General features: G+C 58.3%; 202 protein-coding genes, 1 tRNA gene, 6 pseudogenes and 2 riboswitches (1 of these 211 cut by a window edge). Of the genes and pseudogenes, 106 read left to right on the top strand and 103 right to left on the bottom strand.

The window, feature by feature from the left end; genetic code table 11:
• Window positions 1-1,073, top strand: partial view of a DUF1624 domain-containing protein gene (locus KDX39_RS14930; RefSeq protein ID WP_231660899.1) — the 3' portion only. It extends 94 nt beyond the left edge of the window; only the last 1,073 of its 1,167 coding nucleotides appear in the window; the start codon falls outside the window, past its left edge; the stop codon is at window positions 1,071-1,073.
• Between the two features lie 133 nt (window positions 1,074-1,206).
• Here KDX39_RS14930 and KDX39_RS14925 read toward each other — a convergent pair whose 3' ends face one another.
• The 5 genes from KDX39_RS14925 to KDX39_RS14905 form a co-directional block, all read right to left on the bottom strand.
• Window positions 1,207-1,935 carry a DUF4198 domain-containing protein gene (locus tag KDX39_RS14925; RefSeq protein ID WP_231660898.1) on the bottom strand — a complete coding sequence of 243 codons (729 nt, stop codon included), beginning with the start codon at window positions 1,933-1,935 and terminating at the stop codon, window positions 1,207-1,209.
• Window positions 1,936-1,959: 24 nt separating this feature from the next.
• The gene (locus KDX39_RS14920) at window positions 1,960-4,080 is read right to left on the bottom strand and encodes a TonB-dependent siderophore receptor (protein ID WP_231660897.1); all 2,121 of its coding nucleotides are present in this window, start codon (window positions 4,078-4,080) and stop codon (window positions 1,960-1,962) included.
• A 204-nt stretch (window positions 4,081-4,284) separates the two neighbouring features.
• Window positions 4,285-4,824 carry a hypothetical protein gene (locus KDX39_RS14915; RefSeq protein WP_231660896.1) on the bottom strand — a complete coding sequence of 180 codons (540 nt, stop codon included), beginning with the start codon at window positions 4,822-4,824 and terminating at the stop codon, window positions 4,285-4,287.
• Between the two features lie 95 nt (window positions 4,825-4,919).
• Window positions 4,920-5,948, bottom strand: coding sequence for an ABC transporter substrate-binding protein (locus tag KDX39_RS14910; RefSeq protein WP_231660895.1), 1,029 nt, complete (start codon window positions 5,946-5,948; stop codon window positions 4,920-4,922).
• A gap of 101 nt (window positions 5,949-6,049) precedes the next feature.
• Window positions 6,050-7,027 (bottom strand): ABC transporter substrate-binding protein, encoded by a 978-nt coding sequence (locus KDX39_RS14905; RefSeq protein WP_231660894.1) that lies wholly within the window; start codon window positions 7,025-7,027, stop codon window positions 6,050-6,052.
• Window positions 7,028-7,229: 202 nt separating this feature from the next.
• Here KDX39_RS14905 and KDX39_RS14900 point away from each other — a divergent pair, with 202 nt between their 5' ends.
• From KDX39_RS14900 to KDX39_RS14885, 4 genes are all read left to right on the top strand, one after another.
• Window positions 7,230-8,045 (top strand): class II aldolase/adducin family protein, encoded by an 816-nt coding sequence (locus KDX39_RS14900; protein WP_231660893.1) that lies wholly within the window; start codon window positions 7,230-7,232, stop codon window positions 8,043-8,045.
• 32 nt (window positions 8,046-8,077) lie between these two features.
• Window positions 8,078-9,085 carry an ABC transporter substrate-binding protein gene (locus KDX39_RS14895; protein ID WP_231660892.1) on the top strand — a complete coding sequence of 336 codons (1,008 nt, stop codon included), beginning with the start codon at window positions 8,078-8,080 and terminating at the stop codon, window positions 9,083-9,085.
• 54 nt (window positions 9,086-9,139) lie between these two features.
• On the top strand, window positions 9,140-10,048 hold the full coding sequence (gene glsB, locus KDX39_RS14890) for a glutaminase B (RefSeq protein WP_004885243.1): 909 nt from the start codon (window positions 9,140-9,142) through the stop codon (window positions 10,046-10,048).
• Between the two features lie 81 nt (window positions 10,049-10,129).
• Window positions 10,130-11,203 carry a DUF1615 domain-containing protein gene (locus KDX39_RS14885; protein ID WP_231660997.1) on the top strand — a complete coding sequence of 358 codons (1,074 nt, stop codon included), beginning with the start codon at window positions 10,130-10,132 and terminating at the stop codon, window positions 11,201-11,203.
• A gap of 76 nt (window positions 11,204-11,279) precedes the next feature.
• Here the strand turns inward: KDX39_RS14885 and KDX39_RS14880 are convergent, their stop codons facing one another.
• Complete coding sequence (locus KDX39_RS14880) at window positions 11,280-11,705, bottom strand: DUF1810 domain-containing protein (protein WP_231660891.1); 426 nt, start codon at window positions 11,703-11,705, stop codon at window positions 11,280-11,282.
• Window positions 11,706-11,796: 91 nt separating this feature from the next.
• Here KDX39_RS14880 and KDX39_RS14875 point away from each other — a divergent pair, with 91 nt between their 5' ends.
• The 4 genes from KDX39_RS14875 (at window position 11,797) to KDX39_RS14860 (ending at window position 17,466) form a co-directional block, all read left to right on the top strand.
• A complete protein-coding gene (locus tag KDX39_RS14875) occupies window positions 11,797-13,608 on the top strand; it encodes an ABC transporter ATP-binding protein (protein ID WP_231660890.1) in 1,812 nt (603 codons plus the stop codon).
• 119 nt (window positions 13,609-13,727) lie between these two features.
• The gene (locus KDX39_RS14870; RefSeq protein ID WP_099227872.1) at window positions 13,728-14,765 is read left to right on the top strand and encodes an NADP(H)-dependent aldo-keto reductase; all 1,038 of its coding nucleotides are present in this window, start codon (window positions 13,728-13,730) and stop codon (window positions 14,763-14,765) included.
• 81 nt (window positions 14,766-14,846) lie between these two features.
• Window positions 14,847-15,647 (top strand): glucose 1-dehydrogenase, encoded by an 801-nt coding sequence (locus KDX39_RS14865; RefSeq protein ID WP_099227871.1) that lies wholly within the window; start codon window positions 14,847-14,849, stop codon window positions 15,645-15,647.
• Complete coding sequence (locus tag KDX39_RS14860) at window positions 15,640-17,466, top strand: glycoside hydrolase family 15 protein (RefSeq protein ID WP_231660889.1); 1,827 nt, start codon at window positions 15,640-15,642, stop codon at window positions 17,464-17,466. Before KDX39_RS14865 ends, KDX39_RS14860 begins: the two co-directional genes overlap by 8 nt.
• 25 nt (window positions 17,467-17,491) lie before the next feature.
• On the opposite strand, the gene KDX39_RS14855 is transcribed toward KDX39_RS14860, so the two are convergent.
• The 5 genes from KDX39_RS14855 to KDX39_RS14835 form a co-directional block, all read right to left on the bottom strand.
• A complete protein-coding gene (locus tag KDX39_RS14855; protein WP_231660888.1) occupies window positions 17,492-18,922 on the bottom strand; it encodes a DUF2723 domain-containing protein in 1,431 nt (476 codons plus the stop codon).
• Window positions 18,923-18,988: 66 nt separating this feature from the next.
• A complete protein-coding gene (locus tag KDX39_RS14850) occupies window positions 18,989-19,903 on the bottom strand; it encodes a lysylphosphatidylglycerol synthase transmembrane domain-containing protein (RefSeq protein WP_269439916.1) in 915 nt (304 codons plus the stop codon).
• Between the two features lie 41 nt (window positions 19,904-19,944).
• Complete coding sequence (locus KDX39_RS14845) at window positions 19,945-20,685, bottom strand: SDR family oxidoreductase (RefSeq protein ID WP_231660886.1); 741 nt, start codon at window positions 20,683-20,685, stop codon at window positions 19,945-19,947.
• Window positions 20,682-21,998: an FAD-binding oxidoreductase gene (locus tag KDX39_RS14840; RefSeq protein ID WP_231660885.1), complete on the bottom strand. Its 1,317-nt coding sequence runs from the start codon at window positions 21,996-21,998 to the stop codon at window positions 20,682-20,684. Before KDX39_RS14840 ends, KDX39_RS14845 begins: the two co-directional genes overlap by 4 nt.
• Window positions 21,995-23,446 (bottom strand): UbiA family prenyltransferase, encoded by a 1,452-nt coding sequence (locus KDX39_RS14835; protein ID WP_231660884.1) that lies wholly within the window; start codon window positions 23,444-23,446, stop codon window positions 21,995-21,997. Before KDX39_RS14835 ends, KDX39_RS14840 begins: the two co-directional genes overlap by 4 nt.
• A 358-nt stretch (window positions 23,447-23,804) precedes the next feature.
• Here KDX39_RS14835 and norR point away from each other — a divergent pair, with 358 nt between their 5' ends.
• Window positions 23,805-25,358 carry a nitric oxide reductase transcriptional regulator NorR gene (gene norR / locus KDX39_RS14830; RefSeq protein WP_231660883.1) on the top strand — a complete coding sequence of 518 codons (1,554 nt, stop codon included), beginning with the start codon at window positions 23,805-23,807 and terminating at the stop codon, window positions 25,356-25,358.
• Between the two features lie 113 nt (window positions 25,359-25,471).
• Window positions 25,472-25,696 carry a DUF6555 family protein gene (locus KDX39_RS14825; protein ID WP_099227863.1) on the top strand — a complete coding sequence of 75 codons (225 nt, stop codon included), beginning with the start codon at window positions 25,472-25,474 and terminating at the stop codon, window positions 25,694-25,696.
• An 18-nt stretch (window positions 25,697-25,714) separates the two neighbouring features.
• Here KDX39_RS14825 and KDX39_RS14820 read toward each other — a convergent pair whose 3' ends face one another.
• Window positions 25,715-27,133, bottom strand: coding sequence for an MFS transporter (locus KDX39_RS14820; protein WP_231660882.1), 1,419 nt, complete (start codon window positions 27,131-27,133; stop codon window positions 25,715-25,717).
• 314 nt (window positions 27,134-27,447) lie between these two features.
• Here KDX39_RS14820 and KDX39_RS14815 point away from each other — a divergent pair, with 314 nt between their 5' ends.
• Window positions 27,448-28,755, top strand: coding sequence for an Nramp family divalent metal transporter (locus tag KDX39_RS14815; protein WP_231660996.1), 1,308 nt, complete (start codon window positions 27,448-27,450; stop codon window positions 28,753-28,755).
• A 63-nt stretch (window positions 28,756-28,818) separates the two neighbouring features.
• On the top strand, window positions 28,819-30,276 hold the full coding sequence (locus KDX39_RS14810) for an MFS transporter (RefSeq protein WP_231660881.1): 1,458 nt from the start codon (window positions 28,819-28,821) through the stop codon (window positions 30,274-30,276).
• Here the strand turns inward: KDX39_RS14810 and KDX39_RS14805 are convergent.
• The 3 genes from KDX39_RS14805 to KDX39_RS14795 form a co-directional block, all read right to left on the bottom strand.
• Window positions 30,273-30,470 (bottom strand): hypothetical protein, encoded by a 198-nt coding sequence (locus KDX39_RS14805; protein WP_099227859.1) that lies wholly within the window; start codon window positions 30,468-30,470, stop codon window positions 30,273-30,275. The genes KDX39_RS14810 and KDX39_RS14805 overlap by 4 nt on opposite strands.
• Before the next feature lie 122 nt (window positions 30,471-30,592).
• On the bottom strand, window positions 30,593-30,796 hold the full coding sequence (locus tag KDX39_RS14800; RefSeq protein WP_231660880.1) for a hypothetical protein: 204 nt from the start codon (window positions 30,794-30,796) through the stop codon (window positions 30,593-30,595).
• Between the two features lie 63 nt (window positions 30,797-30,859).
• Complete coding sequence (locus tag KDX39_RS14795) at window positions 30,860-31,354, bottom strand: DUF3828 domain-containing protein (protein ID WP_099228039.1); 495 nt, start codon at window positions 31,352-31,354, stop codon at window positions 30,860-30,862.
• Window positions 31,355-31,550: 196 nt separating this feature from the next.
• Between KDX39_RS14795 and KDX39_RS14790 the strand changes: the two genes are divergently transcribed.
• Window positions 31,551-32,135: a LysE family translocator gene (locus KDX39_RS14790; RefSeq protein WP_231660879.1), complete on the top strand. Its 585-nt coding sequence runs from the start codon at window positions 31,551-31,553 to the stop codon at window positions 32,133-32,135.
• A 10-nt stretch (window positions 32,136-32,145) separates the two neighbouring features.
• Here the strand turns inward: KDX39_RS14790 and KDX39_RS14785 are convergent, their stop codons facing one another.
• The 3 genes from KDX39_RS14785 to KDX39_RS14775 all read right to left on the bottom strand — a co-directional run bounded on the left by KDX39_RS14785 (window position 32,146) and on the right by KDX39_RS14775 (window position 34,355).
• Window positions 32,146-32,967: a helix-turn-helix transcriptional regulator gene (locus tag KDX39_RS14785; protein WP_231660878.1), complete on the bottom strand. Its 822-nt coding sequence runs from the start codon at window positions 32,965-32,967 to the stop codon at window positions 32,146-32,148.
• Window positions 32,968-33,091: 124 nt separating this feature from the next.
• The gene (locus KDX39_RS14780; protein WP_184323436.1) at window positions 33,092-33,400 is read right to left on the bottom strand and encodes an RcnB family protein; all 309 of its coding nucleotides are present in this window, start codon (window positions 33,398-33,400) and stop codon (window positions 33,092-33,094) included.
• 97 nt (window positions 33,401-33,497) lie between these two features.
• Window positions 33,498-34,355, bottom strand: a complete 858-nt coding sequence (locus KDX39_RS14775) for an SDR family oxidoreductase (protein ID WP_231660877.1) — start codon at window positions 34,353-34,355, stop codon at window positions 33,498-33,500.
• A gap of 87 nt (window positions 34,356-34,442) precedes the next feature.
• On the opposite strand from KDX39_RS14775, the gene KDX39_RS14770 reads away from it, so the two are divergent.
• The 3 genes from KDX39_RS14770 to poxB all read left to right on the top strand — a co-directional run bounded on the left by KDX39_RS14770 (window position 34,443) and on the right by poxB (window position 38,968).
• Complete coding sequence (locus KDX39_RS14770) at window positions 34,443-34,883, top strand: winged helix-turn-helix transcriptional regulator (protein WP_231660876.1); 441 nt, start codon at window positions 34,443-34,445, stop codon at window positions 34,881-34,883.
• A 135-nt stretch (window positions 34,884-35,018) separates the two neighbouring features.
• Complete coding sequence (gene mrdA, locus KDX39_RS14765) at window positions 35,019-36,908, top strand: penicillin-binding protein 2 (protein ID WP_099227853.1); 1,890 nt, start codon at window positions 35,019-35,021, stop codon at window positions 36,906-36,908.
• 341 nt (window positions 36,909-37,249) lie between these two features.
• Complete coding sequence (poxB, locus tag KDX39_RS14760) at window positions 37,250-38,968, top strand: ubiquinone-dependent pyruvate dehydrogenase (RefSeq protein ID WP_210041695.1); 1,719 nt, start codon at window positions 37,250-37,252, stop codon at window positions 38,966-38,968.
• On the opposite strand, the gene KDX39_RS14755 is transcribed toward poxB, so the two are convergent.
• The gene (locus KDX39_RS14755) at window positions 38,965-39,387 is read right to left on the bottom strand and encodes a GFA family protein (protein WP_231660875.1); all 423 of its coding nucleotides are present in this window, start codon (window positions 39,385-39,387) and stop codon (window positions 38,965-38,967) included. The two genes, poxB and KDX39_RS14755, sit on opposite strands and share 4 nt — an antisense overlap.
• A 159-nt stretch (window positions 39,388-39,546) precedes the next feature.
• On the opposite strand from KDX39_RS14755, the gene KDX39_RS14750 reads away from it, so the two are divergent.
• The 8 genes from KDX39_RS14750 (at window position 39,547) to KDX39_RS14715 (ending at window position 47,052) form a co-directional block, all read left to right on the top strand.
• Window positions 39,547-40,065 (top strand): DUF4823 domain-containing protein, encoded by a 519-nt coding sequence (locus tag KDX39_RS14750; protein WP_231660874.1) that lies wholly within the window; start codon window positions 39,547-39,549, stop codon window positions 40,063-40,065.
• A gap of 166 nt (window positions 40,066-40,231) precedes the next feature.
• Complete coding sequence (locus KDX39_RS14745) at window positions 40,232-41,158, top strand: LysR substrate-binding domain-containing protein (RefSeq protein WP_099227847.1); 927 nt, start codon at window positions 40,232-40,234, stop codon at window positions 41,156-41,158.
• Window positions 41,159-41,293: 135 nt separating this feature from the next.
• Entirely contained in the window at window positions 41,294-41,920 is a 627-nt protein-coding gene (locus tag KDX39_RS14740; protein ID WP_099227846.1) for an antibiotic biosynthesis monooxygenase, read from the top strand.
• 145 nt (window positions 41,921-42,065) lie between these two features.
• Entirely contained in the window at window positions 42,066-43,904 is a 1,839-nt protein-coding gene (locus tag KDX39_RS14735) for an amidohydrolase (RefSeq protein WP_231660995.1), read from the top strand.
• Between the two features lie 69 nt (window positions 43,905-43,973).
• A complete protein-coding gene (ycaC, locus tag KDX39_RS14730; RefSeq protein WP_004885305.1) occupies window positions 43,974-44,603 on the top strand; it encodes an isochorismate family cysteine hydrolase YcaC in 630 nt (209 codons plus the stop codon).
• Between the two features lie 521 nt (window positions 44,604-45,124).
• Window positions 45,125-45,442, top strand: a complete 318-nt coding sequence (locus KDX39_RS14725) for a hypothetical protein (protein WP_210070851.1) — start codon at window positions 45,125-45,127, stop codon at window positions 45,440-45,442.
• Window positions 45,443-45,973: 531 nt separating this feature from the next.
• Window positions 45,974-46,495 carry a chalcone isomerase family protein gene (locus tag KDX39_RS14720; RefSeq protein ID WP_231660873.1) on the top strand — a complete coding sequence of 174 codons (522 nt, stop codon included), beginning with the start codon at window positions 45,974-45,976 and terminating at the stop codon, window positions 46,493-46,495.
• Window positions 46,496-46,512: 17 nt separating this feature from the next.
• Window positions 46,513-47,052, top strand: a complete 540-nt coding sequence (locus KDX39_RS14715) for a DUF3833 domain-containing protein (RefSeq protein ID WP_231660872.1) — start codon at window positions 46,513-46,515, stop codon at window positions 47,050-47,052.
• 13 nt (window positions 47,053-47,065) lie between these two features.
• On the opposite strand, the gene moaA is transcribed toward KDX39_RS14715, so the two are convergent.
• The 9 genes from moaA to KDX39_RS14670 all read right to left on the bottom strand — a co-directional run bounded on the left by moaA (window position 47,066) and on the right by KDX39_RS14670 (window position 56,687).
• Complete coding sequence (gene moaA, locus KDX39_RS14710) at window positions 47,066-48,064, bottom strand: GTP 3',8-cyclase MoaA (protein WP_184323444.1); 999 nt, start codon at window positions 48,062-48,064, stop codon at window positions 47,066-47,068.
• A 234-nt stretch (window positions 48,065-48,298) separates the two neighbouring features.
• Window positions 48,299-49,651, bottom strand: coding sequence for a cation:proton antiporter (locus tag KDX39_RS14705; protein ID WP_231660871.1), 1,353 nt, complete (start codon window positions 49,649-49,651; stop codon window positions 48,299-48,301).
• 389 nt (window positions 49,652-50,040) lie between these two features.
• Window positions 50,041-51,093: an ABC transporter substrate-binding protein gene (locus KDX39_RS14700; protein WP_231660870.1), complete on the bottom strand. Its 1,053-nt coding sequence runs from the start codon at window positions 51,091-51,093 to the stop codon at window positions 50,041-50,043.
• On the bottom strand, window positions 51,090-52,307 hold the full coding sequence (locus KDX39_RS14695) for an NAD(P)/FAD-dependent oxidoreductase (protein ID WP_231660869.1): 1,218 nt from the start codon (window positions 52,305-52,307) through the stop codon (window positions 51,090-51,092). The genes KDX39_RS14700 and KDX39_RS14695 overlap by 4 nt, the downstream gene beginning before the upstream one ends.
• A complete protein-coding gene (locus KDX39_RS14690) occupies window positions 52,304-53,665 on the bottom strand; it encodes an FAD/NAD(P)-dependent oxidoreductase (RefSeq protein WP_231660868.1) in 1,362 nt (453 codons plus the stop codon). The genes KDX39_RS14695 and KDX39_RS14690 overlap by 4 nt, the downstream gene beginning before the upstream one ends.
• On the bottom strand, window positions 53,662-53,970 hold the full coding sequence (locus KDX39_RS14685; protein WP_099227837.1) for a (2Fe-2S)-binding protein: 309 nt from the start codon (window positions 53,968-53,970) through the stop codon (window positions 53,662-53,664). Before KDX39_RS14685 ends, KDX39_RS14690 begins: the two co-directional genes overlap by 4 nt.
• A gap of 21 nt (window positions 53,971-53,991) precedes the next feature.
• Entirely contained in the window at window positions 53,992-54,786 is a 795-nt protein-coding gene (locus KDX39_RS14680) for an ABC transporter permease (RefSeq protein ID WP_099227836.1), read from the bottom strand.
• A gap of 3 nt (window positions 54,787-54,789) precedes the next feature.
• Window positions 54,790-55,662, bottom strand: coding sequence for an ABC transporter permease (locus KDX39_RS14675; RefSeq protein ID WP_231660867.1), 873 nt, complete (start codon window positions 55,660-55,662; stop codon window positions 54,790-54,792).
• The gene (locus KDX39_RS14670) at window positions 55,659-56,687 is read right to left on the bottom strand and encodes an ABC transporter ATP-binding protein (protein ID WP_231660866.1); all 1,029 of its coding nucleotides are present in this window, start codon (window positions 56,685-56,687) and stop codon (window positions 55,659-55,661) included. The genes KDX39_RS14675 and KDX39_RS14670 overlap by 4 nt, the downstream gene beginning before the upstream one ends.
• Before the next feature lie 228 nt (window positions 56,688-56,915).
• Between KDX39_RS14670 and KDX39_RS14665 the strand changes: the two genes are divergently transcribed.
• Window positions 56,916-57,767, top strand: a complete 852-nt coding sequence (locus KDX39_RS14665) for an IclR family transcriptional regulator (protein ID WP_231660865.1) — start codon at window positions 56,916-56,918, stop codon at window positions 57,765-57,767.
• Window positions 57,768-57,871: 104 nt separating this feature from the next.
• Here the strand turns inward: KDX39_RS14665 and KDX39_RS14660 are convergent, their stop codons facing one another.
• The 5 genes from KDX39_RS14660 to KDX39_RS14640 form a co-directional block, all read right to left on the bottom strand.
• Window positions 57,872-58,834: a class I SAM-dependent methyltransferase gene (locus KDX39_RS14660; RefSeq protein ID WP_231660864.1), complete on the bottom strand. Its 963-nt coding sequence runs from the start codon at window positions 58,832-58,834 to the stop codon at window positions 57,872-57,874.
• A gap of 47 nt (window positions 58,835-58,881) precedes the next feature.
• Window positions 58,882-59,580 carry a YoaK family protein gene (locus KDX39_RS14655; protein ID WP_099227830.1) on the bottom strand — a complete coding sequence of 233 codons (699 nt, stop codon included), beginning with the start codon at window positions 59,578-59,580 and terminating at the stop codon, window positions 58,882-58,884.
• Window positions 59,581-59,632: 52 nt separating this feature from the next.
• Window positions 59,633-59,860 (bottom strand): hypothetical protein, encoded by a 228-nt coding sequence (locus KDX39_RS14650; RefSeq protein ID WP_099227829.1) that lies wholly within the window; start codon window positions 59,858-59,860, stop codon window positions 59,633-59,635.
• A 131-nt stretch (window positions 59,861-59,991) separates the two neighbouring features.
• A complete protein-coding gene (locus KDX39_RS14645) occupies window positions 59,992-60,333 on the bottom strand; it encodes an FKBP-type peptidyl-prolyl cis-trans isomerase (RefSeq protein ID WP_099227828.1) in 342 nt (113 codons plus the stop codon).
• Between the two features lie 119 nt (window positions 60,334-60,452).
• Complete coding sequence (locus KDX39_RS14640; protein ID WP_099227827.1) at window positions 60,453-60,731, bottom strand: hypothetical protein; 279 nt, start codon at window positions 60,729-60,731, stop codon at window positions 60,453-60,455.
• Between the two features lie 649 nt (window positions 60,732-61,380).
• On the opposite strand from KDX39_RS14640, the gene KDX39_RS14635 reads away from it, so the two are divergent.
• Together KDX39_RS14635 and KDX39_RS14630 are read left to right on the top strand one after the other, a co-directional pair.
• Window positions 61,381-62,949: a TerC family protein gene (locus tag KDX39_RS14635; RefSeq protein ID WP_099227826.1), complete on the top strand. Its 1,569-nt coding sequence runs from the start codon at window positions 61,381-61,383 to the stop codon at window positions 62,947-62,949.
• Between the two features lie 157 nt (window positions 62,950-63,106).
• A complete protein-coding gene (locus KDX39_RS14630; RefSeq protein WP_004886613.1) occupies window positions 63,107-63,379 on the top strand; it encodes a hypothetical protein in 273 nt (90 codons plus the stop codon).
• Between the two features lie 109 nt (window positions 63,380-63,488).
• Here the strand turns inward: KDX39_RS14630 and KDX39_RS14625 are convergent, their stop codons facing one another.
• The 5 genes from KDX39_RS14625 to KDX39_RS14605 form a co-directional block, all read right to left on the bottom strand.
• Window positions 63,489-64,064: a GNAT family N-acetyltransferase gene (locus tag KDX39_RS14625; protein ID WP_231660863.1), complete on the bottom strand. Its 576-nt coding sequence runs from the start codon at window positions 64,062-64,064 to the stop codon at window positions 63,489-63,491.
• Between the two features lie 123 nt (window positions 64,065-64,187).
• Window positions 64,188-65,432, bottom strand: coding sequence for a hypothetical protein (locus KDX39_RS14620; RefSeq protein ID WP_231660862.1), 1,245 nt, complete (start codon window positions 65,430-65,432; stop codon window positions 64,188-64,190).
• A complete protein-coding gene (locus KDX39_RS14615) occupies window positions 65,429-68,701 on the bottom strand; it encodes a hypothetical protein (protein WP_231660861.1) in 3,273 nt (1,090 codons plus the stop codon). The genes KDX39_RS14620 and KDX39_RS14615 overlap by 4 nt, the downstream gene beginning before the upstream one ends.
• Window positions 68,698-70,788, bottom strand: coding sequence for a type VI secretion system Vgr family protein (gene tssI, locus KDX39_RS14610; RefSeq protein WP_231660860.1), 2,091 nt, complete (start codon window positions 70,786-70,788; stop codon window positions 68,698-68,700). Before tssI ends, KDX39_RS14615 begins: the two co-directional genes overlap by 4 nt.
• Before the next feature lie 61 nt (window positions 70,789-70,849).
• On the bottom strand, window positions 70,850-71,377 hold the full coding sequence (locus KDX39_RS14605) for an Hcp family type VI secretion system effector (RefSeq protein WP_184322532.1): 528 nt from the start codon (window positions 71,375-71,377) through the stop codon (window positions 70,850-70,852).
• A 528-nt stretch (window positions 71,378-71,905) separates the two neighbouring features.
• Here KDX39_RS14605 and tssA point away from each other — a divergent pair.
• The 14 genes from tssA to KDX39_RS14535 all read left to right on the top strand — a co-directional run bounded on the left by tssA (window position 71,906) and on the right by KDX39_RS14535 (window position 91,398).
• Window positions 71,906-73,453, top strand: a complete 1,548-nt coding sequence (tssA, locus tag KDX39_RS14600; protein ID WP_231660859.1) for a type VI secretion system protein TssA — start codon at window positions 71,906-71,908, stop codon at window positions 73,451-73,453.
• Window positions 73,454-73,481: 28 nt separating this feature from the next.
• On the top strand, window positions 73,482-73,979 hold the full coding sequence (gene tssB / locus KDX39_RS14595) for a type VI secretion system contractile sheath small subunit (RefSeq protein WP_231660858.1): 498 nt from the start codon (window positions 73,482-73,484) through the stop codon (window positions 73,977-73,979).
• 28 nt (window positions 73,980-74,007) lie between these two features.
• A complete protein-coding gene (gene tssC / locus KDX39_RS14590) occupies window positions 74,008-75,483 on the top strand; it encodes a type VI secretion system contractile sheath large subunit (protein WP_231660857.1) in 1,476 nt (491 codons plus the stop codon).
• Window positions 75,480-75,890: a type VI secretion system baseplate subunit TssE gene (tssE, locus tag KDX39_RS14585; protein WP_231660856.1), complete on the top strand. Its 411-nt coding sequence runs from the start codon at window positions 75,480-75,482 to the stop codon at window positions 75,888-75,890. Before tssC ends, tssE begins: the two co-directional genes overlap by 4 nt.
• 106 nt (window positions 75,891-75,996) lie before the next feature.
• A complete protein-coding gene (gene tssF / locus KDX39_RS14580) occupies window positions 75,997-77,784 on the top strand; it encodes a type VI secretion system baseplate subunit TssF (RefSeq protein WP_231660855.1) in 1,788 nt (595 codons plus the stop codon).
• Window positions 77,748-78,755 (top strand): type VI secretion system baseplate subunit TssG, encoded by a 1,008-nt coding sequence (tssG, locus tag KDX39_RS14575; RefSeq protein ID WP_231660854.1) that lies wholly within the window; start codon window positions 77,748-77,750, stop codon window positions 78,753-78,755. Before tssF ends, tssG begins: the two co-directional genes overlap by 37 nt.
• Before the next feature lie 12 nt (window positions 78,756-78,767).
• A complete protein-coding gene (tssH, locus tag KDX39_RS14570; RefSeq protein ID WP_231660853.1) occupies window positions 78,768-81,386 on the top strand; it encodes a type VI secretion system ATPase TssH in 2,619 nt (872 codons plus the stop codon).
• A 10-nt stretch (window positions 81,387-81,396) separates the two neighbouring features.
• Window positions 81,397-82,917, top strand: a complete 1,521-nt coding sequence (locus tag KDX39_RS14565) for a sigma-54 interaction domain-containing protein (protein ID WP_231660994.1) — start codon at window positions 81,397-81,399, stop codon at window positions 82,915-82,917.
• Between the two features lie 187 nt (window positions 82,918-83,104).
• Window positions 83,105-84,262 carry a type VI secretion system-associated FHA domain protein TagH gene (gene tagH / locus KDX39_RS14560; protein ID WP_231660852.1) on the top strand — a complete coding sequence of 386 codons (1,158 nt, stop codon included), beginning with the start codon at window positions 83,105-83,107 and terminating at the stop codon, window positions 84,260-84,262.
• A gap of 15 nt (window positions 84,263-84,277) precedes the next feature.
• A complete protein-coding gene (tssJ, locus tag KDX39_RS14555) occupies window positions 84,278-84,766 on the top strand; it encodes a type VI secretion system lipoprotein TssJ (RefSeq protein ID WP_442964548.1) in 489 nt (162 codons plus the stop codon).
• 2 nt (window positions 84,767-84,768) lie between these two features.
• Window positions 84,769-86,100: a type VI secretion system baseplate subunit TssK gene (gene tssK, locus KDX39_RS14550; protein ID WP_231660851.1), complete on the top strand. Its 1,332-nt coding sequence runs from the start codon at window positions 84,769-84,771 to the stop codon at window positions 86,098-86,100.
• 17 nt (window positions 86,101-86,117) lie between these two features.
• Window positions 86,118-86,993 (top strand): type IVB secretion system protein IcmH/DotU, encoded by an 876-nt coding sequence (gene icmH, locus KDX39_RS14545; protein ID WP_231660850.1) that lies wholly within the window; start codon window positions 86,118-86,120, stop codon window positions 86,991-86,993.
• Window positions 86,990-90,496 (top strand): type VI secretion system membrane subunit TssM, encoded by a 3,507-nt coding sequence (gene tssM / locus KDX39_RS14540; protein WP_231660849.1) that lies wholly within the window; start codon window positions 86,990-86,992, stop codon window positions 90,494-90,496. The genes icmH and tssM overlap by 4 nt, the downstream gene beginning before the upstream one ends.
• A gap of 32 nt (window positions 90,497-90,528) precedes the next feature.
• Complete coding sequence (locus tag KDX39_RS14535) at window positions 90,529-91,398, top strand: serine/threonine-protein kinase (RefSeq protein ID WP_231660848.1); 870 nt, start codon at window positions 90,529-90,531, stop codon at window positions 91,396-91,398.
• Between the two features lie 259 nt (window positions 91,399-91,657).
• Here the strand turns inward: KDX39_RS14535 and KDX39_RS14530 are convergent, their stop codons facing one another.
• On the bottom strand, window positions 91,658-92,116 hold the full coding sequence (locus KDX39_RS14530) for a metallophosphoesterase family protein (protein WP_231660847.1): 459 nt from the start codon (window positions 92,114-92,116) through the stop codon (window positions 91,658-91,660).
• Between the two features lie 180 nt (window positions 92,117-92,296).
• Between KDX39_RS14530 and KDX39_RS14525 the strand changes: the two genes are divergently transcribed.
• The 3 genes from KDX39_RS14525 (at window position 92,297) to KDX39_RS14515 (ending at window position 94,833) form a co-directional block, all read left to right on the top strand.
• The gene (locus KDX39_RS14525; protein ID WP_231660846.1) at window positions 92,297-93,463 is read left to right on the top strand and encodes a DUF2314 domain-containing protein; all 1,167 of its coding nucleotides are present in this window, start codon (window positions 92,297-92,299) and stop codon (window positions 93,461-93,463) included.
• 97 nt (window positions 93,464-93,560) lie between these two features.
• A complete protein-coding gene (locus KDX39_RS14520; protein ID WP_231660845.1) occupies window positions 93,561-94,400 on the top strand; it encodes a TauD/TfdA dioxygenase family protein in 840 nt (279 codons plus the stop codon).
• A gap of 163 nt (window positions 94,401-94,563) precedes the next feature.
• Window positions 94,564-94,833: a hypothetical protein gene (locus KDX39_RS14515; RefSeq protein ID WP_231660844.1), complete on the top strand. Its 270-nt coding sequence runs from the start codon at window positions 94,564-94,566 to the stop codon at window positions 94,831-94,833.
• Here KDX39_RS14515 and cobM read toward each other — a convergent pair.
• Genes cobM through KDX39_RS14495 form a run of 4 tightly spaced genes read right to left on the bottom strand, consistent with a single transcriptional unit; the run spans window position 94,823 to window position 96,946 of the window.
• A complete protein-coding gene (gene cobM / locus KDX39_RS14510) occupies window positions 94,823-95,569 on the bottom strand; it encodes a precorrin-4 C(11)-methyltransferase (RefSeq protein ID WP_231660843.1) in 747 nt (248 codons plus the stop codon). The genes KDX39_RS14515 and cobM overlap by 11 nt on opposite strands.
• 31 nt (window positions 95,570-95,600) lie before the next feature.
• Window positions 95,601-96,050 (bottom strand): cobalamin biosynthesis protein, encoded by a 450-nt coding sequence (locus KDX39_RS14505; RefSeq protein WP_231660842.1) that lies wholly within the window; start codon window positions 96,048-96,050, stop codon window positions 95,601-95,603.
• On the bottom strand, window positions 96,028-96,750 hold the full coding sequence (locus tag KDX39_RS14500; protein ID WP_231660841.1) for a CbtA family protein: 723 nt from the start codon (window positions 96,748-96,750) through the stop codon (window positions 96,028-96,030). Before KDX39_RS14500 ends, KDX39_RS14505 begins: the two co-directional genes overlap by 23 nt.
• Before the next feature lie 10 nt (window positions 96,751-96,760).
• The gene (locus KDX39_RS14495; RefSeq protein WP_099227811.1) at window positions 96,761-96,946 is read right to left on the bottom strand and encodes a CbtB domain-containing protein; all 186 of its coding nucleotides are present in this window, start codon (window positions 96,944-96,946) and stop codon (window positions 96,761-96,763) included.
• Window positions 96,947-97,046: 100 nt separating this feature from the next.
• A riboswitch (cobalamin riboswitch) is annotated at window positions 97,047-97,257 on the bottom strand.
• Window positions 97,258-97,315: 58 nt separating this feature from the next.
• A riboswitch (cobalamin riboswitch) is annotated at window positions 97,316-97,538 on the top strand.
• 110 nt (window positions 97,539-97,648) lie between these two features.
• Between KDX39_RS14495 and cobW the strand changes: the two genes are divergently transcribed.
• The 4 genes from cobW to KDX39_RS14475 all read left to right on the top strand — a co-directional run bounded on the left by cobW (window position 97,649) and on the right by KDX39_RS14475 (window position 104,231).
• Window positions 97,649-98,758, top strand: coding sequence for a cobalamin biosynthesis protein CobW (cobW, locus tag KDX39_RS14490; RefSeq protein WP_231660840.1), 1,110 nt, complete (start codon window positions 97,649-97,651; stop codon window positions 98,756-98,758).
• A gap of 3 nt (window positions 98,759-98,761) precedes the next feature.
• The gene (cobN, locus tag KDX39_RS14485; protein WP_231660839.1) at window positions 98,762-102,526 is read left to right on the top strand and encodes a cobaltochelatase subunit CobN; all 3,765 of its coding nucleotides are present in this window, start codon (window positions 98,762-98,764) and stop codon (window positions 102,524-102,526) included.
• Window positions 102,526-103,563, top strand: a complete 1,038-nt coding sequence (locus tag KDX39_RS14480; protein WP_231660838.1) for an ATP-binding protein — start codon at window positions 102,526-102,528, stop codon at window positions 103,561-103,563. Before cobN ends, KDX39_RS14480 begins: the two co-directional genes overlap by 1 nt.
• 77 nt (window positions 103,564-103,640) lie before the next feature.
• Window positions 103,641-104,231, top strand: coding sequence for a vWA domain-containing protein (locus tag KDX39_RS14475; protein ID WP_231660837.1), 591 nt, complete (start codon window positions 103,641-103,643; stop codon window positions 104,229-104,231).
• Window positions 104,232-104,350: 119 nt separating this feature from the next.
• Here the strand turns inward: KDX39_RS14475 and KDX39_RS14470 are convergent, their stop codons facing one another.
• A complete protein-coding gene (locus tag KDX39_RS14470; protein ID WP_004879734.1) occupies window positions 104,351-104,617 on the bottom strand; it encodes a hypothetical protein in 267 nt (88 codons plus the stop codon).
• Window positions 104,618-104,925: 308 nt separating this feature from the next.
• Here KDX39_RS14470 and KDX39_RS14465 point away from each other — a divergent pair, with 308 nt between their 5' ends.
• Complete coding sequence (locus tag KDX39_RS14465) at window positions 104,926-106,251, top strand: sigma-54 dependent transcriptional regulator (RefSeq protein WP_231660836.1); 1,326 nt, start codon at window positions 104,926-104,928, stop codon at window positions 106,249-106,251.
• On the opposite strand, the gene KDX39_RS14460 is transcribed toward KDX39_RS14465, so the two are convergent.
• Together KDX39_RS14460 and pnuC are read right to left on the bottom strand one after the other, a co-directional pair.
• On the bottom strand, window positions 106,195-106,773 hold the full coding sequence (locus KDX39_RS14460) for an AAA family ATPase (RefSeq protein ID WP_231660835.1): 579 nt from the start codon (window positions 106,771-106,773) through the stop codon (window positions 106,195-106,197). The two genes, KDX39_RS14465 and KDX39_RS14460, sit on opposite strands and share 57 nt — an antisense overlap.
• Window positions 106,770-107,333, bottom strand: a complete 564-nt coding sequence (pnuC, locus tag KDX39_RS14455) for a nicotinamide riboside transporter PnuC (RefSeq protein WP_231660834.1) — start codon at window positions 107,331-107,333, stop codon at window positions 106,770-106,772. Before pnuC ends, KDX39_RS14460 begins: the two co-directional genes overlap by 4 nt.
• Window positions 107,334-107,573: 240 nt before the next feature.
• On the opposite strand from pnuC, the gene KDX39_RS14450 reads away from it, so the two are divergent.
• Both KDX39_RS14450 and KDX39_RS14445 read left to right on the top strand, forming a co-directional pair.
• A complete protein-coding gene (locus KDX39_RS14450) occupies window positions 107,574-108,404 on the top strand; it encodes an undecaprenyl-diphosphate phosphatase (protein ID WP_231660833.1) in 831 nt (276 codons plus the stop codon).
• A complete protein-coding gene (locus KDX39_RS14445; protein ID WP_231660832.1) occupies window positions 108,401-108,841 on the top strand; it encodes a DUF1294 domain-containing protein in 441 nt (146 codons plus the stop codon). Before KDX39_RS14450 ends, KDX39_RS14445 begins: the two co-directional genes overlap by 4 nt.
• Here KDX39_RS14445 and KDX39_RS14440 read toward each other — a convergent pair.
• Window positions 108,836-109,180: an MmcQ/YjbR family DNA-binding protein gene (locus KDX39_RS14440; RefSeq protein WP_231660831.1), complete on the bottom strand. Its 345-nt coding sequence runs from the start codon at window positions 109,178-109,180 to the stop codon at window positions 108,836-108,838. The two genes, KDX39_RS14445 and KDX39_RS14440, sit on opposite strands and share 6 nt — an antisense overlap.
• Window positions 109,181-109,306: 126 nt before the next feature.
• Between KDX39_RS14440 and pcaD the strand changes: the two genes are divergently transcribed.
• From pcaD to KDX39_RS14420, 4 genes are all read left to right on the top strand, one after another.
• Complete coding sequence (pcaD, locus tag KDX39_RS14435; RefSeq protein WP_231660830.1) at window positions 109,307-110,101, top strand: 3-oxoadipate enol-lactonase; 795 nt, start codon at window positions 109,307-109,309, stop codon at window positions 110,099-110,101.
• A gap of 236 nt (window positions 110,102-110,337) precedes the next feature.
• The gene (locus KDX39_RS14430) at window positions 110,338-111,297 is read left to right on the top strand and encodes a LysR substrate-binding domain-containing protein (protein ID WP_231660829.1); all 960 of its coding nucleotides are present in this window, start codon (window positions 110,338-110,340) and stop codon (window positions 111,295-111,297) included.
• A gap of 72 nt (window positions 111,298-111,369) precedes the next feature.
• Complete coding sequence (locus tag KDX39_RS14425; protein WP_231660828.1) at window positions 111,370-111,978, top strand: FMN-dependent NADH-azoreductase; 609 nt, start codon at window positions 111,370-111,372, stop codon at window positions 111,976-111,978.
• 338 nt (window positions 111,979-112,316) lie between these two features.
• Window positions 112,317-113,387, top strand: coding sequence for an alpha/beta hydrolase family protein (locus tag KDX39_RS14420; RefSeq protein WP_231660827.1), 1,071 nt, complete (start codon window positions 112,317-112,319; stop codon window positions 113,385-113,387).
• A 40-nt stretch (window positions 113,388-113,427) separates the two neighbouring features.
• Here KDX39_RS14420 and KDX39_RS14415 read toward each other — a convergent pair whose 3' ends face one another.
• The 10 genes from KDX39_RS14415 to glgA all read right to left on the bottom strand — a co-directional run bounded on the left by KDX39_RS14415 (window position 113,428) and on the right by glgA (window position 127,497).
• Complete coding sequence (locus tag KDX39_RS14415) at window positions 113,428-114,081, bottom strand: glycosyltransferase (RefSeq protein WP_231660826.1); 654 nt, start codon at window positions 114,079-114,081, stop codon at window positions 113,428-113,430.
• Window positions 114,053-114,676, bottom strand: coding sequence for an SAM-dependent methyltransferase (locus KDX39_RS14410; RefSeq protein WP_231660825.1), 624 nt, complete (start codon window positions 114,674-114,676; stop codon window positions 114,053-114,055). Before KDX39_RS14410 ends, KDX39_RS14415 begins: the two co-directional genes overlap by 29 nt.
• Entirely contained in the window at window positions 114,673-115,446 is a 774-nt protein-coding gene (locus KDX39_RS14405) for a PIG-L deacetylase family protein (RefSeq protein WP_231660824.1), read from the bottom strand. The genes KDX39_RS14410 and KDX39_RS14405 overlap by 4 nt, the downstream gene beginning before the upstream one ends.
• Window positions 115,439-116,473 carry an acyl-CoA dehydrogenase family protein gene (locus KDX39_RS14400; RefSeq protein WP_231660823.1) on the bottom strand — a complete coding sequence of 345 codons (1,035 nt, stop codon included), beginning with the start codon at window positions 116,471-116,473 and terminating at the stop codon, window positions 115,439-115,441. Before KDX39_RS14400 ends, KDX39_RS14405 begins: the two co-directional genes overlap by 8 nt.
• A complete protein-coding gene (gene glgX, locus KDX39_RS14395) occupies window positions 116,470-118,653 on the bottom strand; it encodes a glycogen debranching protein GlgX (protein WP_122445707.1) in 2,184 nt (727 codons plus the stop codon). Before glgX ends, KDX39_RS14400 begins: the two co-directional genes overlap by 4 nt.
• A 157-nt stretch (window positions 118,654-118,810) precedes the next feature.
• A complete protein-coding gene (locus tag KDX39_RS14390) occupies window positions 118,811-119,203 on the bottom strand; it encodes a DUF2934 domain-containing protein (protein WP_231660822.1) in 393 nt (130 codons plus the stop codon).
• Between the two features lie 17 nt (window positions 119,204-119,220).
• Window positions 119,221-122,004, bottom strand: a complete 2,784-nt coding sequence (locus tag KDX39_RS14385) for a malto-oligosyltrehalose synthase (RefSeq protein ID WP_231660821.1) — start codon at window positions 122,002-122,004, stop codon at window positions 119,221-119,223.
• On the bottom strand, window positions 122,001-124,079 hold the full coding sequence (gene malQ, locus KDX39_RS14380; RefSeq protein WP_231660820.1) for a 4-alpha-glucanotransferase: 2,079 nt from the start codon (window positions 124,077-124,079) through the stop codon (window positions 122,001-122,003). The genes KDX39_RS14385 and malQ overlap by 4 nt, the downstream gene beginning before the upstream one ends.
• On the bottom strand, window positions 124,069-125,886 hold the full coding sequence (gene treZ / locus KDX39_RS14375; RefSeq protein ID WP_231660819.1) for a malto-oligosyltrehalose trehalohydrolase: 1,818 nt from the start codon (window positions 125,884-125,886) through the stop codon (window positions 124,069-124,071). Before treZ ends, malQ begins: the two co-directional genes overlap by 11 nt.
• An 18-nt stretch (window positions 125,887-125,904) precedes the next feature.
• On the bottom strand, window positions 125,905-127,497 hold the full coding sequence (gene glgA / locus KDX39_RS14370) for a glycogen synthase GlgA (protein WP_231660818.1): 1,593 nt from the start codon (window positions 127,495-127,497) through the stop codon (window positions 125,905-125,907).
• Between the two features lie 595 nt (window positions 127,498-128,092).
• Between glgA and KDX39_RS14365 the strand changes: the two genes are divergently transcribed.
• The gene (locus tag KDX39_RS14365) at window positions 128,093-128,584 is read left to right on the top strand and encodes a GNAT family N-acetyltransferase (RefSeq protein ID WP_231660817.1); all 492 of its coding nucleotides are present in this window, start codon (window positions 128,093-128,095) and stop codon (window positions 128,582-128,584) included.
• A gap of 265 nt (window positions 128,585-128,849) precedes the next feature.
• Here the strand turns inward: KDX39_RS14365 and KDX39_RS14360 are convergent, their stop codons facing one another.
• Complete coding sequence (locus KDX39_RS14360) at window positions 128,850-129,023, bottom strand: DUF6026 family protein (RefSeq protein ID WP_184322566.1); 174 nt, start codon at window positions 129,021-129,023, stop codon at window positions 128,850-128,852.
• A 311-nt stretch (window positions 129,024-129,334) separates the two neighbouring features.
• Here KDX39_RS14360 and gnd point away from each other — a divergent pair, with 311 nt between their 5' ends.
• The 4 genes from gnd to KDX39_RS14340 all read left to right on the top strand — a co-directional run bounded on the left by gnd (window position 129,335) and on the right by KDX39_RS14340 (window position 134,590).
• A complete protein-coding gene (gnd, locus tag KDX39_RS14355; RefSeq protein ID WP_231660816.1) occupies window positions 129,335-130,309 on the top strand; it encodes a phosphogluconate dehydrogenase (NAD(+)-dependent, decarboxylating) in 975 nt (324 codons plus the stop codon).
• On the top strand, window positions 130,309-131,841 hold the full coding sequence (zwf, locus tag KDX39_RS14350; RefSeq protein ID WP_231660815.1) for a glucose-6-phosphate dehydrogenase: 1,533 nt from the start codon (window positions 130,309-130,311) through the stop codon (window positions 131,839-131,841). Before gnd ends, zwf begins: the two co-directional genes overlap by 1 nt.
• The gene (locus KDX39_RS14345; protein WP_231660814.1) at window positions 131,834-132,664 is read left to right on the top strand and encodes an HAD family hydrolase; all 831 of its coding nucleotides are present in this window, start codon (window positions 131,834-131,836) and stop codon (window positions 132,662-132,664) included. Before zwf ends, KDX39_RS14345 begins: the two co-directional genes overlap by 8 nt.
• A 105-nt stretch (window positions 132,665-132,769) precedes the next feature.
• Complete coding sequence (locus KDX39_RS14340) at window positions 132,770-134,590, top strand: glycoside hydrolase family 15 protein (RefSeq protein ID WP_231660813.1); 1,821 nt, start codon at window positions 132,770-132,772, stop codon at window positions 134,588-134,590.
• 17 nt (window positions 134,591-134,607) lie between these two features.
• Here the strand turns inward: KDX39_RS14340 and alkB are convergent, their stop codons facing one another.
• From alkB to KDX39_RS14325, 3 genes are read right to left on the bottom strand one after another with little or no spacing between them, the layout of a single operon-like run.
• On the bottom strand, window positions 134,608-135,285 hold the full coding sequence (alkB, locus tag KDX39_RS14335; RefSeq protein WP_231660812.1) for a DNA oxidative demethylase AlkB: 678 nt from the start codon (window positions 135,283-135,285) through the stop codon (window positions 134,608-134,610).
• Window positions 135,286-135,309: 24 nt separating this feature from the next.
• On the bottom strand, window positions 135,310-135,489 hold the full coding sequence (locus KDX39_RS14330; protein WP_025993687.1) for a hypothetical protein: 180 nt from the start codon (window positions 135,487-135,489) through the stop codon (window positions 135,310-135,312).
• Between the two features lie 22 nt (window positions 135,490-135,511).
• Complete coding sequence (locus tag KDX39_RS14325; RefSeq protein WP_231660811.1) at window positions 135,512-135,817, bottom strand: DUF1883 domain-containing protein; 306 nt, start codon at window positions 135,815-135,817, stop codon at window positions 135,512-135,514.
• Between the two features lie 170 nt (window positions 135,818-135,987).
• On the opposite strand from KDX39_RS14325, the gene KDX39_RS14320 reads away from it, so the two are divergent.
• Complete coding sequence (locus KDX39_RS14320; RefSeq protein WP_210041638.1) at window positions 135,988-136,338, top strand: hypothetical protein; 351 nt, start codon at window positions 135,988-135,990, stop codon at window positions 136,336-136,338.
• 48 nt (window positions 136,339-136,386) lie between these two features.
• Here KDX39_RS14320 and KDX39_RS14315 read toward each other — a convergent pair whose 3' ends face one another.
• The gene (locus KDX39_RS14315) at window positions 136,387-136,668 is read right to left on the bottom strand and encodes a hypothetical protein (RefSeq protein ID WP_099228034.1); all 282 of its coding nucleotides are present in this window, start codon (window positions 136,666-136,668) and stop codon (window positions 136,387-136,389) included.
• 455 nt (window positions 136,669-137,123) lie between these two features.
• Here KDX39_RS14315 and galU point away from each other — a divergent pair, with 455 nt between their 5' ends.
• From galU to KDX39_RS14300, 3 genes are all read left to right on the top strand, one after another.
• Window positions 137,124-137,963, top strand: a complete 840-nt coding sequence (gene galU / locus KDX39_RS14310; protein ID WP_231660810.1) for a UTP--glucose-1-phosphate uridylyltransferase GalU — start codon at window positions 137,124-137,126, stop codon at window positions 137,961-137,963.
• Between the two features lie 105 nt (window positions 137,964-138,068).
• Window positions 138,069-139,427: a glutathione-disulfide reductase gene (gene gorA, locus KDX39_RS14305; RefSeq protein WP_231660809.1), complete on the top strand. Its 1,359-nt coding sequence runs from the start codon at window positions 138,069-138,071 to the stop codon at window positions 139,425-139,427.
• A 66-nt stretch (window positions 139,428-139,493) separates the two neighbouring features.
• Window positions 139,494-140,795 (top strand): hybrid sensor histidine kinase/response regulator, encoded by a 1,302-nt coding sequence (locus KDX39_RS14300; RefSeq protein ID WP_231660808.1) that lies wholly within the window; start codon window positions 139,494-139,496, stop codon window positions 140,793-140,795.
• 35 nt (window positions 140,796-140,830) lie between these two features.
• Here KDX39_RS14300 and KDX39_RS14295 read toward each other — a convergent pair whose 3' ends face one another.
• Window positions 140,831-141,838, bottom strand: a complete 1,008-nt coding sequence (locus tag KDX39_RS14295) for a DNA-binding protein (RefSeq protein ID WP_231660807.1) — start codon at window positions 141,836-141,838, stop codon at window positions 140,831-140,833.
• A 176-nt stretch (window positions 141,839-142,014) separates the two neighbouring features.
• Here KDX39_RS14295 and KDX39_RS14290 point away from each other — a divergent pair, with 176 nt between their 5' ends.
• The 3 genes from KDX39_RS14290 (at window position 142,015) to ahpF (ending at window position 145,334) form a co-directional block, all read left to right on the top strand.
• Window positions 142,015-142,974 (top strand): site-specific integrase, encoded by a 960-nt coding sequence (locus KDX39_RS14290; protein WP_231660806.1) that lies wholly within the window; start codon window positions 142,015-142,017, stop codon window positions 142,972-142,974.
• A gap of 101 nt (window positions 142,975-143,075) precedes the next feature.
• Window positions 143,076-143,639, top strand: coding sequence for an alkyl hydroperoxide reductase subunit C (gene ahpC / locus KDX39_RS14285; protein WP_004879663.1), 564 nt, complete (start codon window positions 143,076-143,078; stop codon window positions 143,637-143,639).
• A gap of 132 nt (window positions 143,640-143,771) precedes the next feature.
• Complete coding sequence (gene ahpF, locus KDX39_RS14280; RefSeq protein WP_099227774.1) at window positions 143,772-145,334, top strand: alkyl hydroperoxide reductase subunit F; 1,563 nt, start codon at window positions 143,772-143,774, stop codon at window positions 145,332-145,334.
• Window positions 145,335-145,396: 62 nt separating this feature from the next.
• Here ahpF and gloA read toward each other — a convergent pair whose 3' ends face one another.
• Window positions 145,397-145,918, bottom strand: a complete 522-nt coding sequence (gloA, locus tag KDX39_RS14275) for a lactoylglutathione lyase (RefSeq protein ID WP_231660805.1) — start codon at window positions 145,916-145,918, stop codon at window positions 145,397-145,399.
• 150 nt (window positions 145,919-146,068) lie between these two features.
• Here gloA and KDX39_RS14270 point away from each other — a divergent pair, with 150 nt between their 5' ends.
• Window positions 146,069-146,629 carry a DUF4946 domain-containing protein gene (locus KDX39_RS14270; protein ID WP_231660804.1) on the top strand — a complete coding sequence of 187 codons (561 nt, stop codon included), beginning with the start codon at window positions 146,069-146,071 and terminating at the stop codon, window positions 146,627-146,629.
• Between the two features lie 488 nt (window positions 146,630-147,117).
• Here KDX39_RS14270 and KDX39_RS14265 read toward each other — a convergent pair whose 3' ends face one another.
• The 10 genes from KDX39_RS14265 to KDX39_RS14220 form a co-directional block, all read right to left on the bottom strand.
• Window positions 147,118-147,480, bottom strand: a complete 363-nt coding sequence (locus tag KDX39_RS14265; protein ID WP_099228033.1) for a histone-like nucleoid-structuring protein, MvaT/MvaU family — start codon at window positions 147,478-147,480, stop codon at window positions 147,118-147,120.
• Window positions 147,481-147,563: 83 nt separating this feature from the next.
• On the bottom strand, window positions 147,564-147,929 hold the full coding sequence (locus KDX39_RS14260) for a hypothetical protein (protein ID WP_231660803.1): 366 nt from the start codon (window positions 147,927-147,929) through the stop codon (window positions 147,564-147,566).
• A gap of 33 nt (window positions 147,930-147,962) precedes the next feature.
• Window positions 147,963-149,048, bottom strand: a complete 1,086-nt coding sequence (locus tag KDX39_RS14255) for a tetratricopeptide repeat protein (RefSeq protein WP_231660802.1) — start codon at window positions 149,046-149,048, stop codon at window positions 147,963-147,965.
• A gap of 135 nt (window positions 149,049-149,183) precedes the next feature.
• Complete coding sequence (locus tag KDX39_RS14250; protein WP_231660801.1) at window positions 149,184-150,581, bottom strand: efflux transporter outer membrane subunit; 1,398 nt, start codon at window positions 150,579-150,581, stop codon at window positions 149,184-149,186.
• On the bottom strand, window positions 150,581-153,772 hold the full coding sequence (locus KDX39_RS14245) for an efflux RND transporter permease subunit (RefSeq protein ID WP_231660800.1): 3,192 nt from the start codon (window positions 153,770-153,772) through the stop codon (window positions 150,581-150,583). The genes KDX39_RS14250 and KDX39_RS14245 overlap by 1 nt, the downstream gene beginning before the upstream one ends.
• A 12-nt stretch (window positions 153,773-153,784) precedes the next feature.
• Window positions 153,785-155,026, bottom strand: a complete 1,242-nt coding sequence (gene mexE, locus KDX39_RS14240; RefSeq protein WP_099227768.1) for a multidrug efflux RND transporter periplasmic adaptor subunit MexE — start codon at window positions 155,024-155,026, stop codon at window positions 153,785-153,787.
• 145 nt (window positions 155,027-155,171) lie between these two features.
• A complete protein-coding gene (locus KDX39_RS14235; RefSeq protein WP_231660799.1) occupies window positions 155,172-156,152 on the bottom strand; it encodes an energy transducer TonB in 981 nt (326 codons plus the stop codon).
• Window positions 156,149-156,595, bottom strand: coding sequence for a protein TolR (gene tolR / locus KDX39_RS14230; protein WP_231660798.1), 447 nt, complete (start codon window positions 156,593-156,595; stop codon window positions 156,149-156,151). Before tolR ends, KDX39_RS14235 begins: the two co-directional genes overlap by 4 nt.
• Window positions 156,592-157,290, bottom strand: coding sequence for a protein TolQ (gene tolQ / locus KDX39_RS14225; RefSeq protein ID WP_231660797.1), 699 nt, complete (start codon window positions 157,288-157,290; stop codon window positions 156,592-156,594). Before tolQ ends, tolR begins: the two co-directional genes overlap by 4 nt.
• 51 nt (window positions 157,291-157,341) lie before the next feature.
• Complete coding sequence (locus KDX39_RS14220) at window positions 157,342-159,885, bottom strand: TonB-dependent receptor (RefSeq protein WP_231660796.1); 2,544 nt, start codon at window positions 159,883-159,885, stop codon at window positions 157,342-157,344.
• Window positions 159,886-160,154: 269 nt separating this feature from the next.
• On the opposite strand from KDX39_RS14220, the gene KDX39_RS14215 reads away from it, so the two are divergent.
• The 5 genes from KDX39_RS14215 (at window position 160,155) to KDX39_RS14195 (ending at window position 166,025) form a co-directional block, all read left to right on the top strand.
• Window positions 160,155-161,285 carry an ROK family protein gene (locus KDX39_RS14215; protein WP_231660795.1) on the top strand — a complete coding sequence of 377 codons (1,131 nt, stop codon included), beginning with the start codon at window positions 160,155-160,157 and terminating at the stop codon, window positions 161,283-161,285.
• Window positions 161,286-161,432: 147 nt separating this feature from the next.
• Complete coding sequence (locus KDX39_RS14210) at window positions 161,433-162,203, top strand: DUF6528 family protein (RefSeq protein WP_231660794.1); 771 nt, start codon at window positions 161,433-161,435, stop codon at window positions 162,201-162,203.
• Between the two features lie 328 nt (window positions 162,204-162,531).
• Complete coding sequence (locus KDX39_RS14205) at window positions 162,532-163,386, top strand: oxidoreductase (RefSeq protein ID WP_231660992.1); 855 nt, start codon at window positions 162,532-162,534, stop codon at window positions 163,384-163,386.
• A 90-nt stretch (window positions 163,387-163,476) separates the two neighbouring features.
• Window positions 163,477-164,196, top strand: a complete 720-nt coding sequence (locus KDX39_RS14200; protein WP_231660793.1) for a haloacid dehalogenase type II — start codon at window positions 163,477-163,479, stop codon at window positions 164,194-164,196.
• A gap of 80 nt (window positions 164,197-164,276) precedes the next feature.
• Window positions 164,277-166,025 carry an OPT family oligopeptide transporter gene (locus KDX39_RS14195; protein WP_231660792.1) on the top strand — a complete coding sequence of 583 codons (1,749 nt, stop codon included), beginning with the start codon at window positions 164,277-164,279 and terminating at the stop codon, window positions 166,023-166,025.
• A 155-nt stretch (window positions 166,026-166,180) separates the two neighbouring features.
• Here KDX39_RS14195 and KDX39_RS14190 read toward each other — a convergent pair whose 3' ends face one another.
• From KDX39_RS14190 to KDX39_RS14175, 4 genes are all read right to left on the bottom strand, one after another.
• Window positions 166,181-166,624, bottom strand: coding sequence for an NUDIX hydrolase (locus tag KDX39_RS14190; protein WP_231660791.1), 444 nt, complete (start codon window positions 166,622-166,624; stop codon window positions 166,181-166,183).
• A 146-nt stretch (window positions 166,625-166,770) separates the two neighbouring features.
• Complete coding sequence (locus tag KDX39_RS14185; RefSeq protein WP_231660991.1) at window positions 166,771-167,196, bottom strand: GNAT family N-acetyltransferase; 426 nt, start codon at window positions 167,194-167,196, stop codon at window positions 166,771-166,773.
• Between the two features lie 157 nt (window positions 167,197-167,353).
• Window positions 167,354-168,478, bottom strand: coding sequence for an alkene reductase (locus KDX39_RS14180; RefSeq protein WP_231660790.1), 1,125 nt, complete (start codon window positions 168,476-168,478; stop codon window positions 167,354-167,356).
• Between the two features lie 102 nt (window positions 168,479-168,580).
• A complete protein-coding gene (locus tag KDX39_RS14175) occupies window positions 168,581-169,258 on the bottom strand; it encodes a type 1 glutamine amidotransferase domain-containing protein (protein ID WP_231660789.1) in 678 nt (225 codons plus the stop codon).
• Between the two features lie 207 nt (window positions 169,259-169,465).
• On the opposite strand from KDX39_RS14175, the gene KDX39_RS14170 reads away from it, so the two are divergent.
• Window positions 169,466-170,050 (top strand): TetR/AcrR family transcriptional regulator, encoded by a 585-nt coding sequence (locus KDX39_RS14170; RefSeq protein WP_231660788.1) that lies wholly within the window; start codon window positions 169,466-169,468, stop codon window positions 170,048-170,050.
• 16 nt (window positions 170,051-170,066) lie between these two features.
• Here the strand turns inward: KDX39_RS14170 and KDX39_RS14165 are convergent, their stop codons facing one another.
• Window positions 170,067-170,369, bottom strand: coding sequence for an ArsR/SmtB family transcription factor (locus tag KDX39_RS14165; protein ID WP_231660787.1), 303 nt, complete (start codon window positions 170,367-170,369; stop codon window positions 170,067-170,069).
• Window positions 170,370-170,415: 46 nt separating this feature from the next.
• Entirely contained in the window at window positions 170,416-171,309 is an 894-nt protein-coding gene (locus KDX39_RS14160) for an NmrA family NAD(P)-binding protein (protein ID WP_231660786.1), read from the bottom strand.
• Between the two features lie 76 nt (window positions 171,310-171,385).
• Here KDX39_RS14160 and KDX39_RS14155 point away from each other — a divergent pair, with 76 nt between their 5' ends.
• Window positions 171,386-171,973, top strand: coding sequence for a TetR/AcrR family transcriptional regulator (locus tag KDX39_RS14155; protein ID WP_231660785.1), 588 nt, complete (start codon window positions 171,386-171,388; stop codon window positions 171,971-171,973).
• Between the two features lie 51 nt (window positions 171,974-172,024).
• Here the strand turns inward: KDX39_RS14155 and KDX39_RS14150 are convergent, their stop codons facing one another.
• Window positions 172,025-172,399: a winged helix-turn-helix transcriptional regulator gene (locus KDX39_RS14150; RefSeq protein ID WP_099227749.1), complete on the bottom strand. Its 375-nt coding sequence runs from the start codon at window positions 172,397-172,399 to the stop codon at window positions 172,025-172,027.
• Between the two features lie 102 nt (window positions 172,400-172,501).
• Between KDX39_RS14150 and KDX39_RS14145 the strand changes: the two genes are divergently transcribed.
• The 3 genes and pseudogenes from KDX39_RS14145 to KDX39_RS14135 all read left to right on the top strand — a co-directional run.
• On the top strand, window positions 172,502-173,620 hold the full coding sequence (locus KDX39_RS14145) for an NADH:flavin oxidoreductase (protein ID WP_231660784.1): 1,119 nt from the start codon (window positions 172,502-172,504) through the stop codon (window positions 173,618-173,620).
• 345 nt (window positions 173,621-173,965) lie between these two features.
• Window positions 173,966-174,745: a YkgJ family cysteine cluster protein gene (locus tag KDX39_RS14140; RefSeq protein WP_231660783.1), complete on the top strand. Its 780-nt coding sequence runs from the start codon at window positions 173,966-173,968 to the stop codon at window positions 174,743-174,745.
• A gap of 52 nt (window positions 174,746-174,797) precedes the next feature.
• Window positions 174,798-175,091, top strand: a pseudogene (locus KDX39_RS14135) (MFS transporter); the annotation flags it as partial.
• Window positions 175,092-175,198: 107 nt separating this feature from the next.
• On the opposite strand, the gene KDX39_RS14130 reads toward KDX39_RS14135, so the two are convergent.
• A complete protein-coding gene (locus tag KDX39_RS14130) occupies window positions 175,199-175,606 on the bottom strand; it encodes a hypothetical protein (protein WP_231660782.1) in 408 nt (135 codons plus the stop codon).
• Window positions 175,607-175,758: 152 nt separating this feature from the next.
• On the opposite strand from KDX39_RS14130, the gene KDX39_RS14125 reads away from it, so the two are divergent.
• Window positions 175,759-176,613 carry an AraC family transcriptional regulator gene (locus KDX39_RS14125; RefSeq protein ID WP_231660781.1) on the top strand — a complete coding sequence of 285 codons (855 nt, stop codon included), beginning with the start codon at window positions 175,759-175,761 and terminating at the stop codon, window positions 176,611-176,613.
• A gap of 139 nt (window positions 176,614-176,752) precedes the next feature.
• Here KDX39_RS14125 and KDX39_RS26615 read toward each other — a convergent pair.
• Window positions 176,753-176,989 (bottom strand): annotated as a pseudogene (locus KDX39_RS26615) (methyl-accepting chemotaxis protein); the annotation flags it as partial.
• Window positions 176,990-177,025: 36 nt separating this feature from the next.
• Window positions 177,026-177,757, bottom strand: a pseudogene (locus tag KDX39_RS26610) (PAS domain-containing protein); the annotation flags it as partial.
• A gap of 649 nt (window positions 177,758-178,406) precedes the next feature.
• Here KDX39_RS26610 and KDX39_RS14110 point away from each other — a divergent pair.
• The 3 genes and pseudogenes from KDX39_RS14110 to KDX39_RS14100 all read left to right on the top strand — a co-directional run.
• Window positions 178,407-180,653, top strand: a complete 2,247-nt coding sequence (locus KDX39_RS14110; protein WP_231660780.1) for a TonB-dependent siderophore receptor — start codon at window positions 178,407-178,409, stop codon at window positions 180,651-180,653.
• A gap of 459 nt (window positions 180,654-181,112) precedes the next feature.
• Window positions 181,113-183,032, top strand: coding sequence for a Tat pathway signal sequence domain protein (locus KDX39_RS14105; RefSeq protein WP_231660779.1), 1,920 nt, complete (start codon window positions 181,113-181,115; stop codon window positions 183,030-183,032).
• 35 nt (window positions 183,033-183,067) lie between these two features.
• Window positions 183,068-183,190, top strand: a pseudogene (locus KDX39_RS14100) (12-oxophytodienoate reductase); the annotation flags it as partial.
• 158 nt (window positions 183,191-183,348) lie between these two features.
• Here KDX39_RS14100 and KDX39_RS14095 read toward each other — a convergent pair.
• Window positions 183,349-183,642: a hypothetical protein gene (locus KDX39_RS14095; protein WP_231660778.1), complete on the bottom strand. Its 294-nt coding sequence runs from the start codon at window positions 183,640-183,642 to the stop codon at window positions 183,349-183,351.
• Window positions 183,643-183,752: 110 nt separating this feature from the next.
• Between KDX39_RS14095 and KDX39_RS14090 the strand changes: the two genes are divergently transcribed.
• The 7 genes from KDX39_RS14090 to KDX39_RS14060 are packed head-to-tail and all read left to right on the top strand — an operon-like array spanning window position 183,753 to window position 190,205.
• Entirely contained in the window at window positions 183,753-184,697 is a 945-nt protein-coding gene (locus tag KDX39_RS14090; RefSeq protein ID WP_231660777.1) for a fatty acid desaturase, read from the top strand.
• Window positions 184,698-184,727: 30 nt separating this feature from the next.
• On the top strand, window positions 184,728-185,759 hold the full coding sequence (locus KDX39_RS14085; RefSeq protein ID WP_231660776.1) for an ABC transporter ATP-binding protein: 1,032 nt from the start codon (window positions 184,728-184,730) through the stop codon (window positions 185,757-185,759).
• Entirely contained in the window at window positions 185,756-186,385 is a 630-nt protein-coding gene (locus KDX39_RS14080; protein ID WP_231660775.1) for an ABC transporter permease, read from the top strand. Before KDX39_RS14085 ends, KDX39_RS14080 begins: the two co-directional genes overlap by 4 nt.
• Window positions 186,385-187,068, top strand: a complete 684-nt coding sequence (locus KDX39_RS14075; RefSeq protein ID WP_223013236.1) for an ABC transporter permease — start codon at window positions 186,385-186,387, stop codon at window positions 187,066-187,068. The genes KDX39_RS14080 and KDX39_RS14075 overlap by 1 nt, the downstream gene beginning before the upstream one ends.
• A 49-nt stretch (window positions 187,069-187,117) precedes the next feature.
• On the top strand, window positions 187,118-188,023 hold the full coding sequence (locus KDX39_RS14070; protein WP_231660774.1) for an ABC transporter substrate-binding protein: 906 nt from the start codon (window positions 187,118-187,120) through the stop codon (window positions 188,021-188,023).
• A gap of 36 nt (window positions 188,024-188,059) precedes the next feature.
• The gene (locus tag KDX39_RS14065) at window positions 188,060-189,388 is read left to right on the top strand and encodes an LLM class flavin-dependent oxidoreductase (protein ID WP_231660773.1); all 1,329 of its coding nucleotides are present in this window, start codon (window positions 188,060-188,062) and stop codon (window positions 189,386-189,388) included.
• 34 nt (window positions 189,389-189,422) lie between these two features.
• Complete coding sequence (locus KDX39_RS14060; RefSeq protein ID WP_231660772.1) at window positions 189,423-190,205, top strand: phosphate/phosphite/phosphonate ABC transporter substrate-binding protein; 783 nt, start codon at window positions 189,423-189,425, stop codon at window positions 190,203-190,205.
• A 354-nt stretch (window positions 190,206-190,559) separates the two neighbouring features.
• Here KDX39_RS14060 and nhaA (KDX39_RS14055) read toward each other — a convergent pair whose 3' ends face one another.
• Window positions 190,560-191,810, bottom strand: a complete 1,251-nt coding sequence (gene nhaA / locus KDX39_RS14055; RefSeq protein ID WP_231660771.1) for a Na+/H+ antiporter NhaA — start codon at window positions 191,808-191,810, stop codon at window positions 190,560-190,562.
• 290 nt (window positions 191,811-192,100) lie between these two features.
• On the opposite strand from nhaA (KDX39_RS14055), the gene KDX39_RS14050 reads away from it, so the two are divergent.
• Both KDX39_RS14050 and KDX39_RS14045 read left to right on the top strand, forming a co-directional pair.
• Window positions 192,101-193,978: a DUF294 nucleotidyltransferase-like domain-containing protein gene (locus KDX39_RS14050; RefSeq protein ID WP_231660770.1), complete on the top strand. Its 1,878-nt coding sequence runs from the start codon at window positions 192,101-192,103 to the stop codon at window positions 193,976-193,978.
• Window positions 193,978-194,700 carry a 3'-5' exonuclease gene (locus KDX39_RS14045; protein ID WP_442964544.1) on the top strand — a complete coding sequence of 241 codons (723 nt, stop codon included), beginning with the start codon at window positions 193,978-193,980 and terminating at the stop codon, window positions 194,698-194,700. The genes KDX39_RS14050 and KDX39_RS14045 overlap by 1 nt, the downstream gene beginning before the upstream one ends.
• 326 nt (window positions 194,701-195,026) lie before the next feature.
• On the opposite strand, the gene KDX39_RS14040 is transcribed toward KDX39_RS14045, so the two are convergent.
• Together KDX39_RS14040 and KDX39_RS26605 are read right to left on the bottom strand one after the other, a co-directional pair.
• Window positions 195,027-196,697, bottom strand: a complete 1,671-nt coding sequence (locus KDX39_RS14040; protein ID WP_231660769.1) for a BCCT family transporter — start codon at window positions 196,695-196,697, stop codon at window positions 195,027-195,029.
• A gap of 292 nt (window positions 196,698-196,989) precedes the next feature.
• Window positions 196,990-197,060 (bottom strand): annotated as a pseudogene (locus KDX39_RS26605) (hypothetical protein); the annotation flags it as partial.
• A gap of 161 nt (window positions 197,061-197,221) precedes the next feature.
• On the opposite strand from KDX39_RS26605, the gene KDX39_RS14030 reads away from it, so the two are divergent.
• Window positions 197,222-198,544 carry a chloride channel protein gene (locus KDX39_RS14030; protein ID WP_231660768.1) on the top strand — a complete coding sequence of 441 codons (1,323 nt, stop codon included), beginning with the start codon at window positions 197,222-197,224 and terminating at the stop codon, window positions 198,542-198,544.
• A 1-nt stretch (window position 198,545) separates the two neighbouring features.
• On the opposite strand, the gene KDX39_RS14025 is transcribed toward KDX39_RS14030, so the two are convergent.
• A complete protein-coding gene (locus KDX39_RS14025) occupies window positions 198,546-198,782 on the bottom strand; it encodes a hypothetical protein (RefSeq protein ID WP_331462081.1) in 237 nt (78 codons plus the stop codon).
• Window positions 198,783-199,132: 350 nt separating this feature from the next.
• Here KDX39_RS14025 and nhaA (KDX39_RS14020) point away from each other — a divergent pair, with 350 nt between their 5' ends.
• On the top strand, window positions 199,133-200,482 hold the full coding sequence (nhaA, locus tag KDX39_RS14020; RefSeq protein ID WP_231660767.1) for a Na+/H+ antiporter NhaA: 1,350 nt from the start codon (window positions 199,133-199,135) through the stop codon (window positions 200,480-200,482).
• 253 nt (window positions 200,483-200,735) lie between these two features.
• Here the strand turns inward: nhaA (KDX39_RS14020) and KDX39_RS14015 are convergent, their stop codons facing one another.
• Window positions 200,736-201,650 (bottom strand): LysR substrate-binding domain-containing protein, encoded by a 915-nt coding sequence (locus tag KDX39_RS14015; protein ID WP_004879583.1) that lies wholly within the window; start codon window positions 201,648-201,650, stop codon window positions 200,736-200,738.
• A 318-nt stretch (window positions 201,651-201,968) separates the two neighbouring features.
• On the opposite strand from KDX39_RS14015, the gene KDX39_RS14010 reads away from it, so the two are divergent.
• The 5 genes from KDX39_RS14010 (at window position 201,969) to pgm (ending at window position 210,870) form a co-directional block, all read left to right on the top strand.
• Window positions 201,969-202,991: a zinc-dependent alcohol dehydrogenase family protein gene (locus KDX39_RS14010; protein ID WP_099227728.1), complete on the top strand. Its 1,023-nt coding sequence runs from the start codon at window positions 201,969-201,971 to the stop codon at window positions 202,989-202,991.
• Between the two features lie 693 nt (window positions 202,992-203,684).
• Window positions 203,685-205,187, top strand: a complete 1,503-nt coding sequence (locus KDX39_RS14005; protein WP_231660766.1) for a hypothetical protein — start codon at window positions 203,685-203,687, stop codon at window positions 205,185-205,187.
• Between the two features lie 94 nt (window positions 205,188-205,281).
• Complete coding sequence (locus tag KDX39_RS14000; RefSeq protein WP_231660765.1) at window positions 205,282-206,694, top strand: aminotransferase class I/II-fold pyridoxal phosphate-dependent enzyme; 1,413 nt, start codon at window positions 205,282-205,284, stop codon at window positions 206,692-206,694.
• Between the two features lie 165 nt (window positions 206,695-206,859).
• The gene (locus KDX39_RS13995; RefSeq protein ID WP_231660989.1) at window positions 206,860-209,115 is read left to right on the top strand and encodes an ATP-dependent DNA helicase; all 2,256 of its coding nucleotides are present in this window, start codon (window positions 206,860-206,862) and stop codon (window positions 209,113-209,115) included.
• A 108-nt stretch (window positions 209,116-209,223) separates the two neighbouring features.
• Window positions 209,224-210,870 carry a phosphoglucomutase (alpha-D-glucose-1,6-bisphosphate-dependent) gene (gene pgm, locus KDX39_RS13990; protein ID WP_231660764.1) on the top strand — a complete coding sequence of 549 codons (1,647 nt, stop codon included), beginning with the start codon at window positions 209,224-209,226 and terminating at the stop codon, window positions 210,868-210,870.
• A gap of 55 nt (window positions 210,871-210,925) precedes the next feature.
• Here pgm and KDX39_RS13985 read toward each other — a convergent pair whose 3' ends face one another.
• Entirely contained in the window at window positions 210,926-211,201 is a 276-nt protein-coding gene (locus KDX39_RS13985) for a peptidylprolyl isomerase (protein ID WP_004879573.1), read from the bottom strand.
• A 111-nt stretch (window positions 211,202-211,312) separates the two neighbouring features.
• Between KDX39_RS13985 and KDX39_RS13980 the strand changes: the two genes are divergently transcribed.
• Window positions 211,313-212,479: a PilT/PilU family type 4a pilus ATPase gene (locus KDX39_RS13980; protein ID WP_210041596.1), complete on the top strand. Its 1,167-nt coding sequence runs from the start codon at window positions 211,313-211,315 to the stop codon at window positions 212,477-212,479.
• Between the two features lie 12 nt (window positions 212,480-212,491).
• Here KDX39_RS13980 and KDX39_RS13975 read toward each other — a convergent pair whose 3' ends face one another.
• From KDX39_RS13975 to KDX39_RS13925, 11 genes are all read right to left on the bottom strand, one after another.
• Window positions 212,492-213,250: a 3-hydroxybutyrate dehydrogenase gene (locus KDX39_RS13975; RefSeq protein ID WP_231660763.1), complete on the bottom strand. Its 759-nt coding sequence runs from the start codon at window positions 213,248-213,250 to the stop codon at window positions 212,492-212,494.
• A gap of 10 nt (window positions 213,251-213,260) precedes the next feature.
• The gene (locus KDX39_RS13970) at window positions 213,261-214,652 is read right to left on the bottom strand and encodes a GntP family permease (RefSeq protein ID WP_231660762.1); all 1,392 of its coding nucleotides are present in this window, start codon (window positions 214,650-214,652) and stop codon (window positions 213,261-213,263) included.
• A gap of 252 nt (window positions 214,653-214,904) precedes the next feature.
• Window positions 214,905-216,317, bottom strand: a complete 1,413-nt coding sequence (locus KDX39_RS13965) for a sigma-54 interaction domain-containing protein (RefSeq protein ID WP_231660761.1) — start codon at window positions 216,315-216,317, stop codon at window positions 214,905-214,907.
• 58 nt (window positions 216,318-216,375) lie between these two features.
• Window positions 216,376-217,959, bottom strand: coding sequence for an ABC transporter ATP-binding protein (locus KDX39_RS13960; RefSeq protein WP_231660760.1), 1,584 nt, complete (start codon window positions 217,957-217,959; stop codon window positions 216,376-216,378).
• Window position 217,960: 1 nt separating this feature from the next.
• Entirely contained in the window at window positions 217,961-218,983 is a 1,023-nt protein-coding gene (locus KDX39_RS13955) for an ABC transporter permease (protein ID WP_099227719.1), read from the bottom strand.
• Window positions 218,983-220,047, bottom strand: a complete 1,065-nt coding sequence (locus KDX39_RS13950) for a microcin C ABC transporter permease YejB (RefSeq protein WP_231660759.1) — start codon at window positions 220,045-220,047, stop codon at window positions 218,983-218,985. Before KDX39_RS13950 ends, KDX39_RS13955 begins: the two co-directional genes overlap by 1 nt.
• On the bottom strand, window positions 220,048-221,910 hold the full coding sequence (locus tag KDX39_RS13945; RefSeq protein WP_231660758.1) for an extracellular solute-binding protein: 1,863 nt from the start codon (window positions 221,908-221,910) through the stop codon (window positions 220,048-220,050).
• A 154-nt stretch (window positions 221,911-222,064) separates the two neighbouring features.
• Window positions 222,065-222,346, bottom strand: coding sequence for a peptidylprolyl isomerase (locus KDX39_RS13940; protein ID WP_231660757.1), 282 nt, complete (start codon window positions 222,344-222,346; stop codon window positions 222,065-222,067).
• 83 nt (window positions 222,347-222,429) lie between these two features.
• Entirely contained in the window at window positions 222,430-223,512 is a 1,083-nt protein-coding gene (locus tag KDX39_RS13935; protein ID WP_231660756.1) for a 3-deoxy-7-phosphoheptulonate synthase, read from the bottom strand.
• Window positions 223,513-223,841: 329 nt separating this feature from the next.
• On the bottom strand, window positions 223,842-223,988 hold the full coding sequence (locus KDX39_RS13930; protein WP_231660755.1) for a hypothetical protein: 147 nt from the start codon (window positions 223,986-223,988) through the stop codon (window positions 223,842-223,844).
• 212 nt (window positions 223,989-224,200) lie between these two features.
• On the bottom strand, window positions 224,201-224,431 hold the full coding sequence (locus tag KDX39_RS13925; RefSeq protein WP_231660754.1) for a DNA-binding protein: 231 nt from the start codon (window positions 224,429-224,431) through the stop codon (window positions 224,201-224,203).
• A gap of 82 nt (window positions 224,432-224,513) precedes the next feature.
• On the opposite strand from KDX39_RS13925, the gene KDX39_RS13920 reads away from it, so the two are divergent.
• From KDX39_RS13920 to KDX39_RS13895, 6 genes are all read left to right on the top strand, one after another.
• Window positions 224,514-224,873, top strand: a complete 360-nt coding sequence (locus KDX39_RS13920) for a helix-turn-helix domain-containing protein (protein WP_099227714.1) — start codon at window positions 224,514-224,516, stop codon at window positions 224,871-224,873.
• Window positions 224,874-225,115: 242 nt separating this feature from the next.
• The gene (gacA, locus tag KDX39_RS13915; protein ID WP_025992955.1) at window positions 225,116-225,760 is read left to right on the top strand and encodes a response regulator transcription factor GacA; all 645 of its coding nucleotides are present in this window, start codon (window positions 225,116-225,118) and stop codon (window positions 225,758-225,760) included.
• Between the two features lie 2 nt (window positions 225,761-225,762).
• Window positions 225,763-227,586 (top strand): excinuclease ABC subunit UvrC, encoded by a 1,824-nt coding sequence (uvrC, locus tag KDX39_RS13910; RefSeq protein ID WP_231660753.1) that lies wholly within the window; start codon window positions 225,763-225,765, stop codon window positions 227,584-227,586.
• A 32-nt stretch (window positions 227,587-227,618) separates the two neighbouring features.
• Window positions 227,619-228,179, top strand: coding sequence for a CDP-diacylglycerol--glycerol-3-phosphate 3-phosphatidyltransferase (pgsA, locus tag KDX39_RS13905; RefSeq protein WP_004879535.1), 561 nt, complete (start codon window positions 227,619-227,621; stop codon window positions 228,177-228,179).
• 66 nt (window positions 228,180-228,245) lie between these two features.
• Window positions 228,246-228,321, top strand: a tRNA-Gly gene (locus tag KDX39_RS13900).
• Between the two features lie 222 nt (window positions 228,322-228,543).
• Window positions 228,544-230,385, top strand: coding sequence for a tyrosine-type recombinase/integrase (locus KDX39_RS13895; protein ID WP_231660752.1), 1,842 nt, complete (start codon window positions 228,544-228,546; stop codon window positions 230,383-230,385).
• A 165-nt stretch (window positions 230,386-230,550) separates the two neighbouring features.
• Here the strand turns inward: KDX39_RS13895 and KDX39_RS13890 are convergent.
• A pseudogene (locus KDX39_RS13890) lies at window positions 230,551-230,686 on the bottom strand (IS5/IS1182 family transposase); the annotation flags it as partial.

Below are 230,686 nucleotides of genomic sequence, written 5' to 3'. Positions count from 1 at the left end.
ACCATGTGCGGGAAACCTTTTTTCTGCACCGTCAGGTACTCGACCCCATGGAAGTGGCGAACACCGAGCCCGAGCTGTTTTTCAGCCGCTTGCTGGCACACCTGTGTGCGCCGCTGTTCGTCCTGCTGACCGGGCTTTCGGCGTACCTGTATGGCGAAAAATACAGCGGCCGGGCGGACGTCTCGGCGTTCCTGCTCAAGCGCGGCCTGTTCCTGATCGCCCTCGAGTTCACGCTGGTGAGCTTTGCCTGGACCTTCCAGTTCCCGCCGACCGTGATCTACCTGCAAGTGATCTGGGCCATCGGCCTCAGCATGGTGGCGCTGTCTGCAATGGTCTACCTGCCGCGTTGGGCGCTGGTGGTGATTGGCGTGGTGATCATTGCCGGTCACAACCTGCTGGATTCGCTGCACTTCGGCGTCGAGTCGGCGATGCACATTCCGTGGGCCATCCTGCATGACCGTGGCTGGATCGACGTCTCGGACAACCTGCGCTTGCGTACCTCGTATCCGTTGCTTCCCTGGATCGGCATCATCGCGCTGGGTTACGCCGCCGGGCCATGGTTTTCGGCGGGGTACGACGCCGCCTCACGCCGCGCCAGGTTGTGGATGTGCGGTCTGGGTGCGCTGTTGGGCTTTCTGGTATTGCGTCTGATCAACGGCTACGGTGAAAAGCCATGGCGTGTGGGCGAGACCGAACTGCAGACCGTGATGAGCTTTCTGAACATCACCAAGTACCCGCCGTCGTTGCTGTTTATCAGCCTGACGCTGGGCATTGGCATGCTGATCCTGATCGCCTTCGAACGGTGTCAGGAAAAAGGCTGGCTGCGGCCGCTGGTGGTGCTGGGTTCGGCACCTATGTTCTTCTATCTGCTGCACCTGTATGTGCTGAAGATTCTGTACCTGATCGCACTGGCGATCTGGGGCCAGAACCAAGGCAACTACTTTGGCTTCGACCACATGTGGGGTGTCTGGCTGACGTCGGTCGTACTCGCGGTCGTGCTGTTCCCTGCCGTGCGCTGGTTCGCGTCACTCAAGGCCCGGCGTCGGGACATCACCTGGTTGAAGTATTTGTAAGCCAGTGCGGTCATGGCGTACGGATGCGCTTGCCTCTCACAGTCAGTGTTTGCTGCCAGACAGGGCTGTGTCAGCCGCAAAGAGGCCTCTCACAACCCCGTGTTCGCTGCGCATCAGCGCAGCGTGTCAGGCATCAATCGTGGTGCTCTTCACCGACAAAGCTCAGCGAAGTGAACAGGCCGCGCTCGGCAATATCGGCGTTGTCCTTCACCGGCAGCGTCACTTCGGCCGCGATGATGTTCAGGCCTTCGTTGCGTACCACCACCGTGGCCATTCCCTGAGCATCGGTCTCGGCACTGACCACGTCAGGCGCGCTGCGGTAATCACCGATCAGCTTGATGCCCGCAGCCGGTTTGCCATCGACCAGCACCTTGACCGGCAGCGGTTTGCCGACGCCGACCTTCAGCGGATCAGCCTGCGGCACGATGACAAAATTCAGCTTTTCGAACGTCGGCAGCTTCGCACCTTCTTCATAAATCGCCACGCTGTACTTGAACGTGTGGATCGAGTCGGTGCCGTTGGGCACCTTGCTGCGTCCCTCGTTGATCCATTTCTTTTCGGCGTTGCGGGTCCACATGCCGTTGTCCAGTGCGACCGACAGGATGGCCGGCGGCTTGATCGGCACCAGACGCGAGTGATCGTCCAGACGCTGTACGGTGACCGGAATCATCCGTCCCTGACGGTCATACGCCCAGGCGCCGCTGACTTTCTGCGCCTTGAACGCGTTGTCCTCGGCACCGTGGCCGTAGACCACTTCGATGTTGCCTCGACGCTGTTCGGTCCACAAACCATGGGCACTGACCTGAGCGGCGAACAGTGCGCTGAGCAGGCTCAGGGCCACGAGCGGTTTCGATGAAAGCATGATGCATCCTTGTTGTTTTAGTGATCAGAGATTCAGTGTGAGGCTGACGGTGAAGTTACGTGGCTCACCCGGCGCGACCCAGTAATTGCTGAAGGAACGCTCATAATATTTCTCGTCGAAAATATTGTTGAGGTTCAAACCCACGGTGACGTTATCGCTGGCCTTGTAATGCGCAAGCAGGTCCACCGTCTGGTAGGCAGGCAGCTCGAACCGGGTGCCTGACTCGCCGGAACGGTCGCCGACATAGGTGTAGGCCGCGCCCACGTCCGAACCGCGCAATACGCCTTCCTGGAATTCATAGACACCCAACAGACTGCCGCTGTGCTTTGCCACGCCCAGAATCCGGCTACCGGTGGGGATCGTGCGGTCGCCCTTGGTGACTTCGGCGTCGATGTAGGCGAAGGCGCCGATCACGCGGACTGCTTCGGTTACCTGTCCGGTGAATTGCAGGTCGAAACCCTGGCTGCGTGCCTTGCCCACGGCGCGATTGGTGTCGGTGGACGGATCGAGTGCCAGCACGTTTTCCTTCTCGATGTGGAACGCCGACAGCGTGGTGCTCAGCCGATCATCGAACAGCTCGCCCTTGATACCGGCTTCATAACCAACGCCTTCTTCCGGGTCGAAGGTGTTGCCCGACGCGTCGAGCCCGTTGTTGGGTTTGAACGAAGTCGAGACGTTGGTGAACAGGCCCACCTGCGGCGTGAGCTGATACAGAAGCCCCGCACGCTGAGTGAACGCATCCTGTCGCTGACCGGACGTCCGGTTGGTGGTGTAGTCATCGATCTGCTGATCGAAATGCTCGAAGCGCGCACCGACCATCCCGCGCAGTCTGTCGGTGAATACAATCTGGTCCTGCAGGTTCAACGCACGGCTTTCGACATGCTCGAAGAAGTCAGTGCCCGAGCGGGCACCATTGGGTTTTGGCTGACCGTAGACCGGATTGTAGAGATCGATGGCGTAAGTGGTTCCCGCAACCGGCGCGATATTGGTGACGCGTTCGTTTTTGCGGTAGTTCTCGTATTCGGTGCCGATCAGTACTTCGTGCTCAAGGCCCATGCCTTCGAAACGGCCGCGCAGCTCCAACTGGGTAATGCTGTCGTGCCAGTTGTTGTCACGCTCGCGATAGCGGCGGTTGACCGTGCGGCCGTCGGCGCTCAGCGGGCGCGACTCGCTGGCGTAGCCCGACATCTCGCCTTGTTTGTAATGGCTGGCCAGGCGCAGTGACCAGATGTCATTGAGCTGATGATCCAGTGCGAACTGGACCATGTTGTTGTCGTTATCAATGTCGTCGTCGGGTTCGCCGAGAAAGGTCGAGCGCGACACGCCGCTCCATTTGTTGTTGGGCGCAACGACGCCGCGGTCGAAGGTCGATGTGTGACGGACGAACTCGGTTTCCACCAACAGGTGCGTGTCAGGATTCAGCTGCCAACTGAAGGAGGGTGCAACGAACACCCGTTTGCTTTCGACGTGATCGCGAAAGCTGTTGTTGTCTTCGACTGCCAGATTGACTCGCGACAGCAGGTTGCCTTCCTCGTCGAGGGGCGTGTTGACGTCCAGCGCCGTGCGGTAGCGGTCCCAACTGCCTGCGCTGGTCTGCAGGGTGGTGAAGGCTTCGCGCTGGGGCTTCTTGGTGACGATATTAACGGTGCCGCCCGGGTCGCCTCGGCCATACAGGCTGGCGGCGGGACCCTTGAGTACCTCGATACGCTCGATGTTCGCCGCATCAGGTGTGGCGGGGTAGCCTCGGTTGGCACTGAAACCGTCCTTGTAAAACTCGGAGGTGGTGAAGCCGCGAATGCTGTACTCGTAGAGCGTCAGGCCACCAAAATTATTCTGCTTCGACACGCCGCCAGCGAAGTCCAGCGCACGGTCGACGCTGTTGCTGCCCAGATCCTTCAGCACAGAAGCAGGCACCACGCTGATCGACTGCGCAATGTCCTTGATGGCGGTATCGGTCTTGGTCGCCGTAGCGGAGCGGGTCGCGCGATAACCCTGAACAGGACTGGTTGCCGTTTCAAATTGATAGTCAGAGGTAACGTTGACGCTTTCCAGCTCGAGGGTGTGTGGCTGTTCTTCCGCAAAACCGGTATTGCCGAGCATCCCGATGGCCAAGCCTGCCAGAGACGCAATTCTACGAGACGACATGTGAGACTTCCTGATAGTTATGGATACAATATAACATCTCCGATGAGAATTGTTTCCATACAGGAATGCCCTGAACGCACAAATTTTGCAAAGCCTGACGCAGCCGAATCCTTGAGGTTTCAGCGCATTGAGACAGGGGAGGGAGTTCGATACTCAAACGAACGGAGCGCAGCCCCGTTCGTGTTCAGCCGTGATGAGCCGTGGTTACTTGACGCGGTTGCTGAGGGTGCTGACCGTGCCTTTCAGCGAGTTGAGTTCACTGCGCGTGTTGCTGATATCGTTTTTGAGGCTGGAAAGATCGCTGCTGCTGGCGCTTGAACCGGAATTGCGCTTCAAGTCACCGACCTGACTCTGCAGCGCTGTGAGAGCCCGGCTCTGATCGTCGACTTTGCTTTTAAGGCCGGAAACATCGCTGTCGCTGCTGCGCGACGAGTTGCTATTGTTGCGTTTGAGTTCCTCGATAAGGCGTGCCTGAGCCTCGACGGTCTGCTTCAGACTTTCAATCCTCGCCGCATTCTGTCTGGAGTCGTTCAGCAGCGCCTGAAGATCGCCCAGAGTGACATTGGTACTGCGTACCGAATAAACCGAATTGACCGCCTCGTAATGGGTTGTGGCCAGGTTGTCCTGACTGGATGCGCTGCCAGGGTTGAACTCGAGTGCTTGCGCCTGCGAAAAGGCCAGACCGCTTATCAATAACGCCGCGAAACGAGAACCCCAACGCGATGAAAAAGAGTGACTAGCCATTACCTGAATTTCCTTGTCGGGTGCCGAAAATGGCACATTGATATGACTGAGATTCAGGTATCTGGTTCATGACCTGCCAGGGTTTATTTCTTTCCTCAACTGCCCTGTAACGGCTTCTCATCCTGAAAGAAATAGTCCTTCCATGAAGCAGGCTTGTTCTTGATAGCGCCGACGCGGTACAGGAATTCGGCCAGCGGATAAGTGTTCTTGGGGGTGATGGTGAACTGGAATTCCGGCCGGTCGATGATCTTGAGCAACTCGGCCCGGTCGATTTTCGATTTCGTCACACGGAGGTAGGTGTCGGCGGCAGCACCGATGTCCTTGCGGACGAACTGCTCGGCCTCGCTCAATGCTTCGATGAACGCCTTATAGGTCTTGGGATTTTCGTTGCGGAATTTCTCGGTGGCAAACAGAACGGTCGGGGAGTTCGGACCGAACAGGTCGTAAGTGTTCAACACCACGTGCACGTTGGGATTGTGCAGTTCCTGATCCTGATAGGGTGGGTTTGAGAAGTGTCCGTTCAACTCGGTACCACCGGCAATCAGGCTGGCGGCGGCGTCCGGATGCGGCAGGCTGATGGTGTATTTGTCGAGCCGCGCGAACTCCTTGTCGCCCCATTGTCTGGCCGCAGCATATTGCAAATAGCGCGACTGCACGGAAACACTGACGGCAGGCACCGCGATGCGGTCCTTTTCGGTGAAGTCGGCGATGCTCTTGACCTTGGGGTTGTTGCTGACCAGGTAATACGGGAAGTTGCCCAGCGAGGCGACTGCCTTGACGTTCTGCCTGCCGAGTGTGCGGTCCCAGATGGTCAGCAGCGGGCCTACGCCTGCACCCGCGATATCGATGGAGCCGGACAGCAGCGCGTCATTGACCGCCGAGCCACCGGACAATTGTGTCCAGTCGACCTTGATCTCCAGACCGTCTTCCTTGCCGTGTTTCTCGATCAACTGTTGATCACGCACCACGTTGAGCAGCAGATAGACAATCCCGAACTGTTCGGCAATGCGGATTTCCCCTTCGGCCTGCGCCGTTCCTGGGGCCAGCAGTGAACCGGTGATCAGTGTGGCGGCGAGGCCTAGGGCTTTTGCCAGGCGTGAGGTTGGTTTGTCGATCGTTGACATGTGCTGCTCCAGTAACTGCAATATTTTTTCGAGAGTAGCGCTATAAAAAATATTATTTAAATAACTTTAATGAATAACCATAGGCCGCTTGAGCAGGCACTTCATGCCAGTTGAAATTGCCGGTCCCAGAGTGGCGACACGTCAATCCTTTCGCTCAGCACACCCGCTTCGAAAAACACGTCAGCGACTTCCTGCTGTGACGCGATGGCCTGATCATCAATGGCTCTGAGCTTCCATGGCTGACTGCGGTTGGCGATCTGATCAGCGAACACTGCCTTGTCGATGCCCAGCAGTTTTCCGGATTTCTCGGCCCACGCTTCAGGGTGATCGTTGATCCATTCCAGGGTCTGGCGCTGGCGCGTGAGGTAGTCGGTGATGGCTTGGCGGCGCAGTGGGTCGGCCAGTGCAGCGGGGCGGGCGGCCAGCAGGTAGTTGCCGGACAGGTAGCCCAGGGCTGTTTTCAGCACGCGAGCGCCGCTGCGAAATTTGGCGAGCTGGATGAAGGTTCCGTAAGTCACCCAGGCGTCGAGCTGGCCACTTTGAAAGGCGGTGAAACCGTCCTGCGGTGTGAGCGCAATGGCATTCACGTCATCCATGCTCAGGCCTTGTTCCTTGAGCGCCTTGATCAGGAAGTAATGGGCCGTGGTGGCTTTGACATACCCGACGCGCTTGCCCCGCAATTCAGCGACCGACTCAATGCGTGACGCTTCGGGAATCAGAAACACCTGATTGTTGACGTCGCCTTCCATCACCGCGATCAGCTTGGGCTGGCGATGGCTCTGAATCGAAAAGATCGGCGGTATCTCGCTCATCGAACCAAGGTCGATACTGCCTGATGCTATCGCTTCGACGATGAGATTACCGCCCGGAAACTCGGAAAACTGCACCTTGTAAGGCCGTTCGTCGTTGCCGGCGTTTTCATTGAAATTGGCGTCTCCGCCTCGGTAGGTCGCGACCTGCAGGGTCAGGTCGGCCAGTGGATCCTGAGCGAACAGACGGGGCGTCAGACCCAGTGTCGCCGCGCCGAGGGTCACGGCGCTGGCCGTCAGAAAACTTCTTCGGTTGAACGTTTTACTCATGCGGTCTCGTCCATGCGGTCCGGCAAGCCGGAAAGTGGTCCAGTTCCTGAAGCGTTCAGAAACGTCGAGCATCGATGTAAGCATAACGCCGTATTTTAATATTCTACTTTTTTATAATTAGCTTATAAATAAATGTGCTTTTTAAATGATTTCTTATGCGCATAGGCTTGTTTCATCGCCTTCGATAGTCAGGGACATCATCATGAGCAACGTCAGCGCATTGCCGATCCAGCCAGGCACGGCATCCTCGTCCGGCCTCCGTGTGCAGGACAGGGTTTCGCCGCAAGAATGGGAGGTACGGGTCAAGCTTGCCGCGGCCTATCGTCTCGCCGCGCTCAAGCGCTGGACCGATCACATCTACACGCATTTTTCCGCCCGCGTGCCGGGGCCGGACCAGCACTTCCTGATCAACCCCTTCGGCCTGCTGTTCGACGAGATCACCGCCTCCAATCTGGTCAAGGTCGATATCGACGGCACCGTTGTCGATGACCCCACCGGGCTGGGCATCAACTACGCCGGCTATGTGATTCACAGCGCCATTCATGCTGCGCGTCATGACTTGCAGGCGGTGCTGCATACCCACACCCGCGACGGCATCGCCGTGTCCGCGCAGAAGGACGGTCTGCTGCCGATTTCTCAACACGCGATCGCCTTTTCCGGCCGCGTGGCGTACCACGGCTATGAAGGCATCGCGCTGGATCTGGACGAGCGCGAACGACTGGTGACGGACCTTGGCGACAAGAGCGTGATGATCCTGCGCAACCACGGGTTGCTGACCGGCGGCGTCAGTGTCGAGCACGCCTTTCAGCAACTGCACAATCTGGAGTACGCCTGCAATATCCAGATTGCCGCGCAATCGGCAGGCAATGCAGAGCTGGTAATACCGCCGCGCGAAGTCATTGCCAAGGTGGAAGAGCAGGCCAACGTCATCAAGGACGGCCACGGGCCTGGGGTGGCTCGGCACTGGAACGCGCTGATCCGGGAACTGGAGCGCACCGGCACCGACTACAAGACCTGACTGACGCATCACCCGCACAAGGACGCACATTCATGGGTTTCACATATTGGGTCAGAAGCTGCGCCGCCGTGCTGGCGTTCAGTGCGTTGTTCGGCTGCGGCAATGACGACCGGAAAGTGGTTTCCAGCAACGAAACGGTGGACTGGTCGAGGGTAAAACTGGTGCTGGGCGATCAGGCGAAGGGCCTGCGCACCGTGGTCGAGGCATCAAAGGCTTTCGACGGCGTGCCCTATCAGGTCGAGTGGGCCAACTTTCAGGGCGCAGCCCCCCTGTTCGAAGCCCTGCGCGCGGGCGCTGTCGACCTGGCACCGGCTGGTGACACCCCGGTCCTGGCAGCGGCTACCGGCGGCGCGCCGTTACGCATCGTCGCGGTGCGCCGCAGTCAGGCGCGCAGCATTGCGATTCTGGTGCCCAAGGATTCCCCGATCCAGACAGTGGCCGATCTCAAGGGTCGCAACGTGGTGATCTCTTCGGCGCGTGGCAGCATCTCTCAGTACCTGTTGATCCGGGCGCTGGCCAATGCCGGGGTCAATGAATCTGAGGTGAACATCGGTTTCGTCATGCCGACCGATGCGCTGCCCGCATTCAACGCAGGCAAGATAGAAGCCTGGGCGACATTCGGCGTCTATCAGGCGTTTGCCGAAGAGCAGGGCGCCCGCGTGTTGCGTAGCGGTGAGGGCATCAATACCGGCCTGACCTTCATCACTGCCTCGGACGACGTACTGAGCGATCCCGTCCGGCGTCAGGCCCTCAACGACGTGCTCAAGCGTCTGGCCAACGCACTGGACTGGGCGCGTACCCACACCGATCAGTACGCCGAGGTCTTTGCCAGGGTCAACGACATTCCTCTACCGGTATCGCGCCGACTGCAGAGCTGGGGTATCGAAGCACTGGAACCGGTCGAAGATCGCGACGTCGAGGCCCTTCAGCAGGTCGATGATCTGTTCGTCGAGAAGAAAATCTTTCCCCATGCCGTCAAGGTCGCGGAACTGGTGGACCGCCAGGTATTCGAGAAGAGGCGGGATTTCACCTCGCGATGATGCCAGCCGCTTGTTGTTGGTGTAGTGTGCGCACCCAAAACAAGGGGCGCCTACATGCAAGACCTGCTGAACGAAATCCTCGATGAAGTGAGACCCTTGATCGGTCAGGGCAAGGTCGCCGATTACATTCCCGCGCTGGGGGGCGTACGGCCCGATCAACTGGGCATCGCGGTGTACGGCAACGATGGCCAGATGTTCAGCGCAGGCGATGCTGAAACGCGGTTTTCGATCCAGAGCATTTCCAAGGTGTTCAGTCTGGTGCAGGCCATCGGCCATTCGGGCGAGGACATCTGGCAGCGTCTCGGTCACGAGCCTTCCGGTCAGCCGTTCAATTCGCTTGTGCAGCTGGAGTTCGAACGGGGCAGGCCACGCAACCCGTTCATCAATGCCGGTGCGCTGGTGATCTGCGACATCAATCAGGCACGCTTCGCGGCACCTTCGCTGTCGATGCGCGACTTTGTCAGGCGTCTGTGCGGCAACCCGTCGATCACCTCCGACTCCAAAGTCGCCGAATCCGAATACCAGCACCGTTCGCGCAACGCCGCAGCGGCGTACCTGATGAAGTCGTTCGACAACTTTCATGGTGACGTCGAAGACGTGCTGCGCAGCTATTTCCATCATTGCGCCCTGAGTATGAGCTGCATCGATCTGGCCCGCGCCTTCGGTTTTCTGGCCAATCAGGGTTTCTGCATCCACAGTGGCGAGCAGATACTGAGCGCTCGACAGGCCACACAACTGAACTCGATCATGGCCACCAGCGGTCTTTACGACGAGGCGGGCAATTTTGCCTACCGGGTCGGTCTGCCGGGCAAGAGCGGCGTAGGTGGCGGCATTGTCGCCGTTGTGCCAGAGCGGTTCTCGGTCTGTGTGTGGTCCCCGGAATTGAACGCAGCGGGCAATTCGCTTGTCGGTATGGCTGCGCTGGAAAAGCTCAGTGCAAGGATCGATTGGTCAGTGTTCTGACGCAGGACACTGAGCCCGGACTCAGACGTGTACAGGTAGCGGGGTCAAGGATTGAATCAAAGTCTGTTCAAATCGCTCACGATGAGCGTCGCGTTGATGCTGCTGGCCGCGTGCGGCACCCAGCGACCTCAGGAACCCGAACTGAGCCCCGATCAGGCGCGGGCGCGAATCCTGCGCCTGATGCCGGCCACGGTCAGTGACAGGCAGGCGTGGGCCACCGATATCCATGCGGCCTTCGCGGCGCAGAAAATTCCCCTGACCACTGAGAATGTCTGTTCGGTACTGGCCGTGACGGAGCAGGAGTCCACCTATCAGGTCGATCCTGCCGTTCCGGACATGGGGCGCATCGCACGTGCCGAGATCAATCGTCGTGCGGCGCGGCTGCACATTCCCAAAGCCTTGATCGACACGGCGCTGCGCGTCCGCTCGCCAGATGGCAAAACCTACGGCAAGCGCCTGGATACCGCCCGCACCGAAAAAGAGCTGAGCGCGATCTTCGATGACTTCATCGGCATGGTCCCGCTGGGACAGGCGTTGTTCGGCAACTTCAACCCGGTCAAGACTGGCGGTCCGATGCAGGTCAGCATTGCCTTCGCAGAAAAGCGTGCCGAGGATTATCCCTACACGGTTGACGGTTCTATCCGACGCGAGGTGTTTACCCGGCGTGGCGGCATGTACTTTGGCATCGCGCACTTGCTGGGCTATCCGGTGAGTTACGACAAAACTCTGTACCGCTTCGCGGATTTCAACGCAGGCTGGTACGCGAGTCGCAACGCCGCGTTTCAGGCAGCGGTGAGTCAGGCCACAGGCATCAATCTGGCGCTCGATGGCGACCTGATTCGTTTTGACTCCACGTCGCCGGGTTCGACCGAGTTGGCGGTGCGGACACTGGGTGACCGGCTGGGCATGAACAAGTCGCAGATATGGAGTCAGCTCAAGCAGGGTGACACCTTCGAGTTCGAGGAAACCGAGCTGTACCGCAAGGTGTTTGCGATGGCTGACAAAGCTGCCGGCAAGCCGCTACCTCGGGCAATCCTGCCGGGCATTACCCTGAAGAGTCCCAAGATCACCCGCACACTGACCACCGCCTGGTTCGCCGAGCGGGTGGATGACCGGCGTGAACGCTGCGTACAGCGTGCGCCAGCGGGGATGTAGTCCAACCCACTGACGTTCCCACGCTTCCTGAGTGGTAACGCCGCTCAGGACACTCGGAATTCGCTGTGAAACCGATTCAACCGCGTACCAGCTTCACTGTCATCGCATCCGGCTCACCGTCGAAAAATGTGTCCAGCACTTCCTGAAACACCGGCCGGTCAGGCGCTGCAAGTTTGAACAGGGTCATGCTCGAATGCAGCTTCATGTCGTCCGGCGAATTGAATATTTGCCGCGCCGTACGTTCTACCTGTGGGGCAATGAGGTGCGCGCACTGTTCAAGGCGCGGTCCGAGCACCGGATGTAGCAGGTAGGACCTGGCCTCATCGAGGCTGCTGATGGCATAGCGCTGGGCCATTTCGCTGCGACCCAGTCCACGGATCTGTGGAAACACAAACCACATCCAGTGGCTGCGTTTCTTCCCGGCTTCAAGCTCCGCCAGTACCTGAGTGAATACGGGTTGTTGAGCCACCACAAAGCGCTGCAGGTTGTAAACATCGTTCACGATGAGCCTCCTGTTTTTTAGCGAGCCTGCGTTTGCGGCCGTATGATGGCCGACCTTTCAGGTTGGTCCGGTATCAAGAGTTCTATTGCGTATGCCCGTTTTCAAGCGTTTTTCGTCGTTCATGCAGCAGGCCTTTCGGGCAATGCAACTAGTCTGGACCACGTCCAGATGGCTGTCGCTGGGCTTGATCCTTGCCACGCTGGTGGCTGGCCTGTTGCCCGCACTGGCGGCCTGGCTGGGTCAGCGCATTGTGGATGCTGTGGTCAGCGCCATGCAATTGCATGCCAGCACCGGCGAAGCGCCGCTCTGGCCGGTGTTGCGCTACGTGCTGTTCGAGGCGGGCGTCCTTGCGTTGCTGGCTGCCGCTCAGCGCGGCCTGTCGGTGCAGCAGGCACTGTTGCGGGTATTGCTGGGGCAGAAGGTCAACACCCTGATTCTGGAAAAGGCGCAGACCCTGTCTCTGATGCAGTTCGAAGACTCGGAGTTCTACGACAAGCTGGTGCGCGTGCGGCGTGAGGCCTCGACAAGGCCGCTGGCGCTGGTCACCAAGTCGCTGGGCCTGCTGCAGAACCTGATCTCGTTGATCAGCTTTGCCGTGCTGCTGGTGCATTTCTCACCCTGGGCGCTGGTTATTCTGGTGCTTGGCGCATTGCCGGTGTTCTTTGCCGAGGCGCATTTTTCCGGTGATGCATTCCGTTTGTTCACCCGTCGCGCTCCGGAAACACGCCGCCAGAACTACATCGAAACGCTGCTTTCCCACGAGGGGTACATCAAGGAGGTCAAGCTGTTCGGTTTCGCGCCGCTGCTGCTCAAGCGCTACCGCGAGACCTTCGAACGGCTGTACGCGGAGGACCGTCGCCTGACTGTACGCCGTGACGGCTGGGGATTTGTCCTTGGTCTGCTGGGCACTGCCGCGTTCTATCTCGCTTACGCCTGGGTGGTGGTCGATGCGGTGCATGGACGTATCACGCTTGGCCAGATGACCATGTACCTGGTGCTGTTCAAACAAGGTCAGGCTGCCGTCAGCAGCAGCCTCAGCGCGATCAGTGGTCTCTACGAAGATGGTCTGTATCTGGCGGATCTGTATGTCTACCTCGCCCAGCCGGTCATCCTGCCGACCGGCAGCCTGACTCAGGGCGCGGCTCCGGGCGATGGGCTGCGTTTCGAGGACGTTGGCTTCACCTATCCTGGTACCAGCCGCCCTGCGCTTGAGCACATCGACCTGCATCTGGCGCCGGGCCGCAGCGTGGCACTGGTTGGCGAAAACGGCTCCGGGAAGACCACCCTGATCAAGCTGTTGACGCGGCTCTACAAGCCCGATCATGGACGCATCCTGCTCGACGGCAGCGATCTTCAGGAGTGGGACGAAGAGGCGCTGCGCACCCGTATCGGGGTGATCTTTCAGGACTTCATTCGCTACCAGTTTCTGGTCGGCGAGAACCTCGGCGTCGGTGACACGGAAGCGTTTCACGATGAAACCCGCTGGCGCGAAGCCGCGGCTCAGGGCATGGCTGCGCAGTTCATCGAACAGCTCGATAAGGGGTACGAAACGCAATTGGGGCGTTGGTTCGCGGGCGGACAGGAGCTGTCCGGTGGCCAATGGCAGAAGATTGCGCTGTCACGTGCCTACATGCGCCGCGATGCCGACATTCTGATTCTCGACGAGCCGACGGCCGCGCTGGATGCCGGGGCGGAAGCCGCGGTGTTCGATCACTTTCGTGAGTACGCCAAGGGGCGCATGACCCTGCTGATCTCTCATCGATTTTCCAGCGTGCGCAATGCCGAACACATTGTGGTGCTGGAATACGGCAAGGTCCTGGAGCGGGGCAGCCATGACAGCCTGATCGAGGCGCAAGGCCGCTACGCGGCGCTTTTCGACCTGCAGGCCCAAGGCTATCGCTAGATGAAGGCCGTCATGAAAAGCGACAAAAGTCCTTGCAGTGCGTCATCGACAGGCGTTTTATAGGGCTCGTTTTTACGGCACCCCTGTGTGCTTTTTTCTGAAACCGGATGGAGTCATCAATGCAATTTCGTTCATTGGGCAAGACTGACCTGTCGGTCAGCGCCATCACTCTGGGCACCATGACCTGGGGCGAGCAGAACACGCAGGAAGAGGCATTCGAACAGATTCGCATGGCCAAAGACGCCGGCGTCAACTTCCTCGACACCGCCGAGATGTACCCGGTGCCGCCGCGTGGCGAAACCTACACCAAGACCGAAAGCATCATCGGCGAATACTTCAAGAAGTACGGAGACCGCAGCGACTGGGTCCTGGCGAGCAAGGTGGCCGGGCCAGGCCGCATGGAGCACATCCGCGATGGCAACCCGCGTCTGGATCGCCACAACATCACCGTCGCGCTGGATGCCAGCCTCAAGCGTCTGAATACCGATTATCTGGACCTGTACCAACTGCACTGGCCGGACCGCAAGACCAACTTCTTCGGCGTTCTGGGCTACACCCACGACCCGGACGACGTGTCGGTCGAGATCGAAGAAACCCTGTCGGTACTGGGCGATCTGGTCAAGGCGGGCAAGATCCGTCATTTCGGCCTGTCCAACGAAACGCCGTGGGGCACCCAGCGTTTCCTGCATCTGGCTGAAAAACTGGACCTGCCGCGCGCCGTATCGATCCAGAACCCGTACAACCTGCTGAACCGCACCTTCGAAGTCGGCCTGGCGGAAATCGCCATTCGCGAGCAGATTGGTCTGCTGGCGTATTCGCCGCTGGCGTTTGGTGTTCTGGCTGGCAAGTACCTGGACGGCGCACGTCCTGCCGATGGCCGTCTGACCCTGTTCGAGCGCTTCCAGCGTTACAACAATGCGCAGGCCGTCAGTGCGACCGCCAAATACGTGGCACTGGCCCGCGAGCACGGCCTGGACCCCTCGCAGATGGCGCTGGCCTATGTCACCAGCCGGCCTTTCGTGACCAGCAACATCATCGGCGCCACCAAGCTGGATCAACTGGCGGTCAACCTGGCGAGCATTGATGTCACGCTGTCGGACGAAGTGATTGCCGGGATCGAAGCCATACATATTTCGCAACCTAACCCGGCTCCGTAAGCGGAACGCCACTGAACTAACTTTCAGCCTCGCCAGTCAGCATCTAACGCATGCCCTAGCAGACTTCGAGGCTGAAATTCGATGCATATCTCTCTCAAGCAACAAGTCGCACTCGTCACCGGCGCCAGCTCCGGTCTGGGCGCTGCGGCCGCTCGCGCTCTGGCAGATGCCGGCGCTGCGGTCGTGATCAATTACCACTCCAAGGCTGAACCTGCCGAAAAACTTGCGGACGAGATTCGTGCGGCGGGTGGGCAGGCAATCGCCATGGGTGCCGACGTTTCCAAAGAAGACGAGGTCGAGCGATTGTTCGCCCAGACCATCGAGCAGTTCGGGGCGCTGGACATTCTGTTCGCCAACTCCGGTCTTCAGAAAGACGCTGCGTTCGTCGACATGAGTCTTGAGGACTGGAACACGGTCATCAACGTCAACCTCACCGGCCAGTTCCTCTGTGCCCGCGCCGCCGTACGCCAGTTCATCAGCCAAGGCATGCGCAAGGACGTGTCACGGGCGATGGGCAAGATCATTCACATGAGTTCGGTGCACCAACTCATTCCCTGGGCCGGGCACGTGAATTACGCGGCCTCCAAGGGTGGCGTCGATCTGCTGATGCGCAGCATTGCCCAGGAAGTGGGCGAGCAGAAAATTCGTGTCAACAGCATTGCGCCCGGCGCCATCCGCACCCCGATCAACGCCGATGCGCGAAAGGGTGATGCGGAAAAGAAAATGCTCGAACTGATTCCCTATGGCCGCATCGGCGAGCCTGAGGATGTGGCCAATGCCGTGGTCTGGCTGGCGTCCGACGCTTCGGATTACGTGCACGGCACGACGCTGTTCATCGACGGCGGCATGACCCTTTATCCGGAGTTCCGAGGCAATGGCTGATTTTCCAGAAGAGGCACAGAACGCGATCGAGAATCACGGCATCATTGGCGACATGCGCAGTGCTGCACTGATCGCCGATACAGGCAGCATCGATTTCTGCTGCTGGCCGGATTTCGACAGCCCCTCGATCTTTACCGCACTGCTCGACACCCACGACGCGGGCATCTTCCAGCTGGCACCGGACTTGCCTGATGCGCGGCGCCTGCAGATTTATCTGCCGGACACCAATGTGCTGCAGACCCGCTGGATATCCGAAGAGGCGGTGGTCGAGGTTACCGACCTGATGCCCATCGGCGAGGACAAGGACGACCTGCCGCGCATCGTGCGGCGGGTTCAGGTTCGCTTTGGCAAAGCCACCATGCGCATGCGTTGCAGGGTGCGCATGGATTACAGCCGCGCCGAGACCACCGCGCATCAGGAAGGCAACGACGTCTGCTTTCAGGCCAAGGGCCAGCCGGGCATGCGCCTGTCTGCGGCGACGCCTCTGCATGTGGAGCACGACGCAGCGGTTGCTGAGTTCCAGATGGAAAAGGGCCAGACCATCGAGTTCATTCTCGGCGGTGTCGATGACCCGCATGTGGCTGCCGGAAAATGTTCACGTTACTTCGACGACACCCTGGCGTTCTGGCGTCGCTGGGCGGGGCAATCCGAGTACAAAGGCCGCTGGCGCGAGATGGTCATGCGTTCGGCGCTCGCGCTCAAGCTGCTGACCTCGCGCAAGCATGGCGGCATCATCGCGGCGGCGACCTTCGGCCTGCCGGAAACCCCCGGCGGCGAACGTAACTGGGATTACCGCTACACCTGGATCCGTGATGCATCTTTCACCGTTTATGCCTTCATGCGGCTGGGCTATACCGATGAAGCCAATGCCTTCATGGGCTGGGTGCGGGGGCGTCTGGATGACAGCTGCGAGCGCACACAGAAAATGGGCATTCTTTATGCGCTGGACGGCCACGACAAACTGCCAGAAGAACACCTCGATCACCTGACCGGCTATGGCGGCGCGCTGCCGGTTCGCATTGGCAACGAAGCGTACGAACAGACACAGCTGGACATCTATGGCGAGCTGATGGATGCCGTTTACCTGGCCAACAAGTACGGCGATGCCATCTCCCACGATGGCTGGAAGCATGTGGTGCGTCAGGTGGATTACGTCTGCGAGCACTGGAGTGATCGGGATGTGGGCATCTGGGAAATGCGCGGTGGCGATCAGCATTTCCTGCATTCGCGGCTGATGTGCTGGGTCGCGCTGGATCGGGCGTTGCGTCTGGCGTTCAAGCGTTCGCTGTCCGGGCCTTTCGAGCGCTGGACCAAGGTGCGCGAGCAGATTCACGACGACATCTGGGAAAACTTCTGGAACGAAGAACTGGGGCATTTCGTGCAGCACAAGGGCAGCCGCAATCTGGATGCCTCGATGCTACTGATGCCGCTGGTGCGGTTTGTCGGTGCGAGCGATCCCAAGTGGCTGGCGACGCTGGATGCCATCGAGCGCACGCTGGTGCGTGACGGCATGGTGTTCCGTTATCGCAACGACGACGATCATGACGACGGTCTGGCAGGAGACGAGGGCGCGTTTGTCGCCTGCTCGTTCTGGTACGTCGAATGCCTCGCCCGCGCCGGGCGGGTAGGCCAGGCGCACCTGGAGTTCGAACAACTGCTGCGCTACGCCAACCCCCTGGGCCTGTATGCCGAAGAGTTCGACTCGCATGCGCGTCACTTGGGCAACACGCCGCAGGCGCTGAGTCATCTGGCGCTGATCAGTGCGGCCAGCTTCCTCGACCGCAAGCTCGGCGGTGGCCAGGCGCTCTGGCAACCCTGAGTGCCGTTGCAGAAAGGGATTTGCGTTACTTGGTGTGTAACGCAAATCCCACTGGCTTGTCCTCCAGAGCGTAATGCTCCGCAATCATTGCGCAATAGCTCAGACGCGCCAGATAGACACCCGGATTGCCGAGGTAGGCGCGGATGTCGATGTTGTCGCCGCACATTGCCAGCCTGCGACCACGCAACAGTCCCACCGCCTGTGCGGAGCGAATCGCGCCCATGGGTGTCCAGTCGGCGATGATCAGTGCGCCTTCAGGCACCGACTGTTCGTAGGCGTTCACGAACTGTTCGGCAGACCGGTCGGGCAGGTAAGGCACCATGAAATAGTGGATGTCCTCGCGAAACGGCAGTTTCTCTTTGTGGGTCGGGAGATTGACCACGCCGCTGGCATACAGCGACCAGGCCAGCATGATCACCAGCGGCGACGTCAGCACCGAGGCATTGAGCAGTGCAGTGCCAGCTCGATTGCGTGGCAGCAGCGCGGGCAGTTGGATCATGCCAATCACGCCCAACATCGCGATCCCCGGCAGGAAAAACGTGAAACGGTCGGTGACGTTGTAGGAAATCGCGAAAACCAGATTCAGCATCGCCGCGCTCCACAGCAGGCGCAGTCGACTGTCCTTGGGGAACAACAGCAGTCCGGCGATCTGCGGACCGATCAGCGACAACAACAGCAGCACCACCGAGTTTTTCTCGTGCCACAGGTCATCGAAACGAAACAGACTGCTCTCCCATTCCGGTCCGGCGATGGTGGTCGAGGCACCCGTCAGGTAACGGCGGGCGATATCGATCAGGCTCATTCCGGCGTTCAAATCGTTGAACACCGCCGGCGCGGCAGTGGCGAATCCGAGCATGAAACCGGGAACCGTCATCAGGATTCGCGCCTTGTGCTGGTACAGCAACTGGATGTAAAGCGGCAGCATCACGATGAAGGTCAGTTGGTGAATCGAAGCGCTTAAGCCCGTCAGCACACCGATGATGAACAGCTTCCTGAGAGGTGTCAGGCGCGGATTGGCACTGAACTGCACGGCATAGCCCAAGAGGACGAACAGTGTGTGCAACAGATACACCTCGGCTTTGGTCGACACCCAGAACACCGCGTGGGCCAGCACGGTGGCGGTGGCTGCAAGCAGCGCCTGGTGGGCTGTGGCACCGACACTGATGGCCAGTCGGTAAATGATCCATGCCAGAGGTAGCAGGAGCAGCGAATTCATCAGGCTGAGCACTTGAGAACCGAACAGGGCATAAAACAGTGAGCTGAACACGTGATAGAACGGATGATCGAGAGGGCCGAGTGACTGACTGAAATACTCGCCTGTGGTGGCATCGGCCAGAAACACCCCATTGTCCATCCACTGGATCGGGCCGCTGGAAGCGATGAAGCTTGCCGCGATGGCCGCGCATAACAGCAGCAACGGCACAATGACGGAGTGTCTGGCGTTGGATGAATTCATTAAGCGGCGCCTCGTTGAGATGAGCAGTGGACAGTCCTGTGTTTCCGGGGCGAAAAATCGCGTTGTTCAGCGGCTGAAGGTTGTCGAATCCCTGAACCTGCCAAGCATCACCGCACCAATCGCCACCGCGAACCACAGTGTCGCGAGGCGGATCAGCAGGGTCGCGGCAATCGCATCGGCAGCCGGCATGCCCTTGAACATCAGCAGCCCGATCATCACCGCCTCGGCACCGCCGAGCCCGCCAGGCATGAAGCTCAGTGCACCGGCCAGCATCGCCAGCGCGTAGGTAAACACCGCGAAGGTCATTGGAATTTCCGCGCCCATCCAGCCGAGCACCCAGTGAAACGCCAGCGCCTCGGCACTCCAGGCGCTCAGACTGAGCAGGCTGGCGGCCAGCAACACCTCCAGCCGATGGCATTGGCGAGCGGCCAGCAACACGTCCAACAGGTGCCTGAGCAGCGTCGTTAATCGAGAAGTCGTCGGCGCAACTCTGCCGTGCAGCCATTCCAGCAGGCTTCGTTGCGACAGGGTCAGCAATCCCAGCAGCACCAGCGCCAGACCCGCCACGATCATTGGTTGTGCGGGCGGATACCAGGACAGGCCGAAGAGCGTCAGCAGGGCAATCGCCAGCAGGTCGGACAGGCGCTCGCTGACAAAGGCCGCAAAACTCTGCGGGTAAGGCACGCCCTGCGGTTTAAGCAATACGCCGCGTAGCGCTTCTCCCGCCTTGCCCGGCGTGGTGGTCAGGGCAAATCCTGCGAGATAGGCGGCGAGGCTGGCACGCCATGCCAGCGGATGGCCGAGCACACGCAGGTAGAGCTGCCAGCGCACGAAACGCAGTCCGTAGTTGAGGGCCGACATCAACAGTGCAAGCCCGATACCCGCCGCGCCGACCCTTGCTGTAGCCTGCGCCACCTCGTGCCAGCCGCCCCACAGGCAAAAAGCCAGATAGCCCAGCGCCGATCCGATGACCGACACCATCACGGCCCGGTAACGCCAACCGGATAGCCAGGGCGCGGCCGTCACAGGTTCAGCCTCTTGAACATCGGCTGCGGAATCGAGCGGATCACCAGCATGATCAGTGCCCAGAATCCTGGCGCGTACAGGCTGGTGGACTGGCGTGCAATACCGTTGACGATCCGTTCGGCGACCTGTTCCGGCTGCGCGAGCAACGCCGCTGGCAACGACAGCCCCCGAGTCATCGGCGTATCCACAAAGCCGGGCTTGATGGTCAGCACGTGTACACCGACCTTGAACAGGCGCGCCTGCAGACCGTCGCAGAAGGTCGAGACCGCAGCCTTGGCGGATCCGTACAGGTAGTTGGAAGGTCGGCCGCGTTCACCCGCGACCGAAGAAATAACCGCCAGCGTGCCGCAACGCTGGACCTCGAAGTGTTGGGCAAGCAGCGTCAACAGTGCGATCACCGACGCGCTGTTGGTGATGAATTCCTGCAGGGCCAGCCCGACATCCTGTTCGCAGGCACGCTGGTCCGGCAGGGTGCCATGGGCAATCAGCACCACATCGATCTGGCCGAGCACCTTGAGGCAATCGGCGAGCATTCTCGGGTGTTCGGCAAAATGCGTGGCGTCCATTTCATGCAGGGTGACCGTCCTGGCCCCGCGCCCCTCGAGATCGGCGGCCGTGACCTGCAGCTTGTCGGCACAGCGCGCCACCAGGAAGAAATCACAGCCTTGCGCGGCCCAGAGACGCGCGCATGCATGGGCGATGGCCGAGGTGGCCCCAATGATCAGAATTCGTTTCATGGCAGGACTCGTTTCCAGAAGCGGGACATCAGGGAAGGGTCGCGCAGGGCTTCCAGGCGTTCCCAGGCCGGATAGGTCTGGCGGAAATCGCTCCCGTTCATATGGGCGTCCTTGGCCGGGTACAGACGCCCGCCTGCTTCATGGACAATGGCGTCCAGACGCGGGAACAGCGAGCCGGCAAGGTCACGGTGTTGCGGAAAATCCAGCGCCAGTGACGTGCCTGGTATCGGGAACGACAGCAGGCCCGGCGAGGCAATATCGCCGCAGCGCTTGAGCACCGCCAGAAATGAACCCTGACCGGACTCGGCGATGGTATCGAGCAGTGCCTGCATGGCGTCCTGGGCGCAGTGTTCAGGGATCACGCACTGGTACTGCTGAAAGCCCTTGCGCCCATAGATCCGGTTCCAGTGCAGCACGCGGTCCAGCGGATAGAAAAACGGCTCATAGGCGCTGCGCGCAGGCGTCGGTCGGGCAGGGTGGGCGTGCCAATACAACGAATTGAACACGCGCAGCGACAGGTTATTGATCAGCGACAGCGGCGGCGTAACCGGCACGCTCAGTTTGCTGCGCCGTTCGACCTCAAGCGAGCCGAAGCGCGCATGATCGCCCACGATGTACACCCCGCGCCCGCTATTGCTGCCCCGCGCCAGACAGTCCACCCAGGCGACGCTGTATTCGTGCTGATGGTCAAGTTCCCGAGAGAGGGCGAAGAACTCACCAAGATTGGCAAAGCGCACCACGGTGCTGTCGATCTGGGCAGTGCGGATCGGCATCAGTTGCAGGTCCGCCCAGTGTATGACCCCGGTCAGCCCCAGACCGCCGATGCTCGCCGCGTACAGCAGCGGGTTTTCCGCGGGCGAGCAGATCATCGCCTGCTCGCCCTGACGCAACAGGCCGAAGCGCAGCACATGGCAGCCGAACGTCCCGCGCAGATGGTGGTTCTTGCCATGCACGTCGTTGGCGATTGCACCCCCCACAGTGACGAATTGCGTACCGGGTGTGACCGGCAGAAACCAGCCTTGCGCAATGGCCGCTGTGAGCACCTGAGCCAGCGTCATGCCGGCCTCGACGCGCACGATGCCGGTCTTCCAGTTGGCGGCTATGAACCGGTCCAGGCGATGCATGTGCAGCACGTGGCCGCTGCTCGCCAGGCAACTGTCGCCGTAGCTGCGGCCATTGCCGAACGGCAGGCTGGTTTCATACCGGTCCAGCGTGGCGGTCATGTGCTGCGGCAGGTCATCGATCCACGTGCAAGCATGGCCCTGCTGCGCGAACCGGGGATACCGACCCCACGGATAGAGAGGCGCCGTCATGCGGCAACCCAGAACACTAGCAGGAACAGCGCACCGATCCCCTGGCTGATGCGGTCGCGGATGGCGAAGACCACAGGATCATCGTTCATCAGCCCGCGGTGGGTAAGCATCCATATGCGGGTGATCCAGAACAGCAGCAACGGACACGCCAGCCAGATGACGTGTGGGTGCTGATAAAGCGCGATGGTGGCGCCTTCGTGGATATACAGCGCCAGAACCATCACCGCGAGGTTGCCGGAAGAGGCACCCAGCGAGGCGATCATGTCCAGGTCGCCGGGATAGTAACCGCGGCCGCGGGTCTTGCCTTCCACCTCACGCACTCGCGCTTCACGCAGTTCGGCGTAGCGTTTGACCAGCGCCAGACTCAGAAACAGGAACATCGAAAACGCCAGAATCCAGAACGTCAGTGGCAGATGGAATGCTGCCGCGCCGGCCAAAATGCGTGTGGTGTAGAGCATCGCCAGCACGATGACGTCTACCGCCATGTGCCGCTTCAGGTGCAGCGAGTACACCAGCGTCAGCAGGTAATAAGCCCCCATTACGGCCGAAAACTGCCACGGCAGGACCGCCGCAGCACCGCCAAAAGCCAACAGCAACAGGGTGGGTACGGCGATCAGCCCGGATTTTATCGGTACACGGCCGCTGGCAAACGGACGGTTGCGTTTGCTGCGGTGGTGACGATCGTCTGCCAGATCCAGCAAATCATTGAGTACGTACACGCTCGACGCACAGAGGCCGAAGAACAGAAATGCCAGCAGACCATCAATCACCTGTTGCGATTGCTGAATCTGATGCGCTGCCAGCAGCGGTACGAAGATCAGCGCGTTCTTGAGCCACTGGTGCAGGCGCAGCGCGCTGCGCCAGTCCTTGAGGCTTGCTGCGTGCGCGTTGAGCACTTGATCGACATTGCCTTGTGCCTGCGCCCGGCGCTGTACGCCGGCATGCGGATTGGCAACGATGGCTTTGCGTGCCGTCGCCCAGATGCACAGATCGTCAGTGGAATTGCCGATGTAATCGAAGCCGCTCTGGCCGTAGTGATCGATCAGAAGATCACGTTTGCGATGGGCCGAAAGATTGACCTCGCCGTCGGACGCCCACACTTGATCGAACAGGTTGAGGTGCCTGGCTATGCGTGTGGCGAGTGTTTCGTGAGCGGCGGTCGCAAGGACGATCAGCCGTCCGGTCCTGCGCTCTTGCTGAATGTACTCGATGACATCTGCGTCATAGGGCAGCAGAGCGATGTCCAGCTTGACCGACAGGGCGAGCCCTCGCTTGAGCGAAGCCTTACCCTGTAACAGCCAGAGCAGCAATTTGAATATTTGAAGTGGGTATTGCCGTATGAACGCCATGGCGGTTTCAAACAGCACGTCCGAACGCAGCAATGTTCCATCCAGATCGACCACCAGCGGAGGGTGGGTTTGCAGAACTCTTCCCTGAATGCCGGACATGGACAGTGGCTCCTGTGAATATGAGCGCACTATGGAACGAAAACGGACAATCGCCTCTTGAATAAAATTAAACGCAACGGAATTTATTGCCGTCGCCATGACGTCAGAAAATGTCGGCGTAATAGCTGTTTCAATGGCGGCGCCTATTGTTTCATTCGGCTGACACTTTCACCGATGACTTCAATTGTGCAAAAACATATAAGCCCCGTAGTGACTGGACGGCGGGGTTGAATATAGGTCTATACATGGGCCTCATGTCGGCGCCCATGGAAACCCTGATGTAAGACCGTTGAGACAGGTGTCGTGGTGATGGTAAATCGAGTCATAATGACACCTTCGATGTCGCTGTCCCGGAGTCATGATGACCCATCCATTGCTGCGTGCTCTTGTGCCACTGGTTGCCGACCTGTCACGTGAACTGCCCGATGAGGAGCGGTATCGACGCCTGTTGCAGTCTCTGCGCCAGTGGTTGCATTGCGATGCCGCCGCACTGCTCAGGCTGGATGAAGGCGTGCTGACGCCTCTGGCGGTAGATGGCCTGAGCCCCGACACTCTGGGTCGCCGCTTTCGGGTCGAAGAGCATCCGCGCTTCAAGGCGTTGCTGGAGAGCCCGGTACCGGTGCGCTTCTCTTATGACTGCCCCCTGCCGGATCCTTATGACGGTCTGGTGGAGGGGCAGGGTCCGTTGGAAGTGCACGACTGCGTCGGGTGCGTGCTGCATTTTCAGGAGCGCCCGTGGGGACTGATCACGCTGGACTCGCTGGACCCGTCGAGCTTTGGCAAGGTCGACCTGGATAATCTGCAGGCCTTTGCCAGTCTCGCTGCCGCTACAGTCATGGCCAGCGAGCGCATTCAGCATTTGTCGCGTGGCGTCGAGGATCAGCGGCAACTGGTGGAGGTTTACAAGCGTGCCGCAGGTGGGCGGGCGCCTCGCGAACTGATTGGTCAGAGTGAAGTGCTGGAGCGCTTGCAGCAGGAAATCCAGTTGGTCGCCAACAGCCCGCTGACCGTACTGATTACCGGTGAGACCGGCGTCGGCAAGGAACTGGTTGCCGAGGCCATCCATCTGCATTCCCCCAGAGCCCACAAGCCGTTGATCAGCCTCAACTGCGCGGCGTTGCCGGAAATGCTGGTAGAGAGCGAACTGTTCGGCCACGTGAAGGGCGCTTTTTCCGGTGCAGTCAATGGGCGCAGTGGCAAGTTCGAGCTGGCCGATGGCGGCACGCTGTTTCTCGATGAAGTCGGCGAGCTACCGCTTTCCGTGCAATCCAAGCTTTTGCGAGTGCTGCAGAGCGGCCAGTTGCAGAGGGTTGGCTCGGATCTGGAACATCGAGTGGACGTGCGCATCATCGCTGCCACCAACCGTAACCTGGCTGAAGAGGTACGCTCTGGCCGGTTTCGCGCCGACCTGTATCACCGCCTGAGCGTCTATCCTTTACAGGTTCCGGCATTGCGCGAGCGAGGCCGCGACGTGTTGTTGCTGGCCGGCTATTTTCTGGAAGAGAACCGTATGCGCATGGGGTTGCGCAGCCTGCGGCTGAACGCCGAGGCACAGCGAATGCTGCTGGCATATGCCTGGCCCGGCAATGTCAGGGAGTTGGAACATCTGATCAGCCGAGCCGTACTCAAGACGTTGTCCGGCCATGTACAGCGTCCGCGTATCCTGACCATCGAGCCACAGGCTCTGGGTCTGGATGAGGCGGTTGACAGTCTGCCACTGCCCCAGCCGGTATCGGATAGTGCGGCAGTCATCGGGGGACATGGGCTCAAGGGTGCAGTGGATGCCTATCAACGCGCAGTTATCTGCGATGCACTTGATCGGCATCAGGGACGATGGACCGAAGTTGCTCGCGAGTTATCGGTAGATCGGGCCAATCTCAACCGTCTTTCGAAACGACTGGGAATCCGCTGATGTACGGGGAGCGAGGTTCATTGGTCGCTGAAGTCTAAAAAAGACTGAATTTTTTCATAATGACTTGGGTCACCTGTTACTCAAGCCACCACTGAAAAAGGATCAGGCTTTCAATGGCACTGCCCAAACACTATCGAATCGATTATCTATTGAACGGCTCTTTCAAGAGTTTCTATATACGAACCGAACATATGGATAATGTCGAAGCCTGGCATTATGCAAGTGTCGACGCAGGCCTTGCGCGTATCCCGAAATACCGTCTGGAGAAAGTGCCTCGCGTCTCGAAACCCTATGCAGAGCACTTCGGTGTGACTGATGTCGAGTGGGCTCAGGCTTGAGCCCACTGTCTGTGTGATCTAGCGGTGGGCGATGTTTTCCAGCGCCAGATTACGAGTGCGGGGACCGAAACCGCCGATGGTGATGATCACGATCAGCATGCTGCTGACGATGAACGCGAGAACCCCCGGTGTGCCGAAGTGCTCCAGAAATATACCGATCAGCAGGCTGCTGAAAACCGTGGACAGGCGACTGAACGAGTAGCAGAAGCCAACGGCGCGCGCCCGAATGTTGGTAGGAAACAGCTCACCCTGATAAGAGTGATAACTGAAACTCAGCCAGGCGTTACTGAACGTGATCATGATGCCGCAAAAGATCAGTCCCGCGGCACTGGTCTGAAACGCGAACAGCGTGCCGAAGATCATCGAACTCAGGGCCGAGCCCACGATCTGCCATTTGTTCTCGAACCGATTGGCAAACTTCACGAACAGCAGCGGACCCAGCGGATACGCCAGAGTAATGACGAAGGCGTAACTGAGGCTGTGAGTCACGCTCACCCCCTGGCCGGACAGCAGCGCTGGCAGCCAGTTGCCGAAGCCGAAGAAACCGATGGCCTGGAAGATGTGGAAGGCAATCAACATCAAGGCACGACGCCGGAACGGCGGCTGCCACATATCGGCGAAACGGCCCTTGCCCTCGACCGCGACGGTATGCGGCTCAGGCTGATCCAATGGCTGTTTGTGATCCTTCAGGCAGCGCGCTTCCAGATCATCCACGACCCGTTCGGCCTCCGCAAAGCGCCCGTGCTGCGCCAGCCAGCGTGGCGACTCAGGCAGCGAAGAACGCAGCCACCAGATGAACAGCGCGAACACCGCACTGCTGATCACCACCCAGCGCCAGCCGGCATAGCCGAGCGGATCCTGCGGCACCAGCCACCACGACATCAGCGCCACGCTGGGCACGGCCAGAAACTGAATCGAAAAGGCAAACGCGAATGCCGAGCTGCGTATGCGTTTGGGAACCAGTTCCGACAGGTAGGCATCGATGGTGACCAGTTCCACGCCAAGGCCAATGCCGACCAGAAAGCGCATACCGATCACGCCCATTGCCGAGGTCTGCAGGCCCATCATGACGGTTGCCACGGTGTACCAGATCAGCGCGCAGGTGAAGATGGCACGACGGCCGAAACGATCGGCAATCGGACTGACCAGGCTGGCGCCGAAGAACAGACCGAGAAAGGTCGCCGAGGCGAATGCTGCCTGATCGGAGAAGCCGAACAACCCCTGGCTGCCAGTCGCAAAAATACCTTCGCGAAGCAGACCGGGGCTGATGTAGGCCGTCTGGAACAGGTCATAAAGCTCGAAGAACCCGCCGATGGAGAGCAGGGCGATCAGTTTCCAGATGGTGGCGACGGCGGGCAGTCGGTCGATACGTGCCGAGATGAGGGCGGCGCGAAGTGGGTCGGCGTGTGTATTGTTGTTTGAATTGGAAGAGACCATCGTAGGACCGTCCGGCAGGATAGGGACCGTCATCGTACTGGTTTTACATTTGGTAATAGTTGCGTAATAAAGCGATTTTTGGTGTGTTTTTGGCGAATTATTGCGAGCAGTAGACGGATTTCAAATTTCACTGAACGCTCGCTAACGTTTTTTTTACAAATCGCCATCGGCAGTTTTGCCCTCGAATGCATGATCAACGGCATATGAAACGACATGGAACGACCCTTGTTTGCCACTCATGTATCAAGATATGTCGCAAAACCTTAGGATAGGGCTTCGATTTTTTGCCCTCCCGGATTCTCGTGACGTACAAACTGCCCACCACGGCGACAGCGCCGTTTTGCCCTTCGGCGACCACCGAAAGTGTCGCCATTCCGGCCAATGCGTCGCCCCTGCGCAAGATGATGCTGTTCATCGGTCCCGGCTTGCTGGTGTCGATTGGCTACATGGACCCCGGCAACTGGGCCACGGCCATCGAAGCCGGGTCGCGCTTCGGCTACTCGCTCCTGTTCGTGGTGGTGCTGGCGAGCCTTTCCGGCATGGTGCTGCAGAACCTGTGTTCGCGTCTGGGCATTGCCACGGGCCGGGATCTGGCGCAACTGTCTGCGGCCCGTTACAGCCGCAACGTCGCCAAGGGCCAATGGCTGTTGGCAGAGCTGTCGATCATCGCCACGGATCTGGCGGAGGTGCTTGGGGCTGCGCTGGCGTTTCATCTGCTGCTGGGCGTGTCGATCACCGTCGGCGTCGCCCTGACGGCCTTCGACACCCTGATCGTTCTGGCTTTGCAGGGTGCCAATTTCCGGCGGCTCGAAGCCATTGTGCTGGGGCTGATCGCGACCATCGCCGCATGCTTTGCCGTCGAGCTGATCCTGATCAAACCGTTCTGGCCGGACGTGGCGGCGGGTCTCAAACCCAGTTGGGATGTGCTGAGCAGTCAGGAACCACTGTACATCGCCATCGGCATCCTTGGCGCAACGGTGATGCCGCACAACCTGTACCTGCATTCCTCTGTGGTGCAGACACGCGTCAACGGTTCCGATCTGGCGAGCAAGGCCACCGCCATCCGTTACGCCCGCCTGGACACCATCGGTTCGCTCAGCCTCGCACTGCTGATCAACGCCGCAATCCTGATTCTGGCCGCCGCGGCTTTTCACAAGACCGGCCACACCGATGTGGTCGAGATTCAGGACGCCTACCACCTGCTTGATCCGCTGGTGGGCGGCGCGATTGCCAGCGTGTTGTTTGGCGTGGCTTTGCTGGCAGCGGGGCAGAGCTCGACCTTTACAGGCACCATCGCCGGTCAGGTTGTGCTCGAAGGTTTTCTGCAGGCGAAGATTCCCTGCTGGCAGCGGCGCCTGATCACCCGTGCGCTGGCGCTGATCCCTGCGCTGATCGGTGTGGTCTGGCTGGGCGATAGCTCGGTAGGGCAGATGCTGGTGCTCAGCCAGGTGGTGTTGAGCCTGCAACTGCCATTTGCCCTGTGGCCGCTGATCCGGTTCACGAGTGACAAAAGTTTAATGGGGCCATTCGTCAATGGCCGGCTGGTACAACTCGCCGCCTGGGGCCTGTTTGGTCTGATATCTGCCGCCAACCTGACGCTGTTGTGGTTCTGGATCAGCTGAACTTAGCGTCTCGGGAGCGGCTCTCAATCCTGACGTTCAGGTCCGCCGTGAAGGAATCCCGACATGACAACGATCCATGCACCCGACAAGGGCAAGGTATTCGAGACCGACCTGCCTGCTCGACTGGATCGATTGCCCTGGGGCCGTTTTCACACGCTGCTGGTCGTAGCGCTGGGCATCACCTGGCTGCTTGACGGCCTGGAGGTGACCCTCGCCGGTTCTGTCGCTGGCGCCTTGAAGGCCAGTCCGGTACTGAACCTCAGCAACAGCGAGATAGGTCTGGCGGGCGCTGCCTATATTGCCGGAGCGGTACTGGGGGCCTTGTTTTTCGGCTGGCTGACCGACCGTCTTGGGCGACGCAAGCTGTTCTTCATCACCCTGGCGTTGTATATCAGCGCTACCTTTGCCACGGCATTTTCGTTCAGCGTCTGGAGCTTCATGCTGTTCCGGTTTTTGACCGGCATGGGTATCGGCGGCGAATACACCGCCATCAATTCGACCATTCAGGAATTCACGCCGGCTCGTTATCGCGGCTGGGTGGACCTGACCATCAATGGCACCTTCTGGTTGGGCGCGGCACTGGGCGCTGTCGGCTCCATCGTGCTGCTGGATCCGCAGTGGGTCGGCGCTGAGTTGGGGTGGCGGCTTTGCTTCGGCATCGGCGCCGTGCTCGGTCTGTTCATCATGCTGATGCGCCTGTGGCTGCCGGAGAGCCCTCGCTGGCTGATGATTCATGGCCGCTCGGACGAAGCGCGCAAGATCGTCGAACAGATCGAATCCGACATGGAGCGTCGCGGACATGTATTGCCAGCCGTCGAAGGCAAGCCACTGCGATTGCATGCCCGCGACCACACACCACTGGGCGAAATCTTTCACACGCTGTTCGTGTCGTTCCGCCAGCGCTCGCTGGTCGGCCTGACATTGCTGACCGCTCAGGCGTTTTTCTATAACGCGATCTTCTTTACCTATGCGCTGGTACTCACCGACTTCTATGGCGTGCCTTCCGAGCGGGTCGGCTGGTACGTGCTGCCGCTGGCGCTGGGCAATTTCTGCGGGCCATTGCTGCTGGGTCGGCTGTTCGATGTGGTCGGGCGGCGCATCATGATCAGCCTGACCTACGGGGTGTCTGGCGTTTTGCTGGCGATCAGCGGCTACCTGTTTCAGCAGGGCGCGCTGGACGTTACCCAGCAGGCCATCGCCTGGATGGTGATCTTCTTCTTTGCGTCGGCCGCCGCCAGTTCGGCGTACCTGACCGTGGCCGAAACCTTCCCGCTGGAAATTCGCGCGCTGGCCATTGCCGTCTTCTATGCCTTCGGCACGGGATTGGGCGGGATTATCGGTCCGACACTGTTTGGCGAGCTGATCGAAACACACGACCGCAGCAATGTGCTGATCGGTTATCTCATCGGGGCGGGGTTGATGCTATTGGCGGCGTTCGTGCAGTCGATCTGGGGCGCGGCAGCCGAACGCAAATCGCTGGAAGAAGTGGCGCGACCGCTGTCCCAGGCAAGGGATGACTAGCTGAAAACGCCGCGCAGGTCCATGACGGACGCTCTGAGCCCCTGAATCTGCTCGCTCACAGCCTTGGCTTCATTCGCCCGCGAATTGTGCTGCAGATAGGCCAGGTGTCCGGACATGTTGCTTGAGACGCGCTCAAGGTCGTCAGCCGTGCGCTGTACATAAGCCTGAATGTCTTTGAGCTGCTCGATGTGCACGAATGTTTTCCTTTAGGTCGCATCCGAGCGCACTGATTGAAGAGGGTGGGTAAGCCTGCTTAGAGTCTATCGGCGTTGATGGCTATTTGCTTTAGGTCTGGCGATAAATAAATCGAGGCCGCCTAATCTCCGTCTTCATCGTCCTCCCCTGAATAGGAATCGAGCAGCTCTGCCAGCGCCAGGGTGCGTTTCAGTCCGCTCATGCTGGACATGATCTCAGCCACTGCTTGTGTCGCCGCAATCCTCGCGGCTTCGCGTTCGGCATCAGTGTTATTGGGCGTGGCATCCTGCGCCGCTTCAATAATCGACTGCTCAAAGGTATTCATGTAGCTCGCTCTTGATATCCGGCAGACTGTGATACAGACAATGACCTATTGTTTCAAGACCCGTCAGTCCCCTTCGTACGGGAAGTCCTGCAAGGTCTGCGTCAACGCGACCTCCTGCGGGCCTTGCAGGTCGTCCAGCGCCCAGCAGCCATTGGGGTTCTTGACCAGTCGCAGTCGCGACGTCTGACTCGCGGGCGCCTGCTGAGGTGCATCCTTGTAACCCAGCATGTACGTCATCTCGACCACGGCCTGTTTGTCTTCGTTGGAGACCAGCTTCCACTCGATCGGCTTCTGCACGTCGCCGTCCTGCGCGTCGGTCCATGGATTGGCTGCGATGGCGCACTGATCCCCACCGGGACCCTGGCACGTCCAGTCTCGTTTCAACAGGCTCAGCAACGGTTTGGACAGGTAATCCGCCGAGCCCTTGCCGTTGATGTAGAAATCCTGATGTTTCTCATAGATCCATCGGCCCGTATCCACGGGTGTGGCGGCCGGGCAGGCGGCATGCGCGGTGGAAGAGAGCAGGCAGGCAAGGACGAGCGCAAGAGATCGGGACATGTAGCGGACTCGCAGTGAGGTTGATTGCACAGGGGTGACATCGCATTTGTAGTCCACACGGTCAAAAAAGCAATCGTTTTGTTCTATACGCATGCTGCGTCCGAGAACGCCAGGAAGGGTAATTTCCTTCAATACGCCTGTGGTCCCGTCACCTTACCTTGGCCCGGTCTATCTGATCGTGGTCGAGGAGTTCTTCATGAGTCTGTTCATTTCCATGGCCGCCTTTGCGCTGGCATCGTCCATCACACCGGGCCCGGTGAATATCGTCGCCCTGAGCACCGGCGCACAGTATGGATTCTGGCCCGGTATGCGCCACGTACTGGGCGCGACGCTCGGTTTCACGCTGCTGCTGGTGCTGATCGGCTTTGGTCTGCACGAAACCCTGCGCCAATGGCCGTTTCTGACCCGGATCATTCAATGGGCGGGTGTCGCTTTCCTGCTGTACATGGCTGTCCGGCTGGCAATGGATGACGGCCAACTGACGGTTTCCGGTTCCAGGCAAGCACCGTCGATGCTGCAGGGAGCGATCATGCAGTGGCTCAACCCCAAGGCGTGGCTGGCGTCGATAGCAGGCATGGGCGTGTTCGTCGCCAACGGCGAGGCGTTACTGATCGGCCAGTTTGCGACGATCTATTTCGTTGTGTGTTACCTGTCCCTCGGCTGCTGGGCTTACGCGGGCAGTTTTTTGAGCCAGTACCTGCGCAGCGCGCGAGGTGTGCGGGTATTCAATCGGGTCATGGCGTTGATGCTGGCGGGGTGTGCGCTGTACCTGGTCGTCTGAATCCGGTGGCTCAGAACCGATATTGTCCGGGCGTTGCGGCCAGGTGCTTTTTGAACTCGCGCTGGAAATGCGCCTGATCGGCAAAGCCTGTTTCCTGCGCCACGTCGGCAATCAGTCGGCCTTCACGCAACCGGTTGCGGGCATATTGAATGCGGCGATTAAGCAGGTAGGCGTGGGGCGTCATATGGTAACGCTGTTCGAACGCCCGAATCAGGTAGGACGCCGACAGGTTGGCTGCCTCGCAGATATCGGACAGCCTGACGGCCTGGGTGAAGTGCTCGTTGATGTACTCGGCAGCGCGGGCCACTTTGGGTGCAGGCGGGTCGATGGCGGACGCCTCGCCGCTCAGTGTTTCATGCATGAGGGTGAAGAATGACACGGCCGTGCAGTGCTTCTGCAATGTGTCGGCCTGCGTATCGATCAAGGTTCCATACAGTGCCGTGAGTGCAGCGAACAGCGTGGGCTCGCGGCTGTGGGTCGGCGTCAGCGGTTGAAAGGCTGCACCGGTTTCGTGCTGGACAGACCCCAGCCAGTCACTGTCGACGTACAGCATCAGGTATGACCACGGCTGATCCTCGATCGGATTGCAGGCATGCACATCCCCCGGATTCATCAGCACCACAGTGCCTGCGGTAACGCGTTGGGAGGTTTTTTCGTGCAGGTAAGTGCTTTGTCCGCGGGTGATCGCGCCAATCGAGAAGATGTCGTGGGAATGACGTGCGTAACACACCTTGCGGCCATCCTGAACCGAACGTGCTTCGATGAACGGCAAACGCTCGTTGCGCCAGAAGAACGGCGTACTGTCGGATGGACTGAGAGGCTGAGTGGTCATGCTGATGTCCCTTCGGCTTGTTCCTTACCTGCCGAGGGTAACTGATTTGAGCCAGGCGCTGCCATGGCACCTGATGAAGCGGGAACGACCTGCGGCCGCTCCCGTGAACCTTGCCGCGTGCAGCTTATTTTTTGACGGGGACGATATCGACGATCTGTCCGTTGACCTTCTGGAAGCGCACGTACTTGTCGTTGATCTGCACCCACTCGCTTTCCTTGGCAGGCGCTTCCAGACCCTTGGCTTTCCAGTCCTTGATGCTGGAGTCGCTGCGGCGATATTTCTCAGGCACACGCGAACCCATTTCAAGCTCGTGGGTGTTGTCTTTGGATTCGGCCACTTTTGGTTCGGGCGCATCGGCAGCGTGAACGGGCAGGGTGGCGACCGAGAAGCAGCCGAGCAAGGTCATGCAGGCGATCAACGATTTGCTTTTCATGTAAAGACTCCCAGTCTTTGTCGTAATGCGATGGCTTTATGCCTCGTAAAGACTGGGACCTTTGCCGGTGAAAATCATTCGATCAGGTTTTTGCGCGTCAGTTTTTCAGGGCTTCGGCGATGGTTACGGACAGCGGTGTGGTCGGGCGACCGATCAGGCGGCTCAACTGGCGGGTATCGTCGAACAGCGCGCCCTTGGAGGCTGCCGTGTCCGAGTCGGCGAACAGATGGGCATAGACCGCGGGCACACCTGCCGTCACCAGCGCCGCTTCGAAGTCAGCCTGCGACAGATTCACATAAGGGATGTTCTTGCCGCTCTGTTTCGACAGTTCGGCGGCGAACTCGGACAAGGTATAGGTCTCGTCACCTGCCAGCTCGTAGACACGCCCTGACTGATCCTCTTCCGACGTCAGCACAGTCGCAGCGGCCTGAGCGAAGTCAACACGTGCGGCTGAGCTGATACGGCCCTGGTCCGCACTGCCGATGAATGCGTCATGGGCCAGCGCGCCAGGGATGGAGGCGGCATAGTTCTCGGTGTACCAGCCATTGCGCAGCAACGTGAACGGCACGCCGCTGGCGCGCAGGTAGGCTTCGGTCTCGACATGTTCATCGGCCAGTCCAAGTGCCGACGTGTCCGCACGCAGAATGCTGGTGTAGGCCAGCAACTTGACGCCGGCCTTCTTGGCGGCATCGATAACGGCCCGGTGCTGGGGAAAGCGCTGGCCTATTTCGTTGGATGAAATCAGCAGCACCTTGTCAGCGCCTGCGAATGCACTGTCCAGGGTCGCGGGCTGTGAATAGTCACCCTTGCGGACATGCACGCCCAGCGCTACAAGGTCAGCGGCCTTTTCCGGACTGCGCACTGCGGCAACGATCTGGTTCGCAGGGACGGTTTCGAGGAGCTTTTCAATGACGAGACGACCCAGTTGGCCGTTGGCAGCGGTGACGACGATCATGAAGAGTGTCCTTGTATTGGTTTGAAAGAAAGGCGAGCATAACGATAGTGCTTACCTTTCGTAAGTACGTACAAAAAGGTAAGTGTCATGCGCGAGTCAGATACCCCAACCGCAGTCAGTGCTGGCGAGTCCCTGTTGAAGACGATCCGTCAGGGGCAGGTGCTGGCCAGTGACTGTCCTTCCCGGATCATCCTCAACCACGTATGCGGCCGCTGGGGTGTGCTGGTGCTGATCGTGCTGCGCGGCGGCATGCATCGCTTCAGTGAAGTGCGACGCAAGATCGGCGGGGTCAGCGAAAAAATGCTTGCGCAGACACTGCAACAGCTGGAGCACGACGGTTTTGTCGATCGCAAGGCGCTGCCAGTGGTGCCGCCTCATGTCGAGTACAGACTGACAGCGATGGGAGAAGAAGTGGCGTTGCAGGTCGAGACGCTGGCGGTCTGGGTCGAGACGAATCTGCCACGGATCATGCAGGCACGTGCTGCGTCGGAACTGGCTGGTACGCACGCATCTGCGGAGCCTGCATGACGCTTCGCTGACAGATTTTTCATCCAGTGACCGTCAGGTCGGCCCCCTGCAATCACCACTTCTTGGTATGGTGCGCGCCGAAACATTCATTTACATGTTCTGTTGTGCCGTGACTTTTACCGAGAAGCTGTAGAAATGCCCGAACCGATTCCTTTAAAGGACCATGAAAAAGAGACGCGACTGGTCAATCAACGGCTGATCGCCTGCGCCATACTGGTCGCCGTACTGGCGGGCTCCCTGATCGCGCGGATGTATTTCCTGCAGGTCACCGAATTCGAATATCACTCGACCATTTCCGAAAACAACCGGGTGCATGTGTTGCCGATCCCGCCCGAGCGCGGGCTGATCTATGACCGCAATGGCGAGGTTCTGGCCGACAACCGCCCCAGCTTCAATCTGACCCTGACCCGCGAGCGCGCCGGGGACTGGCACAAGGTCATCGACGAACTGATGACGCTGCTGTCGTTGCCTGATGAAGACCGCATTTTGTTCGACAAGGAACTGAAGCAGGTGCGTCATCCGTTCGAGCCGGCGACGCTGTTGTACGAACTGACCGAAGAACAGATCGCCATCCTGGCCGTCAACCAATACCTGCTGCCAGGCGTCGATGTTGCGGCGCAGTTTGTGCGTCATTACCCTCTGGGCGATCACTTTGCCCATTCCATCGGTTACGTCGGGCGTATCAACGAGAAAGAAGCCTCGCAGCTGGACAACGAATACCGCGGCACGCAATCCATCGGCAAGACCGGCATCGAGCGGTTCTACGAGTCCGAGCTGCATGGCCATGTGGGCTATGAAGAAGTCGAAACCAACGCGCAAGGTCGCGTGTTGCGGGTGCTCAAACACACCGATCCGGTGCCCGGCAAGAACATCACCCTGAGCCTGGACGTGCACCTTCAAGAGGCTGCCGAGAAAGCGCTGGGTGATCGTCGTGGTTCAGTGGTGGCGCTGGACCCGGACACGGGCGAGGTGCTGGCGATGGTCAGCAAACCCAGCTTCGACCCCAACCTGTTCGTGACCGGTATCAGCTTCAAGCAGTACGCCGCGCTGCGCGATTCCATCGACCGGCCGCTGTTCAACCGCGTGCTGCGCGGGCTTTACGCGCCGGGCTCGACGGTCAAGCCGGAAGTGGCGATTGCCGGGCTGGACAGCGGGGTGGTCAATGCATCGACCAAGGTCTTCGACCCCGGTTATTTCCAACTGCCGGACTTCGATCACAAATACCGCAACTGGAACCACAGCGGCGATGGCTGGGTGGACATGGACACGGCGATCATGCGTTCCAACGACACCTATTTCTACACGCTGGCGCACAAACTGGGCATCGACCGACTGCACGACTACATGACCATGTTCGGCATCGGCCAGAAGGTCTCGCTGGACATGTTCGAGGAGTCGGCGGGCCTGATGCCGTCCCGCGAATGGAAACGCGCCACGCGCCGTCAGGCCTGGTTTCCCGGCGAGACCGTGATCCTCGGTATTGGCCAAGGCTACATGCAGGTTACGCCGTTGCAACTGGCGCAGGCGACCTCGCTGATCGCCAGCAAAGGCGTCTGGCATCGACCGCACCTTGCGATGGACGTGGGCCATGTGGCGCCGGTCGATGAGCACCCGATGCCCAATATCGTGCTGCACGACCCGCGCGAGTGGGAGCAGGTCAACGAAGGCATGCAAATGGTGATGCACGATCCGCGCGGCATTGCCCGGGATGCGGCCAAGGGTGCGCAATACCGCATCGCGGGCAAGAGTGGTACCGCCCAGGTTGTGGCGATCAAGCAGGGGGAGCGTTACAACCGCCTCAAGACCCTGGAGCGCAACCGGGACAACGCCTTGTTCGTCGGCTTCGCCCCGGCAGAGCATCCAAAAATCGTCGTCTCGGTGACCATCGAAAACGGCGAGGCGGGTGGTCGTGTGGCAGGCCCCGTGGTGCGTGAAATTCTCGACGCCTGGCTGCTGGACAGCGACGGCAAGCTCAAGCCGCAATACGCCGCGCCGACCAAGCCTGCGGGCAACCCGCACGCCTGATATTGCCTCCACGCTGATCGTGCCCATCGCGTGTGAGCATGAATGCATAACCCTTGGGAGGCGGCTTGCCGGCGATGGCGTCAGTTCAGTCACTGACAGATCGCTTCAGACAACGCTCGCCGGCAAGCCGCCTCCCACGGTTCGTTGGCTGCAGCAAGACCACGTATCCAGTGAACCTTGCACTTGGGTGCACAGGTCTCTGGCCTGCCAATCTGAACACCCCTCGGTTTCCCGGAACTGTAGAGCGCGCATCGGGTCGACCACAACAGGCGTAGCACAGCGCTGCACCTGTTTCTTCCCGTAAGGAAGCCGAACCCCTTTGCCTCGACAAGGAACCCCGCATGTCCAAGACCATTGCCGATCATCTTGCGCAAACCCTCGCAGCGGCAGGTGTTTCTCACATCTGGGGCGTTTCCGGTGACAGCCTCAACGGTCTGACCGACAGCCTGGAACGCACCGATTCGATTCGCTGGATGCACACCCGTCACGAAGAAGTCGCCGCGTTCGCCGCAGGCGCTCAAGCCGCGAGCAGCGGCAAGCTGGCGGTCTGCGCCGGCAGTTGCGGACCGGGCAACCTGCACCTGATCAACGGCCTGTACGACTGCCACCGCAACCGTGTGCCGGTGCTTGCCATTGCTGCGCACATACCGTCTTCGGAAATCGGTCTGGATTATTTCCAGGAAACCCATCCGCAGGAACTGTTCAAGGAGTGCAGCCATTTCGTTGAAATGGTCAGTAATCCCGAGCAATTCCCACGAGTGCTGGAGCGTGCGATGCGTGCGGCGATCAGCCAGAAAGGTGTTGCGGTGATCGTATTGCCCGGTGACGTCGCGCTGAGCGCTGCGCCTGACGTTCCAGCCAAATGGGTTGAGCCCACGCCACCGACTGTCGTTCCGGCTGAAAACGACCTGCAGGCCATGGTCGAGCTGCTTAACGACTCAAAAGCCACGACGCTGCTGTGCGGTGCTGGCTGTGCGGGAGCCCACGAACAGGTCGTCGCGCTGGCCGAAAAGCTCGGCGCGCCTATCGTGCATGCCCTGCGCGGCAAGCAGCATGTCGAATACGACAACCCGTTCGACGTCGGCATGACCGGCCTGATCGGCTTCAGCTCCGGCTACCACGCCATGCTGTCCTGCGACACGCTGGTCATCCTCGGCAGCAGCTTTCCGTACCGAAACTTCTATCCTGAGAAAGCCAAGGTCATCCAGATCGACCTGGACCCGACCCAACTCGGCCGTCGCACACCGGTAACGCTGGGGCTGACCGGTGGCGTGCGGGAAACGCTCGACGCGCTGCTGCCCAAACTCAAACCCCACTCGGACCGTCGTTTTCTCGACAAGGCCCTCAAGCATTACGCCAAGGCCCGCGAAGAGCTGGACGAACTGGCGACGCCAACGCCTGCCGACACCCCGATCCACCCGCAGTACCTCACGCGCCTGATCGACGAGCAGGCCGACGCTGACGCCATCTTCACCGTTGACGTCGGCACACCGACACTATGGGCCGCGCGCTACCTGCACATGAACGGCCAGCGCAGCCTGCTGGGCTCGTTCAACCACGGCTCAATGGCCAATGCACTGCCTCAGGCACTGGGTGCCAAGGCCGAACACCCGGATCGCCAAGTGGTTGCGCTGTGCGGCGACGGCGGCCTGTCGATGTTGATGGGCGACCTGTTGAGCATTCGTCAGTTGAATTTGCCGATCAAAATGGTCGTGTTCAACAACAGTTCGCTGGGTTTCGTCGACATGGAAATGAAAGCCGCTGGTTATGTGCCTCACGGCACCGATTTCCACGAAACCAACTTCGCCGGTGTCGCGCTGGGTGCCGGTATTCTAGGTATACGCGTGCAAAGTGCGGAAGAACTGCCTGGGGCCTTGCGTAAGGCCTTCGACCATCCCGGCCCGGTGCTGATCGACGTCGTGACCGCCAAGCAGGAACTGGGCATCCCACCAAAAATCAAACTCGCTCAGGCCAAAGGCTTCAGCCTGTACATGATGCGCGCCGTGTTCAGCGGCCGCGGCAGCGAAGTGCTTGAACTGGCCAAAACCAACCTGCGTTAGTCACACAAGGGCAGTGGCCCGGCAGGCCGGTCGGCGGGGTGGTTGACCCCGTCACTGGTCTGCACCGGCCCTAGAGAGAACGGGTTTACACCGTCCAGGCACGCGACGTTGTAGCCGAACTCATGCGGATTGGAACGTCGCCGATGGTGCGTATAAACCCCGCACCGGCCACAAAAGTAATGCTCTGCCGTACGGCTGTTGAACTGATACAGCTTCAGCATCTTCTGGCCGTGAATCACGCGAACGCCATCTTCCGCCACCGTCGCAACGATGGCACCTCGGCGTCGACACAGCGAACAGTCGCAGCGTCGCGGATCTACAATGCCGTCCGGCAAATCCAGCTCCAGCACGACTGCTCCACAGTGGCAGGATGCGAGATGGACCGGTTTTATCACGGTCGGTCCGACTGTTTTGATCATGGGCGTTCCTCCTTGTCGTTTATGCAGGTTAACGCCTGAGGGGAAGGGTTGCCCAATCCGGTGGTCGATTGGTGCGCAACATTCATTGGCGGGCGTGATACGGCTTTACGGTACTATTGGATGTCAAATTGCTATGTAAGCCGCACAAGGATGTCCATCATGCGTGTCCCCCTCTGTCTCGCTCTGATCGCCGCGCTGTCCGGCTGTGCCGACTCTCATCAATGGTCCCCGTTGCAAAACGGTTCGGCCCGAATTGCCAAAACCGACAGGATTTACATCTCGATCCCTGCTGACGGCGAGTATGGCGACCACGTCTATCGCGGCTCGGGTCGCAACACGTCCAGCATCCTTTCCAGCGCTGTCAGCAAACAATCCCGTTGGGTACGCGTAGGCGGCGTGGCCGATAACTTTCAGGACGCCATCGAACAGGCGCAGAGCCTGGGCCAGGATGTTCTGATCTTTCCCAAAATCCTGCACTGGGAAGACCGCGCGACGGAGTGGTCGATGATTCCCGACAGGGTTGAGATCAAGGTCGACGTGGTGCAGGTGGCGTCCGGCGATGTGATCAGCTCCGTTGTCATCACGGGCAAGAGCGGGCTTTCGACGCTGGGAGGCGATCATCCGCAGGATTTGTTGCCGGAGCCTGTTGCAGAGTTTGTGGATTCGCTTTTTTTCTGACGCAAGCCGCCTTCCACGGTCGGGTGTTAGCTGCGATACAGCGCCGCGTTTAAGCCTCGGCGGGAATTCAGCACACCCATACAATCCTCCCGCCCCACATTCGTGCCTACTGACGTCAAAGCCTCGCCTCGCAGGCACCTTGATCATCAGCCACGGAACCTCTCTCATGAATCGCAACGACCTGCGCCGCGTCGACCTTAACCTTCTGGTGATTTTCGAAGCGTTGATGTTCGAGCGCAATCTCACGCGGGTGGCGGAGAAACTCTTCATCGGCCAGCCGGCGGTCAGTGCCGCGCTTGGGCGTCTTCGCGATCTGTTCGACGATCAATTGCTGCTGCGCAACGGGCGCGCGATGGAGCCGACTGTGCGGGCGCTGGACATTCTCAAGGAGATACGCCCGGCGCTGGACACCATTTCCGGGGCGGTGAGTCGGGCCAAGGAGTTTGACCCTTCGACCAGCAGTGATGTGTTTCGCATCGGTTTGTCCGATGACGCAGAGTTTGGCTTGCTGCCGCCGCTGCTCTCGCGTCTGCGGGAAGAGGCGCCGGGCATCATTGTGGTGATTCGTCGGGCCAACTACCTGTTGCTGCCTGCGCTGCTAGCCTCTGGAGAGATCTCGGTCGGGGTCAGTTACACCGTCGATCTGCCGGCCAATGCCAAGCGCAAGAAGCTGCGCGACATCGGTTGCAAGGTCATCCGGGGCGACTCGCGACCAGAGCCGTTGACGCTGGACGAGTACTGCGAACGGCAGCACGCCATGGTGTCGTTCTCCGGGGATCTGAGCGGCAATATCGATCTGGACCTCGCTCGCGTCGGGCGTGCCCGCAAGGTGGTGCTGGCGGTGCCCCAGTTCAATGGTCTGCGGGCACTGCTGGCAGGTACCGAGTTGATCGCCACGGTGCCGGACTATGCCGCGTGTGCCTTGATTGAAGGCTGTCAACTGCGCGCTGAAGAGCCGCCGTTTCCGATCGTGCCCGCCGAGCTGTCGATGGTCTGGAGCGGGGTGCACGACAACGACCCGGCCGAGCGTTGGTTGCGTGGTCGTATTGCCGAGTACATGTCGGGTCCACTGGATATCAAAGCGCCAGTGTAAAGCGGGCAAAAAACAAGACAGCACATACGTTCAATTTCTGACGCTGGTTTGACGGCAGTATCGTCGACATCCTGAGCCGTACAGACTCGACTGGCCAGGATCCGAATTCAATTTCTGTTTCTGGAGCCTCTGGCCATGTCCGAACCCATCCGTCTTGATACCGAAGCTCGTGTCGTCGGCAGTGCGGTCTTCAATGAAGTCGTCACCCTGGTGATCAAGCACCGGGTCAAGACCGGGCAGGAGAGTGCCTACGAAAGCTGGCTGCGTCGGATCGTGACCATTGCCAGCGGCAAGCCCGGTCACTTGGGCGTCGATGTGATCCGCGCGAAGGAAGGCGGACTGCAGATGTTCACCAGCGTGCTGCGCTTTCATTCGACTCAGGCCATGCAGGACTGGCTGGACTCCGATGAACGGAAAAAGCTGGTGCAGGAAGCCGAGCCGATGCTCGCCGACGGTGATCAGACGCTGGTCAATCCGCACAACGAATTCTGGTTCACCCCGACCACCGAAGAGGGCAGTCCGCCGCCGCGCTGGAAGCAGGCGTGCGTGTCTTTCATGGTCATTCTGCCGCTGACGCTGTTCGTGCCGCTGTTCTGGGGGCCGATTTTTGCCCGCTTGCCGTGGCTGTCCAGCTACTTCGTCAGCACTGCGCTGGTGACCATCACCATCGTGCTGCTGGTGGTGTACCTGATGATGCCTGCCGCGACTCGCCTGATGGCACCTTGGCTCAACGCGTCCGCGAAAAAAACACAAGGAAAGTGATCCGATGACAGATGACAAAACCGATCTGCAGCGGCGTCGCTTCATTGCCAAAGGCTCTTTGTTGAGCGCGGCTGCGGCAATTCTTCCTTCTCTGTCTTTCTCCGGCCTTGCCGGTGCCTCTCAATCTTCCGCCAAAGGTGTAGCGATGAATGTCGAACTGATTCTGTTCAATGGTCAATTTCATACGGTTGATCGCGAAAAGCCCAAAGCCAGTGCTGTAGCGATCAGCGGTGGCCGGTTTGTTGCGGTGGGCAGTGATGCTGAAGTCATGGCCATGCGCGGCAGTGCGACACAGGTGATCGACCTCAAGCAGCGCACGGTGATCCCGGGCCTCAACGACTCTCACCTGCACCTGATTCGTGGCGGTCTGAACTACAACCTTGAACTGCGTTGGGAGGGCGTGCCATCTGTGGTCGACGCGCTGCGCATGCTCAAGGATCAGGCTGACCGCACGCCGACGCCACAATGGGTGCGTGTGGTGGGGGGCTGGAACGAATTTCAGTTCGCCGAAAAACGCATGCCGACGCTTGAAGAACTGAACCAGGCCGCGCCCGATACGCCGGTGTTCGTCCTGCACTTGTATGACCGCGCCTTGCTCAACCGTGCCGCGTTGCGCGTTGCAGGCTACACCCGCGACACGCCGAACCCGCCGGGCGGCGAGATCGTTCGTGACTCGCGGGGCAACCCGACCGGCATGCTGGTTGCCAAGCCCAACGCGATGATTCTGTATTCGACGTTGGCCAAGGGACCAAAGCTGCCGCTTGAATACCAGGTCAACTCGACGCGGCAGTTCATGCGCGAACTCAACCGTCTGGGCCTGACCAGCGCCATCGACGCCGGTGGCGGCTTTCAGAACTATCCCGATGATTACGCGGTGATCGAACAGCTTGCGCGGGAAAAACAGCTGACCGTGCGTATCGCCTACAACTTGTTCACGCAGAAGCCCAAGGAAGAGCTGGCCGACTTCAAGAACTGGACCAGCAGCGTGAAGCTGCATCAGGGCGATGACTTCCTGCGGCATAACGGGGCAGGGGAGATGCTCACCTTCTCGGCCGCTGACTTTGAAGACTTTCTCGAACCTCGCCCGGACCTGCCGCCTGGTATGGAAGGCGATCTGGAGCCTGTCGTACGGCATCTGGTCGAGCATCGCTGGCCGTTCCGCCTGCATGCCACCTACGACGAATCCATCAGCCGCATGCTGGACGTGTTCGAGAAGGTCAACCGCGACATCCCGTTCAATGGCCTGCCATGGTTCTTCGATCACTGCGAGACCATCACCCCGAAAAACATCGAGCGGGTTCGTGCGCTGGGCGACGGGATCGCGATTCAGGACCGTATGGCGTTCCAGGGTGAATATTTCGTAGAGCGCTATGGCGCCAAAGCTGCGCAGATGACGCCGCCGATCAAGCGCATGTTGTCCGAAGGCGTGCCGGTTGGCGCAGGTACCGACGCCACGCGTGTGTCCAGCTACAACCCATGGACCTCGCTGTACTGGATGGTCAGCGGTCGCACGGTCGGCGGTCTGGAGCTCTACCCCGAGGGATTGCCGCGCGAGACTGCGCTGGAACTGTTCACTCACGGCAGCGCCTGGTTCTCTTCGGAACAAGGCAAGAAAGGCCAGATCAAGGTTGGGCAACTGGCCGACGTCGTCGCGCTTTCGGCGGACTACTTCAGCGTCGAGCCTGAAGCGATCAAGTGGATCGAGTCGGTACTGACCGTGGTTGACGGCAAGGTCGTTTACGGCAGCGGTGATTTCGAAACCCTCGCGCCGCCGACCCTGCCGGTGCTGCCGGACTGGTCTCCGGTGGCCAAGGTTCCGGGCCACTGGCGTCCGACTTCGCCGATGGTTGCTCAGGTGCATCAGTGCAGCGGCCCTTGCGCCGTGCACTCCCACAGCCATGAACGCGCGCGCCTCTCCAATGCGCCGGTCAGTGACTTCCAGGGGTTCTGGGGCGCGTTCGGCTGTTCCTGCTTCGCTTTCTGATCGGATTACCCATGACGCACGGAGCCGCCGCGCCCCGTGCGATTAGCCACAACCTTGAAGGAGTCAACCATGAGCACTGCAACCCCTTACAACCGTTTGAACAAAGACGACGCCGCGGTTTTGCTGGTCGACCATCAGACCGGTCTGATCTCGCTGGTGCAGGATTTCTCGCCCAACGAATTCAAGAACAACGTACTGGCACTGGGCGATCTGGCCAAGTTCTTCGGCCTGCCGACCATCCTGACCACCAGCTTTGAATCCGGCCCGAACGGTCCGCTGGTGCCTGAGCTGAAGGAAATGTTCCCGGACGCGCCTTACATTCCACGTCCAGGCCAGATCAACGCCTGGGATAACGATGACTTCGTCGCAGCGGTCAAGGCGACCGGTCGCAAGCAGTTGATCATTGCCGGTGTCGTGACTGACGTCTGCGTTGCGTTTCCTACACTGTGCGCGCTGGCTGAAGGTTTCGAAGTATTCGTGGTGACCGATGCTTCCGGCACTTTCAACGAAACCGTTCAGAAAGCGGCCTGGGCACGCATGAGCGCGGCCGGTGCACAACTGGTCAACTGGTTCTCGGTAGCCTGCGAGCTGCAGATCGACTGGCGCAACGACATGGAAGGCCTGGCCAACCTGCTGTCCCAGCGTATCCCGAACTACCGCAACCTGATGAACAGCTACAGCGCTTTTACCGCCAAATAACCTGCGGTTCCAGGCGGCACAGTGACTATACGGTCACTGTGCCGTTTTTTTTTTGCCTTGTCGGACAATTATGTAGTGCCTGAAAATAATCACTACATATTTGTTGACGCCCCCCGTTTCCTTTTGCATTATGCAGCTGTCTCCCTGATCGGGAGCGCCGCAAAGATGTATTGAACAGGCTCGGCAAGCCGTCGAGATGTTCCCGGATGTAGGCTGCCCACAAGGCAGATTGATGAAGCTGAACTGGCATGATCGTCCTGATGAGCAGGCGAGAGGCTGGCGAAACGTCCTCATGAAGCTTGTGGTTGATCGTGGAATGATCATCAGGCCTTTGGGTTTCGCGACTTCTTCTCTCTTCGATGACGCTGCCATGTAGCGGCTTTGCATCAAGGCTACCTGCAATTCCTTGAGGGCTGGATCTGTATTCGACGAACACTCCATCGTGTTTCGTGCATGAATCGTCTGGCACATGAACTTGATGTATCAACCATTGAACTGCTTACGAGCGAAGGAGCATCAACATGAACATGAACAATCAACCGAACATAGATGAACTGGCTCGTCTGTTTGCCGCCCGCAAAGATACTCTGGATAACCACATTGCCTGGATTTCCGATTCCGGTGAAGTTCATGTCGACCCCATGACGCCGCACACTCAGGAAGATGAGTTTCGCGACGCTCACCCAGAGCTGCGCGCCGCGCTGGGCATGTTCCGTCGGGGTTTGGGCTATGTTGGCAAGAAGGCGGCCGCCGATCGTTCCTACATGGAAAGCACGCTGCAGGCGCTCAGAAATGAGTGGCAGAACAGCCGTCGTCACGCGCACAGTCGAGTGGCATGACAGAGCTGACTTGATTCCCAAAGTTGTATTAACAAGCACGTCCAACTAAACAACTGGTCCGCTTCCTTGTCAGGCAAGGTGGCGGACTTGTCCTTGACTATCTGGTATTAACCACGCGTTGAAGCTGAGCACTCCGTTCAACTCTGAGCCTTCTCTCTTTGCGTCGTACGTTCAGTATCTGTCCAATATTTTTGCGTGACGACTGCTGATGGCCGGGTCAGGTGAGAGGCTGCGTTACCTGTTTCAGCCTCTCGTCGCGTGTACCGGTCCAGACACATCGCAGACGTGAAGTCCTGTCAATTTCCGGCGTTTTCCCTGATGCCTTTGTATCAACACCGATAACTGACTGTTTCAATGGTGAAAAAAAATCTTGTCTAATTGTTGTACAAAGTGATTTTACTGGTATAGATTTTTACTCACGGGTCGGCGTGTTTGGCGCTGTTTTTGCCGGTTTCGGTATAGACCACACCGCCGACCCTGCTGATTTTCATCCGTTGGCATCCCTGCCAGCGGTCCTGACCGAGGCTGAAGATGCTTGCGCCGAGATGGTTGTTGCTCGTGGTGCTGCTGCTCAGCGGCGCTGCTCAGGCCAGTTGGCGTGATGCGCTGCCCAATGCTCAGGTCGTCGGTTCCGGCGAGCTTACCCTGTTCGGTTTCCGGATCTACACTGCCAGACTGCTGAGTCCCGCCGCTCCGTTCACAGTCAATTCGCCCATGGCGCTGGAACTGACCTACCACCGTGACATCGACCGACAGGATCTGGTGGATGCCAGTATTGATGAAATCAAGCGCATCTCCGGCACCTCTGTCACCGCCGAGCAATTGAGTGCCTGGCGGCAGCAGATGAGTCAGGCGTTTGTCGATGTGCAGCCAGGTATGAAAATCGTCGGTGTCTATCTGCCGGGGCGCGAAGCGCGATTCTACGTGGGCGAAAAGCTTCAACATGTCGTTCAGGACAGTGCGTTCGCCAAAGCTTTCTTCGACATCTGGCTCGATCCCAAGACCCGCAATCCTGATCTCAGGGAACGCTTGCTGGGCAAGGCGCAATCTTGAAAATTCATGGAGGGCTCATGCTCAAGAAGTGGTTGTTGTTGCTGTGCCTGGGCTCGGTTATCGCGGGCTGTGGTGGCGTTCCGGTAACCCGTTACAGTCAGGAAACACCGAAGCTCGACCTTCGTGAGTACTTCACTGGTCGCGTCGAAGCCTGGGGCATGTTTCAGAAACGCTCGGGCGAAGTGACCAAGCGTTTCCACGTGATCATCAATGGCCACAGCGAAGGTGAAGTGCTGGTGATGCATGAGGCCTTCAGCTACAGCGACGGCACCAAGCAGGTGCGGGAATGGCGCCTGCGCCCGGACGGTCCGGGGCGCTGGACCGGTACAGCGGGTGATGTGGTCGGGGTGGCCAGTGGCGAGGTGTCGGGCAACAGTTTTCACTGGCGCTATGTGTTGAGGCTGCCGGTGGACGACACCGAGTATGACGTCAGCCTGGACGACTGGATGTACCTGATCGACAAGCAGACCATGGCCAACCGTTCGTCCATGACCAAACTGGGCGTCGAAGTCGGTCAGATCACCCTGTTTTTCCGCAAGCAGGACATGCCGAAATAACCGTGAACCGGCGTTACCCGCCGGTCATGTTCATGAAGCGCACCACCTGCACGCCATCATCATGGGTGAAGTTGTGGCTCCACGGCTTGATCTGCATGGCATCAATGATCGCCTTTTCCAACTTGTGCGGCTGACCCGGGTTGGCTCTTAATACGGATTTCAGGTCAACCGAGTGCTCGTTGCCCAGGCACAGCAACAAACGACCTTCCACCGTCAGGCGAACCCGATTGCAGGTGCCACAGAAGTTGTGGCTGTGCGGCGAGATGAAACCGATACGAATGCCCGGGGCCTCGGCCAGTCGCCAGTAGCGCGAAGGGCCTTGCGTCGAATCCGTGGACGGCACCAGCGTGTAGCGTTCGGCAATACGCTCACGGACCTGATCGCTGGAGCAAAAGGATTCGGCGCGGCTGTGTTCGCTGATGATGCCCAGCGGCATTTCCTCGATAAACGACACATCCAGATTGCGATCGATGGCGAAGGCCAGCAGATCGTTGACCTCATGATCGTTGCGACCCTGCATCACCACGCAGTTGAGCTTGGTGTGGGTGAAGCCTGCGGCATTGGCCGCGTCGATACCGGCGATGACCTTGCTCAGGTCGCCGGTACGGGTCAGTTCACGAAAACGGGCCGGGTCCAGGCTGTCGAGGCTGATGTTCAGGCGCGTGACGCCCGCGTCGAACAGTGGCTTGGCCAGTTTGTCGAGTTGCGAACCATTGGTGGTCATGCACAGTTCGCGCAGGCCGGGCAGGGCGGCGATGCGCTCGCACAGGCCCACCACGCCGGCGCGCACCAGTGGCTCGCCACCGGTCAGACGAATCTTGCGGGTGCCCAGCGCGACGAAACGCTCGGCAACCTGAAGAATTTCTTCCAGCGAAAGAATCTGTTGCCGAGGCAGAAACGTCATCTCTTCGGCCATGCAGTACACGCAGCGGAAATCGCACCGGTCGGTCACCGACATGCGCAGATAATCGACTTTGCGGGCAAAGCGGTCCATCAGGACGGGTTCTGACATTTAACCTTCTTACTTGGTCGATCAATGAAGTGGTTGCCCGGTTTGGACGCTACTGCACTAAAGGAGTTTGATTTTTCGGTCGTGCTGTTCAGACCCATAGTAGCTACAGGTCCCGGTTATTGCACTGCCATTGAACTGGCTTCATGCCAGCAACGCTACCGAGTCGAAATGCCGCAGTCCAATCGCTTGTTCCAATGGCCTGATCGACTTGATCTATTGCATCCCAGGTGCCCTTTATTCCGGGGCAATGCCGGCCTTGGAACTGCGCTCGTAGCGCTCCAGCAGCGGCTGGATGCTGATGCCGTGTATCAGGATGCTCAGCGCCACGACTGACAGCGTCATACCGATAACCAAGTGGCCTGCATCTTCAGTCAGTCCGTGGGACAGGGCAAAGCACAGGTAATACAGGCTGCCGATGCCGCGAATGCCGAACCAGCCGACCAGTGCTTTCTGTCTTTTATTGAGCAGGCGCTTGCTGATCAACAGCCATACGCTCACCGGCCGGATGATGCAAAACAGCGCCATTCCCAGACCAATGGCACGCCAGTCCCAGTAAATGGCCAGCGCTGCGCCCAGCAGGGTGATGAGCAGCACTTCCATCGCCCGCTCGACCAGGCTGCCGAACGCCAGCATGTCGCCCATCATGACGCCTGCGGCCAACTGCGAATCGCTCAGGTCTTCGACTTCGGCGACCGTGCCTTTCTCGATCGCACCGGTCATGTGGCCCAGTACAGGTTGGGCAACGTGTTCGGAGGGCACGTCCGAGCGGGTGATGCGTGCTTCGGCCTGACGCAAGCCAACCCCGGCCGCGAACACCGACAGAAAACCAAAGGCATCCACGCTTTGCGCGACCACGTAGGACAGCGCAATCAGGGCCAGCGCCAGATAGTCATTCGGAGACGAGGTGCTGTCCGAATTTCTGATGCGCAGGAAAATCATCAAATGCCCGACGCCGCGGCCCATGCCATAGCCGATCAGCAATCCTGCAGGCACTGCCCAGATCAGATGCTTGAAGAACCACAGCTGTACCCAGTCTGTCGTGCTCTCGCCAGAACTCAGGTACAGCAGTGCGAAGATCACGAACGGAAACGCTGTGCCGTCGTTCAAACCTGCCTCGCCGGACAGCCCGAAGCGCAGGCGGTCCTGGTCCTGAGCATTGTTGACCTGCACCATCCCGGCCAGCACCGGGTCGGTCGGCGACAGCATCGCGCCAAGTAATAACGCGATCCCCCACGTCAGGCCGAACAGGTAATGCGCGGCGATGGACACCCCGGCAATGGACGCCAGCATCACGGGGCCTGCCAGCCAATAAGCCGAGTGCCAGGCTTTGCCGCGCAACGGCAGCCGCAACTTGATGCCGGTGCTGAACAGCGAAAACAACACGGCCGCTTCGGTGAGGCGCTCCAGCCATTCGTAGGACTCCTTGAAGTCCAGGTCCAGAACGCCAAGCCCCATGGGGCCAATGCCGAAGCCAAACGCCAGACACACCGCCGAAGTGGTGACCGGCATCCAGCGCAGGTAGGAAGACGTCAACGCCAATAGCATCAACAGCGCGCCGAGCACGCTCATGCAGACAATGAAACTCATAATGGGAGGGTCGCCGTGAAAGCGCCTTGAAAAGAGGGCGTAATCCTGTGACTGCCGACAGGGGAAATAAGTTGAAATAATTTGTTCACTCATTGATGAGCGTTCTGTTCGCTGATCGTTCTCGCGTTGCGCGCACATCGTTATGCACAACTCTTGCTGCAACCAACGAACTGCGGGAGGCGGCTTGCCGGCGATGTTTTTTCTGAAGCGAAACATCAGCGATTGAACTGACGCCATCGCCGGCGAGCCGCCTCTCACGAGGTACGTATTCAGTCAGACACTATCGTTTTGGCCCGTTTCACGCGTCTTTCGGGTTTGTATAACGCTGAGCGTCGAGCGATGAGCACGATCAGTGTCGAGGCAGGCTCATCATTCTGCGTCAGTCGAGACTACCGCTCGATACTACGACTCCACCGCGCATTCCACTCTGGTCGAATCTGGTTCACCTGGTCCCAGTCGATGGTCACGGCGGTCTCCAGATACTTGTTCATCGCCTCGACCTGAGTACGGGTCTTGTCGGTGGTCGGGGTTTTCGGGTTGGACGGGATCTGATCCCCGAACTCCAGCGCCGGAGCCTGTGCTTCTGGCGTGAGCAGATAAGCGGCAAGTTTCTGAGCCAGTTCCGGCTGGGTGTTGTTGGCGATGGCGCACTCAGCCACGTTCAATACCACCCCACCTTCCTTCGGCGCTGCATATTCCACCGCAACCCCTTTGAGCTTCAACGCGGTAACCTGGGTCGGCGTCAGCGGGAACAGCGCGGCTTCGTCGGTCTGCACCATCTCGGAAATCTTTGCCGAGCTTGCGATGTATTCCAGTACGTTCGGCCCAACGGTTTTCGGCCATGCCGTGAAGCCCGGCTCGACATCCTTCTCGCTGCCGCCCTGAATGCGGTTGAACATCAGGAAACCGTGCAGGCCGAAGGTCGAGGAGGCCAGCGACTGAAACACCACCTTGTCCTTGAAGCGCTTATCCGCCAGGTCCATCCACGAGGTCGGCGCGGCCCAGCCTTGCTCCTTGAACATGCGCGTGTTGTAAGCCAGGCCCGTCACGCCGAGGCTGACTGCCGCGGCCTGATCCTTGATTTTTGCCTTGGCCGGCAAGTCGCTGAGCGCAGCGCTGGGTTGCAGCGTGTCGCACAGGCCCATGGAAATAGCGCGGTACATGATGCCGTCGTCAAGAAAGATAACATGCATCTGTGGGTTGTCCTTGCTCGCCTGAACCTTGGCCAGAATGTCCGCCGAGGTGCCCGGCACGATCACCACTTTCACATTGTTGGCTTTCTCGAAGGCAGGCAGCACCTGATCGGCGTATAGACGTTCCATCGTGCCGCCATTCATGCCCAGGTAAAGCGTGGTTTCGGCGCTGGCGGGCATGGACGTGAGCAAGGCCGCCAAGGGCAGGCAGGACAGACCGGTGAGAGCGACACGTTTGGCGATGTTCATAAAAGCGACCTTCCTCTGTGCAATGGGATGACGTTCGAAACGGGTTCAGGAGCAGAGCGGGGTGAGACGATGAGCGTCGAGTCGGCAACGGATAGAGACTGTTCGGCCCGGAACCGACCGATTGAAAAGGCATCGAGCGATATCGACGAGCGGCCGGTACAGACCCACTCGGCCAGCGCTTCGCCAGCAGCAGGCCCTATCTGGAAACCCGCGCCGGCAAAGCCGAAACCATGCAGCAGACCCGTTTGAGTCAGGCTGGGGCCAAGTACCGGTTCACGATCCGGCAGATAGCCTTCGGTGCCGCTCCATGTGCGTATGGCCTGAGCACCCTTGAGCGGGGGATACAGTTCGACGGCGTTACGCAGGATGTCCAGCACGGCAGCCTGTCCCGGTCGCGCACGTGCAGGATCCAGCGCAAAACCCTGACCGCCGCCCAGCACGCAATTGCCTCGCGCTACTTGACGCGCATAGATACCGCCGCCTTCGACGCCGGTGCTGACGTCCATGAACATAGGGAGCGGCTCGGTGACCAGCATGGCCGGGTGCCCGGAATACATCGGGACCGGTTCGTCGAATTGCGCAGCAAGCTGACCGGCCCAGGCGCCCGCGCAATTGAGCAGCCAGGGTGCACGCAGTTTCAGGCCGTTTGCGGTGTCGACGACGAACGCCTGCCCATCGTGACTGACGTGCGTCACCTGTGCCTGCTCGAAGACCTGAGCACCGGCCAGACGTGCTGCGCGGGCAAAGGCGGGCGAGACCAGTCGTGGGTTGGCGTGTCCGTCATCGGCGCACAACGAAGCACCGACCGCGACATCGCCTGCCCAGGGGAAACGTGCCCGAAGCTGGGTGCGATCCAGCAACTGCAAGTCCAGCCCGAAACCCTGACTGGCCTGGGCGTAGGCTCGCAGCGCATCCATGTCCTGTTCGGAACGGGCCAGCTTGAGATGCCCGGAGCGCTGATATTCGCCATCGATGCCGATCAGATTGCGCAGATTTCCCCAGATCTGATGGGCGCGTTGCGACAGCGGGAGCTGTGACAGCGGGCGGCCCTGACGACGAACGCCACCGTAGTTCACACCGCTGGAGTGCGAGCCGCAAAAGTCGCGTTCCAACAGCGCGACGCGTTTGCCTTTCAGTGCCAACGCCAGCGCCGCCGAAGCACCGACAATGCCGCCGCCGATGATCAGCGCATCGGTTTCAATCCACGTGCTCATGCCTGCGTCTCCAGACCAAACGGAATCGGTTTGATCGGCGACTGCCCGCGCAGGCGACCGACTTCCTGCACCGTACGCCCGCTTTCACACGCGACCAGTTCTGCTGCTGCCAGACCGCACATGCGGCCCTGACAGCGCCCCATGCCGACCCGGCACATGGCTTTGACTCTGTTCATCTCCCAATGGCCTTCCTGCACGGTGCGGCGAATATCGCCTGCGCTGACTTCCTCGCAGCGGCAGATCAGCGTTTCATCAGGGACGTTTGCCGCCCAGCCATCCGGAAACGGGAAGGCAGTTTCCAGCCCATGACGAAAACGCGTGATGCGCTTGAGCTCTAATTTCAACCGGTCAATGCGTTGCTCATCCACTTCGCGACCACTGTCCTGCAGCAGGCTCAACGCGGCCAGTTCTCCGGTCATTTCGGCGGCATCTGCGCCCATGATTCCGGCTCCGTCGCCCGCCAGATAAACCTGCGCCACGCTGCTGCGCCCGGCATCGTCGCGAACCGGCAGCCAGGCGCGGTTGAGGGGGCTCCAGTCGAACGTGCAGCCCAGCAGGTCGGCGAGCTGTGTTTCGCTGCGCAAGGCGTGGGCGAACGCGACGGCGTCGCACTCCAGGTGTCTGGTCTTACCGTTGCGCTCCCAGCTCACACCGCCAACCCGCTGTTCTCCTTCGACACGCTCAAGGTGCGCGCCTTGATGCACCGCAATGCCATGCGCCGTCAGCCAGGCGCGGTAATACAATCCCTTGGCGAGGGTTGCGGGCTGACCTAGCAGCGCGGGAAGCGCGCGGCACTGTGCGGAAAACGGCGCGCTGTCGAGCACCGCCAGCACCCTGGCACCTGCTTTGGCGTATTGATAGGCAACCAGATACAGCAACGGTCCGCTGCCGCAGAACACCACCCGCTCACCGATGGCGCAGCCCTGATATTTCAGGGCAATCTGCGCCGCACCCAGGCTGTAAACGCCCGGCAGGGTCCAGCCAGGTACAGGCAGAACACGGTCGGTCGCGCCCGTGGCCACGATCAGGTGAGAGTAGTCGACATGACCATAATGCGTGTCCTGAAGAACATCGAGCCGGCCCTGCTCAGCGCTCCAGACCAGCGTTCGGGGCCGATAATCGATGCTGTCCGCCAACGCATCCAGCGTCTGATGCACGGCGACAGCCTTATGCGCTTCAAAGCCGTAAAGCGCTTCTGGCGAACGTGTGAAGTTTTCGGGCTGGCGGCGGTAGATCTGACCGCCACCGCGCAGACCCTCGTCGATCAGGCAGGCCTTCATGCCATGGGCCTGAAGCGTTTGCGCCGCCCGGATGCCCGCAGGACCGGCCCCGATAATCACAACCTTTTCATTGCTCACGAGTGTGGCTCCCCGGAAAGACAACGCCCCGGCTCACGACTGACCGTCTGCCCGGCCTCGAGCAGTGTCGAACAGGCGCGTACCCGCTGACCGTCACCCAGGCGCACCCAACAATCCTGGCAAGCACCCATCATGCAGAAGCCTGCGCGGGGTTCGGCGCTGAAGTCGCTGCTGCGCACGTGATCACTGGCCGTGAGCACCGCTGTCAGGAGCGTGTCGCCCAGCAGGCCGCTGGCCGGTTGTCCGTCGAGCGTGAATGGCAGGGTCGGGCGGTCGTGCTCGGCCAATCGTTTAAGCAGTGCCATCGTTATGCTCCTGGCCCGGAATCAATGTTTGCCAACCAGCACGCGGTCCAGCCCATACACCCGGTCGAGCAGGATCATGGTGGCGGCCGTGAGGGCGATGACCAGTGCAGACACGGCGGCCATCATCGGGTCGATGGATTCGGTGGCGTATACGTACATGCGCACCGGCAGGGTCTGTGTCGCAGGCGAAGTGACGAAGATCGACAACGTCACCTCGTCGAAGCTGTTGATGAACGCCAGCAGCCAGCCGCCCGCAACGCCGGGCAGAATCATCGGCAGGGTGATCTGGCGAAACAGCGTGAAGCGACTGGCACCCAGCGATTCGGCAGCGTGTTCGGCGCTGCGATCAATGCCGATGGCAGCGGCCAGTACCAGGCGCAGCACGTAAGGCGTGATGACCAGCACATGCGCGAAGATCAGCCAGGTGAAGCTGCCGTTGACGCCCATCAAGGCAAACAGGCGCAGCATTGCCACACCCAGCACCAGGTGCGGAATGATGATGGGCGACAGAAACAGGGCGTTGAAAAAATTGCGTCCCGGGAAGCTGTGCCGAGTGATCGCCAGTGCGGCGGGCACTGCAATCAGAGTGGCCAGCGTCGCTGAAACGAACGCCAGAATCAGGCTGTTGTAGAACGAGTCAATGAAGTCGGCCCGTTCGAATACCGCCTTGAACCAGCGCAGCGAGAAATCGGTGGTCGGCAGGCTCAGGGTGTTTTCCGGCGTGAACGCCACCAGGCAGACGACCACCAGTGGCGCCATCATGAACACCACGACCAACGCATGAAACGACAGGGCCAGAGGACCGTTCTTGGACATGGATCATTCCCCCAGGGATTTCTTGTAGCGGCCTTCGATCATGCGGTTCCACGACAGCATCACCAGCAGGTTCACCAGCAACAGCGCAACGGCCAGCGTCGCACCCATCGGCCAGTTCAACTCGGACAGGTATTGGTCGTAGATCACCGTGGCGACCATTTTCAGGCGGCGCCCGCCGAGCAGTCCGGGAATGGCGAAGGAGCTCGCAGCCAGACCGAAGACGATCAGCGAACCTGACAGTACGCCGGGCATCACCTGCGGCAGCACGATCAGGCGCATCACTTTCGCCTGACTCGCACCCAGCGACAGCGCCGCCTGTTCTGCGGTGGGGTCAAGCTTCTGCAGCGAGGTCCAGACCGGAATGATCATGAACGGCAGCATCACATGCACCAGCGCAATGATTACCGCGAACGGCGTATACAGAAGCTTGACCGGACGTCCGCCCATGGCCTGGATGCCCTGATTGATCAGACCGTCCGCGCCCAGCAGCAGGCTCCAGCCAAACGCCCGTACCACGACCGAAATCAGCAGCGGCGTGAGAATCAGGATCAGGAAGAGCGAACGCCAGGGTGTCCCCATGCGGCTCAGGATGTAGGCCTCGGGCACACCGATCACTACGCAAAGCAGGGTGACCAGTGCGCTGATCCAGAAGGTGCGCAAAAAGATTTCGTAGAAATAACTGTCGGTGAGCACTGCGCCATAGTTATCCAGCGTGTAGCTGTCGCTTTTCACGCCCACCTGATAATCGAACACGTTGAACGACAGCAGGAGCGTCAGGCCCAGTGGCAACACCAGCAGGCCGATATACAAGGCCAGCGCCGGGGCGGACAGCCAATAGCCTCGCCGACCCTGATGCATTTGAGTCAGCAGGCTCATGCGCGCACCTCTTCGGCGTCCAGTACGCGTAACAGATCCGACGACCAGTCCAGGCCAACCGCGGCGCCTTGTTCAAGCGGTGGCTGCCCGTCATTGCGGCGCACCACGGTCAATTCGCCGACGCCGGTCTGAATGCTGTACAGCCATTGGCTGCCGAGGAAATAACGGGTGACGATACGCCCCGACAGACGACCACAGCCGGGCGCGACCAGATCGATCTTTTCCGGCCGCAGACTGAGGGTCAACGCACCTTCGCCCGGCAACTGACGTATCTGCGGTACGCCACTGCCGTCCAGATCACCCTGCAGCATATTGGCCTTGCCGACGAAGCCGGAGATGAAGCGGGTGCGTGGATGCTCGTAGAGTTTGTAGGGTTCATCGATCTGAGTGATACGTCCGGCTTGCATGACGACAACCCGGTCGCTGATCGACAGCGCTTCTGCCTGATCATGGGTGACCATCAGTGTGGTAATGCCCACTTCGTTCTGGATGCGGCGAATCTCGAACTGCATCTCTTCGCGCAGATTGGCGTCAAGGTTGGACAACGGCTCGTCGAGCAGCAGCACCGGTGGCTCGATCACCAGCGCACGCGCCAAGGCCACGCGCTGACGCTGACCGCCTGATAATTCTCGTGGATAGCGTTCTGCATGCGGATCCAGGCGCACCAGTTTCAGTACCTTGCTGACCCGGCTCTGTATCTCCGAAGGTGCCACTTTGCGCATACGCAAGCCGAACGCCACGTTGTTGGCAACCGTCATGTGCGGGAAGAGCGCGTAACTCTGAAATACCACGCCCAGGCCGCGGCTGCTCGGTTTGGCATGGGTGATGTCCCGTCCGTCGAGCACGATGCGTCCGTCACTGACGTCGACGAAGCCGGCGATCATCTGCAGGGTGGTGGTTTTGCCGCAACCGGATGGGCCCAGCAGTGAAACGAACTCACCCTTGTCCACGTTCAGGTCAGTGGCAACCACGGCATCAATCGAACCGTAGCGTTTGGAAAGACCTTCGAGCTGCAGAAATGCCATGCCTGCTTCCACCTTATAGACGTACGCGCCGGGGCACGCTTTTGTTATGGGCAGATGCGAAGTGAGCCTGTGCAGCATTGGACGTTGGTGCTCGATCTGAGTCGGCTACCGGTGATTGTTCAAATCGCCCCTGTGGACTGAGAGTAGGACGAAGGCTAGGATGCGCTCAATGATGAATTTCACTGAACAACATCTTTTTTCAAATTTATTCATCAGATGGAAATTAATATGAATAATCAAAATAGTAATTCCACTGATCGGAATAATGAGCCGAGGGATGTTGGCGTTGGCGCAGTCTCACGCCTGTTCGCAGTATTGCGATGCCTGGGTGAGTGCGATGAAGGTGGTGAACGCGTGACACAACTGGCGCAGCGCGTCGGTCTGTCCCAGCCCACTACCCATCGGTTGCTGCGCAGCCTGATGGAAGAGGGCATGGTCGAACAGGATCTGCTCAGCAAGCGCTATCGACTGAGCATCGAGTTCTTCGCGCTGGCGGCCAAGGCAGGCAACACCAGTAACCTGCGGGATCTGGTCAGGCCCAGCCTGCTGCGTTTGTCCGCTTCGCTCGGAGACTCTCTGTTTCTATTGGCGCGTAGCGGCTTCGACGCCATCTGTCTGGATCGCAGCGAAGGACCCTATCCGATTCGCACGTTCACCGGCGATATCGGCGGGCGCGTAGCCTTGGGTGTAGGGCAGGGCAGTCTGGCCATTCTGGCGTTCCTGCCTGAAGACGAGCGCGAAACGGTGATCGCCTACAACCTGCCCAGACTCAAGGATTTTCATCTGTACGACGAAGTCTTCCTGCGCTCCGAAGTCGAGAACGTCAGACGCCTGGGTTATGCCGCGCGCAACACCGGCGCACTGCCGGGAATGGCCGGGCTGGCGGTACCCATTCTTGACCGTAACGGCCGTGCAGTCGCGGCGCTCAGTGTTGCGACTATCTCTGACCGTCTGGGGCCGGATCGGCTGACGACGGTGGTCGAATTGCTCAAGCGTGAAGCCTCGGCGGTCAGCGCGCGGATCAATCCATTCGATCCTTCATTGAGGCGCCCGAGTCAGGTCTTCGGGCAGGCCGAGTAGCAGGCAGTTTTCCGAAAGTGATTCGCGGCATTCCCGGGCAGAGCAGTCTGCTGGCTTTGAACGCAGCCATAGATGCCGCAAGGGCGGAGTGCGTTGAAAATCAGTCAGGCCCAGCCTGTCCGACTCAATCCTTCAGCCTTGAACACCAGCGCCTTCAAGCCACCGTCCACGCGTGAATCGGGAAACTCCGGTGGGTTTTCCAGGCGCTGCAGGTAGCGCAGGCAGGGTGCTTCGATGGCCGTGTGCTCAATCAGAAACTCAGGCCCTACCGCCGGATCGTTCATGCAGGCCAGCACCAGACCGTCCTCTTCGAGCAACTCCGGCAGACGCCGCAGGACGCGCTGGTAATCCTTGTCGAGCATGAAACTGCCTTTCTGGAAGGAGGGCGGGTCGATGATGATCAGATCATAAGGGCCTGAGCGTGTGACCTTGGCCCAGGACTTGAACAGATCGTGGCCCAGAAAGGTGACGCGGCTGAGGTCATGTTCGTTCAGGCGGTGGTTCTCGCGACCTCGATTGAGCGCTGCGCGTGCCATATCCAGATTCACGACATGGTCGGCACCACCGGCAATTGCCGCGACCGAAAAGCCGCAGGTGTAAGCGAACAGATTGAGAATGCGCTTACCCCGAGCCTGGGCCTGCACCCATTTCCGGCCGTAGCGCATGTCCAGAAACAGTCCGCTGTTCTGCTTCTTGCCGAAATCGACCTTGTAGCGCAAACCGTTTTCAGTGATGACCCACTCATCCACTTCGGTACCCGTCAGCCATTGGGTGGTGCTTTGCGGCAGGTAGCGATGTTGCAGCAGCAGGGTATGAGCCTGACTCTGTTGCCATTGCGGCGTTTCGATCAGCGCCAGCAGCAGACGATTCAGTTCGGCCAGCTCGGACTCCTGCGGCTCCTTGAACAGTGACACCAGCACCACGCCCTGCATCCAGTCGACAGTGATGTGCTCCAGTCCGGGCCAGATACGCCCGCGGCCATGGAACAACCGGCGTGTTTCAGTCGGGACGTGGCTCAGTGCGTTGAGCAGGTGTTCTTGCAGGATGGCGAGCGCTTCGGGATTCATGGGGCGGGGTCGGTCTGAAAAAGGCGCGTATGGTAAACCTATTTGCCTCAACGCGGCATGTAGAGGCGCTGCCATCGATGCGGAATGCCGAGCGAGACCAGTCCCAGCAATGCCGAGAGGCCGGCGCTGACCAGCAGGGCATTCAACCCGAGGCGACGTTCTATCAGCGCTCCGACGACTGCGCCGATGAACATGCCGAACCACGGAATCAACTGGGCCTGCCAGCCATTCCTTCGCTCCCCCATCAACCAGCGTCCCAGGCCACGTCCGAAGCGGGACAGGGCGCCGGTCACATAGGTCAGCCCCACCGACTGACCGTTTACCTGTTCAACCGCAGCGTTGAGCATGCCCATTGCCAGAATCGCCCAGACCAGCGCCAGCAGATTCTTCTCCATTGGCCAGGCAGCGGCTGCACACAGGAGTGTCGCGACAACCAGCAGCAGCGGCAACGCACGGCGGTTGCCCAGGCGGGCGATGACAATACCCAACGCGTTGCCCGCGATGAACACGCCGATAGCCAGGCTCAGGCGAGCGGTCATGCCCATGTCGCCTTCGCCCAGCGCCACCGCCAGTCGCGTGGTGTTGCCGCTCATGAAAGAGACAAAGTCGCCCGTTGCCATGAAGCCAATGGCGTCCGTCATACCCGCCAGAACCGAAAGACTGGCGGCCAGAGTCATGCCGACCCGGGTCCGCCGTTTCTGTAACGCCACGTATCGAAAACGTGCATGAGTGAACGCTGATGGCATCGACGGCTCTCTGGAACGTTTAGGACTGCGATATCAAAGGGCGTTCTGTGATTCAAGGTAGCTTGGCGCGTACGATTCTCTTCGATTTGACCTCATCGGCGTAGGCCTTGAGTTGGTCTGCGTCGCTGTAAAGACGATTGACCATCTGCAGAATGGCCGTGACATCGACCTCTTTCATCTGCGACGCAAGCTTGAGAATTTCATCTGCGGTGGTTTCGAGGTTGGTGGCCGTGCCCTTGAGGTGCTTTTTCAGCTCCTGGGTCGACTTGTTGAGCGCCATGGGTTGTCCTGTCAGAAGTCATTGAATTCCATACCCTGAGCATGGCTTTTTCTGCGTGCTCGCGCAATCCGGCAAACAAAGTGTGACCGGACACGCTGAAAAATAAACGCGCAACCCGGCCCGCTGTCCGTTCAGTCGTCGCGGGTCAGGACTTCCAACAGTTCAATCTCGAAAGTCAGGTCGGAGCCCGGCTGAATGTGAGCGCCCATTTTTCGGTCGCCGTAAGCGAGGTGAGCCGGGACGAACAACTTGCGACGCCCCCCGACTTGCATGCCCATCAAGCCCTGGTCCCAGCCTTTTATAACGCGCCCCGTACCGATCACGCACTGAAAAGGCTTGCCGCGCTCGTGGGAAGAGTCGAAGACCGTGCCGTCGGTCAGGGTGCCGGTGTAATGGGTGGTGATCAATGCGCCCTTGACCACGGCCTTGCCTTCGCCAATCTGCAGATCGGTTATGAGTAATTCGTCGTTCATTGCCAGACATCTCCTTGTGTATGCGGGCAGGTTTCTCGCAGAAACTCAAGCGTCTGACAAGCGTTTAAACGCAAACGGGGAAGCCTCAGCTTCCCCGTTCGATGTTGCACACAGGCTGCTTACAGATTCTGCGAGCTGACCACCATCGCTTGCGCGATATTGGCTTTCTGCTCCTGGGTAAAGCCGTCCCACACGTTGACCTTGGCGTAGTAGCCCAAACCGGCCAGGCAATACAGGCTCAAGGTCAAAATGATTGCGATGGAAACGAAGGTCCAGCGGCCTTCATCGTTTTCACGGGTGAAGTCGCGGGACTCGCTGTAATGCGACCCACGGGACAGAAGGCCGGAAGACAGGCGCTTGAGCCATTGGAACAGATGAACAACAACGATACGCAGCATGAAGCAAGATCCTCAGAGGTCAAAAAAACGCGTCGACTGCCATGCGTGCGACATTCTTTGGCCGCATGGCGTGCAAAAGCTGAAAACGAAAAAAGCCCGTCTATGACGGGCTTTCTTTTTATGATTCTTGTCAGGTGGCGTCAGGGATCAGCGAACAGCAGATCGGCCTGCGCAGGTGTGACGTTGTTGCAACATTTTAAAACAATTGCCCATCGCCATCTACCGTGCATCGGGCGTCGTCAGACAACTGGTCATGAATTTGGGTGCGACAAAACGTCGCTCGGAAGGGACTCGGACGATCAAGGCAGCCGTTTTTCCGTCAACTCTTGTAATACTTATTCGGCGCGCTAATCCGATCTGTGTATTGTAGGATCATCGCCCGTATTAAATTTCAGGACTGTATGAACACCCTCCAGGAACCTCCGAGTCGTTTTCCTTTTTCAGCATCGGGCTGTCCATTTGTCTGCACCCCATGCGGAATCAAGCCTGATTCAAGCCTCGCTTCATCCTCTCTTTTGCGTTCAAACCCTGCCCAAGGCTATACAGCCTGCTCGGATGCCTCTCTGCATTCGGTGCCGAATTTCCGTGCTCAGCGCAACGCATCAGGCGCTCCCGCCCAACATTCTGTTCAGAAGGCTGAATAATTACCATGGAATGGATTGCTGACCCGACGGCCTGGCTTGGCCTGCTGACCCTTATCATTCTGGAACTGGTACTGGGTATCGATAACCTGGTATTCATCGCCATCCTGGCCGACAAGCTTCCGCCTGCACAACGCGACAAGGCACGTGTGATCGGTCTGTCGCTGGCATTGATCATGCGCCTTGGCCTGCTGGCCAGTATTTCCTGGATGGTCACGCTGACCGAGCCCTTGTTCGACATTTTCGGCAAGACGTTCTCCGGCCGCGACCTGATCATGCTGTTCGGTGGTGTGTTCCTGCTGTTCAAGGCCACCATGGAATTGCACGAGCGACTGGAAGGCCACGTCAGTCAGAAAGCCGGCAATGCCGGATACGCGCTGTTCTGGCCTATCGTGGCGCAGATCGTGGTGCTTGATGCGGTGTTCTCGCTCGACGCTGTTATTACTGCGGTGGGCATGGTCGAGCACCTGTCGGTGATGATGATTGCGGTCATCTTCTCCATCGGCCTGATGATGATTGCGAGCAAACCGTTGACCAAGTTCGTCAACAGTCGCCCGACCGTCATCATGCTGTGCCTGGGCTTCCTGATGATGATCGGCTTCAGCCTGACCGCTGAGGGCCTGGGTTTCCACATTCCAAAAGGCTATCTGTATGCGGCCATCGGTTTCTCGATCCTGATCGAGGTGTTCAACCAGATCGCCCGCAAGCGCAGCAAGAAGTCCGCGCATGGTCATCTTCCACGCCGTGAGCGTGCTGCCCATGCGGTCATGCGCCTGCTGGGTGGTCGCAGGCTGGAATCGGGTGATGTCGACGAAGAAATCATTGAAATGATGGAGGGCGAGAGCGCCGAGCCAGTGTTCGACCGTCGCGAGCGCGTGATGATCAGCGGTGTTCTGCAGCTGGCAGAGCGTCCGATTCGTACCGTGATGACGCCGCGCGCCGAGATCGATTACATCGACCTGAGCGACGACGCTGACAAGATCCGCCTGAAATTGATGCACTCGTCCTATTCGCGCCTGCCATTGATCGGCGAGGGCGGCATTGATGAACCGCTGGGCTTCGTTCATAAGAAGGAACTGCTCAAGGAGTTGCTGTCCGGTAACGAGCCTGACCTGAAGCTGCTGTCGCGCAAGGCCATCAACCTGCTGGAGAACTTCACGATCCTCAATGCACTGGAACAGATGCGCAAGGAGTCGACCCACATCGCGTTCGTAGTCAATGAGTTCGGTGATTTTATCGGTGTGCTGAGCATGACCGACATTCTGGAGTCCATCGCCGGCCAGTTGCCTGACGCCAGCGAAGTGGAAGGTCCGGACATCGTGGCGCAGGGTGATGACTTCATTGTCTCGGGCGCGTTGAACCTGAGCCTGATCCGCGAGCGGACCGGTTTCCAGGCCAAGGCCACCGACGATTATCAGACACTGGCCGGGCTGGTCATGAGCCTGCTGGATCGTCTGCCCACTATGGGCGACAGCCTTCAGTGGCAGGGCTGGGATCTGAAAGTTGTCGGTGTGGAAGAGCGCCGTGTCACCCGTGTATTGCTGCAGCGTCAGCCGGAAGTCGGCGCTGGCAAATAGCGATACGGGACGTCAGTGATAAACGGGCCGAAAGGCCCGTTTTTCGTGGTGTTGCGGTTGGTCGTCCGGTCGCAACGAAGGCCTTTCAAGCGTGGTCTATCCTGCGACAACCACGTGGCTTCACCGTGCAGTCAGCCACTTCACAACGGAGACTGCCATGACTGCTGCCTTCATCTTCAACCCCAACCTGACCTACGACGTCATCTCCAGCCGCAAGCGCTATCCGGTATGGCGCATTCGTGAACGTAAGGTTTACGCCTACCTCGAACATGACCCGCGAAGGGACTGGAGTGGCGAAATAGGCACACTCAGCCTCGGGACCCCGCAACGTCTGGTCGACCATGACGGGCAGACCATCGCGTACATCGTGGGGACCGAAGTGCGTGACACCAAGGGACACCGTTTCTCGCTGAGTGAGGTCAAGGAATAGACCGTCAGACAATAAAGCTTCAAGGGATCAAACGCTGAGGGATGCAGGGAAGATGGCTCCCTTCAAGGTCGCAACCTGACCTGACGTGAGGGAGCCTGCACCAGACGGGCTATTTGCGGCGGGGGCGCGACACGACAGACTCGATGTTCTTGCGACCAATCAGCATGGGCCGCGCAGGTTCTTGAACCTCAGACGCTTCGCCCAACCATTTGAACATCACCAGACAATCCACCAGCCCCAGGCGGGCATGCCGATAAGCGTTGGGCAAGCGACCCACTGTTTCAAAACCGAGCTTGTGCCACAGCGCGACGGCCACTTCATTGGTGGCAACCACCGAATTGAACTGCATCGCCAGAAAGCCGCTGTCGCGCGCCAACTGCTGCGAGTGCTCACACATCAACCGCGCCACCCCACGACCCCGCGCTGCGTCCGTCACCATATAGCCACAGTTGCAGACATGACTTCCCGGACCCGCCGCGTTCGCCTTCAGGTAATAACTGCCCAGCAGCTGACCATCTTCTTCCGCAATCAGCGTGTGCAGGGGGAGCTTCATCCATACGTCACGAGCCTGTTCGAAGGTCAGCGTCGGGTCGTAGGCGTAGGTTTCCTGCGCCTGGACGACCGAATGGAAGGTCGGCCAGAAGTGGTCGAAGTCGTCTGGGGTCATGGGGCGGATGTGGATCATTTGGGGCCTTTAATGAAGGTATTTCGGGGCTGAGTGCGATGCAGAGCACCTTATTCGCTGGGTGGCGAGGGTGCAAGGGCAGCAGGTCATCTGCGGTGACTGCGGTTCGTCGCAATAAACCACTCACTGCGCCCCCTGATCCATTTGATACAAGAAGGAAAAATTGTCCGCCTTGGGGGAGATATCGATCCCTTCCGCTTCCAGAGATCGGTAGTAATCTTCAATGTTCAAGGTATCGCTTATTCGAGCCCTCACGACGCAAGGTGATTGCTGCCACGGGTAGCACTTCAATTGCTCCGTCAGCCGTTTTTCACCGGCTGCTTTCCAGCTCCTTATCGACTGGTCTCGCCATCGGCGTTCAGGTCGGCCGGTTCGTGCATCATAGGCTGCAGTTACCGGGTCCAGGTGCCGACTTTGCTCCAGTACTGGCAGGTCTGGCAGCGGGTGGGTAACGTCCATGTAACGCTGCAGGCTGTCCCAGAATGCCAATGCATTGACCTTGTCCAGCCCCAGCGCATGGACCTTGACGGCCAGGCAAAGCTTTTTGTTGGTGTAGCGGTGGTATAGCCATATGACATAGTCATGAGAACCATGGCCTGTCGGTATGGTCCTGAGTACCGGATCAAACTCCTCGAATGGTGCGACGAACAGTGTCCTGAAGCGTCGCTTGAAACGCACCATTCCATCGATGCGGTTGAATTCGCTGCCATCGTGTTTGCTGAACAGGCTGTAAAGGTGCAGCACGGCATCGCAACCTATGGCACCCATGAAGTAGAGGAACGTGCCGATCCAGAATGAGATATGCATTTCGGTCGTGCCCCAGAGGGTGCCGGTAACCCATAGAACGATACCTGAAAAAATTAGTAAGCCACTAAACTGCATGTAATGAATTTTATGGTTTCCTGACAGGGTCATTGCCAGTGAAAGTATCATCAGTAAGTTGGCGACTACGGCCATGAAAACAACCCACTCAACTCCTGGTTCTCCATATCCAGCTGCGGGCATGGCAGCTAAAAAGACGCCTAGGCCCCACGGCATCCATAAAAGCGAATAGCTCATTAATCGTGTTACAAAAAGCAAGTGCGGAAAGTTGCTCGAGTTTTGAAATCGCCAGCGTTTGTGGTTGCAGTAGATGTTTGGCTCAGGATCCGATGCGCTTTCTGAATGTAAGCGTTCATGCTCTTTTGCTTCCAGTTGAGTAGTTATTTCCATCGCAGGGTCTAGTCCTGCATAGTGTCCATATTTAATATGCATGGAGCAAAGCTCGTTGTCGCCTCTGGAAAATTCTTGTAATGATCGGGGCATCAGGTTGCTGTTGTCACTACGATAAGCGCTGGCGGCGTAGCCAGTCTCATTGCGGGAGGTCATAGGGTGATCTCATTTGTGTCGACTTGCCAATACCGAACTTCATCATCTGTAAAAGTAACTGTTGTAGGGCGACGATTGGCGGCTGTGAAGTTTGCCCACTTTGCTGGCGTTGGCTGTGGTAATACAAGCGGTGGGTCATGGGGGGCGGAATGAAGCTCAACTTGTAAGAGTGTCTTCACTCCTTCTGTCATCTGATACCGGTGGCGCTGTCTCATACTGAGAATAGGTGTTTCAAAAAAAGAAGGCAGCACATAGATCATACTGCTGGCATCCAACGCTATCGCCGCCAGCTTCGGAGAACCTGTGGCTTGTCTTCTGTATTGCCGGACGGCGAATGCCTGACCAGTATCTAAACTAGAGTAGAACTCTTCCCCAAACAGTTGAAGCTGCTGTTCGTCATGACCAAACATTGCCAGCAAAGGCGAGCTAACGATAACGACCCAGTCGCTGTCATTAAGAGCTTGCGTGTCGGGGCGGGTTGTTTGTGAATGGGGCGTGTAGGGCCTGGCTCGCAAACGCTTTTGATCGGCATGCTCTATGATTTGCATGTGCTCGGTCGTCGCCTGATCACGCCATTCCGCGAGTCTCATGGCTTTTACCTGCGGTTTGCCAATGATTCCCACTAGTTGCTGATAGGCAATGAGCGGATCTTTCAAATGTTTATATAGCTTGGCTTTTCCGGTTAACTCATCTTGTGTTTTCGAAAAATAGATGCCAAAAGGACCATTCCGGGTCACCAGCTCGGCATCGCTATCGGCAAGCAGGTTAGCGACGATGGCACCGCCCAGAGCGAGCACGACACCAATTATCAGGGCGTAAGGATTAATGGTTAGACCAAGCGCGTATGCGCCCCACGCCCCGGTGCCTGCCGTGACAGCTAAATAGGCCGCTGCTTGCAAGCCATTACCATCGCTGAAGGCTCTGTAAGCATCCCAAGCACTGATCGCTGCGCCAAACACGGTAGCAGCACTACCAATGCCTCTTAATAGGGACAGTTTGGAACTGCCGGTTTGCCGTCGAAGTCTAGCCGCCCAGGCAGTTGAAATTCGAGATACATCGATACTGGGTTTAATTAAATATTGTTCGGCCTTTGCACCGAATATCAGTTTGCTATGATTACCTATGGCTGCAATCAAATCAGCTATTGCACTGCCTACCCCAAAGTATCCTCTTAGGTTCTCCCCATTTTCGTCAAAATTTTTAGTGGCTTCCATCTGCACCATCAAATTATAAACCGCAAAACCCACCATCAGTGTAGGCACCACCTTGGTCGCTTCCAGTTTCTGGCCTGCTTCACTTAACGCAAGCCGAAAATCGCTGTAACGCGCCAGCTCCGGGTGATCTTTTGCCACAGCTATAACACTCAGGTTACGGGTCAGAGGCTTGTGAGTCTTGCTACCCTTGGGGCTCGTGCTGGCCAGCTTTTCTCCGCTGAGGCTGTGAAGTGAGGCGTAGCGGTAGTTTTTTCGAGTTAATGCCGAGCGTTCAACCTCGGTCAGGCCATTTCGCAAGCCACCACCCTTTACACCTATGACTACGTAATCTCGTTCCAGCGCCTCGCCGAACGTGATGAGGCGGATGCCGGCCATTTTTTTTGACAGGCTTGAAAGCGTATTGAAGGTTGGGGCAAACACCCGGTCGAGGCTTATGTTCGACGCGCTTTGTGACAGTCGGCTGATATGCGCAACGACACTGGCACCGAAAATATCCAGCAGATCGCCAATGAAGTAGGACAAACCTTTGCCTGCACCTGCCCAGTCCACATTCCCCATAAGCGGCGCGCTGAGCATAAGCGTGCTCAGGCCCATAGCTTCTTGTTCAGGAGTTTGATCACTGTCGCGTAGTGCCATTAGACGCCTGACCACTTCAGGGGGCTGCTCAGCGTTCTTGCACAGCAGCAATTCACCCAGAGGATGCTCTGCTTTCAACAATCCCTGTATCAAGCTATTAACGGCTTTGAGCAGCGGCTCGGACTCCTTATTGATGCACATGGCGTCTGCTCTGGTTGGCAGTTGGTTCAGCACATCCAACACCTCGGCCATCAAGCTGTAAGGCTCCAACAGGGCTTCATCCTGACGATGTGTCCAGTCCAGTAGAACATTAGGCGTTTTTTTGTCGAGCAGACCAATCAGGCGTTCAAGGTGCGCAGCTATGCGGGTACGGCAGTTTTTCCGGTCTTGTTCGAATACGGCTTCATGCAGCTTGGGTAAATCGATCTCATCCTTCAAACTCGACAAGGGGCCACCAAGCACGCTGTAAAGCACCTGTGCGTAACGTCCATAAGGTTGATGCAGCACCAGCGCGTTCAGGGTCTGCAGATAAGCCGCGTGATGTCGGATCTGCGAGGTGGCGTGGCGTACAGCAAACAATGGATCTTCCAGGATGACCCCAACGAGATGGTTATTGCTTCGCAAATTGTAAGCATCAAGCAGATCAACGCTTGACTCAGTCTCCGGTAGAGGCGGTGGGGGTGTTTGCTTGAGGTGTGTTGCTAATTCCTCCTGACGAACCTGCAAGCGCTTCATGAGCGTCGTTTCATCGAATATTGTGAATGCAGGAGTAAAATCCAGCGGATCTTCCAGTGCGCTTTCTATATTGAAGTCCCGGGCACGCAGACCGGATTTAAGGCGTGTCATAGGCAGGCTTGGGTTGGCCTGAGTGGTTTTCCACTGCTCGGATCCCACCACGGCCGTATCCCAGGCCCTTGCAATGTGCTGGCAGCGGGACTTGATATGAGCCGGGTCGCTTTCAAGCCACTTTATATACTCCCAAGTCCATGTCAGTTCGCTGTAGGCCATCATGAACTGGTCGGCAACAAATCGGCTCTGCAACAACATGGGTAGAAGAATGGCGTACTGCTTTACCCCTGCGGCTTCTCTCTGATCCGCTTCACCGTTACTCTCGGCTACGGCTCGCCAATGAGAAAGATCCACCTCGAACAGTTGTCCTTCGCCGTCTGCCTCAAGTTCTCTCCAGAGCACATTCTTCCAAAAAACATACACCCGGCCGCGTCGAGGAAAAGCCCCGCGAGGTGACTGTTGAGGCGCATCATAGCCAGGTAATCTGGCCAGCGGGACGATAGCGATAAGCGTGTTGCGCTGGATGTCCTCCTGTTCTTTCGTCGCTTGGGTGTCATTCAATAAGGGGATCTGCATTACACCGCCATCTTGACGCGGAATATGTAAGGCGAGACGTGCTCTTTGATCGTTAGGGTATTCGGTTCTCTTGCGTGTGCCGCGAAGGATTTCGCTGTCGCTGAACTCATTCATACATCGTCCTCTGGAGCCAGAATTTGCAGTTGGCTCCCCATGGCGGGATCTCCCCAGACATCAACGACGAGAGTGTCCAGAGCAGGCTGCTCTGTTTTCTCAGGTTTGGTATTTGCAGGCTTGGGACCTTTGGTATTGTTTCCAGATGCTGATGTATCAGCGGCCTTGGGTGTTTTAGGCAGCAACGCAGCGACCCCGGAGCCAACGCCCGGAGAGCCCTCGCTGTTCAGTCTTACCAACGGCCCGCTGACCGTCACCCCGCCCGGATCGATCTTGATAAAGCTGCCACCCACCTTGAGGGTGATTTCCAGCCCGGCCTCGATCACCACCTGGTCGCCCGCCTCGAAATGAATCTCATGGCCGACATCGGCCAGCAGGGCTTCGCCGACTTTGATGTGTTGTTTGCCGCTCACGGTCAGGTGATCATCCGTGCGCACTTCGGTCAGGCGGCTGCCGTCGACCGCGCGATGTTCCTCGGCCTTGAATTCGCTGTAGCTGTTGGCCTCGACCCGGTCGTGCCGCTCGTGGCCGACGCGAATCTTCTGGTCATGTTGAATGTTCTGGTCCCAGTCGCGCTGGGCGTGGACGTAGATCTGTTCCTGACCGGCGCGGTCCTCGATGCGCAGTTCGTTGGAGCCTTTGCCGCCGGGACTGCTCAGGGTCTTGAACACGCTGCGGGTCTGGTGGGCAGGCAGCGGGTAGGGCGGGGTGTGTTCGGCGTGGTACAGGCAGCCGCTGATCAAGGGGCGATCGGGGTCGCCCTCGATGAAAGTCACCAGCACTTCCATGCCGACCCTCGGGATGACCATGCCTCCGTAGCGGTCACCCGCCCAACTCGACGATACGCGCAGCCAGCAACTGCTCTGGTCCGTGACCTGACCTTCGCGATCCCAGTGGAACTGGACCTTGACCCGGCCGTGCCTGTCGCAATGAATCTCTTCGCCCGCAGGTCCGGTCACGACGGCTGTCTGGCTGCCGGCAATGCGCGGTTTGGGATGGCGCAGGGATGGACGAAACGGGACTGAACCGGGTATGGCCCTGAACGTGTTGCGATAGCCTTCGCGCAACTCGCCAACACCCGAAGGTTCGGTCGATGCGGCTTCTTCCAGCACCTGCGGCTGACGACCTTCATGCCGGATCTCGGTCAGCAGCCAGAGGGCGTTCCACGCCGCCTGAGGGTGCTCGCTCAGTGGCAGGAAATGTCCGCTGACCAGCCGTGGCTGATCGCTGTGCCCTTCGGCGAGCCGGTAATCGTGGCGATGGCGTTCCAGGGCGCGGGCGGCCAGATGGGTGCCGCGGTCGCGGTGGGTAAACAGGCCGGGGTAATCGTAATCCTCAAGGTCCGGCCGGGCATCGCCGGGTACCGCGCCCTGCATGGTCAGGCGCGGCTTTTCGAAATGGTAATCGCGGCGCGTGGTGCGACTCGGCCGGGTTTCAAGCCGCAGGTTGAAGCGCTGGACGACGGGCGTTTCGGCGACCATCGCGCTGTCTTGTCGATACACCACGGGCGCCAGTTTGGGAAACACTGCCTGATCTTCGCCGAACACCAGCAGGTGGGCAGCGGGGCTGTGTTCGAAGTGATAATGCAGGCCTTCTTCCTCGCACAGGCGCTGAATGAAGTGCAGGTCCGATTCGTGGTACTGCACGCAGTACTCACGCTCGGGATAGACGCTGGCGAGCTGGAAGCGATAGGTGGTGGCGAGCAGGCCATGCTCTTCCAGTATCAGGGCAATGATCTGCGGCACCGTACGGTGCTGAAAGATGCGTTGATTGGTGCGATGGCCGAGGCGGGCCAGGTGCGGGCGCAAGGTGATCGAGTAACGGGTCAGACGTTGCCCCGAATCGCCCTGGGCGATGCGGTCGATCAGACCGTGAATCCCGCCGTTGTCTGGCGCGAACTGTAAAAAGGCAGGACGGTTCAGCAGGCTTTCCAGATCCACGCAGGATGACTCGCTGACCAGTTCTACAGTAAAACCAAACGGCTGGCTGATCGCTTCCCGGCCGTTGAAGGCGAGTACCTGAAAGTCGTGATCGACGCCATCAAGGTTGAGCTTGAAATCATGTTTGCTTGAAGATTCAGACCTCATGGCTTATCCCATGTCGAAGTGAGGTAAAGAACCATCGACCCTTTCGGGTCGATGGTGTTAATTACTCAGCCTTTTCTTTCCCATGGGTGCGCCAGTCGTCAGAACCCGAGGTTCCGCACGTTTCATGAGTCCAAGTGATTTTCCGGTAGGCGAAATGCACGTCCTGAAGGTGAGTGAAGCTGGCCTTGGCAGGATCCTGGCAGTTGTGCATATAGTCCTTTATCTGGACGATGGTGGCGTCGGTCAAAAGAGTGGTGTAGTAAAGCTCCTGATTGCCGTTGACTGATGTGCGGTACCACTGGATCTTGACTTCACTCAAACACTCGCCCGACGTGAGTGCTGCCTGCAGCAACGGTGAGGCTTTATCGAAAATCTTCGTGATGCATAAAGGCTTGTGTATCCGCAGTCCGCTGGGTTGACCCGTCTGGGGGTCGCAAGGAATGACAACCTCATGGCTGAACGCTTGTACCAGAGCCTGATCTTCGTGACCTTCCTGGTAAATGTTTCCCACTGAATGCGCCGTGAATGCACCTTCAGTTATAAGCTTCTGTTTCACCCCTGTGATGGATATGTAAGCAGGTGTTGCCATTATAAATTCTCCTGATATTTGATTGGCCAGCTGGAATTCAACGTGCCGGCTATCAGGTGATTAACAAGAACTATGCCAATTAACTGTGTGCCCAGTATCTCAAGGCTTTGATTAAGCATGGATGAGTCTTCTTATTCGCAATCGGTATTTTTTTGCCGAAAAGTGCGCATGGCTTTGCGCACTTGGAGGATTTTCTGCGCAGTCATGTGGATACCTCGATATTTATTAGGTTAGAGCGGTTGGGTTTGGCGCAATGTTCGACGAAGGTGTGCAATAAACAGCACAGTTGATCAGGCGTCAAACAGTAGAAGTGCCTGACTCATGCGTGCGCGAACGTATTGTGTCAGCTCACAAATATCATCTGCTTTCGCTTCCTACATTAAGGCTGTGTGGCGTTGTAGGAAAATTCTGAAAAGTTGCTCCGCGGTATTGGATCGCTTGTTAAACGCAGTGTGAGCAGTTAGTGTTTGCGCCGTTGGCCAATATCTACCAGTGACGATACTTGACGCATAAAGGAGGTAACAGTAAATGACTCATTCGGATACATTGTCTGCACGTTACCTCCATCTGGCAAAAAGTCCTGTATCCAGTCATGGCTATGCGGGCAACGACGTCCGCTTTTCCGAGGAGTTTGAAGCCTTGGAAACACGACTGAATAGCGAGCAGTCGGTTCTGGGGGCTGGAAAGGTTGACTGGTTAAAGGTTCGTGAAGAAAGCGAAAAGATCCTGTGTGATCAGTCGAAAGATCTACGTGTTGCGAGTTGGTTGACATGGGCGCTTTATAAAGTTGAAGCGTTTCCAGGTTTATTGGCTGGCATCGGCATGCTGCGTTATCTCTGCGAACACCATTGGTCAGAGTTATATCCAGGTAAACACCGAACACGTATTGCCGCTTTTGCGTGGTTGCTGGCCAGGCTTGAGAAGGTTCTCGTCGACGATGTTTCAATAAAACAACAGCTTTTGTTGTTTCAGCGTTTATCAGGTCATCTTGATGGGCTCGATGAGTCGCTGAGGCGGCATCTGGGTGAAGAAGCACCATTGATCTTGCCGGCTCGCAGGCGATTGGCCCGAATGCTCCAGGCCGCCTCGCAACACGAAAGCAAGCCTACGATCACCGAGCAGGTCAAGGAGGTGGCTACCCAGTTTTTCAGCCAGCCTTCCGTGAATAATGACAAGGATGCCCGCAAGGCTCTTGGTACGCAGCAGGATTTAACCCAGTCACTGTGCGCCTGGTGGCTCAGGCAGAAAGCCACTGATGTGCGCGCGCTTCGTCTGAATCGTACGGTGCTCTGGCTTACGGTCGATACTGCCCCGGAGTGTAACTCCGAGCGCATAACAGCATTGCGTGGCTTGCCCATAGACCGATTGAGCAATTACAAAGAACGTTTTGAGCAAGGCAACTATGCGGACCTGATTGTGGACCTTGAGTCGAGCATCGCTCGTTCTCCCTTCTGGTTCGACGGTCAACGAAGGGTATGGGAATGTCTGCAGGGGCTCAACGCGGAACTCTCCATGCGTGAAGTGGAAGTTCATTTCGCTCTTTTTTTGCAGCGAGTACCTGGCATCACCGAATTGCGTTTCCATGACGGTATGCCCTTTGCCGATGATGAAACACAGAGTTGGATATCGACGCATGTGATGCCTCACGTATGTCCCGCTCAACCCGAATTTGTTCAGAGTAATAATGGCGTCCAGCCAGCCTGGAATGCTGTTCTGAATGAAATGATTCAGAGGCTGCACAAGGACGGTCTGAAGTTTGCGGTCAGGGAGTTGACCCGACACCTCATGAGCGCGACCAGTGAACGTGAGCGTTTTTTCTGGCAGTTCAGTATCGCTCGCCTCTGCCACCATGCAAAAAAATATGAGTTGGCCAAGGTGCAACTCGAACTGCTTGATCAAGAACTTGAGAGGAAGGGGCTTGAGACATGGGAGGCCGACGCGTTCCTGGACATTTCCCGACTTCTATACAGTTGTCACGATAAGCTTCCGCCTGACGGGATGTCACGAGTGAGCAAAGACGAAATCTACAGGCGGTTGTGCAAATATGATTTTGAAACCGTGCTGAATAAAATATAAGTGCTGTCATAAGCAAGGAGTGAATACCGTGGCAAAAGAAGGCTCTGTCGCGCCCAAGGAACGTATCAATGTCACTTTTAAACCGGCGACTGGTGACGCACAGGAAGAAATAGAACTTCCTTTCAAATTGTTGGTGTTGGGTGATTTTACTCAGCGTGCGGATGAGCGAAAGCTTGAGGTGCGCAAGTCGATCAGCGTTGATAAAAACAATTTTGATGACGTGCTTGCGAAACAGAATCTGAGGCTTTCACTGAGTGTTCCCAATCGTCTAGGGGATGAAGGCGAGACTGGAGAATTGGCGATCGATGTCAGCGTCAATGCGATGACTGACTTTAACCCGGCCAGCCTTGTGGAACAGATCCCGGAGCTCAGGAAACTCATGGAATTGCGTGACGCCTTGATGGCGCTCAAAGGTCCGTTGGGCAACGCACCTGCATTTCGCAAGGCGATTGAAAATGTGCTTGCAGACAAGGCTTCACGTGATCGGGTACTCGGTGAGTTGGGGCTCGATGCGGTAACGGAATGAAGTATCTGGAACGTCAGGAAGAAAATTTATGAGCACCATCGCTGCACAACAGGATAACCACGACAATGTCGAGTACGGCATTCTCGATCAGATCATCGCCGAGACCAGAATGTCTCCGGGCGATGAAGCCTATGCGATAGCAAAGCGTGGTGTTGCCGCTTTCATCGAGGAGTTACTGAAACCGCATAACAGCGCGGAGCCGGTAAAAAAAGCGCTTGTCGATCGAATGATTACCGAGATCGACGTGAAGTTGAGCCGGCAGATGGACGAGATCCTGCACCATTCCGAGTTTCAGTCGCTGGAGTCTTCGTGGCGTGGCTTGAAGTTGCTGATCGACCGAACGGATTTCCGGGAAAACATCAAGGTCGAGATGCTGAGTGTTTCAAAGCAGGATCTGTTCGATGACTTCGAAGATTCTCCAGAAGTGATGCAGTCCGGTCTTTACAAACACGTGTATACGGCGGAGTACGGTCAGTTCGGAGGAAATCCGGTAGGTGCGATCATCGCAAACTACTACTTTTCCCCCAGCGCTCCGGACGTCAAGACGATGCAGTACGTTTCCAGCGTAGCCTGCATGGCCCATGCGCCCTTCATTGCGGCCGCCGGGCCTCAGTTCTTTGGTCTTGAGCAATTCACCAGCCTGCCTGATCTCAAGGATCTGAAGGACCATTTCGAAGGTCCGCAGTTTGCCAAATGGCAGAGTTTTCGGCAGCAAGAGGACGCCCGATACTTCGCTTTGACGGTCCCTCGGTTTCTGCTGCGCAGCCCCTATGATCCCCAGGAAAACCCGGTCAAGACATTCTCCTACCGGGAAAACGTCGCGAATGCTCACGAGCATTATCTCTGGGGGAACACCGCCTATGCGTTTGCTACCCGGTTTACCGACAGTTTCGCCAAGTTTCGCTGGTGCCCCAATATCATCGGGCCGCAGAGCGGTGGAGCTGTTGAGGACCTCCCTCTGCATCATTTTGACAGTCTGGGTGAGATTGAAACCAAGGTGCCGACCGAAGTGCTGGTGTCCGACCGTCGAGAATATGAACTCGCAGAGGAGGGCTTCATTGCGTTGACGATGCGCAAGGGAAGTGACAATGCCGCTTTCTTCTCTGCCAGCTCCGTACAAAAGGCCAAGTTCTTCGGAAACAATCCGGAGGGTAAAGTGGCCGAGCTCAATTACAGGTTGGGTACTCAACTGCCTTACATGATGATCGTTAATCGCCTGGCCCACTACATCAAGGTGCTTCAGCGCGAACAGATCGGGTCATGGAAAGAGCGTACGGACCTTGAACTGCAACTCAACAAGTGGATACGGCAATACGTTTCTGATCAGGAAAATCCCGGGGCTGAGGTCCGCGGTCGACGACCGTTGCGTGCGGCGCAGATTACAGTGAGTGATGTTGAAGGCGACCCGGGTTGGTACAAGGTTGCTCTTAACGTGCGTCCGCATTTCAAGTACATGGGGGCCTCTTTTACATTGTCGCTGGTCGGAAAAATGGATAAGGAATGATCCGTTGCACGAGTCTGTTTGAACGGCTGGCCGGGGTACCTGAAAAGCGGCCCTGTTCAAACCGGGAAACTCAGCTTGTGACGTCGGTTGCCATTCATCTTTCAAGAATGTTGAGCACTCGGGCGGGTAGCGTTCAGACGCTGCCCGATTACGGTCTTCCGGATTTGAATGATCTGCGATTCAGCCTGAACGATGTGATGCGTAATTCCCGGAAGGCCATTGAAGATTTTATTTGCGCTTATGAGCCGCGGCTCATGAATGTTCGCGTTGTTTCCGAGTCGCGCGACGACGATGCGCTTGAACTTGGCTTCCACATCCAGGCGGTTGTGAATATCGACGGCGTGAATAAGGAGGTGCTTTTTCAAGCGGTGCTGAATGGCCGTGGGCGCGTCGATGTAAAGGTGTGATCAATCTGGGCGGGGCGGCATGCCAACGTGAACGTATACGTAAGGTATGTCGTTCCTTAATGCCTCTATTCACCGTTCTCGGTGAACTTGGAACAGGTAATGAACGTTGTCTTTCAATGACTACTATCAGGATGAACTTTCAGCCTTGCGTCAGCTGGGCCGTCGTTTTTCCGAGCGTAATCCTGCACTGGCGCCTTTTTTGGGCCAGGCGGGGCGTGATCCTGATGTCGAGCGACTGCTCGAGGGATTCGCGTTCCTGACAGGACGGCTGCGTCAGAAGCTGGACGATGAGTTGCCAGAGTTGACTCACTCATTAATGAATTTGCTCTGGCCCAATTATCTGCGACCGCTGCCGTCGGTGAGCATGCTTCAGTTCGAACCACTGCTTCGGTCCGGGCCCGCAGTGCTGGTTGATCGATCCACTCCTGTTGAAAGTGATCCGGTCGATGGGCGTGTCTGCCGTTTTCGCACGTGCTTCGCAACCGAGGTCTTGCCGCTTGAACTCAAGGAACTGCGTCACTCGTCGATCAGTGATGGAGCAACCCTGAAATTGTTTTTCGTCATGAGTTGCGAAGGTCACATTGGCGAACTGGAGTTGAAACGAGTAAGACTGCATCTTGCGGGTGATCGTTATGTCAGTCAGGCCTTGTATCTCGCGCTGATGCGCAAACTCGAGGGTGTCACTCTCAGCGTGCTCGATGCTGAGGGGCGTCTGATTGATGACGCTCATGGAAATACCATTGAACTTAATATTCCGGTCACTGAAGTGCAGCCAGTTGGCTTTGCTGAAGAAGAAGCATTGATACCTTATCCTTTTAATACATTCAGAGGTTACCGCTACCTGCAGGAATATTTTTTCTTTCAGGAAAAATTCATGTTTGTCGACGTCATGGGCTTGAGTGTTCTGAGTGCTTTGCCCGAATCTATTATCAAACATGCCCGTGGCATACAGTTGACCTTGAACATCAAGGGGGCTGAAATCCAGCGTCTTCGGCCCACCCTCGATCATGTAAAGCTGTACTGCACACCGATCGTGAATTTATTCAAACAGGATGCCTTGCCCATCCTGGTTGACGCCAAGCGAGATGATTATCTTCTCGTGCCGTCCAGAGATGATCTCAGCAGTTGTGCAGTGTATTCAGTGGACCGGGTAACCGGTTGGCAATCTGGCGGTCTTGGCTATCAGGACTATGCCTTGTTTGAATCTTTCGAACATGATTCAGGGCAAGGCTCGACGAAAAACAAGCCTTTCTACAGCGCTCGGCAGCGCCCCTCCATGCAATACGATGGCCTGGATACTTATTTAAGCTTTGATCATCGAAGTGTTGAATACCCCGAAACGGTATCCGTCGAGCTGAGCTGTACCAATCATGACCTTCCATTGCAGATCAAAGCCGGTGGTATCTGCAGGTCCTGTGACGGAACGCCGGATTTCCTTCGGTTCAAAAATATTACCCCGGCCACACCCAGCTATGCGCCTCCTGTCAGTCGCGATTTTCTATGGCGTGTGATCAGTAACATGTCGTTGAACTATCTGTCACTCGCCAATATCGACGCGTTGAAAGTTGTACTCGAAACTTATGATTTACCTCGCTATCACGATCAGCAAGCCGAACGGGCCAGTCGGCATCTTCTCAAGGGGCTTGAATCGATAAGCCATCGCCCCGCTGATCGACTTTACAAGGGGCGGCCTGTGCGGGGCGTCACGACAGAGTTGGTCATCAATCCCGACGGTTATGGGGGCGAAGGCACTCTTTTCTTGTTTGCATCAGTACTGAACGAGTTTTTCGCACTGTATGCCAGCCTCAACTCTTTCCATGAACTGAGTGTGAAAAGTACACACGGAGAATTTTACAAATGGACACCGCGCATGGGACTCCAGCCGCTTCTTTAGTTGCACTCAGTCACAGGATCCGTGAGTACTCCATTTATCAGGCGATCCCTCTGATCCTGGAGGTGCTTCGCGAGATTCACCCCAAGGCTGATGATGAGTCGCTGCATGACTTTCTTTTACTTCATGCGAACCCGGGCCTTGGCTTTCCCGGAAGCGATATCGAACGTCTTGAGCTGTTTGAATGGCGCGGGAAATTTCACGTGAGGTTATGCCTGAATGTTATCAGCCTGGTCGGCTCCGGTTCCCCGCTGCCAGCCTTCTACGGCGAGCAGGTGTTGGACGAGGAGGGTGACTTCAGCGTAACGCGCGATTTTCTTGATGTTTTTCATCATCGACTTCAGAAGCTCATGTTGCCTGTCTGGCGAAAGTACCGTTATCACGCGGTATTCGCTCACGGTGCGACCGATCGTTTTTCCGAGCATCTGTTTGCATTGATCGGGCTGGGTGGCGAAAGGATCAGGGAAGCTGCCGACCTGGACTGGAAGCGGCTCCTGCCTTACCTGGGGCTGCTCAGCTTGCGCGCGCACTCTGCGGCACTGATCGAATCGGTTCTGCGTTATTACTTCAACCATGCCGATTTCTTCATTGAGCAGTGTGCAGAGCGTGTCGTTCACATCACCCGTGAACAGCGCAACTTTCTGGGTAGAAACCATAGTCAGCTCGGTCAGGACGCCGTTCTTGGTGAGCGGATTCGAGACCGAAGCGGCAAGTTTCGCATCCACATCAGGCGACTGTGCTGGGACAGCTTTCACAAATTTCTTCCTCAGGGCGCCTCGAATCAGCCTCTCAGTGCTTTGGTGCGGTTCACGCAACGAGACTTTCTTGAGTACGACGTCTGTCTTGCCTTGCTGCGGGAGGAAATTCGGGCCCTGTGCATTGGTGAACAGAATACCTGCCGCCTCGGCTGGACCAGTTGGCTGGGGCATGAGCGTGCCGACGGTATGGTGACGCTTGGCCAGTCCATTCATTAAGGATAGATAGTCATGATCAATGTAGACCTGCAGCAACTGGTCAATGCTCTGGACGCGCCCACCCGGATGAATCTGGAGAGCTGCGCAGCGCGTTGTGTCACGAGAGGAGGCAACAGAATTCTTGTGGAGGATTTGCTGCTTGCCCTTCTGGAACGTCCGGACAGTCTTCTTTCCCGGGCGCTTTTGGATGCTGATGTCGACTCTGCGCATTTTGCGTCTTTGCTGCAGCCGGGTATGGAGCAAAGCGCCTCTCGTAATCCGGTATTTGCGCCGGAACTTGTGCAGTGGCTACAGGACGCGCTGCTCGTGGCCAATCTTGAGCTGAGCCAAAGCCACATTGAACAGGCCGCACTCGTTCTTGCACTGTTGCGCAATCCGATTCGATACGCAGGCAGCCGCTATCAACCACTGCTGAGCAGGATCAATGCGTATCGCTTGAAAGATTTCTTTCTTGCCGAGCAGCATGATCCCGAAGGGCGTTTGCTTGAACGGGCAGACGAATCGCTACTGAAACGCTTCACTCACAACCTGACACAGCGGGCGCGTGAAGGTCGGCTTGATCCCGTCCTTTGCCGGGATGAAGCGATTCGGCAGATGATTGACGTGCTCTCCCGAAGACGCAAGAACAATCCGATCGTGGTAGGCGAAGCCGGGGTCGGTAAAACCGCGATTGTCGAAGGCCTGGCGCTGAGAGTCGTTCAGGGTGAAGTGCCTGAGTCTCTCAAGGATGTTGAACTGCTGACACTGGATATGGGCCTGCTGCAGGCCGGGGCGAGCGTCAAGGGTGAGTTCGAGCGTCGTCTGAACGGGGTGATCGAGGAGGTGAGGGCATCAGCGCGCAGCATCATCCTGTTTATCGACGAGGCCCACACTTTGATTGGCGCAGGAGGACAGCCAGGCGGTTCCGACGCTGCCAACCTGCTCAAGCCGGCGCTGGCCCGAGGGGAGCTTCGGACAATCGCAGCGACAACCTGGTCGGAGTACAAAAAGTATTTCGAGAAGGATCCGGCGCTGGCACGCCGTTTCCAGCCGGTTCGCCTTTTGGAGCCTACAGTGGAAGAGGCAATAGTCATTCTGCGTGGTCTGGCTGCGACCTATGAAAAAAGCCACGGTGTGTATCTGCGCGATGATGCTGTGGTCGCAGCGGCTCGGCTATCGGCGCGCTATCTCACCGGTCGGCAGCTACCGGACAAGGCGGTTGATCTGCTTGATACCGCCTGCGCTCGTGTTCGCATCAGCCTGGCAGCCGCGCCGCAACAATTGGAGCGCCTGCGTACCCGGTTCGCCGAGGACCAGCGTCAGCTCGACGCCCTGCGACGAGACTCACAGGCCGGGTTGGGTGTTGATGAACGGGCTCTGTTGACGCTTGAGGAAAGTCTTCAGGAACTCCGGAAGCGAAAAAGCGACGTTGAAACCTTGTGGAACCAGCAACGCGCCAATGTCGAACAGCTACTCAATCTGCGTCAGCAGTTGTCCGAACTGCGCGAGAAGCGCTACCTGAAGGCAAAGACTGATATCGAGCATCCTCATCAATTGTGTGCGCTCATAGAGTCGTTGGAAACGGAGCTGACAGGTGTTCATAAAGCCCTGACCGAAGGTGAGGCAGCGGAGCGACTGGTCAGTTTTGAAGTGTGCCCTCGATTGATCGCCGAGGTGGTCTGCGGCTGGACCGGCATCCCGCTTTCACAGCTTGCACAGGAACACAGTTCGAAAGTTGCCGGTTTCGCACAGGACCTGAAAAAACGTATTCGTGGCCAGGACCAGGCTGTTCATGTGCTTGACCGAGCGATGCGTGCCTCGGCGGCAGGCCTTAACAAGCCGGATGCTCCGGCCGGTGTTTATCTTCTGACAGGCCCCAGTGGCGTGGGCAAGACCGAAACAGCCATTGCGCTGGCTGACTTGTTGTATGGCGGTGAGCGTTTTCTCACGGTCATCAACATGTCCGAATTTCAAGAGAAACATACGGTTTCCCGTCTGATAGGCGCGCCGCCCGGTTATGTCGGGTACGGAGAGGGTGGTCTGCTCACCGAGGCTGTTCGACAAAAGCCATATTCGGTCATTCTGCTGGATGAGGTGGAGAAGGCCGATCCCGATGTGATGAATCTGTTTTATCAAATATTTGATAAAGGCATTGCCAATGATGGTGAGGGCCGGGAAATCGACTTTCGCAATACGCTTATTCTTATGACGTCCAATCTTGGAAGCGAACTCATTGCGACGTGTTGCCAGGCAGATCAACGACCTGATGTCGAGCAACTCGAAGCATGCATTCGCCCGATGCTGATCGCGCATTTCAAGCCTGCACTTCTGGCAAGGATGCAAGTCGTGCCGTACTACCCGATTTCTGGAGAGATACTGCGCGAACTGATCGAACTCAAGCTAATACGCCTGGGAGAACGGTTGAAAAGTCGAGGACTCACCTTCGCGTATTCAAAGTGTCTCGTTTCGTTCTTGCTTGAACGATGCTCGCAAGGCGATACGGGAGCGCGGTTTGTGGATCGCCTGCTGGACACTTGCCTCATTCCATTGATTGCCAATCGTCTGCTCGGCGCGATGTCCGACGGTCAGGGCATTCAACGCGTTTACGCGACGCTGGATGCTGCCGGCCTCATTGTCTGTGAGTTCGACTGAGATGACGTCGATGTTTAACGCTGTCCAGAATCCGCTGGACTACGCGCATACGCTATGTTCGATCTACACCCAACTGTCGTGCGCTGGCGACAGTGAGTCGCTGCTCAACGGGTTTGCCCGGGCAGCCTGCCAGCTTGTCGGTTGTGAGCTTGCCCAGTTATTCATCTTTGAAGCAGTCAATGAGCGGCTTGATCTGAAGGTGCAGGTGTTGAATGACATCATTCAGCCCGAAGCCGTCGCAGGTCATTATTCCGATTACAGTACGGAAAACCTGCTTCAGTTCGCTCTGTCTCAGGGCACGCCTGTCAGTGTGAATGAAGTCGACTCCGGCCTTTACGATACTGGCTTCCTGCCCTCAAGGCCGTCAGGCTGGAAGTCATTGTTGTGCGTGCGTCTAAGCACCAGAGATAACGTCACGACAGGGCTTCTGGTGTGCGCCAGCGAAGCAGCCAGATCACTCGAGTGCTTCGCGGCGTCATTGGAATCGCTGGGTTCTTTCGTACTTGCGCTGAAGGTTCTGTTCGAGCGCCGCCATGCCCTTACGGGAATGCCGATACTGGAGTCCGGGTCCTCGAATTACGGGCTGATCAGCAAAAGCGAACCCATGCGTCAGACCTGTCAGTTGGTCGGCAAGGTTTTGCAAAGCGCCTACACCGTTCTGCTGACTGGCGAGACCGGGACGGGCAAGGAGGTCGTTGCCCGCGCCATCCATTCCTACGGACCCCGGCGCAAAAAAGCTTTTGTAGTGCAGAACTGCGCCGCGTTTCCCGAAAACCTTCTGGAAAGCGAGTTGTTCGGCTATCGAAAGGGGGCGTTCACCGGCGCTGATCGCGATCGCCGCGGTCTTTTCGACATCGCGGATGGCGGCACTCTCCTGCTTGATGAAATAGGCGATATGCCCCTCGGACTCCAGGCAAAGCTTCTGCGAGTCTTGCAGGAAGGAGAAATACGTCCTCTGGGTTCAGACACGGTACGTAAAGTCGATGTGCGCATCATTGCTGCCACGCACAGGGATTTGCCAGCGCTGATAGCGCAAGGGCGTTTTCGCGAGGACCTTTATTACCGCCTCGCCCAGTTTCCCGTTTCGTTACCGCCGTTGCGGCATCGCGTGGAAGATATCGAACCGCTGGCCAGACAGTTTGCGTCCAGTGCCTGCATTTCGTTGCGACGTGAACCGGTACGGTGGTCGGAATCCGCACTGTCTTTTCTCTGTGACTATTCCTTCCCCGGCAATGTGCGGCAGTTGAAGGGTTTCGTCGAACGCGCTGTTCTGCTTAGCGAGGATGGACACCTGCTGCCGGAACACTTCCCTGTTGTAAACGGTGCCGAAGGTTCTCTTCACGGCGTGACGTTGCGTGAGCGCATGGAACATTTCGAACGTGACGTATTGCTTGAATGCCTGCGTAAAAACAGTGGCAATCGAACGCTGACCGCGCGGAAGTTAGGTCTGTCACGACGCACATTGCTTTACCGGATGACGCGCCTGGATATAAACAGCGCCAGAAAGTGCTCCGCCAGGTGCCCCCAATAACCGGATCGTTAGTTTCATGGAGATACCTGATGAACTTCAGTCAGTGGAGGGCTGTTCTCTTTTTTTGTGCGCTATCGATTCTTCTGGCCGGGTGCAGTGGCCCATTGAAGTTCGATGATAGTGAATATCGTGCCCTTGGAAATACGACGTCAAACAATCGCAATCGATGAATCAGAGAGATGTGTTGATGGAATTGGTGTTGGAAGTAATCAACCCGCCGGACCTCAAGGAGGGGTGCTCACCGTCGTGGCGCTTCAATCAGAGCGGCGGTGTTCTGGGACGCAGTCCAGAGTGTGAGTGGCGTATTGAAGATCAGGCGCTTTATGTGTCCAGGCAACATGCGCGTATCAGTCATGAAGACAACGTGTTCTACCTGACAGACATCAGTCGTAACGGCACTCTGCTTAATGGTGTTGAAACCCTCTATGCCGGAGAAAGGCGATGCGTCAGGCATGGCGATACTTATCGAATGGGGGACCTGGAATTGCGAGCTTGTCTGCTCGGCATCCGGAGCGAGCGAACCGGTCAAAAAGCGCAGCCATCTATTAACGGTCTCCCGGTTTTCGCTGAACTCGATCCACTCGCTGTATGGCAGGCAAGTGATAAAAGCCACTGTCATCCCGATGAGCTTTCATCCTTGCTGGAGGAGCGGGTCGAGTTTCCAGGCATTGGTCGATATTCATCTACAGATCGCGAACAGTTACTGTTGCCGGAGTTGATACCTGCATCCCTGCCGGCTGCCCAGCGTTATGCGAAGTGTGCCGACGAAATGACTGGTTTGTTCTGTCAGCGGCTTGCCGAAGCGCTCGATGTGGACCTGAGTGGCATCGATTCGACAGCGTGCGAAGGGTTGGCAATTGATGCAGCACGGCTGTTCAGACAGTGCATTGATGGTCTGGAGCACGGTTCATCGACTCGCAATGAGCTTGACTCTGAACTGGGGGGTTGCCGTCCAGAGTCAGGATCCGGCAAGGACCGACCTGTCGATTCGCTGGATGCCAGCTCGATTATCCAGCTGCTTTTGCACCATCAGTCCGGGCAAGCGTCCCGAATGATTACTCAATCATTTCGCGCTTCCCAGTCCCATCAGGTTGCCCTTCTCGCAGGTTGCCGGGCCATGGCGCGCTCGGCTCTGGAGCATTTCTCCCCGCAACGGCTGCATTGGCAGTTTGAGCATGAAGACAAGTCCTGGCTACGGACCGCGGGCAGTCGATGGCGCGCTTATGTTCACCACCACCGGACCCTTGCTCAGAACGATCAATGGACTATGGGGCTGTGGAACCGGGATTTTCTAAAGGCTTACGACGAACAGATCCGCCTGATCAACACCCTTTACCCGAACTGACTGAGAAAAACCTGAATGCCTATGTATTACGCCAGGCCAGTGATGCTGGCCATGTTCATGTTGCTGGGCGGCTGCTCGGCGCTGTCGCTTTATTCCACGCAGACGCGGCTGGAGATCAGCCTTACCGGGAGTGATCGACTCAATCCGGACCTCAACGGCCGACCCTCACCAACGGTCCTGCGCCTTATGGAGTTGAAGCATCCCGCTACGTTCCAGAGTGTGGATTTCTTTTCCCTCTACGACCGCGCCAAGGACGTGCTCGCTCAGGATCTGGTCGCGACGGAGGAACTGGAGTTGCGCCCCGGCGATCGCGTCGACCTGAAGCTCAAGCTTGAGCCTGGCAGTGCTTACGTCGGGGTGCTGGCTGCGTATCGCGATCTTCCCGAGGCTCGATGGCGCTATGTGATCCAACTGACGCCCGAGGCGCTGACGCGGGCCGAATTCACACTTGATGAAGCCGGTTTGCATCGCAGTGACGAAGCCGTTTCAAGGGCAGGGAGCTAAGCATGAACGCTCACAATGTTATCTGGCAGGAAGGCATGCTGCTGCGCCCTCAGCACTTTCAACACAATGATCGATACTACGACCAACAGATGAGGTTGTGCACGCAACTGACTGGCATACACATGTGGGGCTTTAAAACGGTTGAAATCAATCAACAGTTTTTAGGCTCGGGTCAGATTGTTATCAATCGGGCATCAGGTGTACTGCCGGACGGCACCTTTTTCGATTTGGGCGACAGGGATAAACCATTGGCATTGGAGATACCTCCAAACACGGCCAACACCGCGGTTTATCTGGCATTGCCACTGGTGACGGGTAATTGCATCGAGGCACGCAGTGCCGACCAGCCGGATGTGGTTGCCCGATTTACCACCTACGCCACTGCAGTCGCCGATTCGAATGCCGGAGAAGATACCCGAATCGAAATACTCTGCGCCCGGCCCGAGTTTCAATTGCTGCTGGGGGACCAGAAGACCGAGCACGCTTACGTAAAGCTCAAGGTGTGCCAGGTACTGGTCAGCACGCCTGACAATGCCGTCAGGCTCGACGATGGGTTCGTTCCTTCTTTCATCAATGCAGGCGGGTCGCCTTATCTGATGTCGTGTTTGAAGGAGGTCGTGAGCCTGCTTGGGAACAGAGGCAACGCCATCGCCGGACGAATCCGCTCCAACGGTCAGGCAGGCAGCGCCGAGGTCGGTGATTTCATGATGTTGCAGTTGATCAATCGAACGGAGCCGGTGCTTCAGCACTACCTGACCCTGCAGGACGTTCACCCCGAGCGGCTTTATCGTTCGCTTTTGGCATTGCTTGGCGAACTGTCGACCTTTGGTGCTGAAAGCAAGCGTCCGCTGCTGGACGGCCAGTATCAGCACAGCGATCAGGGCACGACGTTCGGAAAAGTGATGTTCGCGATTCGACAGGTCCTGTCGATGGTCCTTGAACAGCACGCCATTGAACTGGAGCTGCAAGTGCGTCAGTACGGCGTGCTGGTTTCTCCGCGCGTGGATCGACAATTGTTGGGCTCAGCCTCGTTTGTGCTAGCAGCCCGGGCGCAATGCGATGCTGAAGAGCTGCGTCACCGGTTGCCTTCTCACCTGAAGGTCGGCTCGGTCGAAAGCATCCGCGAGCTGGTCAGTCTGCATCTGCCGGGCATGCGTCTCAGACCCTTGCCCGTAGCACCGCGTCAGATCCCGTTCCATTCGAACAGAACCTATTTCAGTCTGGAACTCAACGAGCAGGAGCAGGCGCAAGTGGATACGTCTGGTGGATTTGCCTTCCATGTTTCGGGGGATTTTGCAGGTCTTGAACTGCAATTCTGGGCGGTCAGAAACTGATGGCAAAGGTAGTGGATATGCAAGACCACAATGAAAATCCTACTCGACTGCACGGGCAGCGCTCAGGTGATCACACTCACGAAAGGCTCACGTGTTCGGCCGGATTCCATCCGTTCGAAAGTCTTCAGGAACGGTTGACCTACAGTGCCCGACTGGCGCCTGAAAAGCGTATGGACGTTCACATCAACCCCTTGATCGCTGCTGCAAGTGACCTGCTGCGGCACCTTTCAAGGCTAGCCGCTGCACCGGATGAAGAAGACATTCGCCCGTTGAACAGAAAGCTGATCGGGCAAGTGAAACTGTTCGAGGCCCATGCCCATCATCACGCGATAGAACACGACCAGATGCTGGCGGCACGCTATGTGTTGTGCACGGTGCTCGACGAGGCTGTCCTGATCACCGCATGGGGCAGCGCCAGTAATTGGTCGACCATGAGTCTGTTGAGTCATTTCCATCAGGAGACGTTTGGCGGCGAGAAGTTTTTCCAATTGCTGGACAGACTGGGCAGTAATCCGGCCAGGCACCTGCACATGCTGGAGCTGATGTACCTCTGTCTGGCTCTGGGGTTCAAGGGCAGGTACCGCGTCTCGCAACGGGGTGATGACGGACTGGACGATATTCGCGACGGCCTCTATCGGCAGATACGCCAGTTGCGAGGAGAGGTACCTATGACGCTTTCGCCGCATTGGCGTGGCTCGCAAGAGGACGCTTCGGAGACGCCGCGGCTCGTGCCGTCCTGGCTGGTGATCATGTTCACACTGATGACACTGGCGGTGATGTATTCGGGGTTCGCCTGGGTGTTGGGCAAGCAGCGCGAGACGGTCCTCAGGCCTTATCAGTTCATTGATTCAGGTGCGCTTCAGCGCCAGTCGCACAACCGAGAGACCCGATGAAGACATTATTGAAAAAGTTGTTCTCCGTGCTGGGAAAAACCTGGGTCTGGTCGTTATTGCTGGTGCTCGTCATGAGCGCTCTGGTCTGGCTATTCGGGCCTTTGTTCGCGGTCGCCGAACACAGGTTTCTGGACAGCGCGACTTCGCGCCTGCTGGTTGCCATTGTGCTGTTGCTTGCCTGGGGGCTGGCAATGGTCTTCGTCGGTTGGCGAACAGGTAGAGGCGACGAAAAAAAACAGGGCAACGACACCGAAAAGGAGCAGATGCACCAAAGCATCGCAATTGACAAGGAGCGTCAGGAGCTGACCCGCCGGTTCAAGGACGCCGTAAGGCTGATCAGGCGTTCGAGTCTTTACGACGGGCACGGCGATTCCGGGCGCCTGGAATTACCCTGGTACCTGATGATCGGCCCGCAAGGCAGTGGCAAGACCAGCCTGCTGGACTTTTCCGGGCTCGACTTCCCCCTCAACAAGGTTCAGCGCAAGCTTACGCGCGATACCAGCAGCACGCGCTGTTGTGATTGGTATCTCACTGATCAGGCGGTGATCATGGACACCGCTGGCCGTTACCTGAGCCAGACGCAGTCAGAAGTAGACAGCAGCGCATGGGGCACGCTGTTGTCATTGCTACGTGACAGACGCCGCGTGCGTCCTCTCAGTGGCGTGATGGTCACTTTACCCGTGGAGCTGTTGATCGACGACCCGTCGAATCGACTCGAGTCATTGGCCGAAACCGTTCGAACTCGTCTGGACGAGGTTCGTCGTCGACTGAGCATTGAGGTTCCCGTTTATCTCGTGCTGACCAAGGCTGACGCTATAGAGGGCTTCGATGAGTTCTTCGACCAGTTGTCTCGTGAGGAAAGCCGGCAGGTACTGGGCTCCACGTTCGGCAAGGACGAGCGGGGCAGCGACGTCGATGTTGTCGGCAAGGCATTCGAGTCGTTGTTGAAAAGGCTGGGCAGTCAAGTCATCACGCGGCTTCATCAGGAGCGCGACATTCAGCGACGTGGCCGAATGCTGGAGTTTCCTGATCAATTGGGACGCATCGGCAATAGCCTGAATATCTTCGTCGAGCTGGCCTTTTCGGGCAATCGTTACCAGCGTGCCAGCCATCTGCGCGGTTTTTACCTCACCCGTGCGCCTCACATGATTGATCAGGCTAGCCCGCTGCAAGAGCAGGCGGTTGGCGATCAGGACAGCAGTGGTCTGCCGTTACGGCATGCCGGGCGCCCGCGATTCATCCATGACCTATTGGCACGGGTCATATTTCCGGAGTCCAGGCTTGCGATGCTCGACAAAAACGTGCGTCGACAGCTGGGTTGGAGACAGCGTGCGATCCTTGGCAGCGCGTTCCTTGTGGTCGCTATGGCCGGTGTGGTGTGGGCGACCGGATTCAACGCCAACCACGACCGACTTGAAGCACTTCGTCTGGCCGCGCAACCGTTGGCCAGGCAGCACTTGCAGATAGGCCCACAGGATGACGTTTTGGCGGTGCTTGATGCTCTGAACACTCATTACCAGTCCACGCAGGTATTTCCCGATACAGCGGGGCTGTCCGTCTACGAGCGCAATGGCTTGTATCAAGGACAGGTTGTCAACGAGGCGCTGCTGGCCAGTTACCATGCGCAATTGCAGCAATTGTTGTTACCTCGTCTGGCAGGCTTGCTCGAAGCACAGATGCAGGCTGCTGCACACGACCGTGAGCAGTTGTTGGGCAGTTTGCGCGCTTATCTGATGCTGACCCATCAGGAGCACCGGGATCGTGTCTGGCTGCGGGAATGGGTCGCCGCTGACTGGTCGATACGCTATGCCGCTCATGCCCAGGCGCGGCGTCAATTGAATGAGCATGTGCAACGTTTGCTGGATCTGCCGTTTGTCTACCAGGGCAACGCCGAGCTGGTGGCGCAGACTCGCCAGGTGTTGCGCAACGAGTCTCTGGCCAGTGTGGTTTATCGAGTACTGCGTGATAAGGCGCGCAGCCTTCCCGAGTACAGCCTGGCGCAACGAATCGGTCCGCAGCGGATGCTGCTGGCAGGCACCGACTATCGTATTCCGGGCTTTTACACACGTCATGGCTATCAACAATATTTTGTGGTTCAGGGCTCGACAGTGGTCAGCGAAATTCTCAAGGACAACTGGGTGCTGGGCGAGAGCGCAGCGCTTGGCACTGCCGACTTGCGCCGGTTGATGATCGAACTGGAGCAGCTTTATTTCCGCGACTACGCCAATCACTGGTCCGAAGCTGTTGATCGGGCATCGTTGCAGCCGTTTGAAGGACCAAGGCAGGGGGCGTTGCAAATGGCCGGTCTGAGCGCCGCCAACTCGCCGCTGGTGCAGTTGCTGATTGAAATCCGGGACAACACCCGCTTCCCGACGGTGGCCGAAAGTCTCGACACACTGCCTGTCCCGGACAAGGCCGGTGCTGTGGGCAAAGTCGCTTCAGCCGTTGGCGGGCACGTACAGCAAGCGATAGCCGAGGGCCTGCCCGACGCTGCGAGGAAGACGCTGCAACGTCGCTTCGATCCGTTGCATCGACTCCTGGATGAAGAAAATGCGCCCGGTGCTGACCTGATCTCCCTGTTCAGTGCGCTGGATGACGTTCAACTGCAAATGGCGGCGCTGGGCCGCTCTGGCCAGCCTGAACTGGCTGCATTCGAGATGGCACGGAGCCGCATGGGCGGGCAGCGCGATGCGTTGAGCAGTCTGCGTAATACGGCTGCATCGCTGCCGCAGCCTGTGGCCGGATGGTTCAATGGGTTGGCGGAAGATGTCTGGAGCCACGTCCTGCATCAGTCGTATCAGTACGTCAATCAGCGTTACAAGGATGAGCTATACAGTTTCTACGGTCAGGCGCTCGACAAGCGCTATCCGTTTCACGCCCACAGCAGCAGCGATGTTGCGCTCAGCGATTTTCGCGAGTTTTTCAAATCTCAGGGGCTCGCTGACCGCTTCTTCAACAGCTACCTGAAACCTTTTGTCAGCGGCGAGCCTGGCCACTATCGCTTGCGCAGCATCGACGGCTACAGCCTGCCGATGAGCCGGGCGTATCTTGATCAGATGTCTGCGGTGTACGCCATTCGCAACAGCTTTTTCGCGGAAAGCGCTCAGGAACCAAGGGTCCGGTTCAAGCTTGAGCCTTACACACTTGATCCGAATGTCAGCCGCGCCGAGTTTCGCCTGGGCAACCAGTCTATCGAGTATCGCCATGGGCCCATCGTACCCGTTGCTTTCACATGGCCCACCGAGATCGAGGGTGGCCGGGCCAGTTTGATCATGGACCGTATGGCCGGTCGCCCGATGGGCATCGAGAAGAATACTGGCCCCTGGTCACTGTTCCGCCTGCTGGAGCTGATGCAGACCGAACCACTCAAGGGACGTGATGTTATGGTGTTGAAAGCCGATGTGGGCGGGATGCGGGCCAACTATCTGCTGCTGGGACAGCGTTCTCCGAACCCCTTCGATATGTCGGTGTTACGAGGCTTGCGTATGCCAGCACAGCTTTGAACGCCCGGAAAGCGCAAGACAGGTTTCCCGATGTGCTCTCAGGCCGCTATAAAGTCGAGCGTTTGCTTGGCGCCGGCGGCATGGGAGTCGTCTATCAGGGCCGCGACCTGCTGCACGAGTTGATGGGCGAGCCTGATCCCTGCATCGCGATCAAGGTGCTCAACGATGATCTGGCGACGGCGAAGGACGCCGATGCACTGCTTTACAGCGAGTTTGCCCTGACACGGCACCTTCATCATCCGCATGTGGTCCGTCCTTTTGCGTTTGGCGTGGACGCCGATCGGCATCGAGCTTTTATGACGCTTGAATTCATGCGCGGTGTGCGCCTTGATCGACTGCTCAAGACGCACACCGCAGGATTGCCTTGGGAGCAGGCAAGAGGAATGGCGATAGCGCTCCTGGATGCCGTGGCACATGCTCACGAGAAAGGCGTACTGCATGGGGACGTGAAACCGGAAAATGTCATGCTCACTGAGCAAGGCCTGCGACTTTTCGACTTTGGTCTCGGGCAGCCCGTCGATAGGGTTCTCAGCGGACTGCCGCAGATGAATCGACACTCCTTGCAGCCCTGGACGCCGCGTTATGTTGCACCCGAGGTGCGTGATGGCGGCCCACTCACAATGCAAGCCGATGTTTACGCCGTTGCACGAGTGCTTTACGAAATGATCGCAGGAAGGAAAGCACTGGTTGATGCCGGTGACCTTCAATCCTGCCCGGTACGCGGCGCTTCATCGCTACGGAAACCCGAAGGTCTTCCGCCCGCATGTTGGTCGGAATTACGTGTGGCGCTGATGACTGATATTCGAGACAGAAAAGTAAGCGCTCGCCAGATGCTTAACGCTTATACGCGCGCGTCGAAGCGGCGGTTTTGGCGATGGGGTCAGGCTATGGTCAGCGATTAACGACCCGCAACGACCCGTGTCAATTCGTAGATCGTACTTCATCAACCCTAGGCTCTGTACGAAAAGTGGCTGCGCTCGGTGATGCTGCGTTAAAAACAGGCTCGGAATGCTCATTTACAACACGTAGACTCCGCTTCCTCGCCTGTTTTTGCCTTGCCTGACCTTCGCTCGCCGACTTTTCGTACAAAACCTAGGGGATCTTTCACGCAATGGTTGATGGCGCTTGATGTGTAGCGCCGACTCATGTAGTCGCACCACGTTACTCAAGCAGTTGCACCAGGCGTGGTTCCAGCGAAGACGCCTGCACATCAAGCAAAACCAGCGTCACCGGCAATTTGAAACGACGCCGTCCCGCACTGCCGGGGTTGATGTAGAGCTGCTCCCCGCGCCATTCAATAAGCGGCTTGTGCGAGTGCCCGGTGACCACCAGCCGTGTGTGCTCATCAAGCAGGACGGGCACATCGGCGATGTCGTGTACCAGTAATACCTGCCAGACACCCAGTTCGAAAAGCAGATGGTCAGCGATGTCGTTCGCCCAAGGCGAATCAACGTCGTTGTTGCCACGCACGATGTGCAGCGGGGCGATGGCCTTGAGCTGCTCGACGATCTCTGCGCTGCCAATGTCTCCGGCGTGGATGATCTGCTCGCAGCCTTGCAGGGCTTCCACGGCTTCTGGACGCAGCAAACCGTGGGTGTCGGAAATAATGCCGATTTTCATGAGGGCCTCGCAGCGATGTTGAGTGGGTTATGACCGCGAGAATTGATGGGTGTGCCTGCTGGAAAGTGGGTCTTGAAGAAAATAGTCTCGGGGTCACGGAACGCGGATGCTGCGAGTTGCGTCTGAGACGAGTTTGAGTTTTTCCACACCTATTAGCCGCTTAAAGGAATGACCCTTCGTATGACGGAACAGATTATTTATGGCGTCGAAGGCGAGAGCGCCGACTTCAAGGCTGCTGTAGCCAGTGCGCATCGCACGTTCAAGTTCTTCTGGAGAGAGCTGTCGTGGGAGCAGCGGCGCATCGTCAAGGCGCTGGACATGGCGGCGGTCAAGGTCTCGTTTGCGACCGATTCGACTGATCCGGACGGCCCTTCGGTCGAGAACATGTGGGTGACCGATATTGGGTTCGACGGCCACACACTTACCGGTGTGTTGATGAATGAGCCTCGCTGGGTCAGCCAACTGAGTGCGGGCGATCCGGTGTCGGTGCCGCTGGCGCACGTGAACGACTGGATGTACGTGTGTGGCGGTCGGGTCTATGGAGGCTTCACGATCGACGCGCTGAGAGCCGGCATGTCAACCGAAGAAAGGGCCGCGCATGATCAGGCGTGGGGGCTGGATTTTGGCGAGGCAGGGCGGGTGGCTCTGGTTCCTCCGGCCAATGGCAAGGCACCGGTGCTGTTCACCCGCCTGCTGAATGGCCGTGCAGACGGTAAGGCTCTGGACAAGCTGGAGCGCACCGAGCATCCGATGGCGTTGAACGTTCAGAGCACAGTAGAGCAGGGCCTTCGCGACGATCCTTCTTTGATTTCTGACTACGACGATGGCGGATGGCAGTTGTTGCATCGCGAGGCGCTCGCCGGAAACTGCAACTTTGTCATCACGCTGCTTTACATGGGCGCAGATGCTGCCGCGCTCAACAGCCAGGGTGAAAGTGCCTTGATGCTCGCCAGACGTGCCGGATGGCCAAGGCTCGTCGAGTTATTGGAAAGTGAAAGCCCGAACCTGCAACGGGCGATGCAGTATTCCGGTTTCTCGCTGTGGCCGATTGGACTGGGGATGGTCGCGGTCGCTCTGGGCGGTCTGTATTTTGTGGCCTTCAAGCCGTTGATGGATGTCTGGGCTGGCGTCCGTGCAGAGGCTGCGAACAAGTGGCTATTCACAGCGCTGTTCATGCTGCTCGGGTACGGCCTGGTGTCCTGCACCGGTCCCTGGTATTTCCGACTCCGGGAGCGTACGCCGATGTGGGGCAAGTCCCGTGCAATGGACATGATTGCTCTGATGGGCTGGCTTGCGCTCGGCTTTGTTCTTCAAGAGACATTGGCCGATTACCTGAGCAGACGCTGAACCCCGCTGTATCGCGTGGAAAACTTATAAATCCTGCCTGTTGCGCACTGCTCATCAAAAGCGTACCGTAAGGTTCACTTATGAAGAGGGTCGCATCATGTTAGCCACTTCGAAAACGTGTCTGCTTCACGAGCCGATCAAACCTGTCATTGGCACCCGGATTCTCAACACCAAACACGAACTGTTGAGCGGCGAGCTTGCGGACGGGATCCGCGCTTTGCTGGAGCAGCGGGGCGTGCTGGTTTTTCCGCGAATCGGTTTCAGCGATGCTGAGCAGATTGCGTTCACCCGAACGCTGGGCACGTTTTCGGCAGAAGCCAGCGACGGTCAGAATGTCACCAAAATCACGCTGGACGCCAGGGTGAACCCGGCGGGTGCCGAGTTTCTGAAGGGGTCGCTGTATTGGCACATCGACGGCACCAGCAGCGATGTGCCCATCCTGGCTTCGCTTCTGGCCTGCAAGGTGAAGGCAAGCTGGGGCGGCAACACCGGGTTTTGCAATACGTATGCGGCCTATGAGGCACTGTCTGCGGCGGACAAGCTGCGCTACGCCGGCATGCGTGTCGTGCACGCGCCCTGGTCATCGCTGTTTTACTACAATCCAGAGCCGAGTCTGACGACGCTCAAGCTCATGCAGGCCATCGGTGAGAAAGAACTGCCGCTGGTGTGGAAGCATCGCTCGGGCCGTAAATCGCTGATTCTGGGCTGCACGGCGCAGCAGGTAGCAGGTGTCAGCCGGGCCGAGAGCGCACGGATTCTGGTCGAGTTGCGTGAGTGGGCGACGGGCGAATCGTTCAGCTACAGCCACGAATGGCAGGTGGGTGATCTGGTGGTCTGGGACAACACGGGCACCATGCATCGTGCCGAGGCGTATGACCCGGAATGGGGGCGCCTGATGCATCGCACCAAGCTGGAAGGCGAGGAACCTTTTGAATAGGCCCTGATGCGATGTTGTTCGAAAATAAACTCATGTGTACATTTACGCATTGACTCACACCATGCGTTCACATGTTCGCGACATTCGAGCACTTATGCTCGGTCAGTCATTGGTGTAACGGGCCGTTATCAGTCGGCTGGAGGAAAGACCTATGTGCGGATCCATGCGCGGGACCAAGGAACCCATCGCGGGTGTGTTCGTGTTGCTGTTGCTGGCTGCCGGAGGTTGGGCGGCACAAGAGCCGTTTCCCCACTTTGGAAGCGACATCACGCCTGATTCGCAGATGAGTGAAAAGGTCCGTACACAGCCGGTTCAATCACGTCAGCTTGCGCCGGATAATCTGCGTCGTTTCAGTAACGCCGGTGCCACGCCGGACTATGTCCACGCCGTTGCTGGCACCCGCTGTCTGCCAAGCCCTGTCGCTAAGGTCTGAACAGGTGCGCATGGCCTGCCCGATACAGCGATGACTCGCTGAACGTATCGTTTGCCAGTACACGTCCTACCAGTATCAACGCAGTGCGCCGGAAACCTTTGGCCTGCACCTTTTCTTCTATGTCTGCCAGGGTGCCTTGCACCCAGTCCTGATCCGGCCAACTGGCGCGATGCACCACGGCAATCGGGCAGTCCTCGCCGTAATGCGGTACGAGGTCTTCGATGATCCGGTGCAGATTGTTGACGCCCAGATGAATCGCCATGGTGGCCCGATGCTGCGCAAGGCTGGCCAGTTCTTCGCCGGGCGGCATTGAAGTCTTGTCGGCGTAACGGGTCAGGATCACGCTCTGCGAGATGTCGGGCAGGGTGAGTTCTGTGCCGAGCAACGCCGCACAGGCGGCCGTTGCAGTAACGCCGGGGATGATTTCAAAGGGAATGCCCAGTTCGCGCAAATGCCGGATCTGTTCGCCGATGGCGCCATACAGGCTCGGATCACCCGAGTGCACGCGTGCAACGTCCTGACCCTGGGCATGAGCGGTCTTGATCAGGTCGATGATCTGTTCCAAGTGCAGCTCGGCGCTGTTGACCACCTGAACGGCCCGATTGCCCTCCAGCACTGCGACGGGCACCAGTGAGCCTGCGTATAGGATGACCGGGCAACTGCGGATCAGGCGCTGGCCCTTGACGGTGATCAGCTCCGGGTCGCCGGGGCCTGCGCCGATGAAAAAAACGGTCAAGGAAATCTCCTGAATTGAGTCAATGCCGCGATTATCCGCCTGTAGCAGGGCTGGTTGCCAAGGCAAATGTAGCGTGGGTGTTTTTCTGGCGTTCGATCACCAGCCCGGCGGTGCCATCACCCAGTTGCGCCGCAAGCGCCAGCGCCGAACCTTCGGCGACGCCGTGGCATCCGGTGTGTTGCAGGACATTCGCCGAGCGATGCGTGAGGTGCAGATCCCAGTACACCAACTGCGCCGCATTGAAGAGCACCAAAGGAACGGCCAGTTGCTGCGCCAATTCCAGCAGGCCGGGCTCTTCGCTTTTCAGGTCGATGGAGGCCAGCGCCGTGACATCGGCCATGCCCAGTCCATGCGCCTTCAGGTGCTGCTCCAGCAGTGCATGCAACTGCAGGACAGAGCAACCGCGCCGACACCCCAGGCCCGCGACGATGACAGACGCGGGCAGGGTGATCGTCTGCTCAGGCCGGGTGTGGTTCGGCATGTTGCAGATCGACGTTGTTGCGACGGAACAGCCAGGCGCTGATCATGCCCAATGCCACCCAGAACACGGCATTGGTCAGCAGCGAGGCCACGATGAATTGCGATTCCAGCGTCTCGGGTGCAAGGCGCTCGTGAACCAGCGGCTGTGGCGCGCCGATCACATGCGGTGCAACCAGAATGGCGATGCCCAGCACTTTGAGCAGCAGATTCTGACCGAAGATCAGCAGCGCGAGACCAGCAGCGGTGGAGGCTGCGGTGCCGACCCACCAGAGCTGACGCTGACCGAGCTCGGCGGCTGCAGTGCCCGGCAGCTCCGGCGGCAGGCCCAGCGTCGGGGCCAGCACGAACACGGCGAAACCGGCCAGTCCCCAGCCGGCACCCTGAAGCGGGCTGCCCGGTGCGCGCAAGGTATAAAGCCCAGCGAGCATCAACGCGAATCCTGCTGCAACCACCAGATTGCCTCCGGTGGTGGACAGCACGCGCTGCCACCCGTCTTCCGGCTCCCAGGCGGCTTCGTCATGTTCATGAGGGTGCTCGGCCGCGACGCCGCTGGCATGTTCATGCACGTGTTCGGCAGGGGCGTTTTCGTAGGTTTCGGCCTGCTGGATCAACGGGACGACCCAGAAGCTTTGCAACAGCGTCAGCAACAGCGCGGCGAGCAGGCCGGTGAAACCTGCGGTGTAAGCGATTCGCTTGAACATTGTGGTGTCCTCAATGACAAGGGAAGGCGGCGCTGTGACGGGTATCGTGTGCCGCGTTGTGCACGGCGGCAATGTGCGAGAAACCGGCAAAGTACACAAGGCACGCGCCCAGCAGGGCGGCGCTGATGGCTGCGGTGAGACGTTGCGTGCGGGTGGAGCTGGCTGTGGCCGGATGGCTGCTGCTGATGGTCGTCATGGCGTTCCCTCTGAGTCGTTGGGCAAAAGCGGGCCATGCGCACAGATACCCGCTGACGAACGTCAGAGGCTTCAATGGCGCCCGCCCACCGCGGGTGTGTCATTTGCAAACGTAGCGGGCCGGTCTCCGGGCTCGCGAGGGGACGAGACAGCACTGTCTCTCCTTCGAAGTCACCTTCCCATGCCGGAGCACAGTGGATCTGACTTCCTCTCGCTTACCGTTGCGGGGGCAGCACCGGACTTGCTCAACGATCTGAGCGCACCGGTTTCCCGTTTCACCCCGTGAGGGGCACCCGTAACAAGGCGCACAGGAGACCACGCGTGGCGGGGGATCGTCAATCTCAGCGATTGACCTGCCAGCGGTCACTGCGTAGCCTTGCCGGTTCGAGGTTCTTCGCTTGCAGCCCAGTGCTCAAGCGCAGCTAAGACGGGAATGCGGTCGATGCCGCAGCTGCCCCCGCAACTGTAATCGGTCATGTTCGTCGCACAGCCACTGCCCCGGCGGGAAGGCGCGATGAATGCGTATCGCAAGGCTCGAAAGCCTGCAATGCGCTGCCGTAAGCCAGGAGACCTGCCTCGACCCGGGCCAAGGCCCGCGAATTCTCACTACAACCGGGCGGGGTGATCCGGTGGCGATTTGATCCGTGTGTGTCGCACGCGGTTCTCGTCCTGTTTGCCCGCCGCATTGCCACAAGGGCATCTGATGAAAACACTGGCCAAGCTTCCCGTCACCATCGTCACCGGCTTTCTGGGCTCGGGTAAAACTACCCTGTTGCGTCACATGCTCGATAACGCCGAAGGGCGTCGCATCGCGGTGATCGTCAACGAGTTCGGCGAGTTGGGTATCGACGGCGAAATCCTCAAGCAGTGCACCATCGGCTGTACCGAAGAAGAAGCCAACGGGCGTGTCTATGAGCTGGCCAACGGCTGCCTGTGCTGCACGGTTCAGGAAGAGTTCTTCCCGGTGATGCGCGAACTGGTGGCTCGTCGCGGCGATCTGGATCACATCCTGATCGAGACCAGCGGCCTGGCGCTGCCAAAGCCTTTGGTTCAGGCTTTCCAATGGCCGGAAATCCGTAACGCCTGCACCGTCGATGCGGTCATCACCGTGGTCGACAGTCCGGCGGTATTGGCCGGTACGTTTGCGGCCTTCCCGGACCAGGTCGATGCCCAGCGCAAGCTGGACCCGAATCTGGATCATGAGTCGCCCCTGCACGAGCTGTTTGCCGACCAATTGGCCAGCGCTGACCTGGTCATCCTCAACAAGGCCGACATGATCGACGCTGAAGGGTTGGCTGCGGTTCGCGCAGAAGTCTCTGAGGAACTGCCGCCCGCCGTCAAGGTGATCGAGGCCAGCAGTGGTCGTCTGCCGATCAGCGTGTTGCTGGGCGTCGGTGCCGAATCGGAAGTCCACATCGACGGTCGCAAGACCCATCATGATCATCATGACGGTGAAGACGATGATCACGACCACGACGCGTTTGACTCGATCTCCATCAAACTGCCTCAGGCCGAAGAGGCTTTACTGCTCAATGCATTGAACCAACTGGTCGTGCAGCACGGCATTCTGCGCGTCAAAGGTTTTGCCGCGATTCCCGGCAAGCCGATGCGCCTGCTGATCCAGGGCGTGGGCACACGTTTTGATAAGCACTTTGACCGTGCATGGCGTGCGGACGAAGAACGCATCACTAATCTGGTGTTGATTGGCCAGGAACTGGATGCCACTGCGCTTGAAGCCCAGCTCAACAGCTTGCTGGAGGAAGAGGTCTATAAAGGGCTGGAAGCAAAACTTCGTGAGATGAGCAAGGACTGACCCATGCACCTGCTGAGAACCCAGCCCGGCGGTTTCGTACCCGACGACAGCATCGCTGATCTTGGGCAGACCCCGGCCGATCTGGTGATTCTCTGCAGCGGCGATTCGAGCCTGGCGCTGCTGGCCGAAGCGGCCCGGCAGATGCCTGAAGATTACCCCAGCCTGCGTCTGGCCAACCCGATGCAGATACAGAATCACGCCTCGGTCGATCTGTATGTCGATGAGGTACTGCGTCACGCCAAAGTGATTGTGCTTTCTCTGCACGGCGGCATTGGTTACTGGCGTTACGGCGTCGAGCGGCTGATGGAGCTGGCTGCGCAAGGCGTCACGGTGATTATGGTGCCGGGGTGTGACCGGCACGATCCGGAACTGATCGACCTGAGCACCGTTGCTGCAACCGACTGCAACCGGCTGTGGCAGTTCCTGCGTCAGGGCGGTCTACAAAATGCGCTGGACCTTTATAGCTGCATCGCCAGCACCTGGCTCGGTCACGATTACGCCTGGGCCGAGCCTCAGCCGCTGCCACGTACCGCTGTTTATCATCCGAAGCGGGCAACTGCCGGACTGGCCGACTGGCAGGCCGACTGGCTCAGTGACCAGCCTGTGGCTGCGTTGCTGTTTTATCGTTCGCACTTGCAGGCCGCCAACACCGGCTTCATCGACGAATTCTGCGCGCGACTGCAGGCACAGGGCCTCAACCCTTTGCCGATCGCCGTCGCCAGCCTCAAGGAGGCTGGCTGCTTCACGCAGGTAGAAGACTGGCTGGATGAGGCCGGAGTTGAGCTGATCCTCAACACCACCGGCTTTGCCCAGTCGAGTCCGGAAGCACCGCACCTGCGACCGTTCCGACGCGACGTGCCGGTCATTCAGGCCATCTGTGCGCAGGACAACGAGCCTGCATGGCAGGCCAGCGAGCAGGGCCTGGGCGCGCGCGATCTGGCGATGCACATCGCGCTGCCGGAACTGGACGGGCGCATCATCAGCCGTCCCATCAGCTTCAAGGACCTGGCGTGGCGCAGTGAGCGCAGTCAGTCCGATGTGGTCTGCTATCGGGCTCATCCCGAGCGTATGGATTTCGTCGCGCAACTGGCGCGGCGCTGGATTCTTCTGGCGCGGCTGCGCAATGGCGACAAGCGTGTCGCGCTGATTCTGGCCAACTATCCCACTCGCGACGGTCGTATCGGCAACGGCGTCGGGCTGGACACGCCGGCTGCCGCACTGAATATCCTGCGCGCCATGCAGGCTGAGGGTTATCCGGTGTCCGAGCTGCCTGACAGCGGCACCGAGCTGATTCAGCAATTGCTTGGCGGCGTGACCAACGATCTGGACAGCATTGATCAGCGCCCGTGTCAGCAGAGCATGGCGCTGGATGAATATCTGGACGCGTTCAACGCGCTGCCGCAGGCCAATCGTGATGCGGTGAACGCCCGCTGGGGGGCGCCGGACGCCGATCCGATGTTCCGTAGCGGGCGGATGATGATCGCAGGCCTGCGCTTCGGCCTGACCTTTGTCGGCATTCAGCCCGCACGGGGCTACCAGGTCGATCAGAGCGCGGTCTATCACGACCCGGATCTGGTGCCGCCGCATGGCTATCTCGCTTTCTACTTCTGGCTGCGCAAGGCCTACGGTGCGCACGCGATGGTGCATGTCGGCAAACACGGCAACCTGGAGTGGCTGCCCGGCAAGGGTGTAGGTCTGTCGGAAAACTGCTGGCCGGATGCTGTGCTGGGTCCGATGCCGAACATCTATCCGTTCATCGTCAACGATCCGGGCGAGGGTGCGCAGGCCAAGCGTCGTACGCAGGCCGTGATCATCGACCATCTGATGCCGCCCCTGACCCGCGCCGAAACCTACGGTCCGTTGCGCAATCTGGAATTGCTGGCCGACGAATATTACGAAGCACAGTTGCTCGACCCGCGCCGCGCCCGCGAACTGCAACGCGATATCCTCAAGCTGGTCCGCGAAACGCAGATCGACCGGGAACTGGCGCTGGATGAATCGACCGACTGCGATGCAGACGTTGCAGTCTGGCTGCCGCGTCTGGACACCTATCTGTGTGATTTGAAGGAATCGCAGATCCGCGATGGTCTGCATATCTTTGGTCAGTCACCTGAAGGTCGCTTGCGCACCGACACGCTGCTGGCCCTGTTGCGAATTCCCCGTGGCGACGGCCGCGGAGCCCAGTCGAGCCTGTTGCGGGCGTTGAGCAAGGCATTCGATCTGGGCTTCGATCCGCTGGATTGCGAGCTTGCCGAGCCTTGGCAGGGGCCGCGACCAACCGAACTGCTGGCGCTGAGTGCCGACCCGTGGCGCACGGCTGGCGATGCGCGTGAGCGTCTTGAGCTCTACGCCGCCGTCTTGATCGAACGCATTACGCAAGGTCGGGACGTGACGGATTTGCCGGAGCATGCCGATCTGGCACTGATCCTCGACAGCCTGCGAGAAGTGGTCGCGCCACGTCTGGACGCCTGTGGTCCTGGAGAAATGCAGGGCATGCTGGATGCGCTGAGCGGTCGCTTTGTGCCTGCCGGGCCCAGCGGCGCGCCGAGTCGCGGGCGGCTGGATGTATTGCCCACCGGGCGCAATTTCTTCAGCGTGGACGTGCGCAACCTGCCGACGACTACGGCGTGGCGGATCGGTTTCCAGTCGGCAAACCTGCTGCTGGAGCGCCATCTTCAGGATCACGGCGATCATTTGCGGCAACTGGGTCTCTCGGTCTGGGGCACGGCGACCATGCGCACCGGTGGCGACGACATTGCGCAGGCCATGGCGCTGATGGGTGTGCGTCCTGTCTGGGCGACGGGCAGTCAGCGCGTCGATGACTTCGAGATTCTGCCGGTCAGCCTGCTGGACCGCCCGCGAGTGGACGTGACCTTGCGGGTTTCCGGCTTCTTTCGCGATGCCTTTGCCAACCTGATTCGTCTGTTCGACGCGGCCGTGCAGGCTGTTGCGGCTCTGGACGAACCGGATGACCTGAACCCGATTGCTGCCCGTGTGCGCGAAGAACGGGCAAATTTTATCGCTGAAGGTCTGAGCGAGGACGAAGCCGCGCGTCAGGCCAGCTGGCGCATCTTCGGTGCCAAGCCAGGCGCCTATGGCGCAGGCGTTCAGGGCGCTATCGATGGCCGCTTGTGGCAAAGCCGCCAGGACCTGGCCGAGGTTTATCTGAATTGGGGCGGTTATGCCTATGGCGGTTCAGATGAAGGCACACCTGCCCGGCAGCGTTTCGCTCAGCGTCTTTCTCAGGTGCAGGCGGTGGTGCAGAACCAGGACAACCGCGAGCACGATCTGCTCGATTCCAATGATTACTACCAGTTTCAAGGTGGCATGCTCGCCGCTGCTGAAACCCTCAGCGGCCAGAAAACGGCCAGCTACCATGGTGATCACAGCCAGCCGGACCTGCCGAAGATCCGCACCTTGAAGGAAGAGTTGAACCGTGTGATCCGTTCGCGGGCAGCGAATCCCAAGTGGATCGAGGGCGTCAAACGCCACGGCTACAAAGGCGCGTTCGAAATGGCGGCCACCGTGGACTTCCTGTTCGCATTCGATGCGACGACCGAACTGATCGATGATCACCAATACGCTCTGCTGGCCGATGCTTATCTGCTCGACCCGTCGACTCGTGAATTCATCGAACAGCACAACCCCGATGCCTTGCGTGACATGACCGAGCGCATGCTCGAAGCTCAGCAGCGCGGCCTCTGGCAGGTGCCGGGCGATTATCAACAAGCCCTGGAAGACCTGCTGCTGGATATGGAAGAGAAGTGATGACCCTGTCTGATTCAAACCTTGCCGAAACGCCGCATTTTCCGCTCGCCGCCGTCGTGGGTGCCGATGACCTGAAGCTGGCGCTTTGCCTGACCGCCATCGATCCGCGCATTGGTGGCGTGTTGATCGAAGGTCCACGAGGCATGGCCAAATCGACCCTGGCACGCGGACTGGCTGATCTGCTCGCCAGCGGGCAGTTCGTGACTCTGCCATTGGGTGCGACCGAAGAACGGTTGGTCGGCACGCTGGATCTCGATGCTGCGCTGTCCGAAAGCCGCGCGCGATTCTCGCCTGGCGTGCTGGCCAAGGCCGACGGCGGCGTGCTGTATGTCGATGAGGTCAATCTGCTGGCTGATCACCTGGTCGACCTGTTGCTGGATGTCGCTGCCAGCGGAGTCAATCTGGTGGAGCGTGATGGCATCTCCCATCGTCATGCGGCCCGTTTCGTGTTGATCGGCACCATGAACCCGGAAGAGGGTGAACTGCGTCCGCAATTGCTGGATCGTTTCGGCCTCAACGTCGCCCTGAGCGGACAGGTGCTGCCTGCCGAGCGTAGCCAGATCATCCGCAGGCGTCTGGATTTCGATGCCGATCCGCACGCTTTCGCTGCTCAATGGCAATCCGGGCAGAACGCACTGAAACAGCGTTGTGAGCAGGCCCGTTCGCGGCTGGCTGGCATCGACCTGGATGACACGTCGCTGGCGCTGATTACCGAACGCTGCTTTGCGGCGGGTGTGGACGGTATGCGTGCCGATCTGGTCTGGCTGCGCGCCGCACGGGCACATGCGGCGTGGCGTGGCGTGGGGCAGATCGAAGAGCAGGACATTGATGCTGTGGCCGAGTTTGCCTTGCGTCATCGCCGTCGCGAACAGTCGCCTCCACCACCACACTCGCCGGAAACACCGGAAACGCCACCTTCCGGTGTGTCCGAAAAACAGGACACCCAAGGCGGGCAGGGCAGTTGGGGTGAGTTACCGGCTCAGGCAGTGCCCACCGGAGCACGCCGCGAAGTGCCGAGCTGGCCAAAAAAGCCTTAGGCATCCGTCCCCATCGCTCAAAGGGGGCGGGTGCCGTTCCCCGGCCGGGCCGACTTGCTTCGGGCAGAACCGGCGCATTGCGAGCAGGCCTGGATGGCCCTGTGCAATGGCTGCCGACCTTGATGAGAGGTCGTCCGAAAAAGGCTGGCGATCTGGTTCGCCAGCCGCGCAGCAGTCGCCCCAGTGAGCTCTTGCTGGTGATTGTCGATGCGTCTGCGTCAACGAAACGCCATCAGGCACTCAGCCAGGCCAAGGGCGTACTGTCCCAGGTATTTGACGACGCCTATCGCAGCCGCACCCGACTGGCCTTGCTCACCGCCAGTGGCAATACGCCAAGCTGGCAGCATCAGGGATTGAAAGCATCGTCGGCGCTGACTCCGTGGCTGGATGCGCTGGGGGCCGGAGGCGGAACGCCGCTGCCGCAAGCGTTGGAACAGGCCCGTCTGTGGCTGGCGAAACGCAGCAAGCGTTATCCGTGCGAACAACAGCGTGTTCTGGTGCTGACCGATGGCAGGCTCAAGCAACTGCCGGCACTGTTGGCCTTTGAGTGCGCAAGTCTGTTGATCGATATGGAAAAAGGCCCGATTCGGCTGGGAAGAGCGCGGGAGCTGGCGCGCGGCCTGGGGGCGGATTATCGGCATATTGATGAGCTTGGCCCGGCCGCCTGAGGCTCAGCGGTGACTCAGGTGACGCGTTCTGCTCACTGAGCCCGAATCTGTGCCGTATGTGACGCTGAGCCTCAAGGGGGGCGTGCCCACGCGAGCGATGGGCACGATCAAACAGGAACTCAGGCTGGCATGGTCCAGGGCTTGAGGTCATACCCTTCGTTACTGATTTCCGCACGGGCCTGCTCCAGAGCGCTGGCCAGTTGCTGTTTGTCCGAGTAGGTGCTGCTCGGAATCTGCTTGCGGCCAATGCGGGTGCTGGTGCGGTCAATTACGGTCAGGCTCAGTTCGCCGTTCCCGTCCTGTGGTGCCCAGGCAACACACTGGAAGGGTTCAAAAGCGTGTCCAGCGATCAGAAGTGCATCGTTGAAGCGCAGTGGGGCGTTCATGGTCAATTCCTCAAAGTGCCCATATCAATTCAGTCACGTCGGCGGGCTTACCGTCCGGCTGGTTACTTGTGTTGATGAACGGGAGGGGCGCATGAGTCACACACATTTCTGAAATTTTTTTCATTCCGTTACGTGCGCGGTCGTAAAAGTGGCGTTACATCACTAATGACATTTGGTTATTGCCATTAGATGCAAACGGTACAAGGCGGTGTCAAATATTTGCTAATGTAAGGATCGGGCTCGCCAACATACTGTTTATACAGCGTTTTTCATAACCTTAATTCGACGCCGGGCGCCAAGGAACCTTTATGCATGAATCGGCCCCAACGCGACGTCTGTTAGTTGTTGACCCCTGTGATGATTGTCATCAATTGATCCCTGTTCTGCATGCTGCCGGATGGGCGGTGGACAGCAGTACGCTCGAGTCGGCGCTCACGCTCAGCTGTGATGTCGGTTTGATTCGCCTGATGCCTGACCATTTCGAGCATCCCGAGATGGTCAAGGAGCTCATTACTCGCACCAATACCCAGTGGATTGCAGTGCTGGCGCCGGATGACCTGCGTCGGGAAAAGATCGGGGATTTCGTCTGCGAGTGGTTTTTCGATTTCCATACCCTGCCGTTCGATGTCGCCCGTATGCAGGTCACACTGGGCCGTGCCTATGGCATGGCCCGGCTGCGGGCGCAGGGAGCGGCGCAGACGTCCAGCAGCGAACACGAGATGCTCGGCGAGAGCAGGCCGATTCGCGAGCTGCGTCGATTGCTCGGGAAGCTGGCACCGACGGAGTCGCCGGTTATGATTCGCGGCGAACGCGGTACGGGTAAAGAGCTGGTCGCCCGCACTCTGCACGCCCAGTCTCAACGGCGTAACAAACCGTTCGTGGCCGTGAACTGCGGTGCCATCGCCGAACACCTGATTCACGCCGAGCTGTTCGGCTATGAGAAGGGCGCCTTCAACGGCGCTCAGGAGCGCAGGATAGGGCGTATTGAAGCTGCAGACGGTGGCACGCTGTTTCTGGATGAAATCGGCGGCCTGCCGCTCGAAGTCCAGGCGCATCTGCTGCGCTTCATACAGGATCGACAGATTGAACGCATCGGCAGCAGTGAGCCGACTCCTGTGGATGTCCGGGTGCTGGCCGCCACCCATGTGGACCTCGAGGCGGCCATTCGCAAGAAGCGTTTTCGTGAGGACCTGTATTACCGACTCAATGTCCTGCAGGTCGGCACGGCTCCGCTGCGTGAGCGACATGGCGATCTGGCGATGCTGGCCAATCATTTTGCGCATTTTTACAGCCATGAAACCGGCAGGCGCGCCCGCAATTTCAGTCAGGATGCGCTGATTGCCATGGGCAAGCATGACTGGCCGGGCAACGTGCGCGAACTGGCCAACCGGGTGCGACGTGGTCTGGTACTGGCCGAAGGTCGGCAGATCGAGGCCGCAGATCTGGGGCTTCTGGGCGAGGAAGACATTGTCAGTAGCATGGGAACGCTGGATGACTACAAGTCTCGGGCTGAGCGGCAGGCTCTGTGTGATGTGTTGACCCGCCACAGCGACAACCTCAGTGTGGCAGCCAAGGTGTTAGGGATTTCGCGTCCGACCTTCTATCGTTTGCTGCACAAGCATCAGATCCGGTGAGGTCGCGAGCAATCGGCTGACGGCCGCCATGGCCTGGTCATGGCGTTGCTGCCAGTCGCCTTCTATCACTTGAAAGCGTTGCGCATGCTGATCGAGCCATTGCCGGCTGGCACTGAAAAACGCCTGACGCTCTGTCAGTTCCGGCTGGCAGCGTTGTCCGTCACCGATCCACTCGACGCCCTCGGGGGACAGCAGCAGGTGCAGGTCATAGTGCCTTTTGAGCAACTGTTGTTCGATCCACTGCGGACAATCTGCGAACAGGGTGCGGCTCCAGAGCATGTTGCTCAGCAAATGCGTGTCGAGAATCAACAGTGCAGGCCTTGTCGCGCGAGCGGCGTCTTCCCGGTCGAGCTGACCCTGAGCGATGGCATCAATATCGTCATAGACCGTGTCACGACCCTGCTCGTCGATGAAGTGACGCACGTATTCATCAACCAGAACACCGCCAAAGCGCTTGCGAATCGCCGCGCAGAGCCAGCTCTTGCCGCTGGACTCCGGGCCGGTCAGCACCAGAACTTTCATCGGGCCAGCGCCAGGTCGTTACGCCACTCTCGCCAGCCCTGAATGGCCAGCAGCGTGAACAGTCCGTAGAGCGCTGCAGTCAGGTACAGATCCTTGTAGATGAACAGGCCGACGAAAATGACGTCCAGCACGATCCACAGTGGCCAGCACTGCACGCGCTTTTGTGCCATCCAGACCTGCGCCACCAAGCTGAAGCCGGTAAGCGCCGCGTCCAGCCAGGGTTGCGCGGCATCAGTGAAGTGAGCCATGCCGGCCCCCAGCGCCAGACTGATGACGACGCCAATGGCCAGGCCGATTGCAACCGAACCGCCGCGCAGCACCGAGACCGCACGCACCGGCAGACCGCTGCCGTGACGGGTCCATTGCAGCCAGCCGTAGACCTGCAATCCGGCGTAGATCGCCTGCAACAGCATGTCCGAATAGAGTTTTACGTCGTAGAAAATCCAGATGTAGATCACCACCATGACCAGGCCGATCGGCCAGCACCACGGGTTTTGCTTGACCGTCAGCCAGACCGCGATCACGCCGATGGCGGCAGCAAAAAGTTCAAGCCCGGACATGGCGGCTCCTTGGTAGCGGGTAGGCGGGGCCGGCGATTGTAAGCGGTTCCAGGCGCACCGTGCAGGTTCTGATGGCAAGCCCATGCTATCAGCAGGCTTTACGCTGAAAGGTCTGCTAGCATTCTGCGTTTTTGCGGCGCTTCTTCAAGCTTCGTTCAGCTTTGCAGCGGCATAGTGGCAGGCTTTTTTCATACGACAATACAAACCAGCGAGCCTCGGGTATCGCTGTATGGGGGAATGATGGATCTTTGGACCGCTGCTCAGGCGTTGATATTGGGCGTTGTAGAGGGGCTGACGGAGTTTTTGCCGATTTCGAGCACGGGTCACCAGATCATTGTCGCGGACTTGATCGACTTCGGCGGTGACCGCGCGGCGGCGTTCAATATCATCATTCAGTTGGGCGCCATTCTGGCGGTGGTCTGGGAGTTCCGGCGCAAGATTCTGGATGTGGTCGTGGGCTTGCCCAAAGAGCAGCAGGCGCAACGTTTCACGATCAACCTGCTCATCGCGTTCATGCCAGCGGTGATTCTGGGCGTGATCTTTGCCGACCTGATTCACCACTATCTGTTCAACCCTGTCACCGTGGCGACCGCGCTGGTCATTGGTGGCGTAATCATGCTGTGGGCCGAGCGACGCGAGCATGTGGTCCACGCCGAGACCGTCGACGACATGAAATGGACCGACGCGCTGAAAGTCGGCCTGGTGCAGTGCCTGGCGATGATCCCCGGCACGTCGCGTTCCGGCTCGACCATCATCGGCGGCCTGCTGTTCGGTCTATCGCGCAAGGCAGCCACCGAGTTTTCGTTCTTTCTGGCCATGCCGACCATGGTGGGCGCTGCGGTTTACTCGGGCTACAAGTACCGTGACATGTTTCGTCCAGACGACGTTGCGGTCTTCGCCATCGGCTTCATTACCTCGTTCATTTTCGCCATGATCGCGGTGCGCGGTCTGCTCAAGTTCATCGCCACCCACAGCTATGCCGTGTTTGCCTGGTATCGCATTGCGTTCGGTCTGTTGATTCTGGCGACCTGGCAGTTTGGCTGGATCGACTGGGCGGCCGCCAAGGCATGACGTCGGCTCGTGAGGCCAGGCCGTCTGCCCGGCAGCGTAAGGCGCCGGTTCAGGCATTGCGCCTCAAACTGATGATCCTGTTGCTGCTATGTGCGTTGCCGGTCTATGGGGCGGCAATGCTGTGGATCAGGCAAGGTCTGCTGATTCCGGCGCTCATGATCACAGTGATGAGCCTGCTGGCGTTCGTGCTGTATCGGCATGACAAGTTGCAGGCCGGCAAAGGCGGGCAGCGCACCCCTGAAAACGTGCTGCATGCCACCGAACTGCTGGGAGGCTGGCCGGGCGCGTTGCTGGCGCAGCAGGTCTTTCGGCACAAGACCCGCAAGGTGTCCTTTCAGGTTGTGTTCTGGCTGATCGTGCTGGTTCATCAGGCATTGTGGATCGACTGGCTGTTTCTGGGCCGTCGACTCTGGCACTGGGTGCCGCTGCCCTTATAGTTTCAGCGCAATCTGCTGCCGCTTGGGCAGCTTGCCGACTACCAGTTGATGCGAACGTGTCAGCAGATCTCGAATTTCATCGTCGCTCAGGGCGTGGGGTTCCGGAATGCTGATCCAGTGCGCACGGGCGAGGTACGGGGCAGGGCGGATGCCCGGACGATCCACATAGCCGAGAAACAGATCAGGATGAACCTTGAACGACAAGCCCTGGCCGACGAGGTCCATGACTGCGAACATCTTGTTGCCCGCAATGGAAAACACCCGTATCCCGCCCCATTTGTAGTCTTCCCGCGCACCGGGCAAGTCCAGGCAGAAAGTGGCGATGTCTTCGGTTCGCATGGTGCGCTCCTTGCCATGTGTGGCGACCAGTAAGGTGTTCGATAGTCGCACGGATATTCGATCAACGGATTGTATGACGTCCCGACACTCATTAGTGTTCAGGTTTCGCTTTCTCTGGAGCTTCGAATGTCTGCCGTGCAACTCGCCGATGGCCCGTTGAATTATCTGCTTGAAGGCCCGCAGGATGCGCCCGTGCTGGTGCTGTCCAACTCGCTGGGCACCGACCTGCACATGTGGGACAACCAGATTTCGGCACTGACCGAACACTTTCGTGTGCTGCGTTACGACACGCGCGGCCATGGGCAGTCGCTGGTCAGCGAGGGCCCTTACAGCATCGAACTCAATGGCCGGGATGTGCTGGCGTTGCTGGACGCGCTGAATCTGGACAAGGTGTTCTTCTGTGGCCTGTCCATGGGAGGGCTGATCGGCCAGTGGCTGGCAATCCATGCCCCTGAGCGCCTGCAACGCGTTGTGCTGTGCAACACCGCGGCAAAGATCGGAAAACCGGATGTCTGGAACCCGCGCATCGAGACGGTGCTGCGTGACGGTCAGTCGGCCATGATTGCGTTGCGTGACGCCTCGATTGCCCGCTGGTTCACGCCGTCCTTTGCGAAAGCCGAGCCAGCGACGGTCGAGACCATCGTCGGCATGCTGGCACAGACCTCACCTCAGGGTTACGCGGCCAACTGCGCTGCGGTGCGTGATGCGGATTATCGCGAGCAGATCGCCTCGATCAAGCTGCCGGTTCTGGTGGTCTGCGGTACAGAAGACGCCGTGACCACGCCAGCAGACGGTCGCTTCATGCTCGAACGTATCGCGGGTGCGCAGATGATCGAGCTTGCGGCCGCTCACCTGTCGAGTGTCGAGGCGGGTGATGCATTTACCCGGCCGGTACTGGCGTTTTTGACGGCTGATCGGTAAGCACTGCGCCGCACATAAGCTCTGATTGAGCGGCAGGCCTCAGCGCGTCTTTGACATGGCGCTTGCTCGCAGCACACACCTGACGGTGTGAGGCGGCCTGCCGACGATGCAGTCGTAGTTTGTGGGTCGCTTGGTAAGAACGAGTTGGTTCGCGAAAGGGCAGCGAAAGCCACGCAAATTTGAGGTACCGGCTCACCCGCTGCCATACTCGCGCCCCTGAGCGCGCGAGGTGTCCTGTGTTCGATCTCAATGATCTGTTTTATTTTGTCCAGGTGGTCGAGTGCCGGGGATTTGCGCCTGCCGGGCGCAAGCTGGGTATTCCCAAGTCCAAGCTCAGCCGCCGCATTGCGGGTCTTGAAGAGCGACTCGGCGTCAGGCTGATCCAGCGCTCCACGCGCAAGTTCGCTGTGACCGAAAGCGGGCGTGATTACTACGGGCATTGCGTTGCGATGCTGGTCGAGGCCGAGGCGGCGGAAGAGGCCATTCAGCGTTCCAGATCCGAACCCCAAGGGCGCATTTCCCTCAGCTGTCCACCTGCCATGGGCGCGATGGGTATCAACGAGACCGTGGCCCGTTTCATGGCCGCACACCCCAAGGTTCAGGTGTATATCGAGAGCACCAATCGCCGCGTCGATCCACTGTCCGAGAACATCGACATCGCACTGCGAGTGCGATTTCCACCTCTGGAAGACGAAGGGCTGGTGGTCAAGACGCTCGGCTACAGCGCCCAGCGGCTGGTGGCTCATCCTGATCTGGCCGCACAGCTTGGCACCGATGCCTCGTTCGAAGATCTGGCAAATCTGCCCACTCTGGACCTGATCTCGGCGTCCTCGAACCACCGCTGGCTGCTGGAAAGCGGGACGGGGCAATATGTGGAAGTGCGTCACACGCCACGGCTGGTCTGCTCGGACCTCGATGCCATTCTGCAAGGCGCGCTGCAGGGTGTGGGCGTGGCGCAGCTGCCCGAAATACTGGTTCGAAGTGCTCTTCAACAGGGGCGCCTCGTTGAGCTGTTCAATGCCCATCGCCCCAAATGCGGCGTGATTCATGCGGCGTTTGCATCCCGGCGCGGGCTGCTTCCCGCCATCAGAGCGATGCTGGATGCGTTCGAAACCTCATTCAAGGAGCTGACTCATAACCCTGAGTCCATCTATAGTTCTATCAGTAGAACGAACAATCGCATTCAGGGCGACTAATCACGCATTAGGAACAGCGATAGGATGCTCCCCACTTGATCGCCCAATGACGATATGACTCGGGAAGCCCTTATGAACATTCTGCACATCGATTCCAGCATTCTTGGTGACCACTCCGCTTCGCGTCAGCTCAGCCGTAGCGTTGTCGAAGCCTACAAAGCCGCACACGCTGACAGCGCTGTGACCTATCGTGACCTGGCCAGCGAAGCGCTGAGTCACTTTTCGCCAGCGACCCTCGCCGCCGCAGGCACGCCGGTCGAAGGCCGCGACGCTGCCCAGCAACAGGAAGTCGCGACCAACGAAGCCACCTTGCAGCAGTTTCTGGATTCGGATGTAGTTGTCATCGGTGCACCCATGTACAACTTCACCATTCCTACGCAGTTGAAAGCCTGGATCGACCGCATCGCAGTCGCGGGCAGAACCTTCCGTTACACCGAAGCCGGCCCTGAAGGCCTGTGCGGCGACAAGAAGGTCATCATTGTTTCCACGTCTGGCGGCATGCACTCCGGGCAGCCGAGCAGCGTGGGTCATGAGGATTACCTCAAGCTGATGTTCGCGTTCATCGGCGTGACTGATCTTCAGTTCGTCCGCGCCGAAGGCCTGGCTTACGGTGAGGAACCTCGTGCCAACGCGCTGACCGCTGCGCAGCAGCACATCGAGCAGACGCTGTTCGCGGCCTGACAGGGCCCTGTTTCGATCAAGCTCCACCGCCCGCGCGTTGCGCAGGGTCGTGGAGCTTTTTAATGCCTGCGGTTCAGTGATGAATTGACAGCTTTCTTACAGGTAGCCAGGCGCTGGCGGCAGTACACTGCACGCCTGAGCGCTGCTTCGGGCCGATTTTTGTGCGGTGGTTGGCAGTTGCAAAAAACAGCGAAGATAGATGGCCCGGCTTATGCACTATTTCTGCAATAGGCACTCTCATTTGCTGTGAGAGCGGGGCGCTGGAGCATGAAGCTCGACACAAGCGCATGAATGGACTGTCCGGCACATGCCGGGACTTACAAAGGTTGGGCCTTGCCATGGTATGTCTTTGTGCAGTGATGCTGGTTTGTCTGCTCGATAGCCTGATTTCGGTGCACGTGCAGGCCGATGATTTCGTCACGGATAACGTGCTGCCAGACAGCGAATGGAGTGCCGGCTACCATGAGCTGAGTTTTATCGATCCGCTGGATTCCCAGCCGATGCAGGCCATCGCCTTTTATCCCTCCACTGATCCCGAGCAGGTCAGCGATGTGCAGGGCTATCGGGTCGAAGCGGGTGAAGACGCAGCCATCGCGCTGGGACGTTTTCCTTTGCTGATGCTGTCTCACGGCAATACCGGCACGCCACTCGCGCTGCACGATCTGGCGACTTCGCTCGCCCGTCGGGGCTTCGTCGTTGTGGCGGTCGTCCATCCTGGCGACAACTATCGCGATCACAGCCGCCTTGGCAGCCTGAGCAACCTGTACGGCAGACCTCTGCAGATTTCAGAAGCCATCAGCGCCGCGCTGACGGACCCCATGCTTGCGCCTTACCTCAGCGCGCGTCAGGTGGGTGTGATCGGCTATTCGGCTGGCGGAGAGACCGCCCTCATCCTGGCAGGCGCACAACCTGACCTGAAGCGCCTGCAGCAGTACTGCGTCGAGCGACCTTCCGACCGCGACGCCTGCAAGACTCAGGGCCAGCTGGTGGCAGACCGTGAAGACCTGCACCCACAGGCTGATCAACGGGTTGGTGCGTTGATGTTGATGGCGCCGCTCAGCCTGATGTTCGGCAGACAGACGCTGGGCGATGTCCATGTTCCGGTGCTGATGTATGCGGGTGCTGATGACCAGTTGCTGGCGCTGGACAAGAACGCTGAAGCGCTGGCGCGCAAGTTGCCCCAGGCGCCGGACTACAAGCTGCTGGCCGGGGCAGGGCACTTCATATTTATGGCACCCTGCAGCGATGAGCAGCGGGCCAGTATGCCTATGGTGTGCAACGATCGTGAAGGCGTTGACCGGGCCGACATCCATCGCACCCTGAGTGCCGAAGCGGTCAGGTTCTTCACCAGCACGCTGGGCGCGTCCGGTTCCGACAACTCCGGGATGCAGACGGCGAATCATCAATAAACGGCATGGTGGATGCTGCAAGACCGCGACGTGTCAGCCGTCAGGGATTCAATGAGCGCAAGTAATCCCCGAATCCGCCCCGGGCCTTTGAGTCCAGCCGGGTGCTGGTGGTGACCCGCGGGCGACAGCTCCAGGCGATGCGTGCACCGCAGAGTTCCAGCTGACGAACCAGATGCACGTCTTCATGGCACGCCAGTGCGGGGAATCCGCCGGCACGCAGGTAGGCCATCGAACTCACACCGAGGTTGGCACCGTGGATATGTCGATGCCCGTCACGATGCTGATAGAGCGCGTTGTAGGTCGTCTGTGCAGCAACGGAAACACCCTTATCCCAGGCACCCGGTGTCACCGTGCCGCATACTGCATCGGCATCCAGCGCAAGCTGTTCGGCGAGCCAGTCGCTGGCCACGCTGCTGTCTCCGTCGGTACAGGCCAGCCAGCGGGCACCTCTGTCAAGCAGAAAGGCTGCGCCCTGCGCACGAGCCTGGCCTACGTTGCGCGCCTGAATGTCGAGTGTCATGACGCCATAGAGCCGTGCGATCTCCGCCGAGTGATCAGTGCAACTGTCGAGTACTACCAGAACTTCGACCTTTTCCCCGTTCAGGGCTGGATGCGCTGCGGCCATCAGGACAGTTTCCAGGCACTGATCCAGCAACCGCTCTTCGTTATGTACCGGAATCAGAACGCCGATCATCCCAGAACTCCTTTTCAGCCACAGAGGTTCCATCACGTCCCCAAAGGTCCAACAGGAAGTCCTGTTCGTGATGAGTGAAAAGCCGGTGCATCGAGAGCCGCTCGTTCAACACGTCATGGACACGCTGTGCACTCAACGGACAATCGTCTATGTGAGGTCGCCAGTGGCAGGCGAGAATCTGGCCGTCCGGCGTAAGCGCTTCCAGCGCGCAGTCTATCCAGCGGTGCAGATCATTGAGGTCCAGGTAGTACCCCAGTTCGCTGAGTACGATCAGATCAAACTGGCCTTGTGGCCATTGTTGTGGCAGACGCGCCTGCATCACGCGAACATGGGGGAAATCAGTCAGTCGCTCGCGCGCCAGCTCGACAGCGCGTTGCGATGTGTCGCAACTCAGAAGGGTGTCGCAGCGTGTGGCCAGCTCGGCACTGAGCTCGCCGTTGGCACACCCGGGCTCAAAAATAGCCGAATAGTGTTCCCTGGGCAGTGCGGCCAGGCACAGCGCCCGCTTACGTCGTTCGTACCAGCGCTGCTTGAACGCCCACGGGTCGCTGTCGTTACGGAAAAGCTCGTCGAAATAGCTGTCAGCCACGCTCATGTGAAAACCACTTCAAAAGGCTGCAGCAAGCGCTCCAACACACTGTTCGGCAATACCGGCGATAAACCGATGCCGGGGTCGCCCTGTAACTGGCTGGCAAAGGCATGGGTAGCGTCCCGCTTGCGGGCACTGGTTTGCGGGTCCAGCAACACCTTGCGCGCTCTCTCCCACGGCAGACGCTCGTCTTCGGGGTCAGCCCAATGCCAGGCCCAGATCGGAATTTCATGAAGCTGTGCGCCAGTTGCCATGCAGGCACGGGCGGCGGCCCGGCCAACGGCCTCATGATCCCCGTGCCCATCTTCCGACCAAGTGGCGAACACGACATCAGTGGGGCACAGATGCTGTTCGAGGAGCGCGACCAGACGGTCTTCGTCGCTGGCGACATCGCCATCCTGAAAGCCGCCCCGAATCCATTCCAGACTGTCCAGGGGAATCTCCAGTCGCTCGAGCGCCTCGGCACTTTCCTGAGGCCGGATCGCGCTCAGCCGCTGCACGGGCCATAACGGCGAGCCCGGATGGCTGGCAGTGCCGTCGGTCACCGATATCAGCATCAGCGAGCGCTCCAGTTGCGCCAATTGCCGCATCAAGCCGCCGCAGCCCAGTATTTCATCGTCAGGGTGGGGGGCAATGATGACCGCCCGACAGTTGGGCGGCACCAGCAGGTCAGCAGTGATTGCCGCCAGCGCATTCAGTTTCTTCGAGGCGTTCCAGGCTTCCAGCGGCGTGCCGCGACCGGACTCGTCCTCACTGACCGTAAATCCTTCACTCATGAGCACGAGCCTCTGTGACCAGCGACCAGGTGTCGGTAGCTGGACGATGATTGCGTACCTGTTCGCCAAGTGCGGCGAGGTCCTGTTCGGCATGGCTCTGACGCAGGAACACCGGCAGATCCGCACTCAAACGGGCAAAGTGCGCATCCTTGCAATAAGGTCCGGCACCCAGCGCACGACCTGTGTGCTGTATGACCTGCTCGGCGCACTCTTCGACCACTGCGCGACATCGCCTGGCAAGCAGTTGAGCATCGGCAAGTGGCGCATGATCAATCTCGTCGGCTGCTGCCTGCAACACCCTGGACGCTCCATAAAGCGCTGTGTCCACAGCGCCCAGATGCGCCAGCGCATAGGGGTCGTCACGCTTGCCGGATTGAAGCAGCCGTTGTGCAATCGATCGAGAGGCGCCATACCAGCAGGCCGCGATACCGATGCCGCCTTGCCAGAATCCTGCTCTGTTCAGGTAATCGCCGGGAGAGCCGACGAGGTGCCCGAAGGCCTGCTCGAACAGTACGTCGACACTGCCCGTCGCGCTCATGCCAACGGCACGCCAGCCATCGGTGCCGATCTTCACACCCGGCTGATCCAGCGGCACTGCGACCAATTGCTGGCGCTGCTGCTCGTCCCATACGGTGACGAGTGCATGGCTGAGTACAGCAGCACCCGAGCACCATGCCTTGCGTCCATCGAGTCTCAGCGAATCGCCTGCACCGCTGAGAAGTACCCGGGCCTGAGGCGGCTCGGCCGCCCACATTCCCCAGGTACTGAATTGTTCGGGGGGCGGGGCACCCAGCTCCGCCATGATCGCCATGGCGTCGGTGTGCCCCTCATACAGCTTGCACAACCCCAGATCATGGCCTGCGACGCAGGCCAGCGCCTGCCAGCGCTCAAGCGTCTGACCGCTGGCAGGCAGGGGGATCCAGTCCAGCCCTTCGTTGACCATTGCCTGCAAGCACTCGCCCAGCGCACGCGTATCGGCATAGCCGTGCCTGCGCCAGTCGAGAAACTCACTCAAGGCCTGGGTCATTGTTGATCTTCACGCTTGAGTTCGAACAGCAGCAACGAGCGAGGAGTGACGGTGTATTGCGTACCGAAACTGAATTGCTCCTTGCTGCGTGCATCGTCCTGATTGGTGTCGATCAGGCAGGTGTAGTGCGTGCCTTCCGGCACTTCCGGCAGCGTGAAGTTGACACCGTCATGGTGTGCGTTGACCACCAGCAACAGCGTGGCATCAGCGCCCGGACGACGAATACCGGTTTCCTGTGCGCGGCCATCCATCAACATGCCCAGGCAGCGACCATTGCTGTCGTGCCATTGATCGACGGTCATCTCGTTGCCGTCCGGCGAGAGCCAGGTCACGTCCTTGACGCCGATTTCCTCGTTGTAATCGCCCACCAGGAAGCGGCTGCGACGCAGGATCGGGTAGCTCTGACGCAGCTTGATCACGCGGGTGACAAACTTGAGCAGCGCTTCGCCATCGCCGTCCAGATCCCAGTTCACCCAGCCAATTTCGCTGTCCTGGCAATAGGCGTTGTTATTACCGTGCTGGGTACGGGCAAACTCGTCACCGGCGACAATCATCGGCGTACCCTGAGCGAGCAGCAGGGTGGCGAAGAAGTTACGCATCTGACGCAGGCGCAACGCGTTGATTTCCGGGTCTTCGGTCGGACCCTCGACGCCGTGGTTCCAAGACAGGTTGTTGTTGCTGCCATCCTGATTGTTTTCGTCGTTGGCTTCGTTGTGCTTGTCGTTGTACGACACCAGGTCGTGCAAGGTGAAACCGTCATGCGCAGTGATGAAGTTCACCGACGCCTGAGGACGACGACCGCGCTGATTGAACATGTTGCCAGAGGCCGTCATGCGTGCAGCGAAGTCGGCCAGTTGACCTTCATCGCCTTTCCAGAAAGCACGTACGGTGTCGCGGAACTTGTCGTTCCATTCCATCCAGCCCGGCGGGAAGCCGCCGACCTGATAGCCGCCCGGGCCACAGTCCCACGGCTCGGCAATGAGCTTGACCTGACGCAGGACCGGATCCTGACGGCAGGCGACCAGAAAACTGTGACGCTCGTCGAAGCCATCATGGTAACGGCCCAGAATGGTTGCCAGGTCGAAGCGGAAACCGTCGACGTGCATTTCCGAAGCCCAGTAACGCAGGGAGTCGGTAACCATCTGAAGGACGCACGGGTGGCTCAGATCCAGCGTGTTGCCGGTGCCCGAATCATTGATGTAATAACGCTTGTCGTCCGGCATCAGACGATAGTACGAGGCGTTGTCGATACCGCGCATGGACAGGGTAGGGCCCAGCTCGTTGCCTTCAGCGGTATGGTTGTAGACCACATCCAGAATCACCTCGAGCCCGGCATGGTGCATGTGCGCAACCATTTCCTTGAACTCGGCAATTTTGCCGTGCGCCAGATAGCGCGGGTCGGGGGCAAAGAACGCGATGCTGTTGTAGCCCCAATAGTTGGTCATGCCCTTTTGCAGCAAGTGCTGATCATTGACGAACGCATGGATCGGCAATAGCTCGACAGAGGTTACGCCCAGCTTGCGGATGTGATCGACGACGTCGGCTGATCCCAGACCTGCAAACGTACCGCGCAGCTCTTCCGGCACCGAAGGATGACGCATGGTGAAACCGCGCACGTGGGTCTCGTAGACAATGGTTTTGTCCCACGGGATGCCGACGCGCTGATCACGGCCCCAGGTGTACGCCGGGTCGATAACCTTGCTTTTTGGTACAAATGGCGCGCTGTCGCGCTCGTCGAAGCTCAGGTCGCCGTCGGGGTGACCAATGGTGTAGCCAAACAGGGCTTCCGACCATTTCAGCTCGCCTACCAATTGCTTGGCGTACGGGTCGATCAACAGCTTGTTGTGGTTGAAGCGATGGCCATTCTGCGGGTCATACGGTCCGTATACGCGGTAGCCGTAGATCAGGCCCGGATGAGCATCCGGCAGATAGCCGTGGTAAATCTCGTCGGTGTATTCCGGGAGCTCGATGCGTTCCAGTTCCACTTCACCCGACGCGTCGAACAGGCACAGCTCGACCTTGGTAGCATTGGCCGAGAAGATCGCGAAGTTGACGCCCAGGCCGTCCCAGCTGGCACCCAGTGGGAAGGGAAGTCCTTCACGGATACGTGACGGGGTACTGGCAGGGTTTTCTGGTGTGGCCGAACTTTCATCTGCCGCTGTGGTGGACTTCGTATTCATGGTGCCTTCCTGACGTCGAATGATTTTCTAAGCGGCCGAAACCGTTATCGAAGCCGAGCGGGCTTCAACACTGAAGTTAAAGTTTGGGGTTACCGCAGGTCTCAAGATGAACTCAATGAGACCTGCGACAATGGACTTGCGAGAAGACAGAAGAGTTTCAAGTATTCGATGGCTTGCGCGGTTTCTTCGGTGCAGGCTTGGCCGGCGCATCGCCTGAAGCGGCCGCAGGTGCCGGTTTTGGCTTGGCCGGAGCTTTTGGTTTGGGCGCCGCTGCCGGCTTGGACGCTGCCGGTTTGGCAGCAGGCTTGGCGTCTGGCGCTGCCTTGGCTACCGGTTTGGCAGAGCCCTTGGCAGGGGCCTTGGCGCTGTCAACTTCCGGCAGCTTGGGCTTGCTGGATTTGCGCGCAGAGGTTTTGTCCGGAGCCAGAGCTTCGGCTTCCGCCAGCTTGCGCGCCATTTCCCAATGGCGTGCGTCATGGCCGGAAGGCTTACCTTCGGACTCCCAGATCTGATAGGCAAATTCACGGATTCTTTTTTCGTCGGCACTCATCTCGACACTCCCAGGTATTACATAGTTTGAATAAGCAAATTGACGGAAAACTCTTCAAGCGCTGCGCTGAGCGGTATTTCCCCGTCACTCATCACGACGACGTCGGAAAAGAGGCCTTTCCACTTCTGATCTGAATCTGCAAACGGCACGGTAATACGTGTGTCACCCCAGTGAGCAGCATTAATGAATGGAACCTGCGCAGTGCCCAATAGTTCACTGGATATGCGCGGCACCACCACGATTGCTCGCTCGTTCGCGGTAATCCGTGCGAACGCCAGTACCTTATCGGCATGAATGCCTTTCACTTCCAGCGGCTGATAATCGCCTTCACTGAACAGCGTCGGGTGCGTGGCACGCACGTTGAGCGCCGCTGCAATCAGTGCCTGTTTGATCCGGCCGTCATGCCAGTGAGTCAAGAGCTCGGGTGCGCTGACATTCTCTGTCAGAGCCTGTTGCCGAGCAGCGTAGTCCACTGGCCTGCGGTTGTCCGGGTCGACCAGACTGAAATCCCAGAACTCCGTGCCCTGATACAGATCGGGCACACCGGGCACTGTCAAGCGTAGCAAGGTTTGCGCCAGACTATTGAGCGCGCCCGCGTTGGCGATGCGATTGGCGGTGGCGCTCAGTGACTGGCGCAGTGCGAGCGCTTCGGGGGCCAGCAGCACGCGTTGCAGAAACTCTCGGCATGCCGTCTCGTAAGGCTGGTTCGGCGCACTCCAACTGCTCTGCAGTTTGGCTTCGCGCAGGGCTTTTTCCTGCCATTGCACCATGCGCTTTGCATAGTCTTCATGGGCTTGTTCGCCTTCCAGATCCAAAGGCCAGCTTCCCAGCAACGCCTGGTAGAGCATCAGCTCATCACCTGCGCTGATCACAGGCTCTTCACCTTTGAGCGGCACCGCCAGCTGGCGCCAGCGCTCTACCTGCTCCGCGTACCAGTCAGCGCACTCGCTGAGGACCGCCAGGCGTGTGCGGGTGTCTTCGCCGCGCTTGTGATCGTGCGTAGCGGTCGCCAGCAGATTGTCCGGGAACGTCTCGATGCGCTGGATGCAGGCCTGGTGAAAGTCTTCAATCGGCGCACTGAAATGTTGCGGGTGGAAGCCCACATCGTTGCGCGACAGCAGCACGGCCGAACGATAGAACGAGGTGTCTTCCACCGATTTTGCCGCCACAGGAGAGGTCAACTGCTGGAAACGCACGCACGCATTCTTGTACAGCTTGCGCAGATGGCCGCGTGGCAGTTTTCTCCATGATTCGCCGCCCAGCCAGCGCGCGAGGTAATCCAGCACCGGCCAGTCACCCTCGTTCAGCGTCGAGCGAGCACCTTCCATGGCCTGCTGGAAGAATCTTTCATCTTCTGTCGAACGGCCGCAGACGGTGATATAGGTGCGGTACACCGGGAAGTTCACGATCAAGGCCAGCAGCGCACGGCGAATCGCACCCAGCGTCAGGTCACGGCTCATCAGGTCGCTGCGCGCCACCTGCAGCAGCGACTGCGCAACGTTTTCGAAATCGCCCGCCAGCGTACCGTGCAGGACCAGATCTCGCGCCACCAGTACTTCCTCGTCGAAGTTGGCGGTACGTTCACTCAGTCGGCTCCACAGCGCGCCCAACGGGGCTTCACCCTTGGGGTCGTGTTGCAGCAGCGATACCTGGTTCATGAATTCGTAGCCGGTGGTGCCGTCCACGCTCCAGTCTTCGCGCAACGGTTCGTCAGGACCGAGAATCTTTTCAACGAAAATCGGCAGGTGATTCAATTTGGCTTCTGCCGGTCGCTGGCTCAATAGCCTCTGGACGCGGCGATGCAGTTTGCGTCCGTAACCGCGCGGGTTGGCCAGGCCGTCGATGTGGTCGATGCGCAAGCCGTCTATAAGGCCGTCAGCGATCAGCTGGAAGATCTTGCCGTGAGTGGCTTCGAACACATTCGGACGCTCGACGCGCAAGCCGCCCAGTTCGTTGATGTCGAAGAAACGACGCCAGTTGATATCGTCACCAGCGGTGCGCCAGCTCGCCAGACGATAGTACTGACGCTCCAGCAGTTGGTGAAGGCAGTCAAAACCCTCAGGCTGACTGGAGTCGAATCGGGTAATGACCTGTTCGATGGCCTTGAGTACCTGCGCGTCGTTCGCCAGTTCGGCGAGTTCGGCCTTGGCCTGACGCGCGCGCTCGTACGCTTGTGGATACTGGTTCAGCGCTGCGAAACGTTCACCCAGTTCCTTGAGTTTCGGGTGGTCGGCGTTCTGCAGCAGCGAGTCGTAGGTGGTCGGGCAGATCGGAAAGTGGTGCTGGTAATGCTCGATATGAAAGGCACCGCGCTGCGCGTCGAAGCGCAGTGGAATTTCGCCTGCCTGCAATACGGTGCCGTAATCGCTGCTCAGGAAAGGCAGCAGTAATTGACCGGCCAGTAGCGGATCCGGCGAATTCCACTGGATGTCGAAGAAGTCGGCATATGGACTGCGACGTCCCCATTCAAGCAGATCGAGCCACCATGGATTATCTGCACCACCCACTGCCATATGGTTGGAAACGATGTCCAGGATCATCCCCATGCCATGCTCACGCAGCTTCGCCACCAGACGGAGCAGGGCAGGTTCGCCACCCAGTTCCGGGTTGATGATGGTCGGATCCACCACGTCGTAACCGTGCATGGAACCTGCGCGTGCCTTCAGAATCGGCGAGGCATACAGGTGACTGATGCCCAGGCTGGCGAAGTACGGCACCAGTGGCACGGCATCATCCAGCGTGAAGTCTTTATGAAACTGCAGACGTTGTGTAGCTCTCAACGGTTGTAGAAGACGGTTCATTGGTCACGCTCCGCAGCTTGCAGCCGGGATTGGGACAGCAATTCCAGTCGTCGAGCAGCATCTTCATTATCAAGGAGTGAGGCTGCATCGCCGGGTAGACGTCTGCGCCAGTTGGGGTGGCTGTCGATGGTGCCGGGCAGGTTGGCCTGTTCCTGAACACCCAGTGCGTCCTCGACGGGCAGCAGCACCAGCGGCGCACGGGTGTGGCCCAGGTATCGAATGCTGGCATCAATGATCTGTACCGGGTCTTCCGTGTTCTCATCCAGACCGTCGTTGCTCTGGCTCAAGGCCCGACGCAAAGCGTCGTACTCGCGGGCGCGTTCTTCACGCCAGTGCTGCTCGCTTTGTGCGTCCACATGACCCAGTCGCGCGTTCCATTCGATGTCCAGCTCGCTGAGCCAGCCGGCCAGCGTCGGTAGATCGTGGGTGCTGGTGGTTGCCAGCGCCTCGTCGGACCAATCCAGAATCGGTTTGAAAGAACCGTTGTTCTGCTCGAACAACAGTACGCGCATGCCCAACATCTCGCGGGCGCTGAGTTTTTCACTGAGGCCTTCAGGCACAGTGCCAAGGTCTTCACCCAGTACGATGGCTTCATGACGCAGCGACTCCAGGCTCAGCAGTCGCAGCATGTCGTCCAGCGGAAAGTTCAGGTAAGCACCTTCGCTGGGCGGCGAGCCCAGCGGGATCACCCAAAGGCGTTGCAGGCCCATCACATGGTCAATGCGCAGGCCGCCCGCATGGGCAAAATTGGCGCGCAGCATTTCGATGAAGGCGCGGAAGCCATTGCGCTTCAGGCCGTCGGGAGAAAACGCGGAAATGCCCCAGCTCTGCCCTGCGCGATTCAGGATGTCAGGCGGAGCACCAACGGTCAGGGCCGATAACAATTCGTCCTGACGGCTCCATGCCTGGCTGCCGCCACCATCGGCACCGACGGCCAGGTCGGCGATCAGACCAACACGCATGCCGCTGCTGCGTGCCGCAACCTGAGCGCGTTCGAGACCGCGTGCGATCAACCACTGGGTAAAGGCGTGAAAACTGATCTGGGGGCCATGTTCAGTTGCGAACGATGACACTGCCGGGTTGCGAGGATCTTTCAGCTCATCGGGCCAATCATGCCAATTGTCGCTGATATTCATGCGCGGACATTCGGCGCGTAAAGCTTCGAATCGGCAGTGGTTTTCAAGTGCTTCACCACCGCTGTGACGGAAACTGTTGAAGTCCTCATACAGAGGGTGCGAACTGGCGCTGAATGCGTTGTACAAGGCATGCAGAGCCTTCCATTTGGCGGCAGCGGCAGCGGGCCAGTCGATCAGCGGGAGAGCCTCGAGGCGTTTCAGCTCATCGGCAACGCCGGCATCTTCGATGGCTTGACGCCACGCTCGTTCGCCCAGAATGGCACCGGGCGAGGCGTACAGGCTGTTGAGAAAGAGTCGGCTGGAAGGCGAGTAAGGGCTGTAGCGGTGCGGGTCGCTGGCGAACATGGCGTGAATCGGACTGATCGCCAGTGCGTCAGCACCACGTTCGCCGGCTGCACGGACCAGCGATTCAAGTGCCTGCGTATCGCCAAAACCACCGTCACCTTCGCGCCGCAGCCCGTAAAGCTGAACCGTCAGGCCCCACGCCCGTGGTTTGCGCGTGTCGGTGGCCATGGCCATGCTGAAGCAGGTTTCCGGGGCGACCGCGATGGTCAACTGTTGCCCGGCAATATCCAGTTGCTGATACCCGGGCGGTGCGAGCGCAGGCAGCTCGGCATGGGCAGTCAGCCTGGCATCCAGTGACGAGCCGTCTTCCAGATGCAGGGTAAAAGGCGTCTCAGGCTTGAACCAGGCCGACAGATCCAGCTTGCAGTCTTGATCGACAGTCAACAGCGGCGGTGCGCCTGCACTCTCGCGGGCGGCCTGCAAGCGCTGCAGGCTGGCATCAATGGCCTCGCTGCCGTCGGCCGGGTAGCCCAACGCCTCGAGAACCTTGCGCAAGACATCGTGGCTGACAGTCTGCGGACGAGCGTTGGCATCGACCCAGTGCACCGACAGGCCTGCTTCGGTGGCAAGCCTTTCCAATTGCTCATTGCTCATCCCGTTCCTCCAGAACATCACGGCCTGTCAGGCTGACAATTGCCGTGTATGGATTGAGGATGCCTTGGTGTGAAAGTTCGGACGATTTTGGCAAGGTGGAGAAAATCACCCTCGCACCTTCCTGTTGCGAAGCAGTGACAGCGTGCTCGCTCAGGTTCAGGTCAATGCGCAGCACACTGCCGTCGCCCATGCGCCAGCGCGCACTGACGGCCCCATCCCCCAGAATGTCGGTGCCCAGTGCCTGAGCGCCGGGCAGGCGCGGGATGATTTCCTGCTTACGCAGCACCAGCAATTGCTTATAAAGCTCTAGCCAGTTGCGGTGATCCAGCCCTGCATCCGTTTCCAGATTCAGCGCTGCGAAAGCCGGGCGGGAAGCTTCGAAAGTCTTCGGATCATTAGGGTCGGGGATGTGCTCGCGACGCTCTGGATCGGCGAACGCGGCGAAATCGGCGAATTCATTGCGTCGACCTTCGCGTACAAGATCAGCCAATTCGCCATGGTGACTGGTAAAGAACAGGAACGGGTCGCTGGCTGCCCATTCATCGCCCATGAACATCAATGGAATCATCGGCGAAAGCAGCAGCAGGGCGGTGGCCGCCTTGAGTGCCGGTGCAGTGCAGAGCTGCGGCAGGCGTTCACCAAGTGCGCGGTTGCCGATCTGGTCATGGTTCTGCAGAAACAGAACGAAAGCGCTGGGCGGCAGATGACCGCTGGGCTCACCGCGAGTGTGGCCGTGCCGGGTCTGTTCGCCCTGATACACGAAGCCTTCGCTCAACAGACGGGCCAGCTTCTGTGTCGGCTCCTGCGCGAAGTCCGAATAGTAGGCGTCAGTTTCGCCGGTCAACAGTACATGCAGCGTGTTATGCCCATCGTCATCCCATTGGGCGTCAAAACCTTTGTCGGCGAGCAGGCTGGCCTGGTTGAATTCGTTCTCCAGATTCAGCCATACGTGTCGGTCTGGTTCGATCTGTTCACGCACCCGCTCGGCGAATTCCGGCAGAAACGTTTCGTCACGGATGGCGTGGACAGCGTCCATGCGCAGGCCGTCAAAACGGTATTCGAGCAGCCACATCAGCGCGTTGTCGACGAAGTAATCGCGTACTTGCGGACGCCGGAAGTCAATGGCGTCGCCCCATGGCGTATGCAGGTCGCTGCGGAAAAACTCTTTGGCGTAACTGCCCAGATAGTTGCCGTCCGGACCGAAGTGGTTGTAAACGACGTCCAGAATGACCGCCAGCCCATATCCATGCGCGGTGTCGATCAGATGCTTGAGCTGTTCGGGCGTGCCGTAGGAGGACTGCGGTGCATAAGGCAGCACCCCGTCGTAACCCCAGTTGCGGTCGCCTGGAAATTGCGCGAGGGGCATCAGTTCGATGGCGGTGACACCCAGATCGGCCAGATGCTGCAGATGCTTTTCTACACCTGCATAACCCCCCAGCGTGCCCACATGCAGCTCATAAATGACTGCCTCATGCCAGGGACGGCCTTTCCAGTCGGTGTTTTTCCACTGATAGGCACACGGGTCGACGACGACGCTGTGTGAGTGAACATCGTCGGCCTGGGCGCGGGAGGCGGGGTCAGGGACCTTGAGCTCCCCATTGATATTGAATTGGTAACGGGCGCCCGCCTTGCAGCGGGCCTCCAGAGCGAACCAGCCTTCAGGCTGAGGGAGCATGGTCAGTGATTGACCATCCTCCAGTTCAAGGGTGACGTTGTCGGCATCCGGTGCCCAGAGGGCAAACCGGGTGAGTTCGGGGTTTACCAAAACGGCGCCGTGGCGCCAGCTGTCTTCTGTGCGCAGAGGCATCCATTAACCCCTTTTTCCTTAATAGTGAATTGAAGCGCCCGCATTTTTCTTCAACAGATCGCGATACAGTTCTGCGTAGGGCTCTACCGCCTGATGCCAGTTGAACGGAGCGGCCATGGCGCGGCAGCGCATGGCATTGAGTAACTCTGGGTGAGCGAAAACCTGAAACGCACGGTTCAGGGCTTCGGCGTAGCTTGCCACGGTCGACTCGTTGAACAGAAAACCTGTCACACCGTCTTCAATAGTGTCGGCCAGACCACCTGTGTTGCGCGCCACTGGCAGCGAACCGAAGCGCTGAGCGTACATCTGGCTCAGGCCGCACGGCTCGTACCGGGAGGGCATGAGCAGAAAGTCACTGCCTGCAAACATGCGTCGGGCATCGGTTTCATTGAAGCCGATGCGCACGCCGATGCGCCCGGGGAAACGGGTCGCAAGCGCACGCATGGCGTCTTCTTCTTCAGGTTCACCGCGACCGATAATTGCAATCTGGCCACCGTTGTTGACGATGTGCTCGGCAACACCAATCGTCAGGTCCAGACCTTTCTGGTAGACCAGACGTGAGACCACCGCGAACAGCGGGCCGGTGGACGCGTCCAGGCCGAACAGTTCTCGAACGTAATCAGCGTTGATTTCCTTGCGCAGCCACTCGTTGGGTGCAAAGTGGCAGATCAGGTGCTCATCGGTGGCGGCGTCCCAACTGGCGTCGATCCCATTGGGAATACCGCTGAGCTGACCCTTGTCGGCCTTGCTCTGCAGAAAGCCTTCCAGTCCGCAGCCGAATTCTGGTGTAGTGATTTCCTTGGCGTAGGTCGCGCTCACGGTCGTGATGTGATTCGCGTACGCCATGCCAGCTTTGATGAACGACAGCTTGCCGTAGAACTCCATGCCTTCAGCCTGCAGTGCTTCGTCAGGAATACCGAGTTCACGGCTCGAACCTGTGCTCACAGTGCCCTGATAGGCAAGGTTGTGGATGGTGAAGATGCTGGGCGTGGTCTGACCGCGCCATTTCATGTAAGCGGGGGCGAGTCCAGCCGGCCAGTCATGGGCGTGAACCAGTTCGGGGCACCATTGGGTCTTCACTGCGCCTGCCGCGAAGTCGGCGGCGGCGAGGCCAAGGCGTGCAAAACGAATGTGGTTGTCGGACCAGTCCCGGCCATGGCGGTCGGCGTAAGGTGTGCCTTCGCGCTCGTAAAGTTCAGGGCAGATCAGCACATAAATGACGAGGCCGTCTTTCATGTCCATACGCCCGACCTTGCACGCAGGTAACCCTGCATATCCGCCCAACTGGCTGATGATATGGATCGGGTTGCCGCTATTGATCACTTGCGGATAGCCGGGTATCAGCACACGAACATCGTGCAAGTGACGCATGGCTCGCGGCAAGGCAGCAGATACATCGCCCAACCCCCCGGTTTTTACCAGGTCAGCCAGTTCTGATGTCACGAAAAGGACTTTGCGTTTGTTGACTTGGGAAAGGGTGGGCTGTGAAGTCGAAGTTGGCAATTGCAGCAGTGGAACGCTCGTCGTAGCGAAAACCGGCAGATGAGTCAGCTCGCTGGCCGGCTGATTAAAACTCTCTCCCTTCTGGGTTTTGACAGCGGCGCTAATCATCGTTTTCTCCCGTTAAAACAGTATTGGTGCATCACATGATTTTTATTGGCCATTTCCTATGGCCGGGTACCTGCACCTGCACTACGCAAAAACAGTACCGACTTGGACTATACATAGCAGCGATGCAACGTGAAGAAGACATTGTCTGCAATATGCCAACAGCATAGGCGCTCTATTCACCTGACCCGGCACTTTTGGAGAAGTTTCGAGTTTTTTACCGGCGGTCGTCTGGGGCGGGGGTTGGCGGCCTGTTTATGGGCATACGCGGCGAGATGACTGCGCCTTTTCGGGGCGGGGTTCGACGATATTGGCGAGTAATGACCGGCCGTCGGATTGTTCGACAATCATCTGGATCCCATTCATTTGATGAAAAAGTCGCGCGCCTTTTCTGCTTTTTGCATCTGGATCGATGCGCGCTGCCTTTTCCAGGTGCGGGCAGTGGTCGATTCACGTGCACCTAGAGAAACTTCCTACATCTGTACTGGAACATTTTGGAGCGGGGCGGGATAGAATCACGGTCCTTTGGCCTGCCGTTCACTGGGCAGGCCCCATCGCACGCGCGACTAAGAAGACTCTTTGATTGACGAGGACGGAAATGGAAGGCCCAGAGGTGTTGGTACTGCAAGCGAGTTACACCAATCCGGTACACGCAGACGCGATTGGGTTCGTCTTGAATGAATATGCTCTGGATGCCATGGGCTCTGGCAAGCCCCTGTCGAGCGATACGCGCCAGCAACTGGCGATAGAACTGGCCAAGCGGCCACATGCTTTCAGCGTCCTGGCATTCATCGCCGGTGAGCCGGTCGGGCTGGTCAACTGTTTCGAAGGCTTTTCCACCTTTGCCTGTCGTCCGCTGGTCAATATCCACGACGTCGCTGTCATCGCTGCGCACCGGGGCAAAGGGATCAGTCAGAAAATGCTCGCCAAGGTCGAAGAGATCGCACGTCAGCGCGGGTGCTGCAAACTGACGCTTGAAGTGCTGGAAGGCAACGATATCGCGCAGGCGGCCTATCGCAAGGTCGGTTTCGAGGGCTATCAATTGAATCCGGAAATGGGGCGTGCACTGTTCTGGCAAAAGACGCTTTGACAGCGGCAGCGCTACTGGATTGTCGAAGTGTGCAGCCCTTTGATGCGAGCAGTGCTTCGGCATTTGCGAAATGTATCTGGTTCGCGAAACATGACTGGCGCAAAATGCGCGACTGTCCGAGCGGGGAATATTTGCCTGGAGCCGTTGATTACGGTTCCTTGCTGAAATAATCGAAAATGCAGATTGCGGAGGGAGTCAGGCGGGCAAGCCAGCGGATCGGGCTTGCCTCGGGCGGTCATTCATTGCGCAGCGGGTGTGCAAATCTTCAAAGCTGTAACGCTGTACCGGAAGAAATCAGCTGGGTTTGCTGGAGCATGAGGCTCAGATGAGCGACTTTTTTCTGCAACTGCTCACGCTCTTCTTTCAACGCACGCAGTTCGTCGCGGCGGATTGTCACATAAAGGGTTTGTGGTGCCAGTGCTGGTAGTACAGTGCCCATTGCTCACCTCGCAAATGGTGGATTAAACCTGGAAAGGTCCGTGGCAATGACTATCAATCCCTGAGTGGCCGCTGCTAACCTCTCTATCGGCTCAGATTCTGATTTCTTTTGCATTAAATTGGAACTTTTTTATTTTTCATGGTCGCGAATGTTTATTGATCGCGACAAAATGCATCCTCTGACGGCACTGCTGTTGTCATCTCCCTCAGGGGAACCGACGTTCTGCCTCGCTTGACTAACCAGCATGCTCACCGACTGTTGATGCGCTGGACAACAGGTGAGGCCCTTTTTACGAGTTTAGGAGCAACTTCATGCAACTTGGGATTATTGGACTGGGCCGCATGGGCGGCAATATTGCACGGCGTTTGATGCTCGATGGTCACACCACTGTGGTGTATGACCGTGATGAAGCGTCACGCAGCGCCCTGGCCAATGAAGGCTCGACGCCAGTCGCGGATCTGGCCGAACTGGTGGGGGCCCTGCAGGCACCGCGTGCTATATGGGTCATGTTGCCAGCCGGCGCACCGACCGAGGACACGATTCAGATCCTGAGCCAGTTGCTTGAGCCCGATGACGTGATCATCGATGGCGGCAACACGTTCTATAAAGACGACATCCGTCGCGCGCAGGAACTCACCGACAAGGGCCTGCACTACGTGGACGTTGGTACGTCCGGTGGTGTCTGGGGGCTGGAACGTGGTTACTGCATGATGATCGGTGGCGAGAAAGCGATCATTGATCGTCTTGACCCGCTGTTCGCCACGCTGGCGCCCGGCATGGGCGATATCCCGCGTACCAGGGATCGCAACTCGACTGATCACCGTGCCGAGCATGGCTATATCTATGCGGGTCCTGCAGGCTCAGGTCACTTTGTGAAGATGATTCACAACGGCATCGAATACGGCATGATGCAGGCTTTCGCCGAGGGCTTCGATCTGCTCAAGCAGAAGAACTCCGAACATCTGCCCGCCGAACAGCGCTTTGACCTCAATACCGCGGACATTGCCGAAGTGTGGCGTCGTGGCAGTGTCGTCTCGTCCTGGTTGCTTGATCTTACTGCCGATGCGTTGGCCACCGATCCGCAGCTGGATGCGTTCTCGGGCTCCGTTGCCGACAGCGGTGAAGGCCGCTGGACCATTGAGGCCGCCATTGAGCAGGCCGTTCCGGTTCCCGTATTGTCCAGCGCACTGTTTGCAAGATTCCGCTCCCGCCAGACCAGCTCCTACGCTGACAAGATGCTGTCGGCCATGCGCTTTGGATTCGGCGGTCACAAGGAACCCAAGTAATGGGCCTGTCACGCGGCACCTCTGAGCAAAAAGCCGAAGTCGCACCACCCACGACGCTGTTTCTGTTTGGTGCGCACGGGGACCTTGTCAAACGCCTGTTGATGCCGGCGCTCTATAACCTGGCGCGTGACGGTCTGGTCGACTCGGGTCTGCACATCGTCGGTGTCGACCACAACGCGATCAGCGACGCCGATTTTGCCAAAAAGCTTGAAAACTTCATTCGTGAAGAATCTGCCGCGAAGGTTTCCGGGGCGGGCAAAGACCCGCTGGATTCCGGGCTATGGGGCAAGCTTGCTGAGCGAATCAGTTATGTGCAGGGCGACTTCCTGGATGACTCCACTTACCGCGACATCGAAAGCAAGATAAAAAGTACCGGCTCGGCCAATGCGGTGTTCTATCTCGCAACGGCGCCGCGCTTCTTCAGTGAAGTGGCAACGCGCCTTGGATCGTCCGGTCTGTTGAAGGAAGTCGATGGCGGATTTCGCCGCGTGGTGATCGAGAAGCCCTTTGGCTCCGATCTGGCCAGTGCGGTGGCGTTGAACAACTGCCTGCTCAAGGTCATGAGCGAAAAGCAGATCTACCGCATCGACCATTATCTGGGCAAGGAAACGGTGCAGAATATTCTGGTCAGCCGTTTTTCCAATGGCCTGTTCGAGTCGTTCTGGAATAATCACTACATTGATCACGTGCAGATCACGGCTGCCGAAACGGTCGGTGTCGAAACCCGCGGCAGTTTCTACGAGAACACTGGTGCTCTGCGCGACATGGTGCCCAATCACCTGTTTCAGCTTCTGGCGATGGTTGCCATGGAGCCGCCGGCCGCTTTTGGAGCCGATGCCGTTCGCGGCGAAAAGGCCAAGGTGGTAGGGGCAATCCGTCCCTGGAGTGAAGAAGAGGCATTGGCCAACTCGGTGCGCGGTCAGTATGCGGAAGGTGAGATGTCTGGACGCAAGGTGCCGGGCTATCGCCAGGAAGAGCGCGTTGCGGCCGACAGCACCACGGAAACCTACGTGGCGCTCAAGGTCATGGTCGATAACTGGCGCTGGGTGGGGGTTCCGTTCTACCTGCGTACCGGCAAGCGAATGAGCGCACGCAGCACCGAAATCGCCATCTGCTTCAAGCCCGCGCCCTATGCGCAGTTTCGTGATACGGAAGTGGATCGGCTCAAGCCGAACTATCTACGCATCCAGATCCAGCCCAACGAGGGCATGTGGTTCGATCTATTTGCCAAGCGCCCTGGGCCGACGTTGAAGATGGAAGACATCGAGCTGGGTTTTGCCTACAAGGACTTCTTCGAAATGCAGCCATCGACCGGCTATGAAACGCTGATCTACGACTGCCTGACCGGGGATCAGACGTTGTTCCAGCGTGCCGACAACATTGAAAACGGATGGCGCGCCGTGCAACCGTTTCTCGATGCCTGGGCCAGGCAGCCCGAGGTCACGTTGTACGAGGCGGGCAAGGACGGTCCCGAGGTCGGCGACGAGTTGTTGAATCGTGATGGTCGTGAATGGCGGGAACTCAATGTCTGAACCCACTGATCTGTCTGCGTCCGAACGATCTGTACGTTTTCTGCTTTCCGATATCGATGGTACGTTGCTGCGTCCCGATCACAGCCTGAGTCAGGCCAACATCGACGCCGTGCATGATCTGCAACGGGCGGGGGTTCATTTCACCCTGGCAAGCAGTCGGCCTCCGCGTGCGATGCGAGGGGTGATCGAGGCGCTGGGTATCGAGTTGCCTACGGTTGCGTTCAATGGCGGAACCATCACCCACGCCGATGGCCGTCTTCTGGCAGCACACCGCATCGCCCCGACTGCGGTGCGTACTTGCCTGGACCTCTTCGCGACCCAGAAGGTCGCGATCTGGGTGTTCGCCGACGACGATTGGTTGCTGCTCGATCTCGACGGCGACTATGTCGACCATGAGCGCGATGCGTTGGGCTACGAGCCGGTACGAGTGAGCAGCTTCGAGCCCTATCTGGATCGTGTCGACAAGATTGTCGCTGCGAGCAAGGACTTCGAGTTGCTCAAAACGCTCGAAGCGCGTCTGAATCCGCTCATCGACGGGCTGGCGCTGGCTGCGCGCTCGCAGCGTTATTACCTGGATGTTACCGCGCTGGAGGCCAATAAAGGTTCTGCGCTGGTAGCGCTTGCTGATTATTTGGGCGTCGATCTCGCTCACACTGCTGCCATCGGTGATGGCGGCAATGATGTGGCCATGTTTCACAAGGCCGGGGTGTCGATCGCGATGGGCCAGGGAGAGGCCGCCGTGCTGAGTCAGGCTGATCATGTCACCGGCAGCAACGTCGAGGACGGTGTTGCAACTGCGATCGGGCGTTACATTCTAGGTTGACCCTGTCGCTGTCCATTGCGGGCAGCGTCGCTGTATTTCACTTGCCTGTGATTGGTCAGGGCGGGTATTCATGACGGCAACTGTTTATACATCAGAGCATTACGAATGGCCGCATTGATTGAAGACTACGCACTGTTGGGAAACTGTCAGACGGCCGCGCTGGTTTCGCGCGATGGATCGCTGGACTGGCTGTGCTTTCCGCGTTTCGACTCTCCTTCCTGTTTCGCGGCCTTGTTGGGCGACAGCGACCATGGCCGATGGAAAATCGCGCCACGCGCCGCGATCGTTTCCATCGAGCGTCGCTACCGGGACGGCACAATGATTCTGGAGACCGTATTCGAAACCCGTGAAGGGCGAGCGATGCTGGTCGATTTCATGCCCATCGACACGTCCGGGCATGTCGTTCGCACGGTGGTCGGTCTGTCTGGAGAGGTCGCGTTCGATATGGATCTGGCCATTCGTTTCGATTACGGCAGTAGCGTGCCTTGGGTCGAGAAGAAGGATCCGCACACGCTGACCGCTGTCGCGGGACCAGAAATGCTGGTGTTGCGCAGCCCGGTGCCACTGCTGCCTCAGGATCATCACACGGCCAGCCATTTCACGGTCGCGGAGGGCGAGAGCAAGGTTTTCACCTTGGCGTACCAGGCGTCCTATCTGCCGGTTCAGGCGAGCATCGATACTGGGCATGCGCAGGAAGAAACCGAGCGCTACTGGCGCGAGTTTTCGGATCGCTGTCCCGACGCCGGTCCCTGGACTGATCAGGTCAAGCGCTCGCTGATCACACTCAAGGCGATGACCTATGCCCCGACTGGTGGCATTGTTGCCGCCGTGACGACGTCGCTGCCCGAGCAGTTGGGTGGTGAGCGCAACTGGGATTACCGCTATTGCTGGCTGCGGGACGCGACCATGACCCTGCTGGCGTTCATGAATCTGGGTTATTTCGAGGAAGCCACGGCATGGCGCAACTGGCTGTTGCGCTCGGTGGCAGGCAATCCGGAACAGATTCAGATCATGTACGGCGTGGGCGGCGAGCGGCGCCTGGCCGAATATGAATTGCCGTGGCTGAGCGGCTATGAGGGTTCTCAACCCGTGCGTATCGGCAACGGCGCCGCCACGCAGGTCCAGCTGGATGTTTACGGCGAAGTGGCCGATGCCATGATTCAGGCGCTCAAGGGTGGCATGCCGCGTCACCCACGCAGTGTTGCAATCTCCAAGGTGGTCATGCCGTTTCTGGAAAAAGTCTGGCATCAGCCGGACGCCGGAATCTGGGAGATCCGCTCCGAGCCTCGGCACTTCACGCACTCCAAGGTCATGGCGTGGGTTGCGTTCGACCGTAACGCCACGCAGATCGACCAGGCTGCCGAGAGCGACGAAGACCGTGCTTTGGCCAGGCATTACAGGCAAGTAGCCGATGAAATTCACGCCGATGTCTGCCGCAACGGCTTCGACGTGCAGTTGAATAGCTTTGTGCAAACCTACGGTGCCAAAGAAGTCGATGCCAGCCTGTTGCAGATTGTCCTGACCGGTTTTCTGCCTGCCGATGATCCACGCGTGATCGGCACGGTGGCCGAGATCGAGCGCACGTTGATGCAGGATGGTCTGTTGCTGCGCTACGACGGCGAGCGGAGTGTCGATGGTGTGTCGGGCAGCGAGGGCACGTTTCTGGTCTGTTCGTTCTGGCTGGCGGATGCCTACGTGTTATTGGGCAGGGCGGACGAGGCGGCGGCCTTGTTTGCCAGGCTGTGCGACCTGTGCAACGACGTTGGCCTGCTGGCGGAGCAATACGATCCGCAGGCTGGGCGCATGCTCGGAAATTTCCCTCAGGCGTTCAGCCACATCGGCATTATCAATACTGCCTTGAATCTTCATCGGGTGGTGTGTCCCGCAAGAGCGCGTACCGCTCGAGACATCGACGGTTGCGTTTGACTCGCAGGACAGATGTGTCAGCCGGCCTTGCGAAAGGTCAGGTTGATGCGCTGTTCGCCCAGCACAGGATGCACGCCGGGCTTGATCGGCAGAATGCCATGAAAGCGCAGCCTGTCCTCGCCGCCCCAGACCACGACATCGCCATGAAACAGCGAAATGCGCTGAGGCCTGTCGCTGCGCTGCAGACCGCCGAACTGGAATATGGCAGGAATGCCCAGTGAAACGGAGACGACCGGCCAGCGGTGGTCGTGTTCATCCTTGTCCTGATGCAGAGACATCTTTGCACCCGGAACATAGCGATTTATCAGGCAGGCATCAGGCACAAAGTCTGCGAAGCCAGCTTTACGAGCGGCGTCTTGAGCCAGCTCCAGAAACACCTCAGGCATCGGAGGCCAGGGCTGGCCGGTTTGCGGGTTTGTGTCGGTGTACCGGTAGCCCTGATGATCGGTGACCCAGCCAAGCTGGCCACAACTGCTCAGTGCGGCTGACATGATGTGGCCGCCGGGTGTGACCATGTTTTTGAATGGAGCCTTGTGAAGTGTTGCGCGCAGTGCGCTCAGCAAGGGATCGACGAAGGGCAGGGCAAGGCCGCGAAACAGCCAGGACTGTGGACCTATCTGCTGGCTCGATGCAGGCTGGGGCGCCTCACTGGCAAACAGATCGAAGGTAGCGTAAGAGTCGGCATCGCGTTGCATGGCTGGATTCAATACCTGCTACGGTCAAAGAGCCTTGCTGACTTTAACGTCACTGATCTGGTCGTCGCCCTGGCCGTGCATCTTCTCCAGTGCTGCGCGCGCCTCTTCGACGGAGGCAGACTGCAGCTGGGCGAATTCAAAGCGGCGCTCGCCGTTGAGTTTGTAGCTGACGGCGTATTTGGTAGTGCGAGCGGGACTGTTCATGGCGATTCCTTGTATCAGCGTATCAGCGCAGGCTTGAGGCCGAGCGACGTACGATCTTGATGGAATGGGTGAAGGCCGGTTTGCGGCCCGGTGTGGCGTCCGGCTTGCGTCCGGTGGTATCGATGGTGATGTTCCAGAACCCGGTGCTGGGTGCCGCGATCTTGGCCGGAAAAGTATCGAACGCACCGCCGTGATAGGTGTGACGGCCGCCGTTCTTGAAAGCGCGAAAATTGGCATCATTCATCAGGCGGATGTTGCAGAGCTGTGAGCACTGGATGACGACCAGATCGTCCTCGTTGAGGTGCTCACGCTGGTGTACGAATTTCATGTAAAACTCCGGAGAAATTGGCTTTTTCTGAAAAATCAAAACGATAGCATGCGGCGTAGGCCAATTGACGCCGATAAGCGGTTAATTGTGCTCTTTTATGGACAAAAAAACGCGTCTCGGGAATTTAATCGGGCCGTCGCGGGTCGTACCACCTTTATTTGGAGGATTGTATGAAACTGGCAGTTGTAATCCTGGCACTGGCAATGACTGGCTGCGCGACGGTGAGCGACATCGAGCATACGCCCGCCACCATGAATGTGATCTCGGGCAAGAACCCTCAGGAGTACGCGGACTGTTTCATGGAAAAGATCAGCAGCAGTCGCTCGAAGCCCTCCGTAGAGCCTCATCGTGACGGCCTGCGCCTGATTGTCGCGCAGAAAATGAGCAAATCGCCGACCGCAGTCATTGACGTTGAAAACCGCTCGGGAGGCAGTGCGATCAAGGTCTATGAACGTCTGGCCAACGTGCCGATCCGCTTTCGCGATGTTCAGCATGCTGCAGAGGCCTGCATCTCGGGATGAGCCAGGCCGCCCGCTCAGCCGACAGCTGAGGCGGGCCGGGTCAATGATTTACTTGCAAACAACCAGAACACTGCGGCTTTTGTAGTTACCTACATCCACACCCAGGGTCTTTTCGCTTTCCGCCGGCCTCGGGGTGCCGTCGGTGCCGACGATCTCGTAGCCAGTGCCCGCGCACGAGGCGTCGGCTTTTTCATAGCAACTGGCCCAGGACATGGCTTCGCCTGAGCAATCGATGCTCAGTCCCTGCTTGCCGTTTTTCAAATAGGTATTGGATGCAGTGGCACAGCCGGTGAGGCCCAGTACGGCAATAATGGACAAAAGTCTGATCATGTTTTTCGCTTCAAAAAATAAGGCCAGTGAACTGGCGGATGCGGTGTTTGGACTGGTGGGCGGTGCCATCGTTCCGCCATGTTTCAAGGATAAATGCGGTGCGTCACTTTTCTGCCGTCCCGATCCAGAGCGCCTGGTTTTGTGCTGACGGATGGCCGCCTGAGTCATTCATTGCGTTTAAATTCATCGGCTACGCTTGGGCAAGTCGAGCCCTGCCTGTATCGTCGCGAAGCTGGCGGTTTCAAGGGGGTGACATGCAGTGCACTGCAAGCGCCATGCCCATGGCGGTCGACCGCAGGTCACGTTAGATGGTCGCGATATAAGCGTTTTTGCGGAACTATCTGCGTGAGAGTGCCTCTACCATGACATCCTACGGCCCGTGGCGGGCATTGTAAGGTGACCGCCGCCTGATTAGACTGCGCCGTTAACACCAACAGCCCTTATCAAGGACTTTTATGATCAAGAAATGCTTGTTCCCAGCAGCCGGTTACGGCACTCGCTTTTTGCCAGCGACAAAGGCCATGCCCAAGGAAATGCTGCCGGTGGTCAACAAGCCACTGATCCAATACGGTGTAGAAGAGGCCCTCGCTGCGGGCCTGAGCCAGATTTCCATCGTGACCGGTCGCGGCAAGCGCGCGCTGGAAGACCACTTCGATATCAGCTACGAGCTCGAGCATCAGATCAAGGGCACCGATAAGGAAAAATATCTGGTTGGCATTCGCAAGCTGATCGACGAGTGCAGCTTTTCCTACACTCGCCAGACCGAAATGAAAGGCCTGGGCCATGCGATCCTCAGCGGTCGTCCGCTGATTGGCAACGAAGCGTTTGCCGTGGTTCTGGCGGATGACCTGTGTGTCAATCTGGAAGGTGATGGCGTGCTTGCCCAGATGGTCAAGCTGCACAACCATTATGGCTGCTCGATCATCGCTATCCAGGAAGTCGAAGCTAGCGAGACCAACAAGTACGGCATCATTGCAGGCGACGAGATCAAGCCAGGCCTCTTCCGCGTAACTGACATGGTTGAGAAGCCGAAGCCTGAAGACGCGCCTTCCAAGATGGCTATCATCGGTCGCTATATCCTGACTCCGGACATTTTCGAGAAAATCGAACAGACCGAGCCAGGCAAGGGTGGCGAAATCCAGATCACTGACGCACTGATGAAGCAGGCTGCCGAAGGCAATGTTCTGGCCTACAAATTCAAAGGCCAGCGTTTTGATTGCGGTGGCGCTGAAGGCTACATCGAAGCAACCAACTTCTGCTTCGAGCACTTCTACAAGACTGGCAAGGCTTACTGATTCACTTGCCTGCCCACGTTTCAAGTCAAGGCCACCTTCGGGTGGCTTTGTCATTTCTGACTGGCCGCCAAGCGGTTATGCTGTGCCCCTGGTGAGGAGACATTGATGGCTTACGATTTCGATCTGTTTGTAATTGGCGCGGGTTCAGGCGGCGTCAGGGCGGCACGGTTTGCCGCAGGGTTCGGTGCAAAGGTGGCGGTTGCCGAAAGCCGTTATCTGGGCGGCACCTGTGTCAACGTTGGGTGCGTGCCCAAAAAGCTGATGGTCTACAGCTCGCATTTCTCTGAAGATTTCGAACATGCGAAAGGCTTTGGCTGGTCGCTGGGCAAGGCAAGTTTCGACTGGCCGACCTTGATCGCCAACAAGGATCGCGAGATCAACCGCCTCAACGGTATTTACCGCAAGTTGCTGGTCGACAGTGGCGTCACGCTGCATGAAGGTCATGCGAAGGTCGTGGGCGCGCAGAAGGTCGAGATCAACGGCAATACCTACAGCGCCGAGCGTATTCTGATTGCAACTGGCGGTTGGCCTCAGATCCCTGACGTGCCTGGCCGTGAACATGCCATTTCGTCGAACGAAGCCTTCTTCCTCAAGGAACTGCCCAAGCGCGTTGTTGTGGTGGGCGGCGGTTACATCGCGGTCGAGTTCGCCTCCATCTTCAACGGTCTGGGTGCGGAGACGACGCTGATCTACCGGGGCGAGCTGTTTCTGCGTGGGTTCGACGGCAGTGTTCGCACACACCTGCACGAAGAGTTGCTCAAGCGCCACATGGATATTCGTTTCAACAGCGACATCGAGCGTATCGACAAACAGGCTGATGGCTCTCTGAAACTGAGCATGAAAGGCGGCGGCACGCTGGAAACCGACTGTGTGTTCTATGCGACGGGCCGTCGTCCGATGCTCGACAACCTCGGACTGGAAAGCGTCGATGTCAAACTCGACAAGCACGGCTATATTGAAGTCGACGAAAACTACCAGAGCAGCGAACCATCCATCCTGGCGATCGGCGATGTCATTGGTGGTGTGCAACTGACTCCGGTCGCGCTGGCCGAAGGTATGGCGCTGGCCCGGCGTCTGTTCAAGCCTGAGCAATACCGTCCGGTGGATTACAACCATATCCCGACGGCGGTGTTCAGCCTGCCCAACATCGGGACGGTGGGCCTGACCGAAGAGGCGGCCATTGAGGCGGGGCATGAGGTGCAGATCTTCGAAAGCCGCTTCCGGCCGATGAAGCTCACCCTGACCGACGATCAGGAGCGCACCCTCATGAAGCTGGTGGTCGATGCCAAAACCGACCGCGTACTGGGCTGCCATATGGTGGGGCCGGATGCAGGCGAAATCGTGCAGAGCCTGGCGATTGCGATCAAGGCGGGGGCGACCAAGCAGGTGTTTGATGACACCATTGGTGTGCATCCGACTGCAGCAGAGGAGTTTGTCACCATGCGTACACCGGTCAAACGCTAGATCAGGCAATGTCCGGGACTCAGGATGAGTCCCGGAGTGACAGAGATCAAAGGAAGGACCCCTCCAGTGAACAGGCAAAAACCGACATCCGCGATGCCTTTGCATTCGAGCGGGCACGAGCAGGGCTCCATGCAGCAGATCGATGTGCTGCGTGAGAGCGAGCGACAATTCAGATTGCTGGCTGACAACATGAGCCAGCTGGCCTGGACGGCAAATCCTCAGGGGCATGTCCAGTGGTACAACGAGCGCTGGTACCTGTACACGGGCTCTTCGCTTGAGGCCATGCGAGCGCTGGGCTGGCGTTCGGTTCTTCATCCCGAGCAGCGGGAGCGCGTCGTGGCTCGCCTGCAATACTGCTTTGCGACGGGCTCCATCTGGGAAGACACCTTTGCATTACGTTCCAGGGACGGTGCGTTCAACTGGTTCCTTTCGCGGGCGTCGCCAATGCGTGACGAGCAGGGTCATATCACGTATTGGCTGGGCACTCACACTGATATCACGGCTCAGGTGCGGGCTGAAGAAGCGCTGCGCGAGCTGAACGAAAATCTGGAACTGCGAGTAGCCGAGCGGACTCGGGAGCTGGCGCGTACCAATGAGCTGTTGCAGATCGAGATGAGTGAGCGGGCGCAGGCCGAGGAAGTGTTGCGCCATGCACAGAAGATGGATGCTGTCGGCCAGTTGACCGGCGGTATTGCTCACGATTTCAACAACATGCTGACGGGCGTTCTGGGCGCGCTGGATTTCATTCAGCGCCGGGCCGCAGCGGGTCGTCTGGATGACGTCGAGCGCTATGTCAGCGCTGCGATTGCATCTGCCAATCGCGCCGGAGCATTGACCCAGCGGTTGCTGACGTTTGCCAGGCGTAAGGCGCTCGACACCTGTGCGGTCGATGTCAATCGGATGATCCGCTCGATGCAGGAGTTGTTGCAGGGCACACTGTCCGCTCAGACCTTTCTGCATTTCGAACTCGATGAGACGTTACGGCTGATCCGGACCGATGAGCATCAACTGGAAAACGCGCTGTTGAATCTGGTCATCAATGCGCGCGATGCGATGCCGGACGGCGGGCAGCTCCGGGTATTGACTCGCGCTGTAAGCGTGACCAGACCACAGGGCGCGTTGCTCGCGGGAGAGTACGTCATTCTTGGTGTCGAGGATGACGGCTGTGGTATCAGTCAGGAGGTGATTGATCGGGTCTTCGATCCGTTCTTCACCACCAAGCCGGTTGGTCGGGGAACGGGGCTGGGTTTATCGATGGTCTACGGCTTCATCAAGCAGACTGGCGGGCATGTGCAGATCGAAAGTGCTGAGGGGCGGGGTACTCGAGTTGATTTGTACCTGCCTTGCGAGACTGACTCGTTGAACTGAGTCAGATCTTGCTCGATCTTGCCGTGGCTTGCGCGTCAAGGTGCCGTTGGTTTCCTGCGGGTCGAGCTGACCTTGGGGGGCGGTTCGCTGGCGGTTTTCAGGGTTTCCAGTGCCACTTCCTTTTTGATCAGCAGCAGTTCCAGTACGCGGTTCTGCTGTTGTGTGTCTTTCAGGCTCTGCTTGAGTTCGACAGTGTCTTCCTGAAGGCTTCGCACCTTTTCTTCCAGCAGAGCGCACTGCGTCTGACCTTGTTGGTGCTGCTTGATGGAGGCGGCGGCCTGGGCGCTGGCTTTATCCGTCAGGTCTTTCTGGGCATGCAGGTCGCGCTGTGTGCTGCGAGTCTCTGTCAGTAAGCGTTCGTTGTCGCGGTTCAAGCGGGTTATGTCTTCCTGGCGCATGCTGAGGCTTTGCTGAGCCTGTCGCAATTCCATCTGCAATTGCTGCACCTGGCCTTCATGGCGTTGTTGTTCGTGCTCGCGCTGCTCGCGGATCGAGTTGCGATAGTGCTCCAGTGCGTCGCGGGCGTGCAGGTGCTTTTCTTCAAGGGAGCGGATTTGTTCGTTCTTGTCTGTCAGACGGGACTCGAGGTCCGAGCCGGCCTGTGTCAGGCGGATGTTTTCGCTCCGCACGTTGACAAGCGTCTCCTGCAGGTCGAGCAGGGCAGTGGCTTGTCGCTCCAGCGTCTGATCCTTTTGCCGGATCTCATTGCTCAGATCCTCTGTTTTCTTTTGGTTTGCCGAGAGTGTGTCCTGCAGGGTTCCGCACCTGATCTCGTGGTCGACACATAGCTGGTCAATGCGTTCCTGCGCCTGTTCTTGCAGGCGCCGGGCAAGATTGGCCACCAGTTCCGTCAGTTCTTCATTGATATCCGGCGCGGGTGAATGAGTGGTTTCAAGCTCCTTCAAATACCGGTGGATGGTGGTTTTCGAACCGGTATTGCCCATTTCGATACGTACTGCATCGATGCTGGGGTTTTCGCCGCGGGCGAGCAGGGCGGACCTTGCCTTGAGTACCAATACCTTGTTAACGCCGCCCCGTGCCATGTCTGCTCCTATGATTTCGTACTGTGGTATGTACTCTGTATTTACATACTATATTGAATAGAAAATAACGTCATTATTTGAATTTTATGGCATGGGATATTGGCGTATTATCCCGTGTCATACGCCTGGGGCGCTTTTTTGCCCCTCCGGCCGGTACACCTGCGCAGGTTTTGCTCATGAATGATGTCGATCGCTATCTGGAAGCGGCCACCCGCGACAACACGCGCCGCAGTTACAGGGCTGCCATCGAGCACTTTGAGGTCGCGTGGGGCGGGTTTCTGCCAGCAACCAGTGAGAGCGTTGCGCGGTATCTGGCGCAGTACGCGGGAGAGTTGTCGGTCAATACCTTGAAGTCGCGCCTGTCGGCGTTGTCTCAGTGGCATTCCAGTCAGGGATTCGTCGATCCGACACGTTCGCCGGTCGTGCGCAAAGTACTCAAAGGCATTCGTGCCTTGCATCCGGCGCAGGAAAAGCAGGCTGAGCCTCTGCAGTTGCACGATCTGGAGCGGGTCGTCACCTGGCTTGAAGCCGAAGCGCTCCAGGCGCAGGCTCGCAACGATCAACCCGGTGTGCTGCGTTGCCGGCGTGACATGGCGCTGATCCTGTTGGGATTCTGGCGGGGATTTCGCAGCGACGAGCTGTGCCGTCTGCTGGTTCAGGACGTCAAGGCGATCTCCGGCGCGGGCATCAGCCTTTATCTGCCCCGCAGCAAGGGGGATCGGGAAAACGCGGGCAGGTCCTACCAGACTCCGGCCTTGCAGCGACTGTGTCCGGTTCAGGCTTATATAGACTGGATCAACTGTTCGGCACTGGTGCGCGGCCCGGTATTTCGGGCTGTGGATCGCTGGGGCAATGTGGGGGAGGAGGGGTTGCACGCTAACAGCATCATCCCCTTGTTACGTCAGGCCCTGAGTCGCGCCGGTATTGCCGCAGAGCAGTACACCAGCCATTCGCTGCGTCGTGGCTTCGCGAGTTGGGCTCACCGCAGCGGCTGGGACCTCAAGTCATTGATGGCGTACGTGGGCTGGCGGGACATGAAGTCCGCGATGCGCTACATTGACGCCGCGCCGTTTCCGAGCGCTTTTGAAGCCGGGAGCGTTATGAAGGTTTCTTCTATTGATAAGCCGCTTCCATAGCGAAAAGCAATCAGTGACATGAGGTTTGCCAATGAGCCTTTGTCATCGATCGTGCGTAAGCTCCACTTCATCGAATTCACAACCCATCAGGAGATATACCGATGCCTATCATCAACAGCCAGGTAAAACCGTTCAAGGCAACAGCTTACAAGAACGGCTCTTTCGTTGACGTTTCGGATGCTGACTTCAAAGGCAAATGGTCTGTCGTATTCTTCTACCCGGCCGACTTCACCTTCGTTTGCCCGACCGAGCTGGAAGACCTGGCTGACAACTACGCTGAGTTCCAGAAGCTGAACGTTGAAATCTACAGCGTTTCGACCGATACCCACTTTGCCCACGCTGCATGGCACAACACCTCGCCTGCAATCGGCAAGATCCAGTACACCATGATCGGCGACCCGACCCTGACCATCTCGCGCAACTTCGACGTGCTGATTGAAGAAGCCGGTCTGGCTGACCGCGGTACGTTCGTGATCAACCCTGAAGGTCAGATCAAGATCGTCGAACTGAACGACGGCGGTGTTGGCCGTGACGCTTCCGAGCTGCTGCGCAAGATCAAGGCTGCTCAGTACGTTGCTGCTCACCCGGGTGAAGTCTGCCCAGCCAAGTGGAAAGAAGGCGAGGCTACTCTGGCTCCGTCTCTGGACCTGGTCGGCAAGATCTGAGTCGTATGAATCGGCTAGGGGCGTTGAGCTCTTGAGCAAGTAAACCGCATCGCCCCAAAAAACGCCCGGGCGGTCATCGCCTGGGCGTTGTTTTTTCTACTCTCTGAAAATTTTGCCAAAGGAAGTCGCAGCATGTTGGACGCCAATCTTAAAGCCCAGTTGAAATCTTACCTGGAGCGGGTCACTCGCCCCATCGAGATCGTCGCGTCCCTTGATGACGGCGCGAAGTCTCAGGAAATGCTCGCATTGCTCAACGATGTGATCAGTGTTTCCAAAGACGTCACCTTGAATGACAGCGGTACTGATGCGCGCACGCCGTCGTTCTCGCTGAACAGCCCAGGGCACGCTATCAGCCTGCGTTTCGCTGGTATTCCCATGGGGCACGAATTCACCTCGCTGGTCCTGGCGCTGCTGCAAGTCGGCGGCTACCCACCCAAGGTCAGTGCGGAAACTATCGAACAGGTTCGCAATCTCCAGGGCGAATTCAAGTTCGAAACCTATTTCTCGCAGTCCTGCCAGAACTGCCCGGACGTCGTCCAGGCGTTGAATCTGATGGCAGTGTTGAACCCGAACATCCAGCATGTCGCAATCGACGGCGCACTGTTCCAGGACGAAGTCACCGATCGCAAGATCATGTCGGTGCCAAGTATCTACCTGAACGGCGAGCTGTTCGGTCAGGGCCGCATGGGGCTGGAAGAGATTTTGGCCAAGATAGACACGGGGGCTGGCGCCCGTCAGGCCGAGAAGCTCAATGCCAAAGAGGCATTCGACGTTCTGGTGGTTGGCGGTGGTCCAGCCGGTTCGGCAGCCGCTGTGTATGCCGCACGTAAAGGCATCCGCACCGGTGTGGCCGCCGAGCGTTTCGGCGGTCAGGTGCTCGACACCATGGCCATCGAGAACTTCATTTCGGTCCAGCATACCGAAGGTCCGAAGCTGGCCGTTGCGCTCGAAGAGCATGTCAAGCAGTACGAAGTCGACATCATGAACCTGCAGCGCGCTGACAAGCTGATTCCTGGCGCTGCCGGTGAGCTGCACGAAGTGAAGTTCGCCAGCGGTGCGAGCCTGAAGGCCAAGACCGTGATTCTCGCCACCGGCGCACGCTGGAGAGAGATGAACGTTCCGGGCGAGCAGCAATACCGCAACAAAGGCGTGGCGTACTGCCCGCACTGTGACGGTCCGCTGTTCAAGGGCAAGCGTGTTGCGGTGATCGGCGGCGGTAACTCCGGCGTGGAAGCGGCCATCGACCTGGCGGGTATCGTGTCTCACGTGACCCTGCTGGAGTTCGACGTGCAATTGCGTGCCGACGCCGTTCTGCAGCGCAAGCTGCACAGTCTGCCGAACGTGACGGTCATCACCAGTGCGCAAACCACTGAAGTGACAGGTGACGAGCAAAAGGTCAACGGCCTGCGCTACAAGAACCGCGTGACCGGTGAAGAAATCACCGTGCCACTGGAAGGTATCTTTGTGCAGATCGGCCTCTTGCCCAATAGCGAATGGCTCAAGGGTTCCATTGAGTTGTCACCACGTGGCGAGATTGTGGTCGATGCTCGCGGTGAGACATCGATCCCCGGCATTTTCGCTGCCGGTGACGTGACTGTAGCGCCGTACAAGCAGATCATCATTGCTCTGGGCGAGGGCGCCAAGGCCTCGCTGAGCGCCTTCGATCACCTGATCCGTACGTCTGCGCCGGCCTGACAGGCTGTCGCTCAACAAAAAACCCCATGAGCGATCATGGGGTTTTTTGTTTTCAAAGACCGTTAAAGCGGTGTTGGCTGGATGATCTCGACCCAATAGCCATCCGGGTCCTTGATGAATGCCAGGCTGTTCATGCGGCCGTCCGACAGGCGTTTCTGAAACTTCACGTTCAGCTTCTCGAAGCGTTCGCAGGCAGCGACCACATCCGGCACCGACACGCAGATGTGACCAAAGCCGCGCGGATCGCTGTTGCCATCGTGATAAACGGCCGATGGGTCGCTCTCGGTGCCGTGGTTGTGGGTCAGTTCCAGAATGCCCGGAATCGACTTCATCCACTCACTACGGGCCTTGTCGTCAGTCGGAATCAGTTTTTTGTCGGTCAGCGCCAGAAAATACAGGCTGAACTCGGCTTCCGGGAAATCGCGTTTTTCAACCAGGCTGAACCCCAGGACGCGGGTGTAGAAATCCAGTGATGCAGTGATGTCTTTGACACGCAGCATGGTGTGGTTGAACACGAACTGCTGTGTAGCGGCTTCGGGTTCGGCTGTCACGCCTGGAATGGAATTGAGGTCTTGCAGGCTCATGAGTGTCTCCAACATGGGTATTAATGGTGCCGGATGATACGGAGCGGGGCGGCCTGTGCCAAACGCCTGACGGGATAAAGAACCCCGGCCCCTTGCGGGTAGCTGACGACAGGCTCAGACTTTGCGGTCAATCGTTCCGATGGCCATGACATGACCACCCTGATTTTCCCGCAATGCCGACTTTCGCTCTTGAGCCTGTGCCTGCTGATATGCAGTGCACCTGCGCAAGCCGCCGACGTGATGATCATCTGGCCCGCAGGCTGGGAAGTGGAGTCTTTGCCGACAGCGGCGGACGCACCTTCTCAGCCTTCCGTGCAGGTCAGACAGCGTGCAGTCAAAAACGATCAGTCGGGTAATCCGCTGATGGTCATGGAACTGACTCAAACCCGTCTGACGCCCGGGCATGAAGTCAATGTGCAGGGCGTTTTGCTGGAAATGCGCAAAGCGGTCCAGGTCAATTTCGCCAAAAGCGGTTTTCAGAGCGTCTGCACTCATGTGCGGGACGGCAAGCTCAGCGTGGTCCCTGCGCTGGAAACCACTTGCACTGTCACCCAGAACGGCGTGCACGTGCTCACGCAGACGCTGGTCGCAGCCGCCAACAAGGAAAAGGCCTGGTCGTTGTCGTATGCCGGGTCGGCAGAGGGTTACGCCGCCAATAAGCAGGAGGCATTGCAGATTCGGGATAGCCTGCGTCTGGACGGGGAGCCTTGAGGGGAGGGCTTTATTGCAGGCAAAAAGAAGCCCGCCGAGGCGGGCATGGGGCGCTATTCCTTTAGCGGCCTTCACTATGGAAGAAAGCATGTGAAAAATCTGTGAACCTGTTGCACGTTCGTCGCCCGGCGAATGCAGGCGGCGCCTGAATGTCGGAAACGTCTGACGTTAATTAACTACCTTGCGGTTTCAAAGCTGACAATTGGCTGAACACACACTCGAAACTTCAAATTGTAATTGTGAGCTGAATCGTATGAGCATCAGTAGAAATATTGGCGTCATTATTTTGCTTCGCGAGAGCCCCGACCTTTCATATATGCACCGGTCAGTTCACTCATTGCTGTTTATAGGAACGCCGCTTCAGTGATGTGACAAGTCTGCTACACGCCGATGTGATACTGGCGCAGGCTCCTGACAATAAACCTGAATCGCCGTAACAGCCAATAAAAAGCCCTGCGAGTGCAGGGCTTCCAGGTGCGTAGTTGTGATCAGGCGCGAAGCCATGAATCTACGGTATCGACACCGTATTGCTCTTTCCAGGCTTTAAGGCCTCGGTGATTGCCACCCTTGGTTTCGATCAGTTCGCCGGTGTGCGGATTCTGATAAACCTTTACAACACGTGCGCGGCGGCGCTTCGGGCCTGTCGGTGCAACCAGTGAGGTAGAGCTGCCAGGGTCGAGGATCGCGATGATATCGCGCAGGCTCTTGCCATAGCTACCCATCAGTTCCTGGAGCTTTTGCTCGAATTCAATCTCCTTCTTCAGGCCGGCGTCATTCTTCAGGGCTTCCAGCTGTGCCAGCTGCTCCTGAAGGGCTTTTTCTGCTGCTCGAAACTCGGCAAGTCTGGACAAATAACACACTCCGACAATGTCATGGCTGTTGCCAGCCCAATAAAGCGATAAGACAAAACTGTTTGGCTGATCCGCTCGTACGGTCACTGCCCCATACCCGCGCTGTCTGCAAAAATAAGCCTTCCTGGCTTGCCGTTACGCAGATAGAGGGTAGTTAAAACTGTGTAGCGGACAAATAATGCACCTTTTTTTTCAGTTAGAAAATAGTCTTGTTGAAATTGATAAGAGTCAACTGTGCAGGGCAGTTGTTTGTCGAGGGTGGACAGTGTGTTATCCGGGGAGGCGGCGTGTAAGTTATTTCTGATATTAGCGGTCTGCTGAAACTGACTGACGAATCTCTGGCGCAGCACCAGAAGCGAAATGACTGACAGACAAATACGAGTTATCCATACATGGGTAGGAATTGTGTGAAAGCGCCGTTGCAAAAGGGCTGGAGCGACCAATGGCATGGCCATTTGCCGTGCGTAGCCAAGCCCTTTTGCCTACAGCCCCTGCTGCAAGGCGGGATCGTCAGGGTTGAGCTGTTCCAGCTCGGCCAGCAGGATCTGCACGTTCTGCAACTGGCCATTTTCCTTCCAGTACTGGATCAGCAGAACGCGTGCCCGTCGATCCGCCGGATCGTTCTGAACAATCTGTGCCAGTTGTTTCTGGGCCGCTTCAAGCTGGTCCAGGTCATGCAGAGCGACAGCCAGGTCGTAGCGGTAGTCGTTGTTCTGCGGTGCAAGCTCTGACGCCTTGGCCAGACTGAGCAGCGCAAACTCCCCTTGACCATGGTCCACCAGCCAGATGCCCAGCGCATGCTGCAGCAGCGCCGAGTCGGGATGATGCTCCAGTAATCCGGCAAACAGGCTGCGCGCCTTGTCGGCCTGGCCTTTTTTGTCCAGCAACTCGATGTGCGCCAGTGCGGCTTCGATGTTCTGCGGATCCAGTGCGGTGGCTCGCTGCAAAGCCTTGAGTGCCGGTTCGAGATCGCCGGTCTGCAGGTAAAGCCTGGCGAGCTGCAACTGGTTATCGACGGTTGCGGGTTCGCTTTCAAGGGCCTCCTGGAACGCCTCGGCGCTCTGCTGCAGCACGGCGAAATACAGGCCCAGATCGTCGGGTGACAGGCCCAGCAGCGCGCTGGTTGCGCTGAATCTGACGGATTGCTCCCTGTCGTCCAGCATCGGACCCAGCAACAGGCTGCGCTGACTGCTGGAAACCAGTTTGACGCTGGTGGCAATGGCCGCCTTGCGTACCTCGACCGATTCGTCCTTGAGGCTGGCGTCGATCAGTTTAAGGGCTTGCGGGCTAGGGTAATTACTCAGTTCGGCGAGCAGGCTGACCCGGTGCGCATCGGAAAGGTCTGTACGGGCCAGTTGCTGATACAGCACTCGCGCCGCGCCCGGTTTCCCCTCATGCGCCTGCTTGAGTGCCTGTGCGTAGGTATGAGCCAGATTGGCCGGCGAGCTCTGCGTGGGCACATTGCGCCATTCCCAGAACAGCGTGGCGAGCAGCATGGCGACAAGTGCGGCACCTGCGCCGATGATCCAGCGACGGCGATTGAGGGTGTCAGGAGATGAGCCGGGCATACCGATATCCATTGCTTGGCGGCTTGCAGCTTCGTGGAGTCGCTGGTCAGTGTCAAACGGTGAGGGTACTCGAACGGACAAAAAAATGCCCCGCCTCTGTAAAGAGGCGGGGCAAGGCAGACCCGGATGCGGCTGTCAGGCCTGTGGCTGCCAGCCACCACCCAACGCTTTGTAGATGGCGACGATCCCGCGATACAACTCGATCTCGGCCTGAGCCTGAGAATCTTCGGCAGCCAGCCGTTCGCGTTCGGCATCCAGCAGAACGAGGAAGTCAGCTGTCCCTTCACGATACTGAACGTTGGCCAGACGGGCCGCTGCACGGCTGGATTCGCTCTGGCGGATCAGGGACAACAGTCGCTGCTGACGCTTGTCGTAATCGCTGAACGCGTTTTCCGATTCTTCCAGGGCTAGCAGAACCTGCTGTTCATAATTGGCCAGCGCACCTTCAGCGTCGGCATTGGCGCTGCGAATCTGCGCCCTGACACTGCCCAGATCAAAGGCAGCCCAAGTAATACTCGGACCGAGCGACCAGGCTCTGGCTGCCGACGAGCCGATCTGCGAACCCCGCCCTGCGGTAAAGCCGAGGAACCCGCTCAGGCTGACCCGAGGGAACAGGTCGGCGGTGGCAACACCGATGCGTGCTGTCGAGGCGGCCAACTGGCGCTCGGCGGCCAGAACATCAGGCCGGTTGCGCAGTACCTGGGTCGGATCGCCAATCGGCAATGCCTTGGCGATGGCCGGCAATTTGGTCGGGCTCAGATCCACGCTCAGTGTTTCCGGCCGCTCACCCAGCAGGGTGGCGATGCGGTTGCGCTGACGATTCTGTTCGGCCTGTAGTTGCGGCACGGTTGCTTCAACGGCCGCCAGTCGCGCATCGGCTCGCACCACATCCAGTTCGTTGCCGACGCCGGCGTCGCGCAACTGCGTGGTGACGCCCTGAGAATCCTGCTGGTTCTTCAGGTTGTCCCGTGCAATGGCTTCGCGTAACTGTGCGCCACGCAACTGACCATAGGCGTCGACCACTTCGGCGATCAGCGTCACTTGCAGTTGATAGAGATTGGCCTGCGCGGCGGCTTCGTCGGCGCTGCTGGCTTCCAGTTGGCGCTGAATGCGTCCGAACAGGTCCAGTTCCCAAGCCATGTCCAGGCCCAGGTCGTAACGCTCAGTGTTGACGCGTCGGTCGGTCACGCCAGGCTGCTGCCCCTTGCCCAGATCGCTGCTGGCCCGGCTGGTCACCACTGGCATGGCGTCGTTGGCCACGTCGTCGCGAATGGCACGCGCCGCTTTCAGGCGGGCAAACGCGACACGCAGATCCCGGTTGCCATTGAGTGACTGAGTGACCAGTTTGTCGAGGGTCGGGTCGTCGAACTGCTTCCACCACAAGGCATCGGCCTTGGTACGGTCGTAGTTGCCCTGAGCGGCAGCGGCGAGTTTTGCCGGTGCAGTATCGGGCGCCTTGTAGTCCGGGCCGACGGCACAGGCCGCCAACGCCAGGACCAGCAGGCTCGGGACAAAGAGTTTAACCGCGCTCATCAATGCATCTCCGCAGGCAGTGTTTGCAGTTTCTGCGCCTTGGCGACCTTGCGGGCCTCCTGGCGCTCGACGAAGTTACGGATCAGCACGTAGAACACAGGGGTCAACAGCAGGCCGAAGAAGGTGACGCCGAGCATCCCGGAGAACACCGCCACACCCATGGCATGACGCATTTCGGCACCGGCACCACTGGACAGTACGAGCGGCACGACACCCATGATGAAGGCGAACGAGGTCATCAGGATCGGGCGCAGACGCAGGCGGCAGGCTTCCAGAACTGCATCCAGCGGGCTCATGCCTTCTTCCTGTTTGTCCTTGGCGAACTCGACGATCAGGATCGCGTTCTTGCACGCCAGCCCTACCAGTACGATCAGGCCGATCTGGGTGAAAATGTTGTTGTCGCTACCCGCAATCATTACCCCGGCAATCGCCGACAGCAGCGTCATCGGTACGATAAGGATCACCGCCAGCGGCAGGCTCCAGCTTTCGTATTGGGCGGCCAGCACCAGGAACGCCAGCAGTACGCAGAGCGGGAAGACGAACAGTGCGGTATTGCCCGACAGAATCTGCTGATAGGTCAGGTCGGTCCATTCGTAGACCATGCCATTGGGCAACTCTTCCTTGAGCAGCTTCTCGACAGCCGCCTGAGCCTGGCCCGAGCTGTAGCCCGGTCCGGCAGCGCCGTTGATTTCGGCCGTGATGAAACCGTTGTAGTGCATCACGCGGTCGGGACCTGCGGTGTCGCTGACCTTGACGAAGGTCGCCAGCGGGATCATCTCACCCAGGTTGTTGCGCACCTTGAGCTGACCGATCTGGTCGGCGTCCTGGCGGAACTGTTGCTCGGCCTGAACGTTGACCTGGTAGGTACGACCGAAGCGGTTGAAGTCGTTGGCGTACAGCGAGCCCAGATACACTTGCAGGGTGTCGAAGATGTCGCTGATCGCCACGCCGTGGGTCTTGGCCTTTTCGCGGTCGATGGACGCATCGACCTGCGGCACGTTCACGGTGTAGCTGGTGAACAGACCGGCCAGTTCAGGCACGCTGCGGCTCTTGGCGATGATGTTCTGGGTTTCCTTGTACAGCTCGTCGTAACCCAGATTGCCCCGGTCCTCGATCTGCAGGCGGAACCCGCCGATGGTCCCCAGACCCTGCACCGGAGGTGGCGGGAAGATCGCCATGTAGGCTTCCTGAATCGACGCGAACTGGCCGTTCAACGCGCCGGCGATAGCGTTGGCCGACTGGCTCGGGTCCTTGCGTTCATCAAAAGGCTTGAGCGCAACGAACACCACGCCATTGTTCGGGCTGTTGGTGAAGCCGTTGATCGACAGGCCCGGGAAGGCAATCGCGTTTTCCACGCCCGGCTGTTTCAGGGCAAGGTCGGACATGCGCTTGATGACTTCTTCGGTACGGTCCAGGCTGGCCGCATCCGGCAGTTGGGCGAAGGCCACCAGGTACTGCTTGTCCTGGCTGGGTACGAAACCGGTTGGCGTACTGTTGAAACCCATCCAGGTCAGCACCATCAGGCCTGCATACACCAGCAGGGCGATGCCGCTGCTGCGAATCACGCGTGCAACCGTGCCGACGTAGCCATGGCTGGCTTTCTCGAAGAAGCGGTTGAACGGACGGAACAGCCAGCCGCCCAGCATCCTGTCGAGGAAGCGCGAGAAACGGTCCTTCGGCGCGCCGTGAGCCTTGAGTAGCACGGCGGCCAGTGCAGGCGACAGGGTCAGTGAGTTGAACGCCGAGATCACGGTCGAGATGGCAATGGTCAGCGCGAACTGTTTATAGAATTGTCCGGTAAGCCCGGAAATGAACGCTGCCGGTACGAATACCGCGCAGAGCACCAATGCCGTGGCGATGATCGGCCCGGTCACTTCGCCCATCGCTTTGTGAGTTGCTTCGACCGGTTCAAGCCCCAGCTCAATGTTACGTTCGACGTTCTCCACCACCACGATGGCGTCGTCCACCACGATACCGATCGCCAGCACCAGCCCGAACAGTGACAGCGCATTGAGCGAGAAGCCGAACAGGTGCATCACGGCAAATGTACCGATCAGCGACACCGGTACCGCGACCAGCGGAATGATCGAGGCGCGCCAGGTCTGCAGGAACAGGATCACCACCAGCACCACCAGAATCAGTGCTTCGAACAGGGTGTGGATCACCGCTTCAATGGAGCCGCGCACGAAGATGGTCGGGTCATAGACGATGCTGTAGTCCATCCCCTCGGGGAAGCCTTTCTTCAGCTCGGCCATCTTGGCCCGCACGTCATTGGAAATATCGATCGCGTTGGAGCCCGGACGCTGGAAAATCGGCAATGCAACGGCGGGCTGATTATTCAGCAGCGAGCGCAGGGCGTACTGGCTGGAACCCAGTTCGACACGGGCAACGTCTTTCAAACGCGTGATTTCGCCATCGGCACCGGCACGGATGACGACGTTCTCGAACTCTTCCTCGGTGACCAGGCGGCCCTGAGTGTTGATCGACATCTGGAAACTGGTGGCATTGGGGGAAGGTGGCGCGCCCAACTGGCCTGCGGCGACCTGACGGTTCTGCTCGCGGATCGCATTGACCACGTCGGTAGCCGTCAGGTTGCGCGACGCGGTCTTGTTCGGATCGAGCCAGACCCGCAGCGAGTAATCGCCCATGCCGAACAACTGCACATCGCCCACACCGCCCAGTCGCGCCAGTTCATCCTTGATGTTCAAGACGGCGTAGTTGGACAGGTACAGCATGTCGTAGCGCTGATCCGGCGAGGTCAGGTGCACAACCATGGTCAGGTCAGGCGAGGCCTTGTCGACCGTGATACCGATCCGCGTCACCTCTTCAGGCAGCTTGGGTTCGGTGCGCGTCACGCGGTTCTGCACCTGCACCTGTGCGTTGTCCAGGTCGGTGCCCAGCGCGAAGGTGATGGTCAGGGTCAGCTTGCCGTCGGCAGTGGCCTGCGACGACATGTAAAGCATGTTCTCGACGCCGGTGATGGCCTGTTCCAGCGGTGAGGCCACGGTTTCGCCGATCACCTTGGGGTTGGCGCCGGGGAAGTTGGCCCGCACGACGACGGTAGGCGGCACGACTTCCGGGTATTCGCTGATCGGCAGCTGGAACAGCGAGATGGCGCCAGCGATGAGGATCAGCAGCGAGAGCACCGCGGCGAAGATCGGCCGCGAGATAAAGAATTTTGAGAAGTTCATCGAACGAGTCCCTTAGCCGCGAGGCGCAGTGGCGCTGGCGAGTTTGGCGGTCGCGTTGGGCGCCGACTGTTGCGGGTTGCTGGCTTCAAGGGCCTGACGTTGCTTGAGGAGCAGGGCAAGGGTGTCGGCGCTGGCCATCGGCGTGACTTCAGGGTCCACAGGCTGGCCGGGGCGGACACGCTGCAAGCCTTTGACGACGATGGTGTCGTCCTTGCCCAGGCCGTTGCGGACAATACGCAGGCCTTCGATTTTCGGGCCCAGCTCGACCGGGCGATAAGCCGGCTTGTTGTCCTTGTCCATGACCAGCACGAACTTCTTGCCCAGGTCGGTGCCGACCGCCTCATCGTTGATCAGCACGGCCGAGTAGGTGCCGCTGCCGACCAGCTTGAGGCGCGCATACAGACCGGGTGTGAAGCTGCCGTCGGTGTTGTCGAACACGGCGCGGCCACGGATGGTGCCGGTGCGCGGGTTGACCTGGTTGTCGACGAAGTTCATCTGGCCCAGGTGCGGATTACCGTTCTCGTTGGACAGGCCCAGGTAAACCGGGGTGGTCTGGCCACGCTGACCCTTGCGCGCGAGTTCGGTGTACTTGAGGAACACGCGTTCGTCGGCGTCGAAGTAGGCATAGACCTTGTCGGTGGACACCACGCTGGTCAGCGCTGTCACATCGGCTGTCACGATGTTCCCGGCAGTGATCTCGGCACGGCTGACGCGACCTGTGATAGGCGCGGTCACGCGAGTGAAACTAAGGTTCAGGCGCGCCAGATCCAGTTGCGCCTGAATCGCGGCGACCCCGGCCTTGGCTTCCTGCGCGGAGGTCGTGCGCGAGTCTGCCAGTTCGGCGGAAATGGCATTGTTGGTGCGCAGGCGCTCGCCACGCTGGGCTTCATTTTCGCTGCGTACGGCCACGGCCCGCGCTTGCTGCAATTGGGCCTCGAGGCGACGTACTTCCGACTGGAACGGACGCGGGTCGATCTGGAACAGCAGGTCGCCTTTCTTGACCAGCGAACCGTCGGTAAAGGCCACCTGATCGATCTGGCCGGATACACGTGGACGAACTTCGACGGTTTCCGGCGCTTCAAGGCGGCCGGTGAACTCGTCCCATTCGTTGACGGGTTGTTCCAGCACCTTGGCGACGCTGACCTTGGCCGCAGCGGGTGCCTGAGTAGCCTCAGGTGCGCGACCACAGGCGCTGATCACGACCAGTGCCAGGGCAGTGAGGGGGTAGCGCAAATGAGCGAGTGTCTGGGGCATGAGAAGTTCCGCCGATAGTAAAGGATGGGCGGATTCTGTTGCTCGCAGGGTGTTATTAACGAATCGAATAAATCGAAGGTTACTATCATCCGGAATGATGAACGTAGTGTCGGCAGGGCAGCGCTACACCTGCTGCCGCGTAGCCTCACTGAGCATTCTGCAACCGGTAACGGAACGTGTTGCGTACCCCGATGACCTTGACCGGGTGTCCGCCGGCGACCTGCGGGCTGTACCGGAAACCGGCGGCGGCCTTGAGCGAGGCGGCCCCGAAGTGGGACGCATCGCACTGCCCCTTGACCAGGCGTGCTGCCGTCGTCGTGCCATCGGGCATGAGGTCGTACTCCACCGTGCAGTCGCCTTCCAGCTCGTTTTCGAGCGCTGCCGCCGGATAGTCAGGCGCTGCCTTGGTCAGCGGCAGGTACTGTTTGCCAGCGGTTGCGGCGACATCGGTCGCGGGTCCGGACGCCGACGGCGCAGGTTTCGCCTCGGCTGCGGCCGGTGCAGTGGTTGAAGTGGCCGGTGCCGGGGAGGGGGCTTGGGCGGGCACAGTCGGGGCTGGATGCGGCGCCGGTTTGGACGGGGGCTGTCGTGGCGGTTTCTGTCGCGCCTGCACATCAGCCTGTTCTGCCAGTCGGCTGGCTTCGAGCCGAGCCTGTTCTCTGGCGGCCTGTTCTGCTACCGCCTGTTTCTGTTGCTCGACCGCCTGCTGACGTTGCGCCTCGGCAGCGCGAGCGCTGGCGGCAGCCGCAGCAATGGCAGGGTCCGCAGCCAGTCCGGTGTGGATCACCAGCGTCTGCCTGTCTGGCTCGGCTGTTGATGGAGCAGATGCCGTGCTGCCGAGCCACGCCGCCAGAAAATGTACGGCCACCACCAACGGGATGAGCAGCAATGCCGCGCTTGCCGAAGCAGGCGCCGGGTCGCGTGGCAGCGGCATGCTTGGTGGGGCAACCAGCCTGAGGTCAGGCCTGATCGCCAGATACCGGATGGGTACGGTTCTGCACGTGCGATCGCTACGGTGAGTGCTGAAGCGACAGCGCACGCCGGACTCGGGTAGCCGATGGCTGGCCGGAGTGAACGAGACGCCTACCTCGGGAAGCGGTGATGCAGGTTTCTGCGAAATCTTCATGGCGCGGCATCCGCAGGCTGCGAAATCAGCCCGACATTGGGCACGCCGGCCTGTTGCAAGGTGCCCATCAGTTCCATGATCCGCCCATAGCTGACAGCCCGGTCGCCACGAATCAGCACGGCGGTATTGGCCTGATCGCCGAGCATATCCCGTACTTGCTGGCCCACGGTTGGCAGCGCCAGTTGAACACGCTGGTTCTCGCCGCGATTCAGGTAGTACAGGCCTTCGGCGTCGATGCTGATGACCAGTGGCGGGTGATCCGGCGTGTCGATGGCCTGCGCCCCCAGGCGAGGCAGATCGACGTGTACGCCCTGAGTCATCAGCGGCGTGGCGACCATGAAAATCACCAGCAGCACCAGCACCACATCAATGAATGGCACGACGTTCATTTCGCTGGAAATCCTGCCCCGGGAAACCGCGTGGAAAGAACCTTTCTGATTCATGCGGTTTCCCTCGTGCTGATATCCAGATGACCGCGGGTATGCAGGCTGGTCAGTAGCAGGGTGTGTAGCTCTTCAGCCAGATCGGCCAGCCGGGTCTGCACGTCGGCGACCTTTTTCGACAAAAAGTTGTAGGCAATCACGGCAGGAATGGCGGTGAACAGACCGATGGCGGTGGCCACCAGCGCTTCGGCAATCCACGGCGCTACCGTGGCGAGCGTCGCCTGCGCGGTTGCTCCCAAAGCCTGAAACGACCCCATGATTCCCCACACCGTGCCGAACAGGCCGATGTAGGGGCTGACCGAACTGATGGTCGACAGTATCACCAGGCGACGATTCAGGCGCATGCCTTCGCGCGACAACGCCAGACGCAGTGCGCTGCCCACAGCCTCCATGGTGATTGTGGGGTCGGTGTCGCCGTGGGTCAGTTGGCAGAAGTTACGAAAGCCTTCGCGAAACACCTTGCCTGCGCCGCCAGGCTGGTCGGGCAGTTCTTTGTACAACTGATTGAGGTCGATGCCTGAATGGAAGCGTTGCTCGAAGTCGGCCAGGTGATTGCTGTCGCGCCGCAAGTCGACGCTGCGAATAAAAATCAGCAGCCAACTGACTGCAGAGGCCAGCAAGAGGATAAACATGACGGTCCGGGCAACCGGACTGGCGCCTTCAATCAAGCTGACAATGGACATAGACGATTGCATCGAAGGGTATCTCCTGAGGGTTCTTGGGTGTTAATCGAGTCAGTGAGCAGGTCAGAGCTTGACCTTCATGCCGACCCATAAGGACTGGCCGAAGCTGTTGCGCTCAAGCAGGTTGTTGTCCGCGTCGCGAATCAGGCGCTTCTGGTCGGTGAGGTTCCGCCCTTCGGTGTAGAGGGTCAGGTTGGCGTTGAGCGCGTAGCTGACCTGGGCGTCCAGTTGCCCATAGCGCTCTTCGAACTTGTCCTGGCGCGGGTTCTGGACGCTGAGGCTGGTGCGCCGGTCGCCGACCACGGCGTAGCTGATCTGCGACCTGATATCACCGATGGCGTACATCAACGTGGCGTTGTATTGCTGCTTGGGCGCGCCGACCAATTGGCTTGCCCGACGTGTCGAGCCGTCGACCATCGGCACATTCATCGAGCCGTCCAGCCAGGTGCTGTTGAGCTTGAAGCCCAGCCCGTCGAACGGTGCGGGCAGAAACGCCAGGCGGTCCTTGATAAGGTTTACGGATACGCCGCGAACCTGTGCCGTCGAGGTGTTGAGGGGTTGTGAGATGGTGGTCTGAACACCCGTGCTGTCCGTACTGCTGGAACTGCCGACAAATATCTCGTTCTTCAGGTCTTTCTGAAACAGCGCCATGGACAGCAGCGCTCCCTGACCGAAGTAATAATCGGCTGCCAGATCATAGTTATTGGAGGTGATCGGTTTAAGGCTCGGGTTGCCGCGGTTGATGCTGACTGCGCCGTCCACCTGACTGACGCTGTTCAGCGGTACCACATATTCCGGGTTCGGCCGGCCCAGTGACTGGCTGAAACCCGCACGTACACGCACTGAAGCCGTCAGGTCGTAAAAGGCGCTGAAGGAAGGCAGTACGTTGTCATAACTGCCGGAGTTGCTACTTGGGTTGAGTGTGCCGCTGTTGTTCTGAAAGGCCGAGGAATCGAATCGAGTGTGTTCATAGCGAGCGCCACCAAGGATTTCGAAACGCTCGCCGCGGTACCTGAGCAGACCGAAGCCTGCGGCAATGTCTTCCTGATAACTGAGGTCATTCTGAGTGCTGAGCAGGGTGCTGTTGGCCTGATCGAGCCGAAACAGCCCAGGGTTGTCTGCGAAGAAACGGTTGGTTGCCTTGTAGTAGTCACCTGCATTGCTGAACGAACTGGCGGGGAGGCTGGCGGCACTGGTGGGCAGGAAGCTCTGTTGATCAATGTCCTGCGTGACTTCCATGCGTCGCCAACTCGTGCCCACCCTGACGCCAGGCCCACGGTCCTGCGGGTCGGTGTTGAAGCCGTAGGTCCCTTGCCATTCCTTGATGGTCTGCTGGCGCTCCAGCTTTTCCGGCTGGATAGTGAACAACTGATAGTTTGCCGGCGTGGTCGCCGCCGAAGGGTTGGCGGGGGTGATGGTGGACATGTCGCGATTGTCAGAGTCCTGACTCGTAAGGTCGTACTGATAGCCGAAACTGGAGCCGTAAGCCGAACGGAATTCAAACTGGCCATCGTCCTTGCGCTCATAGGTACTGCGTGCCGCATAGAGCTTGCTGGTCAGGCGCTGTTGATCGGCGGGTTTGAAGTCAACGTCCCAGATGGCCAGATCCGTCGCCGTGGTTTCAGGAAAGTAATCGACGCGATAACGATTGCGGCCCTGGGCATAACTGCCGCTAACGTCGGTGACGTTGCGCGGTGAGCGGCCTTCGAGAATGTTCAAGTAGCGGTATTCGTCGGAGTCGTAGCTGTAGTGCGCGCCGAGCAGCGATGAATAAAGGTTTTCGCTGGGTTTGTATTCGAGGCGGCCCAGCAGGCTCCAGCGATCCAGTCGGTTGGTGTACTGCGCCTGATCACGGCGGTCCACCGACGGCGTGCCAGCCGCGCTGTAATTGATGGTGCGGATGTCCTTTTCCTGATCGCGACTGCGGTCGGAGAAGCTACCCGCCAACATATAGCCGAACTGCTTGTCCTCGCCGAAGCGGTCATTGACTCTGCCGTCGATGATCGCAGAAGGGCTGGAAGGTCCGCCCGGCACGCTCATGTTGCTGTAGTGCCCGATCTTGGTATCGGCAACGGCCTGAAAGCCGCTGTAATCGAACGCGCTGATCGGTTGCAGGTCGACGATCCCGGCAATGGCCGGTTGCAGGTCGGGCGTCAGGCTCTTGTAAACCCCTACTCGTTTGAGAGCGACGCCGGGGATGGCTTCCAGGTCGGTCTGTCGGCCCAGCGCGAACCATCCATCGGGGATCATCGCCCCGTCGAAGGTGGTTGTGGTGAAGCGTGAGGGCAGGCCGCGTATGGAGACGAAGCGACCTTCGTCCTCGTCGAACTCGGTGGTCACGTCCGGCAACCGGCGCAGGGAGTCAGCCACGTTCAGATCGGGCTGCTGGCCCAGTTCGTCAGATGAGATGAAATCGGCGACCTGCGACGTGTTGCGTTTGGCGCGGATTTCCTCGCGATTCTGTTTGACGTACCCCGTGACCGTGACGCTTTCTGCAGCAGGCGTATCGCTTTTGCCGAAGGGTTCCTGAGCAACCGCAGGGGGGATGAGAGTCAGCAGTACGGCGCCGGAAACAAGCGGGTAAAAAGCACGGGTTCTGGTCAGCATGGTGAAATCTCGTGAAGGCCGAAGAGGTCTGGCTTTTTATTTACGCTTTAAGTGTTAAATAAAAATGACTGGCAGTACTCGGCTTGAGATTTCGTCGTTAGTGAGTTCGCTATGAGTGATAGAAAGCACGCCTAGAGAGGCACGCTGAGGATGTGAACAGGTTGCCAGAAGCCCAGCGTCCAGCGTTTTTGAAATTGTCATCATATTTAAACGTTAAGTGTGAAAATATATGGCCTATTCACAAGTACTCTGGCAAAGGAGAACGTTTCTTGCCCAAGCACACGCTTAACGAAGGGATTCATGTGTCGGATAACGAGCGGTTCATTCTGGATCTCATCCGGCGTGAAGGCCGTATCAGTCAGTCCCGTGTCGGTCAATTGAGCTACCTGACTCAGCAGTCGACTCACCGCATCATCAGTATGCTGCTGGCGCGCGACCTGTTGCAGGCCGGCCCGCCTGCGTCTGGTGCAGGACGCGGCAAGCCTTCGCCGAGTCTGCAATTGGCGGCCAGAACCGCCTTCAGCGTCGGCATCGCGATCAATACCGACTGCGCCATCCTTTCGTTGACTGCGCTGGATTGCGAGCTGGTAGAAGAGGTGCGTTTTCGATTTCCGCCCTTGAGCCGGCAGACCACACTGGAGCGCTTGAGCACTGCGCTGGACAGGATCTGTTCGCGTAATGGCGTGGACAAGGCGAGCCTGATCGGTGTCGGGTTCTCGATCAACGGTTATTTTGTCGCCAACCGTCGGCAGATCAACGCGCCGGAGCCATTGCGTGACTGGTCATTGATCGATCTGCAGCCGCTGTTGGAAGAGACGTTCGGCCTGCCAGTGTGGATCGAAAACAGTGTCAGCGCTGCTGCGGTAGGCGAAAGCCTGTGTGGTGCCGGGCGCTGGGCGCGTTCCTTCGTGTACCTGGGGTTCAACTACGGTTTTGGCGGCGGGCTGGTGATCGAGGGCAAGCCGTTTTTCGGTGCCAACGGCAACGCAGGCGAACTCAGTTCGATACTCACGCGCGAAGAGCAGCAAGTGCGTCCGGCGCTGCGTTACCTGCTGGAAATGCTTCAGGAGCAGGGGGTGGATGTCGATTCCATCGAAGACATATCGCTGCGGTTCGATCCTCAATGGCCAGGTGTTGACGCCTGGGTCGACCGGGTGATGCCTTGCCTGAACCGTATCATCAATTCGCTCAGCGGCATTCTCGATCCTCAGGCCATCGTGTTTGGTGGGCAATTGCCGGTCGCGCTGGGCGACGCCCTGATGGCACGCGTCGAATACTGGGGCGGCGACCGTTACGGCATTACAGCCACAAGACCACGTCTGGTAATGGGGCAGCAGAGTTGTGACGCCGCAGCCCGTGGTGCGGCCCTGATTCCGTTGCGGGCCTGCTTTTTCCTGTAAGCGTTTTTTCGTCTGCCCGGCCCATGAGGTTCGATGATGCGAACATTGCACTGTCTGCTTGTACTTCTGCTTACCAGCACAGCGACTGCCGCCCGGTCGGCCGAAAGACTTTACGCCTGTGGGGACGATCAAGTCCGCGAGTACCGAGTGCAAGTGGCGAGCGCCACCGAGGTCTGGCGCTGGAGCGCCGGCCAGGCGAAAGATCTGCCAGACGCCTATCGCCAGAAGCTGCTGTCGCATATTGACGAATGCAAGCCGGTCGAGGGTGGCCGCGCCATTCTGGTGACGTCTTCCGCAGGTGGCGTGGTTTTGCTGGACAGGGCATCCGGCCGGGTCCTGTTTCGCGCTTTGGCGCCGATGGCGCATTCGGCCGAGTACTTGCCCGACGGTTTGATCGCAGTCGCGTTGTCGATTGAGCCCAATGGCGACCGACTGCAGCTCTATGATCGGTATCGCAACGAAAGGCCGCTGTTCGAGTCGCCGCTCCCTTCGGGTCACGGCGTGGTCTGGGATACCCGGCGTCAGCGTCTGTTCGCACTGTCCCATGACCTGTTGCAGGCCTTTACGCTGAGCGGTGAGCGCGCATCACCTGCGCTGCATGAAGCTGGACGCTGGACGTTGCCGGGAAGGCGTGACGGCCATGATCTGTCGGCGCTTGGCGATGGTCGTTATGCAGTCACGACCGATGACGGTGTCTGGCTGTTCAGTCCGGACTATGGGGCGTTTTCGTCGTTCGAGCCTTTACGCTCGGCCTCAAGGGTCAAGGCACTGAGCGTTCTGGGTGAGCGCATGGCCTGGGTCGAGGTGGAGGAAAACTGGTGGGCCTACGGCTTTCATCTGGCGGATCGCGAAGGCGGCGGCGGGGTGCGTGTGCCGGTCTCGGACCTTCATCTGTACAAGGTGCGCTGGGTACATTGACCTGCAAGGCCTCGGCGCACTGCCTGCTCACTTTCCCGCACTTATCTCGACCGCGCTTCGCAAAGGTTCTGGCCCCAGGCTCTGTACGAAAGGTGGCTACGCTCGGTGAGGCTGCGTTAAAACAGGCTCGGAATGCTCATTTACAGCACGTAGACCCCGTTTCTTCGCCTGTTTTTGCCTTGCCCGACCTTCGCAAGCGGGGGATAGAGGCTCTTCATCCGGCCGACAGGTAGTATTGATGTTGATCAGCATCAAAAATATTGACGGTTATGATTTCGATCATCATCATAGCGCTATCTTCAGTCAGTCGACCCGCGAAGGCACCTCTATGACGACACACAAACCTGTAGCGCTGGTGACCGGCGCTTCTTCCGGCATCGGCGAAGCCACAGCCAACGCGCTCGCTGCGGCAGGCTATACCGTGTACGGAACCAGCCGGAAAGGAACCCGCAGTGGCCAGCGCAATTTTTCGATGCTGGCTCTCGATGTGACGGACGATGCGTCCGTCGAGGCGGCGATAAAGGAGCTGCTGGTGCTGGAAGGGCGCATTGACCTGCTGGTCAACAACGCCGGTTTCGGAATTGCGCCAGCAGCGGCCGAAGAGAGTTCAATCGAGCAGGCCAAGGCCATTTTCGACACCAACTTTCTGGGCATTGTGCGCACCACTCGCGCCGTCGTGCCGCACATGCGTCGGCAGGGCGGCGGCCGGATCATCAACATCGGTTCCATTCTGGGCATCGTGCCGGTGCCATTCGTGGCGTTGTATGCGGCCACCAAACATGCGGTGGAAGGGTATTCGGAGTCTCTGGATCACGAAGTGCGCACATTCGGTATCAGGGTCACGGTCATCGAGCCTGGCTATACCCGAACATCATTCGAAACCAACAACCTTGAAGCTGATGCCAAGCTGGAGCTTTATCAGGACGTCCGGGCGCGGGTGTCCAAAGCGGTCAACCACGCCATGGCCAGTGCCGACAGCCCGGATGTAGTCGCCCAAGTGGTGCTCAAGGCCGCCCGTGCCCAGCGTCCGAAGCTGCGTTACACCGCCGGTAAAACGGCAGGCCAGTTTCAATTCATGCGCCGCTTTTTGCCGGCGGGTTTTCTGGATGCGGCCATCCGCAAGAACCTGAAACTGGACGCAAAATCGGCTTCGCAGGCACGCACCTCTCACCAGCCAGGATGATCCGGCCAGCATCGTCCGATCAATCCATGTTCGCCAGACGCGCGTTTACTCACTACAGTGGTTCCCGATGGCAATTTCAGGAGGAACCCGATGACGCTTCCAAAAGCGCTGGCGTTTGATGTCTTCGGCACAGTGGTTGACTGGCATTCGGGTATTGCCCGCGAAACAGCAGCGTTTCTGGCCAGCAACCTGCCTTCGGTCAGACCGGCCGATTTCGCGTTGCAGTGGAGAAAGCTTTACGCCCCGGCGATGCGCGAGTGCATCAATGAGGCGAGAGGCTTTGTAGTGCTGGACACCCTGCACCACGAGACGCTGCAGCAGCTTTTGACCACCCACGGTCTGGACGTCAGTCGCATTCAGCCTGATGAGTTATGGCGGCTCGCTCATGCCTGGCGGCGGCTTGATCCTTGGCCCGATGTGCCGGAAGGGCTGGTGCGGCTGCGCGAGCGTCTGCCTGTCGTGACCCTGTCAAACGCCAATGTTGAGCTGATGATCGCGATGAACCGCTACAACGGTCTGCAGTGGGACGCCTTGCTGGGAGCGGAGTTTGCCCAGACCTACAAACCGGAGCCTGCCGCCTACCTGACAACAGTCGATGCACTGGGCCTGAAGCCACAGCAATTGTGTCTGGTGGCATGCCACCACAGCGATCTGGCGGCAGCAAGGGATTGCGGCCTGATGACGGCTTTTGTCCATCGGCCCATGGAGTACGGAGGAGCCCCTGCGCCTGACGCGGATTATGCCCAGGACTGGGACTATGAAGCCGACAGTCTGATCGACCTTGCCCGGCAGCTTTGCACGGCACCCTGAACCTTGCGACGATACAGCACTCACTTGTTAGGCCGCGGCGTTGAGTGACCGCGCTGCTTCATTGCCGATAAGGAATTCGCATGCACCACGCCTCGCCATCGCTTTCGTCGACGACTTCGCTGGCCGGACCTGTAGAACGTGAGCTGAGTCTGCGCGCTGTCGTTACCGGAATCGTGCTCGGCATCCTCCTGACACCCTCCAATGTATACGCGGGACTCAAGATTGGCTGGTCGTTCAACATGTCGATCATCGCCTTGCTGATCGGCTATGGCATCTGGCAAGGCCTGGCCCGTCGTTCGACCACGCAATTGCCCTGGACCCTGCATGAAAGCAACATCAACCAGACCGTCGCTTCTGCCGCCGCATCGATCATTTCCGGCGGGCTGGTTGCGCCGATCCCTGCCTACACGCTGCTGACCGGCCAGCAACTGGATGCCGTTCCGATGATCGCCTGGGTGTTCTCGGTGAGTTTTCTGGGTATCTGGATCGCCTGGTACCTGCGCCCCTCGCTGCTCAACGATAAAGCGCTGAAGTTTCCCGAAGGCATGGCGACGCTGGAAACCCTGCTGCACATCTACAACCACGGCCATGAAGCCGCGGCACGCCTCAAAGTGCTGCTGAGCGCCGCGTTATTGTCAGCATCGGTCAAATGGGTCGATACCTTCATGTGGGCGTTGCCACGCTGGTCGCCCAACGCCCAGCTGGAGCGTCTGACCTTTACCGCCGACCCTTCGCTGCTGCTGGTGGGTTTCGGCGCGATCATTGGCATTCGCGTTGGCCTGACGTTGCTGCTCGGCGCCGTGCTGGCATGGGGCGGGCTGGCGCCCTGGCTGCTGGAGCAGGGGCTGGTGCAGTTGCCGTCCGACAGCAGCGGCCCGCAGTTCGCCGCTCTGGTGGAATGGCTGTTGTGGCCGGGTGTGAGCCTGATGGTCTTCTCGACACTCGCGTCGCTGGCAATACGGCTTTGGGCCTTGCACAAAACCACCAGGGCGCAGGGCGGCAAAACCTGGACTCTGCCAAAGCCTGGACCGGCGGCCGGCTTTGCGCTGGCGATCGTGCTGGTGGTCAGCCTGCAGGCGCTGCTTTTCGGCATCAATCTGTGGATGGCGCTGCTGACCATTCCATTGGCCATCTGCCTGGCCGCAGTGGCGGCCCGAGTGGTTGGCGCAACCGGCATTCCGCCCATCGGCGCCATTGGCCAGTTGTCCCAACTCAGCTTCGGCATCGTTGCGCCGGGTCAGGTGCCGATCAACCTGATGAGTGCCAACACCGCAGGCGGTTCGGCCGGGCAGTGCACTGACCTGATGAACGACTTCAAGGTCGGCCGTGCCATTGGCGCCACGCCGCGCAAACAACTGATCGCGCAAACCCTGGGAATCTTCGTCGGCAGCATCGTCGGCGTGTTGGCCTATCTGGCGCTGATCCCTGATCCGCAGGGCATGTTGCTCACCGAAGAATGGCCTGCGCCCGCTGTCGCCACCTGGAAAGCCGTGGCGCAAACCCTGACCCACGGGCTGGACTCGCTGTCCGCCAGTGTTCGCTGGGCAATCTTCATCGGCGGGCTGGCCGGGCTGTTGCTGGGCATTCTCGACAGCGTATTGCCCGCACGCCGCGCCAGATTCCTCCCCAGCACCGCCGCACTGGGCCTGGCCTTCGTGCTGCCCGCGTCGGTATCGCTGATGATGGCCCTCGGCGCAATCGTGACCTGGCTGGTGAGCTGCCGCTGGGCGAGCGTTACCGAGCGGTTCGCGATTACTACGGCGGCGGGGCTGATTGCAGGGGAGAGCATTACCGGTGTAGGGGCGTCGTTGTGGCAGATGATGGGGTGAGCGGTGAAGTGCCTGGCTACGCTTTTGCACGTAGGGCGTGGGATAGTGTGGCGGTTGCATCTAATGCGCTGTACGTGCTGATTGACTGCCGGTTCCCGGCAGATAGCCGGAAAGCTGCCTCCCACGGTTCGATGTTTTTCATGATCTGCTGCCCATCAAAGCAGCGAAGCCGTCTTGAGCAGTTCTGACAGGCCTTCAGGTACGAGGGGGGATTCGGCGGAAAAGCTGGACGCTGTATGCCACGCTGCCCTGAAACACGATCCGTCGCTCTCTTGCCCTTCCAGCAGCCGCTTTTCATACACAGTCGCGTCATCAAACGTCGCGTCATAGACCTGGACTATTTCGTGTCCCGGCTTGCCAGCGTAAGTGAAAATGCTTTCCAGCGTACCGATCAGCCGCAGGTTGCCGATTGACAGCCCCAGCTCTTCCTGCACTTCCCGGATGATGGCATCGCTACTCCTTTCGCCAAACTCAATGCCTCCGCCGACAGGGCGAAAGAAGGTTTGCTGCTTGGCCTCGTCGTAGAACTCATTCACCAGAATCTTCCCGCAGTGATGGAAGACACAGATGGCGAGAGGACGAATGCGTTGTAACGACATGGTGAGAACATCCTTGTGAGCAAGCAGCGCTGTGAGGTCAGCCTCTTTTGCGAGTGAATCGTTGGCTGTGGCGATCTGGCCATTCGTTCGATCACGTTGAAGGGCTGATCAACGCGACAGTCTGCGCATGTCTGCGCATGGATGAATCATCCAGTGAACGACTTCAAAAGAATGTGCCGGTTCCACGGTCCGCAATACTTGGGGATTTGCGCGATCAGCTCATAGCCAATGCGTTGATACCAGCCGGCAACCCCATCATCCAGCGTTTCAATGATGGAATCCACACAGCCTCTCTCGATTGCCAGCGCTTCAAGCCTGTGCAATGCCTCGGCGCCGAGCCCGGTTCCGCGCCATTGTTGATCGACCCACAGGAAATTGACAAACAGACGGCCAAACTCAGTACGTCCTGTAGCGCCACCCATCAGCCTGAAGTCTTCAATGACCGCACAGGCTATGTCCTTGGCACTTCCGCCTAGTGGCTCGGATAAATTGCGTCCCGTGTCGATAACGCCATTTCTGATGGTTTGCAGAAAATCACCACCGACCTTGTCATCGGCTATCCACTCTCTCATTTCAATGCTCCCTGCGTCTGTGTGTGCCAAAAACACACGCAAATGAGGTGCCAGAGCAGTGGATAGCCAGCATCAGCCGCAGCAAATGCAGAGCAGGCTGGTGTGCTGACAGGTTGGTGCGCGCTCTTGTAAGCGCGCGCCTGATGAATCCTATGGGTCAATCCCGATAAACAGGGTAATCCGTATAACCCTCGGCACTGCCGCCATACACCGTCGCCGGGTTCAGCTCATTCAAGGGCCAGTCATGTTTGATCCGCGCAGGCAGGTCAGGGTTGGCCATGAACGGGCGACCGAATGCGACGAAGTCTGCCAGTCCTGAGTCCAGCAGTTTGGCACCCGATTCTCCGTTGTAGCGACCTGCGTAGATGATCGCGCCCTTAAAGGTGTCGCGCACTGCACGGCGGAAGGTTTCCGGCATGGCAGGCGCGTTGTCCCAGTCGGCTTCGGCGATGGACAGGTAGGCGATCCCCACATCCTGAAGCACTTTGATTGCCTCGATGTACGTGGTGTGCGGATCTTCCTCGACCATACCCAGGTAAGTGCGGGCTTCGTCGGTGGTCGTGAACAGTGGCGCAAAACGCACGCCGACCTTTTCCTTGCCGATGCATTCGGCCACGCCCGCCACTACTTCGCGCAGAAAACGCAGGCGGTTTTGCAGGGATCCGCCGTACTGATCGGTGCGAAGGTTGCTATGCGCGGAGATGAACTGGTTGACCAGATAACCATTGGCGCAGTGCAGTTCGATACCGTCGAAGCCTGCTTCCATGGCATTGCGCGCCGCCTGAATGTAGAGCTGGATCAGTTCCTGGACTTCGTCAGTGCTCAGCGCTCGTGGCGCGGAAGGTGGAACCAGCTCGCCTGCGCCGGGGGCGGTCTCGATAAACACGCTGACGCGATCTGTGGCCACGGCAGAGGCCGATACGGGGGCGTCGCCGTTTGGCTGCAAGGCGGTATGAGACACACGGCCCACATGCCAGAGCTGGGCGAAGATCACGCCGTCTTTGGCATGAACGGCTTCGGTCACTTTGCGCCATCCGGCGATCTGCTCCGCGGTATGAATGCCCGGAGTCCAGGCATAACCCTGACCGCGCGGCTCGATCTGCGTGCCCTCAGTGATCAGCAGACCCGCGCCGACGCGCTGCTGGTAATACTCGGCCATCAACTCGTTGGCGATGTTGCCCGGCTGCGTGCTGCGCTGACGGGTCAGCGGCGGCAGAACAATGCGGTTTTTCAGCGTGTGGGAACCCAGTTTGGCGGGAGTGAAGAAAGTGCTGTTTTTCATCGGTGTACCTTGTGTGGTCTGATTAGACCAGTCGACTAGTAATTGCGTAAAAATAAAACCGTGTGTCAGGCACACGGTTTCATGAGGTGCCGGATAGACAAATCAGCCAAGCATCTTCAAAAGTTGCTCGGCGACTGCTGCGGAGCTGGCAGGGTTCTGGCCGGTGACCAGTTGCCCGTCGACGACCACATGGACTTGCCAGTCAGCGACTTTGGAGTAGTGGCCGCCAAGGCGTTGAAATTCGTCCTCGATCAGGAAAGGGACGACATCGGTCAGGCCGACCGCCGCTTCTTCGGCGTTGGTGAATCCGGTGACTTCGCGGTGCTGGATCAGCGGTTTGCCATCAGCCCCGACGACATGACGCAACACGCCCGGTGCGTGGCAAACGAAGCCATGTGGCTTGTTGCTGCGATCAAACGCTTCAATCAGCGCGATGGAATGCTTGTCTTCGGCCAGGTCCCACAGCGGGCCATGACCGCCCGGGTAGAACACGGCATCAAAGTCCTCAGCGCTGACATCTGCCAGACGCCCGGTGGTGGCCAGTGCCTGTTGAGCGGCGGGGTCGTTGCGGAAGCGGTCGGTCTCGGCAGTCTGCGCATCCGGCTCATCGCTCTTCGGATCCAGCGGCGGCTGGCCGCCCGCTGGCGAAACCAGTGTGATTGCTGCGCCGGCGTCCTTGAAGGCGAAGTAGGGGGCTGCGAATTCTTCCAGCCAGAAGCCGGTTTTCTTGCCGGTGTTGCCGAGCTGATCATGTGAGGTCAAAACCATCAAGATTTTCATAGCGCACCCTTTGAGTTGGTCAGGCATCAGCGACGTGCAACGAATTTGCGTGTCCTGAGCACCTGTGGAATAGGTTGACGGGGCGCAGCATAGTTTCTAAATAGACCAGTCGTCTAGTAGTTTTTTAACCCGAGGTTTTTCACGGCCGGATGTGGCAAACTCTCGGTCCTTCGAATACGACTGGTCTATTGCCTGGTAATCCGCCCCATGAAACCGACCTACGACGACACTCGCCAACACCTGCTCGACACCGGCCATCGCATGATGGCCGAGCGTGGATTCACCAGCGTTGGCCTGAACGAACTCTTGCAGGCGGCAGGCGTGCCGAAGGGTTCGTTCTACCACTACTTCAAATCCAAGGAACTCTATGGCCAGGCCTTGCTGGAGGACTACTTCGTCGGTTATCTCGCTGATATGGAGCGACGCTTCACGCTGCCTGATCTGAACGATTACGAGCGTTTGATGAATTACTGGCAGGGCTGGCAGGATCGCTGCGTGCCGGACGGACACGGCGATGAGTGTCTGGTGGTCAAGCTCAGCGCCGAAGTTTCCGACCTGTCCGAGACCATGCGCCTGACCCTGCGTGACGGTACTGAGCGAGTGGTGTCTCGTATCACCACCTGCATCGAGCAGGGCCAGGCTGATAAATGCCTGCCTGCCGGAGATGCCCGTGAACTGGCGGAAACCCTCTATCAGCTTTGGCTGGGGGCCAGTCTGTTGAACAAACTCCAGCGTACGGGGCAGTCGCTGGGCAGGGCGATGGAGACCACGAAGCGGTTGTTGAAGGTTTGATCCAACGACAGTCTGGTCAGGTGGAGTGACTGAGAATGGAGTCAAGCAACCCTGGAAAACGCCTTTCGAGCTCATCCTTGCGAAGAGAGTTCATGTGGGTTGTACCGACCGTGCGTGTGCGCATCAACCCTGCATCACGCAGAACCCTGAAGTGATGAGAGGCGCTTGATTTGGGGCGTCCTCCATCCAGCTCACCACAGGTCGCTTCGGCCATGCCGTACAGACGGCGAACCATCTCCATGCGCACAGGGTCGCTTAACGCATACAGAACGCGCTCTAGAACGAACTCACTGGCTTCCGGATGTTTGAGTGCTCTCATGTTCGGGAACCTTTGGCGCAGAACGGTTGTAGTGGATGCGAGGCTTTCAGCGCTCCTGTCCTCTGAAAGTATCGAGGTTTTCACGAAGCCAGTCCGGTAACGAGCGGGGCGCTGTACCGGTGAGGTCTTCTACCGTGAAGGTTCGTTCTGTCAGTACGCAATCATGGAAAATCCGATCAAGCCCCACGAGAAGTTCAGCCTCGAACGGAGAGCGCCCGTCGGCAATCAGCGCAGCATACTGGGCGTCGGGGGTCCTGTGGGTATAGCTGACCGCGTGGCCTAGCAAAACGGATAATTGCTCGGCAATTTGGGGCATGGTCCAGTTTCCGGGTCCTGTCAGGTGATAGGCACGCCGGGAGCCTTTTTCCACCTCTTCCAGTAGCGCTATGCGCGAACAATCGGCCACATCTCGAGTGTCTATCAGGTTGACACGGCCATCGCCTGCCGCACCAGCCCAGGTGCCCGCAGCAATGGCATTGCCGGCGCTTTTGAGTACGTCCATGAATGTGGTAGGTCTCAACACGGTGGACGCCAGGGGTTGCCGAGCCAAATGAGCTTCTATCGCTGAATGCCAGGCGAATGGATTCATAGGGGTCGATGGCCCCATCACCGAAATCTTTACGATGTGCTGCACACCTGCTTCTACCGCAGCGTCAATGAGGGCAATTTCATTGGCGACCTGTTGCGCAGACGTACCGTGAGTGATGAACAGTTTATCGACGCCTGCAAGTGCCTTTTCGAGCGTTGACGGTTGATCAAAATCCACTGTCGCAGACGCCACACCCGCGATGGAGAACGGGGATGACTGTTTGCGTGAAAGGGCGACCAGGGTGACCGGGTCAGGTGCCAGTTGATTGATCAACCGCATTCCTACGCGGCCCGTAGCGCCTGCAATGGCAATGCGCGGTGGTTTCATTTGCCTGTTTGACGGGTTAATCATGATGAGTTTTCCGTATCATGGAACGATCAGTCCATCTATCCTGTACTGATCGTTCCAGCGTGTCAACGGAGGAATCATGAGCGGTAAACCGCAATATGATGAAAGCGCAGTATTGAAAGCCGCTATAGGCGTTTTCTGGCGTCACGGGTATGCAAATGCATCTGTTAGCGATCTGACAGAGGCGACTGGATTGTCTCGATCAAGCCTGTATCAGCGCTTTCAAGACAAGGACGGGCTCTTCAACGAGTCCCTCCAGTTGTATACCGAGCGCGTATTGTCCCGAATGAAATCCACTCGCGTACAAAACTCCAAAGCGAGCGTGGAAGCGCTGCTACGCGAGTTTCTGCCCAGAGAATCCGATGCAACGCGCCCGCCTGGTTGTTTGATTTCTCGCAGCAACGCTGAGCAGGAAGACCTTAGTGCCACAGGAAAGAGAGCGGCAAACGCCGCTGCCTGCAAGCAGCGTCAGCTTTTTTTGGAAATTCTGACTGAGGGGCAGTCGGCTGGTGAGATTGGGCAGGACGTAGATGTAGATCTGCTGTCCTGGTATTACTTCGGGACATTGCAGTCGATTGTGAATCTGCCTTCGGTCGGTGCAACCAGCCAGACGCTTGCCCGTCTCGTTGATGTAGCAATGCTCGCATGGCCGCAAGGCAAGGCGTAAGTGACGCAGTGTCGAGGCCGCATCGCATGGCTTCGTGCGGCTTTCACACCTTCAGTTTGCCGCTGTGGCTTCGTCGAACTTCAACCGGGCCGACTCGACTTCAGGCAGTTTGTCGAGCGTCCATTTGTGCAATTCGCGAAACGGCTGCTGGAGTGTTCGACCCAGCGGGGTAATTTCATATTGCACCGCCACGGGAGAGAATGTGATCACCTTGCGCAAGACCAGGCCATTACGCTCCAGTCTCCGCAAACACTGTGTAAGCGCCTTTTGAGTAACACCCTCCAGACGACGTTTGATCGCATTGAAACGATGTGGCTCGTCATCAAGTACGGCCAGAACCATCATTGACCACTTGTCTGCGATCTGGTCGAAAAGTGCCCGGCTTGGGCACTCCGACGAGAAGCATTGGGGCTTGATTTCCAGCATCGAGGTTTCCTCTTGTATACCTGGGCGACTCCAGGTGCCTAATTGACATTTGGTTTACAAAATATACTTATATGGCTTCCAAAAGCAAACGGAGTCCATCCCATGTCGAACCCTGATACCAGCATTTTATTTCGTCCTTTTTCGATTCGGTCGCTTGAACTGAAAAACAGAATTGTCATGGCGCCGATGACCAGGCAATTTTCGCCGCATGGCATTCCCGCCGAGGGAAGCGCGACGTACTACCGGCGGCGTGCCGAGGGGCAGGTGGGCTTGATCTTGTCGGAAGGCACGGTCGTTGATCGTCCTGCCTCACGTAACGGCGCCGGTATTCCTTTTTTCCATGGTCAGGCAGCGCTCGCCGGTTGGAAGCATGTGATCGATTCTGTCCACCAAGCGGGTGGCCGCATGGGGCCGCAGCTGTGGCACACCGGTGCAGTACGCGATGCCAGCGGCTGGGAACCTGACGCACCGGTTGAAAGCCCATCCGGCCTTGATTCACCCAATGATCCCCGCGGCAAGGCGATGAGCGAAGAGGATATTGCAGATACAGTTGCAGCGTTCGCCAAGGCAGCGGCCGATGCCAAACGTCTGGGTTTCGACACCGTCGAGATCCATGGGGCTCATGGTTATTTGATTGATCAGTTTTTCTGGGCGGGTACCAATCAACGCACCGATCGTTATGGCGGACCGACAATCAAAGAACGCTCGCGTTTCGCGGCTGAGATTGTGTCTGCCGTTCGTCATGCAGTCGGTCCCGAATTTCCTGTCATCATGCGCGTCAGCCAGTGGAAGCAGCAGGATTTTGGGGTGCGAATCGCCGAGACTCCCGCGATGATGGAAGATTGGCTGTTGCCGTTGGTGGAGGCGGGGGTTGATGTCTTGCATTGCTCGCAGCGACGCTTCTGGGACCCTGAGTTTCCCGAGATTGACGGTGAGAACGGGCTTAACTGCGCGGGCTGGGCGAAGAAAGTGACGGGAGCCACGACCATCAGTGTCGGCTCGGTCGGGCTGGACAACGATGTCACTCACGCCTTTGCAGGCGAGGGATCAACGTCTGCGAGTCTGGATCGTCTCATCGAGCGCATGGAGCGCGAAGAGTTTGATCTGATTGCAGTGGGGCGTGTTCTGCTGACTGACAAGGATTGGGTCGCTAAAGTGGAACGAGGTGATTTTACCGGCCTCAAGGGTTTCAATCCGGCGTCTTTGGCCGAGTTGGCTTGAGCCACTGCCGAGCATTGAGGGAGTGAGGTCGCGAACGTAACATTCAGATTTCACAAGATGAATACGGGTTCGTGGTTCAGCACAGCCCGACTGTTTCGGTGACCTTGCAGGTCCAGGCCCGCATCGATGTGGGCCTGGACCTGCAACACGAACTATGGATACCCGATGGCTGAAAACAGGGCGGCGTCGCGTTGACGAATGCAGGCCGTCGGCTGACGAGGGCCTGCTTACAATAATTGGTAACCATTTGATGGCTGATTGCCGCGCTATATTTGATGTATACCCTTTTTCTTTTTTGCCGGCGCCGCTACACGAAGTGTGAAGGGTGAGCGTTAAGGACTGACCATGAACCCCCAAAGCCAATCCGATATGCCCGCAAAAAACGGCCCGATCACGTTTGCATGCAATGGATGCGGAGTCTGCTGCAAAGGACGTCTCATACCCCTCACGCTCCAAGAGGCCGAAGAGTGGCTGGATCGCGGCAACGATGTTGCCGTCATACTTGAAGCGTTCGATCGCTCGACCTACCTCGAGCCGGCGCACTACGCCCACAGCGTCCAGCGGGCTACGGAAGTGATCAGTGGCGAGGCACGCATCCAGGTGGTCGCCATCTTTGCAGGCAACGCGCTGACACAGTGCCCGAGTCTGGGTGAGGATAACCGCTGCGCAATCTATGAAGACCGGCCGTTGGTCTGTCGAATCTACCCCATGGAGATCAACCCGTTTCTCACGCTTCGTCCCGAGGAAAAGGTTTGTCCGCCGGAGGTCTGGGAGTCAGGCGAAGTATTGTTTTCCGATCGGGTCATTGACCCTGTCCTGGAGGATCAGATTCAACGCTCCCGCCAGGCTGACCGTGATGACGCCGAGGCCAAGGTTGCCGTGTGTGAGCAGATGGGAATGAATGTCGCCGCCTGGAAAGGCAATGCACTGGCTGTTTACCTGGCTGACCGCGTGTTACTGCGCCAGGCCATAAGGCATGTCAGGGCTGACGATCCTGTGTCGACAAACGTGTCCTGGAAAGTTCGTGCCGATGATGCTGATCTTCACACTCGTCTGGACCTGGCGGGCGTTGAACTGGATGCTGGATCGCAGGCTGAATATATCTTTCACTCGGTCACTGTCTGATCTGGAGGAGGTTTCTCCGGCAGTGCAAGCCCGGTAAAAACAATTTGACAGAGGCCTGGTCGCCAACGCAGATCGGGCCGATCTACTACGCAGTGGCCTCTGACTCTGCACAGCCTTCTGCCACATCGACCGCCAACGGCATCATCACCACCGCGATGTTCATTGGCGGCGGCATCGCACCCATATTGATGGGGACGCTGATCACCATGGGCGGTGGCTGGACCAGCCTTCACGGCTATACAGTGTGTTTCTTTGTCATGGCAGGTGTGCGCTCGGCGGGGCGTTCCTGCAGCTGTTTTCTCATCGGCCGCAGGTGTTGGTTGCCCAGGCTGCCGGGAATTTATAAGGCTCATCCAGATGCGGCCTTGAGCGGTGCGATTTGGTTCGTCACATCGCGGCGTGCGCCACGGGCAATGTCGCGTTCCTGTTTGAGGCCAATGTCGGGGTAAGCGCCTATGTAGAAGCCGCTTTCATGACCTTGGGTTTTAATAATGTCTCCGCCAGCAACAAGGCCTCGTTTTCAGTCGCTGTCATGAGCATGGGATAGCCCCAGAATTTCTCGTAAACAACTGAGAATGCTTTGCCTGCCAAGCGTTTGGTAAGACTTGATTCGACATAAATCGAGGCTTTGACATACTGCTTGAGCTCGCTTTTATGGCGCTTCATCCACAGAGCCATTTGTTTCATTTCGTCTGGTGAGTGTTCGGTCTGCTCGTTATCCAGCCCTTCGTTACTGAGGAGGACGAAGGGTTCATGGCGAGCAAGCAACGCTTCGAACTGGGCAAGTGAGTCTTCCTGGCTATAGCCCCGCGTAGCTTTTTGCAACCATACGAGTGGGAATTGGTTGGCCTCTATACGCATTTCAATACTCCTCCGACAAGATCGCCAAATCTGTGTGATGGCCTGCAGTTTCAGGATACCCTGTAGGCAGGTCGGCGTGATTGCACAGCTTGGCCATAGTATTGTTCGAATCAGCCAGATTCATCTTGGTTTAGCGAGGGTGCACACTAGGTATGGCGAACATCGTTAATAGAGATACGGTTCCGAAGTGGGATGTTGATGGCATCTCGCGGACAGTCGTTGCGCTCAGTGCCTCTATGGTGAGCAAGGACTGGGAGCAAGCAAGCCATCAACATCGCAAGGCGCAACTGCTTTATTCCGTGCGCGGCGTGCTCAATTGTGAAATCGAAGAAGGCGTATGGATCGTTCCGCCGCAATGTGCCGTATGGATACCCGGCGGTTTGTCACATGCGACACGTGGCTCGGGAGAAACGGAATGTTACTGCTTATTTGTGGAACCCGACGCAGCCCCAGACCTTCCGCAAGGTTGCTGCACGATTGGGGTCTCGCCACTGTTGCGTGAATTGCTGCTCAAGGCGGCAGGATTCTCGGAAGATGCCGTCACCAGCGCACGCGAAGACCGCCTGATCGCAACGTTGTTGGACGAATTGTCGGCAGCCCCCGTGCAGGACCTGCATTTGCCGATGCCTCGCGACAGGCGTCTGCGCCGTCTCGCTGAAATGCTCCTGGCCGACCCTGCGGTCAAGATTTCAGTGCACGACTGGGCATCTCGCATAGGCATGAGTGAGCGCAGCATGAGTCGGCTTTTGCTGCAGGAGATAGGGATGAGCTTTGGGCGTTGGCGTCGCCAGTTGCATGTGATTCTGTCACTGCAACGCATGATCAAAGGGGAGAGCGTACAAACGGTTGCATCAGAACTCGGTTATGAAGGCTCCAGTGGCTTCATCACCATGTTCCGCAAAACCGTAGGTAAGGCCCCTGTGCAATATCTCACCACCCGCGCAAGTGCCCTTACTGCGGGTGATTCTTTGCATGTGCCTTCAATCCTGCTTCCTGATAACGTTTAACCGCGACGAGTAAGCGATCTCGCCGAGGAGTGAGCATCACGTCTTGCATGATTCAACCGGTTGCTGCCGTGGCAGCGGCAACTGGTCGATTCCACGTGTCCGTTACATGACCTGAGTGAAAGGCTGCCGCTCAGCGAGCAATCATCCCTGCGGCTTGTTCGGTGGCTTCGGTAGTACGCGTCGCAAGTTTACGAACCTCGTCGGCCACGACAGCGAAACCGCGCCCAGCCTCACCTGCACGTGCAGCTTCAATCGCCGCGTTCAGCGCCAGCAGGTTTGTCTGGCTCGCAATGCCTTGTATCGTACCTACAATTTGCGACAACTGAGCGAGGCTGGCCTCCAGGGTCCGTTGATGCGTAACTTCCGACTGTCGCAACGCATTCTGCTCGTGCTGCAGGTGGACATCCACAAGAGCGCCGACTACGCGAAGCGGAGATCCTTTCGCATCGCGCCGGGTCTGACCTCGTGCTCTGAACCAACGGTATTCGCCACTCTTCATCTTCAACCGATACTCGATGTCGAATGGAGTTTTTCCTGACCTATCATTCAAGTGGGCGCCGAAAGCGTTAAGGCTTCGCTCTTTATCATCCGGGTGCAACCTGGATGCCCAGCTATCCAGAACATCGGGAAACTCTTCAACCGTTTCAAAACCAAGCAGTCTTCGGAACTGAGGCGACCACCAGAACGGGTTCTTGGCGTTCACAGGATCCCCGGCAATGACCTCCATGTCCCACAAGCCATCGGAGAGCATTTCCCTGGCCAGTTCGAAGCGGGTGATGATGACGTCATGTTCCTGCTCGCGTTCCAACTGATCATGAATATCTCGTAGCGAGCCAGCGACCCGGATCGGCGTTCCTCGTTCATCACGAAGTGTCTCACCTTGTGCATGGAACCAACGGTAGGAACCATCCTTCATCGCGAGCCGGTTTTTCACTTTATAAGGCGTGTTGCCCGACTTGTCGTTGAGATGTCGAGCAAAGGCGTCAAGCGTCTCCTGCTTGTCCTGCGGATGCAGGCGATCAGCCCAACTCGCCAAGACATTCGGGAAATCAAGTTCGTCATTAAACCCGAGAAGATTGCGAAATTGCTGCGACCACCAAAAGCGGTTCTTGGGATTGATCGGGTCGCCAGCTACAACCTCCATATCCCAAAGGCCCTCGCTGGAGGCTCGATTCACCAGGTCGAATCTGACGGCGTAGGTTGACGCGCTAGCTGCCGATTCGTGAAGTCGTTCACGCGCAGCTTCAAGCTCTTTTTCAAGCTGGCTTATCCGCGATTGAGACTCACGCCGGGATGATTCGAGAGTTCCCCAGGCATCAAGGATTACCGGGGCCTCCCCGCAACCTTTGACGTCAGGTGCTTCGCCGCTTTTGATGGCAGCTATCAACTGTCGGAGTGCATAACGATCACGGCGTAAAAACGGGATGGACATGGTGCGAGACTCGATAGATTTAATAGGCCTCATCCATGCGCCTTGATGCTTGTTTTTTTCGGCCTCTGTTCAGAAAACTGTAGACCTGATCGCAACTTAAATTGAGGGGGGGCATGCTCAATTGCAATCGGGAAACTCCCCGCCGCACACATTGGCTGAACTGAAAAATAATCTGGCCATCCCTCGATATCTGACAACAGCAGCGTGTTGCTAAATTGCGCCACAACGAATGCTAATCAGTTTCACTTGAGATTAATTCGTCACTTCTGTCCTTCGGTCTGGTTCCGGTTGAGTCGTGGGTCTTCAAATCCGCTTCTCTATGGTCGGCCGTTGTCTGTTTATTCTTGATAAGGAATGACTCATGTCGAGTTCGTTGACTGACTGCGGAAGAGGGCGCCATGGCGTGCCTCAACGTCTGGTGAAGAAACCGGTTGCTGCAGCGCTGCTTGTGCTTTTGGGACATTCAAATTGTGTGATGGCAAAGGACACGGTCAACGCCGACGAAAACTCTCCGTCTCAGGGCGTGATGTTCCTCCCGTCCCTGACGATAAGCGGGACAGGAGCACCCGGCGAAACCGAGACAGAAGGCACAGGGCTTTACACCCTCGGTCAGACAACAGCCGCCACTCGCTTGCCGCTCACGCTTCGGGAAACGCCGCAATCCGTTTCAGTGGTGACACGTCAACGCATGGACGATCAAAAGCTCGATTCAGTTCAGGGTGTGCTGGAGAACACGACTGGCATCTCCTCGTACCAATCAGACAGCCAGCGCACGAGTTTTTATTCCCGTGGCTTTCTGATCGACAACATCCAGTATGACGGCATACCGGCTGTCATCGGCGATGTCATAAACGGCAGCGGTATCAGTGATCTGGAAACAGCGTTTTATGACCGTGTCGAAATTGTGCGTGGGGCGAGCGGACTTCTCACCGGCACGGGCAATCCGTCGGCTGCGGTCAACCTGGTCCGCAAAAGACCCACGTCGGAGTTTTCGGCCTCCACCTCCATCAGTGCGGGGTCATGGGACAGTTTTAGAGAAGTGGGGGACATTTCTGTACCCCTGACAACCGACGGTCGCGTTCGGGCACGTATGGTAGGGGTCAATAATGATGGCCACTCTTACCTCGACGGTTATCAAACACAAAAGCAAGCGCTCTACGGGATCATTGAGGCAGATCTCACTGAAGACACTACGTTGGGTGTAGGTTACGACTACCAGAATAGTTCCCCGAAGCGACCGACCTGGGGCGGCACGCCTCTATGGTTCAGCAATGGCTCAGAGGCAGAATGGTCGCGTTCCAAATCTGTGGCAGCGGACTGGAGCCGCTGGGACAGTACCCGGCAGAGTGCTTTTGTCGAACTGGAGCACCGGTTCGATAACGGTTGGAAAGTCCACGGTGTCGTGAATCAGTACCGTACCAAGTATGACACTCAGCTCATGGGGAGTTCTGGTACACCTGACCAGGATACTGGGCTAGGCAGTTTTCCTGATGGCGCTTATCCGATAGTGTTGGCTGGCACAGGTAAAAGCCGTCAAAACACCTTGGATGTGATGGCGAGCGGTCCCTTTGACTTGATGGGACGCCAACATGACCTGATGGTGGGAGGTATGAGTTCTCGATATACCTCGAACAAAGATGACGTCAGCCCCTTTTTTTCAGGGTTCACGCCCATCAATATCTACGATTGGAACAGCCACTTCCCCAAGCCTGACTTCGATGCAATGACGTCAATACCCACCCATACCGAGATCAAGCAGCGCGGTTTCTACAGCGCAGCGAGATTCTCTTTGGCTGACCCATTGAAGTTGATTGTCGGCGGGCGGTTCAATCGGTACGAGATTGACGAGACCGCAGGTGGAGCGCCGTTCAGTTATAAAAAGAGTAATGAATTCACGCCTTATGCAGGTTTGATATACGACATTGACGGTACGTATTCTGCTTATGTCAGTTATACCGGCATCTATAATCCTCAATCATCATTTCGAGACCGCAACGGCAACGTCCTTACGCCTACTGAAGGCAAGACGAAAGAAATTGGCCTCAAGGCTGAATACCTGGAAGGTAGACTGAATGCGTCTGTCGCATTGTTTGACACCGAACTGGACAATGCTGCACAAGCGGACGGCAGTCTTCTTACCCCAGGCGGAGCCCAGGCTTATAAAGGTGTTGATGGCACCAAATCCCGTGGGATCGAGTTTGACATGCAGGGTGAGGTTGCTACCGATTGGAATGTCTACGCTGGCGTGGCTGCTTTCACGGCCAAAGATGGTAATGACACCAGGCTAAATGCTCAGGTGCCACGCACTACCGCTCAGATGTTCACGACGTACAGATTGCCCGGAATATGGGAGAAGCTGACGTTGGGTGGCGGCATCAGATGGCAAAGCCGCTTCTTGAGCAGCAGTACCAGCACACGGGTAGCGGAACAGGATCCCTACGCGTTGACGTCACTGATGGCCCGTTATGAGATGACACGTCACATGGACGTATCTATCAATGTTAATAATGTGTTTGATAAAAAATATGCAACGCAGAAGGGCGACTTCGACACGGTAAGTTATGGCGCGCCGCGGAACGCATTTCTAACAGTGAACTATAAACTGTAGCCTCAGCTGATGACCTCTACGATCTGATCCGATTGCCACAATGAGTCAGTGTTCCAGGTTCGGCCGACAACACAGGTGGCGGGCCGCAATCACCAGACAGGAGAACGGCTGATCAGACGCAGGTGAGCGCCTGGTAAAGCAAATTACGCTTCTCAAGCCGGAAAGTGAGAGACTCAACCGGAGCCGTCTCATCCTCCAGGCGACTCAAAAATTTACCCAGCCGTGTCGGCCTGCCGCCATTGAAGCCTCTCAAGGAATTTCACAGCCATTATGAACAACGCTGAAAACCTGAATCCAGTGGCTCCGCGCCTTGGCACGGATCTCCATCGTGGTCACGGTTTCAAAAGAAAGTCCGCTGTTTGCAGATGCTTAGTAGTTGCAGTGTCTCTGGGTGGGCTGTCGACATTGACTGGCGCCGCGTCTCAATCCCCGTCGTGCGAAACACCAGCGGGCGGGATAATGTTCATTACTCAAGACTGCGTCGACCCGCAGTTCGACCGCCCGATAATAGATAGCCGAGAAGATTTGAAAAGCCCTGTTCTGACGCATCGCGTTTCCGGGCACTTCGAAGGCACCGATGTTAAGTTCAGTTTTTTCTTTCCGCCGAAAGCCCAATGGAAAGGGCGTTTCTTCCACAAGGTTTATCCCTTGGGAGATGGCAGCGTCCCGGATCGTGTCATCAAATTTGGTGCCGACAGCGGTGCTTACACCGTGGACACTGTTTCACCTTCTGGCTATCGAGCCAACGCTGCGGCTGCAAAGTTTTCTAAGGTGGTTGCCGGGGAATACTATGGACTTTCCGCCTCTCAGATCCACGGCTATATCTATGGTGGCAGCGGCGGATCTTATCTGACCATCGCTGCGGCTGAGAACTCGTCGGGGGTATGGGATGGTGCCGTCCCATTCGTCATTGGCGTCCCAACATCAATTCCAACCAATTTTTTCGTACGTGCTTTTGCACGTCTTGTACTCGAAGATAAGGCATCAAACATTGCCGACGCTATGCGACCGGGAGGCAGTGGCGATCCTTTTGCAGCACTTGACGCCACACAGGCCTCCGTTCTGGCGGAGGTCACAGCAATGGGCGTGCCCCTTCGCGGTTGGGATAATTACGCTTACATCCTGGGTCTCAACGACCCGCAAGGTTTACTGGGGTTTGCCAGTTCGGTCAAAGGCATTGATCCCGGTTATGCAGATGACTTCTGGAAAAAACCTGGCTACCTGGGCACTGAGCAATCCATGCTGGGCAATCTTGTCCGAAGGGCGAAAGTTGACCGCGTAGTGTCGGTTCAAAAGATAGATCGTGACTCGGAGGGTAAGCCATTAAGTTTGCACGTGGCCGGGTTGTCGCACCTCAAAAACAGCGCTTGGTTGGACTTTACCCTCGACGGAGCAGAAGGGGGCAATCGAAAACTGCTTGGGTCGTTAGATGCCGAGCACGAAGTCATTAAGCTGTCCGAGCAAAATCAGGCCGACACGCTCAATACTCTGAGAACTGGAACCAGGATTCGTGTCGATAATCGCTGGGCAATTGCGTTGACCTCCTACCATCGGCATCAGGTACCGGTTTCTGATGGATTTGCTGTGTGGGATCAGTTTCGCAATGCAGACGGTTCACCGCGCTACCCGCAACGCCCTCAGGAAGCAGGCTCAATAATCAGCAAAGGTGTCAGCGGAGGCGGTAGCTTCACCGGCAAAATAAACAGCAAGATGATAATCATCGCCAATGCACTTGATGTCGATGCCTACCCTTGGGATGCCGACTGGTATGGCCAGCGATTGAAGGCAGAAGAGGGGGATCAGTACGACGCGAAGGTGCGGATCTGGTTAAACGATAATGCGGACCATCTGGATGGCAGCGTTGTGGCTTCGGGCGCGGCCGACAATCAATTTGTGAGACTCATCGATTACAACGGCATCCTCGAACAAGCGGTCAGGGACGTGAGTGCCTGGGTGGAAGATGATAGAGCGCCGCCTCGCTCCACTCAGTATGCGCTCAATAACGGCCAAGTCTCGTTACCCGCAGACGCATCAGCCAGGCAGGGTATCCAGCCAGGTGTGAAACTGACGTCAAGGAGCGGCGAGAGAATCATTGCCAAAGTCGGGGAGCCCGTTACGTTGCTGGGTGACATTACCGTCCCGGCATCTGCCGGCAAAATTGTGAAAACAGAATGGAGTCAGACGGGGAACAATGATTTTCTGGATGCTCCACTTCCTCATCAGCCGTCAGAAACGCTCGCGGTACATAAGACACTTATTTACTCGGAACCTGGCACCTACTATCCCGTGCTCCGCGCCACCGTCCAGCGTGAAGGTGACGCCACGACGGAGTTTACGCGGGTCGCGAATCTGGCAAGAGTGCGAGTAGTAGTGGAATAGAAAATACGGCCGTATGCCGAGTTTGGCGATTCAGCATGCGCGTCAGCCAGTGGAAGCAGCAGGACTTTGGAGTTCGCCTCGCCGAGCCCCCGGCGTGGATGGAAGAGTGGTTGCTACCGTTGGTTGAGGCGAGTGTTAACGTTCTGAATTGCTCGCAGCTTGCTCTGTTTCGACGACTGCTCTGTTACGCGCCAATGGAGAAGGGGGAAAGACGCGCTGCTCAAGTAGCCTGAGGGATCAGTGGAACCCGCTAGAGCTTATTTCTTTATGGAATAAGCATAATAAAATATATTTCTTGATGATATTAATTATCGTGCTACCTTGCTTTTACCGGACCGCCGGATATGTTCAATCCTATTCTTATGGTACGACTATGTCCGGCGCCCGAATCTTCCAAATTAGCCTTGAGGCTCTGTCGCATGACGGCGCCCATGCAGCGGTTTATCACGCCGGCAATCTCCACATCAGTTCCTTTTCCTCCATTGCCGCTGCATTCGTTACCGGCAAACCCCTCCCTTGTCAGGCCAACAGCGAAGCCTGCAGTGCAATCAGCGAAGGCTTGGCGTTTCTTCTCTACGCCATGTGAATCATCGTTGTTGGGCACTTCCATACCGTCAGTCCAGCCAGTCATCTTCCGGCAATACCCAGCTATGGGGTTGCAGCCTGAAGCGTGAGCGATTGGGCGCCTGTTCCAAGCAAGATCTATCACGATTGACAACAATGCCAAACTATCTGGATGAAGCTCATCGAGCTGAAATTGCTAAGCTGAGCACTACCGTAACGAGTAAGACTGAATGGCCCACCTGGCTGTTGTTAGTCGGGTTTTATCTGGCTTGGGCGTTTATTATTTTTTGTGGGAGCGCACTTAGCGAAGTACTCAGCCTTGTCCTGTTGGTTCCACTGGTTGTGCTGTGGATGTCGATTCAGCATGAGCTTATCCACGGTCATCCAACGCGTTGGCCTGGTATAAATAAAGCGTTGGGATTTCTGCCATTTGCCGTGTGGTACCCCTATGACATTTACAGGGATACGCATTTGGCGCATCACCACGACGAGGTGTTGACCCTGCCGGGCCAAGATCCGGAAAGTCGTTATGTTACCGGTGCTTTTTGGTTGCGCTCGCCTCGCTATATCAGAACGTTATTATGGGTAAACAAGACCGTGGGTGGTCGTTTGCTTATAGGCGCTCCGTTGGCGGTGATAACCCTCGTGGGCAGCGAGATCGGAGGGCTATTTCTGACCGGGCGAATCGCTTGGCGGATGTGGTTTGCTCATCTACTAAGTGTTGGCGTAGTGCTGGCATTGGTTGAGCAATACAGCGCCATCAGTGCCATGCAGTACCTATTCTTGGTTTCGCTGCCGGCCTTGTCGATTGCCATGATCAGGTCGTTTTACGAGCATCGGCCGTCAGCGCTGCCAGAACACCGTACGGTGATCAATGAGTCCTCAGGGCTTTTAAGTTGGCTGTTTCTCAATCTCAATCTTCACCTGGTTCATCACGATCTTCCCGGTTTGCCTTGGTTTTACTTACCCGGGGTATATAGAGCCAGGCGTGAACAATGGATCGCGCGAAACAATGGCTATGTCATTCATGGCTATTTCCAGTTATTGCAGAAACATCTGGTCAGTCCCGTGGATTGTCCTCGCCATCCTGCTGAGCACTAACAATAGGCAAGCTAATGTGGGCGTCGGAAAATGATACGTTTTGAAGCAATCAAGAAAACTTATAAAGGCATCCCGCGAATGGCCGTGAGCGACTTAACGCTTCACGTCCGGGAGGGTGAGATCTGTGTATTTGTGGGGCCAAGTGGGTGCGGCAAAACCACCATTTTGCGCATGATCAACAGGCTGGATACCCAGGACAGTGGCCGTATCTGTGTCAACGGCGTGGCGACCGATGAACTTGACGTCGTTACGCTACGCCGTGGTATTGGTTTCATGATGCAGAGCGCCGCCTTATTTCCCCACCAGACGGTTGCCGAAAATATTGGCGCAGTTCCGCGTCTGTTGGGCTGGGGCAAACATAAAATTCGCCAGCGCGTGAGCGAGCTCATCTCCCTGGTTGGGCTTCAGCCGGAATTTCTGGACCGCTACCCTGATCAGCTGTCGGGCGGGCAGCAAAGTCGTGTTGCTCTGGCAAGGGCATTGGCCTCGGACCCACCGGTTGTATTGATGGACGAACCCTTCGCCGCGCTTGATCCGGTGATACGCGAACGACTGCAGGATGAACTGATTGCGCTTCAGAGACGTTTGCATAAAACCATTATCCTGGTGACCCATGATATGGAGGAGGCCATCAAGATTGGTGATCGAATTGCCATCTTCGAGGGCGAAGGAAAGCTTGTTCAGTTCGATACCCCTCACAACATCCTTGCCCATCCTGCCAGCGAGTTTGTGAAGAACTTTATCGGCAAAGATCCGCTGTTAAAAAGACTTTCGCTGATGAAGGTTGCTGATCTTCCGGTGGATGAGGTCAGTTGTGAATTCAAACTTCTCCTGGATGATAAGTCCAACCCGTTGAAGTGGGTCAGTGAATCGGACGTGGCTGTTCCGGAGCTGACCACGGTGTCGAGTAACGACTCATTGCATCACGCCCTGGTTAAAATTCTAACGGCACCGATCGGTGTGGTTGTTCGCGTGGACGCCGCCGGCGGTTATGAAGGTTGCCTGTCGATTGCCAGCCTTCACAGCGCACTCAATGAGCGCCGCTTCGGAAGTGCGCAATGATTGACTGGTCCTGGATCGTTGAAAACTGGCAGCAGATCGGCCAGCTGTTAATTGATCATATTCAACTGGTGACTTTGGGCCTGTGTACAGGGATGCTGTTAGCGGGTGCAATGGTGCTCTTGACGTTGTGGCAGCCAGGACTGGCACGGCCGATGATTTATGGCTGCGGCATACTCTTTACCATTCCGTCGCTGGCACTGTTTATTTTGATAATGCCTTTTACCGGTTTATCCAAGACCACGGCGGTCATTGGTTTGAGCCTGTATTCCTTGCTTATCGTGTTACAGAACACCTTGGCGGGGCTTGCGAGTAACCCTGCGGACGTATTGGAGGAAGCCCGTGCGCTCGGGTATACGCGCATGCAGAGATTCCTCGGGGTTGAACTTCCACTGGCGCTGCCTGCGTTATTGGCAGGCTTACGAACAACCTCGGTTACTTTGGTGGGACTGGTGACTGTTACTGCCTTGATTGGACAAGGAGGACTGGGCCAGCTGTTCATTACCGGTCTGGCTCAAAGTTTCACTACACCTGTGGCGGTCAGCCTGGTCCTGACCGTGATGTTGGCGTTATGTTTTGATTTTCTGTTTTATTCAATCAATAAATGGCTGGTGCCTTGGGTGCGCTGATGAACATGATCGCAAGTGTCTACCTTTGGTTTTCTCTTCCTGATAATTGGTTGGGTGAAAACGGCATCCTGACTCGGCTGGCAGAGCATATTTATTATGTGTCCTTGAGCCTGGTTATTGCTTGCGCAATAGCGTTGCCGCTTGGCGTACTGTTGGCTAACTATCGCAAAGGCGCGCAGGTGGCGATAGGGCTGTTCAATATTGGGCGAGCATTACCGTCCCTGGGTATTGTGATACTTGCAATCATGCTCATTGGCTATGAAACCAGCACGGTGATTATCGCGTTGGTGACCATGAGCATCCCGCCGATATTAACCAATACCTATGTTGGCATCGATCAGGTGGATTCATCTCTGAAGCAGGCTGCCAGATCGATGGGCATGCGCAGAGGGCAGATGTTTTTTCAGCTCGAGTTGCCGCTGGCTTTTCCGCTGATCTTTTCAGGGTTCCGATCAGCCCTGGTGCAACTTATCGCCACGGCCACCATCGCCGCGTATGCCGGCTTTGGTGGGCTGGGCAGGTTTCTTATTGATGGACTGGGCCGAAATGATACGCCGCAAATTATTGGCGGCGCACTGATGGTGTCGGCACTGGCGATTGTCAGTGAATGGGTTTGTTCAATGATAGAAAGATTCATGGTTAGAAAATGGCGGGCGGGAAAAATCGAACTAAGCGCTACATGACCTGAGGCATTTGAAAGTGTGTATTAACTCTGCAGAGGTGCAAACCCACATGAAAAACAAACAACGTTCGAAGGCTCGCTCAGCGCACTCGGTTTCATTGCTGCTGGGGTTAGGCTTGCTGGTGGGCAGCGCGTTTGCCAGCGCTCAGTCCATCACCATTGGAGGGGCCAATTTTTCCGAGCAGACGATTCTCGCCAACATCTATGCGTCAGCCTTGAAAAATCAAGGGATAGACGTCAAGACCCGACTCAATCTCGGCAACCGCCAGATCATCGCCCAGGCCCTGGAAAACGGCGATATAGACGTCGTACCCGAATACCTGGGGTCACTGTTGAGTTTCTATGACGACAAGACCGCCCTGACCAGCCAAAAGGAGATCCTCGGCGCTTTGCAACAGAAGTTGCCGGCGGACCTCCAACTGCTTGAGCCTTCGTCCGCAGGCTCCATTACCGCCTGGGCTGTCACCAAAAAGACCGCAGAAAAGTACAACCTGCGCACCTTGTCCGACCTGGCGCCCGTCTCGGGTGATTTCACCCTGGGTGGGCCTCCCGAGGTCGCCACAGCTGCGTTAGGCCTGCCCGGGTTGAAGGCGGTCTACGGCATCAACTTCAAGAGCATCAAGTCGCTGGACATGGGCGGGCCGTTGTCGCGGCTGGCGTTGAACTCCGGCGCTATCGACGTGGCCACGGTGGTCTCCACGCAAGGCATTCTGGCGAAAGAGCCTTGGGTTGTCCTTGAGGACGACAAGCATCAACAGCCTCTGCAAAACATCACGCCACTGGGTCGCAAGGCGTTGCTGACCCCCGACGTCACCCAAGTGCTCAACGAGGTCTCTGCAAAACTGACCGATGACGACCTCAAGCAACTCAATCGGCTGGTTGACATCGATCACAAGGACCCCGCGAAAGTCGCGGCGCAGTGGGTCGCCGAACATACCGTCAAGACGGCCCAGTGAAAATCAATGCGACGTGGGTAAGGTCGCGGAGGCGTTATGTCGAATAAAAGTATGATTTTGAATTTGTTCTTTTTTAACCCCCAGGGCGATCATCGTTTTTCCTGGCGCCACCCGCTGGCACCGACCCAAGAGATATTGACGCTGGGTTACTACGTAAAACTCGTGCAGGCGGCGGAGGCGGCGAAGTTTGATGCGGTTTTTGTTGCGGATCACGTCGCAGTCTGGGACTCCGTGGCGAGCGGGTTGAGGCACTATGCCAACGCCCGCTTGGAGCCGATAACGCTATTGTCCGCACTGGCCTCGGTTACCGAGCACATCGGGCTGATGGGCACGGCTTCGACTTCCTATAACGAGCCCTTCAATCTCGCGCGTTATTTTGCTTCGCTGGACTACCTCAGCGCGGGGCGAGCCAGCTGGAATATCGTGACGTCCTGGCTGGAAGAGGAGGCCTCGAATTTCGGGTTGTCAGGCTTAACGAAACACGGCGATCGTTATCTGCGGGCCGAGGAATTCATCCACGTTGTCAAACAGCTCTGGGACTCCTGGGAAGAAGGTGCGCTAAAGTTTGACAAGGGTACCGGCGACTTTGCCGACCCATCGAAAATCCGCCCGATCAACCACAAAGGTGCTCATTTTAACGTACGTGGGCCGCTTAACGTCCCGCGTCCACCCCAAGGCCATCCGGTCCTTGCCCAGGCGGGGTCTTCTGACGCAGGCAAAAACCTGGCCGCCGCCCATGCGGACGTGCACTTTTGTTTTATCAACTCGGTCGAAGAAGGACTGGCTTACAGGGCCGATTTGAACCGTCGGCTCGAGTTGAAGGGTAGGCATTCCAGTGATCTGAAAGTCATCACCGGCGTGCTCCCGGTGGTAATCGGGGATGAGACTGAGGAGGAACGACGTCGGCACCTGGAGGACAGCCTTATTATCGATGCTGTGGCGATTGACCTGGTCTCCAGCTACACCCGCCTGGACTTGACAGGTCTATCGCCGGACGGACCATTGCCAGCGTTGCCGGATGAGTCCGAGTTTGATGGCATTCGAACGGAGCTGGCGTTGCTCAAGCAGTACGACACCTCCCTGTCCATCCGCGAGATAGGGCGCCGGTTGGTCAAGAGTTCAAGTACCTGGCTGCTGATCGGAACGGCAGAGCATATTGCCGATAAGCTTTCAGCGTTATACGAGTCGAATGCCGTCGATGGCTACAACCTCATGTTTCCGTTTTTGCCCACTGACTTCGAAGCATTCACCCGAGGCGTGGTGCCCTTGCTGCAAGCCAAAGGGGTGTTCCGTAAGGAATATGAACCCGGGTCACTGAGGGATCGCTTGGGCCTCGAGACACCTGCCAACCGTTTCCCGCTGTGATCAGCGGCAATCGCACCCTTTGAATGGATTTCATATGACCAGCGATCTTTCAATGTACCTCGCTCCCGCCAGGGTTTTACAGGCACAGCAAGCCTGGCTTGAGCGCATCCTGGAGATTCTCGGTGAGCGCCGAGGGCATAAACAGATCGTTGATCTCGCGGCGCACTGGCTTTCCCCGAATCTGTTGTTATCCCAGACCTGTGGCTATCCATTCGTCACATCATTGCGGGGAAAGGTGAGGCTGATAGGGCGCCCGAGCTATGAGCTTGCGCATAGCTCGGGTGGGGACCATTGCAGTGTACTGCTCTGCAGGGGGGACTCGGCCGTTACAGACCTGGCGGGTTTCCAGGGCAGCCATGGCCTGATCAACACCCGGGATTCCAACTCAGGAATGAATTTATTGCGCCACACGCTGGCCGGGATCAGCGACCGTGGATTTTTCTCGAAACTCACCTTCACCGGATCCCACCGGGAGAGCATGCGGCGGCTGAAAGCAGGCGAGGGCGATTTGGCGTCCATCGACAGCGTCACCTACGACTATCTTGCAAGAGATAACAGTGCCGAGATCGAAGGCCTCAGGATCCTCGTGCGGAGTGCGCGCAGTCCGTGCCTGCCTTACATAACCTCGATTGGTCAAACGGCTGCGGACGCCGATTCAATCAGAAACGCAATGAACGAAGCCTTGGGCCAGCTTCCTGAGGTTTCCCGTGACCTCGCGATCAAGGAAGTCCTGCCGGCCATTGAAGCTGACTATGAGTGTCTTCTGGACTATGAGCGCAGTGCGGCCAGTCGCGGCTTTTCGTTTGGGCCGTCCTGACGTGCCAACCGTCCCTGGATGCGCACCTCAAGCAAGCTAGAGCCATAAACGGGTGCTGACACTAAACGGTAGTTGCGATTATTTGGGGAGAGTGGTGCACCTGGTCACCGAGACGCGGCTCTTATCGGAAATGTCACGGCCTTTGGGGCGTGCTATACGCCGGTTGCGATAGCTGGAGGGTACCCTGCATTCGCAGGTGGTTTGTGGTACGCCGTCGCGCTTGAAATGTGACCTGTGACCAAGGTACTGGCGACGGGGCAGTTACCCCGCCGCTTTCAGGGTAGTCACGAAGACTTGCCCCTGCATCTGGATGACTTTAATTGTCTGAACTGTCGGTCACTATAGGCCGCTGACTTAATCCAGCGGATTGGGTACGTGGCTGCCTGGCCGGTTGATATCAGGCTCCAACAGGAGCGGCCTGGCGCTGAGAAGAACGGCAACCCCTAGAACAGCGGAAAGCACAGAACCCAGTAACACACCGACTTTTACCTCATCCACCAAAAGTGGATTTCCGGCAAAGGCCAGCGCCCCGATAAACAGGCTCATCGTGAAGCCAATGCCGCATAGCAGTGCCATGCCGTATAGCTGGAGCCAACCACATCCTTCCGGCAGTCTTGCCAGACCTGAACGAATGGCCAGCGCGGAGAGACCGAACACGCCCACTTGCTTACCCAGCAAGAGCCCCAAAGCTACGCCCAGCGGCACTGGATCAACCAGATTACCGGGTGAAATACCTGCAAGCGACACTCCGGCGTTGGCAAAACCAAAGACGGGCACGACGGCGAAAGCCACCCACGGATGCAGTTTTTCCTCCAGATAGATAAGTGGAGACTTGCGCTCGTTGTTCGGATCACCCAGCGGAATGCAAAGTGCGAGAATGACTCCCGCCAACGTTGCGTGAATGCCGGACTGGAGCATGAAGAACCACAGTAAACCGCCCGCCACCAAGTAAGGCCAAATCCTCTTCACTCCGCAACGGTTGAGCACGAACAGAAAAACGATCACGGCCAGCGAAGCCAGAAGCATACTGATGGATAAACCGCTGGTGTAGAACAGTGCGATGATAACCACTGCCCCAAGGTCATCGAGAATCGCCAGGGCAGACAGGAAAATTTTCAAAGAGACAGGAACACGCTTGCCCAGCAGGGACAGAACGCCCAGCGCAAAAGCAATGTCCGTTGCCGCAGGAATTGCCCAACCACCCAGGGTTTCAGGATTTCCCCAGTTGATGGCAATGTAGATCAATGCCGGTATGAGCATCCCTCCCAGTGCGGCAAAGCCCGGAAGTGCGCGCTGGTTCCAGCTGGATAACTGACCCACGAGCATTTCACGCTTGATTTCGAGGCCGACCAGCATGAAGAAAATAGCCATCAACCCATCGTTGACCCAATGTTCGATCGAAAGACCAAAGAGTTTGATATGCAGGGTTGAAAAGTAAGCTTCAGACCATGAGGAGTTCGCGACGACGAGCGCGGCAAACGCAGCCGCCATCAAAATCAGGCCGCCAGCGGATTCGGCAGCGAAAAAACGGGTGAGAAAAGCCAGCGCAGCAGGTGTTGTACTATGGCTATGGTCTTTTTCAAGACGCGAGGGATCCAGGTTCATAGGCGTGATAACCCCGCGCGGCGGCCCGACCTGCGCTAAGTTAAACCTGCCTTGCCGCGGTTTGCGGTGACACCCGGTGACGCATGTTACACAAATGTCCATGACAAGACGACCCGTTGCACGCTACCCGGAAAAACAGTAATGAAGCCGCTTTTCCACGCGTGCCTCTTCACACGGGCATGGGTTGGTTGAACATCTCTCTGACATGTGATCTGGTGGCGCATGACTGCAGCACTGATCCTGCCTGGGTACTTTGCCGGGCCCACCTTGTTCATCGACCTTGAGGTTCCATGCAAATCGAGTTACTGGAGATTCGCGACCATCTTCAACGCTTCGCACCTTTCGATACGTTGCCGCAGGCATCGCTGGATGCTATCGCACAGCGCGTTGAAGTCGGCTATTTCAAGGCCGGCAGCGATATTCTTGAGGCGGGAGCGATCATCCAGGACCTGCACTACGTGCGCAGCGGGGCAGTAGAGGTTTATCGCCGAAATGGTGAGCTCTACAACCGACTCGTTGAAGGAGACATCTTCGGCCAGGCAGGTTTGCTGCGAAGCAACAAAGTTCGCTTTCCTGCCCGCGCCCTGGAAGACAGCCTGATCTACTTTATTCCCGCAGAGGTGTTCGCCCAGTTATGTGCGCAGCACGATGCCTTTGCCGATTTCGTTGAGGCGGAAGGCCACTCCAGACTCAAGTCCGCCGTCGATGCCCAAGGCCGTGCAAGCGAATTGATCCAGCTCAAATGTCGCGCTTTGATTTCTCGTGCTCTGGTTTGGGTCGCATCCGATACCTCGGTGCATGACGCCGCCAAAGTCATGACCGAACAAAGTGTTTCTTGTGTGGTAGTGATGGCTGTGGTTGAAGGCGAAGCAGCCAAGATGGTCGGTATCGTCACTGATCGGGATCTGCGTACGCGTGTAGTTGCCTTGGGGCGAAGCGGGGTATCGACATCTATCAGTGAGGTCATGTCCAGCGATCCCGTAGCAATACAGGCAGACGACTCGGTGTTCGAGGCGATGCTGGTCATGCTGAGGCGTAATATTCATCACCTGCCAGTCGTCCACAAGGGCCATACCTTAGGACTGATTAATCTGTCGGATATCATCCGTTACGAGTCCCAGAGTAGCTTGTACCTGGTCAACCGAATATCCAATCAAACGTCTGTCGCGGGACTGCGCTCATTGCTGCGTGATCTTCGCGCCACCTACATTCGGATGGTGCGGGACGGCGCGACTGCGCACATGATCGGTAGCGCTATTTCAGGTATTGGCCGGGCCTTTACCCAGCGTCTGATTGAGTTGGCGGAGAAAGAACTGGGCCCGCCGCCAGTACCTTACTGCTTCATGGTGCTGGGCTCGATGGCTCGAGATGAGCAATTGTTGGTGACCGACCAGGATAACGCTCTAGTGTTGGATGATCGGTTCGACCCTGTTCTGCATGACGGTTATTTTCACAGTCTTGCCACATTCGTCAGTGATGGCCTCGCAGCGTGCGGCTATAGCTATTGCAAGGGTGGGGTGATGGCCACCAATGATCAGTGGCGGCAGCCATTACGGATCTGGCGAGCCTACTTTGAGCGATGGATTGAAAAACCAAACGCCGGGACGTTACTTAACAGCAGTATTTTTTTCGACCTCGATGGTGTTTATGGGCAGCTTGATCTCGTTCACGCGCTCAAGACGTTGTGTGCTGAAAAATCCAGCACCCATCCCGGGTTTCTTAACGCAATGGCCCGGATTGCGCTGAATCGTACACCGCCGTTGGGGTTCTTCCGTACTTTTGTAGTGGAAACAGATGGCCAGCAGAAAAGAATTATCAATTTGAAGGGCAGGGGAACAGCGCCCCTGACCGACCTCATCCGTATCCACGCTCTGGCATGCGGCACTACGGCGCAGAACTCGTTTGATCGCCTTGATGCAATCAGCACGACCCAGCGTTTACAGCCCGATGCAGTGGAGCATCTACGTTACGCATTAGAATTTTTGTCCATGGTCCGAATCCGGCATCAGGCAGACGCCCTTGAGCAGGGGGCGACGCCGGATAACTATATTGAGCCTGAGCGATTTTCCACCAGTGAAAGGCACAACCTAAAAGAGGCATTTCAGGTGTTGAGCAATGCGCAGAATTTTCTGCGATTTCGCTATCCGGGCAAAGGGCGTCAGTCGTAATGATGAGTAGCCACTCCGCAAGCAACGCTGAAACCGTGGATTGGGCCGACAGATTTCAGACGTTGGCTCATAACGCGATCAATCCTTGCGTGCGAAGGTTCTATGAAGCTGGCGCCGTTGACGCAAAGACACCCATAGAGCAGGTGCAACTGCTGGCGATGGATGTGGAGACCACTGGCCTCAACGCGCAGGCTCATAGCATTGTCAGCATCGGCCTGATGCCGTTCAGCTTGCAACGTGTACATTGCGGTCAGGCATTTTATCGGGTGATCAAGCCTCCCTCAGAGCTGAGTAGTCAATCGATTACCTTCCACCACATCACGCATACCGATATTTTGCAGGCTCCTCCGCTGACGGAGGTTGTGGATGCCCTGTTGGGGGCGATGGCAGGGAGGGTGATGGTTGTGCATTACCGTAATATCGAGCGAGGCTTTCTTGATCAGGCGTTTCGCCGTTATCTGGGAGAAGGGCTGCAGTTTCCGGTCATTGACACCATGCAGTTGGAAGCACGAATGCATAGACAGAAACCTGGATGGCTCGACCGGCTTCTGCGTCGTCCTCAGCCCTCGATCAGGCTGGCGGACAGCCGCGTGCGCTATAACCTGCCAAACTACCATGCGCATCACGCGCTGACCGATGCCCTTGCTACTGCCGAGTTGCTGCAGGCGCAGATAGCTAACCATTACTCCCCATCCACTCCCATCGGAACGCTGTGGGATTGATCTACTGCTCCGCTTGATCAAGCCTTTTTGCTGGTAGACATGGGGACTTCTATTTCGTAATGGCCGTCCAATCAATATATTCTGCACAGCCAGTGCGATTGCCACGCTGCCCACACCAAGGCTCAGGCAAGTCAAGTACTCCGATACTTGTCAATAAGAATGCGAGCAGCAGAAGTGTTCCGCTGGTCCCTGACAACACTGATGAAAAGATCGATAGTTGCTTGCAACATGCCATCCTCAATAGGTGCCCGTGAGCGCGCAACTCCTCGGCAGAGTTACGCGTCTCGCAGACAATGTCAGATGTTGTTAAGTCATCCTGTGCGGTATTACGATCGGGGCTCAGACATCAGGCCTTTGATCAATGAAATGCACCCCAGCATCAGTACGATCGCGAACGGCAGGCCGGTGGAAACTGCCATCGCCTGCAATGCCACCAGACCACCACCGAGCAACAACGCGATGGCGATCACACCTTCGATGACTGCCCAAAAAACGCGCTGTGGAACAGGTGCGTCGACTTTGCCACCGGCTGTGATGGTGTCGATCACCAGAGACCCGGAGTCAGAGGATGTAATGAAGAAAACAATGACCAGGATGATCCCCAGAAACGAGGTGATGTCCTTGAGCGGTAAATGCCCGAGCATTGCGAACAACTTGAGCTCCAGGACAGCATCCTTGACACCGACAAATCCCTGGACGGTGGCTTGGTCAATAGCCGTTCCGCCGAATGTTGTCATCCACAATACTGAAACGAGTGTAGGTACCAACAACACTGAGATCAGGAATTCCCGAACGGTCCGACCGCGACTGACACGGGCGATAAACATCCCGACAAAAGGTGACCAACTGATCCACCAGGCCCAATAGAAGGCAGTCCAGCCTTGAGTGAACTCGGTGTCAGTTCTTCCGAACGGGTTGGACAGTGCCGGAAGGTACTCTGCGTAGGTCACCAGATTCTTGAAGAACCCGCTGAAAATTGCGAGAGTCGGGCCTACGATGATAATGAACAGAAGCAGCAACAGCGCCAAACCCATGTTGATCTGGGACAGCAGCTTCACACCTTTGTCCAGGCCTGACAACACCGACCACAGTGCTATCAGTGTAATGCCAATGATCAGCACAACTTTGCTCAGGTTCGAGGACTTGATACCGAACAGGTATTCAATCCCCGCAGCGGCCTGTTCTGCACCGATCCCTAGTGATGTCGCCAATCCGAATAGCGTGGCGAAAACCGCGAGTATATCGATGATATGCCCTGGCCATCCCCAGACACGTTCTCCCAGCAATGGATAGAAGATCGAGCGTATTGAGAGTGGCAGACCTTTGTTGTAGGAAAAAAGAGCAAGGGACAGCGCAACAATCGCGTAGATCGCCCAAGGGTGCAGGCCCCAGTGGAAGATTGTTGAGGCCATTGCCAGGTCGGCGGCCCCTTTCATATCGCCTGCAGCCCCTGCCAGCGGAGCCCAGTCGGTACGCGCGCCATTAGCGTCGAGAGTGACACCACCCATTGACGCGGCGTAGTGCGACATAGGTTCGGCAACGCCGTAGAACATCAGTCCGATACCCATGCCTGCGGCAAAGAGCATTGAAAACCAGCCAATGTAAGTGTGGTCTGGCCTGGCGTCTCTTCCGCCCAAGCGAACCTTGCCTAATGGAGAAACAATCAGCACCAGGCACAGCACAACAAAGATGTTGGCCACGCTCATGAAAAACCATGCCAGGCGGCTTGTCAGCCAGTTGCGGATCGAGCTGAAAAGGGGCTCGACCTCATTCTGTAACGCTAATGTCAGAATGACGAACAGCAATATTGCCGCTGCCGAAATGATGAAGACTTTGCCATGGATATCTAGCGAAAAGGAAAAGTCACCCTTGATGTTGTCCTGGCCGATGACATAGTCGGTATCAATGAGGTTCGCGGCTCCGCTGGGAGCAGGAATGCCGTCCTCACCGACGGGCTGAGGATTGATGGGTAGATCATCCTTTGGGTTTTGACCCATGAGAGCCTCCTTGGTTAGGGCACGCATTGCGTGCATTTGTATTGATGCCCGCTGTTCCGAGGGTAGAACGAGATATTTGGTTCCCCTATCTGACAGTGTTTGCCGAAAGTTCGGCCAAATCAGTCGGATTGAATTGATTCTTAGTCGTCGAGTGTCAGGTTTCAGACTTGGCCTGCGAGGTGTCAGCACTTCCCATCGAAACACAGTTGCAAGTCACCAGCTTCCGTCGTGCGCGCAAGCTTCAGTGGCTGTTGGGGCGGCAGTTGACGGTGGTCATCCACAGATAATCGTGTTGCAGCATAAGCGCCGGGTATAGACCGCCATGAATGGAATGACAAACCCAGTCAGTGCGATGCGTACCGCCCTCCGTTACCAAAAGACAACGGGTTGACCATCTGGTCGAAGCGATACCCCGGGTGGGCCAGATCACCAGGCGAGTAGCCCTCCAATTGTGTTTGGACGTCGTCGTTTATTTGAGTAGTCTTGCTGACACATCACGTTGAACCGCAACTGGAAACCATTGAGTGATCAAACCGATAATGCTGATACGCCGCCGTTTCGCCTCAATGCGCTGGCGCACCCGTATCACGCTTTGGGTGGCCGCGACCATGGCGGGACTGCTGGTGGTTATGTTTGCTCGTCTGGCCGATATGGCTCTGGCGCAATTTGCCCAGCAGACTGCCGAGCGGCCGTGGCTACCCTTCATTTACACCCCACTGATCGGCATGATGGTTGTCTGGCTGACCACCCGCTTTTTTGTCGGAGCACAGGGCAGCGGCATCCCTCAAGTGATCGCGGCGACCCGCCTGATTCATCAGGGCAAGCGGGTGGGCAGTCTGATTTCGCTTCGCATAGCTTTCGCCAAGATAGGGCTAGGTGCCTTGGCATTGACTGGGGGCTTTTCGGCTGGGCGCGAAGGCCCCTCGGTGCAAGTCGCGGCCTCGATCATGCATTTCTTTCATCGTTTTTTGCCCAACGCACGGGTCATTCGCGCTGAGGACCTTATTCTGGCTGGCGGTGCGGCAGGTATTGCCGCCGCGTTCAACACCCCTCTGGCTGGCATCGCTTTCGCTGTGGAAGAACTGGGACGCAAGCTGGAAACCCGCACGAGCGGGGTGTTGCTCAGTACCATCATCTTGTCTGGGATGGTCGCAATTGCCTTGCAAGGTAATTACAACTACTTCGGTCACTTCAACATAGAGGGCATCAATGTCGATATCGTCGCGCCAGTGATGGCGATCGGTGTCGGCTGCGGGCTGTTGGGCGGATTGTTCAGCCAAATGCTGCTATGGCCTCAGCGACATCGTCGATTTGTAGTCTGGGAGTGGCGCGCCCGGCATCCTGTCTGGTTCGCCGGGATCTGTGGCTTGATTGTGGCGATATTGGGTTGGCTAAGCGGTGGTATGTCTTTTGGCAGTGGGTACGGTGTCACGTCCCACGTCATCGCTTCCGAAATCAGCTTGCCATGGCACGCTCCAATCACGCGCTTTCTCGCCACAGTGGTGACTTATTTCTCGGGCATTCCTGGCGGCATCTTTGCCCCGGCCCTGGCCGTGGGGGCCGCCGTAGGTGCAAACGTCGCTGATCTATTCGGCTTGGCCATGCAACCCATGATCGCCCTGTGCATGGTCGGTTTTCTGGCTGCAGTGACCCAGTCGCCCATCACGTCCGCGATCATCGTCATGGAAATGATTGACAGCCACTCAATGGTGATCAGCCTGATGGCTGTCTCCCTGATCGCCAAGGCAGTAAGTTCAAGAATGGGGCCTGAGTTGTATCAGCAGTTGGCTCGCGGCTTTATCCAGCCGTTGGCGGATGAATCAGCGCCGCGTCAAGCGAGGCAGTAGGCTAAACCGCCAGCGGTCGGGCCAGTGCGCGGAGTTGGTCTTTATCCTCTTGCAGGGTAAGCGCGCTATTCGCGCGCTTGAGTAAAAGATCCGCGTGCTTGGCACATGATTTCTGGAATAGCTCCGGATTGATTTGTGCAAGGCTGGCAAGCGCCGTCAGCAGGCGCACATCCACTTCCAGGAGCGCAGCACCGTCTCTGGCGATGGGGGCGAAGAAGTCATCGAACAGATCATCCACTGTCAGGCCGCGCAGATAAACCAGTTCACAGTCCGAGCAAGGAAAACAGGCTGGCTCTGAACCACAGTCGCTTGGTCAGTTGACTCATCAGCCAGCGCCAGCGAGCGATCATAATCAGTCCTTATAAATAATTGGGCCAGTCGTGGTCACGCTTCAATGAAAGTCAGTGACTTGCGCCACAGACTACGGCTGATTGAGTGTGCCCCAAGTCAGAAGTTTCATGGCGCACTGGGCCATGGCAATTTGCATCTCATCGGCCAGCTTCTTATGATCGCGCTGGGTGCGTTGCTGCATACGGCACTGCGCAGGTTAAATGCAAGCGTTGGTCGGGCCGCCAACGGAGCGTTATCGTGTCTGAAAAAAACTCGGCCTCTGCAGCTATTCCCCGTCCTCAGGTTTTAACCGAACGTGCGTTTTCTGCGCTGGAGCGGTTCTCTCATATTGAAGCAGTCAGCGGGATCGTCCTTTTGCTCGCGGCGTTGGCGGCGCTGATTTGGGCCAATAGTCCGGTCGCCGAATCCTATGAGCATTTCTGGCACACGCAGGTCACCTTGGGGGTGGGCGATTTCAGCGTCTCCCGCTCACTGCATTTTCTGGTGAACGATGGCCTGATGACGATCTTCTTTTTGGTGGTTGGGGCTGAAATCCGCCAAGAGATCAAGGACGGCGCACTGGCGAATATGAAACTCGCGACACTGCCTTTAGGGGCGGCGCTGGGCGGTGTCATGATGCCTGCGATCATCTATACGCTGCTCAATCATGGTAGCGAGGCGAGTGCTGGCTGGGCTGTGCCTACCGCGACTGACATTGCTTTTGCCGTCGGGGTGCTCGCCTTGCTGGGGAAATCTATCCCGAGTGGCGTGCGGATTCTGCTGTTGGCACTGGCCATTATCGATGACATCGTCGCGATTTTGATCATCGCGATCTTTTACACCGCAAGCCTGGATTATCTGGGGTTGGTAATCGCGTTGGGCGGTTTGGCACTGGTATTGGCTTTACAGCGAATGGGCATAGGCAAGGCATATGCCTATGTGGTGCCGGGTGCCATCGTCTGGTTTGGGCTGCTGAAGACTGGCGTTCATCCAACGCTGGCGGGAGTGATACTTGGGCTCATGACGCCGGTGAACTCCAAGCCCGCAACGGAGCGCCCACTGGAAACAATCGGGCGGACCTTCCATGAGTTAATGGACCGCTTTTCTCAGGCCAAAGACAATCCGCAGGCCGTCGCAGAACCACTCAAGCAATTGCGCCACGCGCAGCGCGAAGTGCTGCCACCCGTTCAGCGAATCCAGGTTGGGTTGCACCCATGGGTGGCTTTTGGCGTCATGCCCCTGTTCGCGCTGGCTAACGCCGGGGTGAGCTTTGCAGGTGCCAATTTGGATGAGGCGCTTTCTCAGAAAGTGTTTGTGGGTGTGATGCTGGCGTTGGTGCTTGGAAAACCGCTGGGCGTCATTCTGGCCAGCTTTGCTCTGGTCAAACTGAACATCTGCAAGTTGCCCGATGGTGTGACGTGGAGTGGAGTAGGGCTAGTTGGCCTGTTGGCAGGGATTGGCTTCACGATGTCTATCTTTATTGCATCGTTGGCGTTTTCCGATGCTGCATTGCTGTCGTCCGCCAAACTCAGCGTGCTGGCCGCTTCTTCGGTTGCTGCAGTCATAGGATTGATTTGGGGGAAGATAACGTTTCATAAAAGAGCTTGAAACGTTATTCCCCCAAGCCTGTGGTCCGGGCCGCCACTGAAAGCCTCAGGGCGGTCTATCGAATCGCGGAGTGTCCGGTCGAAGCTATCCTCATCAATGGGCCACTTGACCTTGGGCTGGGGGCATCCTTTTCAAACCATCCAAAGCATGCCCTCAGATATGCCCCCAATGTAGCAATCCACTGGAGGTGGATGGAACTCCATGGTTTGTTGAAAGGCAGAAATGATCAGAAAAACCGCCCGCCCGACGAAACCTAGAGACTGTCAGGATCCCCAAAAAACATCTGAATCCGCGACCGCAACCACCGCTCCCCTGGATCATTGTCCTGCGCGCCACGCCACGCCATGTGCAATTCAAAGGTACGCGTTTCAATCGGCAGTTCTTCAGCCCGCACGCCGCCCGCTGCGGTCAGCACTTGGGCGGCGTAGTCCGGGACGGTGGCGATGATGTCGGTGCCGGTCAGCAGTGTTGCCAGGCCATTGAATTGGGGGACGGCGAGGACGACGTGGCGTTTGCGGTCCAGTTGTTCGAGGTGCTCGTCGATGAATCCGCTCAGGTCGCCTGCGAAGGACACGAGGGCGTGGGGGCGGGCGCAGAAGTCGTCGAGGCTCAGTGGGCCGGGGATCGAGTCGGCGCGCAGCAGTTGCGGCTTGCTGCGGCGCAGGACCTTGCGCTTGGCGTTGGCGGGCAGGTCTTGGGTGTAGCTGACGCCGACCGAGATTTCGCCCGATGCCAGCAGTGGCGGCATCAGGATGTAATTGACCCGTCGGATGACCAGCACGATGCCCGGCGCTTCCGAACGCAGACGTTTGAGCAAGGTTGGCAGCAGGGCGAATTCGACGTCGTCGGACAGGCCGATACGAAAAACCGAGGTGCTGGTGGCCGGGTCGAACTCCGACGCGCGGCTGACGGCCGTGGAGATGGAGTCCAGCGCCGGGGAAAGCAGGCCGAAGATCTCGGTGGCGCGTGCGGTCGGCTCCATGCTGCGGCCGGTGCGTACGAACAGTGGATCGTCGAACAGCCCGCGCAGCCTTGAGAGGGCGGCGCTGATCGCCGGTTGGCCGAGGAACAGTTTCTCCGCCGCGCGTGTGACGCTTCGTTCATGCATCAGGGTTTCAAAGACGATGAGCAGATTGAGGTCGACGCGACGCAGGTCGTTGCGATTCATACGAAGGGTCTCGGGCCATTTGTCGAATGGAAGCGGGGGCAGGGTGCGATAGTACGAGCAAACGTCGATTTCACGAATCAAAAATTAACAGAAAGATCATTGACCTGCGTTAAATGCCCACATGGGTTGCAATGTTTCGTCGACATGCGAACAATGGCGGCCATCTTCGAATCGCCGCACAAGCGTTGTCTGGCAAGCTGTGCAGCCTTTCAGGGACAATCGATGACAGGCATGTCGACTATTAATAGCCACTGATAGTGTTACCGGCAATGCCCGGATAGAGTTTGTGGCATCAAGGTTTACGAGGCGAGGTTCTCAATGTCCCGCATGATCCGTTTTAACCAGTTTGGCCCGGCCGAGGTGCTCAAGATCGAAGAGCATCCCGACGCGTTGCCTGCACCCGGTGAGGTGCAAGTGCGCGTCCAGGCGATCGGTGTCAGCTGGTATGACGTTCTCTGGCGACAAAATCTGGCCTCTACCCATGCCCGGCTTCCGGCTGGTCTGGGATACGAGATGGCTGGTGTGGTGACCGCGTTGGGCGAGGGTGTCGATGACCTGAGCGTTGGCGAAAAGGTCGCCAGCTTCCCCGCAGCGGACGCCAATGAGCATCCGGTGTACGGCGAGTCGATTGTGCTGCCGCGCAAGGCGCTGGTCCGTTATCCGGATGTGCTGACGCCGGTTCAGGCCAGCGTGCACTACACACCGTATCTGGTGGCTTACTTTGCCTATGTCGATCTGGCGCGGGTCAAGGCCGGTCAGTATGTGCTGGTGACCGACGCCAGCCATTGCGCCGGACCGTCATTCGTTCAGATGGGCAAGGCGCTGGGCGTGCGTGTCATCGCCGCCACCAAGACCGAAGATGCCCGCGAGTATCTGCTGTCGCTGGGCGCCGACAAGGTGGTGGTCACCGAAGAACAGGACCTGTTGATGGCGATCAACAAGTACACCGATAACCGTGGTGTCGATGCGGTCTTCGATGGTCTGGGTGGGCCACAGATGTCGTTGATGGGGGATGTGCTGGCGCCGCGAGGCAGTCTGGTGCTCTATGGTCTGCAAGGTGGCAACCAGACGCCATTCCCGGCCTGCGCTGCGTTCCAGAAGAACATTCAGTTCTACGTTCACTGCCTGGGCAATTTTACCGGCAAGCCGGAACTGGGCATCACTCAGGACGAAGAAGCGCTGAAGCGGGCGCTGCGTGACCTCAACCAACTGACCGCTGACCGCGTGTTGGCGCCATTGCAGACGCGCAGCTTCCCGTTCGAGCAAGTGGTACAGGCGCACCGTTACATGGACACCTGCCCGATCGGTGGGAGAGCAGTGCTGGAGATCGCGTCTGACTGAGGTCTGCGCAAGGTAGAAGCCAGAAGTTGCACCGAACTGAAAGCCTTCCCAGTGGAAGGCTTTTTTGTATCCGGGTGCACATGATGTTCTTGCCGACAATGACGGACAGGAATGTAGAGAGCATGCCTTGTCTTCGACATTAAAGTAATTGCCGAATGGAAAAATAAAGTACGAGCAACGGCAATAGTCTGCGGGTCGTCAAATAATGTCGGTAAGGTGTGCTGTTCCGGATCATGGCTGAACGCATTGCGTCTGGCGTATGAATGTTGAATATTGAATGGCCGCCAGCATGATTATTTATGTTTAATCAGTCCTTCAGAACGTCTGTCTTTTAACTAATATTTCCTACGACTCATAAGTATTTGGCTGTATGTATCGCTGTCGGATTGTCGGCGAAGTGCCCGTGTTCATGGGGTGGGGCCTTCCGCGTGATCAGTTGTCGGGTTGCCGGGTCCACATGGATAAACTGCTCTGGCAATAAACACTTTGTTTAACAGCTAAACCGCTCATCGTTAACTGCACTGTTTTCCGCCCGGATCTGTGCCTTGTAATTGTTTCAGGGATACTGATAATAGTTGGGTAATTATTACTCAGGGAATGAGTCATGGTCGATTTCAGATGTGTTGGACAGCCTGATGTTGAATGCCATATGCGCAGGGTGCCTTGCCGGAATAAACAGGCAGGGGGAACACGATGAGTGTGATTCACGAACAGGCAATGAACTATGTGTACCAGCAAGTGCTGCAACGTTTGCTGGGTTATTTCTCGCGCGCCGAACGCACGGCCTTGCAACTGTTGATCCAGCGCTTGATTGTGGCTGCCGGTGGCATAGAGCGAATTTCTTCGTTCAAGGTGCTGGTCGCTTTTGGCGGTGGCAAGGACAGTGCCTACACGCTGGCGTTTGTCCGGGCTGCCCAACTGAGCATTGCCTGCCGCGCGCCAGGGACGTTCAACCTGCGTGTGGCCAACCGGCGTCATGCAGGCATGACCCCGGCGGTCATGGACAACATCGACAGAAGCTACGGCGCGCTGTTTCTTTACGATGATCCGCGGGTCGAGATGCTGGTGTTCGATAACCAGTACGTCCAGCCCTTCGAGCCGGATCTGCCGTTTTCCAGCGCGGGGCGTGAACAGAATCGCTCCGACATATTGTTGGCCGGTCACCTCTCGGCGGGCGATGCGCGCACCACGTTCTGCAACAGTTGCTACCTGGGGCTGGCCGAGTTTCTGGGGCGGGCGTCGTGCTGGGGCAAGGGCGTGGATGCGCTGGTCAGCGGCGATTCTCGAAAGGAGCAGAAACAGTACATCACCTGGATCATGCGTCTGGCGCAAGGCACGGGGCAGGGCGTCGGTCGCTGGAAGAACCAGAGCGCCAACAGCGTGCTCAGGACGCTGGATCATGTCGGCGAGGCATTTTATCAAGAGCTGTATGGCGACGAAGAGGGGCCGAACCGGGTTGCCCGCCCTGTCGGTTCTGCCTTCAGGCCGAGCGCGCCAGCGCTGATCGGCATTGCTGATCTGGTGAGTTGCAATGCCGACGAGCACTGGACTCTGCTGACGGAGTTTCTGGGCTTTCGATTCGACGACCTGGCTTTCAGTTTCAGTGAGTCCGATTGTGCCAATCCACTGTTGATGGCGCACATGCGCGGGCTTGCCACGCAGTTTCTGCAGGACCGCAGCTACGCCGACGGGATCGCCGAATACCTGACAATGGCAAGATCCCTGATGCGCGCCAAGCAGATGCCTGCGCGCCTTATCGAGCAGGCCTTGAGTGCCTATGAGGGCGATGAGCGTATCGAAGCGCGTCGTCATCTGGCTGCCAGTTTCGCTCAGGAAGGCTACGGCCTGAATGAAACGCAACTGATCTGCCTGCTGTTCTCTCCCTTTGTGCACGAAGGGCGTGGCCTGGAAGCTTTTCTGCGGCGCTGCCATCCCGGAATGCTGATTGCGCTTCCTGACCTGCACAAGGTACTGGCTGGTGCCACAGCGCCTGATCAGTTGCTTCATTGGTTGATGGACATCAGCGGTCTCACGATCGAGGGGCTGCGCAGTCTGTACACCCGGCAACGGGTGGACTTCAACGACGATGGTTCGATCATCGCCCGAATTCGCGCCGCCGACCCGGACAAGCGCCGGATACTGACGATTGATCCAGCCACCGGTGAATCCGTGGTGCAGATCCTTTCCGGGCGTTAGGCCTGCGTTGCAGCCCCGACCATGCCGGCTTCGGTATCGGTCGGGTCGCGGCTGCCTGGAATCTCTTATTGGCTGAGCGCCAGGTAATTCTTGGATGAAAAACAAAACGGATTTCGCCTATCAGGCGGTCTACCGCTATCTATTGCGTCTGGTCAACGAGGCGCAGGACACATCACCGGCCAAACTGCCCTCGCTGCGTCAGTTGGCCAGGCGTCTCAAGGTGTCCATCTCGACGGTGCAAAGTGCCTACTCGATGCTGGAAAAAGAGCAGCGGGTCTGCTCGTTGCCCAAATCAGGCTATTACTCCATCCCCAGCAACGGCAGCGAGGGTGATCATGCAGAAAGAGACAACGACAGCCCGCTTCTGGACCTGTACTGCCGAAGCGCGCGCCGTCCGGGCGTGCACCTGCTGGGCAGTGACGAGCCGAGCGCAGCCAGGGAATCAAGCTGTCCGCTGCTGATCATGGAGCGGGAGCTGGCGCGGCTGTATCCTCGTTCCGGCGGCGCGGGATTTCAGCCGTTCGGTGATGTTGAGCTACGCGCAGCGCTTGCGGCCCGCTATACACGCGATGCCGGGCAGGGCTGGTACGCCGACAACGTCTATATAGGGCCGGACCTGCCGGGCATGCTCAAGGCCGTGATCGAGACCCTGGAGTTGCGCGGTACAACTGTTCTGGTCGAGTCTCCGTGTCCGTGGACGTTATTGCGGCTTCTGCAGGCGTTCGACATACGTGTCATCGAAATCCCGCTGGACGAGCGCGCAGACATTGATCTGGACGAGCTTGAACGGGTGCTGCTGAGCGAGCGGATCAGCCTGGCGCTGCTGTCATCGCTGCTCAACCCGGTCCGGGGCAGCATTCGCTCTGACGACAATACAAGCGCTGCCGCCCTGTTACTCAACCGCCACAAGGTCTGGGTCCTGGAAAATGACAGCCACGGCGAGCTGCTGTTTGCGCGTCAGGCTAACCGTCTGCGTCATCTGATCGACCCGCAGCACTTGCTGATTCTGGGGTCCTTCGCCAAAACACTGGGACCGGACGCACCGTATGGCTACCTGTTGTGCCAGGTGCAGGAGCGGGACTGGCAACGCTATTTCATGCTGCGTTCATTCGAGCTGTCGCCGATTCGTCAAAAGGCAATCGCCAGGCTGTACACGAGTGGACGTCTGGACCCGTACCTGGCTTCGTTACGTTTGGCATTAAGCGAACGTATGCGGCGGACAACCGGTTGGCTGGATCTGCATCTGGCGCGAGCGCTGCGCTATGAAATACCGGCAGGTGGCAGCGGCGTCTGGGCAGAGACCCGGTCTCCGGTCGACATGCGAAAGGTCTTCACGGCGCTTCTGGAGCAGCGGGTGCTCATCACACCTGGCGAGTTGTTCAGCATAGGCGGACTGCATCGACAGCATCTGCGTATTGGCTGTGCCGTCAACGATGAATCCGAGTCGGTGTTCATCGCCCTTGGCGAAGCGTTCGAGCAGGCAAGTAGCGCTTATGTGGCCAAGTGATTGCCCGTCGATCCATTTGTGTTTGCCAGCGCCGCCGCCAGGCTGTTAACTGGACGCCTGTCCAGTATTTATCATCAATGGCTTTTCCTCGCAGTGACTTCTACCCCTACCGCCCGCGCTGAACCTGTGTCCGTCCTCGACCGCCTGCCCACGCAACGGTATACGGTGGCCGTGAGGGCGTTATGCGAGTTCACCGCCAAGGTGGGCGACCTCGACCTGCGCTTTACGCCATCGCCCACGGCTCAGGAAGGTATCGCGGGGCATCGCACCGTTGCTTCCCGGCGAGCTGCCGACTATCAGGCCGAACTGAGCCTGACGGGTGACTACCATGAGCTGACTGTCAGGGGCAGGGCGGATGGCTACGACCCGGCCCGCAATCAGCTTGAAGAAGTGAAAACCTATCGCGGCGAGCTGGACGCCTTGCCTGCCAACCACCGTCAGTTGCACTGGGCTCAAGTGAAAGTCTACGGCTGGTTGCTCTGCCAGCAACTTGGTCTGCAAGACGTCACACTGGCACTGGTGTATTTCAACATCGTCAGCGAGCAGGAAACGCTGATTGTCGAGCCGTTCAGTGCCGAGGCGCTGCGAGCATTTTTCGAACAGCAGTGCGCGCTGTTTCTGAACTGGGCGCGTCAGGAACTGGCTCACACTCAACGGCTGCATCAGTCACTGGGCACGCTGGCCTTCCCTCATGCAGCGTTTCGTACGGGGCAGCGAACGCTGGCGGAGTCGGTCTACAAGGCTGTGAGCACCGGCCGTTGCCTGATGGCGCAAGCCCCGACTGGCATCGGCAAGACCATTGGTACGCTGTTTCCGCTGCTCAAGGCGATGCCGGTCCAGACGCTCGACAAGGTGTTCTTTCTGACCGCCAAGACGCCGGGTCGCAGATTGGCGCTCGATGCCTTGCAGGTGATCGGCAAAAGCGAACCGACGCTCGGATTGCGAGTGCTGGAACTGGTGGCGCGGGACAAGGCCTGCGAGCACCCGGACAAAGCCTGCAATGGCGACTCCTGTCCGCTTGCGAAGGGCTTTTATGACCGCCTGCCTGCTGCGCGGTCTGCTGCCGTGCAATCGCTCTGGCTGGATCAGGCCGGTGTGCGCGACGTTGCGTTGCAGCATCAGGTCTGTCCGTATTACCTGAGTCAGGAGCTGGCGCGCTGGGCCGACGTTGTCGTCGCCGACTACAACTATTACTTCGACCTGAGCGCGCTGCTGTTCGGCCTGGGCCAGTTGAATCAGTGGCGCGTCGCGACACTGGTAGACGAAGCACACAACATGGTCGAGCGCGCGCGGCAGATGTACAGCGCCAGCCTCGACCAAAATACGATCAAGACATTGATCCACACAGCGCCTGAGTCAGTGAAGAAAGCCTTGCAGCGTGTGAGCCGGCAGTGGACCGCGCTGCACAAGGAGCAGGCGGGCGTCTATCAGGCCTATACACAGCTGCCGGAAAAGTTTCTCAACAGCCTCAATCTCTGCATTTCAACCATCGGCGATCATTTCAACGAGCACCCACACGCGGTGGACGTTGCGTTGCAAGGTTTCTATCTGGAAGCCATCGGCTTTGTGCGCATCGCGGAGCTGTTCGATGAGCACTTCCTGTTCGACATTGCCAAGCGGGATGTCGGCAGCAAGGGCAGCCTGTCGCGTCTGAGTCTGCGCAATGTGGTGCCGGCGCGCTTTATTCAACCGCGCCTGATGGCAGCACGCAGTACTGTGCTGTTCTCCGCCACGCTCAACCCCAGTCACTACTATCGGGATCTGCTGGGCCTGCCTGCCAGCACCGTATGGATCGATGTGGAGTCGCCGTTCCACCATGAGCAACTGGAGGTGCGCATTGTCAGCCGAATCTCCACGCGCTATACCCATCGGCAGGCATCGCTGGCACCTATTGTCGAATTGATGGCGGAGCAGTTTCAGACTCGGCCGGGCAATTACCTGGCGTTCTTCAGCAGTTTCGATTACCTGCAACAGGTCGCCGAACTGATGGCGCGTACTCATCCGCATATCACTTTGTGGCAGCAGGCCAGGGGAATGGGAGAGAGCGAGCGTCATGCTTTTCTCGAACGTTTCACCCTGAGCAGCCAGGGCATCGGTTTTGCGGTACTCGGCGGAGCTTTCGGCGAAGGGATCGATTTGCCGGGTGCCCGGCTGATCGGTGCTTTCATCGCCACGCTTGGCCTGCCGCAGCTCAATCCCGTCAATGAACAGTTCAAGCAGCGCATGGCGGCCTTGTTTGGCGCTGGCTACGATTACACCTATCTGTATCCCGGCGTGCAGAAAGTCATACAGGCGGCGGGACGGGTCATTCGTAGCCAGAGTGATCGCGGGGTGGTGATGCTGATCGATGACCGCTTTGCCGAACGCAAGGTGACGCAGTTGTTTCCTGCCTGGTGGCGTCCAGTCGGGTCAACGACTTAAGGATCGATAGTCAAGCATCGCTGTCGAACTGCCAGTAAACTGCCGCATCGCTCGCGGTCCGTTCGGTTTTTCCTGTCCGAATTTTCCTTTTTTATCCACGGAGGTTGTATGAGTCTCAGTCCTTTCGCCGGCAAGCTGGCACCTGCGCAGTTACTGGTCGATATCCCGAGACTGGTCACGGCTTACTACACCGGCCAGCCCGATGCTTCGGTCGCCACCCAGCGTGTCTCGTTCGGCACCTCCGGGCATCGCGGCACCTCGTTCGAACTGAGCTTCAACGATTGGCACGTTCTGGCCATCAGCCAGGCCATCTGCCTGTACCGTCAGGCCAAGGGCATCGACGGCCCGCTGTTCCTGGGTGCCGACACCCACGCGCTGTCCACGCCTGCCGCGGCCTCCGCGCTTGAAGTGCTGGCGGCCAACGGTGTGCAGGTGATGATCTCCCAGGGCGACGAGTACACGCCGACACCTGCCGTGTCCCACGCGATCATTTGCTACAACCGCGGCCGTACCTCCGGCCTTGCTGACGGCATCGTCATCACGCCATCGCACAACCCGCCACAGAGCGGCGGCTTCAAGTACAACCCACCTAACGGCGGCCCGGCCGACAGCGACGTCACCAAGTGGATCGAAAACAAGGCCAACGAATTGTTGGCCGAGAAGGTTCTGGGCGTGTCGCGCATGAGCCATGAAAAGGCCCTGCGCGCCGACACCACGCATCGTCATGACTACGTCAATACGTACGTGGCAGACCTGAAGAATGTCATCGACATGGACGCGATTCGCGATGCAGGACTGCGCCTTGGCGTAGATCCGCTGGGCGGAGCAGGGGTCAACTACTGGACGGCGATCGGCGAGCATTACGGCTTGAACCTGGACGTGGTGAACAAGTTCGTCGACCCGACGTTCCGCTTCATGAGCGTGGACTGGGATGGTCAGATCCGTATGGACCCGTCGTCCAGCCACGCGATGCAAAGCCTGATCGGTCTCAAGGATCGCTATCAGGTCGCCTTTGCCTGCGACCCCGACCATGACCGCCACGGTATCGTGACCCCGACCGGCGGGTTGATGACGCCCAACAGCTACCTGGCTGTGTCCATCGACTATCTGTTTCAGAACCGTCCCGAGTGGCGCGCTGACGCCGCAGTCGGCAAGACCGTGGTCAGCAGCGGCATGATCGACCGTGTCGCTGCGCGTCTGGGTCGCCGCCTTTACGAAGTGCCGGTAGGTTTCAAGTACTTCGCTGACGGTCTGTTCGACGGTTCGCTGGGCTTTGGTGGCGAGGAAAGCGCTGGCGCTTCGTTCCTGCGTCGCGATGGTACGGTGTGGACCACCGACAAGGACGGTCTGATTCCAGCGTTGCTGGCGGCTGAAATCACTGCACGCACGGGACGTGATCCAGGCGAGCATTACCAGACCATGACCGAGCAGTTGGGCAAGCCATATTCGACCCGTGTCGATGCCAAGGCCAACCCTCAGCAGAAGGCGTTGCTGAGCAAGCTGTCGCCGGAGCAGGTCACGTCCACCGAGCTGGCGGGCGAGTCGATCCAGAGCGTGCTGAGCAACGCGCCGGGCAATGATCAGGCGTTTGGTGGTGTGAAAGTCATGACTGAAAACGGCTGGTTCGCGGCGCGCCCATCGGGTACCGAAGACATCTACAAGATCTACGCAGAAAGCTTCGTGGGCGAGGATCACCTGAAGCGTCTGGTCGAAGAAGCCCAGGTGCTGGTGGACAGCGCGATTTCTGCAAAGTAACCGTTAAGGTTGAATTGACGGCCCGCCCGCGTTTTGCGCAGGCGGGCCGTTTTCGTCAGTCCCTGTAAAAAACCTGCACCAGGTGGTAGCCGAACTTGCTTTTGATCGGCCCGTGGACGGTGCGCAGCGGCTTCTTGAAAATCACCTGATCGATAGCCCCGACCATCTGTCCTGGCCGGACTTCGCCCAGATCGCCGCCGCGTTTGCCGGACGGGCAGCTAGAATGCTTTTTGGCCAACACGTCAAACGCCTCGCCCTTGGCGATTCGCTGCTTGAGCTGTTCGGCCTCTTCGGCAGTTTTCACCAGGATATGGCGGGCCTGTGCTTTCATGTCTCGATACCCAGCAACTGTAAAAGCCTGCCATTATGCCTGTCCTTGCAGCATCTGGCGCTCAGGCGGCAGGCAAACGTTTTTCCACCCTGATTTCGTACGGTAGTGATTATGGATTTCCCGGCGTTGTTGAAGATTCTGGCCAGTCAGGACGGATCGGACCTCTATCTTTCCACTGGAGCGCCGCCCTGCGCCAAATTCAATGGCGTGCTCAAACCGCTCGGCACCGAAACTCTCAAGCCGGGCGAAGTGGCGAAGATTGCTCAGGGCCTGATGGACGAAGAGCAGAAACTGGAGTTTCTGCGAGAGCTGGAAATGAACCTCGCCGTTTCACTGGCCGGCATCGGGCGTTTCCGGATCAATATCTTCATGCAGCGCAATGAAGTGTCAATTGTCGCGCGTAACATCAAGCTGGACATCCCACGCTTCGAAGACCTGTATCTGCCGCCGGTCCTGCTTGATGTGATCATGGAAAAGCACGGTCTTGTACTGTTCGTCGGTGCCACCGGCTCGGGTAAATCCACCTCGCTGGCGGCCTTGATCGACTATCGCAACCGTAACGCCAGCGGCCATATCATCACCATCGAAGACCCGGTCGAATTCATTCACCGGCACAAGAAATCCATCGTCAATCAGCGGGAAGTCGGCGTCGACACCCGCAGTTTCAGGGCGGCGCTGAAAAACACCCTGCGTCAGGCCCCGGATGTGATTCTGATCGGTGAGATTCGTGACCGCGAAACCATGGAGCACGCGCTGGCGTTCGCCGACACCGGGCACCTGGCGATTTCGACCCTGCACGCCAATAACGCCAACCAGGCGCTGGACCGAATCATCAATTTCTTCCCGGAAGAACGCCGTCCGCAACTGCTGCATGATCTGGGCAACAACCTCAAGGCGTTCGTGTCTCAGCGTCTGGTCAAAACCCCGGATGGCAAGCGCCGTGCAGCGGTGGAGGTGATGATGGGGACGCCAACCATCCGTGATCTGATCCAGCGTAACCAGTTGAACGAGCTCAAAGGGATCATGGAGAAATCCGGCAGCCTCGGCATGCAGACCTTCGACACCGCGCTGTTCAACCTTGCGGTGGAGGGCGCTATCAGCGAAGAGGAGGCGCTGAAACATGCGGATTCGCAGAATAACGTAAGGCTGCGCCTCAAGCTGCACGGCGAAAATGGGGTGAACGCCTTGACGACAGCGCCTGCTGCACCGATCGGCGCGGCTAAACCGAGCATGGTCGAGTGGGGGCTGGTCGACGACGAACCCCCGTCCCAGAACTGACGAGCAAGGCTGTCACTGGGCCAGCCAGCCGCCGTCAACGTTCCAGGCCGCACCGCGCACTTGAACGGCCGCATCGCTGCACAGGAAGAGCGCCAGTTCACCCAGTTGTTGCGGCGTGACGAAATCCAGCGACGGCTGCTTTTCCGCCAGCAGGTCGTATCGCGCCTGCTCGGTTCCACCTCGTTTGTCGATCTGCTGCTGTACCAATGGCGTCAACACCCATCCAGGACAGATGGCGTTGCAGGTGATCTGGGTGGATGCGGTTTCCAGCGCCACAACCTTGGTCAGGCCGATCACGCCATGTTTGGCGGCCACGTACGCCGCCTTGCCGGTTGAACCGACCAGACCGTGTACTGAAGCGATGTTGATGATCCGCCCCCAGCCTTTTCTGCTCATGCCTGGCAGGCTTAGGCGCGTGGTGTGGAACACCGAGGACAGGTTGATGGCGAGGATCGAATCCCAGCGCTCGACCGGAAACTCCTCGACACTGCTGACGTGCTGAATACCTGCGTTATTGACCAGAATGTCGACGCCGCCGAACTCACGCTCGGCGTAGGCGATCATGTCCGCGATCTGCGCAGGGTCACTCACATCGGCAGGGTGGTGGCCGACCCTGCCGCCAGCCTGTTCGATCTGGCTGATCACCTCGGATGTGTCACCAAAGCCGTTGAGGATCACATCGGCGCCAGCCTTGGCCAGTTCGAGCGCGATACCTAAGCCGATGCCGCTGGTGGAGCCTGTCACCAATGCGGTTTTGCTTTGCAGATTCATAATCGATTCCTTACACGATGCCAGTGGCATAGAACGTTGCGATGACGACGAATACCGCCAGCGTCTTGATCAATGTGATGCCGAAAATATCCTTGTAGGCCTCGCGGTGGGTGAGCCCGGTCACCGCCAGCAGGGTGATCACTGCGCCGTTGTGCGGGAGCGTGTCCATGCCGCCGCTGGCCATGGCGGCGACCCGGTGCAGAACCTCCAGCGGAATGTTCGCGGCGTTGGCGGCGGCGATGAACTCTTGCGACATGGCAGCCAGGGCAATACTCATGCCGCCCGACGCGGAGCCGGTGATGCCGGCCAGCAGCGTCACGGTGATCGCCTCGTTGACCAGTGGGTTGGGGATGCTCTTGAGACCATTGGCCAGCACCAGAAACCCCGGCAGTGAGGCGATGACTGCGCCGAAGCCGTACTCGGAGGCGGTGTTCATGGCGGCCAGCAGTGCGCCGCCCACTGCGCTCTTGGTGCCTTCTGCGAGCCTGCTTCGAATGGCCCGGAAGCCGAAGATCAGCACCATCAGAATGCCCACCAGCAGCGCCGCTTCGACCGCCCAGATGGCCGTGACCTTGGCCACTTCGGTCTGCACGGGTGCTGCCATGCCCGGCAGCGCAAGGGTGTGGGTCTTGCCATACCACTGCGGAATCCACCAAGTGAACAGCAGGTTCATGACGCCCACGGCCACCAGCGGTGACAGGGCCAGCCAGGGATTGGGCAACTTGAGGTCAGACGCAGTCTCGGGTTCGTTGCGCAATTGCGTGCCGTAGCCTTCGCCAGCGTATTGCGCCTTGTTGCGCTGGCGCTGCAGGTAAAGCATGCCTGCGCTGAACACGAAGATCGTGCCGATGACCCCAAGCCAGGGGGCCGCCCATGCGGTGGTGTTGAAGAAGGTGGTCGGGATGATGTTTTGAATCTGCGGCGTGCCGGGCAGGGCGTCCATGGTGAACGAAAACGCGCCCAGCGCGATGGTGGCCGGAATGAGGCGTTTGGGGATATTGCTCTGCCTGAACATCTCCGCGGCGAATGGATAGACCGCAAACACGACGACGAACAGTGAAACGCCGCCGTAGGTCAGCAGCGCGCAGACCAGCACGATCACCAGCATGGCCTGGCGTGTGCCGAGCACACCGATGGCGGCCGCCACAATGGAGCGTGAAAACCCGGACAGTTCGATCAGCTTGCCAAACACTGCGCCCAGCAGGAAAACCGGGAAATACAGCTTGATGAAGCCGACCATCTTGTCCATGAACACCCCGGTGAAGGCCGGGGCCACCGCCGAGGGATCAGTCAGCAGAACCGCGCCCAAGGCCGCGATGGGGGCGAAAAGAATGACGCTGTAGCCGCGGTAGGCGGCAAGCATCAACAGCGCAAGCGCTGCCAGTGCGATGAGGACGCTCATCAGGTGTCTCCTGTTGTTATTGTTTTTAATGAAGCCGGAACAGCTTCAGTCGACATAGCGGGTTTCGTGCCATGTGAGCAACGTATTGAAATGTATGGAGATTTTTAGTCTGAATGGAAGGTAGGCGGGTTTTATGTCTACAAATCGGGACAGATAGGCAAGCTTCACCCAGCCAGGCGGCGTTCCAGTGGTTAAAAAAACGCCTGATTGCGGGCTGCTCGGCGTTATCTCCCTAAAGAGACCGTTGTCTCTTTAGGGAGACTCGGCAATGCCCAAGGTCGCCATTTTCTTATAGAGAGTGGAGCGACCCAGGCCAAGTTGACTGGCCGCCAGCACAACGCTGCCCGCGCACTGGCGCAGGGTGGTTTCGATCAGGTGCCGGTCGAAACGCCGACGCGCCTCGGTGAAGGTTTCCTGTTGCACGGGACTGTTGACACTGGCAGCGGCCGTCTTCAACGGTATCAGCGTTCCGATGGCCGCCTGAATGTCCGCAGCGGTCAGCAAGGACTCGTCACTCAGTAGCGCGGCACGCTCCAGTACGTTGCGCAACTCACGGATGTTGCCAGGCCAGGCATGCCGGGCGAGCACCCCCAGCGCTTCGCTTTCCAGCTCATGATGGCTGCGTAGCTCTTCCAGAATCGCCTCACTGAGCGCCGGGAGGTCTTCCAGGCGATCGCGCAGAGGCGGTACTTTGATCGGCAGTACGCTCAGACGGTAGTAAAGATCGGCGCGAAATTCACCGCGCTGGATGGCGGCTTCAAGGTCAGTAGACGTTGCCGCGATCAGGCGAACGTCGCTCTGAAAGACTTCGTTGGAGCCGACCGGCTCGTATTCCTTTTCCTGCAGCACGCGCAGCAGCTTGCTTTGCAGGGCCAGGGGCATGTCTCCGATCTCGTCGAGAAACAGTGTGCCGCCCTGAGCGATTTTCAGTTTTCCGGGGCGACCCTTGCGGTCGGCACCCGTGAAAGCACCGGGCGCGGTGCCGAAGAACTCTGCTTCCAGCAGGTTTTCCGGGATCGCAGCGCTGTTGATGCTCACGAACGGCTTGCCGGCTCGGGGCGACGCGTTGTGAATGGCGTGAGCGAGCAGCTCCTTGCCAGTGCCGGTTTCGCCCAGCAGCAATACGGTTGACTGAGTATTGGCGCCACGTCTGGCGCGGCGCTTGACCTCCAGCGACGCCTCGCTGGTGCCGATGAAGTGCGCGAAACTGTATTTGGCCTGACGGGCCTTGAGCAGCGAGCGTGTGGTGGCCAGTTCCTGTTGCATGCTCAGGTAGCGGGTGAGCAGGGGAGACAGCGTCTGCAACTGGTCGAACAGCGCAAACCCGATGGCACCGATCAGTCCTCCCATGTCATCGTGGATGGGCAGGCGCATGACCACCAAGGGGTCTTTGGCGGTGTCCATCATATCCAGCAGAATGGGCTGTCCGTTGCCCGCCACCTGACGCAGCAGGCTGCCCGGTATCACCTTCTCGCATGGCTGCCCGATGGCCAGCGTCGGGTCCTGCAACCCGAAGCGTCGTGCATACCGCTCGTTGATCCAGACGATGCGTGCGTTCTTGTCGACGATGACCGTCCCTTCGCTGGATTGCTCGATGATTTCGAACAGCGAGCGGATTGCCAGGCGCCGGATGCTTTGATAGTCGTTGAGATTATTGTCGTTCATGGGGGTGTTCCGTCAGAAGCGGGCGCCTGGCCGCACAGACTGCCCTTTTTTCACACGATCAGATAAAACCCGGGTGCGCTGCCGCCAGCAGTTCCCGTGTGTAGGGCTGCTGTGGCGAATCGAATACCGCGTGGCTGGGGCCTCGCTCGACCACCTTGCCATCCTTGACCACGATTACATCATGGGCCAAGGCCTTGACCACCGCCAGATCGTGGCTGATGAACAGGTAGGTTAGCCCGTGTTTCTCCTGCAGTTCGCGCAGCAGGGCAACGACCTGCTTTTGCACGGTGCGATCCAGCGCCGAGGTGGGTTCGTCGAGCAGAATCAGCGCGGGTTTGAGCACCAGCGCCCTTGCGATGGCGATGCGCTGCCGCTGGCCGCCGGAGAACTCATGCGGATAGCGATGACGGCTCTGCGGATCGATACCGACTTCCTCCAGTGCGCGTATCACCTCGACATCACACTGAACCGCATCCAGACCGCTGTGCACGTCGAGACCTTCAGCGATGATCTGCGCCACCGACATGCGCGGGCTGAGGCTGCCGTAGGGATCCTGAAACACGACCTGCATCTCTTTGCGCCAGGGCCGCATCTGTTTCTGGGTCAGGCCGTCCAGCGCGTTGCCCCGAAAGCGGATGCTGCCACGCGAATCCAGCAGCCGCAGGATGGCCTGGCCCAGCGTCGACTTTCCGGAACCCGATTCGCCGACGATACCCAGGGTCTTGCCTCGTTCGATGCTCAGACTGATGTCATCGACTGCTTTGAGGTATTCCTTGTGCCGCCTCAGAATGCCGCCAGTCAACGAGAACCAGACTTTCAGGTTGTCGACTTCCAGTACCTTCTCCCGCGCATCACGTGGCAGGGGTTCGCCCGCGGGCTCGGCATCCAGCAGTAAACGGCTGTAGGGGTGCTGCGGCGCCTTGAACAGCGATTGGCAATCGGCCTGTTCGACGATTTCGCCAGCGCGCATCACGCAGACCCGCTGCGCGACGCTGTGCACCAGATTCAGGTCGTGGCTGATCAGCAGCAGCGACATACCCAGGCGTTGCTGCAACGCCTTGAGCAGCAGCAGGATCTTGCGCTGTACGGTCACGTCCAGCGCCGTGGTCGGCTCGTCGGCAATCAACAGCTCCGGCTCGCAGGCCAGTGCCATTGCAATCATCACCCGCTGACGCTGACCGCCGGACAACTCATGCGGGTAGGCCTTCAGGCGTTTGTGCGGTTGCTGGATGCCCACCAGTTCGAGGAGTTCGACAATCCGTTTCTGCGCCTCACGACCACCCATGCCCCGGTGCAGCAGCAGGGTTTCACCGATCTGTTTGGCAACGGTGTGCAGCGGGTTCAGCGACGTCATGGGCTCCTGAAAGATCATGGCAATACGGTTGCCGCGTAGCTCGCGCAGGGTTTGATCATTCGCACCGACCAGTTGCTGGCCACGATAGGTAATGCTGCCTGTTGTCACAGTGCCGCTTTTGGGCAGCAGTTGCAGAATCGAGTGTGCGGTGACCGACTTGCCCGATCCGGACTCGCCGACCAGCGCCAGGCACTCGCCCGGCCGCACGTCCAGACTCAGGTTGCTGACGACTGTCTGCCCGCTGAAAGCGACGCTCAGGTCGCGGATTTCGATCAGGTTTTCTTGCATCTCAGGACCTCGGGTCGAAGGCATCGCGCAACGCCTCGCCAATGAACACCAGCAACGTGAGGATCAGGGCGAGGGCGAAGAACGCCGTCAGTCCCAGCCAGGGCGCCTGCAGGTTCTGCTTGCCCTGAGCGATCAGCTCGCCCAGTGACGCACTGCCTGCGGGCATGCCGAAGCCAAGGAAATCCAGTGCTGTCAGGGTCGAGATAGCGCCCGTGAGAATGAACGGCAGATAGCTGAGCGTGGCGTTCATGGCGTTGGGCAGGATGTGGCGCAAAATCACCGTCCGGTCGCTCAGCCCCAAGGCGCGTGCGGCTTTGACATACTCCAGATTTCGGCCGCGTAGAAACTCGGCACGCACCACGTCCACCAGCGTCAGCCAGGAAAACAACGCCATGATGCCCAGCAACCACCAGAAGTCCGGCTCGACAAAGCCTGAGAGGATAATCAGCAGATACAGCACCGGCAGGCCCGACCAGACTTCCAGCAGCCGCTGCCCGAGCAAATCCACCCAGCCGCCGTAATACCCCTGAAGCGCACCTGCGGTGATGCCGATCAAGGCGCTGATGAAGGTCAGTGCCAGTGCAAACAGAATCGACACGCGAGCGCCGAAGATGACACGAGCCAGTACATCGCGGGCCTGATCGTCAGTGCCCAGCCAGTTGGTCGCGGACGGCGGGCTGGGCGCGGGGATGGTCAATTCGTAGTTGGGCGTGTCGTCGCTGAACGGGATGGGTGGAAACAGCATCCAGCCATCACCTTTGTCGATCAACCGGCGGACATAGTCACTGCGGTAGTCCGGCTGGAACGGTAGTTCGCCTCCGAACTGCTGCTCGGTGTAACGTTTGAGCACCGGGAAATACAACGAGTGCTGGTAGCTGACCACCAGCGGCTTGTCATTGGCGATCAGCTCGCCGCCCAGCGTGAGGGCGAAGAGGGCACAGAACAGCCAGAGCGACCACCAGCCGCGGCGATTGCCACGAAAACGCTCCAGGCGGCGCCGGGCAAGCGGAGAAAGACTGCGCATCATGCCGTCCTCGCGTTAAAGTCGATTCTGGGGTCGACCAGGGTGTAGCAGACATCACCCACCAGTTTGATCAGCAGACCGAACAGCGTGAAGATGAACAGCGAGCCGAACACCACCGGATAATCCCGGGAAACGGCGGCTTCGTAACTCATGCGTCCCAGACCGTCGAGCGAGAAAATCACTTCGATCAGCAGCGATCCTGCGAAGAACACGCTGATGAACGCCTGCGGAATGCCTGACACGACGAGTAGCATCGCATTGCGAAACACATGGCCATAAAGCACACGCCGTTCGCTCATGCCCTTGGCTCGGGCGGTAATCACGTATTGGCGGGTGATCTCGTTGAGAAACGAGTGTTTGGTCAGCAAGGTCAGCGAGGCGAAACCGCCGATGACCAGCGCCGATACCGGCAGTACCAGATGCCAGAAGTAATCGGCGATCTTGCCCGGCGTCGATAGCTGATCGAAGTTATCCGAGACCAGCCCTCGCACCGGGAACCAGCTCAGGGAGGTTCCGCCACAGAACACTACGATCAACAGCATGGCGAACAGAAACGCGGGCGTCGCGTAGCCGATGATGATCGCTGTGCTGCTCCAGATGTCGAACTGGCTGCCGTGTTTGACGGCCTTGCGAATGCCCAATGGGATCGATACCAGGTAGGTCAGAAGCGTCGCCCAGAGTCCCAGGGAAATGGACACCGGCATCTTCTGCAGAATCAGATCGGTGACCGTCGCGCCGCGAAAGAAGCTGTTGCCGAAGTCCAGTTGCGCGTAGTTCTTGAGCATCAGCCACAGCCGTTCATGCAGTGGCTTGTCGAAACCGTATTGATGCTCTATTTCCTTGATCAGCTTGGGGTCCAGTCCTCGAGACGCTCTGGATTGCCCGGCACCGGCAGACTCCGAGGCGCTGGCACCTGCCGTGGTGCCGCCAACGCCCTGCAGTCGTGCGATAGCTTGTTCGACCGGGCCGCCGGGCGCCGCCTGCACGATGAAGAAGTTGACCAGCAGAATGCACAGCAGGGTCGGGATGATCAGCAGCAGACGCCGCAGAATGTAGCCGAGCATCTACTTCATCTCCGAAACAAGGGCTGATGCGCCGCGCCTGGCGGTGAATTGCTCGTTGGTCAGCGGCGTGGGACTGACCTCCCACCAGGTTTCGATGGCTTCGTTGTTGCTGGCCTGAATTTTCGGAATGCCGAAGCGGTTCCACCACACGGTCGAGGACCCCGGCGGGTAATAGTTGGGAATCCAGTAATAATTCCACTGCAGCACGCGATCCAGGCAGTGCGCATAGTCGGTCATTGTCTGCTTGTTATCGGCCCTGAGCAGCCCGGCGATCAGCGTATCCACGGCCGGATCCTGCAGCGTCATGTAATTGCTCGAGCCCGGATCCATCGCCACTTTGGAGCCGAAGCTGTTGTACAGCTCCGAGCCCGGCGAGGTGGAAACCGGGTAGCCGGTGACGATCATGTCGTAGTCGCGAGCCATGACCCGGTTCAGGTACTGCGCCGCGTCTATCCGGCGAATGTCGAAATGGATGCCGATCTGCGCAAGATTGCGCTTGTAGGGCAGCAGCATGCGTTCAAAACCGGTCTGGCCATTGAGGAACGTAAAGCGGAAAGGCTGGCCTTCGGCGTTGACCAGTTCATCGCCTTTTGGCGTCCAGCCAGCTTCTTTCATCAATGCCAGAGCTTGCAGTTGCTTGTCGCGGATAAAGCCCGTGCCATCGGTCTTGGGCGTCTTGTAGACGGTGTCGAACACCTGCTCTGGCACCTTGCCACGCAACGGTTCGAGAATCTTCAGCTCTGCTGTCGTCGGCAGTTCGGTGGCGGCAAGATCGGAATTGGAAAAGTAACTGTCCTGACGGATGTACATGTTGCGCATCATCTGCCGGTTGGTCCATTCGAAATCCCAGAGCAGCGACAGGGCCTGACGTACTCGTCGGTCCTGAAACATTGGCCGGCTCAGGTTGAACACGAAACCCTGAGAGCTTTGCACAGCGCCCTTGGCCAGATGCGCCTTCTGCAGTCTTCCGTCGTTCAACTGCGGGCTGTCGTAGCGAATCGAATAGCCGGTCGCGGAGAATTCCCGGTTGTAGTCGTAGGCGCCGCCCTTGAGCACTTGGCGTGCGACGTCGATATCGCCGAAGTACTCGATGCTGAACGTGTCGAAGTTATAGAGGCCGCGGCTGACCGGCAGGTCCTTGCCCCACCATGCCGGATCACGCTCGAACGTGATGGTGCGACCCGGATCGACATGCGCGATCTTGTATGGGCCGCTGCCCGGCGGCACTTCAAAGCCTGCGCCACTGGCGAAGTCGCGGGTCTTCCACCAGTGTTCGGGAAAAACCGGCAGCGAGGCCAGATCCAGGGGCAGGGTACGGTTGTCGGAGTGTTTGAAGTCGAAGCGTATCTGTGTCGGTGACTCGACCTCCAGGCCTTTGACCGCCTCGAACTGGGTGCGGTACTGCATGCTGCCTTGGGTCATCAGCAGTTCGTAGGTGTATTTCACATCGTGGGCGGTGATTGCTGTTCCGTCGGCAAAGCGTGCCTTGGGGTTCAGGTAGAAGCGCAGGGACAGCCCGTCCGCGCTGCGTTCCATCTTCTCGGCCACCAGCCCGTATACGGTGTAGGGCTCGTCCATCGAGCGCACCGCCAGCGGCGAGTACAGCATGCCGTTGATCTGCGAAACGCCCATGCCCTTGTCGGTGAAGGGCATCAGGTGATCGAACTGACCAATCTCGATGGCGGAGCGGCGCATGCTGCCACCTTTCGGCGCATCAGGGTTCACGTAATCGAAATGCTGAAAATTGGCGGGGTAGCGGGGTGCCTCACCATAAACGGTCAGGGCGTGTTGCGGAGCGGCGAACAGCGGAAAGGAGGCCACGGCCAGTGTTGCGGCGATCAGTGAAGAAAAAACAAAACGCATTACTAGAATCCCGATTGACCGTAGAAGCGCCCGGCGTCGCATTGCAGACAGCGGTATCTTCTACAGATAAATCCCTGATTCGCCAAGCCACCTGCGAAAACGGCCCATCCGAAGATGAGCCGTTTGGTAACGCGTGCAAAACCGTGCGACAGGATCAGTCCTGACGGCTGGTCACTTCCAGCAGGTGATAGCCGAACTGGGTCTTGACCGGACCCTGAACGGTATTCACCGGAGCGCTGAACACAACGGTGTCGAATTCCTTGACCATCTGGCCTGGACCGAACGAACCCAGTTCACCGCCCTGGCGGCTGGATGGGCAGGTGGAGTTGGCTTTCGCGATTTCAGCAAAATCAGAGCCGCCTTCGATCTGTGCCTTGAGTTCGTTGCACTTCTCTTCGCTCGAAACAAGGATGTGGCGCGCAGTGGCTTTAGCCATGGGGAAAAATCTCCTGTGAAAAAAAAGAAACAGCCTACCGGAATCAGTTCGGTATTTCCTGACAAAGTTCCTTTGTGTTGCGGTTATCGGTAGCGCAACCGATCAACCGCGCGGCGTAGCAACTGCTCGGTGCCCGTCCAGCCCAGACAGCCGTCGGTCACCGACACACCGTATTCGAGGACTTTGTTCAAGGGCTGGCAGCCGTCGAACAAGTGGCTTTCGATCATCATGCCGATCAGTGAGTGGTTGCCTTGCAGACGCTGCTGGAGCACATTGTCGAAGACCTGCGGCTGACGTAGCGGGTCCTTGCCACTGTTGGCATGGCTGCAGTCGACCATGATGCGCGCTGCAATCCGGTTCTTTGCCAGACTGGCCTGCACGTTGGCAATGCTCTCGCTGTCGTGGTTCGGTCCGCTGTGTCCGCCGCGCAGCACGATATGCGTGTCCGCGTTGCCCTGTGTCTCGATGATTGCCGGATGGCCGTGGCTGTCCATGCCGAAGTGGCGATGAGGATGGGCCGCCGAGCGGATCGCGTCGCTGGCGACTGCGACACCACCGTCCGTACCGTTCTTGAAGCCGACCGCCATGGGCAGACCGCTGGCCATTTCCCGATGAATCTGCGATTCGGTTGTGCGGGCGCCGATAGCGACCCAACTGAGCAGGTCGTCGAAGTACCCCGCTGCCATGGGCTGCAGGATTTCAGTCGCAATGGGCAGGCCCATGTGCAGCATTTCGCGCATCAGGTCCCGTGAAAGCTTCAGACCCACCGCCATGTCGTCGCTGCCGTCCAGATGAGGATCGTAGGCCAGGCCTTTCCAGCCGACCGTCGTGCGGGGCTTTTCGACGTAGGCACGCATGACCAGCAGCATTTGGTCGCTGACTTCAGAGGCGAGACCCGCCAGGCGTTCTGCGTATTCGAGTGCGGACTGCGGATCGTGGAGGGAGCAGGGGCCTACGATGACCAGCAGGCGTGAGTCTTCACCCTGGAGGATGGCTCTGACGGCGCGACGGTGGGCGGCGACCTGATCGGTCAGGGCGGTATTCAGCGGCAGGCTGCTCTTGAGCTCAAGGGCACTGGGCAGGCGCGTCGAGACGGAGATGCTGTGGGGCAGCGTGATCGAGTGGCTGGACAGGTCGGACGGTTTTACGGCAACGGACGAATTCATATTCTGACTTCCTGGGCCGGCGGGTCGTGTTCCCGCTCAGAGCCCTACTGGGGTGTTCGACAAAGGGCCGGTTCGGCCGTGTGTGTGCAATTGCCACCTGGCAGTGACCGATCGGAGGCGGCAGGCTGTCCCGAACGGAGGTTGCTAAATCGCCAGGCGAAGTCGATGTCGTTGCGGTAATAGGTGGCGTAGTTCATGTCGTGTTCCTCGATTCGATTCAGTGTGGTGTTGTTTGAGGGGCCAAAAAAACAAAACCCCCGGTCGGGTAGCCGACCGGGGGTAGAGAATTCTCTGGTTGGCGTCCCCTTGAAGTGGGCGCCGGATGGGTATCAGGCGCGCCAGTGGCTAAACCAATACCCGTAATACGCGTTGAGCTGGAGAAACGCCGTGGCAGGAGCGATCCGCACAGTCATGGCGTCAGCCGAGCGGCAGGCGCTGGCGTGGACGACGAACTGTAATGAAGTGGATTGCAGCATGGTGTGTCTCCGTTGAATGAGCTGAAGCTTACTTCAGGCATGTACGCTCATTCAATTGGAAAATTCGATCGGAGGGATTGTCGATCATTCGTTGCAAGGCTGCCGACAAAATGGGCTGTGGACAAAAACTGTCGGAAAAGGCTGTTTCGTCAGTCCGTTCGTGCCGCCGGGCGGTAAAGATTTCTGTCTTACACTCTTCGGAGCAATTCCCATCAATCTGCCACGGTTTCTGATGTTTCATCCTCGGAAGGGATGCTGCCGATCTTCATCCCCAGCAGAACCGCCACTTTATGGGCCTCGCCGCGTTTTCCCTTCTTGCGTCCTGCCAGCACTTGGTAGGTCGTCGCAGGATCAATGCTGTTCTCCCGAGCGAATTCTTGAACAGATTTACCCTGTTGTTCGAGCCAGGCCTTGGCTTGTGCAGCAGTACGTATTCCGGGCATAGTTCAAAACCATTCAAATCAGTTTAATTTTAGCTGGATTTTACCATTCGTAAGGATGGGGTCAACAGGGTTGTGTATTCAAATGAGTGGAATTGGGTACCGATTAAGAAAAGAAAGAGAACGTCTGGGCCTGTCTCAGCGTGCCTTTGGTGAAATCGGTGGTGTGGAAGCGAATGCTCAAGGGAAGTATGAAAGCGGCGATCGTGCCCCTAAGGCCGATTACCTGGCTGCGGTAGCCGCCAAGGGTGTCGATGTACTCTACGTGCTCACTGGAACGCCTACGCCGATTCCGGTCGATAACCTAAGTGTTGCCGAAGAAAAAGTGCTGGGCAGTTATCGTGTGCTCGACAAGGAGGATCAGGACGCGATCAGGCGACTGACCACCACCATGGCGGAGCTGTCGGCTTCATACGTAACGACCGACAAGCCGACCGACAGTTGAGGGTCGCCAGCCCTGCGCAGGTCCGTCGAGCTGCGCGGATACTGTTGTCTTCGCATGCTGTGCCTGAGCCGGTTCGGCCCAGGCCCTGCGCTTACCGCCGACACGGTCAATCGTCGGCATTCTGCCGCGCTCGAACCTGCCTCTGAGCGGTTCGAGCGAAAACGGCAACATCCCCTAGGTCTGCATCGCCGTTTTTGTTATGGTGAATAGCATTCATTATGTCCGTTGCGCGAGGTGTCTGCTTGATTAGGGTGCTAGTTGTAGATGACCATGATCTTGTTCGGACAGGCATCACACGGATGCTCGCCGATATAGATGGCCTGCAGGTGGTAGGTCAGGCCGATTCCGGTGAGGAGTCCTTGAAAAAGGCGCGGGAACTCAAACCCGATGTGGTGCTGATGGACGTCAAGATGCCGGGTATCGGTGGTCTTGAAGCCACGCGCAAGCTATTGCGCAGTCATCCGGATATCAAGGTCGTGGCCGTGACGGTCTGTGAGGAGGATCCTTTTCCAACGCGACTGCTACAGGCCGGCGCGGCGGGTTACATGACCAAAGGCGCAGGCCTCGCGGAGATGGTTCAGGCCATCCGTCTCGTCTTTGCCGGTCAGCGTTACATCAGCCCGCAGATTGCTCAACAATTGGCGCTCAAGTCGTTCCAGCCACAGGTCAACAATTCGCCGTTCGACCTGCTGTCCGAGCGCGAAATCCAGATAGCATTGATGATCGTCGGTTGCCAGAAGGTCCAGACCATCTCGGATAAGCTGTGCCTTTCGCCGAAAACCGTGAATACTTACCGCTACCGAATCTTTGAAAAGCTCTCCATCAGCAGTGATGTCGAATTGGCGTTGCTGGCAGTACGTCACGGCATGGTGGACGCCAGCGCCTGAAAATGACCCAGACCTTTGATCCAAGTGCCTTTCTCGCGACCTGCAGTGGTCGTCCCGGCGTCTATCGCATGTTCGATGCCGAAGCGAAGCTTTTGTATGTGGGCAAAGCCAAGAACCTGAAGAAGCGCCTCGCCAGTTATTTCCGCAAGACCGGACACGCACCGAAGACCGGCGCACTGGTGGCGCGCATCGCTCAGATCGAAACCACCATCACCGGCAACGAAACCGAAGCTCTGTTGCTGGAGCAGACGCTGATCAAGGAGTGGCGACCTCCCTATAACATCCTCCTGCGTGACGATAAATCCTATCCGTATGTCTTTTTGTCGGACGGCAAGTTTCCGCGTCTGAGCATCCATCGTGGCGCGAAGAGAGCCAAAGGCCGGTATTTCGGGCCTTATCCGAGTGCGGGTGCCATCAGAGAAAGTCTGAGCCTGCTGCAGAAGACCTTCCAGGTACGTCAGTGCGAAGACAGCTATTTCAAGAATCGTAACCGGCCTTGTCTGCAATATCAGATCAAACGCTGCAAAGGACCTTGCGTCGATCTGGTCGAGCCTGAGGTGTACGCAGAAGATGTGCGTCACTCGGTCATGTTTCTCGAGGGGCGCAGCAATGCCTTGAGCGATGAGTTGAATACTGCAATGGAAAAAGCTGCCATGGCGCTGGATTTCGAGCGCGCGGCAGAGTTGCGCGATCAGGTCGCCTTGCTGCGCCGCGTTCAGGATCAGCAGAGCATGGAAGGCGGCACCGGCGATGTCGACGTGGTCGCGGCATTCGTCAACCCGGGCGGTGCCTGCGTGCATCTGATCTCGGTGCGCGGCGGTCGCGTGCTGGGCAGCAAGAATTTCTTTCCTCAGGTGGGTATCGAGGAGGAGGTTGGCGAAGTCATGTCGGCATTCCTGGCTCAGTATTTCCTGGGTGGCGTTGATCGTGAGCTGCCCAGCGAAGTCATCGTCAACGTTGTCAATGAAGACTTCCCGGCCCTGATCGACGCAATTGAAGAGTCGCGCGGTCGCGAGATGACCATCAGCCATCGGGTGCGCGGTACCCGTGCGCGCTGGCAGCAACTGGCTGTGACCAATGCCGAACAGGCTCTGTCGGCGCGTCTTGCCAATCGCCAGCATGTGGCATCGCGCTTCGACGCGCTGGCCAAGGTGCTGAACCTCGACGAGCCGCCGGTACGGCTCGAGTGCTACGACATCAGTCACTCAAGTGGTGAGGCGACAGTCGCCTCCTGCGTCGTGTTCGGCCCGGAAGGCCCGATCAAGGCGGACTACCGTCGTTTCAACATCGAAGGCGTGACGGCGGGCGATGACTACGCCGCCATGCACCAGGCTTTGACCCGGCGCTACAGCCGTATCAAGGACGGGGAGGGCAAATTGCCTGACGTTCTGTTGGTCGACGGTGGCAAGGGGCAGATGGCGATGGCGCGTGATGTGCTCAACGAGCTGGCCATACCGGACCTTATCCTGCTCGGGGTCGCCAAGGGCACGACGCGAAAGGCCGGGTTCGAAACCCTGTACCTGAACGATGCCGCTCATGAATTCACCTTGCCAGGCGACTCACCGGCGCTGCACCTCATCCAGCAGATTCGTGACGAGGCGCACCGTTTTGCAATTACCGGACACCGCGCCCGACGCGGCAAGACCCGCCGTACTTCAACGCTTGAAGGCGTGGCGGGAGTAGGGCCGACACGCCGTCGTGACTTGCTCAAACACTTCGGCGGCCTTCAGGAATTGTCTCGTGCGAGCATCGATGAAATAGCAAAAGCACCGGGAATCAGTAAAAAGCTGGCAGAGTCGATTTATGCAAACCTGCACAGCGAGTAGAATGCCCGCTCACCTCGTAGCCAGTTGTGCCGATGAATATCCCTAATCTGATTACCGTACTACGTGTTTTACTGATTCCGATCTTCATTCTGTTGTTCTACATGCCCTATCACTGGAGCTACATGGCTGCCAGCGCGGTGTTTGCCTTTGCAGCGGCAACCGACTGGCTGGACGGATATCTGGCGCGTCGCCTGGAGCAGAGCACGCCATTCGGTGCGTTTCTCGATCCGGTCGCCGACAAGCTCATGGTGGCCGTTGCCCTGGTACTGCTGGTCCAGGCACATGCAAACCTGTGGCTGACGCTGCCGGCGGCTGTGATCATCGGTCGCGAAATCGTTATTTCCGCCCTGCGCGAATGGATGGCAGAAATCGGCGCCAGAGCCCAGGTGGCAGTGTCGAACATGGGCAAATGGAAAACCGCTGCACAGATGCTGGCGCTGGTGATCCTGCTTGGCAATCCGCCCGCCATCACGTTCTGGGTCATTCTGGGTTACGCATTGCTGCTGGTGGCAGCAGGTCTGACCTTGTGGTCGATGGTGCAATACCTGAGGGCCGCCTGGCCGCACCTGAAAACCACGGCAGAAAAAAAATAAGTTTTTGAATCAAGGGCTTGACGGGAATTTTTGAAGCGCTAGAATGGCGCCCGTCAACACGACAATGCGGGAATAGCTCAGTTGGTAGAGCACGACCTTGCCAAGGTCGGGGTCGCGAGTTCGAGTCTCGTTTCCCGCTCCAAATATTGCGCTACAGAGTTCCACTGAATTCTGTAAATGATCGAAATAAGGGCCTTTAGGCCCTTTTTTCGTTCCAGCGGGAACCACTGAAATCCAGTACTATCCGGTGCGTTTAAGTCCAGAATTGAGTCCAGGATTCTGACGAGCAATGAATCGGTTTAATGCTGGAGCAGATTGTGTAGCGAGATGAGCATCTGGCCCTGACTCTGTTCAGGAGCTCGCGATGGCACTCTCAGAAATGACAGTTCGGCATGCCCGAATCACCGGCAATGACTACACCCTCGGCGACAGTGATGGTCTCACGCTCAATGTGACGGCCAGAGGCGGAAAAGTCTGGCTCTTCCGTTACTACTGGGCAGGCAAGCAGAAGCGCATGTCGCTCGGTAGTTACCCCCAAATTGGGCTTAAAGAAGCCCGTACCCGTCGTAATGAAGCACGTGCCTTGGTTGCCCAGGGCATCAACCCCTATGAACATCGCAAACAACAGCGACTTGCTGCTTATGCTGCGAAGGAGCATACCTTCGAGGCGGTGTTCAATCAGTGGGTGGAGTTCCGCAGGCTAAGCCTGAAGGAAGGGCGCCAGAGCACGCTCTCGCAGATCTTGAGAATCTTCAGTAAAGACGTCCTGCCCCTGCTGGGTGGGCGGTCCATCTACGATATCAATCGTCACGATCTGCTGGATTTACTGAGCAGGATCGAACAGCGCAAGGCCTTAACGACAGCCGAGAAATGTCGGACCTGGTTCAACCAATTGTTCCGCTATTCGCTGGTGAAGATCGAGTGGCTGGAACACAATCCGGCTTCGGACCTCGAGGTGGTCGCGCTCCCCAAACCTCCGGTTACGCACAATCCATTTCTCCGAATGGACGAGCTCCCGGCATTGATGGCTGCTCTTCGAAACTACGGTGGCGCCAACCAAACTCGGCTTGGCCTTCGGTTGTTGTTGCTGACCGGTGTCCGCACGGGCGAGCTGCGGTTGGCGACGCCCGACCAGTTCGATCTGGAGAAGCGTTTGTGGGTCATACCGGCGGAGGTGGTGAAGCAGCTCCAGTTAGCGATGCGAAAGCCGGGTAAGCAGATCCAAAACGTTCCGCCCTACATCGTGCCGCTGTCGGTGCAGGCGCTCGAGATCGTGCGTCACTTGCTGGATCAGGTTGTTCCCGCGCAGCGCTACTTGTTTGCGCATCGAAGCGAGCTGAGCAAGCGCATCAGCGAGAACACGCTGAATGGCGCGTTGCGTCGGATGGGGTACGCCGATCAACTCACCGGTCATGGCATGAGGGCGACGATCTCGACTGCGTTGAACGAGATCGGATACCCAAGGGTGTGGGTGGATGCTCAGCTTTCTCATGCTGATCCAGATAAGGTGAGTGCGGCTTACAACCACGCGGAGTACGTGGAGCAGCGCCGGACGATGATGCAGGACTGGGCGAACCGTTTGGATCTGTGGGGGCAGGGCCAACTGAAAGCGGCAAGCTCTCCGCTGACTATTCGTTTAGAAGGTGCAGCTTCATTACCTTCGTTGGAAAGCGCGAACGCTAACGCTGTTCTGTACAGCAGTGGTTTCCCAGCGACGACGGTTCCAGCCTCCAAAATTTCCGTCAGCAACGAACCGCTCCTTAACGCGGCTCAGTATTCACCTGTCCTACCTGCTCCAACGCAGACTGAACAGCTGCACGAACCCCAAGTATCTGACATACAACGCCAGCGCGCCGAGATGCTAGCCACCTATGAAGCTTCGAGTAATTTGCCGCTGCTTGTCTTCGCCAAATTGGCAGGCAAATCCAGAGATCAGGTCAACCGCGATATCAAGGCTCGGCGCCTGCTGTCTTTGAGCCTCGGGAATCGCGGTCAGCGCATTCCCGACTGGCAGCTTGATCCGCTGCGGCACAAGTTGGTACTTGCAGCACTAGCGCGATTTCCGAATATCGATGCTTGGATGCTCTATCGGACGGTCTGTGAGCCTCATGAGCGACTGAAGAGGCGTTCGCCAATCGATGGGCTCACTACGGATAATTTCGAATTTACCGTGCGTATCGTCTGCGGAGCCCTGCGCCCGAGATAACGTTCCATCTTCGGGGAAATGACGGGGCTTGCCACTGAGTTTACTGCTTTCGGTGAACTCCCGTCATCACTTGGGTGTTTGTTGGTGGGCGCGCGCGAAGGTCGATGGTCCGCTGAAGATCAAAGTGTCCGAAAAACATTTTGACTGGGCTCTAGCGCGAAGGTTCTAGGCTCTGTACGAAAAGTACTGTCTCAAACACCGCATGGCACAAGCCAGTGAGACCATTGCCGCATAACTTTTTGCGAGTTTGTCGAAGCGCGTAACGATGCGACGGTTCTCCTTCAACCAGCCGAACATGCGC

Source organism: Pseudomonas sp. CDFA 610 (assembly GCF_021147865.1).
Taxonomy (GTDB): domain Bacteria; phylum Pseudomonadota; class Gammaproteobacteria; order Pseudomonadales; family Pseudomonadaceae; genus Aquipseudomonas; species Aquipseudomonas alliivorans.
This window is presented reverse-complemented; position numbering and strand designations above follow the sequence as displayed.

Coding starts and splice junctions, on each gene's coding strand:
- KDX39_RS14785 (WP_231660878.1), bottom strand. CDS start 32,967: ATGACCACTCAGCCTCTCAGTCCATCCGACAGTACGCCGTTCTTCTGG.
- KDX39_RS14345 (WP_231660814.1), top strand. CDS start 131,834: ATGTCTGAACCCACTGATCTGTCTGCGTCCGAACGATCTGTACGTTTT.
- KDX39_RS14400 (WP_231660823.1), bottom strand. CDS start 116,473: ATGACCCAGGCCTTGAGTGAGTTTCTCGACTGGCGCAGGCACGGCTAT.
- KDX39_RS14705 (WP_231660871.1), bottom strand. CDS start 49,651: ATGAGTTTCATTGTCTGCATGAGCGTGCTCGGCGCGCTGTTGATGCTA.
- tssC (WP_231660857.1), top strand. CDS start 74,008: ATGAGCACCATCGCTGCACAACAGGATAACCACGACAATGTCGAGTAC.
- tssJ (WP_442964548.1), top strand. CDS start 84,278: ATGCCTATGTATTACGCCAGGCCAGTGATGCTGGCCATGTTCATGTTG.
- KDX39_RS14755 (WP_231660875.1), bottom strand. CDS start 39,387: ATGATCAAAACAGTCGGACCGACCGTGATAAAACCGGTCCATCTCGCA.
- KDX39_RS13985 (WP_004879573.1), bottom strand. CDS start 211,201: ATGAAAGCACAGGCCCGCCATATCCTGGTGAAAACTGCCGAAGAGGCC.
- KDX39_RS14480 (WP_231660838.1), top strand. CDS start 102,526: ATGACCCTGTCTGATTCAAACCTTGCCGAAACGCCGCATTTTCCGCTC.
- KDX39_RS14150 (WP_099227749.1), bottom strand. CDS start 172,399: ATGCTGGAAATCAAGCCCCAATGCTTCTCGTCGGAGTGCCCAAGCCGG.
- KDX39_RS14325 (WP_231660811.1), bottom strand. CDS start 135,817: ATGAAATTCGTACACCAGCGTGAGCACCTCAACGAGGACGATCTGGTC.
- KDX39_RS14235 (WP_231660799.1), bottom strand. CDS start 156,152: ATGAAGATTTCGCAGAAACCTGCATCACCGCTTCCCGAGGTAGGCGTC.
- KDX39_RS14795 (WP_099228039.1), bottom strand. CDS start 31,354: ATGTCCCGATCTCTTGCGCTCGTCCTTGCCTGCCTGCTCTCTTCCACC.
- KDX39_RS14195 (WP_231660792.1), top strand. CDS start 164,277: ATGCACCACGCCTCGCCATCGCTTTCGTCGACGACTTCGCTGGCCGGA.
- glgA (WP_231660818.1), bottom strand. CDS start 127,497: ATGATTAGCGCCGCTGTCAAAACCCAGAAGGGAGAGAGTTTTAATCAG.
- KDX39_RS14140 (WP_231660783.1), top strand. CDS start 173,966: ATGAACCCCCAAAGCCAATCCGATATGCCCGCAAAAAACGGCCCGATC.
- KDX39_RS14605 (WP_184322532.1), bottom strand. CDS start 71,377: ATGGCAACACCTGCTTACATATCCATCACAGGGGTGAAACAGAAGCTT.
- KDX39_RS14715 (WP_231660872.1), top strand. CDS start 46,513: ATGCTCAAGAAGTGGTTGTTGTTGCTGTGCCTGGGCTCGGTTATCGCG.
- KDX39_RS14255 (WP_231660802.1), bottom strand. CDS start 149,048: ATGCCCGGCTCATCTCCTGACACCCTCAATCGCCGTCGCTGGATCATC.
- KDX39_RS14625 (WP_231660863.1), bottom strand. CDS start 64,064: ATGATCCACATCCGCCCCATGACCCCAGACGACTTCGACCACTTCTGG.
- KDX39_RS14810 (WP_231660881.1), top strand. CDS start 28,819: ATGACAACGATCCATGCACCCGACAAGGGCAAGGTATTCGAGACCGAC.
- nhaA (WP_231660771.1), bottom strand. CDS start 191,810: ATGAACCTGGATCCCTCGCGTCTTGAAAAAGACCATAGCCATAGTACA.
- KDX39_RS14220 (WP_231660796.1), bottom strand. CDS start 159,885: ATGCTGACCAGAACCCGTGCTTTTTACCCGCTTGTTTCCGGCGCCGTA.
- KDX39_RS14865 (WP_099227871.1), top strand. CDS start 14,847: ATGCATATCTCTCTCAAGCAACAAGTCGCACTCGTCACCGGCGCCAGC.
- KDX39_RS14740 (WP_099227846.1), top strand. CDS start 41,294: ATGTCCGAACCCATCCGTCTTGATACCGAAGCTCGTGTCGTCGGCAGT.
- uvrC (WP_231660753.1), top strand. CDS start 225,763: ATGACCCAGACCTTTGATCCAAGTGCCTTTCTCGCGACCTGCAGTGGT.
- KDX39_RS14840 (WP_231660885.1), bottom strand. CDS start 21,998: ATGACGGCGCCTCTCTATCCGTGGGGTCGGTATCCCCGGTTCGCGCAG.
- pgsA (WP_004879535.1), top strand. CDS start 227,619: ATGAATATCCCTAATCTGATTACCGTACTACGTGTTTTACTGATTCCG.
- KDX39_RS14670 (WP_231660866.1), bottom strand. CDS start 56,687: ATGGCATTTCTGCAGCTCGAAGGTCTTTCCAAACGCTACGGTTCGATT.
- KDX39_RS14745 (WP_099227847.1), top strand. CDS start 40,232: ATGAATCGCAACGACCTGCGCCGCGTCGACCTTAACCTTCTGGTGATT.
- KDX39_RS14200 (WP_231660793.1), top strand. CDS start 163,477: ATGACGCTTCCAAAAGCGCTGGCGTTTGATGTCTTCGGCACAGTGGTT.
- pnuC (WP_231660834.1), bottom strand. CDS start 107,333: ATGTCCGGGCTTGAACTTTTTGCTGCCGCCATCGGCGTGATCGCGGTC.
- gloA (WP_231660805.1), bottom strand. CDS start 145,918: ATGAGCCTGCAAGACCTCAATTCCATTCCAGGCGTGACAGCCGAACCC.
- KDX39_RS14405 (WP_231660824.1), bottom strand. CDS start 115,446: ATGAGTGAAGGATTTACGGTCAGTGAGGACGAGTCCGGTCGCGGCACG.
- KDX39_RS14170 (WP_231660788.1), top strand. CDS start 169,466: ATGAAACCGACCTACGACGACACTCGCCAACACCTGCTCGACACCGGC.
- moaA (WP_184323444.1), bottom strand. CDS start 48,064: ATGTCAGAACCCGTCCTGATGGACCGCTTTGCCCGCAAAGTCGATTAT.
- KDX39_RS14525 (WP_231660846.1), top strand. CDS start 92,297: ATGACGGAACAGATTATTTATGGCGTCGAAGGCGAGAGCGCCGACTTC.
- KDX39_RS14450 (WP_231660833.1), top strand. CDS start 107,574: ATGGATCTTTGGACCGCTGCTCAGGCGTTGATATTGGGCGTTGTAGAG.
- KDX39_RS14500 (WP_231660841.1), bottom strand. CDS start 96,750: ATGTTCAAGCGAATCGCTTACACCGCAGGTTTCACCGGCCTGCTCGCC.
- KDX39_RS14845 (WP_231660886.1), bottom strand. CDS start 20,685: ATGAAACGAATTCTGATCATTGGGGCCACCTCGGCCATCGCCCATGCA.
- KDX39_RS14685 (WP_099227837.1), bottom strand. CDS start 53,970: ATGGCACTGCTTAAACGATTGGCCGAGCACGACCGCCCGACCCTGCCA.
- KDX39_RS13980 (WP_210041596.1), top strand. CDS start 211,313: ATGGATTTCCCGGCGTTGTTGAAGATTCTGGCCAGTCAGGACGGATCG.
- KDX39_RS14900 (WP_231660893.1), top strand. CDS start 7,230: ATGAGCAACGTCAGCGCATTGCCGATCCAGCCAGGCACGGCATCCTCG.
- KDX39_RS14050 (WP_231660770.1), top strand. CDS start 192,101: ATGCAAATCGAGTTACTGGAGATTCGCGACCATCTTCAACGCTTCGCA.
- KDX39_RS14530 (WP_231660847.1), bottom strand. CDS start 92,116: ATGAAAATCGGCATTATTTCCGACACCCACGGTTTGCTGCGTCCAGAA.
- pgm (WP_231660764.1), top strand. CDS start 209,224: ATGAGTCTCAGTCCTTTCGCCGGCAAGCTGGCACCTGCGCAGTTACTG.
- KDX39_RS14105 (WP_231660779.1), top strand. CDS start 181,113: ATGTTCATTACTCAAGACTGCGTCGACCCGCAGTTCGACCGCCCGATA.
- tssM (WP_231660849.1), top strand. CDS start 86,990: ATGAAGACATTATTGAAAAAGTTGTTCTCCGTGCTGGGAAAAACCTGG.
- KDX39_RS14245 (WP_231660800.1), bottom strand. CDS start 153,772: ATGAACTTCTCAAAATTCTTTATCTCGCGGCCGATCTTCGCCGCGGTG.
- KDX39_RS13970 (WP_231660762.1), bottom strand. CDS start 214,652: ATGAGCGTCCTCATCGCACTGGCAGCGCTTGCGCTGTTGATGCTTGCC.
- KDX39_RS14650 (WP_099227829.1), bottom strand. CDS start 59,860: ATGGCGCTCAACAAGTCGACCCAGGAGCTGAAAAAGCACCTCAAGGGC.
- gorA (WP_231660809.1), top strand. CDS start 138,069: ATGGCTTACGATTTCGATCTGTTTGTAATTGGCGCGGGTTCAGGCGGC.
- KDX39_RS14145 (WP_231660784.1), top strand. CDS start 172,502: ATGTCGAACCCTGATACCAGCATTTTATTTCGTCCTTTTTCGATTCGG.
- KDX39_RS14860 (WP_231660889.1), top strand. CDS start 15,640: ATGGCTGATTTTCCAGAAGAGGCACAGAACGCGATCGAGAATCACGGC.
- KDX39_RS14080 (WP_231660775.1), top strand. CDS start 185,756: ATGATTGACTGGTCCTGGATCGTTGAAAACTGGCAGCAGATCGGCCAG.
- KDX39_RS14665 (WP_231660865.1), top strand. CDS start 56,916: ATGAATAATCAAAATAGTAATTCCACTGATCGGAATAATGAGCCGAGG.
- KDX39_RS14875 (WP_231660890.1), top strand. CDS start 11,797: ATGCCCGTTTTCAAGCGTTTTTCGTCGTTCATGCAGCAGGCCTTTCGG.
- tssA (WP_231660859.1), top strand. CDS start 71,906: ATGACTCATTCGGATACATTGTCTGCACGTTACCTCCATCTGGCAAAA.
- KDX39_RS13960 (WP_231660760.1), bottom strand. CDS start 217,959: ATGCAAGAAAACCTGATCGAAATCCGCGACCTGAGCGTCGCTTTCAGC.
- KDX39_RS13945 (WP_231660758.1), bottom strand. CDS start 221,910: ATGCGTTTTGTTTTTTCTTCACTGATCGCCGCAACACTGGCCGTGGCC.
- galU (WP_231660810.1), top strand. CDS start 137,124: ATGATCAAGAAATGCTTGTTCCCAGCAGCCGGTTACGGCACTCGCTTT.
- poxB (WP_210041695.1), top strand. CDS start 37,250: ATGTCCAAGACCATTGCCGATCATCTTGCGCAAACCCTCGCAGCGGCA.
- KDX39_RS14060 (WP_231660772.1), top strand. CDS start 189,423: ATGACCAGCGATCTTTCAATGTACCTCGCTCCCGCCAGGGTTTTACAG.
- KDX39_RS14410 (WP_231660825.1), bottom strand. CDS start 114,676: ATGAGCGTGGCTGACAGCTATTTCGACGAGCTTTTCCGTAACGACAGC.
- KDX39_RS14075 (WP_223013236.1), top strand. CDS start 186,385: ATGAACATGATCGCAAGTGTCTACCTTTGGTTTTCTCTTCCTGATAAT.
- KDX39_RS13975 (WP_231660763.1), bottom strand. CDS start 213,250: ATGAATCTGCAAAGCAAAACCGCATTGGTGACAGGCTCCACCAGCGGC.
- KDX39_RS14070 (WP_231660774.1), top strand. CDS start 187,118: ATGAAAAACAAACAACGTTCGAAGGCTCGCTCAGCGCACTCGGTTTCA.
- gnd (WP_231660816.1), top strand. CDS start 129,335: ATGCAACTTGGGATTATTGGACTGGGCCGCATGGGCGGCAATATTGCA.
- KDX39_RS14470 (WP_004879734.1), bottom strand. CDS start 104,617: ATGAACGCCCCACTGCGCTTCAACGATGCACTTCTGATCGCTGGACAC.
- KDX39_RS14850 (WP_269439916.1), bottom strand. CDS start 19,903: ATGGTGTCGGTCATCGGATCGGCGCTGGGCTATCTGGCTTTTTGCCTG.
- KDX39_RS14155 (WP_231660785.1), top strand. CDS start 171,386: ATGAGCGGTAAACCGCAATATGATGAAAGCGCAGTATTGAAAGCCGCT.
- KDX39_RS14420 (WP_231660827.1), top strand. CDS start 112,317: ATGGTATGTCTTTGTGCAGTGATGCTGGTTTGTCTGCTCGATAGCCTG.
- tolR (WP_231660798.1), bottom strand. CDS start 156,595: ATGAATCAGAAAGGTTCTTTCCACGCGGTTTCCCGGGGCAGGATTTCC.
- KDX39_RS14445 (WP_231660832.1), top strand. CDS start 108,401: ATGACGTCGGCTCGTGAGGCCAGGCCGTCTGCCCGGCAGCGTAAGGCG.
- KDX39_RS14915 (WP_231660896.1), bottom strand. CDS start 4,824: ATGGCTAGTCACTCTTTTTCATCGCGTTGGGGTTCTCGTTTCGCGGCG.
- KDX39_RS14885 (WP_231660997.1), top strand. CDS start 10,130: ATGAGCGTCGCGTTGATGCTGCTGGCCGCGTGCGGCACCCAGCGACCT.
- mrdA (WP_099227853.1), top strand. CDS start 35,019: ATGCCCGAACCGATTCCTTTAAAGGACCATGAAAAAGAGACGCGACTG.
- KDX39_RS14185 (WP_231660991.1), bottom strand. CDS start 167,196: ATGAGAGAGTGGATAGCCGATGACAAGGTCGGTGGTGATTTTCTGCAA.
- KDX39_RS14290 (WP_231660806.1), top strand. CDS start 142,015: ATGAATGATGTCGATCGCTATCTGGAAGCGGCCACCCGCGACAACACG.
- KDX39_RS14205 (WP_231660992.1), top strand. CDS start 162,532: ATGACGACACACAAACCTGTAGCGCTGGTGACCGGCGCTTCTTCCGGC.
- KDX39_RS14295 (WP_231660807.1), bottom strand. CDS start 141,838: ATGGCACGGGGCGGCGTTAACAAGGTATTGGTACTCAAGGCAAGGTCC.
- KDX39_RS14180 (WP_231660790.1), bottom strand. CDS start 168,478: ATGAAAAACAGCACTTTCTTCACTCCCGCCAAACTGGGTTCCCACACG.
- ahpC (WP_004879663.1), top strand. CDS start 143,076: ATGCCTATCATCAACAGCCAGGTAAAACCGTTCAAGGCAACAGCTTAC.
- pcaD (WP_231660830.1), top strand. CDS start 109,307: ATGTCTGCCGTGCAACTCGCCGATGGCCCGTTGAATTATCTGCTTGAA.
- KDX39_RS14095 (WP_231660778.1), bottom strand. CDS start 183,642: ATGGAAGTGCCCAACAACGATGATTCACATGGCGTAGAGAAGAAACGC.
- KDX39_RS14895 (WP_231660892.1), top strand. CDS start 8,078: ATGGGTTTCACATATTGGGTCAGAAGCTGCGCCGCCGTGCTGGCGTTC.
- KDX39_RS14615 (WP_231660861.1), bottom strand. CDS start 68,701: ATGAATGAGTTCAGCGACAGCGAAATCCTTCGCGGCACACGCAAGAGA.
- KDX39_RS14675 (WP_231660867.1), bottom strand. CDS start 55,662: ATGAGCCTGCTGACTCAAATGCATCAGGGTCGGCGAGGCTATTGGCTG.
- glgX (WP_122445707.1), bottom strand. CDS start 118,653: ATGAATACGAAGTCCACCACAGCGGCAGATGAAAGTTCGGCCACACCA.
- KDX39_RS14085 (WP_231660776.1), top strand. CDS start 184,728: ATGATACGTTTTGAAGCAATCAAGAAAACTTATAAAGGCATCCCGCGA.
- KDX39_RS14835 (WP_231660884.1), bottom strand. CDS start 23,446: ATGTCCGGCATTCAGGGAAGAGTTCTGCAAACCCACCCTCCGCTGGTG.
- KDX39_RS14775 (WP_231660877.1), bottom strand. CDS start 34,355: ATGATCGTCGTCACCGCTGCCAACGGCCAACTGGGTCGTCTCGTCATT.
- KDX39_RS14735 (WP_231660995.1), top strand. CDS start 42,066: ATGAATGTCGAACTGATTCTGTTCAATGGTCAATTTCATACGGTTGAT.
- KDX39_RS13930 (WP_231660755.1), bottom strand. CDS start 223,988: ATGCTGCAATCCACTTCATTACAGTTCGTCGTCCACGCCAGCGCCTGC.
- KDX39_RS14320 (WP_210041638.1), top strand. CDS start 135,988: ATGAAACTGGCAGTTGTAATCCTGGCACTGGCAATGACTGGCTGCGCG.
- tssK (WP_231660851.1), top strand. CDS start 84,769: ATGAACGCTCACAATGTTATCTGGCAGGAAGGCATGCTGCTGCGCCCT.
- glsB (WP_004885243.1), top strand. CDS start 9,140: ATGCAAGACCTGCTGAACGAAATCCTCGATGAAGTGAGACCCTTGATC.
- KDX39_RS14250 (WP_231660801.1), bottom strand. CDS start 150,581: ATGAGCGCGGTTAAACTCTTTGTCCCGAGCCTGCTGGTCCTGGCGTTG.
- KDX39_RS14385 (WP_231660821.1), bottom strand. CDS start 122,004: ATGAACCGTCTTCTACAACCGTTGAGAGCTACACAACGTCTGCAGTTT.
- KDX39_RS14460 (WP_231660835.1), bottom strand. CDS start 106,773: ATGAAAGTTCTGGTGCTGACCGGCCCGGAGTCCAGCGGCAAGAGCTGG.
- KDX39_RS14315 (WP_099228034.1), bottom strand. CDS start 136,668: ATGATCAGACTTTTGTCCATTATTGCCGTACTGGGCCTCACCGGCTGT.
- zwf (WP_231660815.1), top strand. CDS start 130,309: ATGGGCCTGTCACGCGGCACCTCTGAGCAAAAAGCCGAAGTCGCACCA.
- KDX39_RS14165 (WP_231660787.1), bottom strand. CDS start 170,369: ATGAGAGCACTCAAACATCCGGAAGCCAGTGAGTTCGTTCTAGAGCGC.
- KDX39_RS14000 (WP_231660765.1), top strand. CDS start 205,282: ATGAAAAACAAAACGGATTTCGCCTATCAGGCGGTCTACCGCTATCTA.
- KDX39_RS14040 (WP_231660769.1), bottom strand. CDS start 196,697: ATGGGTCAAAACCCAAAGGATGATCTACCCATCAATCCTCAGCCCGTC.
- tssI (WP_231660860.1), bottom strand. CDS start 70,788: ATGAGGTCTGAATCTTCAAGCAAACATGATTTCAAGCTCAACCTTGAT.
- KDX39_RS14630 (WP_004886613.1), top strand. CDS start 63,107: ATGACTGCTGCCTTCATCTTCAACCCCAACCTGACCTACGACGTCATC.
- norR (WP_231660883.1), top strand. CDS start 23,805: ATGATGACCCATCCATTGCTGCGTGCTCTTGTGCCACTGGTTGCCGAC.
- KDX39_RS14620 (WP_231660862.1), bottom strand. CDS start 65,432: ATGACCTCCCGCAATGAGACTGGCTACGCCGCCAGCGCTTATCGTAGT.
- KDX39_RS14260 (WP_231660803.1), bottom strand. CDS start 147,929: ATGCCATTGGTCGCTCCAGCCCTTTTGCAACGGCGCTTTCACACAATT.
- KDX39_RS14925 (WP_231660898.1), bottom strand. CDS start 1,935: ATGCTTTCATCGAAACCGCTCGTGGCCCTGAGCCTGCTCAGCGCACTG.
- KDX39_RS13895 (WP_231660752.1), top strand. CDS start 228,544: ATGGCACTCTCAGAAATGACAGTTCGGCATGCCCGAATCACCGGCAAT.
- KDX39_RS14770 (WP_231660876.1), top strand. CDS start 34,443: ATGCGCGAGTCAGATACCCCAACCGCAGTCAGTGCTGGCGAGTCCCTG.
- KDX39_RS14515 (WP_231660844.1), top strand. CDS start 94,564: ATGCGCGGGACCAAGGAACCCATCGCGGGTGTGTTCGTGTTGCTGTTG.
- KDX39_RS14045 (WP_442964544.1), top strand. CDS start 193,978: ATGATGAGTAGCCACTCCGCAAGCAACGCTGAAACCGTGGATTGGGCC.
- KDX39_RS14655 (WP_099227830.1), bottom strand. CDS start 59,580: ATGCCATCAGCGTTCACTCATGCACGTTTTCGATACGTGGCGTTACAG.
- KDX39_RS14090 (WP_231660777.1), top strand. CDS start 183,753: ATGCCAAACTATCTGGATGAAGCTCATCGAGCTGAAATTGCTAAGCTG.
- KDX39_RS14505 (WP_231660842.1), bottom strand. CDS start 96,050: ATGCCGAACCACACCCGGCCTGAGCAGACGATCACCCTGCCCGCGTCT.
- KDX39_RS14270 (WP_231660804.1), top strand. CDS start 146,069: ATGACCACCCTGATTTTCCCGCAATGCCGACTTTCGCTCTTGAGCCTG.
- KDX39_RS14700 (WP_231660870.1), bottom strand. CDS start 51,093: ATGAACATCGCCAAACGTGTCGCTCTCACCGGTCTGTCCTGCCTGCCC.
- tssE (WP_231660856.1), top strand. CDS start 75,480: ATGATCCGTTGCACGAGTCTGTTTGAACGGCTGGCCGGGGTACCTGAA.
- KDX39_RS14910 (WP_231660895.1), bottom strand. CDS start 5,948: ATGTCAACGATCGACAAACCAACCTCACGCCTGGCAAAAGCCCTAGGC.
- alkB (WP_231660812.1), bottom strand. CDS start 135,285: ATGCAACGCGATGCCGACTCTTACGCTACCTTCGATCTGTTTGCCAGT.
- KDX39_RS14330 (WP_025993687.1), bottom strand. CDS start 135,489: ATGAACAGTCCCGCTCGCACTACCAAATACGCCGTCAGCTACAAACTC.
- ahpF (WP_099227774.1), top strand. CDS start 143,772: ATGTTGGACGCCAATCTTAAAGCCCAGTTGAAATCTTACCTGGAGCGG.
- KDX39_RS14825 (WP_099227863.1), top strand. CDS start 25,472: ATGGCACTGCCCAAACACTATCGAATCGATTATCTATTGAACGGCTCT.
- icmH (WP_231660850.1), top strand. CDS start 86,118: ATGCAAGACCACAATGAAAATCCTACTCGACTGCACGGGCAGCGCTCA.
- KDX39_RS14065 (WP_231660773.1), top strand. CDS start 188,060: ATGTCGAATAAAAGTATGATTTTGAATTTGTTCTTTTTTAACCCCCAG.
- KDX39_RS13950 (WP_231660759.1), bottom strand. CDS start 220,047: ATGCTCGGCTACATTCTGCGGCGTCTGCTGCTGATCATCCCGACCCTG.
- KDX39_RS14660 (WP_231660864.1), bottom strand. CDS start 58,834: ATGAATCCCGAAGCGCTCGCCATCCTGCAAGAACACCTGCTCAACGCA.
- KDX39_RS14130 (WP_231660782.1), bottom strand. CDS start 175,606: ATGCGTATAGAGGCCAACCAATTCCCACTCGTATGGTTGCAAAAAGCT.
- KDX39_RS14635 (WP_099227826.1), top strand. CDS start 61,381: ATGGAATGGATTGCTGACCCGACGGCCTGGCTTGGCCTGCTGACCCTT.
- KDX39_RS14725 (WP_210070851.1), top strand. CDS start 45,125: ATGAACATGAACAATCAACCGAACATAGATGAACTGGCTCGTCTGTTT.
- KDX39_RS13940 (WP_231660757.1), bottom strand. CDS start 222,346: ATGGCTAAAGCCACTGCGCGCCACATCCTTGTTTCGAGCGAAGAGAAG.
- KDX39_RS14695 (WP_231660869.1), bottom strand. CDS start 52,307: ATGAGCACGTGGATTGAAACCGATGCGCTGATCATCGGCGGCGGCATT.
- KDX39_RS14495 (WP_099227811.1), bottom strand. CDS start 96,946: ATGACGACCATCAGCAGCAGCCATCCGGCCACAGCCAGCTCCACCCGC.
- KDX39_RS13935 (WP_231660756.1), bottom strand. CDS start 223,512: ATGAATTCGTCCGTTGCCGTAAAACCGTCCGACCTGTCCAGCCACTCG.
- KDX39_RS14365 (WP_231660817.1), top strand. CDS start 128,093: ATGGAAGGCCCAGAGGTGTTGGTACTGCAAGCGAGTTACACCAATCCG.
- KDX39_RS14360 (WP_184322566.1), bottom strand. CDS start 129,023: ATGGGCACTGTACTACCAGCACTGGCACCACAAACCCTTTATGTGACA.
- tssH (WP_231660853.1), top strand. CDS start 78,768: ATGATCAATGTAGACCTGCAGCAACTGGTCAATGCTCTGGACGCGCCC.
- KDX39_RS14010 (WP_099227728.1), top strand. CDS start 201,969: ATGTCCCGCATGATCCGTTTTAACCAGTTTGGCCCGGCCGAGGTGCTC.
- KDX39_RS14340 (WP_231660813.1), top strand. CDS start 132,770: ATGGCCGCATTGATTGAAGACTACGCACTGTTGGGAAACTGTCAGACG.
- KDX39_RS14870 (WP_099227872.1), top strand. CDS start 13,728: ATGCAATTTCGTTCATTGGGCAAGACTGACCTGTCGGTCAGCGCCATC.
- KDX39_RS14640 (WP_099227827.1), bottom strand. CDS start 60,731: ATGCTGCGTATCGTTGTTGTTCATCTGTTCCAATGGCTCAAGCGCCTG.
- KDX39_RS14425 (WP_231660828.1), top strand. CDS start 111,370: ATGAACATTCTGCACATCGATTCCAGCATTCTTGGTGACCACTCCGCT.
- ycaC (WP_004885305.1), top strand. CDS start 43,974: ATGAGCACTGCAACCCCTTACAACCGTTTGAACAAAGACGACGCCGCG.
- treZ (WP_231660819.1), bottom strand. CDS start 125,886: ATGCCTCTGCGCACAGAAGACAGCTGGCGCCACGGCGCCGTTTTGGTA.
- KDX39_RS14160 (WP_231660786.1), bottom strand. CDS start 171,309: ATGATTAACCCGTCAAACAGGCAAATGAAACCACCGCGCATTGCCATT.
- tagH (WP_231660852.1), top strand. CDS start 83,105: ATGGAATTGGTGTTGGAAGTAATCAACCCGCCGGACCTCAAGGAGGGG.
- KDX39_RS14790 (WP_231660879.1), top strand. CDS start 31,551: ATGAGTCTGTTCATTTCCATGGCCGCCTTTGCGCTGGCATCGTCCATC.
- KDX39_RS14820 (WP_231660882.1), bottom strand. CDS start 27,133: ATGGTCTCTTCCAATTCAAACAACAATACACACGCCGACCCACTTCGC.
- mexE (WP_099227768.1), bottom strand. CDS start 155,026: ATGCCCCAGACACTCGCTCATTTGCGCTACCCCCTCACTGCCCTGGCA.
- KDX39_RS14390 (WP_231660822.1), bottom strand. CDS start 119,203: ATGAGTGCCGACGAAAAAAGAATCCGTGAATTTGCCTATCAGATCTGG.
- KDX39_RS14110 (WP_231660780.1), top strand. CDS start 178,407: ATGTCGAGTTCGTTGACTGACTGCGGAAGAGGGCGCCATGGCGTGCCT.
- KDX39_RS14465 (WP_231660836.1), top strand. CDS start 104,926: ATGCATGAATCGGCCCCAACGCGACGTCTGTTAGTTGTTGACCCCTGT.
- KDX39_RS14175 (WP_231660789.1), bottom strand. CDS start 169,258: ATGAAAATCTTGATGGTTTTGACCTCACATGATCAGCTCGGCAACACC.
- KDX39_RS14800 (WP_231660880.1), bottom strand. CDS start 30,796: ATGAATACCTTTGAGCAGTCGATTATTGAAGCGGCGCAGGATGCCACG.
- KDX39_RS13925 (WP_231660754.1), bottom strand. CDS start 224,431: ATGCCCGGAATACGTACTGCTGCACAAGCCAAGGCCTGGCTCGAACAA.
- KDX39_RS14680 (WP_099227836.1), bottom strand. CDS start 54,786: ATGTCCAAGAACGGTCCTCTGGCCCTGTCGTTTCATGCGTTGGTCGTG.
- cobW (WP_231660840.1), top strand. CDS start 97,649: ATGAAAACACTGGCCAAGCTTCCCGTCACCATCGTCACCGGCTTTCTG.
- malQ (WP_231660820.1), bottom strand. CDS start 124,079: ATGAGCAATGAGCAATTGGAAAGGCTTGCCACCGAAGCAGGCCTGTCG.
- KDX39_RS14565 (WP_231660994.1), top strand. CDS start 81,397: ATGTTTAACGCTGTCCAGAATCCGCTGGACTACGCGCATACGCTATGT.
- KDX39_RS14005 (WP_231660766.1), top strand. CDS start 203,685: ATGAGTGTGATTCACGAACAGGCAATGAACTATGTGTACCAGCAAGTG.
- KDX39_RS14015 (WP_004879583.1), bottom strand. CDS start 201,650: ATGAATCGCAACGACCTGCGTCGCGTCGACCTCAATCTGCTCATCGTC.
- KDX39_RS14125 (WP_231660781.1), top strand. CDS start 175,759: ATGGCGAACATCGTTAATAGAGATACGGTTCCGAAGTGGGATGTTGAT.
- KDX39_RS14750 (WP_231660874.1), top strand. CDS start 39,547: ATGCGTGTCCCCCTCTGTCTCGCTCTGATCGCCGCGCTGTCCGGCTGT.
- KDX39_RS14855 (WP_231660888.1), bottom strand. CDS start 18,922: ATGAATTCATCCAACGCCAGACACTCCGTCATTGTGCCGTTGCTGCTG.
- KDX39_RS14920 (WP_231660897.1), bottom strand. CDS start 4,080: ATGTCGTCTCGTAGAATTGCGTCTCTGGCAGGCTTGGCCATCGGGATG.
- KDX39_RS14190 (WP_231660791.1), bottom strand. CDS start 166,624: ATGTCGTTACAACGCATTCGTCCTCTCGCCATCTGTGTCTTCCATCAC.
- KDX39_RS13955 (WP_099227719.1), bottom strand. CDS start 218,983: ATGCGCAGTCTTTCTCCGCTTGCCCGGCGCCGCCTGGAGCGTTTTCGT.
- KDX39_RS14720 (WP_231660873.1), top strand. CDS start 45,974: ATGCTTGCGCCGAGATGGTTGTTGCTCGTGGTGCTGCTGCTCAGCGGC.
- KDX39_RS14645 (WP_099227828.1), bottom strand. CDS start 60,333: ATGAACGACGAATTACTCATAACCGATCTGCAGATTGGCGAAGGCAAG.
- KDX39_RS14440 (WP_231660831.1), bottom strand. CDS start 109,180: ATGCGAACCGAAGACATCGCCACTTTCTGCCTGGACTTGCCCGGTGCG.
- KDX39_RS14780 (WP_184323436.1), bottom strand. CDS start 33,400: ATGAAAAGCAAATCGTTGATCGCCTGCATGACCTTGCTCGGCTGCTTC.
- KDX39_RS13920 (WP_099227714.1), top strand. CDS start 224,514: ATGAGTGGAATTGGGTACCGATTAAGAAAAGAAAGAGAACGTCTGGGC.
- tolQ (WP_231660797.1), bottom strand. CDS start 157,290: ATGCAATCGTCTATGTCCATTGTCAGCTTGATTGAAGGCGCCAGTCCG.
- KDX39_RS13965 (WP_231660761.1), bottom strand. CDS start 216,317: ATGAACGACAATAATCTCAACGACTATCAAAGCATCCGGCGCCTGGCA.
- KDX39_RS14520 (WP_231660845.1), top strand. CDS start 93,561: ATGTTAGCCACTTCGAAAACGTGTCTGCTTCACGAGCCGATCAAACCT.
- cobN (WP_231660839.1), top strand. CDS start 98,762: ATGCACCTGCTGAGAACCCAGCCCGGCGGTTTCGTACCCGACGACAGC.
- KDX39_RS14415 (WP_231660826.1), bottom strand. CDS start 114,081: ATGATCGGCGTTCTGATTCCGGTACATAACGAAGAGCGGTTGCTGGAT.
- tssG (WP_231660854.1), top strand. CDS start 77,748: ATGGACACCGCGCATGGGACTCCAGCCGCTTCTTTAGTTGCACTCAGT.
- KDX39_RS14905 (WP_231660894.1), bottom strand. CDS start 7,027: ATGAGTAAAACGTTCAACCGAAGAAGTTTTCTGACGGCCAGCGCCGTG.